This window comes from Luteimonas sp. 22616 (assembly GCF_052044325.1).
Classification (GTDB): Bacteria; Pseudomonadota; Gammaproteobacteria; order Xanthomonadales; family Xanthomonadaceae; genus Luteimonas.
On sequence record NZ_JBQEMW010000001.1, the window covers coordinates 2,250,393 to 2,460,811 of the forward strand.

Sequence of the window (210,419 nt, forward strand, 5' to 3'; positions counted from 1 at the left end):
CGCGGCCAGTGCATTCGGCGTGACCTATTCACTGCGATTCGTGCGCGGCGTGTTCTTCGGCCGGGTGTCCACGCAGCTGCCGCGCCAGCCGCATGAGCCGCCGCGGTGGATGCGCGTGCCGATCGGCCTGCTGGCGCTGGCCTGCCTGCTGGTCGGCATCCTGCCGGCGCAAGTGATCGGTCCGTCGCTGCAAGCCGCCGCCCGTTCGGTTCTGGGCGCGCAGACGCCGACCTACAGCCTGGTCATCTGGCACGGCTGGACCGCGCCGCTGCAGATGAGCATCGTCGCCTTCATCGCCGGCTGCCTGCTTTTCGTCGCCCTGCGCGGGTATTTCAACCGCTGCGAAAGCACGCCGCTGCTCGGGCGGATCAGCGGCAAGCGGACCTTCGAACGCACTCTGGCGATCGTGACCGTCGACCTGCCGGGCTGGCTGGCGCGCTTCTTCCCGGCCCGGCGGCTGCAGCCGCAGCTGCTGCTGATCGTGTTGGTCGCGCTGCTGGCCGGCAGCCTGGCCGCGACCACCGCGCCGTTCGACGCCCCGCCGCCACGCTGGGCCGATATCGACCCGGCGTTCGCCCTGCTGTGGCTGCTCGGCGCGGCGTGCGCGATCGGCGCCGCCACCCAGGCCAAGTTCCACCGCCTCGCGGCATTGGTGCTCACCGGCGGCGCCGGGCTGGTGTCGTGCATCAGCTTCGTGTGGCTGTCCGCGCCTGACCTGGCGGCCACCCAGCTGCTGGTGGAGGTGGTGACCACGATCCTGATCCTGCTTGGCCTGCGCTGGCTGCCCAAGCGCATCCAGGGCCTGTCGCCGGATGCCCCGCTGACGCGCCTGAAGCGCTGGCGCGATGCGCTGATCGCGCTGGTCGTCGGCGCCGGCGTGGCCAGCCTCGCCTACGCGGCGATGATGCACCCGGTGGCCGACTCCATCTCGCGCTTCTTCCTCGAGCGCGCCTATGTCGAAGGTGGCGGCCGCAACGTGGTGAACGTGATCCTGGTCGATTTCCGCGGCTTCGACACGCTGGGCGAGATCAGCGTGCTGGCGATCGTGGCGCTGACCGTGTTCGTGCTGCTGCGCCGCTTCCGCCCGGCGGCCGAGAGCATCAACGCGCTGCGGCGGCAGCGGCGGAATTCGGTCTCCGATCCGGCCGGATCGGATCGCATCATCGACCAGTCGCTGGCCCACTACCTGATGATCCCAGGGCTGATCGTGCAGCTGATGTTCCCGGTGATCCTGCTGTTCGGCGTGCACCTGTTCCTGCGCGGGCACGACCTGCCCGGTGGCGGATTCGCCGCCGGCATCACCGTGTCCGTGGCGCTGATCCTGCTGTACATGGCGCGCGGCGCGCGCTGGGTCGAGACGCACCTGCGGGTGCTGCCGGTGCGCTGGATCGGGACCGGCCTGCTGCTGGCCGTCGGCACGGGGCTCGGCTCGCTGCTCTTCGGCCATCCGTTTCTCACCTCGCACTTCCAGTACGCCGATCTGCCACTACTCGGGCGGATACCGCTGGCCTCGGCGGTGCTGTTCGATCTTGGCGTGTTCTGCCTGGTGGTGGGTGCCACGACATTGATGCTGATCGCGCTGGCGCACCAGTCGCTGCGCCGGCCGCGCACCGTAGTAGTGGCCGATGACATTGCCGAACCGGAGGGCGCGGGCTGATGGAACTGGTGCTGGCGATCGCCATCGGGGTCCTGGTCGCGTCCGGGGTGTGGCTGCTGCTGCGGCCGCGCACCTTCCAGGTGATCATCGGGCTGACCCTGATCTCCTACGCGGTGAACCTGTTCATCTTCTCCATCGGCGGCCTGCGCACCGGCGCCGATCCGGTGCTGCGCGAGGTCGCGGGCAAGATCGAGCAGTACACCGATCCGTTGCCGCAGGCGCTGGTGCTGACCGCGATCGTGATTGGCTTCGCCACCACCGCGCTGTTCCTGGTGGTGCTGCTGACCTCGCGCGGACTGACCGGCAACGATCACGTCGACGGCGGGGACGGCACGCCGTGAGTCCGCACCTGGCCCTCGCCCCGATCGTGCTGCCGCTGCTGGTCGCTGCCCTGCAGCTGCTCGCCGGCGAACGCCGCCAGCGCCTGGTGGTGGGACTGAGCCTGGCCTCGTGCCTGGGGCTGGTTGCACTGGCGGTGATGCTGCTGCTGGCCACCGCGCAGTCCGGCAGCGATGGCGCGATGGCCGCGGTCTACCGCATCGGCGACTGGCCGGCGCGCTTCGGCATCGTGCTGGTGGCGGACCGGTTGTCGGCGCTGATGCTGCTGCTGACCGCGGTGCTGGCGCTGGCGGTGCTGCCGGCCGCGCTGGCCCGCTGGCAGCACCGCGGCCACTACTTCCAGCCGCTGTTCCAGTTCCTGCTGATGGGTTTGAACGGCGCGTTCCTGACCGGCGACCTGTTCAACCTGTTCGTGTTCTTCGAGGTGCTGCTGGCGGCGTCCTACGGGCTGGCGCTGCACGGCTCGGGCGCGCGGCGGGTCAGCGCCGGGCTGCATTACATCGCGGTCAACCTGACCGCCTCGATGCTGTTCCTGCTCGGCGTCAGCCTGATCTTCGGCGTCACCGGCACCCTGAACATGGCGGCGCTGGCCGAACTGATCCCGACCGTGCCGGAGAACACCCGCACCCTGCTGCATGCCGGCGCGGCGATCCTCGGGGTCGCATTCCTGATCAAGACCGCGATGTGGCCGCTCGGCTTCTGGCTGCCACGCACCTACGCGGCCTCCGCGCCGGCGGTGGCGGCGATGTTCGCGCTCATGACCAAGGTCGGCATCTACGTGCTGCTGCGGCTGAGCCTGCTGCTGTTCGGCGACGATGCCGGGCCGGCGTCCCGCCACTTCGGCAGCGACTGGATGCTGTGGGGCGGCGTGGCGACGATCGTCGCCGGCATCGTCGGCATGCTCGGCGCGCGCGACCTCGGCAAGCTCGCCGGCTACAACGTCATCATTTCCTCCGGCACCCTGCTGGGCGCGATCGCCCTGCAGCAACCCGCGGTAACCGCCGGCGCACTGGCCTACCTGGTGGTCTCCACGCTGGGCGTCGCTGCGTTCTTCCTGGTCGCCGGCCTGCTCGCGCCGGAGGGCGAAGAGGAAGCCGACGATGCGCTGCAGTTGGAGCCATATGAACCGGTGGATGGCGAGTCGCGCAGCGACGAACTGTATGCGGACGAGGACGAGAGCCGCGTGGTGATCCCGGCGCCGGTCGCGATGCTCGGCGTGAGTTTCCTCGCCTGCGCGCTGCTGCTGGCCGGGCTGCCGCCGCTGTCCGGCTTTCTGGCCAAGTTCGCGCTGCTCGCACCCATGCTCGACACGCTTGCACTCGACGCGCCGCAGCGGACGGGCACGCTGGTGCTGTTCACGGTGGTGATCGTGGCCGGCTTTTGCACGGTGGTCGCGATGTGTCGCGCCGGCATCCAGATCTTCTGGGTCGAGCCGGACCGGCGCTTCCCGCAGGCGCGCGTCACCGAGATCAGCGCCATCGTGCTGCTGCTGGGCCTGTGCCTGCTGCTGACCGTTGTCGTGCAGGCGCCGCTGGACTTCCTGCACGACGCCGCGCACCAGCTGCACGACCCGGCGAACTACATCCATGGCGTCCTGCCGCCGGAAGGCGCGCGATCATGACCCTCCTCCGGCGCTGGCTGCCCTATCCGCTGCTGTCCGGCCTGCTGGCCGTGATCTGGCTGGTGCTCAACCAGAGCCTGTCGCCGGGCATGGTCCTGCTCGGCATCGCGCTCGGCATCGCGCTGGCCAAGGTGTTCGGGCTGCTGCGCCCGCCGAAGGCGCACATCCGCAACTACCCGCTCGCGGCGCGGCTGCTGCTGCGGGTCGTGTTCGACATCGTGCGCTCGAACTTCGCCGTCGCCCGGCTGATCCTGCGCGGCGCAGGCGAGGTGCGCTCCGGCTTCGTCGCCATTCCGCTGACGCTCACCGACCACCACGGCCTCGCCGTGCTGGCCTGCATCATCACCTCCACGCCCGGCACCATCTGGGTCAGCTACGACCCCGCGGCGAACGTCCTGCTGATCCACGTCCTCGACCTGGTCGATGAAGGCACCTGGATCAGCACGATCCAACAGCGCTACGAACGCCCCCTGCTGGAGATCTTCCAATGAGCCATGGCCTGCTCTTCGTCGCGATCACGCTGGCGCAGATCCTGCTGCTGCTGGCCATGGGCTTTTCGATCATCCGCATGGTGCGCGGGCCGCGCGCGCAGGACCGCGTGGTGGCGCTGGACGCGCTGTACGTCAACGCGATGATCCTGCTGCTCACCATCGGCATCCGCACCGGCAGCGTGCTGTACGTCGAGGCCGGCCTGGTCATCGCGCTGCTGGGGTTCGCCAGCACCATGGCGCTGTCGAAGTTCCTGATGCGCGGCGAGGTGATCGAATGAGCCATCTCGACGCCCTGCCGCCGTGGGCGGCGATCCTGGTGGCGGTGCTGGTGCTGGCCGGCGCGCTGCTCGCCTTCATCGGCTCGCTCGGCCTGCTGCGACTGAAGAACTTCTACCAGCGCGTGCACGCGCCCACGCTCGGCACCACGCTCGGCACGTTCTTCATGCTGGCCGGTTCGATCACCTGCTTCTCGGTGCTGCACGGCCGGCCGATCTTCAACGAAATCCTGATCGGGGTGTTCCTCACCGTGACCACGCCGATCACGCTGATGCTGCTGGTGCGCGCCGCGCTGTATCGCGACCGCGAGGAAGGGTCCGAGTACGTGCCGCAGGCGCCGCGGCGCGAGTGAGCCGCGTGCGGCGCGGATCCCGGTGCCGCGCGGCACCGGGATGTCGCCCCGCCGGGTGAATCGTCAGAACTTCACGCCCACCTCGACGCCATAGGTGCGCGGCTCGCTGACGCGCGCGCCGACGGTGCCCAGCACGGTCTTGCCGTAGGTGCCCAGCGAGTTGATGTACTGGTTGTCCAGCAGGTTGCGGCCGTACACCGCCCAGGTCCAGTGGCCCAGCGGCGAGGTCCAGGCGATGCGGGCGTTGGTCAGCTGCTGCGATTCGCCCAGGTCCAGCGCGGGGCTGATGCCGCAGGTGCCCTGCGACTGCGACTCGTCACTGCAGCGGGTCGCGCCGCGGTAGGCGTGGCGCAGGGTGAAGCGCAGGTCGCCGCCCTCGTTCATCCGCCACAGGTAGTCGAGGCCGATCGCCGCCGACCACTTCGGGATGCCGGTCGCTTGTCCACTGACGTCGATGCCCTCGGGGGTAACGTAGTCCTTGTAGGTCGAGTCGATGTATGACGCATTGAAGTCCAGCGCCAGGCCGTCGGTGACCTGCCAGCGGGTGTCGAAGTCCAGGCCGTAGGCCTCCAGGTCCGAGGTGTCCACCACGTAGCGCGGGATGGACGTGGTCATGTCCAGCCGCACCGCCTGGCGGTTGTCGTAGACGTAGTAGAAGGCCGACGCGTTGTAAGATAACCGCAGGTCCGGGAAGGCCTGCTTGATGCCGGTCTCGAAGTTCCACACGTCCTCGTTGTCGAAATCGCTGTCGATCTGCAGCGAGTTGAAGCCGCCGGCCTTGTAGCCCTTGGCCAGCGAGGCGTAGCCCATGGTGTCGTCGTTGAAGTGGTAGTCGACGACGAAGCGCGGGCTCAGGTCGGTCCATGAATTGGACGCCTTGTTGAGCACGCCCTTGTTGAGCATCGCCGGCGGGTCGATGAAGGCGATGTCGAACATGAAGGTGTCCGGCGAGATCGGCAGCCCCATCTGGTTGAGCGCGGCGAAGAACCCGAACGCATCGAGTTGCGCCAGGGTGGCATCCAGGGTCGGCGCCGAGCGCGGATTGTTGAGCCAGGTGAAGTCCTTCTCGTCGCGGGTCCAGCGCAGGCCGAACGTCAGGTTGAGCCGGTCGGTGGCGTGCCAGATCACGTCGCCGAACACCGCATAGGCCTTGGTGTCGCCGGTGTTGATGAACTTCTCGTTCCAGCGGTGCCCCATCAGGCTCAGCGGGATCCCGTTGGCCGCGGCCACGTCGCTGACGAAGCCGAACAGCCGGCCTTGCGGATCGACCTGCGGCGGCAGGCCCATGCCGAGATTGCGGACGATCGTGTCAACCGCGTCGGTATAGGTATTGACCTCGCTGGTCTGGTCCGCGCTCTCCCGGAAATAGCTCGCGCCAGCCACCCAATCCAGGCGATCGCTGCTGCCGTTGAATTTGAACTCCTGGTAGACGCTGGTGTTGCTCTCGGTATTGGTCGAATCCACGTACAGGTCGCGGCGGTTGGTGCCGTCCTCGTCGACCGCGGCGTTGGCCGAGTCGTAGTCGCGCCACGACGTGGTGGAGGTCAGGCCGCCCCACTCGAAGGCGTGGTCGACGATCAGGGTCACGCCGTCGAAGCGGCGGAACTCGCTGCTGCCGACCGCGTCGCTGACGGTCGGGATCTTGCGCGGATCGAGGTAGGCCGACTCGTCGACCGGCAGCCCGGGGATCCCGGGCGCCGCCGGCAGCGCGACGATGCCGGTGGTCGCCACCGCACGCTGGTCGAGGTTTTCGTGGTCCCAGCTGACCGTGGCGGTGGTGTTGTCGCCGAAGCGGGTGCGGAACGCAGCGCGCGTGGCCCAGTTGTTCTCGGGGTTGAGGTGTTCGCCGGTGACCGCGTCATCGATCCAGCCATCGCTGTGGTTGAACAGCCCGTTGATACGGAACGCCGACTCCTCGCCGACCGGCTGGTTGAGCATCGCCTCGAAATACTGCTTGCCGTAGTTGCCGAGCCGAAGTTTCGCCCGCGCCTCCTGCTCGTTGCCGGGCTTGCGGGTGATGATCGAGATGGCGCCGGCGGCGGTGTTGCGGCCGAACAGCGTGCCCTGCGGGCCCTTGAGCACCTCGATGCGCTCGACGTCGGTGAACGGCAACAGCACGCCGCCGCCGCGTCCGGCGTAGACGCCATCCACGTACACGCCCACCGCAGGATCGGTGCCGATGCCGAAGTCGTCGGTGCTGATGCCGCGCAGCTCGAAACTGGGCTGCGTGGGCTGCTGGCTGTTGACCACCAGTCCGGGCACGAAGCTGTCGAGGTCGCCCAGATCCTCGGCGGCGACGTCGTCGATGATCTGCGCGTCGATCACCTGCAGCGCGATCGGCACGTCCTGCAGTTCCTGCTCGCGGCTCTGCGCGGTGACGATGATGCGGTCGAGCGTCAGCGCGTCGTCGCGCTGCGCGGTGTCGGCGGCGGGTTGCGCCTGTGGCGCGATGGCGGGTTCCGGTGGCGGCTGTTGCGCCAGTGCCACCAGCGGCAGGGCGCACGCGCCCACCAGGGCGCGGCGCAGACAGGTGCAGAGGATTCCTTGCTTCAGCGACATCGTGTTCTCCCTTCCCCAGGTGGTGCTGCAGGTTGTCGTGGTGCGTCGTGGCCGCGGCGATGCCGCGTCCGGCTCAGGCTTCGTTGCAATCCCCTTCCATCGCCGCGATCCACGCGCGGATCAGCTCGACCCCTTCGCGATGGACTGTATCGCGACCCAGCTCCGGCATCCTCACCCCCGGATCGTCGCTGGCCATGCGGTAGGCCAGGATCGATTCGTCGGGCTTGCCCGGCACGATACCGAAACGGTGGTCGCCGGTGCCCTGCCCGGCCGCGATCGGCGGCTTGCACAGTCCGAGGTGGCGCGGAGGATGGTCGCCGACGTCGAGCCACAGGCCCGACGTATCCGCGGGCCCCTTTTCGTTGTGGCAGTGGCCGCAGTTGATGTCGAGGTAGGCGCGCGCGCGGTCGTCGAGGCTGGCGTGCGCGGCGTCGCGCCAGTCGGCGTTGCGCGGCGCGTCGGCGCCCGGCACGCCACGCAGGTAGCCGATCTTCTGCAGGTGCGCGAGCTGGTTTTCGCGGCCGCCGGCGTAGTCGTAGTCCTTGTTGAGGTGACGCGCCTTCGGCCCCAGCGGCACGATCTCGCGGGTGGTGTTGTTGCTGGCGTGGCAGCCGGCGCACTGGTTCTGGTCCGGCACTTCGTAGACGAAGTCCTCGCGGCTGCCGTCGGCGGCAACCAGTTGCAGCGGCACGTCGGCGCCGGTGCGCTCGAGCGTGGCCTCGGTCTGCGCCTCGTTCCAGACGTAGGGAATCGCCACCCAGCCCTGTTCCCGGCGCACCATCAGGCGGGTTTCGATCATGCGCACGTTGCGCAGGTCGAGGCCTTCGCCGGTGTGGTCGTGCGAGGTGTCGTCGGTGCGCGCGACCGCGTCTTTCCCGGCGGCCGTCGGATAGAAGAAGGTCTTGCTGATGATGGTGCCGACCGGAAAATCCAGCGCCTCGTGCGGCTGGTAGCGTGCGATCGTGCCTTCCGGGATCCATATCGTGCGCAGCTTGTGCGCGTAGTCGCTGAACAGCGGCGTGTTGAGGTCGAACGGCACCACGCGGTCGTTCAATGCGAGCGCGTCGCCGTCGCGGTAGACCACGTTCCAGTCGCTGAGCTTCCCGGGGTAGCCGTCGGCGTGGAAGGTCACGGGTGCTGGCGTGCGGGCGCAGGCGGCCAGCAGCAGGATGGCCACCATGGCGGCACAACGCGCCGTCATTCCCGCGAAGGCGGGAACCCGGTGACTTCGGTTTTCTCGGCTCAACCGGACGCAGCCAAGCGCGGGAAGACGCAAAGTCACTGGGTTCCCGCCTTCGCGGGAATGACGGCAAAAAAGGAGATCGACCATCGCCTCAAGCCTGCTTCAGCTCCACCGCCGGCAGCGGATCGAGCTTGCAGTCGAACGGTTTGGCGTCGGACTTCGGATTCTTGAACTTGTTGGGCGCGTCGGCGTTCAGTACGCCGGAGGCGCCCTGGACGCAGATCTGCGGACCTTCGGCGCGCTTGGCGTTGACGTAGCCGTCCCAGAACACGTCGGGGAAATGGCCGCCCAGGCCGAACATCGCCACCTTCAGCGCCTTCATGTCCAGCCCGTCCGGGGAGTCGCCGCCGCCGGAGAAGCGGTTGTCGTGGATGAAGATCTGCTCCGGATACGGATCGAACTTCGCCGACGGCTTGTACTTGCTGTCGTAGCCGGCCGAGTAATGGCTGGCGATCAGCACGTTGGCGGTCTTGTTGTCGGCGATCTCGTTGTCGAAGATCTCGACCTTGTCATTGGACATGATCACCACGCCCGAGCCCGCTGGTACCGCCGCCACCGCCGTGCCCTTGCGGCCGAAGTTGTCGGTGTTGTTCTTGAAGATGCGGTTCTTGAACACGCGCGCGGTGTGGCCGGGCTGCGGCAGGTCGGGCATGTTGAACACCAGGATGCCGCCGGTGTTCTCGGTGGCGACGTTGTCGTACACGTCGGCGTCGATGCAGTTCTCGATCTCGATGCCGGCGACATTGCGCTCGGCGCGGTTGCGACGCACCACGACGTTCTGCGACTGGCCGACGTAGATGCCGGCGTCCGACGCGCCGATCACCACCGAGTCCTCGATCAGCACGTTCTTCGTCTGCACCGGGTACAGGCCGTAGGCGCCGTTGTCGGTGTGCGGGCCGTTGGTCCATTCCACCCGCACGCCGCGGATGACGATGTCCTCGCCCTCGTTGACCTTCAGGCCGTCGCCCTTGCTGTCCTCGATCGCGAGGTTTTCCAAGGTAAAGCCGCTGGCATTGACGATCAGGCCCTCGGCGCCGCTGCGCTGGCCCTTGAAGCTGAGCACGGTCTTGTCCATGCCGGCGCCGCGGATGGTCACCCCGTCCACGCGCAGGCTGAGGCTGCGGTCGAAGCTGAAGCGGCCGACGGGAATTTCGATGACGTCGCCCGGTTTGGCGTCCAGCAGTTGCTGCTGCAGGGTCTTCTGGTAGCTGGCGTCGGCGGACGCCGCCGGCGCGGCCTGGTCGGTACCGCCGCCACCGCAGGCGGCCAACAGGCCACAGGCGGCCAGCGCGAACAGCGTCATCTTCCCCATCGGTCCCATCTCCCGGCCTGCACACGGCGGCGGCCTTCCCCGCCACAGTCTCGGCGCTCCCGCCCATGCGGGTGGAGGGCATTGGCGGCATACTCACGGGGGGCAAAACGGACAAACTGGCAGAAACCGCATGAATCGCGACGCCCTCGACCCGCGCCTGACCGCCGCCAGCATCTCCACCAACATCCTGTCCGGGCTGTGCCTGATGGCCGAGGACCGGGGCATCGCTTGCGAGCGCTGGTTCGCCGGTCTGCGCCTGACCCGGACCCAGGTCGACGATGCCTCGGTGCGGGTGTCCTACCGCCAGGCCAGCCGGGTGGTGCAGCGCGCGCTGCGCGACCTGCCCGAGCCGGACGTCGGCCTGCGCCTGGGCCGGCAGCAGACCACCGGCAACTTCGGCCTGCTCGGGCTGGCGATGATGACCGCGCGCACGTTCGGCGACGCGGTGGCGATCGGCCTGCAGTACTCGCCGGTCTCCGGCAGCCTGATGGACCTGGAGCTCGACGCGTCCGACCCGCAGGCGCTGTGCTTCGTCGCCAGCCCGCGCGCGCCGGAGGACGCGATCCTGCCGTTCCTGTGCGAGGAGCTGTTCGCCAGCACGCTGATGCTGTGCCGCGGCCTGGTCGGGCCGTCGTTCCGGCCGCTGCGGCTGGAGCTGGCCTACCCGGCGCCCGTGTACGCGCATGAGTACGAAGCGCTGTTCGAATGCGAGGTCCGCTTCGGCATGCCGCGCAACCGCGAGCTGGTGGACCCGGCGTGGATGTCGCGGCGACTGCCGGCATACAACCCGGTCAGTGCGCAGCAGGCGCTGGCCCTGTGCCGGGCACAGATGCCGCGCGGGCCGGCCAGCGGCGAAATCGTGGCCGCGGTGCGCCAGCTGCTGCGCGCGCGCCTGCACGAGGCACCGGGGCTGGGCGACATCGCCGCCGAATTGCACCTCACCGAACGCACCCTGCGCCGGCAGCTGGTCGCCGCCGGCAGCGGCTTCCGCGCGATCCACGATGAAGTGCGCAGCGAACGCGCCCGCGAACTGCTGCGCGACAGTGACCTGCCGATCGCCCAGGTCGGTGCCAGCGTCGGGTTCCGCGACGCGCGCGAGTTCCGGCGCGCGTTCAAGCGCTGGACCGGCACCGCGCCGAGCGCGATGCGCGCGGCGCCGTAGGCCTTTTGCAGCGCGGCTTCAGCCGCGAGGTCTTGCCGTCCGTATCGCCGGATCGGATCGCGCGCCCTCTGAAGGATTGAAGCTCGCGGCTGTAGCCGCTCCTGCAGAATCCTCAGCCGGTGACCATCACCGCATCGACCTCGAACGCCGCGCCCTTGGGCAACGCCGATACTTCGATGGTCGAACGCGCGGGATACGGCTGGCTGAAATAGTCGGCCATCACCGCGTTGACCTCGGCGAACTGGCCCAGGTCGGTCACGTACAGGCCAACGCGCACGATGTCGTCGAACGAGCCACCCGCGGCCTCGCACACGGCCTTGAGGTTGTCGAACGCGCGCCGCGCCTGCGTGCGGATGTCGCCTTCGACCAGCTGGCCGGTGGCCGGATCGATCGGGGTCTGGCCGGACAGGTAGACGGTGTTGCCGGCACGCACGGCCTGCGAGTAGGGGCCGATGGCGGCGGGGGCAAGATCGGTATGGATGGGCTGGCGTGGCATGGCGTGATGGGTCCGCTGATGGAAACCGGTGATTCTAGTAGGAGCGCCCCCTGGGCGCTCCTACAACCGCTGCACCCCGTGCACCACGTGCAGCCGGCGCGTGCGGCGGATCACGTCGGCGAGGTGCTTGCGGCTCTTGACCTCGATCGAGAAGCGGATCGCGGCGATGTTGGTGTCGCGCTCGAGGTATTCGACGCCGTCGATGTTGGAGTGCGCCTCGGCGATCGCGGCGGCCACCTGCGCCAGCACGCCGGGGCTGTTCTCCACTTCCACCCGCAGCGCGGCGCCGAAGTCGCCGCTGACGTCGCGGTCCCAGCCGATCGCGACCCAGCGCTCCGGCGACTTGCGGTAGTCGGCCACGTTCGGGCATTCCATCCGGTGCACCATGATGCCGCGGCCGGTGGTGTGGTAGCCCATGATGTCGTCGCCGGGAATCGGCATGCAGCACGAGGCGAAGGTGATGATGCCGCGCTCGTTGCCGGTGATCAGGATCTTGTCGCCGCTGCGCGGCATCGTGGCGGTGTCGAGCAGTTCGAGGGTGCCGCCTTCGTCGCGGGTCAGCGACTGCGCCACCTGCGCCGGCATGCGGTTGCCCAGCGCGATGTCGGCCAGCAGTTCTTCGAGCCGCGGATAGCGCAGCTCGCCCAGGTAAGCCTCCAGGCGCGCGACCGGCAGGCGTTCGAGCGAGCTGCCGCGCTCCTCGAGCGCGCGGTCGAGCATCCTGTGGCCGAGCTGCACGGCATCCTCGTGCTCGAGGTGCTTGAGCTGGTGGCGGATCGCGGTGCGCGCCTTGCCGGTGACCACGAACTCCAGCCACTGCGGCTTGGGCATCGAGGATTTCGCAGTCACGATCTCCACCTTCTGCCCGCTCACCAGCTTGGTGCGCAGCGGCACCAGCTTCTTGTCCACGCGCGCGGCCACCGCCTGGTTGCCGACGTCGGTGTGCACCGCGTAGGCGAAATCGAGCGCGGTGGCGTTGCGCGGCAGCGCCAGGATGTCACCGTTGGGCGTGAACAGGTAGACCTCGTCCGGGAACAGGTCGACCTTGACGTTCTCCAGGAACTCCAGCGACGAACCGGTGCCGCGCTGCGATTCGAGCAGGTTGCTGATCCACGAATGCGCCCGCACCTGGGCGCTGTTGGGCGCTTCGCCGCCGTGCTTGTAGGTCCAGTGCGCGGCGATGCCGCGTTCGGCGATCAGGTCCATCTCCTGGGTGCGGATCTGCACCTCGATCGGCGAGCCGTAGGGGCCGAACAGCACCGTGTGCAGCGACTGGTAGCCGTTGGCCTTGGGAATGGCGATGAAGTCGCGGAAGCGGCCGTCCAGCGGCTTGTAGACCGAGTGCACCACGCCCAGCGCGTGGTAGCAGTCGGCCACGGTGCCGACGATGACGCGGAAGCCGAACACGTCCATCACCTGGGTGAAGGTTTTGCCCTCCGCCTGCATCTTGTTGTAGATGCTCCACGGCGACTTCACCCGGCCCACCAGTTTGTGCTGCAGGCCTTCGTGGGCCAGCTTCTGCGCCAGCTGCGCCTCGATCCGCGCCAGCGCCTCGCGCCGCAGCAGCGGCTGGGCGCGGATGCGCTTTTCCAGCACCGCGTGGCGGATCGGGTGCAGCGCGCGGAAACCCAGGTCCTGCAGCTCGGCCTTGATCAGGTTCATGCCCAGGCGCTGGGCGATCGGCGCGTAGATCTCCAGCGTCTCGCGGGCGATGCGCTCGCGCGCCTCGGGCGTCTGCGCGCCCAGGGTGCGCATGTTGTGCAGGCGGTCGGCGAGCTTGATCAGGATTACCCGCAGGTCGCGCGCCATCGCCAGCAGCATCTTGCGGAAGCTTTCGGCGGCGGCTTCCTGGCGGTCCTGGAACTTGAGCTTGTCGAGCTTGGTGACGCCGTCGACCAGCTCGGCCACGGTCTCGCCGAACTCGGCCGCGAGCTGATCGCGATCGAGCGGCGTGTCCTCGATGGTGTCGTGCAGGATCGCCGCGACCAGGGTCTCGACGTCGACGTTCTGCTCGGCCAGCACCCGCGCCACCGCCACCGGATGGGTGATGTAGGGTTCGCCGGACTTGCGCAGCTGCCCGGCGTGCGCGGCCGCGCCCACCGCCCAGGCGCGCCGCAGCAGCGCGCGCTGTGCGGGCGGCAGGTAGTCGGCCGCGCGCTCGAGGTCCAGGACGTAATCCGGGACGGAGTCGTCGGCGGGCGTCGCGGTGTCGAGGTGGGCAGGCTCGGCGGGGGTCATGGGGTCGAGCCTAAGGCGAAATGCCGCGAATGGGGAGTCGGGAACGGCGAATCGGCGCCCGCCGGGCAGCCCACCGCCACCGGGCCGCCTGCGCATTCAGCGGCCAGAACGCAACAACCCCGCTTTCGCGGGGTCGTCGTGCGGGCACGGATGGGGCAGGAAGTGCCGGGAGCCGGGGTCCTGCCCCCGCTTCCCCGTGCCGGTTTCCGGTCTTACAGGTCGTCGCCCTTGGACATGTCCTCGTCGGCGACCACTTCGGCGGCGGCCCATTCCAGCGCCTCGCGCTCCTTGCGCTCGCGCTCGGCCTTGTCGACGGCGTCGATGTACGGCTGGTCGATGCGGCGGGCGGCGATCTCGCGCAGGGCCAGCACCGTCGGCTTGTCGTCGTTCTCGGTGTTGTCGATCTGCGCCTCGACGCCATTGGCGAGCTGGCGCGCGCGCTTGGCGGCCATCATGACGAGCTCGAAGCGGTTGTCGACGACTTCCAGGCAATCTTCCACGGTGATGCGGGCCATAACTCTCCCGGCGGCCGGTCGGGCCGTCGATTCAATAGATAGGGGGAGGCGGATTCTACTGGATTGGCCGCCCCCGGCACAAGCGTTGCGCCGGAAAATCAACCACTTGCGGGACTTTCAGGGCGTCCGGGAGCCTCGCCCCCCGCAGGAGCGGCTTCGGCCGCGAGCGTTTGCGGCTATTCCCAATGCAGGTGCTCGCGGCTGAAGCCGCTCCTGCGGGGAAGCCACGCCTATTCGCCTTCGGCCAGCAGCGCGGCGACCAACGCCGCGTGGCGCCTCGCCTGCACCTCGCGGCGCAGCCGGCTGGCGGCGAAGATCACGCACATCTCGTCGACGGCGGTCTCGAAATGCTCGTTGACGATGACGTAGTCGAACTCGTCGTAGTGCGACATCTCCTCGCGCGCGGCGGCCAGGCGTTGCGCCATGACGGCCTCGCTGTCCTGCCCGCGCTTGCGCATGCGCTGGTCGAGCGCCTCGCGCGACGGCGGCAGGATGAACACGCTGACCGCGCCGGACACCTGTTCGCGCACCTGGCGCGCGCCTTGCCAGTCGATCTCCAGCAGCACGTCGCGGCCTTCCGCCAGGCGCGACTCCACCGCCTGCTTCGCCGTGCCCTTCCAGTCGCCATGCACCAGCGCGTACTCGAAGAAGTCGCCGGCATCGATCATGCGCTGGAACTCGTCGCGGCCGACGAAGTTGTAGTGCTCGGCGTGGTGCTCGCCCGGGCGCGGCGCGCGCGAGGTGTAGGAGATCGACAGGCAGATGTTGGGGTCGCGTGCCAGGCACGCGTTGACGATGCTCGACTTGCCGGCGCCCGACGGCGCCGCGACGATGAAGAGGGTGCCGCGCATGGAGCCGTGATCGGCCATTGGTGATCCGTGATGGGTCAAAACCAACCTCCCGTATTCCCGGCTCTGCGCTTCTTCGAATCACGAATCACGAATCACCAATCCCCGTTACTCAATGTTCTGCACCTGTTCGCGGATCTGGTCGATCAGCACCTTCAGCTCCACCGCGATGTTGCTGGTGCGCGCGTCGACCGACTTCGAGCCCAGGGTGTTGGCCTCGCGGTTGAACTCCTGCAGCAGGAAATCGAGGCGGCGGCCGACCGGCTGGTCCTGGGTGAAGATGCGGCGGATCTCGACGACGTGGCTGTCGAGGCGGTCGAGCTCCTCGTCGACATCGAGCTTCTGCAGCCACAGCACCAGCTCCTGCTCCACGCGCCCGGGATCGGCGGCCTGCGCCAGGTCGGCGATGCGGGCGTCGAGCTTGGCGCGCTGGCCGGCGCGGATCACCGGGATCAGCTCGCGCACCTGCGCGGCCTGCGCGGCAATGCCGTCGACGCGCTCGAGGATCGCGGCGACCAGCTTGCCGCCCTCGCGTTCACGCGAAGCGACGAATTCGGCGAGCACCTCGTCCAGCAGTTCCATCGCCTCGGCGTGCAGCGCGGCCGGGTCGCCGGCCCTGGACTGCAGCACGCCGGGAAACTGCAACAGGTCGATGAACTGGGTGCGCAGCGCCGGGAAGCGCGCGTCGATGCCTGTCGCCAGGTCGCCCAACTGCTGCAGCAGCGCATCGTTGACCTGCAGCGTGCCGCCGCCCTCGCCGGCGCGCAGGCGCAGGGTGAGGTCGACCTTGCCGCGCGACACCCGCGCCGATACGCGCTCGCGCAATGCCGGCTCCAGCAGCCGCAGTTCGTCGGGCAGGCGCACGCCCAGCTCGAGGAAGCGATGGTTGACCGCGCGCATCTCGCAGCCGAGCGTGCCCCATTCGGTCGAGCGTTCGCCGGCGGCGAAGGCGGTCATGCTGCGGATCATGTGGTGCCTGCGGGAAGAATCGGGCTGGAAGTATGCCATTGCGGGGAGCAGGGGCCGTTGCCGGAGCGCCCCGGGTTCGGGGATGCGCTTCGGCGCCCTGGCGTGGATTTGCACCCACGCACATCGCCCGCCGGCGCATGCCGCGACGTGCAGGCGGCCACCTGCGTCCATGCTCACCGATCGGCATGCGGTGCCCTGCTAAACTCGCGCGCCGCGTCCGGTAACCACCTCCATGTCCACTCCTGCCCCGCAGGCTCCTGCCCGTCCCAGCGGCCGCGCGCCCGACCAGCTGCGCGAGGTGCGCATCGAACGCGCCTTCACCCGTCACGCGGAAGGCTCGGTGCTGGTGAGCTTCGGCGACACCCGCGTGCTGTGCACGGCCAGCGTCGAAAACCGCGTCCCGGGTTTCCTGCGCGGCAAGGGCGAGGGCTGGGTCACCGCCGAATACGGCATGCTGCCGCGTTCGACCAATACCCGTAACGATCGCGAGGCCGCGCGCGGCAAGCAGGGCGGCCGCACGCTGGAAATCCAGCGCCTGATCGGCCGCGCGCTGCGCGCCTGCGTCGACCGCCGCGCGCTCGGCGAGCGCACCATTACCCTGGACTGCGACGTGCTGCAGGCCGACGGCGGCACCCGCACCGCCGCGATCACCGGCGCCTACGTGGCGCTGGTCGACGCCGTGCGCTGGCTGCAGTCGCGCAAGGACATCGCCCGCGATCCGATCTTCGGCGCCGTGGCGGCGGTGTCGGTCGGCGTCTACCGCGGCGTGCCGGTGCTCGACCTCGACTACGCCGAGGACAGCGACTGCGACACCGACATGAACGTGGTGATGAACGACGGCGGCGGCTTCATCGAGCTTCAGGGCACGGCCGAAGGCCACGCCTTCCGCCGCGACGAACTCGACGCCCTGCTCGGCCTGGCCGAACGTGGCATCGGCGAACTGCTGGCCGCGCAGCGCGAGGCGCTGGCGCGCTAACCCCGCCGCGGTAGACGCGCATGACACAGTCCATCGCCACCGTCGCGGTCGTCGTTTCCGATTACGACGAGGCCATCGCCTGGTACACCGGCGCACTCGGGTTCGAGCTGCTGGAGGATTCGCCGCGTGGCGAAGGCAAGCGTTGGGTGCGGGTCGCGCCGCGCGGCGCCGGCGCGACTGCGCTGCTGCTGGCGCGCGCCGCCGACGACCACCAGCGCACCCGTGTCGGCGACCAGACCGGCGGCCGGGTCGGCTTCTTCCTCGAGACCGACGATTTCGCTCGCGACCACGCGGCCATGCGCGCGCGCGGCGTGCGCTTCGTCGAGGCCCCCAGGCAGGAGGATTACGGCACGGTCGCGGTGTTCGAGGACCTGTACGGAAACCGCTGGGACCTGCTGGAAATGCGCCGGTGAAGCTGGTCATCGCCAGCGGCAACCGCGGCAAGCTGGCCGAGTTCGCGGATCTGCTCGGCGACAGCGGCATCGACTGCGTCGCGCAGGGCGAACTCGGCGTCGACGACATCGAGGAAACCGGCCTGAGCTTCGTCGAAAACGCCCTGCTCAAGGCGCGCCACGCCGCGCGCGTGACCGGGCTGCCGGCGCTGGCCGACGACTCGGGCCTGTGCGTGGACGCGCTGGGCGGCGCGCCCGGGCTGTATTCCGCGCGCTATGCCGGCGGCCACGGCGATGCGCAGGCCAACATCAACAAGCTGCTCGACACGCTGCGGGAGGTGCCAGACGACCGGCGCGGCGCGCATTTCCACGCCTCGATCGTGCTGCTGCGCCATGCCGACGACCCGCAGCCGCTGATCGCCGAGGGCAGCTGGCACGGCCGCATCCTGCACGCGCCCCGCGGCGCCGGCGGCTTCGGCTACGACCCGGTGTTCCTCGACCCCGAGCGCGGCCAGTCGGCGGCCGAACTCGATCCGGCGCTGAAGAACCGGATCAGCCACCGCGGCCTTGCGCTGGCGGCGCTGCGCGAAAAGCTCCCATCCCTGTAGGAGCGGCTTCAGCCGCGAGCTTTTCGCGGAAGATGATCCTCCCTTGCAGGGGTACTTGGGCGTGACTGGTATCGCCGGCAAGGTCTGTCGCACCCAAGTGCGCCCCTGCAAGCGATCCATTCATCGTGCAAGGAGCTCGCGATTGAAGCCGCTCCTGCAAGAGCAGGCGCGCCTGCAGGACCAGCGGCTCCTACAATGCCCGCCATGCTGACCCCGCCACCGCTGTCGCTGTACGTCCACCTGCCCTGGTGCGTGCGCAAGTGTCCGTACTGCGACTTCAACTCGCACGAGTTCCGCGGTGCCGGCGGCACCCCGCCGTACGACCAGTATGTCGAAGCGCTGCTGGCCGACCTCGACTTCGACCTGCCGCTGGCCTGGGGCCGCACCGTGCACAGCGTGTTCTTCGGCGGCGGCACGCCGAGCCTGTTCCCGGCCGAGGCGATCGACGCGTTCCTGCAGGGCGCCAGCGCGCGCCTGCGCTTCGCGCCGGGGCTTGAGATCACCCTGGAAACCAACCCGGGCACCGCCGAACACGGCCGCTTCGAGCACTACCGCGCCGCCGGCGTGAACCGGCTGAGCTTCGGCGTGCAGACCTTCGACAATGCCGTGCTGCAGCGCCTGGGCCGCATCCACGACAGCGCCGAGGCCGAGGCCGCGGTACGACTGGCCCGCGATGCCGGCTTCGACAACTTCAACCTCGACCTGATGTACGCGCTGCCCGGGCAGACCCTGGCGATGGCCGAGCGCGACATCGAGCGCGCACTGGCGCTGCAGCCGGCGCACGTCTCCCATTACCAGCTGACGCTCGAACCGAACACCGTGTTCGCCGCCAGGCCGCCGCAGGACATCCCCGACGAAGACGCCGCCTGGGACATGCAGGAACGCTGCCAGCAGATGCTCGCCGACGCCGGCTACGCGCAGTACGAGGTCAGCGCCTACGCGCAGCCCGGACGGCAGTGCGCGCACAACCTCAACTACTGGCGCTTCGGCGATTACCTCGGCATCGGCGCCGGCGCGCACGGCAAGCTCACGCTGGGCGCGGAACAGTCGATCATGCGGCGCTGGAAGCACAAGCACCCGGCAGCCTACCTCGCCACCGCGGGCGGCGCGGGGGCGATCGGCGGCGATGAAACCATCGAACCGGCGCGCAGGCCGTTCGAGTACATGCTCAATGCCCTGCGCCTGGTCGAGGGATTCCCGCTGGCGCAGTTCGAGGCGCGCACCGGGCTGCCGCGCGCGGCGATCGCCGCGCCGCTCGCGCAGGCCCGGGATCGCGACTGGCTGCAGGTCGACGGCGGCCACGTCCGGCCGACGGCACTGGGTCGGCGTTTCGGCAACGACGTGATCGCGCTGTTCCTGGACGCCTAGCGCCGGCACGCGCTTCCACGGCGCTGCCGGTCATCGGCGCTGGCCGAAGGCCTGCACGGAATCCGTACGCTGGCCCCGGCCGCCCCCGGCGTGATAAGAAGCGCACGGGGGGAGCACAATCGCATCCATGTCCGCTTCGACGCCATCGAACGATGCCACGCCGCGCACGCTTGCCGCCGCCGGTTTGCCCCGGCGTGTGCGCAAAGCTTTGGAACACGCGCTTTCGCTGGTCTCGGTCGAACTGGACAACAGCCTCGGCACGATGCTCAAGGAGTTCGAGCAGGAGTTGTTCCGGCTCGCCGACATGGCGCGCAATCCCGGCGTCGAATCGGGTTACATGCAGACCCTGCGCACCCTGCGCATGAACAGCGCCGACCTGATCCCGCGCTTCATGCTCGAGCTGGAAGCCGGGGTCGCCGCGATCCGCGCTACCCAGCCGGCGGCGGAAACGCCTGAGTCCGGCGCGCGCGTGCGCTTCCAGAACCTGAGCCTGGTCGAGGACGAGGTGATGGACGAGGGCGCGGTGCTGCGCGAGGTCGCCATCCGCCAGGAGGCGCGGGCTGCGCTGCCGCTGCACCTGCTGGGCCAGCGCTTCGGCGTGCTCGCCGGCAGCCCGGCCCTGGACGCCGAGCACATCCCGCTCGGCCCTCGCGCGCTGTGCCGGGCCATGCGCGACGCCAGCCAGACGCTGCAGGTGCCCTACGAGGCGCGCCTGCTGCTGTACCGCATCTTCGATCGCCAGGTGATGGCGGGCTACGCGCGCATCCTCGAGAAGCTGGACGAAACGATGGATGCCGACGGCATCCTGCCCGGCCTGACCTTCGTGCCGGTGCGCGCACGCGCCACGCCGCAGGGCGAACCGCAGCAAGCCGCCGGCGCACGTGCGACCGGCACCGGAGCGGGAGCCCGGGCGGAGCCTGGCCAAGGCGGCCCGGCTCCGGCCGGCAGCCGGCGCGCACGCGGCGACGCCGACTCCGCGGACGCGCCCGCCGACGCACCCGCCGTCTCGCCGGACAAGCGTCCGCCGTCGGCGCAGCCACGCCCGCACACCGCCTGGATGGGCGAACCCCGTGACGATCCGGACGGCGGCGACGAAACGGCGTCGCTGGCCATGCTGCAGCAGCTCATGGCCGGGCGGCGCGCGCTGATCGGCAAGCTGCGCCCGCACCAGCCCGGCGGGCCGCGCGACGAACTGAGCACCCGCGACGTGTTCAGTGCGCTGGGCGTCCTGCAGGTGGAGCCGCCCTCCACCAGCAACGGGCGCAGCCTGCACGACGTCAAGCAGACGCTGCTGGCCCAGGCGCGCCAGCAGCACGGCAAGGGCGCGACGCTGTCGCAGCGGGACAACGACACCTTCGAACTGCTGTCGATGCTGTACGGGCAGATCGAGGAGGAGATCCGCGCCGACGCGCCCGCCGCCGCGCTGATCCGCCGCCTGCAGCTGCCGCTGCTGCGCGTCGCGCTGCAGGACCGCGCGTTCTTCGTGCGCGGCCACCACCCGGCACGGCGGCTGCTCAACACCGTCGCCGAGTCCGCGGCCAGGTGGCTGGACAAGGACGACTACGACCCGCGGATGCTCCTGCCGCTGCAACAGGCGGTGACCCACGTCGTCGAGAATTACGACGGCGACGATGCGGTCTTCGACGCCAGCAACAACAAGCTCGAGACCCACCTGCAGGAACAGGTGCGCAAGGCCGAGCTGCTCGAGCGCCGGCACGTCGAGGCGGCGCGCGGCAAGGAAAAACTCGAGGTCGCCAAGCTGCGCGCCACCGAAACGCTCGACGCGATCGTCGGCGACCGGCGTCTGGCCAAGTTCGCGCGCGCGCTGCTTCACCAGGCCTGGGCGGACGTGCTCACTCTGACCCTGCTGCGGCAGGGCGAAGGCTCGGACGAATGGCTCAGGCAGGTGGAGGCCACGCAGAAGATCGTCTCCGCCTGCAGCAACGACGACGCACCCGTTGATCCGGCGCTGACCGCGCACGTGGCCGAAGCGCTCGGCCAGGTCGGCTACCACGTCGACGAGGCCGGGGTGATCGCGCAGCGCCTGACCCAGCGCGTGCCCGAAGGCGAGGACGATCCCGCCTCGCGCACCGAGCTGGCCATCAAGCTCAAGGCCCGCGCACGGCTGGGCGAGGACCCGGCGAAAGCCAAGGGCCCGAAGCTGCCGCCACGCACGCCGGAGGAACAGGCCCGCTACGAACAACTGCGGGTGATGCCGTTCGGCGCCTGGATCGAATTCGTCGTCAACCAGCAGGGCGACTGCGTGCGTCGGCGCCTGTCGTGGTTCAGCCCGGTCACCAACAACGCGCTGTTCGTCAACCAGCGCGGCCAGCGCGTCGGCGAGCATTCGCTCGACAGCCTCGCGCGCATGATCGCTGCCGGGCAGGCCCGCATCGTCACCGCCGATCGCGGGCGCCTGGTCGACCGCGCCTGGCAGGCGGCGGTCAGCGCGCTGCGCAGCTTCGCCGGCCGCGGCGAAGAGTCCGCGCTGCTGGAGCCGAAATGATCAACGAATTCCGCCGCGCACGCCGCCGCAAGGCGGCCGATACGATCCTGGTCACCGACGCGATGACCGAACGCGTGGTCGGCCACATCGGCAACCTGTCCGAGAGCGGGCTGCTGCTGATCGCCAGCGAAACCTTGGTCGACGACGCGCTCTACCAGCTGCAGTTCGCGCTGCCGGACGGAAAGGGGGGCCAGCCGGCGACGGTGGAAGTGGGCGCGCACCTGCTGTGGATGGACCGCGCCAGCGCACCGGGCCAGGCCTGGATCGGCTTCCGTTTCATCGCCGTTGCCCCGGCACACCGGATGCGCCTCCAGAAATGGATCGAAGCGCCCGGCGGCCACTACGAGTGAGCCGCGCCGCGCACTGACCGACGCGCATTGACCGCCGCGGCCTGCCCGCGCTGGCGGGCCCACGGGCGGCGCGACGGCCATCCGATCATCGCTGGTAGAGCACGCGCTCCGGCCGGTGCAACGCGAACCCCTGCCCGTAGTCGACGCCGAGTTCGCGCAGCAGCTCGACCGTGTTGGCGCTCGCCACCCATTCGGCCACCACGTCGAGCCCGCGCTGGTGGCCGATCTCGGTGATGACGTCGACGATCGAGCGGCTCATCGGGTCGCTGTCGAGCTCGCGGATGAAACTGCCGTCGATCTTGATCACGTCGACCGGCAGGTTCTTGAGATAGCCGAACGAGGACATGCCGGCGCCGAAATCGTCCAGCGCGACCTGGCAGCCGACCGCGCGCAGGCGCTCCATCACCCGCACCGCGCGCGCCAGGTTGCGCACCGCCTCGGTTTCGGTGATCTCGAAGCACAGCCGCGACGGTGCCACGCCGTGGCGGGCGATCAGGTCGAGCACGTAATCGGCCAAGCCTTCGTCCTCGAGCGTCGAGGCGGCCAAGTTGAGCGCACAGCGCCCCGGCGCGCGCCCGCTGGCGTGGAGCCGGTCGAAGTTCGCGATCGCCTCGCCGATCACCCAGCGGTCCAGCGACGGCATCATCCCGTAGCGCTCGGCCGCAGGCAGGAATGCGCCCGGCGGCACGATCCGGCCCTCCTCGTCGCGCAGCCGGATCAGCAATTCGATGTGCGGATCGGTTTCCGGCTGGCCCTGCAGCGGCAGCACTTCCTGGTAATCGAGCAGCAGCCGGCCCTCCTCGACCACCCACCGCAGGCGGTTGGCCCACTCCATCTCGCCGCGGCGCTGCACCGTCTCGTCCTCCTGCGCCGAGTAAACGTGGATGCGGTTGCGGCCGTGGTCCTTGGCCATGTAACAGGCGGCGTCGGCATGCGCGAACACGTCCTCGAGGGTCATGCCGGCGCGGTCGATCATCACCATGCCGATGCTGGCGCTGATCGTGTACGAACGCTGCTCCCAGACGAAGATCAGTCCCTCGATGCGCGTGCGCAGGCGCTCTGCCAGCAACTGCGCACCGTCGACGCTCATGTCCCGCGCGAGCACCCCGAACTCGTCGCCGCCCAGCCGCGCCAGCAGGTCTTCGCCGCGCAGGTGCTCGGACATCGCCAGCGCCAGCTGGCTCAGCAGCTGGTCGCCGGCCAGGTGGCCCGAGGTGTCGTTGATCAGCTTGAACTGGTCCAGGTCGATGTACAGCAACGCCGCCGAGGCGCCGCCGCGCGCGACCGCCTGCAGGGTCCGGCGCACGCTGCGCTCGAACTCGCGCCGGTTGCACAACCCAGTCAGCGCGTCGTGCGTGGCCTGGTAACTCAGCAGTTCGGTGAGCTGGCGCTGCTCGGAGGTGTCGCTGGCGACCATCAACAGCTTGTCCAGGCCGCCGAGCTGGACCTGGCTGATCGACGTCGAAGCCCAGAACCGGTCGCCACCCAGCGTGCGCAGCGTGGTATCGACATTGCTCCAGTGCACGTCCTCCATGGCCGTGGACAGGGCGCGCTGCAGCGCCGGATCCTCGAACAGCGACGCCAGCGGAGTCTCGCCGCTGGCCACGTTTCCGCCCAGGCGCGTGGAAGCGGCCTCGTTGGCGTACACGACGCAGCCGTCGTCGGCGCGCGCCATCAGCACCAGCGCCGGCAGCAGGTCGTTGAGGGTGCGGAAGCGCTCTTCGCTCTCGCGATAGCGTTCGGCGAGCTGGCGGCCCAGCGTGACCGCGCGCCTGCGCATGGTCGCCGCCGACCACAGCAGCAGTGCCAGCAGCATGCTGGCGATCGCGCCGGTCACCGCCATCAACCACAGCAGGCTCGCGTCGTAGCCGCTTCCCAGCGGCTGCAGCAGAACCTGCCAATGGCGCTCGCCGAAGGCAACGTCGCCGCCATGGCTGCGCGCGTCGGATACGGGCCCCGCCTCCGAATCGAACAGCACCTCGCCAGTTCCGTCGGTGGTGTCGAGCACGCGCACCCGGTAGCGGCGCAGGGCTTCGGGCGGCAGTGCGGCCAGCAGCATCGGGCGGACCCGCATGCTGATGCCCAGCGCGCCGAGTTCGCGCTCACGCCGTTGCGCTACGTCGAGCGGACGCGAGCCGGTGCTGTACACCGGCAGCCGCACGACCACGCCAAGCGCGTCGCGCGGGTCGCTGACCGGCTGGCGCAGCGGGAAAGCGGCGGACATCACCGGCTGGTCGGTATCCCGGGCGCGCAGCAGCGCGTGCAGGTTCGCCGGCTGCGCGGCCATGTCGAAGCCGACCAGGCTGCGATTGCCGTCCAGCGGGACCACGTTCTCGTACATATAGCGCGGGCGGGCGCCGGGGGATTCGGGATCCTGGCGGCGGGCGAACACCATCGCGATCAGGCTCGGCAGCACTTCCTTCGCGCGCAGGTTGTCGTGGACGCCGGCGAACTGCTGCCGGTCGATCTTGTCGTCGACCATGAACGACGACTGCAGCGCGCGCAGCAGCAGGCCGCTGGTCTCGAGCTGCCGCGCCACCTGCGCCACGCTGCGCCGGGCGAACTGCGAATCCTGCAGCTGCGCCTCGGCCTGCAGGTTGCCGCGCTCCAGCAGCACCACCGCGCCGGTCACCAGCAGCCCCGCCAGCAGCCCGGCCAGCGCGAACAACCACGCCGGCATGCCAAGCAGCAGCGACCGCGCCGCGGCTTCCTCGCCCTGCAGCGGCGTCGCGGTTGCGGCAGAATGCCCGGACCTTTCCATCGTGCCCCACCGATGAATGCAGAACCTGCAATCCTATATGCCGCGCATCTGAATGTGCTGAAAACCCGCGCCGACGCCGCCCTCGAGCGCGCCGGGCTGGACCACCTGGTCGTCCCCAGCGGCACCCTGCACTACCAGCTGTTCGACGATCGCGACTACCCCTACGCCGCCAACCCGCAGTTCAAGGCCTGGCTGCCGCTGACCCGCAACCCCGGCAGCTGGCTGGTGTACACGCCCGGCGAGAAGCCGCGCCTGGTGTACCTGCAGCCACACGACTACTGGCACGTGGTACCCGAAGCCCCGAACGGATACTGGCTCGAGCACTTCGACGTGGTGGTGATCCGCGAGCCCGACGAGGCGCAACAGCACCTGCCCAAGAACGCCACCCGCTGCGCGATCCTCGGCGAGGCGCAGAGCGCGCTGGGCAAGTACGGCGCGTTCGCGCCCAACAACCCGCCGGCGGTGGTGGACTACCTCGAATACCACCGCGCGTACAAGACGCCGTACGAGATCGCGATGATGCGCGAGGCCACCCGGCGCGGCGTGCGCGGCCACCGCGCCGCCGAGCGCGCCTTCCGCGCCGGGGCCAGCGAGTTCGGCATCCACCTGGCCTACTGCCAGGCCGCCGGCCAGGACTCCAACGAACTGCCATACGGCAACATCGTCGCCCTCAACGAGCACGGCGCGGTGCTGCACTACACCGACTTCGGCCGGCTGCCGCCGAAGCCGGTGCGCAGCTTCCTGATCGACGCCGGCGCCAGCCACGGCGGCTATGCCAGCGACATCACCCGCACCTACGCGGCCGATCCCGGCGACGAGTTTCAGTCGCTGGTCGACGCGGTCGACGCCGCCCAGCAGAAGATGGGCGCGCAGGTCCGCGCCGGCGCGGACTACAAGCAGTTGCACCTGGACGCGCACCTGGCGCTGGCCGCGATCCTCGGGGATTTCGGCGTGATCAAGGTTTCGCCCGAGGCCGCGCTGGCCAGCGGCGTGAGTTCGGCATTCTTCCCGCACGGGCTCGGCCACGGCATCGGCCTGCAGGTGCACGACGTCGCCGGCTTCGCTGCCTCCGACGCCGGCGGCACCATCGCCAAGCCAGCCGGCCATCCCTACCTGCGCCTGACCCGCGTGCTGGAACCGGGCATGGTGGTGACCATCGAGCCGGGCATCTACTTCATCGACATGCTGCTGGAGAAGCTGAAGCGCGATGGACACGCCGACGCCGTCGACTGGTCGCGCGTGGATGCATTCCGTCCGTACGGCGGCGTCCGCATCGAGGATGACGTGGTCTGCACCGACGGCGAGCCGGTGAACCTCACGCGCGAGGAATTCGCCAGCGCGGGGTGAGGGTCGCGGCTCCCCAGCATTGGCGTTTCGCTCGCTGGGCAACCAATGCCGACAGGCCATCCCTCGCTTCTTCGACACGCGTGTCGCCACCCATGGCAACGACACACGCTTCGGATCGTCCTGCCCAGTCATTCACGGCCGGGCGTTCGCGGACGCAGCCGACGCCGATCGGGCATCGGCTAACGCGTCAGCTCACCCATGAACGCCTCGATCTCGTCGGCACTGCGCGCCAGCCCCTCGGTCAGGACTTCGTGGCCATCCTCGGTAACGAGCACGTCGTCCTCGGTGCGGATGCCGATCCCGCGCCATTTCGCCGGCACCGACGTGTCATCCGGCGACACGTACAAACCCGGCTCGATGGTGAACACCATGCCCGGCTCGAGCAGGCGCGATTCGCCGTCGATGCGGTAGTCGCCGACGTCGTGCACGTCGAGGCCCAGCCAGTGCCCGGTCTTGTGCGGATAGAAGCGCTTGTGGTTGCCGTCGGCGATGTTCTTTTCCAGCTTGCCCTTGAGCAGGCCGAGCTTGAGCAGGCCTTCGGTCAGCGTCGCAACCGCTGCTTCGTGGCCGGCCTCGTAGGCAACACCCGGGCGGGCCTGCGCCAGTGCCGCAACCTGCGCAGCACCGACCAGGTCGTGCAACGCCCGTTGCTCCTTGCTGAAGCGACCATTGACCGGGAACGTGCGGGTGATGTCGGCCGCGTAGCCGCGGATCTCGGCGCCGGCATCGACCAGCACCAGGTCGCCGTCCTTCGCCTGCGCGTTGTTGGCGATGTAGTGCAGCACGCAGCCGTTGGCGCCTGCGCCGACGATGGTGCCGTAGGCCGGGTGTCCATCGTGGGCGCGGAACACGCGCTCGATCTCGGCCTGCAGCTCGTACTCGCGTACGCCCGGCCGCGCCGCGCGCATCGCCGCCTCGTGCGCCAGCACGCTGACCGCGGCGGCACGGCGCATCAGCTTGAGCTCGTCGCGCGACTTGAACAGGCGCATCTCGTCGAGCAGGTGACCCAGTTCGAGGAACTCATGCGGCGACTGCGCACCGCGTCGCGACTGCGCGCGCACGCGGTTGAGCCAGCCGATCAGCTTCAGGTCGAAATCGGTGTCGCGTCCGAAGTGGTAGTACACCCGCGTGCGGCCTTCGAGCAGGCCGGGCAGGATCTCGTCGATGTCGTCGATCGGATACGCGTCGTCCATGCCGTAGGCATCGATCGCACCCTCGGGGCCGGTGCGGGGCCCGTCCCAGGCTTCGCGTTCGGGGTTGCGCTCGCGGCAGAACAGCAGGTTCTCGCCATGCGTGCGCCCCGGGACCAGCACCAGCACCGCCTCGGGTTCGGGGAAGCCGGCCAGGTACAGCAAGTCCGAGTCCTGCCGGTACGGATAGTGCGTATCGCGGCTGCGCACGCGTTCGGGCGCGGCGGGCAGGATCAGGATCGCGTCGTTGCCCGCCATGCGCATCAACTGCTTGCGGCGCCGCGTGTAACTGGTCCGGGGAATCACGGGATTGCTGGCCATGGTGTTCCGGGAAGTCGGGGTCGCGCCGGCCCTGCGCCGGTCCGGACCGGCCGGTCGGTTGAGGCTGGTCAGTTGAGGGTCCTGCGATGCCGCGGCCCGAGCGCGCAGTCGCCATGCAGCAGGAGCGTCGCCACGCGGACGAACTCCTCGATCTCGGCCAGCGCGGCCTCGTCCTCCTCGTCGCCGTCCTCCTGCGGCGAGGCGGCGGCGAGCCTGGCGATGTCGGCCAGCGCTTCATGTCCTTCGTCGGACAGCGGCGGATCCTTCCCCGCCGCCAGGCCAAAGGCGCCGAGGAAACCGCGGCACCATTCGAACAGCGCACCGCTGCGCTCGGCCAGCCCGACATCGTCGTCCGGCAGCAGCAGCGCGAAGCCGAAGCTGCGGTCCTCGAGCTGGGCGGCGCTGGCCTTGGCCATGCGATCGAAGGCGCTGCCTTCGACGACGGCAGGCAGCGCGTCGTCGACCAGCAGCCTGCCCAGCCATTGCGGATCATCGTCGCCGCCGCCCGCCAGCCAGCCGCACAGCGCGCCATGCAGTTCCGGCGCGGTGACGCCCAGCCCGAGGCTGCGGCTCGCGTCGTCGATTTCGGACAGGGAAGGCAGGGCCGAGGACAAGGCAGGCGACCGGAATCCGGGGGGCCGTAGTGTACCAATGCCGCTCAGGCCGTCGCGCCCGCTTGGCGTGCGCGCAACTGGATTACACTGCGTTCCTGCCGCGGGGGGCGGCGGCGGAGGGGCTCGCCTTGATCGATCATGCCGACCTGCTGATGCTGGGGATCATTCTCCTGGTGCTGGCGTTGGTCGCGGCGCTGATAGTCCTGATGACGTTGCGGCGACGCAGCGAGCGGGCCTATGTCAGGGAGCTCCGGGAACGCGAGGAACGCCTGAAGCTGGCGCTCTGGGCCACGGGCGAACACTACTGGGACTACGACCTGGTCGCCGACAAGCTGCGCCGGTCGCAGCCGGATGAAACGGTATCCGACGGGCTGCCCCAACTGCCGCAGCGGGTCGAACTCGCCCAGGTGATCCATCCCGACGACTTGCCGCTGGCACGCGAACGCCTGCGCAAGTACCTCGAAGGCGCGACCCCGATGTTCCGCTCGGAACACCGCGTCCTCGACGTCAACGGCGATTGGGTTTGGATCCGCGCGCGCGGCCGCGTGGTGGCGCGCGACGCCGATGGCAGCGTGCGCCGGGTCGCCGGCACCGCACTCAACATCACCAGTGACCGCCACATCGAGCGCGAGCGGCGCATCGCCAGCGCGGTGCTGCGCAACATGAACGAAGCGGTCACCGTCCTCGACAGCGATTTCCGCTTCGTCTCTGTCAACCCGGCCTTCACTCGCATGACCGGCTACGAGGACGAGCAGGTCGCCGGCCGTAGCGCCGACCTGCTCGACAGCACGCAGCACGACCCGGCCTTCTACCGCCACGTGCGCGACATCGCCACGCGCCAGGGCCGCTTCTCGGGCGAGATGTGGCAGCGGCGCAAGGACGGCGAGGAGTTCCTCTGCGCGATCGAGACCAGCGTCGTGCAGGAAGCCGAAGGTGAGCCGCCGCTGTATGTCGCGGTGCTCAACGACATCACCCAGCAGAAGCGCACCGAGCAGGAACTGCGCTACCTGGCCAACTTCGACACCCTGACCAACCTGCCCAACCGCACCCTGCTGTCGGAACGGCTGTCGCGCGCGATCGTGCGCGCCCGGCGCGAGAACAACCGCGTCGCGGTGCTGTTCCTCGACCTGGACCGCTTCAAGGACATCAACGATTCGCTCGGGCACGCCGCCGGCGACCGCATCCTGCGCTCGGCCGCGGTGCGCCTGCAGCAGACCGTCGGCCAGCACCACACGGTGGCGCGCCTGAGCGGCGACGAGTTCACCGTGGTGCTGGAGAACCTCGACAGCCTCGCCGACGCGGACAAGACCGCGCGCGAGATCATCATGGCCTTCGAGGCCCCGCTGATCATCGACGAGCGCCAGGAAATCTCGATCTCGCCCTCGATCGGCATCAGCGTCTACCCGGACCACGGCCAGGTCCCGACCGAACTGCTCAAACAGGCCGACACCGCGATGTACCAGGCCAAGGCCGCCGGCCGCCGCACCTTCATCCGCTACGACGACGCGATGGACGTGTCGATCCGTCGCCGCGCCACCCTCGCCGGCGCGCTGCGCAAGGTCATCGACCGCGGCGAGCTGCATCTGGCCTACCAGCCGCGGCTGGCGTTGCGCTCCTCGCGCATCACCGGGGTCGAGGCGCTGCTGCGCTGGACCAGCGCCGAGCACGGCGAGATCCCGCCCAGCGTGTTCATCCCGCTCGCCGAGGAAAGCGGGCTGATCCTGGAGATCGGCGAATGGGTGCTGCGCGAAGCCTGCCTGACCCTGCAGCGCTGGCGCCAGCACGGCCTCGCCGACTTGAACATCGCGGTCAACATGTCGGTGCTGCAGCTGCTGCGCGGCAATTTCCCGGACGTGGTACGGCGGGTCCTGGCCGACACCGGGATCCCGCCCGGCGCGCTGGAGCTGGAGCTGACCGAAAGCGTGCTGATGGCGAACGCGGTGCAGACGGCGAACAAGCTGCAGGCGTTCCGCGAGATCGGCGTGTCGCTGGCGATCGACGACTTCGGGACCGGCTACTCCTCGCTCGCCTACCTCAAGCGGCTCCCGATCACGACTATCAAGATCGACAAGGAGTTCATCAACGACCTCTCCCGCGACCCGGACGATGCCGCGATCACCAGCACGGTGATCACCATGGCCCATTCGCTGGGGCTGAACGTCGTCGCCGAGGGCGTGGAGACTCAGGCCCAGCTCGACTTCCTGCGGGCCAAGGGCTGCGACGAGGTCCAGGGATTCTGGGTGTCGCCGCCGCTGGACACCCACGAGTGCCTGTCGTTCATCCGGCACTGGGGCCAGGCCCGGGCAGGCGGGACTGCGGCCCCGCCTTGACCGCCCCCCGCCGCGTGCCTATCGTGCCGACATGGACAGTCAGGACGTGATCGAACAGCTGCGCGCTCTGGGCGAACGCTTCGACGCGCTCGCCGATCGCACCCGGCGGCTGGCCGAGGAGAACCGCAGCCTCCGCCAGCAGCAGGAACAGCTGGCCGGGGAACGTTCGCAACTGCTGGCGAAGAACGAACAGGCACGTTCGCGCGTCGAAGCGATGATCGCGCGGCTCAAGTCGCTGGAGCAACACACATGAGCGCCAGCGAGCCGACCAGCATCCGCGTCCTGGACCGCGAGTACACCGTTGGCGTCGAACCCGGCGAACGCGACAGCCTGATGGCGGCCGCCAAGCTGCTCGACACCAAGATGCGCGAAGTGCGCGGTGCCAACCGCATGGCCGCGGTCGACCGCGTCGCGGTCCTGGCCGCGCTCAACTTCGCCCACGAACTGCAGCAGCTGCGCGAGGAATCCGGCCATCGCGACCGCGAGATCGCGCGCACGCTGGGCGATCTCCAGCGCAAGCTCGATACGCTGCTCGATGCCTGAGTTCGGCGGCTGCATGCAGCCGATGTCGCCACCTGCGATGAACGCCGACCGACGAACGGATCCGGCCGCGCACGATCTCACGCTATACTCCGGACGCGTCCTCTGCCGTGATCGACGGCGTGCACAAACATACGCCTTGTCCCTTAATGACGACCACGGGGGCGCAGTGGAAACCGGGTGTGCAAGCCCGCCTCGCAGCGGTAAGCCCGATGGATTCCCGGCGCTCCCACTTGAACCCCGGGTTCAAGGTCGTTTGGCATGCATCGACATGGCGGAGGACGTATTTTCTTGCGCCACGGCATCCCGGCAGCCGCCTGCCGAAGCCAGGCGCGTGCCGCCGCCGCTGATGATGGATGCCCCATGAGCCAGGACGCCCGCGCATTGCGCAGCGCCCTCCGCGAGCAGCGCCGCACCGCACCCGCCAGCGAGCGCATCGCCGCGGCCGAACGCATCGCCGGACACCTGCTCTCCGTGCCCTTCATGCCGCGGCATGGCCACGTTGCCGGCTACTGGGCGGTCGACGGCGAGATCGGACTGCACGCCTGGCAACTGCGCCTGCCACCGACGCTCACCTATTGCCTGCCCGTCCTGCACGGGGATTGCCTGCACTTCGCGCCGTGGCGCCCGGGTGCTGCGCTGGTCTCGAACCGCTACGGAATTCCGGAACCCGACGTCGCACCCGATGCCCTGCTCGCCGGCGAGGACATGGCCCTGGTCGTCGCACCGCTGGTCGCGTTCGATGCAGGCTGCCATCGGCTTGGCATGGGCGCCGGCTGGTACGATCGCAGCTTCGCATTCCGCCGCGATCGCGCCGCGCCGCCCTGGCTGGTCGGTGCAGCGTTCGCCAGCCAGCAGGTCGATGCGATCGCGGTCGAATCCTGGGATGTGCCCATGGATGCGATCTGCACCGAGCGCGAAACCTTTCTTGCACCGTCCGATACGAGCGAATGAGTCCACGCAAGCGCTACTGGCTGATGAAGTCCGAACCGACGGATTTCTCGATCGACGACCTGAAGCGGGTCGGCACCGAGCCGTGGACCGGCGTGCGCAACTACCAGGCGCGCAACTTCATGCGCGACGACATGAAGATCGGCGACGGCGTGCTGTTCTACCACTCCAATTGCGACGTCCCCGGCATCTACGGGATTGCCGAGGTCGCCAGTAGCACCTATCCGGATCCGACCCAGTTCCAGAAGAAGTCCAAGTACTACGACGCCAAGGCGACGCAGGAACAGCCGCGCTGGTTCCTGGTCGACGTCGGATTCGTGCGCACGCTCGACACGCCGATCCCGCTGGACACCATCCGTGCCCACGCCGACGTGCTGGGCGACGATTTCGCGTTGATCCGCAAGGGCACGCGCCTGTCGGTGCTGCCGGTCACGGCCGCGCAGTGGAAGGCGCTACTCGCGCTGTCATGAATACGATCCATCGGGCCCCATCCCAGGGCCCGCTCCCCGAAATCCAACCCGGAATCCCCGCAACATGAGCGAAGCCAAGCGAATGGCCGGCGAGAAGGCCATCGAATACGTCGAGGACGGCATGATCGTGGGCGTCGGCACCGGTTCGACGGTCGCCTACTTCATCGATGCGCTGGCGCGGATCAAGCACCGGATCGAAGGCGCCGTTTCCAGCTCCGAACAAAGCAGCGCGCGCCTACGCGGGCACGGGATCGAGGTCATCGACCTCAACCATGCGGGCCAGTTGCCGCTTTATGTCGACGGCGCCGACGAGTGCGACCCGCGCAAGTGCCTGATCAAGGGCGGTGGCGCTGCGCTCACCCGCGAAAAAATCATCGCCGAAGCCAGCGACAGGTTCGTCTGCATCATCGACCCGGCGAAGCGGGTCGATGTCCTAGGCAAATTTCCGCTTCCGGTCGAAGTCATCCCGATGGCGCGCAGCCTCGTCGCGCGCGCGATCGTCGCCGCCACCGGCGCGCAACCCGTCTGGCGCGAAGGCGTGGTGACCGACAACGGCAACTGGATCATCGATGTGCACGGTCTGGCCATCACGGAACCGCTGATACTCGAGCGCGAACTCAACCAGATTCCCGGCGTGGTGAGCGTCGGCCTGTTCGCAAGACGCCCGGCCGACATTGTCATCGTGGGAAGCGAGCCACCGACCGTACTTTAGGTCGTCTCCCAGGGACGGCTTCAGCCGCGAGCTCGACGCCGGCCTTTTCAGAAGGCCTCCCGCAAGACGGGACCCCGCTCCCAATCCGATTCCCGTCGACGTGCCGGTCCACCGCCCGAAACGCCGCGCATGTCCGTTCCCGTCTCCAGCCCCTTCAAGGATCGGCGGGTCGGGTTCGCCCTGCGCTCATCCGCACCTGGTGTTGCAGGAGCGGCTTCAGCCGCGGGATTTACAGGGCCGGTCGCGAGGCGCGATGCCGGACTGCAGGAAGGGCGCGGTGAATGATTCCCGGCTCCTGATTTTCGCTCCGTAGCCGCCTTGGCGCCCGCGGCTGAGGCCGCCAACACATTCAAAATGGCAAAAAGAAACCCCGCAGCCTTGGCTGCGGGGTTTCGGGGTAAAGACCCTGGCAATGACCTACTCTCGCATGCTAAATGCACACTACCATCGGCGCGTGCGCGTTTCACTTCCGAGTTCGGGATGGGATCGGGTGGTTCCACGCAGCTATTGTCACCAGGGAGAGGGTGGAGGGTCGCGAAGGCCGGTCAACTGGCCCGAATAACGCGCACACGCTCTCGTTGGTTGCCTCGGAACAAGCCCATGAAGCGGCTTGCCGTCAGCGAATAAGTTGGGACGTAGCGAAACTTTTGCGTCGAACATCGACGTGTCGTCGAGTCCAAGGCCACTTGAGGTTATATGGTCAAGCCACACGGATCATTAGTACAGGTTAGCTCAACACATTGCTGTGCTTACACACCCTGCCTATCAACCACCTAGTCTTGATGGTTCCTTTAGGGGGCTTGTGCCCCGGGAGATCTCATCTTGAGGCGCGCTTCCCGCTTAGATGCTTTCAGCGGTTATCGCTTCCGAATATAGCTACCCGGCAATGCCACTGGCGTGACAACCGGAACACCAGAGATTCGTCCACTCCGGTCCTCTCGTACTAGGAGCAGCCCCTCTCAAATCTCCAACGCCCATGGCAGATAGGGACCGAACTGTCTCACGACGTTCTGAACCCAGCTCGCGTACCACTTTAAATGGCGAACAGCCATACCCTTGGGACCGACTACAGCCCCAGGATGTGATGAGCCGACATCGAGGTGCCAAACACCGCCGTCGATATGAACTCTTGGGCGGTATCAGCCTGTTATCCCCGGAGTACCTTTTATCCGTTGAGCGATGGCCCTTCCATACAGAACCACCGGATCACTAAGTCCTACTTTCGTACCTGCTTGATCCGTCGATCTTGCAGTCAAGCACGCTTATGCCTTTGCACACAGTGCGCGATGTCCGACCGCGCTGAGCGTACCTTCGAGCTCCTCCGTTACTCTTTGGGAGGAGACCGCCCCAGTCAAACTACCCACCACACACGGTCCCCGACCCGGATTACGGGCCCAGGTTAGAACGTCAAGCACGACAGGGTGGTATTTCAAGGTTGGCTCCACCCCAGCTAGCGCCAGGGTTTCACAGCCTCCCACCTATCCTACACAGACGAACTCAACGTTCAGTGTGAAGCTATAGTAAAGGTTCACGGGGTCTTTCCGTCTTGCCACGGGAACGCTGCATCTTCACAGCGATTTCAATTTCACTGAGTCTCGGGTGGAGACAGCGCCGCTGTCGTTACGCCATTCGTGCAGGTCGGAACTTACCCGACAAGGAATTTCGCTACCTTAGGACCGTTATAGTTACGGCCGCCGTTTACTGGGGCTTCGATCAAGAGCTTCGCCTTGCGGCTGACCCCATCAATTAACCTTCCAGCACCGGGCAGGCGTCACACCCTATACGTCCACTTTCGTGTTTGCAGAGTGCTGTGTTTTTGATAAACAGTCGCAGCGGCCTGGTCACTGCGGCCCCTCTCAGCTCAGCTACGCATGTAGCCACCAAAAAGGGCGCACCTTCTCCCGAAGTTACGGTGCCATGTTGCCTAGTTCCTTCACCCGAGTTCTCTCAAGCGCCTGAGAATTCTCATCCTACCCACCTGTGTCGGTTTACGGTACGGTCTGCATAAGCTGAAGCTTAGGAGCTTTTCCTGGAAGCGTGGTATCAGTCACTTCGCTCTAATGAGCTCGTCTCGGTGCTCGGAATAAAGGATCCCGGATTTGCCAAAGATCCATCCCTACCTCCTTTCCCCAGGACAACCAACGCCTGGTAGACCTAACCTTCTCCGTCCCTCCATCGCACTTATGCGAGGTGCAGGAATATTAACCTGCTTCCCATCGACTACGCATTTCTGCCTCGCCTTAGGGGCCGACTCACCCTGCGTCGATTAACGTTGCGCAAGGAAACCTTGGGCTTTCGGCGTGCGGGCTTTTCACCCGCATTATCGTTACTCATGTCAGCATTCGCACTTCCGATACCTCCAGCAGACTTCTCAATCCACCTTCACCGGCTTACGGAACGCTCCTCTACCGCGCATCACAAAGTGATGCACCCCAAGCTTCGGTTTACCGCTTAGCCCCGTTAAATCTTCCGCGCAGACCGACTCGACCAGTGAGCTATTACGCTTTCTTTAAAGGATGGCTGCTTCTAAGCCAACCTCCTGGCTGTCTGTGCCTTTCCACATCGTTTTCCACTTAGCGGTAATTTGGGACCTTAGCTGTGGGTCTGGGTTGTTTCCCTTTTCACGACGAACGTTAGCACCCGCCGTGTGTCTCCCGGATAGTACGTGCTGGTATTCGGAGTTTGCCATGGTTTGGTAAGTCGCAATGACCCCCTAGCCATAACAGTGCTCTACCCCCAGCAGTATTCGTCCGAGGCGCTACCTAAATAGCTTTCGAGGAGAACCAGCTATCTCCGGGTTCGATTAGCTTTTCACTCCTAATCACAGCTCATCCCCGTCTTTTGCAACAGACGTGGGTTCGGGCCTCCAGTTGATGTTACTCAACCTTCACCCTGGCCATGACTAGATCACCCGGTTTCGGGTCTACTGCCCGCGACTATGCGCCCTTATCAGACTCGGTTTCCCTTCGCCTCCCCTATACGGTTAAGCTTGCCACGAACAGTAAGTCGCTGACCCATTATACAAAAGGTACGCAGTCACTCCTTGCGGAGCTCCTACTGCTTGTACGCACACGGTTTCAGGGTCTATTTCACTCCCTTCACCAGGGTTCTTTTCGCCTTTCCCTCACGGTACTGGTTCACTATCGGTCGGTCAGGAGTATTTAGCCTTGGAGGATGGTCCCCCCATGTTCAGACAGGGTTTCACGTGCCCCGCCCTACTCACTTTTCATCATTCCGGCCCTTTCGCATACAGGGCTGTCACCTTCTATGGCCAGTCTTTCCAGACTGTTTTGCTAGAACCGGAACAACTTTTGGGCTGCTCCCCGTTCGCTCGTCGCTACTAGGGGAATCTCGGTTGATTTCTTTTCCTCCGGTTACTTAGATATTTCAGTTCACCGGGTTCGCTTCCATGAGCTATGTATTCACTCATGGATACTCCTTGCGGAGTGGGTTTCCCCATTCGGACATTGCCGGATCAAAGCTTGTTGCCAGCTCCCCGACACTTTTCGCAGGCTGCCACGTCCTTCATCGCCTCTGACCGCCAAGGCATCCACCGTGTGCGCTTATTCGCTTGACCATATAACCCCAAGTCGCCTCGGAGTTAATGTCGTTGCGAACACAACGAACTACAACTTCAATAAAGATGTCTCTCGACATCTCGCCTTAGCCTCTACGACACGTATGGACATTCGTCTCAAACGCTCGCTACGTCCCATTTTTTCAAAGAACAGGATCCCGGCCACAATGCCGGAACCCAATCAGATCTTTGTGTGCGCTATTGACATCCAGGATGGTGGGTCTGGGAGGACTCGAACCACCGGCCTCACCCTTATCAGGGGTGCGCTCTAACCACCTGAGCTACAGACCCAATGTTTCATTGCCAGATGGTGGAGCCAGTCGGGATCGAACCGACGACCCCCTGCTTGCAAAGCAGGTGCTCTCCCAGCTGAGCTATGGCCCCAAAAGGGGTCGGTCCCCCGGCGATTCGCCGTGGAACTCCTGGATGCAGGTCACTTGTGCGGACGTCTGACAAGCAATTAGCTGTCTTTAGTCTCTAAAGGAGGTGATCCAGCCGCACCTTCCGATACGGCTACCTTGTTACGACTTCACCCCAGTCATCGGCCACACCGTGGCAAGCGCCCTCCCGAAGGTTAAGCTACCTGCTTCTGGTGCAACAAACTCCCATGGTGTGACGGGCGGTGTGTACAAGGCCCGGGAACGTATTCACCGCAGCAATGCTGATCTGCGATTACTAGCGATTCCGACTTCACGGAGTCGAGTTGCAGACTCCGATCCGGACTGAGAGAAGGTTTCTGGGATTGGCTTGCCCTCGCGGGTTCGCAGCCCTCTGTCCTTCCCATTGTAGTACGTGTGTAGCCCTGGCCGTAAGGGCCATGATGACTTGACGTCATCCCCACCTTCCTCCGGTTTGTCACCGGCGGTCTCCTTAGAGTTCCCACCATTACGTGCTGGCAACTAAGGACAAGGGTTGCGCTCGTTGCGGGACTTAACCCAACATCTCACGACACGAGCTGACGACAGCCATGCAGCACCTGTGTCACGGTTCCCGAAGGCACCAATCCATCTCTGGAAAGTTCCGTGCATGTCAAGGCCAGGTAAGGTTCTTCGCGTTGCATCGAATTAAACCACATACTCCACCGCTTGTGCGGGCCCCCGTCAATTCCTTTGAGTTTCAGTCTTGCGACCGTACTCCCCAGGCGGCGAACTTAACGCGTTAGCTTCGATACTGAGAGCCAGATTGCTCCCAACATCCAGTTCGCATCGTTTAGGGCGTGGACTACCAGGGTATCTAATCCTGTTTGCTCCCCACGCTTTCGTGCCTCAGTGTCAGTGCTGGTCCAGGCAGTCGCCTTCGCCACAGATGTTCCTCCCGATCTCTACGCATTTCACTGCTACACCGGGAATTCCACTACCCTCTACCGCACTCTAGCCTGCCAGTATCCAATGCAATTCCCAGGTTGAGCCCAGGGCTTTCACATCAGACTTAACAAACCACCTACGCACGCTTTACGCCCAGTAATTCCGAGTAACGCTTGCACCCTTCGTATTACCGCGGCTGCTGGCACGAAGTTAGCCGGTGCTTATTCTTTGGGTACCGTCATCCCTACCGGGTATTAACCGACAGGATTTCTTTCCCAACAAAAGAGCTTTACAACCCGAAGGCCTTCTTCACTCACGCGGTATGGCTGGATCAGGCTTGCGCCCATTGTCCAATATTCCCCACTGCTGCCTCCCGTAGGAGTCTGGACCGTGTCTCAGTTCCAGTGTGGCTGATCATCCTCTCAGACCAGCTACGGATCGTCGCCTTGGTGGGCTTTTACCCCACCAACAAGCTAATCCGACATCGGCTCATCTAATCGCGTAAGGTCTTGCGATCCCCTACTTTCACCCGAAGGTCGTATGCGGTATTAGTCCCGGTTTCCCGAGGTTATCCCCCACGACAAGGTAGATTCCGATGTATTCCTCACCCGTCCGCCACTCGCCACCCAGGGAGCAAGCTCCCTTGTGCTGCCGTTCGACTTGCATGTGTTAGGCCTACCGCCAGCGTTCACTCTGAGCCAGGATCAAACTCTTCACTTAAGTTTTGCGGCTTCCGGCCCCAAAGGGCTTTGGCCAATTTCTTGAGTGCAGTCGTCGTCACCGAGCTCCAGAACCACTCGCTTGCAATTGCTTGCATTTGAATTGATTTGGAGACTCTGTTACGAACGCCCTGCAAATGGACAGTCATCCACCTGCCAGACGCCCGCACAAGTCACCTGCGCACACTGTCAAAGATCCTGGAAGCGGCCTCAGCGCCTTCTTCCGTACCGCCTCGACTTCCGTCGAGGTGAGCCGCCCATGATAGCGCGGTTTTTGCTTTCGTCAACACCTTTCGGAGCTGATTTTGCGATCCCTTGAAGTTCCGGCCCGGAGGCCATCCCGTCAGGGGAGCCGCACATTCTAGCGCGGTTTCGAAGGACGTCAACACCTTGTGAAGCGTATTTTTCGTCCCCCTCCGCCAGGTCCTGCCGGCTTGCGCCGACCGCTCCTTGGCGGGGCGCGCATTGTGCACGCACCGCCAGGATTTGGGAAGAGGGGGCGAATGTTTTTTTGCCTGGCGGACCTTGACGCCCCCGCCCAGCCTGCCTGAAGGTGCGGAACGACCCATTCTGAAGATGGTGGAGCCCGACCCATGCGACCGACCCGCGTTCTCGCCCATCTGGCGCTTTGCGCCTCCAGCCTGCTCGCCACCGCCTGCGCGAGCGGCAACTGGGTCGAACTCGACGGCCACCGCTACGAGGTGGAGATCGCCGATGACGATGCCGAACGCGCACGCGGCCTGATGTTCCGCGACGAACTGGCCGCCGAGCGCGGAATGCTGTTCATCCACGACGAACTGGCGCCGCAGGCCTACTGGATGAAGAACACCCGGATTCCGCTCGATATCCTCTATTTCGACAACCAGCGCCGCCTGGTGTCGCAGCAGCGCGACGTGCCGCCTTGTTCGGCAGGCGACCGATGCCCGTCGTATCCGAGCGATGCGCCAGCGCGCTACGTGCTGGAGCTCAACGCCGGCAAGGCCGCGCAGATCGGCCTCGAGAACGGCGAGGAGCTGCACTTCGGCCCTGGAATCCCGGCCACCGGCAACTGACGCCCGCGCGGCCGCACTTGCGACACCCGCAGCCGCGGCGCACGCTTGCCGCATGCGTGACCGCATCGCACTGCCCGACTGGAATTCGCTCGCCAGGCTCGACGACGCGTCGCTGCCGTTGCTGGGCACCGCGCTGCTGATCGCGCGCGATGAATACCCCGATCTCGATGCGGACCAGTACGACGGCCTGGTGCACGGCCACGCGGCCGGCATGCGAGAGGAGATCGATGCGACCGAACACTGGGCGCTGAAGATGCAGGCGATCAACCGGCACCTGTTCGAGGAGCTCGGCTACGCGGGCGACCACGACCAGTACTACGATCCGCGCAACAGCTACCTCAACGAGGTATTCGAGCGCAGGCGCGGCAATCCGATCTCGCTGGCGCTGGTGCAGATGGAAGTCGCGCGCAGGCTCGGCGTGCCGCTCGATGGGGTGTCGTTCCCGGGCCACTTCCTGGTGCGGTTGCCGGTGGACGACGGCGTGCTGGTGATGGATCCGTTCAACCGCGGCCGCCCGCTCGACGTCGACGAACTGCGCCAGCGCGCGCGCCCGCACCTGGGCGGCGACGCGCCGGACGACGAAGCGCTGTCGCAGATCCTGAACCCGGCCTCGCACCGCGCCATCCTGATGCGCGTACTGCGCAACCTGCACGGCGTCTACAGCGACGGCGAGGATTGGGAGCGCGCCACGCGCAGCGCAGACCGGCTGCTGAACCTGTCGCCGAACGATCCCGACGCGCTGCGCGACCGAGGCCTGGGCTATCTGCATATCGGCCACAACAGCGGTGCGCGTGCAGACCTGGCGCGCTACCTGCAGCTCAATCCGCGTGCCCGCGATGCGATGACGGTGCGCGCGAAGCTGGTGGAACTCGGCGGCGCCGGCCGCGTCAGCTGAACGGCGCGCCCGGGCCAGCGCGCCCAGGCCAGCCCGCTCAGGCCAGCATCATCTCGAAGTCGTCCTTGGTCACGCCGCAGTCCGGGCACGTCCAGGTGTCCGGGATGTCTTCCCAGCGCGTGCCCGGGGCGATGCCTTCTTCGGGCAGCCCGGCCGCTTCGTCGTAGATGAAGCCGCAAACGACGCACATCCAGGTGCGGTAGGCGACGGCGGTCTCGTTCATCGGATAATGGTGTCCCGGCGGGGCGTTCTGTGCGGAAAGACGCATTGTCCCACCCCGCGCCCCCGCAGGAAACCGCGACGATGAACTCCCGCTGGCCGCGCCACGGCGACGCCGCACCAGGGCCGGCCCCACGCGGCCTGTACCTGATCACGCCCGACGACGTCGACACCTCGCGCCTGCTGGCACGGGTTCGCCAGGTGATCGGGCTGGCAACGCTGCTGCAGTACCGCAACAAGGCCGCCGATGGCGCGTTGCGGCGCGAACAGGCGGCTGCGCTGCTGCCGCTGTGCCGCGAGGCCGGCGTGCCGCTGCTGGTCAACGACGACTGGCGGCTGGCCGCGGACATCGGCGCCGATGGCGCGCACCTGGGCGAAACCGACGGCGCGCTGCGCGAAGCGCGGCGGGCGCTGGGCGACGCCGCGATCCTCGGCGCATCCTGCTACGACGACCTCACACGTGCCGAGAGCGCGGCCGCTGCCGGCGCGAGCTATCTCGCCTTCGGCGCGTTCTTCCCTTCGCCGACCAAGCCGAACGCACGCCGCGCCATGCCCGAAGTGCTGGCTGACTCCGCGCGCTTCGGGCTGCCGCGGGTGGCGATCGGCGGCATCACCCCGGACAATGCACGCCAACTGGTCGACGCCGGCGCCGACCTGCTCGCGGTGATCAGTGGCGTGTTCGACGCGCCGGATCCGGTTGCGGCGGCAATGGCGTATCGCGCCTGCTTCATGGATGGCACGCGCCCCACTCATCCGCTGCGCACCGACGAAGGTGACATTGGCATGGCGCAGAACATCCCTTCCGGGACGAAGAACTCGCGGCTGAAGAACAAGAATTCCCCCTAGAACAAGAATCGGCGCCCGCAGACGGCGGCGCAGAAGACGGAGAAGATCACGCATGAACACCGAACGTTCCCAGGCCCTGTTCGCCAGCGCGCAGACGCTGATGCCCGGCGGCGTCAATTCGCCGGTGCGCGCGTTCAAGTCGGTCGGCGGCACGCCGTTCTTCGTGCAGCGCGCGGAAGGCGCGCATCTGTTCGACGTCGACGGCAACCGCTACATCGACTACGTCGGCTCGTGGGGCCCGATGATCGTCGGCCACAACCACCCGGCGGTTCTCGACGCCGTGCTGCGCACCGCGCGCGACGGGCTGAGCTTCGGCACGCCCAATCCGCTGGAAGTGACGATGGCCGAGACCATCGCGCGGCTGGTGCCGGGATGCGAGATGGTGCGGATGGTGAACTCCGGCACCGAAGCGACGCTGTCGGCGATCCGTCTTGCACGCGGCGCCACCGGGCGCGCGCGGATCGTCAAGTTCGAGGGCTGCTACCACGGCCACGGCGATTCGTTCCTGGTCAAGGCCGGCAGCGGTGCGCTGACGTTCGGCGTGCCGACTTCGCCGGGCGTGCCCAAGGCGCTCGCCGACCTCACGCTCACCCTGCCCTACAACGATTTCGACGCCGCCACCGCGCTGTTCGACGAATGCGGCGACGACATCGCCGGGCTGATCGTCGAGCCGGTGGTCGGCAACGCCAACTGCCTGCCGCCGCGCGAGGGCTTCCTGCAGCACCTGCGCGAGTTGTGCACGCGGCATGGCGCGCTGCTGATCTTCGACGAGGTGATGACCGGCTTCCGGGTCGCGCTGGGCGGCGCGCAGGCGCGCTATGGCGTCGCACCCGACCTGTCCACCTTCGGCAAGATCATCGGCGGCGGCATGCCGGTGGGTGCGTATGGCGGCCGCCGCGAGCTGATGCAGCAGATCGCGCCGTCCGGACCGATCTACCAGGCCGGCACGCTCAGCGGCAATCCGGTGGCGATGGCGGCCGGACTGGCCATGCTCGAACTGATCCAGGCGCCCGGCTTCCATGCCGACCTCGAGCGCCGCACGAACACGCTGTGCGACGGCCTCGAAGCCGCCGCGGGGGAAGCAGGCGTGGCCCTGACCACCAACCGCGTCGGCGGCATGTTCGGCCTGTTTTTCAGCGACGAGAAGGTCGACACCTACGCCCAGGCGATCACCTGCGACAGCGCCGCCTTCAACCGTTTCTTCCACGCCATGCTCGAACGCGGCGTGTACCTGGCGCCGTCGGCGTTCGAGGCCGGCTTCATGTCCAGCGCGCACGACGACGCCACGATCGAACAGACCCTGGTCGCCGCGCGCGAGGCGTTCCGGGCGGCGAAGGCATGAAGGGCGCGCCGGCCGTCGTCCTGTTCGACCTGGACGGCGTGCTGGCGCACTACGACCACGCGTCGCGGCTGCAGTTGCTGGCTCGGCGCAGCGGCGCCAGCGTCGAGGCGGTCTCGCGGGCGCTGTTCGAATCCGGGCTCGAGCGCGACGCCGATCTCGGCCTGCACGATGCGCAGGGCCAGGTCGATGAATTCTCGCGTCGGCTCGGGCGGCCGGTGTCACTGGACGACTGCATCGCCGCACGCTGCGCCGCGATGCGCGCGGACCCGGCGGTGCTCGCGCTGGCGCAGCGCATTGCACGGCACGCGCAGGTCGCGATCCTGACCAACAACAACCTGCTGCTGCGCGACCACCTGCCGGCGATCTGCCCGCCGCTGTTCCCGCTGTTCGAAGGCCGCGTGTTGTGCTCGGCGCAGTTCCGGCTCGCCAAACCGGACCCCGCGATCTTCCAGCACTGCCTTGCCGCTTTGGGCGCAACGCCGGACCAGGCCTTGTTCATCGACGACAAGCGCGAGAACGCCGACGGCGCCCGCCGCGCCGGATTGCACGCACACCACTATCGCGACCTGCCGACGCTGCTGGCCGCGCTGCGCGAGTTCGAATTCCTGGAGGATTGACCCGATGCGCCTCGAAACCCTTGCCATCCATGCCGGCGGCGAAGCCGACGCCGCCACCGGTGCGGTCGTGCCGCCGATCCACCTGTCCACCACCTTCAAGCACGGGCCGGCGGCCGAGCGCGTCGCCGGCTACGAGTACCAGCGCGAGGGCAATCCGACCAACGACCGCCTGCGCGAGGCGATCGCCGCGCTGGAAGGCGGCGCGGCGGCGCTGACGTTCGCCTCCGGCATGGCCGCGGCCAGCACCCTGCTCGAATCGCTGCCGCCGGGCACCCGCATCGCGATCCCCGACGATTGCTACACCGGCGTGCGCGTGCTGGCCGCCGAATTCCTGCCCGCGCGCGGGATCACGGTGGCAACGCTCGACATGGCCGACCTCGACGCCGTGCGCGCGGCCTGCGGCAAGGGCCTCGACTTACTGTGGGCCGAAACGCCGTCCAATCCGCTGATGAAGGTCTGCGACATTGCCGCGCTGGCGGCGCTCGCGCACGAACACGGCGCGTTGCTGGCCTGCGACAACACCTTCGCCTCGCCGGCGCTGCAGCGTCCGCTGGCGCTGGGTGCGGACATCGTCATGCATTCGACCACCAAGTATTTCGGCGGCCACAGCGACGTGCTCGGTGGCGCGCTGGCGTTCGCTCGCGCGGACGAGGTCTTCCAGCGCGTCGCGCACCGGCTGCACATCACCGGCGCGGTGCTGGCGCCATTCAGCGCCTGGCTGACGCTGCGCGGCTGCCGCTCGCTGCCGGCGCGGATGGCGATGCACTGCGCCAACGCGCGCCGGGTCGCCGAATTCCTCGCCGCGCAGCCGCAGGTGGAGCGCGTCAATTATCCCGGCCTGGCCACGCATCCGGGCCATGCGGTGGCAGCGAAGCAGATGCGCGACTTCGGCGGCATGCTCAGCGTGCAGCTGCGCGGCGGCCGCGATGCGGCGCTGGCGATGGCCGGCGCGCTGCGACTGTTCACCAACGCCACGTCGCTGGGCGGCTGCGAATCCTTGGTCGAGCATCGTGCCTCGGTCGAAGGCGACAACCCGACCTCGCCGCAGGACCTGCTGCGGATCTCGGTGGGGCTGGAGCATCCCGACGACCTGGTCGCGGACCTCGAGCAGGCGCTGCGCGCGATCTGAGCCGCAGGAGCGCCCCGTGGGCGCGATCGTTTTCCCGGCGAACAGCAATCGCGCCCATGGGCGCTCTACCGGGCCGCGAAGGCCTTGAGTGCGGCGTGCAGCCGCGCCAGTCCTTCGGCGACATCGGCGTCGGTGAGGTTCAGCGCCGGCACGAAGCGCAGCACGTCGGCGCCGGCCTGCAGCAGCAAGAGTCCATTCGCGGCGGCGTGGTCGAGCACTTCGCCCGCGCGCCCGGCGTGTTCGGGCTTCAGCACCGCGCCCAGCATCAGGCCACGGCCACGGACCTGTGCGAACAGGCCCAGTTCGGCATCGATCGCATCCAGTCCCACGCGCAATGCCGCCGACTGCCGCGCGACGTTGGCAGCGATCTCCGCCGATCCCAGCTTGCGCAACGCCACCCGCGCCACCGCCGCCGCCAGCGGGTTGCCGCCGAACGTGGTGCCATGCGCGCCGTATTGCATCACCTCGGCCACCTTCGGCCCGGCCAGCATCGCGCCGATCGGGAAGCCGCCGCCCAGCGCCTTGGCCAGGGTGACGATGTCGGGCACCACGCCGTCCTGCCAGTGCGCGAACAAGGTGCCGGTGCGGCCCATGCCGCACTGGATCTCGTCGAGCACCAGCAGCGCACCGAAGCGATCGCACAGCGCGCGCGCAGCGGCAAGGAAGCCATCGGCCGCCGGCATCACCCCGCCCTCGCCCTGCACGGGTTCGACCAGCACCGCGGCAACGTCGCCGCCGGCCATCGCCGCCTCCAGCCGTGCGATGTCGTTGAAGTCGACATGGCGGAACCCGCCGGGCAGCGGCTCGTAGCCTTCCTGGTACTTCGGCTGCGCGGTCGCGGTGACCGTCGCCAGCGTGCGGCCGTGGAAGCTGCCGCGGAACGTGACGATGACGCGCCGCTCCGCCGGCCGACCTTGCGCCGCGGCCCACTTGCGCGCCAGCTTGATCGCCGCCTCGTTGGCCTCGGCGCCGGAGTTGCACAGGAACACGCGCTCGGCGAACCGCGACGCCTCGACCAGTTCGGCAGCCAGCCGCAGCGGCGGTTCGCTGTAGAACACGTTGCTGGTGTGCCACAGCTTGCCGGCCTGGTCGACGAGGGCCGCGACCAGGTCGGGATCGTTGTGGCCCAGCCCGCACACGGCAATGCCCGCGGAAAAGTCGACGTACTCGTGGCCCTCGCGATCCCACAGCCGCGCGCCCTGGCCGCGCTCGAGGACGATCTCGCGCGGCCGGTACACCGGCAGGTAGGAACGCTTGCCGGCGGCGATCAGGTCAGCGCTGGATTCCATGGCATCGGATGCGGCCATCACCACACCCCCGTGTTCGGCATCGACGCCCACGGCTCGCGCGGCGGCAGGTGCCCGTCCTGCAGCAGTTCCACCGAGATCAGGTCCGGCGAACGCACGAAGGCCATGTGGCCGTCGCGCGGCGGGCGGTTGATGGTGACGCCCATGGCCTGCAGGCGTTCGCAGGTGGCGTAGATGTCGTCGACCCGGAACGCGAGGTGGCCGAAGTTGCGGGCGCTGCCGTAGTCCTCCGGCGGCGAGCCGTCTTCGGGCGGCCAGTTGTACGTCAGCTCGATCTCGGCTTCGGGCGTCTCGTCCGCGGCGAGGAACACCAGCGTGTACCGGCCGGCTGCGTTGTCCATGCGCCGGGTTTCGCGCAGGCCGATGCCTTCGCAGAAGAAGCGCAGCGTGGCGTCGAAGTCGCGCACGCGGATCATGGTGTGGAGATATTTCATGGGATGTTCTCCGGGCTGCAGGAGTACCCCATGGGCGTGATTGCTCTCGTCGACAAGGCAATCGCGCCCATGCGGCGCTCCTACGAAACTGTCAATCGAGGAACAGGTCGGGCAGCAGCGGCTGCGACGGATCGGCCGCGTAGTGCGACAGGTCGGTGACACCGGCCTCGCGCAGGACCTCGTCGTCGATCAGGAAATTGCCGCTGAAGCCCGCGGCGGGCCGGGTCAGGATCGCGTGCGCGGCGTCGGCAAGGATCTCCGGCTTGCGGCCGTTGGCGCTGCTGACACCGGGGATCATGTTCAGCGCGTCGGTGGCGATCAGCGTGCGCGGCCACAGTGCGTTGACCGCGACGCCCTGCGGGCCGAACTCGCCGGCCAGGCCCAGGGTGACGAAGCTCATGCCCATCTTCGCCAGGGTGTAGCCGGTGTGCGGCGCCCACCACTTCGGGTCCAGCGACGGCGGCGGTGCCAGCGTCAGGATGTGCGGGTTGGGCGCGGCCAGCAGGTGCGGCAGGCAGGCCTGCGCACACAGGAAGCTGCCGCGCGCGTTGACCTGCTGCATCAGGTCGAAACGCTTCATCGGCGTGTCCAGCGCGCCGCGCAGCCAGATCGCACTGGCGTTGTTGACCAGGATGTCGATCCCGCCAAAGGCGTCGACCGTGGCCGCGACCGCGGCGCGGACCTGGTCTTCTTCGCGGATGTCGCATTTCAGCGCCAGGCCCTGCCCACCGGCGACGGCCACGGCTTCGGCCGCGGTGTGGATGGTGCCGGGCAGCTTCGGATTGGGCACGTCGGACTTGGCCGCGATCGCCACGTTGGCGCCGTCGCGCGCCGCGCGCAGCGCGATCGCCAGGCCGATGCCGCGCGAGGCACCGGTGATGAACAGTGTCTTGCCGGCGAGTGAGTTCATCGTGCGGGCTCCGTGCGGGGGCACCCATTGTAGGAGCGTCCCATCGGCGCGATCGCATTCCCGGCAAAAGCCATCGCACCCATGGGGCGCTGCTACGGCTTCGGCCCCTGCCCCTCGTTGTCTTCCCACTTCAGGATCCGGCGGGTCACGAACCGATACACCGGCTTGCCGGTGGCGAACCACGCCTCGCGCAGCCACGAGGTGCGCTTGAGGACGCGGCGTTCGACCGGCGTGATCGACTGCGGGCAGTAGGTGCGCTTGTGCTTGAGCAGGTGGCGCAGGTCCTCGCGCGCGAGCAGGCGCATCCAGCGCGAGCGCGGATGGCCGAGCACGGCGAGCTGGAAGTCGATCAGCGCCGGACGGCCGTCGGCCAGCACCAGCCAGTTGGCTTCCTTGGCCAGGTCGTTGTGGGCCACGCCGCGGCGGTGCAGGCCTTGCAAGAGCCGGCGCGCGGCGCGGAAGTAGGCCAGGTCGCCATGCGGCGGACGCTGGTACATCGCCGCGCCGTCGAGGTAGCTGCGATCGAGGATGCGGCCGTCCCAGCCGAGCAGCCGGGGCATCGCGTCGAGTCCGTCAGCGCGCCGCAGCCCACGCGCCTCGCGCCGCGCCAGCCACCACGCCGGCAACCGCAGCCACCACGGCACATGGCGCAGGTCGCGGCGCACGAACACCCCGGCCGCGTCGCGCATCAGCGAGATGCGGCCGAAGCTGTCGGACTTGAGGGCTTGGATTTCGACGGCGTCTCGGATCATGAGTGAATTGTAGGGATCAGGACCGGGGAGTGGAGAATGCTTTCAGGTGTGCTCGCGTCGGGATGAGTCCGATGCGTGGGTTCGCGGCTTCCGCCGCTCCTACGACGGCGGTTTCGCTTTTGCCGTTGCCGTTGCATCTCGCCGTTGACTTTCGGGGCCCCTCCGAAGCGGCGGAGACGGCGGGTAAAACCCGCAGGGCGCCGCACACGGATGCGCGGCGTTTTCCGCGAGGGGCAGGATGCCCTCTCGGTAGTTCCCGCCGGCTCCGCGAACCCGATGCGCAGCATCGGGCGCGCAGGCGGGGTGTGCTTTCTTCGCGCCAGGTTTCTTTGCACAAGCAAAAAAAGGTGGCTCGCGCCGCCACGGCGCGAAAGCTCTCGACCTGGACGTCGGCCGTAAAAACAGCTCGCTGCGCTCGCGCCCTCATCCGCCCTCCGGGCACGTGCACTCGCGCCATCCATGGCGCTCGCCCTTCGGGCGGCTGCGCCGTGCAAAACAGCAATCCTGCCGTTTTGTCTCCCGCAGGCGGGAGAAGGGCTCCAGCTGGAGGCATCGGCAAAGTAAGAGAAAGCTCCGACCGAAGGTTCCGGCTGAAGTGGGAGAACGGCGCCGGCCGAAGCCACTTCACGGGATCGCGATCCCGGAACCGGGACGCGAGTTCATCTCACCCCCTTACAATCCGCCGATGACGAATGGATGGTTCGAGCAACTCGTCGCCTGGATCGGCGCGCACCCCGTTGCCGCGGGGCTGGTGATCTTCGCGATCGCGTTCTGCGACGCGGTGATCGTGCTTGGCGCGATCGTGCCGGCGCTGCCGCTGCTGTTCGCGATCGGCGTGCTGATCGGACTGGGCGAACTCTACGGCCCGTATGCGGTGGCATGCGCGGCGCTGGGCGCCTTCATCGGCGATGGACTGAGCTTCTGGATCGGCCGCCGCTGGGGATCGCAGCTGCGTGGGGTGTGGCCGTTCGCGCGCTATCCGCAATTGCTCGACCGTGGCGAGGCGGTGTTCCGGCGCAACGCGCTCAAGGGCATCCTCATCGCGCGCTACGTGGGCCCGATCCGGCCGTTCGTGCCGGCAGTCGCCGGCATGGCGCGGATGCCGCTGCGGCGTTATCTGCCGGCCAGCGCATTCGCCGCGGTGACCTGGGCACTGCTGTTCCTGGTGCCCGGCTGGCTGCTCGGCCAGGCCTACGACGCGGTGGCGGCGGTCGCCAACCGGCTGGCGCTGGCGATCGGCGGGCTCGCGGTGGCGCTGGCGCTGGCGTGGGCGGGGGTGCTGTACACGTATCGCTGGTTCGCACGCCACGCCGACTCGCTGCTGGCGCGCGCGTTGCGCTGGACCCGCATGCATCCGCGCCTGGGCCGCTACGCGGCGGCGGCGATCGATCCCAACCGCCCGGAATCGGCCTCGCTGCTGGTCCTGGCCGCGTGCCTGCTGGCGATCGGCGTGGCGTGGTTCGCGCTGCTGGGCACGGTGCTGATGCGCAGCGAGCCGCTGGCGCTGGATCGCGCCGTGTACGAGACGATGCTGACCCTGCGCAACCCGCTGGCCGACCGGCTGATGGCGGGGCTGGCCTCGATCGGCGATGCGGTGGTGCTGGGGCCGGCGATCGCGCTGACGCTGGCGTGGCTGCTGTGGCGCAAGCGCTGGCTGGCGGCGGCGCACTGGCTGGCGGCGCTGGCCTTCGGCCTGGTCCTGACCGCGCTGCTCGGCGCGGTGGTGGACATGCCCAACCCGCCCACCGCGCCGGCGGGGTTCGGTTTCCCGTCGATCGCGGTGACGATGGCCACCATCACCTTCGGCTTCTTCGCGGTACTGATCGCGCGCGAGATGCCGGGCCGGCAGCGGGTCTGGCCCTACCTGGTCAGCGGCGCGGTGGTGGCGGTGCTCGGCTTCGCGCGCCTGTACCTGGGCGCGCACTGGCTCAGCGACGTGGTCGGCGGGATGCTGTTCGGCATCGTCTGGCTGCTGGTGCTGGGCATCGCCTACCGGCGCCACGTGGCGCGCTCGTTCTGGATGCGGCCGCCGGCGGCGGTGTTCTATGCCACGTTCCTGGTGGCCGCGCTGTGGCATGCGCCGCGCGCGGTGGACACGCTGCTGGACCGCTTCACGCCACCGCCTCCGCTGCCCACGATGAGCGCCGCGCAGTGGTGGCGCGACGGCTGGGCCAGCCTGCCCGCGCAGCGCAAGGAACACGACGCCAGCCAACGCTGGCCGCTGGACCTGCAGGTCGCCGGCCCGCTCGAACCGCTGCAGCGCCGGCTGCAGGCCAACGGCTGGGGCGTGCAGCCGCAGGCCGACTGGCTGGCGACGCTGCAACTGCTCAACGACGACATCCCGCCCGAGCGCCAGCCGGTGCTGCCGGCCACGCTCGACACCGAGGCCGAAACCCTGCTGCTGCGCCGCCCCGGCGACCGACCGGGCGAGATCAAGCTGCTGCGGCTGTGGCGGGCGCCGGTGCAACTGGCCGACGGCGGGCCGTTGTGGGTCGGCACCACCCAGGTGCTGCACTACGCCGAACCGTTCGGCCTGTTCGGCCTGTGGCTGCCGGACCCCGACACCGGCGTGGCGCACGACGACGTGCGCGCGGCGATGGCCGGGTTCGCGATGGAACAGGCGCCGCATCCGCACACCGGCGTGGAGGTGCTGCGGTTGCGCGTGCCCGCCGACGCGGACGCTCAGGACATCATGCCGAGCAACTGATCCAGGCGCGCATGCGGGTCGTCGTCCTGCAGCAGCGACTGCCGCTGCGCGTCGGACAGCGGCAGCAGTTCGGCCAGCCGCCAGCAGATCCACGCGGCATCGTCGAACCGGGCCGCCGCTGCCTGCGCATGCTCGCCGCCGACCTGGTCGAGGATGCGCTCGAGCACCATCGCCAGCAGGCCGTGCTGCGGTCGCAGCTCGTCGACATCGAGGTCGTCGCGCCAGGCGATGTCGGCCACCATCAGGCCGTTGTCGCGCACCCGCGTGCGCTGCACGTGGAAGCGCCGTGCGCCGCGCACCCGCAGGGTCAGCAGGCCGTCGTCGCCGGTGCCGAAGTCTTCGATCAGCGCCTCGGTGCCGAACGAGGCTGGCGTCGCAGGCGCGCCGGCTTCCTCGCCATCCAGGATCAGGCAGATGCCGAAGCCGCCGCCGCTGCGCCCACATTCGCGCACCAGGTCGAGGTAGCGCGGCTCGAACACGCGCAGCCCCAGCGCCGCGCCGGGAAGCAGGACGGTGTGCAGGGGGAACAGCGGCAGGGACTGTGCGGGCATGGGCGGCAGGCTAACGCAGCTGGCGTCGATGCCGCACAAAAGCGCATGGCTTTGCAGGAACGGCTTGAGCCGCGAGCTTTTGTTTTTGCCCGCGGAGGCAGGGGAAGCAAGAGCTCGCGGCTGAAGCCGCTCCTACAAAGGCAGTTCGGTTTTTGCGATGACGGCTTTCAGCCTTCCCGCAACGCCGCAAGGAACCGCCGCGGCGCGCCGTCGAAGCCGCCGTTCGACATGAAGACCACGTGGTCGCCGCCGCGCACGAGGTCGCGCAAGTTGGCGACCAGTGCATCGACGTCGGCGACGTCGTGGCCTTCGCCGCGCAGCGCCGAAACCACCTTGCCGACGTCCCATGCCAGCTCCGGCCGGTGCAGGAACACCACCACGTCCGCGCCGTCCAGCGACGGCGCCAGCGCGTCGGCGTGCGCGCCCAAGCGCATCGAATTGCTGCGCGGCTCCATCGCCACCACGATCCGCGCATCGCCGACCTTCGCCCGCAGGCCGGCGAGCGTGGTCGCGATCGCAGTCGGGTGGTGGGCGAAGTCGTCGTACACGGTGATGCCCTGCGCCTCGCCCAGCACTTCGAGCCGGCGCTTGACGCTGCGGAACGCCCCCAGCGCAGGGAGTACCGCCGCCACGTCGACGCCTACCGCGTGGCAGGCGGCCAGCGCGGCCAGCGCGTTCATCACGTTGTGGCGGCCGAGCAGCGGCCAGCGCACGGTGCCGACTTCGCGCCCCGCATGCAGCACGGCGAACGCGCTGCCGTCGTCCTCGACCAGGCGCGCACTCCAGTCGAACGGCCTGCCGCCCACCGCTGCCGTCGCGTCCAGGCCGAAGGTCTCCACCGGCGTCCAGCAACCCATCGCCAGCACTTCGGCCAGGCGCGCGTCCTCGCCGTTGACGACCAGCCGCCCGCGCCCGGGCACGGTGCGGACCAGGTGGTGGAACTGGCGCTGGATCGCGGCCACGTCGGGGAAGATGTCGGCGTGGTCGAACTCGAGGTTGTTGAGGATCGCCACCAGCGGCCGGTAGTGGACGAACTTGCTGCGCTTGTCGAAGAACGCGGTGTCGTATTCGTCGGCCTCGACCACGAACTCCCGGCCGCCCCCGATCCGCGCCGACACCCCGAAATCCTCGGCGACGCCACCGACCAGGAAGCCCGGTTCGCGCCCGGCCGCCTGCAGCAGGAACGCCAGGATCGTGGTGGTCGTGGTCTTGCCGTGGGTGCCGGCCACGGCCAACGTGTCGCGGCCCGGCAGCACGTTTTCCAGCAGCCACTGCGCGCCGGAGGTGTAGTCCAGGCCGGCATCGAGCACGTGCTCGACCGCCGGGTTGCCGCGCGAGAGCGCGTTGCCGACCACGACCTGGTCGCAATCGGGCGAGATGTTTTCGGGGACGTAGCCCTGCTTCAGGTCGATGCCCAGGGTCTCGAGCTGGGTCGACATCGGCGGGTACACGGCCTGGTCGCTGCCTTCCACGGCATGGCCCAGTTCCCGCGCCAGCGCGGCGACGCCGCCCATGAAGGTGCCGGCGATGCCCAGGATATGAAGCTTCAAGAGCTGACGTCTCTCAATGATTAAAGGAAGTGCGGCGAAGCGATTCCCGCATGGCACGGCACCCATGGAGCCCTGTGGCAAACGGCATCCGGCAAAAACGCCCTCATCCGCCCCTTCGGGGCACCTTCTCCCGCCAGCGGGAGAAGGGCTTGCGTGACGGCCTCGGCGCGAGCCGGGGCCGCGATCACCCGACCGCTTTCTCGGGCGAGATCGCTTCGACGATCCGGGTGAACACCTCGTCCAGCGAACCCACGCCGTCGACCACCGTCAGCTGGCCGTGGGCGCGGTAGAACTCGATCACCGGCGCGGTTTGGCTGTCGTAGACCTTCAGCCGCGTGCGCACCGATTCGGGCGAGTCGTCGGCCCGGCCCTCGGCGGCGGCGCGGCCGGCGATGCGTTCGACCAGCAGTTCCACCGGCACGTCCAGCTGCACCGCGTAGTCCATCGGCTGCCCGATCCGACCGAGCAGCGCGTCGAGCGCGTCGGCCTGGGCCAGGTTGCGCGGATAGCCGTCGAGGATGAAGCCGCCCTTGGTGTCGGCGCGCGAGAAGCGGTCCTCGAGCATGCCCAGCAGGATGGCGTCGGACACCAGCTCGCCGCGTGCCATCACTTCCTTGGCCTGCAGGCCCAGCGGGCTGCCCGCCTTCACTTCGGCGCGCAGCAGGTCGCCGGTGGAGATGTGTGGCACCTGCAGGTGCTCCTTCAGGCGCGCGGCCTGCGTTCCCTTGCCCGAACCCGGCGCACCCAGAAGTACCAGTCGCATCAATCGCTCCGAACGCTGAAAAGACGGGGCACCGCGCGGGCGTAGACTGCCCTGTGGCCGCGGCGCTGACCGCGCCACTTTACCGTATCCCGGCCCCCCGGCCCCTCCCCGGACACCCTCGATGCCCCAAGGAACCCTGCTGTACGCCCAGAGTGGCGGCGTCACCGCCGTCATCAACGCCACCGCCTCGGCCGTGATCACCGAGGCCCGCGCCCGCAAGGTGAAGGTGCTGGCCGCGCGCAACGGCATCCTCGGCGCGCTGCGCGAGGAGCTGATCGACACATCGAAAGAGCCCGCCGCCGCGATCCGCGCCCTGGCCCATACCCCGGGCGGGGCATTCGGCTCGTGCCGGGTCAAGCTCAAGTCGCTGGACGAGGACCGCGCCCGCTACGAACGCCTGCTGGACGTGCTGCGCGCCCACGACGTGCGCTGGTTCCTCTACAACGGCGGCAACGACTCGGCCGACACCGCCAACAAGGTGTCGAAGCTGGCCGCCGAGTTCGGCTACCCGCTGACCTGCGTTGGCGTGCCCAAGACCGTGGACAACGACCTGGCGGTCACCGACTGCTGCCCCGGCTTCGGCTCGGCGGCCAAGTACACCGCGGTGTCGGTCCGCGAGGCCGCGCTGGACGTGGCCGCGATGGCCGAGACCTCCACCAAGGTCTTCGTCTACGAGGCCATGGGCCGCCACGCCGGCTGGCTGGCCGCCGCGGCGGGCCTCGCCGGCAAGACCGCGAGCGACGCGCCGCACCTGATCCTGTTCCCCGAGCGCGCGTACGACGAAGCCGGCTTCCTCGCCCGCGTCGAGAAGATCGTGGCGAAGGTCGGCTACTGCGTGGTGGTCGCCAGCGAGGGCATCCGCACCGCCGACGGCCGCTTCGTCGCCGACGCCGGCGGCGGCAAGGACTCGTTCGGCCACACCCAGCTCGGCGGCGTGGCCTCGTTCCTCGCCGGCCGGGTCAAGCACGAGTTGGGCATGAAGGTGCACTGGACCCTGCCCGACTACCTGCAGCGCTCCGCCCGCCACATCGCCTCGAAGACCGACCTCGACCAGGCCCTGGCCGTGGGCAAGGCTGCCGTGCAGTACGCGCTGGCCGGCCGCAACGCCACCATGCCGGTGATCGTGCGCACCTCCGACGCCCCGTACCGCTGGAAGATCGTCCCGGCGCCGCTGGAGAAGATCGCCAACCGCGAAAAGAAGATGCCGGCGAACTTCATCCGCCGCGACGGCTACGGCATCACCCCCGCCGCCCGCCGCTACCTCGAACCGCTGATCCGCGGCGAGGCGCCACCGCCGTATGGGCGCGACGGCATCCCGGTGTACGTCGAGCTGAGGAACGTGGCGGTGCGGAAGAAGCTGGGGCCGTGGGAGCAGTGAAACCTCGCGTGCATTGGCGGGCTCCCGCAACGATTGCCACGTTCGCATCGTGCGGGCGACGTGGCGACGTCCGCTTCCGGCAGGTGAAATAGCAGTTGTGGGCCTTTGAGGTGAATATGCGGCAGCGGTCAGTTCTCTGGGCAATTCTCGTGGGCGGCACGATTGCCGGCTTGCTCGACATCCTGTTTGCCGTCTCCTTCGCTGCGTCGCAAGGCGCCCCTGCCTTATTCGTCTTGCAAAGCGTTGCAAGCGGCGCACTGGGTGACGCGGCCTTCTCGGGTGGAAGCTCCACGGCTGCCCTGGGCCTGGTGTTTCACTTCGGCCTCTCGTACTTGTGGGCAGCATTTTTCCTGGCCGCCGCATCGCAGCTGCCGAACCTGGCGCGCCATCCATTGATCGCCGGGGTGCTGTTTGGCGTGGTGGTTTTCCTCACCATGCGCCTGCTCGTGCTGCCTTTGTCGGCATTCCCGCGGCCGGTCACGTTCAAGCCGCTGGCTACCGTGCTGGATCTGCTGTCGCATGCATTCCTGTTCGGCGCTCCAATCGCCTGGGCCGCCAGCAAGACGTCCCTGGCCCGCAGGGCCTGACGATTTTCAGGCCGAAGCCGCTCGCGGCTCGGCTTGATCAGGCGTTGACGCCGCCTGCATCTTTTCGTGTCCCCAAGGAGGTTCTCATGCACCACTCCCGTCTCTGTGCGCTTTTGATTGATTGCCGCACACCGGATGTCGACCGGGCTGCCAGGTTCTGGGCCGATGCGCTTGGCCGTGCCATCGACCCCGATCACCCGGGGACGCGCGGAAACTACCGCATGCTGGAGACTCCCCCGGATGAACCCATTGTCCAGATCCAGCGCGTCGAGCATGAGAGCCGGGTTCATATCGACATTGAAACTGACGATATTCCAGCCGAGGTTGCCCGCCTGGAAGCCCTGGGAGCAGAAGTCGCAGAGCGCCTGGAACGCTGGGTCGTGATGCAAGCCCCGACCGGACAGCGCTTTTGCGTTGTCCGGGTCCAGCGCCCCGGTTTCCCCAAGAACGCCACGCGGTGGGATTGAACAACAATGACATCGGCTCCCGACCATGCATTCGAACCGACGCCGCCCAGCGGATCGGCAGTTCAGGCACCAGGCCCTATGGAAGTTTCCATTCGCCCCGTTGAAGAAAACGACGCTGCCTGCCTCGCGCGTATCTACAACCACTATGTGTCTGGCACATGCATCACCTTCGAGACCGACCCGGTCTCCGCAGGAGACATGTTGCAGCGCGTGTCGGAATCCATGCGTGCTTCGCTGCCCTGGCTTGTTGCACAGGCATCAGGCGGCGTTGTTGGCTACGCCTATGCATCGAAGTGGAAAGGACGCTGCGCATACCGCTTCTCGGTTGAGTCCACCGTCTATCTGGATGCAAACCACACCGGCAACGGCATTGGCTTGCGGCTCTACGCCGCGCTCATAACCGCGATTCGCGCCATGTCCATGCATGCCGTCATTGGTGGCATCGCTCTTCCCAATGAACAGAGCATCAGGCTGCATGAGCGACTCGGCTTCAAGAAGGTGGCCCATTTTGAGCAGGTGGGCTTCAAGCAGGACCGCTGGGTAGACGTCGGCTACTGGCAACTCCTGCTATGAGGCCCGGCCCTTCATGCAGTCCGCGTGCTTCGCCGGTGGGCCTGGCCCAGGTGCCAGCCTTGCAATGAAACCGCCCCTTCCGACCCTCGGGTTGCCGCTGCCTGGCCCGGGCGTCTTTTACTCCGGGGATTCCTCGCCGCCCTGGCCATGATTGGTCGTCTTGCATCCGCGTCGATTGGCATCTTCGTTCGCGGCCATGGCCTTGCATCCACATCGGGCCGCGCCTTCAGGCGCCAGCATGCAGGCATTGCTCTGCCGCTTTCGCCGTGATCTCCGTCGCCGGACCCATCACCCCAATCCCAGGAACCGAGGGAATTGATCCGCCCCTGTAATGCAACAAGCCCGCCGTTCGGCGGGCTTGTCGTTCCCGTTGGATGCGGCCTGCCTAGTTGCAGGCCTTGCCTTCGACACTCATCGCCGCGGCGTACATCGGGATCGGCGGGATCTTGCCGGCGGCGGCGGTCTTTTTCGCATCTTCGAGGTAAATCCGCGACTGGCCCTGGCCGTCCAGCTTCTGGCCCACGTCCACCGGCTTGCGCCAGACGCGGACGACGGCCTGCTGCGACGGGCAGGCGGCGCTGGGGACGCGGATCAGGTCGTTGAACTTCCAGCCCGCGGCCTCGGAGGGCTTGGCCTTGGCGGCGTCGACGAAGCGCGCGCGCGGCTGGCAGTTCTGGCTGGTGCGGACCACGGCGAACTTGTAGGGCTCGGCCGCCTGGCCGGTGAACGCGCCCTCGATGCGGGCGCAGGCCTCGGGGATCTGGCGCAGGGTGTGGACCACGCCGTTGGCCTGCGGGGTGCCCGCCGGGCGGGTGATCTCGGGGACCGGGTCGGCGGCGAAGGCCGGCAGCGCGGCGAGGAGCAGGAAGGAAGCGGCGATCAAGCGCATGCGGGAGTTTCCGGGAGGAACAGGGCGCCAAGGCTGTCACGGGATGGCTGAATCCGGGTTCACGGCCGGCCTGGGCTCCGATTCGGTGAGCGCGGACGCCGGGTGCCCATCGACGACCTCCCGGAACTCCAACGGTCATCTCCGCGGCCCCGTCGACGGCCATCGAAACCGCATCGATGGGCTTCGGAACCCCATCGATGGCCTCCGGAACCCCACCGCCGGCCTATCGAGCCTCATCGGTGGCCTCCGGGACCCCGCCGATGGTCTCCCGAACCTAATCGTTGACCTCCGGAGCCTCAACGTTGCCCCCTGGAACCCCATCGATGACCTTCCGGACCCCATCGATGGCCTCCGGGACCTCATCGATGACCTCTGAAACATCAGCGATCGCCTCAGCAACCCCATCGCCCTCACCCGCGCCCACCACTCTCTCCGACCCACGGCCGCTGCACGCCGCCCTCCCGCACTGCAACATCCTGTCTCCGGACCCTGTGCGATAGTTCCGGCGTTGTTTCGTCGCTTCATTTCCGGGGAGGAAATTCATGCTCGAGCAGTATGGTTTGTGGCTGGCGCTCGCCTGCGCCGCCGTCGCGATTCTCTATGGGATCTTCTCGGCCGGTTGGATCAACCGGCAGCCGGCGGGCAACGAACGCATGCAGCAGATCGCCGGCGCGATCCAGGAAGGCGCCCGCGCCTACCTCAACCGCCAGTACACCACCATCGGCATCGCCGGCGTGGTGCTGCTGATCCTGATCGGCGTCTTCCTCAACTGGCCCACCGCGATCGGTTTCGCGATCGGCGCGGTGCTGTCGGGTGCGGCCGGCTACATCGGCATGAACGTCTCGGTACGCGCCAACGTGCGCACCGCCGAGGCAGCGCGCAAGGGCATGAGCGCGGCGATGGACGTGGCGTTCCGCGGCGGCGCGATCACCGGCATGCTGGTGGTGGGCCTGGGCCTGCTCGGCGTGGCCGGCTACTGGATGGTGCTGGGCCGCATGGGCATCACCGGCGAGACCGCGCTGCACGCGCTGGTCGGCCTGGCCTTCGGCGCCTCACTTATTTCAATCTTCGCGCGCCTGGGCGGCGGCATCTTCACCAAGGGCGCCGACGTGGGCGCGGACCTGGTGGGCAAGGTCGAAGCCGGCATCCCCGAGGACGACCCGCGCAACCCGGCGGTGATCGCCGACAACGTCGGCGACAACGTCGGCGACTGCGCCGGCATGGCCGCGGACCTGTTCGAGACCTACGCGGTCACCATCATCGCCACGATGCTGCTGGGCGGGCTGATGTTCGCCGAGGACTCGCACGCGGTGCTGTACCCGCTGCTGCTGGGCGGGGTGTCGATCATCGCCTCGATCATCGGCGCGTTCTTCGTCAAGGTGAAGGCCGGCGGCTCGATCATGGGCGCGCTGTACAAGGGCGTGATCGTGTCGGCGCTGCTGTCGGCGGTCGCGTTCTGGTTCGTCACCGCGGACCTGTTCCCGAACGGGCTGACCACGCTCGACGGCACGCTGATGGTCTCGTCGACCAACATCTTCTACTGCGGACTGATCGGCCTGGTGCTGACCGGCGTGATCGTGTGGATCACCGAGTACTACACCGGCACCCAGTTCAAGCCGGTGCAGCACATCGCCGCGGCGTCGACCACCGGCCACGGCACCAACATCATCGCCGGCCTCGGCATCTCGATGAAGTCGACCGCGCTGCCGGTGATCGCGGTGTGCGCCGCGATCTGGGGCGCGCACGGACTCGGCGGCCTGTACGGCATCGCCATCGCCGCGACCGCGATGCTGTCGATGGCCGGCATGATCGTCGCGCTCGACGCCTACGGCCCGATCACCGACAACGCCGGCGGCATCGCCGAAATGGCGGAGCTGCCGTCGGAGATCCGCGACATCACCGATCCGCTCGACGCCGTGGGCAACACCACCAAGGCGGTGACCAAGGGTTACGCGATCGGTTCGGCCGCGCTGGCCGCACTGGTGCTGTTCGCCGACTACACCCACAACCTGCAGGCCAACAACCCGGGCGAGGTGTTCACCTTCGACCTGTCCGACCACATGGTGATCATCGGCCTGCTGATCGGCGGCCTGATTCCCTACCTGTTCGGCGCGATGGCGATGGAGGCCGTCGGCCGTGCCGCGGGCGCGGTGGTGGAGGAAGTGCGTCGCCAGTTCCGCGACATCCCCGGGATCATGGAAGGCACCGGCAAGCCGGATTACTCGCGCGCGGTCGACATGCTGACCAAGTCGGCGATCAAGGAAATGATCGTGCCGTCGCTGTTGCCGGTGGCGGTGCCGATCGTGGTCGGCCTGCTGCTGGGACCGAAGGCGCTGGGTGGCTTGCTGATCGGCACGATCGTCACCGGCCTGTTCGTCGCGATCTCGATGACCACCGGCGGCGGCGCGTGGGACAACGCCAAGAAGTACATCGAGGACGGCCACCACGGCGGCAAGGGCTCCGAGGCGCACAAGGCCGCGGTGACCGGCGACACCGTCGGCGATCCCTACAAGGACACGGCGGGCCCGGCGATCAATCCCTTGATCAAGATCATCAACATCGTCGCGTTGCTGATGGTGCCGCTGCTGTAACCGAAGCGACTCCCGCATGGCACCCGAAAGGCCCCGCACGCGCGGGGCCTTTTTTTTGGCGCTTCGCCCGACTTCGGGGGCTTCCTGCGTCTCGTCCGATCGCAGGCTTGCAGGAAAGCCAGGCCCCTCGCCTTTGCGCTAGTGGGCCGCAGTGCAAGCTGGAACGCGGGTGCGAATGCCCCTGGATGCGAAATCAAGGAGGAGGTGTCGGCCACGGGCCGGCGCCGGGGGACATTCGCATCCAGGGGCATTCGCACCCTGCGCCCGGCGAAGAGCGGACGCAGCGCCTCTCCCTCAGTCGGGAGAAGCACCTTTTATCCAAGAGCGCGATCGGAGCGGAGTCCGTGAAGCACGCTCGCGCCCACGGGGTGCTCCCCGGGGGAAATCCTGCGAGCGGCTTGGGCCGTGGAGCGACAGGCATCGGCTTTCGTCGTACACGCCTCAGGACGCACCTGGCCGCGGGCGATCCGGCCAGTCATGGCCGGTCGCAGGATGTTCCCGCGTTGGGTCGATACGTCGCGGCGCGTCGGCGTCGTCCGCAGTCCATACCGATTCCATGCGCATCCTGCGATCGTCCGCAAGACGTTGCCGGCATGCGTCCCGCGGGAGCGGTGCGGAGTCCTGTCTCAGGGGGCAGCATGATCGGAAACGGCCTGTTCGCCGAACTCAAACGCCGCAACGTGCTGCGCGCCGGGCTGCTGTATGCAGGCGCGGTGTGGGCGCTGGCGCAGGGCATCGCGCAACTCGCGCCGTCGGTGGGCGCCCCGGAATGGACCACGCGCTGGTTCCTGGCCGCGGCGGCAATCGGCTTCCCGTTCTGGATCGCCTTCGCCTGGTTCTACGAGTTCACGCCACAGGGCCTGAGGCGGGAGCGCGAGGTCGCGCCGGGGGATTCGATCGCCCGTTCGACCGGCCGCAAGCTCGATGCCTGGATCATCGGCGTGCTCGCGCTGGCGGTCGTGCTGCTGCTGACCAACCAGTTCGTGTTGCGTCGCGATGCGACCAGCAGCGCCGATGCGCGGGCGGTCGCCGACACGCTCGCAACGGTGTCGGACAAGTCCATCGCCGTGCTGCCGTTGGACAACGACAGCGGCGACCGCGGCCAGCTGTACTTTTCCGATGGCCTGTCCGAGGACCTGATCACCGCGCTGTCCCAGTTCGACGGGCTGAAGGTGATCAGCCGCAACTCCTCATTCCAGTTCCGCGACAGCAAGGACGATGCGAGGACCATCGGTGCGAAACTCGGCGTCGCGCACCTGCTCGAAGGCAGCGTGCGCCGCGCCGGCGACACCGTGCGGATCACCGCGCAGCTGGTCAATGCCGCTGACGGCAGCACGTTGTGGTCGCAGCGCTACGACCGGCCGTACCAACACCTGTTCGCGCTGCAGGACGAGATCGCCAAAGCCGTCGCCGGCGCGCTGAAGGCGCGGCTTTTGCCCGGGGCCAGCGCGCAAGGCGACCACCCGCCCAGCGGCAACCTCGCCGCCTACAACGCCTATCTCCAGGGCAAGTTCTATGACGCACGCGGCACCGAGGCCGACTGGCGCAAGGCAATCGACGCCTACGCCACCGCGACCCGGCTGGACCCGCGTTATGCGCGGGCCTGGGCCGAGATGTCCGCCTTGTGGTCAGGGCTTGCCGCCTCCTTGCTCGCCGGCGCGCCGGCGCAGCAGGCCTACGCGCGGGCACGCACCGCTGCCGACAATGCCCTGGCGCTGGCACCCGACCTGGCCGCGGCACATCTCGCGCGCGGCGAGCTGTTCATGAGGGCCGATCTCAACTGGATCGCTGCGGAAGCCGAGTACCGGCGCGCGTTGCAACTGGCGCCGAACGACGCCAGCGCCAAGTTCTCCCTCGGCGCCCAGCTGGCGATCCTGGGCCGGCCCGGACAGGCGATCGACCTGGTCCGGCAGGCAGTGGCGGCCGATCCGCTGAATGCGCGCTGGCACGCCTGGTTTGCCAATCAACTACTGGCACTTGGCCGCCTCGACGAAGCTACGCAGGCAGTCGGCAGGGCGATCGAGCTGCAGCCGGGCTCGGCAAGCTACTACGAGATATTGACCCATATTGAAATCCTGCGGGGCGATGCCAAGGCGGCGCTGGCGGCGGCACGGAAGGAGCCGGCGGCGGGAGGCTGGCGGGAGATCGCACTGGCACTGGCGCTCCAGATCGGTAGCGACCGCACTGCGGCCGATGCCGCGTTGAAAACCTTGATCGATACCCAGTCCGAAGAGTCCGCGTACCAGATCGCCCAGGTATATGCGCTGCGCAAGGACCCGGACGCGATGTTCGCGTGGCTGGACCGCGCCTGGGCCAATCGGGACCCCGGGATCAGCTACCTGCTCTACGATCCGCTCGTCCTGCATTACCGGGACGATCCGCGCTTTGCGGCGTACTGCGGGAAAGTCGGACTGCCCTGGCCGGTGGTCGAGGCCGCGCAGCAACCGACCGCCGGCGCGGGGACCTGACTGCAACACGCCGTGGCGGCGCCCGCACGGCGATGCCCCAACAAAAAACGGCGACCATTGCTGGCCGCCGTTTGCCCCCTTCCCTGTGCGTCCTTTCCCTGTTCGTTGGCCTCGCGTCAGATCGCGTAGCTCGGCCGCAATTCCAGTCCCATTTCCGCGCGCAGGCCGTTCTCGGACAGCGCAGTCGGGTTGTGGGTGATCGGGCCGGAGCCGTCACCGAAGTCGTACGGATCGGCCGTTGTCTCGAGTCCCACCGCCTGGCGCTCGGCGTTGGGGATTTCAAAGCCCGTGGCGGGATTGGGACTGTCCGCCCCCGGGCCGGTGTAGGTGCCCGGCAGGAAGGTGCCGTTGACGCCGTTGTAGGCGTGCGACATCTCGTGGAACAGGGTCACCGACGGCACCGGCAGCTCGGGAATGGCGAACGCCGGGTTGTAGGAAATATCCACCGGGCCGGACCTGCCCGGCTGGCCATTGCGGATGTCCGAACCGCCGACGCTCTGCGCGTAGCCGTTGTCGACGTTCTGCAACTCGCGGATGGTGACCACGTTGCCCTTGGCCGCGGCCTTGTCGAACTCGGCCAGCATCTGCTGCCCGTTCGGCGAGCTGCGCAGCATCTCGATGTCGGCCTCGACGCGCTGCACGAACGCTTCCGAGCCTTCCACCTTCACGCCCTTCAGGCCCGCATCGCTGTTGAGCACCACGTTGACCACGTTCGGGTCCGCGTCGGCCACGCCGGTCAGCTTGTCGCCGATGCCGGCGGCGTACACCAGGCCGTCGGCGCCGATGTTGCCGACGGTATTCGTGCCGCCGCCGGTGTAGATGCGATCGCCGTTGCCGCTGGCGGTGATGGTGTCGTCGCCCAGGCCGCCGGACAGCACGTTCTTGCCCGCGGTGGCCACGATGACGTCGTCGCCCGCACCGCCTTCGATATAGTCGTTGCCCTTGCCGCCGGTGATCGTGTCGGCGCCGTCGCCGCCGTACAGGGTGTTGTTTTCGTCGCCGCCGGTGATGGCGTCGTCGCCGGCGCCGCCGAACACGTAGTTGAAGCCGGCGCCGGTGTCGATGCGGTCGTTGCCCGCGCCACCGTCGATGCGGTCGTTGCCGCCGCCGCCCTGGATGGTGTCGTCGCCATCACCCGCCTCGATGATGAAGTTGACCTTCACCGACGGGTCGATCTCGATGTTGTCGTTGCCGTCGCCGGTGCGCACGGTGAGCTGCTGGCCCTGTGCGAGCTTGACGTCGTACTGCTCACCGTTGACGTCGAAGCTCAGCTGGCCGTTTTCGCCCTGGGTGACCTTGACCTGGTCGTCGCCGTTGCCGGTCTTGAACACCAACTGGTCGGCGAGCACGTAGTACTGGCCCGAGCGCTGGTCGAGTTCGCCGGTACGCTCGCGTGTGATTTCCACCTGCGCGGTGTTGCCCAGCTTGTCGACGAACAGCGGCTGCCCGGTCTCGCTCTGGGTCTGCTCGCGGGTGCCGGCATTGGTGGCGTCGCCATCGATCTGGGTGGCATTGCCGCGGCGCTCGTTGGCGGCCACCTGTGCGCCGCCGATGGTGTCGATCTCGCGCGGGCCCTCGGCCGCCGGATTGAACAGCGCGTTCCGGCCGGGCTGGTTCCAGACGCTGGCCTGCTGCTGGGCGGCGGCGTCGGACAGGCGGGGTTCGATCTGTACGGTCATGGCGATTCCGGAGCTGGATACGGAGCCGTATGTATACGTTCGGGTACGGAGCGGTCCAAGCTGGGGCGTACCCGAGGTCGGCGATGCTGCGTCGCAGCACCCAGCAGCGTAAAATTCGCGCTTTCGCGTTGTTTCCACCCACCCAGGCCGCCGGCCCGCGCCGCGCCGCCCCTTCCCAGGAACCCCCCAATGGGCCTCGACCACGTCTCCACCGGTAGCAACGTCCCCGAAGAAATCAACGTCGTCATCGAGATCCCCAAGGACGCCGAACCGGTCAAGTACGAGGTCGACAAGGAAAGCGGGGCGATCTTCGTCGACCGCATCCTGTCCACGCCGATGCGCTACCCGTGCAATTACGGCTACATCCCGCGCACGATCTGCGGCGACGGCGACCCGGCCGACGTGCTGGTGATCCTGCCGCTGCCGCTGATCCCCGGCTCGGTGATCCGCTGCCGCCCGGTCGGCGTGCTGCGGATGAGCGACGAAGCCGGCGGCGACGAGAAGCTGCTGGCGGTGCCGGTCGACAAGGTCTTCGCCGGCTACACCCACATCGACGACATTTCCAAGGTCAGCCCGCACTGGCTCGAGCGCATCGGCCACTTCTTCGAGCACTACAAGGACCTGGAGAAGGGCAAGTGGGTCAAGCTTGATGGCTGGGGCGATGCCGCCGAGGCCAAGCAGGTGCTGATGGATGCGATCGAGCGCTACGCCGCGCTGCCGGGCAAGCAGAACTTCTGAGCCCAAGGGGCTTGCCGCGTCCTTGGCCCCTGCAGGAGCGATTTCAGCTGCGAGCTTTTGATTCTCGCTGCCGGGCAAAAGCTCACGGCTGAAGCCGCTCCTGCAACGGCGTATTCGGGCGATTTCGACATCGCCCTAGGGCCGGCACCAGCTGTCCCCGTCCGCACGCAGCTCCTAGCCTTTGCGCCATTCCCGGATGGCAGGAGGCAGGAACGATGGATGGCGTGCGCGCGGATTTCGGTTTCAACGCAAGCTCATGGCCCGGTGGCAACGACATCGCGCCGGCGCGCGCGAACGCGATGGCCGCGGCAGCCTCCGACGGCGACCTGGGCACGCACCTGCAGGACCTGGCCGACAGCGGCAAGCTGCTGGACTTCCTCGACCAGACCGGCGACGCGATCACGCTGGCGCAGGCCGACCCGACCTTCGCCGAACAGCTCGACCCGTTGCTCGGCAACATCCGCGACGCGCTGGCCGAGTTCCCCACCGACCGGCTCTCAAAGGTCGAACGCGATGCGGTCGAATCCACGCAGCAAGCCCTCGACGCGCACCTGGGGCCGGTCGACGAACCTGGGGAACCCGGTGAACCGGGCGAAGTCGGCGAGGTCCCCGGCGGCGGGCTGGAAGCGCATGAGGAGGCCGGCAGCCACCTGATCGAACGCCACGTCGGCAAGAGCGAGCAGGACCTGGTCGACCGGCTGCAGCGCGAGAACATCAGCGCCTCGTCGAGCTTCCGCGACCTGCCGGCGGCGGAGCACTTCATCGCCGAGACCATCATGGAGAACCAGGGCAGGATCGACGCCTGGGTCGATGGCAAGGGCGGCAACCGCCTTGTGCTCGACGCGCACTTCGACGCCAGCACCGGCATTTCGGTCAGGCGCGGGGAAACGCAGGCCGAAGACGTGTTCTCGGTGAAGCTGGTGCTGGAGCGTTCGAACGCGCTGGGCATCGGCTATAGAATCGTGACCGGTTATCCGACCACGCCCTGACCACGACGAGCACGCGCCGCATGAGCGATTTCCCAGCGCTGGAGAACTTCCTCTCCGCGTACTTCCACCAGGACTGGCGCGTCGAACATGACGCGCCCGACGCCGTGGTGTCGTACTTCCTCGACAGCGAGGCCGACGAGGAGATCGCCGCGGTCCGCGACGACCTCGCGCGCCTGTCCGCGCAGGACCTCGACGAGGACGCGCTCGGCAACCGGCTGCGCGCGTTGGGCTGCGAGTACGACCCCACGCGCGAAGGCAGCAGCTGGCGCGACTGGCTGGCGTCGCTGCGCGAACGCTTCGCCTGACGCCTGACGCCTGACGCCTGACGCCTGACGTCCGCCTGGCGGCGTGACCGGCACGGGCCTAGGGTCAGCCCGGGATACCGCACCGTACGGGACATCGCCACACTGCGCGGCATCGCTCCGCGGAGACGTTCGGCATGTTCGATCCGGTTCGCCCGTTTACCCAGTGTCCGGTCGACAGCCTGGCCACGACGCCGGCTGGAAAGCCCGAACTCGATGCCGGTTCGATCACCGTCGCGCTGCGCGACGCGTCCTTCATCGCGCGTCCGTGGGTGGCGCGCGAGATCGTCGATGGCATGGACGACGCGCAGTTGTCCGCGCTCGCACGACAGGACGGCGGCGGCGAAGCGCTGCAGGCGCTCGACGATGCCCTGGCCTGGGCATCACCGCTGCTCGACGTGGCACCGCCGCGCGAGCGTATCGCGGACGCATTGCGCCAGGACGACACGCCCGAAGGCAGCACCACCGGCGTCGACGGCACCACCACGACCACCGCCCACATCGGCGAGAACACCGTCACCTGGACCAACGACAGCGAAGGCCGGCCGATCCGCGCCGAGGCCGACCTGAGCGAAGTCTTCACCGGTATCGACCGCAGTTCCGCGGAAACCCGCGCGCAGGGCGAATCCGCCGACCGCGGCATCGAAGGCGACCAGGGCGGCCACCTCATCGGCCACCGTTTCGTCAAAGACCAGGGCCTGAAAAACCTGTTCCCGCAGAACGGCAACTTCAACGTCAGCGCCTACAAGAAACTCGAGAACGAGTGGGCCGACTGGGTCGACAGCGGCAAGGACGTGCACATCACCGTCGAGCTGACGCCGGTCAACCAGGACCGTCCGGACAAGGTCCGGGTGTCGTACGAGGTGACCGATCCGGCCGATGGACGCGTCGTGTACGATCAGCGCGTCACGTTCCGCAACGAGGCCGGCCAGCAGTTCGACCGGGTCTCCCGCGCGGACATGGCCAACGCCTGATCCAGCCCGAGGTTCCGCAACACCGATGGACAAGGACGCACCGATCCTGAATGCACTGGTCGTCGAAATCGGCCGCATGATCGCCGGCGATCGCAAGGTCGCCGCGCAGCCGTGGGACAAGTACGCGCTGGTGGCCTGGTACGGCGAGGGCGTGTCGACGCTCAACGGCTTCCGCTACGTCGGCGACGAGCCCGGGCAGCCGGCGACGCCGGAGGCATTCGAGCTCGAGGATCGCATCGACGAGCTGCGCGCCGCCACCCGCGTGGAAGACAAGGATCCCTGGCGGGCCTGCGTGGTGAAGCTCGACAAGGCCAGCGGAAAGGCCTCGGTCATATTCGTCTACGAGGATGCGGACAGCTGGCGAGTCACCCCGCAGACCGCGGCCGAGGTTGCGCAACGCGCGCGGCCCTGAGCTGCCCGCTCTGCAGGAGCGGCTGTAGCCGCGAACGCTTGTTCTTTCCTGCGGCAAGCCAAAGACAGGCGGCAAAAGCTCGCGGCTGAAGCCGCTCCTCCAAAGGCCGGTCGTCGCCGCAGCTGCGGCCGGGCTCGCCTGGGTCCTCAGCGATGCTGCTGCCGGATCACCGTCAGCGCGATCAGCCGTGACACGACGATGGCGATGTACATCACGCCCGAGAACATCGCCAGCATCGTCAGCGCGCGCGCCAGCGGAGAGAGCGGGACGATGTCGCTCAGCCCCACGCCCGACAGCGTACTGAAGCTCAGGAACAGCAGTTCCATCCACGTGCGCGGTTGCGGCGGTACCGAGACATCGCTGAAGCTGCCCGGCAGCCACGCTTGGCAGGCCGAGAACGCATAGGCGAACGCCCACGCCAGCAGGGTGAAGGTGGTGGCGGCCGCGACCAGTTCGTCGGTGGTCACGCGCATGTCGCCGAGCATGTAGCGGATCAGCCCTGCGACGGCGTAGAAGTAGAGGATCGCCTCCAGCGCATGCGCCCACGGCAACAGCGCGGGCATGCCGGCGAAATTGGCCAGCAGCGACATCGCCACCGACGGCACCGCGAGCAGCCACGCCACCCAGTGCGCGGAGGCGCGGTTGACCACCCACAGCACCAGCGACAGCACGGCGATGCTCATCGCCCCGAACAGCGCGCGGCCGATGCCGGTGTTCTCCATCAGCGGGTAGGACAGGATGCCCAGCAGCTGCACGGCCAGCAGGATGGCCGATGGATGCTTGCGCAGGCCGTGGGCTAGGCGCCAGGGCGCCAGGATCGGTGGCGCCCAGTTCATCGTGGCCGCTGCGTCATTGCGCGGGGAGGCTGCCGACGCCGCTGCCGGCGCGGAACGGATAGCGCAGGAAGATCTCGGCGATGGCGCGGTCGACGTCCGCCGCCCGCTCCTGCGGCCCCTTGCGCGTCACCCGCCCGATCGCGGACCCGGTCCAGACCAGGCGATTGCGCGCGGCGTCGACCAGGTCGACCGTCAGCGTGCCCTCGGTGTACCGGCTCACCTGGGTTTCGTCGTACCAGAACGGCACCGCGTAGTAGGCGCGGTGGCGATAGCTGTAGAAGTACTGGAAGTCGGTCCGCGGCACGCTGTAGACGTTGGTCTTCTCCTGCACGATGCCCTGGAAGTTGACCCGCAGGCCGGGCGATGTTTCGTCGTACACATATCCGCGCGCTTCCATCTCGCGGCGCACGTCATCGCGGATGCGCTGGGTGAGGAAGGTCGAATAGCCCGACTGCTCCATCGCGATCGGCTGGTAGAAAGCCCAGGTGCGGTAGCGCGAGAAGTCGGCCTCGGGATCGGCGTCGGTGCTGATCCGCGGCCCGGTGGCGCAGCCGGCGAGCAGCGCGAGCGCGCAGACCGCCAGCAGCCAGGCGCCGAATCGATGCGAAGCTTTCATGACGACACCTCCGTTGGGGTGGTGGGTAAACGCTATCACGGCCTCCCCGCTTTCCGGCGTGAGCGGCGGCGGTATTCGGTGAATCCCGGCTGACGCGGGCAACGGTCCGCCGCCCGCGTCGTGGCGGATTCAGCCCTGGCGATAGACCTCCGCGCCCTGGGCCCGGAACTCCGCCGACTTCTCGGCCATGCCCGCGTCCAGCGCCGCCGCTTCGTCGACCCCGTGTTCGGCGGCGTAGTCGCGCACGTCCTGGGTGATCTTCATCGAGCAGAAATGCGGGCCGCACATCGAACAGAAGTGCGCCAGCTTGTGCGCGTCCTTGGGCAGGGTTTCGTCGTGGAATTCCTTCGCCTTTTCGGGATCCAGGCCGAGGTGGAACTGGTCCTCCCAGCGGAACTCGAAGCGCGCCTTGCTCAGCGCGTTGTCGCGCACCTGCGCGCCGGGATGGCCCTTGGCCAGGTCTGCCGCATGCGCGGCGATCTTGTAGGCCATGATGCCGTCGCGCACGTCCTCGCGGTTGGGCAGGCCGAGGTGCTCCTTCGGCGTCACGTAGCACAGCATCGCGGTGCCGAACCAGCCGATCATCGCTGCGCCGATCGCGGACGTGATGTGGTCGTAGCCCGGCGCGATGTCGGTGGTCAGCGGCCCGAGGGTGTAGAACGGCGCCTCGCCGCATTCGGCCAGCTGCTTGTCCATGTTCTCCTTGATCAGCTGCATCGGCACGTGGCCGGGGCCTTCGATCATGGTCTGGACGTCGTGCTTCCACGCGATCTTGGTCAGTTCGCCGAGGGTTTCCAGTTCGCCGAACTGCGCGGCATCGTTGGCATCGGCGATGCAGCCCGGGCGCAGGCCGTCGCCGAGCGAGAAGGCCACGTCGTAGGCCTTCATGATCTCGCAGATGTCCTCGAAGTGTTCGTACAGGAAGCTCTCGCGGTGGTGCGAGAGGCACCACTTGGCCATGATCGAGCCGCCGCGCGAGACGATGCCGGTGACGCGCTTCGCCGTGAGCGGCACGTAGCGCAGCAGCACGCCGGCGTGGATGGTGAAGTAGTCCACGCCCTGCTCGGCCTGTTCGACCAGCGTGTCGCGGAAGATCTCCCAGGTCAGTTCCTCGGCGCGGCCGTCGACTTTCTCCAGCGCCTGGTAGATCGGCACCGTGCCGATCGGAACCGGCGAGTTGCGGATGATCCACTCGCGGGTCTCGTGGATGTGCTTGCCGGTGGACAGGTCCATGACCGTGTCGCCGCCCCAGCGAATCGCCCAGACGAGCTTTTCGACTTCTTCCGCGATCCCCGAACTCACGGCGCTGTTGCCGATGTTCGCGTTGATCTTGGTCAGGAAGTTGCGGCCGATGATCATCGGCTCGCTTTCGGGATGGTTGATGTTGTTGGGCAGGATCGCGCGGCCGCGGGCGATCTCGTCGCGGACGAACTCCGGCGTGATGAACTTCTGGATGCTGGCGCCGAAGGCTTCGCCCGGGTGCTGCTTGAGCAGCATCGCGTCGCGCACCGCATCCAGGCGCTGGTTCTCGCGGATCGCGACGTATTCCATCTCGGGGGTGATGATGCCCTTGCGCGCGTAGTGCATCTGGCTGACGTTGGCGCCGGCCTTCGCGATCCTCGGCAGCCTGCGGTTGGGGAAGCGCACCGCGTCCAGCCGCGCGTTGCCATCGCGGCCACGGCCGAACTCGGAACTCAGCTGCGACAGCAGTTCGGTGTCGCCCCGCTCCTCGATCCAGCGCGTGCGCAGCGGCGCCAGGCCGGTGGCGAGATCGATGCGTGCGTCCGGATCGGTGTACGGCCCGGACGGGTCGTAGACGGTGACCGGCGGGTTGTCCTCGCCGCCGAACAGGGTCGGCGTCTGCGACAGCGTGATCTCGCGCATCGCCACGCGGATGTCCGGGCGCGAGCCTTCGACGTGGATCTTGCGCGAACCGGGGATCGGCCGGGTCACGGATTCGGACAGCTGTTCGGTCTGCTGCAGCAGGGAGGCAGGCACTGCGTTCATGGCATTCGTCCTGGAGTGGGTCTGGACGAAGCGGCGGCGCAGGCATCACGCAAAGGAACAGTCCCGGGTCGGCGATCTGTCGGGGCTGAAGCCCCTCCCACGTGGTTCTGCGAAGCTTCCCTACGCCGGCATCACCCGGATCAGGTTCGAAGGGACTGTCTCAACCGGATGACGTCCGGTACCCCCGCTTCAAGCGGCATTGGACCACGTCATGCCGCCGCAGGCCAGCGGCGCGGCGGCGCGTTACCGCGAATCTGAACCCGGTCCCCTCCAGTTCGCCCAGGCTGACGCGACCCCGGCAATCGCGTGAGAATGCGCACAGCCGCCTTGCGGCCGAAGGAGAAACGATGCCGCTGATCCGACCATCCGATGCGGAAAGTCCCGCAGCCTCCGCGCGCGGCGTCCGCGCATGAAGGCCAGGGGCGACATCGTTCGCGCCTTCGCGCCCGCGGGCGTGGGCAACATCGGCGTCGGCTTCGACCTGCTCGGGCACAGCATCGACGGCCCGCGCGATATCGCCAGCGTGCGGCGCATCGAACAGCCGGGCGTCCGCATCGCGACCATCACCGGCGACGCCACGGGCACGGATTCGATCCCGTTGGCGGTCGAACGCAACACCGCGGGACAGGCGCTGGCCTCGCTGCGCGGCGCGCTCGACCTGGATTTCGGCTTCGAGCTGGCGCTGGAGAAAGGCATCCCGGTCGGCGCCGGCCTCGGCGGCTCGGCGGCCTCGTGCGTGGCCGCGCTGGTGGCGGCGAACGCACTGCTCGACAACCCGCTGCCGCGCGAGGCGCTGTACCCGTTCGCGATCGACGGCGAAGCCGTATCCAGCCACAGCCGCCAGGGCGACAACGTCGCGCCGATGCTGCTCGGCGGCGTGGTGATGGCCACCGCGCAGCGCATGATCCGGCTGGCCGCACCCGACTGGCTGCACTGCGTGGTCGTGCATCCGGACCAGGTCCTGGAAACCCGGCGCGCGCGCGAAGTGCTCGCCGAACCCTACCCGCTGCCGCTGGTGGTGCAGCAAAGCGCGCACCTGGCGCTGTTCCTCACCGGCCTGCAGCGCGGGGAAGCCGCACTGATCCGCGAAGGCCTGCAGGACCTGCTGGTCGAACCGCGCCGCGCGCCGCTGATCCCCGGCTTCGCGGCGGTCAAGGCCGCGGCGCTGGATTGCGGTGCGCTGGGCGCCAGCATTTCCGGCGCGGGACCAAGCGTGTTCGCCTGGTTTGCATCGAAGACGGAAGCCGAGGTCGCCGCACCGGCGATGCGCGCGGGCTTCGTCGATGCCGGCTTCGACGCGCGCACCTACGTCTCGCCGGTGGCGGGCCCACGCGCGGACCTCATGGCCGGCGCGTAGCCGGAATGCCTGCCGGCGCAGACCGCGCCGGACGCCGCATCGACATCGGGAACCGGGAACTGGGACGCCGGCGTCGATCTTGGCCGTTACCGCCGGACTATGATCGCCGCAGGGGGACGCCGGCATGCCCGGAAGCGGGGAAACGATCCAGTCACAGGTTCCGCTCGGCGCCATCCATTGGCGCCGCAGCCTGCGCACGCATGTCGCCCTGTGGTCGGGTGCGCTGGCGGCGGCCCTGCTGCTGTTGATCTTCGTGTCCGCCGCCCTGCTGCTGCACGAACGCATCGTCGACAGCGCGCAGCGCGACACCCGCGCCAGCACCCGCGAGGCGGCCGAGCGGCTGGATGGCAACCTGGGCACGGTGGCAATCGCCGCCGGCAACCTGGCCAACCTGGTGGTGCACGCCAACCTGGAACCCGCGCAGCTGGCCACGGCGCTGCGCTCCACCGTCGACGCGACACCCGGCATCAGCGGCGGCCTGCTCGCGCTGGAACCCGCGCACCCGGACGACCCCGGCTTCGCCCGTTATCTCGGCAGCGACGGCCGGCAGCGCGACTTCGTCGCCGACGGCTACGACTACCGCAGCCAGGCGTGGTACCGCCGCACCCTGGACGAAGGGGGCGAAGGCTGGTGGTCGGAGCCCTACCTCAACAACACCGCCGGCAAGGTCTGGCGGGTGACCTACAACCTGCGGCTGCCGCGGGGCGAGGACGGCAGCCCCGCAGGCATGGTCAGCCTCGATCTGGCATTGGATGACCTGGTGGCGCCGATCGAATCGCTCGCCTACCTGCCCGGCTGGCGCGCCACCCTGGTCGCGCCCGCCGGTTCGATTGCCATGAGCAGCATCCCGGACATTGCGCTGCGCGACACCCTGGATGGATACATCGCAAGCTACGCCCGCCACGACCTGGAACCGGCGGCGCAGGCCGTGCGCGTGCACCGGTCAACCTATTACGTGCACACCGACAGCCTCAGCGGCGAGAAGCGCTACACCGTAGTGGAACCGGTCGGCACCAGCGGCTGGTCGCTGCTGGTGGCGCAGTCCTATCCCCTGATCGTCGCCCGGCTCAACCGCGCGCTACTGCTGTTGCTGGCAGCGGCGATGGTGCTGGCGGGGATCGGCACGCTGCTGGTGCGCAGGCTGGCGAAGCAGATCAGCCTGCCCGTCGAACAGCTGGCCGCATCGGCAACCCGCCTGGGCCGGGGCGAGTACGACACGCCGGTGGCGCATGTCGTGCGGAGCGACGAAGTCGGCCTGCTGGCACGGACCCTGGAGCACGCCCGCACCTCCATCCGGCAGCAGTTGCTGGAGATCGAGGAGATGGGCGCGGCGCGGCAGAAACTGGAGAGCGAACTGTCCATCGCCAGCGACATCCAGCAGGCGATGCTGCCGCTGGGCACGGTGATCGAGCGCGGCCGCGCGCTGCTGGACGCACAGGCCGTGCTGGAACCGGCCAAGGCGGTCGGCGGCGACTTCTACAACTTCATCGAGCGCGGCGACGGCGAGCTGTGGTTCGTCATCGGCGACGTGTCCGACAAGGGCGTGCCGGCGGCGCTGTTCATGGCCCGCACCGTGACCGTGCTGGAGGTGGCGGCACAGACCGCCGACTCGCCATCGCAGCTGCTGGCCGAGGCCTCGCGCCGGCTGGTGCAGGGCAACGACACCTGCATGTTCGCCACCGTGCTGTGCGGCTGCATCGACGTGCGCACCGGCGCCTGCATCCTGGCCAGCGCCGGCCACGATCCGCCGTTGCTGCTGCGCGCAGACGGGCATGCGGAACTGCTGGCGCTCGACAACGGCCCGCCGCTCGGATTCGAGGTCTGTGAACAGTTCCCGCTGTGGCACTGCCGACTCGCGCCCGGCGACAGCCTGCTGGCCTACACCGATGGCGTCACCGAGGCCTTCAACCACGACAACGAAGCCTATGGCAGCGAACGCCTGCTCGCCTTGGCGATCCCTGGCCGCGGCGCGCTGGAGCACTGCCGGCGACTGGTCGACGAAGTGCATCGTTTCGCCGACGGTGCGCCACAATCCGATGACATCACCGTGTTGGCGATCCGGCTGGGCGAAGGCCCCGCCGTGGATGCCGAAGCCCAGCACCAGACAGGAGCGGTTCCATGCTGATCAAACTGATCGTCCCCGGCGAACATGCACGCGTTGAAGACCTCAATGCCTCGCTCGAAGCCGTGCTGAGCCGCCACTGCGTAGTGCGCGGCGTGCGCGACGACGTGCGCCTGATCGTGGAAGAGCTGGCCAGCAACGTCATCGAGCACGGCGGAGCGGACGTCGCGGCCGGGGAGCGCGAACTGTCGGTCGACATCGGCATCGACGGCGATCGGCTGAGCCTGCAGTTCAGCGATGACGGCGCGCCCTTCGACCCCACCGCCGCAGCGGCGCCGGATCTCGACGCCGACATCGAAGATCGCCCGATCGGTGGTCTCGGCCTGCACCTGATCAGGCAACTGGCGGAGGAAATCAGCTATCGTCGTGACGGAGGTTTCAACCTGCTGAAAGTGATCTTGCGCATTCCGACGCAGGAGGAGCAAGCATGAGCCTGGACATCCGGATCGAACCGCCCGTCAAGGGCAACCAGTACGTGTTCCTGACCGGACGCCTGGACACGCAGAGCTACGCCCAGTTGGATGGACGCCTGGCTCCGCTGCTGCAGGCGCCGCCGCGGGGGCATGTCCTGGTGCTGGAACTCAGCGGGCTGGACTACATCAGCAGCGCCGGCATCCGTTCGATCTTCAAGGCGCGCAAGGCGCTGTCGCCGCGCGGTGGCAAGGTGCTGGTGGTGAACCCGCAGCCGCAGATCCAGAAGGTCTTCGACCTGGTCAAGGCCGTGCCGATGAACGAGATCTTCGCCTCGACTGCCGAGGCCGATGCCTATCTCGATACCATGCAGCGCAAGGTGCTGCAGGGCGACGACGACGACTGAAGGACGGGGCCGTGATGCATGCCCGCGGAATCAGCGCAGCGAGGCATTGATCCGTTCGAGCACGGCGCTGCCCGGGTCCAGTTCCTCGACGCCCAGCGAGTTCAACGGCACCTCGACGGTGTTGAGGTGGCCATGCAGGTCGCCGGCTTCCGCATCGATGTAGAGCAGCCCGGTCACCACCTCGCCTCGCGCGTGGCGCTGCTGGATCAGGTTCATCGCCGCGATCCGGTCGCGCGGGTCGTAGTCGGCGTCCAGCTTGCGCAGGCGCAGCACCGAGCCGTCGTGCTGCTCGACGTCGATGGTGTCGCCGGCCTCGTAGTCGACCGCGATCTCCGCGCGCGGCAGGATCACAGCCTGCCCCGGACGTGATCCGGGGTCGAGCTGATTGACCGCGTCGTTGTGCTCGCGCACGTAGTCGTAGCTCTTGGTGCTGCCGGCGTGGTTGTTGAACGCCACGCAGGGGCTGATCACGTCGAGGAAGGCCGCGCCGCGGTGCGACAGCGCGCCCTTGATCAGCGGCACCAGCTGCTTCTTGTCGCCGGAGAACCCGCGTGCCACGTAGCTGGCACCCAACTGCAGCGCCATCGTCACCATGTCCAGCGGGCTGTCGGTGTTGGCCACGCCCTTCTTCGACACCGAACCCTGGTCGGCGGTGGCCGAGAACTGGCCCTTGGTCAGCCCGTACACGCCGTTGTTCTCGACGATGTAGACCATGTCGACGCCGCGCCGGATCGCGTGCACGAACTGGCCGATGCCGATCGATGCCGAATCGCCGTCGCCGGACACGCCCAGGTAGATCAGTTCGCGGTTGGCGAGGTTGGCGCCGGTCAGCACCGACGGCATGCGCCCGTGCACGGTGTTGAAGCCGTGCGACTGGCCGAGGAAATAGTCCGGCGTCTTGGAGCTGCAGCCGATGCCCGAGAGCTTGGCGACGCGGTGCGGCTGGATGTCGAGCTCCCAGCAGGCCTGGATGATCGCCGCCGAGATCGAATCGTGGCCGCAGCCCGCGCACAGGGTGCTGATCTTGCCCTCGTAGTCGCGGCGGGTGAAGCCGATGGCGTTGCAGCCGAGCGAGGGGTGGTGGAGTTTTGGCTTGGCGAGGTAGGTCATGGGCTTGGCTCGTGCTGTTCCCTTCTCCCTACGGAAGAAGGTGCCCGAAGGGCGGATGAGGGAACGGACTTTCCGTTCGCGATGAAGGTTGGTTGGCCAGTCATTCCCCGCCCTCATCCCGCGCTATGCGCCACCTTCTCCCGGAGGGAGAAGGAAGCCGAAACGCGTTCACTGATCGCGCCCGCGATGAACCGCGCCGTGATCGGCGTGCCGTCGTAGTGCAGCACCGCGACCAGCCGCGCCGGATCGATGCCGAACTCGTTGACCAGCAGCGAACGCAGCTGCCCGTCGCGGTTCTGCTCAACCACGAACACCGACTCGTGCGCGTCGATGAATTCGCGCACCGATTCCGGGAACGGGAACGCGCGGATGCGCAGCGTGTCGATGGCAACCCCATCGGCCTGCAGGTGTTCGACCGCTTCTGCCATCGCCGGGCTCGTGGATCCGTAGAAGATCGCGCCGTGCGGCGCCTGCGTTGCGGGCTGCGAAAGGATCGGCTGCGGCACCAGCGACCTGGCGGTGTCGAACTTCTGCAGCAGCCGCTGCATGTTGTAGACGTAATCCGCGCCGCGCTCGGAATACTGCGCCTGCGGATTGCGCGAAGTGCCGCGGGTGAAATACGCCCCCTTGTCGGGATGCGTGCCCGGCCAGGTGCGCCAGGGGATGCCGTCGCCGTCGACGTCCTTGTAGCGCGCGAACTCCCGGCCCTGCTCCAGCTGCTCGGCCGTCATCACCTTGCCGCGGTCGTAGGCACGCGCGTCGTCCCACGCGAACGGCGCGCACAGGCGCTGGTTCATGCCGATGTCGAGGTCACTCATGACGAACACCGGCGTTTGCAACCGGTCGGCAAGATCGAACGCGGCGGCGGCGAACTCGAAGCATTCGCGCGGGTCCTCCGGGAACAGCAGCACGTGCTTGGTGTCGCCGTGCGACGCGTAGGCGCAGGCCAGCACGTCGGACTGTTGGGTGCGCGTCGGCATACCGGTCGATGGCCCGCCGCGCTGCACGTTGAGGATCGTCACCGGGATCTCGGCGAAGTAGGCCAGGCCGATGAACTCGTTCATCAGCGAGATGCCCGGGCCGGCGGTGGTGGTGAACGCGCGCGCGCCATTCCAGCCGGCGCCGACGACCATGCCGATCGACGCGATCTCGTCCTCGGCCTGGATCACCGCGAAACGCGCCCTGCCCTGCTCATCGACGCGGTACTTCTGGCAATACTTCTGGAACGCCTCGGCCAGCGACGAGGATGGCGTGATCGGATACCACGCGCAGACGGTCGCGCCGCCATACACGCAGCCCAGCGCCGCGGCAGCGTTGCCCTCGACGAAGATGCGGTCGCCGACGGCATCGGCCTTGCGCACCCGCAGCCCGATCCCCTGGCTGGAAAGTCCGGCCATGGAGGGCCGGGCTCCTGCGGAGGGATCCGCATCCAGGAGGTGCTCGCGCACCCACGCTCGGCCCAGGTGCAACGCCTCGACGTTGGGCGCCAGCAGCTTCGGTTTGGTCTTGTACTGCTCGCCGATCAACGCCTCGATCACCGCCGGATCGATCTCCAGCAACGCGCTCAGGGCGCCGATGTACATGATGTTCTTGAACAGCTGCCGCTGGCGCGGATCGTCGTAGGTGGCGTTGCAGATCTGCGTCAGCGGCACGCCGATGATGGTGATGTCGTCGCGGAACTTCGACTTCGGCATCGGCCTGCTGTTGTCGTAGAACAGGTAGCCGCCGGGCTCGATCTCGGCCACGTCGGCGTCCCAGGTCTGCGGGTTCATCGCCACCATCAGGTCGACGCCGCCGCGGCGGCCGAGCCAGCCGCGTTCGGACACGCGTACTTCGTACCAGGTCGGCAGGCCCTGGATGTTGGACGGGAAGATGTTGCGCGGGCTGACCGGCACGCCCATGCGCAGGATGGATTTCGCGAACAGCTCGTTGGCCGATGCGGAACCGGATCCGTTGACGTTGGCGAACTTGACGACGAAGTCGTTGATGGATTGGAGCGCAGTGTGGGCTGGAGTCACGTGCGGCCTCCCGACGCATGCCGGCGTCGGCGCGCGGCCACTCCTTTCGTCGTCATTCCCGCGAAGGCGGGGCTCCTGACAGACGAATGCCTGGTCATCCAGTGACGTTGCTCCGCGGTCGTCTTCGCGGAAGGGCCCAAGTCACTGGATTCCCGCCTTCGCGGGAATGACGAGCCGGGATTCGGTTCCCGCCCTCGCGGAAATGACGATCGGGGGAACGGTGCGGTCTCTTCGACGTTCATGCCGCCTCCCGCTGCTTCTTGTTGCGGCATCCCGGCCCCGCATACGTCTCCAGCAGCAGGAACTTCTGCATGTCCCACGCCCCGGTCGGGCAACGCTCGGCGCACAGGCTGCAGTGCAGGCAGACGTCCTCGTCCTTGACCATCACCCGCATCGTCTTCAGCGGCTCGGACACGTAGAGGTCCTGTTCGAGGTTCAGCGCCGGGGCGGTCAGCCGCGTGCGCAGGTCGGCCTCGTCGCCATTGCGGGTGAAGGTGATGCAGTCGGTCGGACAGATGTCGACGCAGGCATCGCATTCGATGCACTTGTCCTTGGTGAATACGGTCTGCACATCGCAGTTGAGGCAGCGCTGGGTCTCCTTCCAGGCGGTGGCGGCGTCGAAGCCCAGCTCGACCTCGGTGCTGATGCTGTCGAGCTTCCTGGCCGCCTCCGACCACGGCACCGCGTAGCGCTCGTCGGGCGAGACGGCGTTGTCGTAGCTCCACTCGTGGATGCCCATCTTCTGCGAATCGAGCTGCACCATCGGATCGGGCCGCTCGCGCGTGTCCTCGCCGTGCAGCAGCTTGTCGATCGAGATCGCGGCAGCATGCCCATGCGCCACCGCCCAGATGATGTTCTTCGGCCCGAACGCGGCGTCGCCGCCGAACAGCACGTGCGGCACGCTCGACTGGAACGTGACCTTGTCGACCACCGGCATGCCCCATTCGTCGAAGTCGATGCCGGTGTCGCGCTCGATCCACGGGAAGGCGTTCTCCTGCCCGACGGCGATCAGCACCTCGTCGCAGGGATGGAACTCGTCCGGCTCGCCGGTCGGCACCAGCTTGCGCCGCCCCTTGTCGTCGTACTCGGCGCGCACGCGCTCGAAGGTCATGCCGGTGAGCCGGCCGCTGGCGTGGACGAAGGCCTTGGGCACGCGGTAGTCGAGGATCGGGATGCCTTCGTGCTGCGCGTCCTCCTTCTCCCACGGGCTGGCCTTCATCTGGTCGAAGCCCGAGCGCACCAGCACCTTGACGTCAGTGCCGCCGAGCCGGCGCGCGGAGCGGCAGCAGTCCATCGCGGTGTTGCCTCCGCCGAGCACCAGCACGCGCCGGCCGATCTTCGTGACGTGGCCGAAATAGACATTGGCCAGCCAGTCGAGGCCGACGTGGATGTTCGCCGCGCCCTCCTGGCGGCCGGGCAGGTCGAGGTCGCGGCCGCGCGGCGCGCCGCTGCCGACGAAGACCGCGTCGAAGCCCTGCGCCAGCAGGTCCTTCATCGATTCGATGCGCCGGTCGCCGATGAACTCGACGCCCAGGTCGAGGATGTAGCCGCACTCCTCGTCGATCACCTCCTCCGGCAGGCGGAAGCGCGGCACTTGGGTACGCATGAAGCCGCCGGCCTTCGGATCGGCCTCGAACACGGTGACCTGGTAGCCCAGCGGGGCGAGGTCGCGGGCGACGGTCAGCGACGACGGCCCGGCACCGACGCAGGCGATGCGTTTGCCGTTCGGCTGCGCGGCGGGCCTGGGCATGCGCGCGCGCACGTCGCCCTTGTGGTCGGCTGCGACGCGCTTGAGCCGGCAGATCGCCACCGGCTCGGGCTTCTCGCGCATCGACTCGGGCCCGTTGTTCTCCTCCACCCGGCCGCGCCGGCAGGCCGGCTCGCAGGGGCGGTCGCAGGTGCGGCCGAGGATCCCGGGGAAAACGTTGGAGTGCCAGTTCACCATGTAGGCATCGGCATGGCGGCCGGCGGCGATCAGGCGGATGTACTCGGGGACCGGCGTATGCGCCGGGCAGGCCCACTGGCAGTCGACGACCTTGTGGAAGGTGTCGGGGTTGCGGATATCGGTCGGTTCCACCGCTTCGCTCCGATTCTGCCGGCAGACCGGACGCGCCGGCCTCGCTCGCCGGCCCGAGTCTAGCGCCGAATGCGCGCCGCGGTGGAAGCCGGAGCGGCCCGGGTTGCCCGCCGAAGTCGCAACGGTTGGCAACGGCGACGGCGTCACGCCTATAAATACAGAACCGATTGGTCTAGTATTAGGATATGTCAGTTCCCCCAGCCCGCAAGCCCGGCGCCGCTGCGCCTGCCAGGCACGCCAGCCCGGGCCGCCCCAAGGATCTCGCCAAGGGCGCGGCGATCCTCGAGGCCGCCAAGCGCATGTTCACCGTGCACGGCTACGAACGCACCAGCATGGACCAGATCGCCACCGAGGCCGGCGTGTCCAAGCTCACCGTCTACAGCCATTTCGGCGACAAGGAAGCGCTGTTCGCGGCCGCGGTCAAGTCGCATTGCGAAACGAAGCTGCCCGACGCACTGTTCGAACCGTCCCCCGACACGCCGCTGCGCGAGCGCCTGCTGGCGATCGCCCATGCCTTCTTCGCGATGGTCAGCTCGCCCGAGGCCATCGCCGGCCACCGCATCATGTGCACGCCGCAGATCACCGGCTCGCCGCTGCCGGCGGTCTTCTGGCAGGCCGGCCCCGAGCGCACCCAGGCGATCTTCGCGGCGCTGCTGCAAAAGCGCGTCGACATCGGCGAACTCGAGATCGCCGACGTCCAGCTCGCCGCCTCGCAATTCTTCGCCCTGCTCAAGGGCGAGGCGCACGCACGGCTGGTCTTCGGCTGCGGCAAGGGCGGGCGCCCGGTGGACGAACACCTCGCGGCGGCAGTGGACATGTTCCTGCGCGCCTATGCGAGCCGCGGCCCCGGCGGCGTCCGCGCGTGACCGCCCGCACGGTGCCGGCGGTCGCGGTGACTTCCGGCACTGCGTGCTGCTGTTCTGCAACAGCCATCCTGTTCCCGTCCGCCAAAGCGGGGACAGGGGGAAAACACCGTTAAAATAGCGGGCTGACCGCACCAGACCCCGAGAGAGACCAGTGATGATGGACTACACCAAGGCCCGCGAAACGATGGTGGAACAGCAGGTGCGTCCCTGGGACGTGCTCGACGTGCGCGTCCTGGACGTGCTGGTCCGCCTGCCCCGCGAGGCATTCGTCTCCGAAACCCACCGCGCGCTCGCCTACGCCGACATCGAGCTGCCGCTCGGCCACGGCGAACGCATGATGAAGCCGGTCGTCGAAGGCCGCGCGCTGCAGGCGCTGGAACTCGAAGCCGGCGATGAAGTGCTGGAGATCGGCACCGGCAGCGGTTTCCTGTCCGCCTGCCTGGGCATGCTGGCGCGCGACGTGGTCAGCCTCGAGCGCCACGCCGACTTCGTCGACCTCGCCCGCGCGCGCCTGCAGGCGCAGGGCATCGCCAACGTCGCGGTCGAGGTCGCCGATGCGATGACCTGGGACACCGACCGCCGCTTCGACGCGATCTGCGTCACCGGCGCCGTCGCCGCGGTGCCGTCACGTTTCCTGCAGTGGCTGCGTCCGGGTGGGCGCATGTTCGTGGTCCGCGGCAACCCGCCGGTGCTGGACGCGGCGCTGCTGCGCCAGGACGTCAACGGCATCCGCACTGAATCGTTGTTCGAGACCGACCTTCCCTATCTCGTCGGCGCGGCCCCCGTGCCCGCCTTCGTGTTCTGAAACCGCGCGCCCGCAATCCCCGCGCCCTGAAACCCAGTGCCCTGATCCAAAGGAACCCCGCATGAGCCGCCGCCCCCTCGCCCTCGCGCTCGCCCTGGCCGCCCTGTTGCCGGCCTCGGCGTTCGCCGAAGACCTGCTGCAGACGTACGAGCTCGCCCGCACCGGTGACCCGCAGCTTGCCGCGGCCGAATCCGGCCGCCTCGCGCAGAAGGAAGGCGCCGTGCAGGCGCGCGCCCAGCTGCTGCCGCAGATCAACGGCAGCGCCTCGCTGTCGCGCTCGCACGTGGCCGGCCAGGACTACTCGGACCCGACCACGCGCAGCTACAGCGCCAACCTCGACCAGACGGTCTTCAACTGGAGCAGCATCGCCAACGTGCGTGCGCAGAACGCGCTCAGCCACGCGGCCGACTACGACCTGGAGGCCGCCGGTGATTCGCTGATCACCCGGACCTCCGCCGCCTACTTCAACGTGCTGGTGGCGATCGAGACCCTTTCCGCCGCCGAGGCGGCCGAGACCGCGCTCAAGCGCCAGTTCGACTACGCCGACAAGCGCCTCGAAGTGGGCCTGGCGCCGATCACCGACGTCCACGAGGCGCGTGCCCAGTACGACAGCGCCCGCGCCAACACCATTGCCCAGCGCAACGCGCTGGCCGATGCCTACCAGGCGCTGACCGAGATCACCGGCACCCGAATCAGCAACCTCAAGGGCCTGCCGGACGACTTCCGGCCCGAGCTGCCGGCAGGTGGAGACGCCGACACCTGGGTCGCCTCGGCGATGGAGAACAACCCCTCGCTCAAGTCAAGCGAATACCAGGTCAAATCTGCCGAGCAGGGCGTCTCGTCCGCGCGCGGCGGGCACTATCCGACGCTGAGCTTCGGTGCCAGCTACGGCAACCGGGACAGCTGGGGCGGGCCGGAGTTCATCCCCGATCCCACCGATCCCACGTCAACGACGCGCGCGGGCGAAAGCCGCGGCATCGGCCTGACGCTGACCGTGCCGATCTTCTCCGGCGGCGCCACCCAGTCGCGCGTGCGCGAGGCGATCGCCAACCGCGACATCCGCCAGGACCAGTTCGAGCAGCAGAAGCGCGCCGTGGAGCGCAACACCCGCAACTCGTACCAGACCCTGGTGGCCGGCATCAGCGAGATCGAGGCGCGGCGGCTGGCCGTGGTCTCCGCCGACGCGGCCTACGACGCCTCGCAGGTGGGCCTGGAAGTCGGCACGCGTACCGTGCTCGACGTGCTGATCAACCAGCAGAACCTGTTCAACGCGCGCCAGGCCTATGCCATCGCGAAGTACAACTACCTGCAGAACCGGTTGTTGCTCGACCAGTCGGCCGGCTCGCTGGAATACACCGACGTGCAGGACGTCAACCGCCTGCTCACCGTCGATGCCAATGCGCAGCTGTCGACCGAATCGGCGACGCCATCCAGCGAACCGCAGGCGCAGTAAGCCCCGCCTCCATCTGTTGCTTCCGCGGCCCGGCCCATGCCGGGCCGCCGTGTTTTCAGGCGCCCTGTCCGCGCCAGTTCGTTCAGGCCGGTTTGCGCGGCAGGTCCCGCCCGACCAGACCCAGCGTGCGCGCGAGCGCACCGCGTCCCTGGGTCACCAGCGCCATGCCGGCTGCGGTCATCGCGGCGCGGCGCGCGTCGTCGGCGAGCAGTGCCTCGATCGCATCGCCCACCGCATCGGCGTCCTCGCCCACGCACATCGCATCGACGCTGCGCATCTGCCGGGCGATGTCGGCGAAATTGTGCAGGTGCGGCCCGGTGACCACCGCGGTACCGACCGCCGCCGGTTCCAGCATGTTGTGGCCGCCGATGTCCTGCAGGCTGCCGCCGACGAACGCCACCTGCGCACAGGCATAGAAATCCATCAGCTCGCCGAGGGTGTCGATCACGAACACCGCGTCGTCCTGGTCGGGCCAGCGGGTGAGCCGGCGCGTGGCCACGCGCCAGCCGGCGTCGATCGCGGCCTGCGACACCGGCCGGAAGCGTTCGGGATGGCGTGGCGCCCACAGCAGCAGCAGGTCGGGCCAGCGTTCGCGCAGGCGCCGGTGGATCGCGACCACCGCCGCTTCCTCTTCGGGGTGGGTACTGGCGGCGATCCATGCCAGGCGCGCGCCGGCATGCGTGCGGAACGTGGCCACCGACGCTTGCCAGCGCGGATCCATCGCGATGTCGAACTTCAGGTTGCCGGTGACCACGACCGCGTCGCGGTCGGCGCCCAGGCGCACGAAGCGCTCGCCATCGGGCCGCGACTGCGCGGCGATCTTGCGCAGCGTTCGCAGCGCGCGCCCGACCAATGCCCGCAGTACCCGGTAACCGCGCAGCGAGCGCTCGGACAGGCGCGCGTTGACGATGTAGACCGGAATGCCCTGGTCGCGGCAGCAGAACAGCAGGTTCGGCCACAGCTCGGTCTCGACGATCAGCCCCAGGCGCGGCCGGTAGTGGTTGAGGAAGCGGCGCACCGCGCCGGACAGGTCGTAGGGCAGGTAGACGTGCTCGACGCGGTCGCCCCACAACGCGCGCGCACGCGATGAACCGGTGGGCGTGATTGTGCTTACCAGCAGGCGCAGGTCCGGCCGCTCACGCAGCAGCGCGTTGATCAGGGGCGCTGCCGCACCCACCTCGCCCACGGAAACCGCGTGGATCCAGACCGTTTCGCCCTGCGCCTGCGCGCCGTACGCGGCGTAGCGCTCATTCCAGCGCTGGAAGTACTCAGGCTGGCGGAAACCGCGCCAGATCAGGTGATACACCGTGACCGGCACCAGCAAATACAGCGCGGCCGAATACAGGGCGCGCAGCAGGTGTTCGATCGGGTCGTTCCGCATCGGGGAAGGATAGCGAAGAAGGCCGTCGCCGGTGGTCGGTGGCCGGTGCGCCTGTGGTGGAGATCACATGGTGTGAGCGGCCATGGCCGCGATGGATCCGATGACAACCGCATCGCAGCCATGGCTGCTACCACAAGGATCCATCGCTGCACGGCCCGCCGGCCCTGCGCTTGCCACCGGTAGAATCGCCGCATGAGCGCAACTCCCGACATCGGTCCGCCCCCCCTCGGCCCGCGCCACTGGCCGGCATGGCTGGGCATCGGTGCGATGGCGCTGCTCGCACGGCTGCCGTGGTCGTGGCAGCGCGCGCTCGGCCGGCCGCTGGGCGCGCTGCTGCGCACGCTGCTGGGCGAGCGCCGTCGGATCGCGCAACGCAATCTCGAACTGTGCTTCCCGGAGCTCGATGCGGCCGCGCGCGACGAACTGCTGCGCGAGCATTTCCGGTCGCTGGCGATCGGCGTGTTCGAGTTCGCGCGCGCGTGGTGGGGTTCGGTCGACCCGCTGCGGCGCGGGATCGAGGTCGAGGGGCTGGAACACATGGCCGCCGCGCGCGCCGGCGGCCGCGGCGTGATCGTCGTCTCCGGCCACTTCACCACGCTGGAAGTCTGCGGCCGGCTGATGTGCGACCACATCCCGCTCGCCGGCATGTATCGCCCGCACGCGCAGCCGGCGATGGAATGGGCCGTGCGCCGCGGCCGCGCGCGCTACGCCGCGGCGATGTTCCCCAAGCAGGACGTGCGCGGCGCGGTGAAGCACCTCAAGCGCGGCGGCCTGTTGTGGTACGCCCCCGACCAGGATCCCAGCCGCGGCGACAGCGTCTACGTCCCGTTCTTCGGCCAGCCGGCACACAGCCTGACCTCGACCCACCAGCTCGCGCGCATGTCCGGCGCCGCCGTCGTGCTGTTCCAGCACGCCCGCCGCGCCGATGGCGGCTACTCGCTGACGCTGCGACCGGCGCTCGACGACTACCCTTCGAAGGACGCCGCCACCGACACCGCGCGGGTGATGGCAGGCATCGAAACCATGGTCCGCGCCGCGCCTGCGCAGTACCTGTGGATCCATCGGCGCTTCAAGCGGACGCCGAACGGGGTGTCGCCGTACGCCGAAAAGGTCTGATCGCCGGAGGCCTTGTGGGAGCGGCCATGGCCGCTCCCACAAGGATCCGCTGTCGCTGTGCTTCGCCTTTGATCTTCGGGGCCCCTCCGAAGCGGCGGAGCCGGCGGGCAAAACCCGCAAGGGCGCCGCACATGGATGTGCGGCGTTTTCCGCGAGGGCAGGATGCCCTCTCGGAAAATTCCCGCCGGCTCCGCGAACCCGATGCGCAGCATCGGGCGCGCAGGCGGGGTGTGCTTTCTTTGCGCCAGGTTTCTTTGCACAAGCAAAGAAAGGTGGCTCGCGCCGTCACGGCGCGAAAGCTTTTGATCTTGGCGCGGCAGAAGCAGCTCGCTTGCCCCCTCATCCGGCGCTTCGCGCCACCCCCTCGCGGGGACAGCCTCTTCTCCCGCAAGCGGGGGAAGGGCTGCGGGCGAATCATTCCGTCGCGGCGACTTCGCCCTGCACCAGCTCCCGCCGCGCCAGCAGGCTGCCCGCGAACAACGCCACCAGCAGCAGCGTCAGCCCGCCCCAGAACGTCGAATAGAACGCCAGGTGCGTGTTGAACGGGAACACCGTGACCCCCAGCGCCAGCATCGCCGGACGCGCCCGGTCGCGTGCGCCGTCATCCGCGTAACGCCATGCGCGCCACGCCAATGCTGCGCCGGATAGCCACAGCAGCAGGCCAAGCAGGCCGGTTTCGCTCAGGATTTCCAGCACGATCTGGTGCGCGTGGAAGGCCGGGCCCGAGCCCCAGGCCGGAATCTCGTCCGGTTCCGGGTCGCAAGCCGGGAACGCCTCGCGGAAGCTGCGCGCGCCAACGCCATTGACCGGATGTTCGCGCGCCATGCATAGCGCGGCCCCCCAGATCCGGCCGCGCCCGGACAGCGCGTCGTCCAGCCCGGTCTCGTCGGCGGCCAACGCCTGCGCCGTGCGTTCGACGCGGTCGCGCACCTGCGGCACGGTCAGCGTCAATGCCAGCAACAACGCGCCGCCAAAGACGAACACGCCGGCCAGCTTCTTCCAGCCCAGCAGGCGCCAGCCGGAGAACACCAGCACCAGCGCGTAGGTGACCCAGGAGGCGCGCGCGCCGCCGAGCAGGATCACCACCCCGACCAGCGCCGCCGCGACGATCCAGCCCACGCTGCCGAAGCGGCGCCCGGCGACGTACAGCACGAACGGCGACAAGCTGGCCAGCACGATGCCCAGCTTGAGGTTGCAGGGCCCGAGGACGCCGCTCAGGCGGTCGACCACCGCGATCTCCTCCGCGCTGCACATCGGCTTGTGTTCGATCAGCTGCTTGAGCGCATCCAGCCCCCAGAACAGCGGGCTGGTGCCGGACAGCGCCTGCAGCAGCGCGTCCAGGGTCCAGATGCCGGCGATGACCGCCAGGCCACCGAAGGTGATGCGCCGGCCGCGCCTGTCGGCGACCGCGGAGGCGACCAGCCACAGGAACGGCAGGTAACGCAGCGCGGTGGCCGCCTTGTAGAACGCGTGCCGGGTGTCGACGGCATCGAACGCCGAGAGCAGTTGCGGCAGCCAGTAGGCGAAGAACAGCGCGCTGGTCAGCGCCCAGGCCGGGCCGCTGAGCAATTCGGTGCCGCCACGGAAGCGGGTGACCAGCAGCTTGATGATCGCCGCCAGTGCGCCGAGCACCAGCACGCCTTCGGCGATGCCCGGCGCTGGCCACAGCGCGACGAAGGCCAGCACCCAGTAAGGCGCCCAGCGCCAGCCGCTGCGCGGCGCGGCGGGGACGATGCCAATGGCGTCAGCGGCGGTCGGATGGGTCATGAGCCAGTTCTTGGTAGACGGCGAGCGTGGACTGCTGCATGGCCTGCAGCGAATAGCGTGCGACCAAGGCCGGCATCGTAGCCCGAAGGGTATCGTTTCGCGCAGTGGCATCGTCCAGCAGCGCGCGCGCGCCGGCGTGCAGCGCGGCGGCATCGAACGGCGCAACGGCGCCGGCCGGCTGCAGTTCGCGCAGCAGCTCGCCGGCGCCGCCGTGTGCCCAGCCCAGCACCGGGCGCCCGATCGACAGCGCCTCGATCACGGTACGGCCGAAGGCTTCGGGCTTGCGCGACAGTTGCAGGACCAGGTCGCTGGCGGCGTAGGCGTTGGCGATGGCGGCCGTCGGCGGCGTGATCGCCAGCGCATCGGCAATGCCGAGCACGCCGGCCTGCGCCTCCAGTTCGGCGATGTAGTCGGTGCGCGTGGGTTCGCGCGCACCGGGCATCCACAGCCGCGCATCAAGTCCATCGCCGCGCAGCCGCGCGAGCAGCGCCAGCGCATCGGCATGGCCCTTCAGGCGCGTGCCGCGGCCGGGCAGCAGCAGCAGCGGGCCGTCGCCATCGAGCTGCGGATGCTCCGCGGCCACGCCGGCGCGCGCGGCGCGATCCGGCCATGGTGCGGGCGGGAACGCCGCGGGATCGATCCCGCGCGGAATCACCCGCAGCTTCGTCGCATCGGTCCGCGGATAGTGCTGCAGCACGTAGTCGCGCACCGTCTCCGACACGCAGACCACGCGCTCGCCGCGGGTCATCACCGCGCTGTAGCGCGAGGGCGAATTGAGCCCATGCACGGTGGTCATGAAGCGGGGCCGCTGCGCGCCCGGCATCCCACGCAGCGCGCGCCAGCCGATCCATGCCGGCAGCCGCGAACGCGCGTGCACGATGTCGACGCGCTCGCGCGCCAGCAGCTCACGCAGCGGGCGCACGGTGTGCAGGGTGGCCAGCGACTTGCGGCCGATATCAAGTTCGAAGTGCTCGGCGTCGCTGGCCAGCAGCTGCGGCACCAGCCGCCCGCCGGCGGACACGACGATCGCGCGATGCCCGGCGTGCACCAGCGCATCGGCGATCTCGAGGGTGGAACGTTCGACGCCACCGGACTCCAGCGCCGGCAGCAGCTGCACGACGGTCAGCGCGCGTGGCATGTCCGGGCCGGCCGGGACGACGGTCGCGGCCGGCCTCAGTCGACGAGGACGAAGTGCGCGCCGCAGTACGGGCAATCGGATTCGCCGCCCTCGTTCTCGATCGGCAGGTAGACGCGCGGATGCGAGTTCCACAGCCCCATCGACGGCAGCGGGCAGCTCAGCGGCAGGTCGGCGCGATGCACCTCATAGCGCTTCTGGGCGTTGGCTTGCGCGGGCGTGGCGTTGGCTGCGGTCATGGCGAAAGAAGGCCGGAATGCGGGAAGCGCGCAGTTTATCAAGGCGGAGCCAGCCCGGCCCATTTCCCCCGCTTTTCGGCCTGGCAGGGGCGAAACCCAGGGTCAATCGGCGCAATCGTGCCCGGCTGCCAAACTCCTGTGCCTGTGCCTGCGCTCTTGCTTCTGAAGATCCAACCGCCCAACCAATGCCGGCAGACCCGGAGGGCGCCGCACAGGACGTGCGGCGTTTTTCTACGGGGCAGGATGCCCCTTAGAAAAATCCCCGCGTCAATGAATCGCCCGGTTAGCCCTGTACGGGGAAGCGTTTTTCTTTGCTTCGTTTCTTTTGACGCTTATCAAAAGAAATGAAGTCGCCGAAGGCGAAAGCTTCTGACTTTCGCCGTTAATCATCATTTCGGATCTCCGCGGCCGGATCCGTGAAAGAAGCAAGGATCAAGAGCCTCAGGCCGGCAGGTCGAACAGCAGCACGTCGGCAACCACTTCGCCCGCGACGCCCTCGACATGCAGTTCGCCCGCCTCACCCGAGTAACCAATGGCATCGCCCGCCACCAGCGCCCGGCCGTCGACTTCGGCTGCGCCCTGCGCCAGGTGCAGCCAGTACCTCCGCCCCGGCTGCAGCGTGAACGCCGCGCTCTCGCCCTCGCCCAGGCGCACGCCGTGCAGCCAGGCCTGCTGGCGGATGGCGAGGCTGCCATCGACGCCGTCGGGCGAGGCCAGCGTCGCCCAGCGGCCGCGGCGGGCCTGCGGATCGAAGCTTTTCTGCGCGTGCGCGGGCGGCGGGTTGACGCGGTCGGGCTGGATCCAGATCTGCAGGAAATGCACCGGCGCGTCCTTCGACGCATTGAACTCGCTGTGCTCGATGCCGTGGCCGGCGCTCATCCACTGCAGTTCGCCGGCGCGCAGCACGCCTTCGCCGCCGTTGTCGTCGCGGTGCGCGAGCGCGCCGTCGAGCACGTAGCTCAGGATCTCCATGTTGGCGTGGCCGTGCGGCGGGAAGCCCGCGCCCGGCGCGACCCGGTCCTCGTTGATCACCCGCAGCGGACCCCAGCCCATCCACGACGGATCGTGGAAATGGCCGAACGAAAACGTATGGCGGCTGTCGAGCCAGCCGGTTTTGACCTGGCCGCGGTCGGCGGCGGCGCGCAGGACCTGCATCGGGGTTGTCCTCGGGTGGAAGGTGGAAACGAAACCGCCGCGCCGTTGCGGGCGCGGCGGCGACTGGGTGGCGCGGGCGCGCTTACTCCGCGGCGCCGGCCTTGGGCACCATCGCCTCGGTGGTGATGCGCAGCTTCACCTCGTCGCTGACGTTGGGCACGTACATCGCCAGGTTGAAGTCGCTGCGCTTGATGGTCGCGCTGGCATCGAAGCCGATCGCCGGGCGCTTGGCCATCGGATGGTCGGCGGCCTTGTTCAGGGTCACGTCCAGCACCACCGGCTTGGTGATGTCCTTGATGGTGAGGTCGCCGGTCACCTTCAGCTTGCCTTCGCCCGCGGCTTCGACCCGGGTGCTCTTGAAGGTCGCGGCCGGGAACTTGGCGGCGTCGAAGAAATCGGCGCTCTTCAGGTGTTCGTCGAAGTCGGGCACGAAGGAATTGAGGCCGGACAGCGGCAGCGTCACCTGCACGCTCGAGGCCGACACATCGTCGGCGTCATAGACCAGCGTGCCGTCGGCCTGGCCGAAATGCAGCGACGGATTGGAGAAGCCGAAGTGGTTCCACTGCGCGATCACGTCGGTGTGGTTGGGGTCGAGCTTGTAGCTCAACGGCGCGGCGAAGGCGGAGGCGGCGAACAGCGAGAGGGTGGCGGCAAGAACGAGGCGCTTCATGGGGATCTCCTGGTGCAGGCCCGTTTCCGGGCCTGGGAATGGGGTGGAATGGTGGTCGTGCTCACTCGATCCGCGCGGCTTCGTCGAAGCCCAGCCGCGGCGAACGGCCGAAGATGCTGGCCGGGTCGCCCTGGCCGAGGTTGACAAGGAAGTTGGATTTGATCGCCGTGCCCTTGAAGAAGGCGTCGTCGACCATGGCGTTGTCGAAACCGGACATCGGCCCGGTGTCCAGGCCCAGCGCGCGCGCGGCCAGGATCAGGTAGGCGCCCTGCAGGCTGCCGTTGCGGAACGCGGCCTCGCGGCGGCCGTCGCGCGGGCCGTCGAACCACGCCTTGGCGTCGGTGTGCGGGAACAGGTAGGGCAGCTTTTCGTGGAAGTCCTCGTCGAAGCCGACGATCACCGTGACCGGCGCGCCCATGGTCTTGTCGTGGTTGCCTTCCGACAGCGCCGGCTCGAGCCGGGCCTTGGCGGCCTTCGACTTCACGAACACGAAGCGGGCCGGCGACATGTTGGCGCTGGTCGGGGCCCACTTCAGCAGGTCGTAGAGCTGGTGCAGGGTCTCGTCGCTGACCTCGCCGCTGAAGGCGTTGTAGGTGCGGGCGGTGCGGAACAGCTGGTCGAGGGCGGCGTCGGACAGGGCAGCGGTCATGGGGCTCCTTGCGGGCGGGATCTTGCGGGTTTGATGACAAAAAACGGGCACGGATCGTGCGTCGAGGGCAGCAGTGTAGAGTTCCGGGGGGGATGCGACAGCCCTATCGCCGGAACGTATCGCGCGCCAATTCAGAACAATAGGTCGATATTTGATCGATTACACACAACTGTGCGCCATCAGCGACGGCCGCGCCGGCAACGCCCGGCAGGCCGGTGCACTGGCCGCCACCCTGGCCGAAGAAGGTGAACCCGGCAGCTGCACGCTGTCGCCGCGCGCGCCCTGGCGCTGGCTGGCGCCGCGCCGCCTGCCCGGCAGCGCCGGCGCCTTCGGCGACGACTTCGCCCGCCTGCTCGCCGCACCGCCGCGTATCGCCGTCGGCTGCGGCCGCCAGGCGGCGCTGGCCACCCGCCTGCTGCGGGCGCGCGGCGCCAAGGCCGTGCAGGTCCTCGACCCGCGCATCGACCCGGCGCACTGGGACATCGTGGTGGCACCGATGCACGACGGCCTGTCCGGCGCCAACGTCATCACCACCCTCGGCAGCCTGCATCCGGTCGACGACGCTTGGCTGGCGCACGCGCGCGCGCAGTTCGCCGCGCTCGAAACCCTGCCGCGGCCACGCACCGCGCTGCTGGTCGGCGGCGGCAGCGCGCACGCGCGCTTCGATCTCGCCGCGTTCGAGGCGCTGGCCTCGCAACTCGACGCCGCGCTGGCCCGAGACGGCGGCAGCGTGCTCGCCACCGCATCGCGCCGCACGCCGGCGGATGTGCGCCAGGCGCTGCGCGACCGCTATCACGGCGTCGCCGGCCTCGCCTGGTGCGACGAGGCCGACGGCCCCAATCCCTACCCCGGCCTGCTGGCCTGGGCCGACCGCATCGTCTGCACGCCGGACTCGGTGAACATGGTGTCCGAAGCCTGCGCCACGCCCGCGCCGGTGTTCGTGTTCGAACCCGACCGCGTGCACGGGCGCCCGCGCCGTTTCCTCGACGCGCTGCTGGCCGGCGGCCGCATCCGCGCGCTGGACGCCACGCTGGCGCCGTTCGACGTCGAACTCCTGCGCGAAACCGCGCGCGTCGCCGCCGAGATCAAAAGCCGCCTGTAGGAACGCCCCCGTGGGCGCGGCAGGCGGGCGATGCTCCATCGCGCCCCGCAATGTCGCCGCAGCCAGATCGCGCCCATGGGGCGCTCCTACAGGGCAGGCGTCAGCTTGAGCAGGCGCGCGCCGGCACCGTCCTCCAGCAGCCAGATCGCGCCGTCCGGCCCCTGCTCCACTTCGCGGATGCGCTGGCCCATGTCGTAGCGCGCCGCTTCGCGCGCCCGCACGCCGTCGAACTGGATCCGCACCAGCGCCTGCGAGGCGAGGCCGCCGATGAAGCCGTGGCCGCGGAAGTACGGGAACATCGATCCCGAATAGATGACGAAGCCCGACGGCGCGATCACCGGCGTCCACCACGCTTCGGGCGCGTTGAAGTCCGGCCGGGTGTCGTGGTCGGGGATCGGGGTGCCGTCGTAGTTGTCGCCGTTCGACACGATCGGCCAGCCGTAGTTGGAGCCGCGCTCGACCAGGTTGAGTTCGTCGCCGCCCATCGGCCCCATCTCGTGCTCCCACAGGCGCCCGGCTGCGTCGAACGCCAGCCCCAGCACGTTGCGATGGCCGAGCGTCCAGACCTGCGCGGCGATGCCGCCCTGCGCGACGAAGGGATTGTCCGCCGGCACGCTGCCGTCGGCGTTGAGCCGCACGATCTTGCCCAGGTTCGACTGCATGTCCTGCGCCGGCGTGGCCTGCTGGCGTTCGCCGGAGCTGATCCACAGCTTGCCGGCGCGGTCGAACGCGATGCGGTGGCTGTAGTGCGCCGTGCCGTTGACCTTGGGCACCTGGCGCCAGACCACCTGCAGGTTGGACAGGCTGCCGCCCGTGCCGGCGTCGAGGGTCAGCGTCGCACGCGCCACCGCGGCGCCGCGGGTGTCGCCGTCGCCCGCTTCCGCATAGCTCAGGTACACCACGTGGTTGCTGGCGAACTGCGGGTGCAGCACCACGTCGCCAAAGCCGCCCTGCCCGCCGTAGTCCACCGCCGGCACGCCGACGATCTCGCCCATCTGCCGGCTGGCCGGGTCGAACAGGCGCAGGCGACCAGGCTTCTCGGTGACCAGCAGCCGGCCGTCGGGCAGGAAGGTCATCGCCCAGGGTTGGTCGAAGCGCGCGTACTCGGTCTTGACGAACGGTTGCGCCGGCACCCGCAGCGCCGGCAGCGGGCCGCCGGTGACGTGGGGTCTGGCGGCGGCACTCGCGCCAGCGATCTCTTTCGAATGTCCGCCGACAGCCATGCGGCGGCGACCGGCCACATCACCGCGCCCGATGACGGCATCGGACGCGTCCGCGTGCGGTGCATCGGCTTCGCGCGCGCCCGCTTGCCTTGCACTGGCGGCCTGCGCAGTGACGCCATCGGCGGTGACCGCGACGCGATCGCAGCCGATGACAAGCAGGGCAAGACAGGCGATGACCGGCAGGGCCTGGCGCATGGGGGCGCTCGCTGCGGGAATTGTGTCGCTGGTTATACGCCAACGCGCGGGAGGGCGGCGCCCAGATCGGCAAGGCATCGCCGCGCCGCAAGCACCCCGCCTGCGTCCTGCTCCTGCTTGTCGGATGCCGTGCGGCTTGCCTGAAGCAGCCCTTCTCCCGCTTGCGGGAGAAGGGCTGGATTCGTGCGGGCCTCCGCAACGGGGGAGGAATGGAATCGCGCGCGCTTCCGCAGGCGGGAGGTGGGCGGGATCTGCGCGAACCCCGCACACGAGAGGAGGACTGATTCGCGCGAGTCGAGGCGGAACAGCTCGCTCCAGGTCGCATCGCGCAGGCGGAACAGCCCGCTTCAGGTCGCGTCACGCAGGCGATGCATCTCCTGCGTATCCTCGCGCGGCGCGGCGCGGCGCTCGTCGAACACCAGGCCTGCGCCACGGACGCCCGCGCGCACGGCTGCGCGGGCGGCGCTGACGGCATCGTTCTCCACCACCCAGCGGCGACGACGGTCGAGCGTGCAGTCCAGCCCGGCGGCGAGCAGGACGCCGTGGGCGTCGCGCAGCGCCACCTCGGTGTCGTCGTCGAACGCGCCCGTCGCCATGCAGGCATCGATCAGCCCCGGCGTGTCGCGCGGTTGCAGCAGCGACGGCGCCTGCGCGGCGTCGCGCAGCACCAGGTACTGCAGCAGGAATTCGAGATCGACCAGCCCGCCCTCGCCCTGCTTGAGGTCGAAGCCGGCGTCATCGCTGCGGTCGAGCTCGGCGCGCATGCGCCGGCGCATCGCGTCGACGTCCTCGCGCAGCGCCGCGGCGCCGCGCGGGCGGCCCAGCGTGTCGTCGCGGATCACGCGCCACGCATCGCCCAGCGTGTCATCGCCGGCGACGAAACGCGCGCGCACCAGCGCCTGGTGTTCCCAGGTCCAGGCGCGGTGGTGCTGGTAGTCGTCGTAGCTCGACAGCGTCGACACCAGCAGACCCTTGCCGCCGTCGGGGCGCAGGCGCACGTCGATGTCGTACAGGCGCCCGGCGGCGGTGACGGTGCCGAGCAGGGCGACGATCTTCTGCGCCAGCCGCGCGAACCAGCGCGGCGCGTCCAGCGGGCGCGCGCCGTTGGATTGCACGTCCTCGCCTGCGTCCATGCGCGGCGCGTCGTACAGGAACACCAGGTCGAGGTCGGAGCCGAAGCCCAGCTCCTCGCCGCCGAGGCTGCCGTAGCCGACGATGCCGAAGCGCGCGCCCGGGACGTCGCCGTGGGCGCGACGCATCTCGCGCAGCGCCAGCTGCAGCACCACGCCCAGCACCGCATCGGCCAGCCACGCCAGCTGGCGCGCGCTGTCGCGTGCGTGCTGGCGGCCGTCGAGCGTGGCCAGGGCGATGCGGAAGCTCAGCGCCTGGCGGGTCTCGTTGAGCACCATCAGCGCGGCCTCGGTGTCGTCGTGGGCCAGTGCCTGCGCGCACTGCGGCGCGAACGCGTCGCGCTCGGGCAGCGGTCCGGCGACGCGCGCGTCGAGCAGTTCGTCGAGCAGCAGCGGCAGCGAGGCCAGGCGTTCGGCGAGGAACGCGCTGCGCACCACCGCGTCGACCAGCCGCGACAGCGCCGCCGGCTGTTCGTCGAGCAGGGCGAGATAGCTCGCGCGGCGCAGGATGTTGTGCAGCAGCGCCAGCAGGCGCCGCAGCACCAGCTGCGAATCGATCGCGCTGCCCGCGGCCTGCACCAGCACCGGCACCACGCGGTCCAGGCGCGCGCGGGCGTCGTCGGACAGGTCGCGCACGCCGGGCGTGCGCACGAAATCGCGCAGCGCGGCGTCCGCCGCCGCGGGGTCGACGTAGCCGGCATCGGCCAGGGCCGACGCGTCGCCGCCTTCGGGCAGCGCCTGCCAGTAGCCGGCCAGTGCGCCGGCATCGGGCTTGCGTCGGCGCGGCGCCAGCAGCGCGTCGAACTCGTTCGCCACCTGCGCGCGCACTACGTCGAGTTCCGCGCGCAGCGCCAGCCAGTCGGTGTATCCAAGACCTGCGGCGATGCGCGAACGATCGTCCACGTCGTCCGGCAGCACATGGGTCTGCGCGTCGCGCAGCATCTGCAGCCGGTTCTCGAGCCGCCGCAGGTGGCGATAGCCGGCCACCAGCGCGTCGCGGCTTTCGATGGACAGATGGTGCGCCTCGCACAATGCGTGCAGCGCGCGCAGCAGGCTGCGGCCACGCAGGACGGCGTCGCGGCCGCCATGGATCAGCTGCAACGCCTGGGCGAGGAATTCGATCTCGCGGATCCCGCCCGGCCCGCGCTTGATGTCGTCGGCCAGGTCCTTGCGCGCGACCTCGGCCGCGATCGCCGCCTTCATCGCGCGTAGCCCGTCGAGCGCGCCGAAATCAAGGTAACGCCGGTAGACGAACGGCCGCAGTGTCTTCAGGAATGCTTCGCCGGCTTCGATGTCGCCGGCCACCGGGCGCGCCTTCTGCCACGCGTAGCGCTCCCAGTCGCGGCCCTCGCGCTGGAAGTACTGTTCCATCGCCGCGAATGACAGCGCGACGCGGCCGGCATTGCCGAACGGCCGCAGCCGCAGGTCGACGCGGTGGCAGAAGCCGTCCGCCGTTACTTCGTCGAGCAGTTTCGCCAGCTGTTGCCCAAGCCGCGCGAAGTACGCCTCGGCCGCGAGCGGACGCGGGCCATCGCTTTCACCATCGTTGGCGTAGGCGTAGACCAGGTCGATGTCGGAACTGAAGTTGAGCTCGCCGCCGCCGAGCTTGCCGAGGCCGAACACCACCAGCCGCTGCACCTTGCCGTCGCGGTCGCGGACCACGCCGTGGCGCGCGGCGAAGTCGTTCTCCAGCGCGGCCAGCGCCACCTGCAGGCACTGTTCGGCCAGCGCGGTGCTGCCGGCCAGGGTGGCGTCGACATCGTCGAGCCCGTGCACGTCGCGCCAGACCAGGCGCGCCGAGCCGGCAGCGCGATGGCGGCGCAGCAGCGCCGGCCAGTCGCCGCGGTTGTCGACGGTGAGCGGCGGTAGCAGCGGCGGATCGGCGCCATCGTCGGCGGCCAGCCGCGCCAGTAGGTCGGGCTGGCGTGCCAGCACCGCGATGGCGAAGTCGCTGGCGACCGCGACCCGGGCGAGCTTCGCGCGCAGCCCCGGGCTGGTTAGGACCTCGGGCGTAAAGCGGGCCAGCGCCCGTGCGATGGCGGGGGTCTCGGGAGTCGTCGGAGGGAAGGCGGCGTCGTTCACGCCGCGATTGTGGCATCGGCCATAAAAAAAGCCCGGAGCGGCGAACCGCTTCGGGCTTTTGCTCCCTCCCCCACGTCGGGTGCGGATTGATCGTGAAGGATTCGTTAGTGGCATTGCACGCTGCAGTGCAAAAGAGGACTGGCGGGTTCAGGAATCCCCCGCTTCGGGTGCGCCGGCCGGTCGTCAGATCCGGCGGCGGCCGTGAATTGCGGGAGCGGCCACCGCTGCGATCGCTGCGCGAGGGCGTCCATCGCGGCCATGGCCGCTCCCACACAATCCGTTGGGCCCAACTACGGCCGCGGGCCGCGCTTGAGGTCGCGCAGGATCTCGCGGGCCGCATTGCGGCCGGGCAAGCCGGTGACCCCGCCGCCCGGATGCGTGCCGGAGCCGCACAGGTACAGGTTGCCCAGCGCGCCGCGGTAGTTGCCCTGCCCCAGCAATGGGCGCGCGCTGAACAGCTGGTCGAGCCCCAGCGAGCCATGGAAGATGTCGCCCCCCACCAGCCCGAACGTGCGCTCCAGGTCCAGCGGCGTCAGCGCCTTGTAGCCCAGCACGCTGGCGCGGAAGTTCGGCGCGTACACGTCGACGGTGTCGATCATCAGGTTCGCCACCGTGTCGCGATGCGCGTCCCAGCCGCCGTCGACATCCGGATGCACGTGCTGGCAGAACAGGCTGGCCACGTGCGCACCGGGCGGCGCGAGCCGGCTGTCGACCAAGGTGTCGTCGAGCGTCGACGAGATCACCAGTTCCACGATCGGCGCCCGCGCCCAGCCCGGATTGTGTTCCTTCGATTTGGCATCGAAGTAGGCCTGCTCGAAGTAGCGCAGCGACGGCCCGATCAGGATCCCGCTCTGGTGGTGCGGCTGCAGCTGCGTGCCACGCGCGGCGTTGAAGTCGGGCAGTTCCGACAGCGCCACGTTCATCCGAAACGTGCCCGAGCCGCAGCGGTAGCGTTCGATCCGCTGCGCGGTGTCGTCGTCGAGCACGCCCGGCTCGACCAGTTTCGTGTACAGCAGCTTGGGGTTGAGGTTGGATACCACGGCGCGCGCGCGGATCTCGCGGCCGTCGGCGAGCAGCACGCCGGTGGCCTTGCCTTGCGCGACCAGCACCTGCACCACCTCGGCATCGGTCTCGACCACCACGCCGCGCGCCGCGCACTCCTTCGCCATCGCTTCGGTGATCGCCCCCATGCCGCCGATCGCATGGCCCCACACGCCGGACTTGCCATTGACCTCGCCGAACACGTGGTGCAGCAGCACGTAGGCGCTGCCGGGCGTGTACGGACTGGCGAAGTTGCCCACCACCGAATCCCAGCCGAGCACGGCCTTCAACGGCTCGGACTCGAACCACTGGTCAAGCATCTCGCCGGCGGACTTGGTGAACAGGTCGAGCAGGTCGCGACGGCCGCGCATGTCCAGGTGCTTCAGGTGCTTCGCCACCGACAGCGACGCCAGCCAGTCGGCGAGCACGAAGCGGTCGCTGACGTTCGGCGGCGTGCGCACCATCAGTTCGCGCAGCACCGCGACCACGCGGTCGAGCATCGCGTAGTAGGCCGGCAGGCGCGCGGCATCGCGCACCGACCAGCGCGCGATCTCGGCCGGCGTGCGTTCGCCGCCGAGGCGGAAGGCGCGGCCGTCGGGCAGCGGCAGGAAATTCGCGTACGGCCGCTCGGCCACGCGCAGGCCGTGCTCGGCCAGGCGCAGGTCGGCGATGACTTTCGGGTTGAGCAGGCTAACGGTGTAGCTCGCGCTGGAGTTGCGGAAGCCGGGGTGGAATTCCTCGGTCACCGCCGCACCGCCGACGATGCCGCGCCGTTCCAGCACGCACACCTTCAGTCCCGCGCCGGCGAGATAGGCCGCGCAGACCAGGCCGTTGTGGCCGCCGCCGATGATCAGGATGTCGCTGTCTCGGGCACTCATCGATTCATTCCGGAGCCGGGGTCTAAGCCCTCCCCTTCGAGGGGAGGGTTGGGTGGGGATGGATTTGATCTTCGTCGCGCGAGCCAATGGCTCGCAAACGCTCCTCTTCATCCCTGGAAGAGGAAGGAGACAAGCGGTCGGCCGCGCGGTTGCATGGCCGCGGACATGGCGTTCATCGCGTGCGCTGCGCCAGCAGCCGCTCGACCAGGTCGGCCAGGTTCGACGCCGCCTGCGGGCGCGCCATCGACGCGGCAATCGCCGCGGCCTGCGGCAGTTTGATCGTCGATGCGAACAATCCGGCCAGCCGCATCGACAGCGTTTCGGCGGTGAACTCCGGTTCCGGCACGCACCAGCCCACGCCCGCTTCGGCCAGCGTTTCAGCGTTGCGGCGCTGTTCCTCGCGCGAGCCGCCATGCGGGATCGGCACGAAGATCGCCGGTCGGCCGACGGTGAGCAGGTCGGCCGCGGTGGTGGCGCCGGCGCGGGCGATGACCAGGTGCGCGGCGCGCAGGCGCGCGCCCATGTCGTCGAAGAACGGGCGCACGTCGGCGGCGATGCCGGCCTCGCGCAGCCGCGCGGCGATCGCATCGGCATCGTCGCCCTTGTACTGCAGCGCCACGCGCAGGCGGTTGCGCAGCTCCGCCGACAGGGCAAGCAGCGCCGGCGGCACCACCTCGCCGAACACGCGCGCGCTCTGGCTGCCGCCGACCACCAGCAGCTCCAGCGGCGTGTCCGCCGACAGCGCCGGGTAGTCGCCGCGCGCGGCGAGGATCCCCGCGCGCACCGGGTTGCCGGTCTCGGTGATGCGCGCCGGGTCGATGCCGTCCGCGCCGGCAACGGCCGGGAAGGAGGTCGCCAGCGCATCGGCATGGCCCAGCAGCTTGCGGTTGGCCATGCTCAGGCGCGTGGCCTGTTCGTGCAGCAGCAGCGGCAGCTTCAGGCTTTTCGCGGCCACCGCCGGGGCGAAGCTCGGATAACCGCCGAAACCGGCCAGCAGCGCCACGCCGCGGCGCTTCATGTCGCGCCGTGCCTGTAGCGTCGCGCGGGCGATGGTGAGCGCCGCGGCAAGCTTGCCAACGACGCCGCCGGCCAAGCTGCGCGCCGGCAGCACCACGTGCGGGATGCCGTCCAGCGCCGTCGCGTACTGCGCACCGCGTCGCTCGGTGTAGATCACCACGTCGTGGCCACGCCGCTGCAGCTCGCGCGCCAGCGCTTCAGCCGGGAACAGGTGCCCGCCGGTGCCGCCGGCGGCAAGGCCCACGGTTGCGAGACCCGTGGTCGCCGCCGCGCCGCTCGCCGGGACTGTCGTTTCCGCCGCCATCATCGAATGCCGTCATCCACTGTTCGGAAGCAGCGGCGACTATAAGGCTTCCCGCCGCCGGCCATGGCGGGCGTCCGCGCCACGCGTGGCGGACGGTCGCCCGTACATGCCAGCCCGAAACGGCCACTTTCTGCCTGCGCCCCGGACGCACCCGGATTGTCTCCGCACGGGGGGACTGGTAGCGTCGGCGGTTGCGCGTCCGGAGGAAGCGGACCAGGGGAAGCGGGAAATGGCGGAAGCCGACATCACCAGATTGCTCGCACTTGCCCGCGACGGCGAGCCGGCGCAGATGGGGGCCGTGTTCGAAGCGCTGTACCCCGAGCTGCGCCGCCTCGCCAACTCGCGCATGTACGGCCGCGAATCGACGTTCACCCCCACCGTGCTGGTGCACGAACTGTTCCTGCGGATCAGCCAGGGTTCGCCGCTGTCGCTGGCCGACCGCAACCATTTCTTCGCCGCCTCGGCCAAGGCGATGCGCTGGATCCTGGTCGAACACGCGCGCCAGCGCGCCGCCGGCAAGCGCGGCGGCGACCAGGTCATGGTCAGCCTCGACGACCAGATCCCGGACGCCGCCTCGGCCCTGACCAGCGTGCTGATGCTCGACCAGGGGCTGGAGGCGCTGGAAGCGATCAGCCCGCAGCGGCGGCAGATCGTCGAGCTGCGCTACTTCGCCGGCATGGAGTTCGCCGAGATCGCCGCCCTGCTCGAAATCTCCGAACGCACCGTCTATCGCGAATGGGAACGCGCCCGCGCCTTCCTCCAGGCGATGCTCGACGACGGTGGCGATGGACGCTGACACCCTGGCGCACTGGCGCGCCGCGGATGTCCTGTTCGACCAATGGCTGGACCTGCCCGAAGGCGAACGCGACGCCTGGCTCGCCGCGCAGGTGCTTGCCATTCCCGTACGGCACCGGCTCGACCAGCTCGTGGCCGCCCACTGTCGCCCGCGCGCGGCGCTCGATCCGTCAGGCGGCAACCTGGCCGGCCACCAGTTCGGCGGCTGGACCCTGGATACCGAACTGGGCCGCGGCGGCATGGCCGTGGTCTACCGCGGCTGGCGCGAGCAGGGCATGGCCCGGCAGCAGGCGGCGATCAAGATCCTGACCCTCGGCGCGCTCGGCGCCGTCGGCCGCGACCGCTTCAAGCGCGAAGCCGCGATCCTGGCGCGCCTCAATCACCCCAACATCACCGCGCTGGTCGACTCCGGCGTCGCCGACGACGGCACCTGCTGGCTGGCGATGCCGCTGGTGGAAGGCGAGCGCATCGACCGCTGGTGCGAGTCGAACTCGCCTGACGCGCGCTCGATCGTCCGGCTGTACCTGCAGGTCTGCGGCGCGGTCGCCTACGCGCACCGCAACCTGGTGATCCATCGCGACATCAAGCCCTCCAACGTGCTGGTGGACGCCGGCGGCCACGTGCGCCTGCTCGACTTCGGTATCGGCCAGTTCGCCGACACCCAGGACGAACAGACGCAGACGATGTGGCGCGCCCTGACCTTTGGCTATGCCGCGCCCGAACAGCTGCACGGCGCACCGCCGAGCACTGCGATCGACATCTACGGCCTGGGCGCCCTGTTGCACCGGCTGCTGACCGGGCGCACGCCGCAGGCAGCACGCGAAAGCACCGATACCACCCGGCCCTCGCTGCTGGTGCGCGACGCCGACGATGCCTACCACCATCACTACGTCCCGCTGAAGAACGACCTGGACCGCGTGCTGCTCAAGGCGCTGGCCGAACAGCCCGAGCAGCGCTACCCCACCGCCGAAGCCCTGGCCGACGATCTGCGCCGCTGGCTGGACGGCCAGCCGGTACTCGCACAGCGCCCGAAGCTGGGCTATCGGGTGCGCAAGTTCATCGCCCGCAACAAGGTGGGTGTGACGGCGGGCGTGCTGCTGGTGGCGAGCCTCGGCGCCGGCATCGGCGCGACGCTGTGGCAGGCCGGCGAAGCCCGGCGCGAGGCCCAGCGCGCGGTCGTGGTGCGCGACTTCCTGGCGCACGTGTTCGAGTCCACCGAACCTGCGTCGGGCGGGGTGCCGAGCGCGCTGGAGCTGCTCGACGAAGGTGCGCGCCGCGCGCGCTCGAATGTCCTGGATACGGACCCGCTGGCCGCTGCGGACATCCTGATGCTCACGGGCAACGCGAGGATGGCGCTGGACGACCTCGACAAGGCGCTGGCCGACCTGACCCAGGCAGGCGAGATATTGTCGGCCAGGGGCTCCGCGGCGTACCGGGAGCGCTCCCGCATCGAGGCCGGCCTGAGCGGCGTGATGCGGGAAACCGGCAAGACCGAAGCGGCCATTGCCCATGGACGCAGGGCGGTGGAGCTGGGTGCGCTGGCCCTGGCGGAAGACGGCGATGCGGTGACATACCTCAATGCCAGGATCAGGCTCGGCGAAGCGCTTTTTTTCAGCGACCGTCGCGCCTCCCGCGCCGAGTTCGAGGCGGTCATCGAAGCGGTGTCCCGATACGGGTTGCAGGACACCGGGCTGCACCTCGATGCGCTCACCGGCCTGCGCGACCAGGCGTTCGCGATGGAGCGGGACAACATGGAAGGGCATGCCATGCACTCGGAAGAAGTCATCCGGCTGTCGCGCCTGGTGGATGGGCCCGACAGCGGCAGGTACGTGCACACACTCGCCAACAACGTCGTGGTGTTCCTGACGGTTGGCCACGACGAACGCGCCAGACAGACCGCTTTCGAGGCGGTCGGGATCGCCGAACGCATCTACAAGAAACCCCATTCGACGAAAGCCCTCGCGTACTGTGCCGCGGGTGGCTACCACTACTACACCGGACGCAACGCCGATTCGCTGAAATACTACTCGGTGGCCGACGCGATTTACGCGCAGCTCCCGAACAACCAGCAGGAAATCGAGTCCTGCTTCCGGATGAGCGGCCATGCGCATTTGAGCATGGGCAAACTCGATATTGCGCTTGCGAACCTGGAGCGGGCCTGGCGGATCCTCGAACAGCTCGATTACCGCGGCACCAAGCAGGGCTATGACACCTGCGGCCTGCTGGCCACGGCCCAGATCCGGCTGGGAGCAGTGGACGAAGCGCAACGCACCCTCGCCCAGTGCCCGCAGACCGAAGGCGCACCGAAGGCCATCATGCGCATGCAAGCCCAGGCGGAGCTGCATTTCGCACGCGGCGAGATCCGGGAAGCCACCATGCTGGCCGCTGCCATTCGCCAACGCTATCCACGCGAAGCCGATATCACGCGCACTCAGTGGATGCGGCCATGGATGCTGTCGCTGCTACTGGCACGCAACACGGGTGACACCGCGGCACAGACGCAGCTCGCAGCCGAGCTCGGCGATCTTGGCGACATCCCGCCCCTTTCGCATTGCCTTGCCAAGCCCGATGAAACGAACTGCCTGGCCGTTCCCTAGTCCGGCATCGCTGCGATCGAGGCCTGTGCTCCGGGCAGGACGCACGCCACGTGTCCGCTGCAGCCGCGATCCGCTGGCAGCCTCGCATTTCCCGCGGGCCGGGCAACCGCCTTCTCTCGGCAGCTCGGCCTGTCAGTCGCCGCTGCCTAATCTCGTGGGGAACAACTAATGAATCCCGAGACGCTCGCCCACTGGCAGGCCGCCGACGCCGCCTTCGACCAGTGGCTGGACCTGCCCGAAGACGAACGCGACGCCTGGCTGGCGGCGCAGGCGCTGGCCGAACCGGTGCGCCGGCACCTCGACCAGATGATCGCCGCGCATCGGCAACCGCGCGCTTCGCTCGATCCGTTTGGCGGCAACCTGGCCGGCCACCAGCTCGGTGGCTGGACCCTGGGCGCCGAACTCGGTCGCGGCGGCATGGCGGTGGTCTATCGCGGCTGGCGCGAGCAGGGCATGGCGCGGCAGCAGGCGGCGATCAAGATCCTCACCCTCGGCGCGCTCGGCGCCGTCGGCCGCGACCGTTTCAAGCGCGAAGCCGCAATCCTCGCGCGCCTCAACCACCCCAACATCACCGCGCTGGTCGACTCCGGCGTCGCCGACGACGGCACCTGCTGGCTGGCGATGCCGCTGGTGGAAGGCGAGCGCATCGACCACTGGTGCGAACAGCAAGCGCTGGACACCCGCGCCATCGTCAAGCTCTGCCTGCAGGTCTGCGACGCCATGGCCCACGCCCACCGCAGCCTGGTGATCCACCGCGACCTGAAGCCCTCGAACGTGCTGGTCGAAGCTGGCGGCCACGTGCGGTTGCTCGACTTCGGCATCGGCCAGTTCACCGATTCGACCGACGAACGCACCCACACCCTGTGGCGCGCGCTGACCCCGGGCTACGCCGCGCCGGAACAGCAGCTGGGGGCGCCTTCGAGCACAGCGATGGACGTGTACGGCATCGGCGCCCTGCTGCACAAACTGCTCAGCGGCCGGGCCCCGCGCGAGGCCGAACCCGGTGAGGCCACCACGCCAACCCGCCCCTCGCTGCTGGTCCGCGACGACGACGACCTCCACCACCGCCACCACGCCGCGCTGAAGAACGACCTCGACCGCGTGCTGCAGAAAGCGCTCGCGCCCGAACCGGAACAGCGCTACTCCTCCGCCGAAGCCCTGGCCGACGACCTGCGCCGCTGGCTCGACGGCCAGCCGGTGCTGGCGCAGCGGCCGAAGCTGGGCTATCGCTTCCGCAAGTTCGTCGGGCGCAACAAGCTGGGCGTGGCGGCAGCGGTGTTGCTGGTGGCGAGCATCGCCGGCGGCATCGGCGCGACGCTTTGGCAGGCGGATGCGGCGCGGCGCGAAGCGGAAAACGCCCGTGTCCAGGCCCAGCGCGCCGTCCTGGTGCGCGACTTCCTGCAGCAAGTGTTCGCCTCGACCCTGCCCTCGGCCGACGAAGTGCCGAGCGCGCTGGATCTGCTCGACGAAGGCTCCAAGCGCGCGCGCTCCGACATCGTTGCCAACGACCCGCTGGCGGCGGCCGACATCCTGACCCTCACCGGCACCGCCCGCATGAAATTGAGCCGCTACGAACAGGCGGAAGACGATCTCCGCACCGCCCTGGGCCTGCTCGAAGGCCGTGGCCACGGTGGCATTCCGGAACGGATGCGCGTGCACCAGGAACTAGCGGAGACGTACTGGAACACCGGCAAGCAGAAGCCGGCGGTCGAACACGCACGGAAGGCCGTCGCGCTTGGCGAAGCCCATGAGGTCCCTGCCCGCAGCCGTCTCGACGCCAGGCTGGCATTGGCGATGGCAACGACGTTCCTCGATCCCGGCGCCGCGGAAACCATGTCCCGCGAACTGCTGGACGATGCCGTTGCCGCTGGATTCGGCGACACCGACCTGCACCGCAACATCCTGGATGGCATGGCTGTGGCCATGACGTACGCAGAGCGGGATCGCGCCGAGGTCCTGCCCATCCTGGACGAGTCGCTACGCCTCACGCGGCTGCTGGAAGGGGAAACGAGCGGATGGCACGCCTATGCCCTGGCCAACGCGTCGCCGACGTTCCTGCTGGCCGGCAAAGCCGAGCGCGCCCGCGAGATGCTGGAGCAGGCGGTGAAGATCGCCGAATCGGTCTACGACCAGCCGCACCAGACCACCGCGGTGATCCAGTGCCAGTTGGGCGCGCACCTGCACCTGCGCGGCGGCCATCGCGAAGAAGCCTTGCAGCACTACGACGCGGGTGCGGACATCGACCGCGCGATCGGACGCAAGAATCTCCACGCCGCCGAGTGCGCCCGTTATCGCGCGATACTCCGCACCTCGCTAGGCCAGTACGCCGGTGCGCTGGAGGACGTTGATCGCAGTCAGGCGCTGCGAGCCCTGAACAATCAGCTGGACACGGGGGTCACGCGCAGCCTCTGCGGTTTGCGCGCGTCGATCCATGTCCGCCAGGGCGACGTGGCGCAAGCGCGGAAGGCCCTCGACCAGTGTCCGGCGTCCGCGAAGGCCGGCGACTCGATCTACTTTTCGCTGGCGCAGGCGGAAGTGCTGATCGCACGGGGCCGGCTGGGCGAGGCTGGGGAGCTTGCGGATACGTTGCGAAGCGCCAAGGGCAACCGCGGGCCGGACAACAACTGGATGCGTCCGTGGATGCTGTCGATGCTGCTGGCACGCAACGCAGGCAACACGGCGACCGAAACGGGGCTTGTCGCCGAACTTGGCGGGTTCGCGAACAAGCCGCCACTGTCACATTGCCTTGCCACGCCCAACGAGGCGAACTGCCTGGCGCTTCCGTAGCTCAGGCCCCGGTATCCCGGCCGCGGAAATGGCGTGTTCGACCGACGAGGTCGCCGCGCGTCGAACGCCAAGGTTCCCGGCTCCGCAGCTGAGGTCACGACACCTGGACCGTCAGGTCCTCGAACCTCATCGATGAGGTTGTCGGGCCTCGACCGCCGACCTCCTGCACTTCATCGATAAGGCTGGCGAGCTCGAGCACCCGGCGCCCGAGCCTTATTCACGGGCTGGTGCTCCTCGGACCGCCAGCTACGTCCGCCTCGCGGCTAAGGCCGCCGGGCCTTGACCGCGATGTGCGAGGGCTTCGCCGACGCGGTCGGCGGGCATCTCCCGGGCCCGCCTGGCGCCCGGTCGCCACCGCGCCTCCGCGGAATTTCCGCCCCCTGTCAGTTTTCGCCGCCGCTTGTCGTGGATGGAGGGTCCGGTTTGCCGGGCCCGGCCAGTTCGCTGCGCCCGGCCCGGCATCCCGAGCCGCCGGTTTGCGCCCATGCGCCCGGCGGCACGTACCGCGACACCCACCTTGCAACCACGACGCCCCGCCCCTCCGGGGCGTCCACGGACGCACGAACCCAATGGAGAGAGACATGCACCACCCCATCATCACCACCGCCACCCGCCTCGCCCCACTCGCCCTCGCGCTCGGCCTGGCGCTCGCCCTGCCGGCCAAGGCCGCCGATCCCGTCTGCATGGTGTTCAACACCACCACGCAGCAGTGGGATCCAGCCCCCGCGGTCGATACCAACCAGGGCAGCGAGCACGGTGAAGACAACAGCACCTGCGCCGCCAATGCCAGCGCGTATGGCGAATTCAACAACGCCAGCGGAGAATTCAGCACCGCCGTTGGCGACCACAACATCGCACGTGGCAAAACCAGCACCGCGGTCGGCCAGGGCAACATCGCCAGCGGCGTGCAGTCGTCCGCAATCGGCCATTCGAACGCGGCCGAGGCCCTGAACAGCGTCGCAGCCGGCACCTTCAACATCGCGCAAGGCAATAGCAGCAGTGCCTTTGGCATCAGCAACAAGAGTCCCGGCCAGAGCGCCAGCGCATTCGGCTGGCAGAACACAGCCAGCGGCCAGGACGCCGCCGCATTCGGACACAGCAACACCGCAAGCGGCGGTGACAGCAATGCATTCGGTGGCTCCAACAAGGCTTCCGGCGGATCTTCATCCGCGTTCGGGTCCGGGAACACCGTCACCGGCACGCAGAGCAGCGCATTCGGCTACGGAAACCAGGCCACCGCCAACAATGCGAACGCCGTCGGACAGAGCAACCGCGCCACCGCCAACGGGGCCAACGCGTTCGGCGCGAACAACAAGGCCACCGCCGCCGGCGCCAGCGCTTTCGGCTTCAACAACACCGCCGAAGGCGAGCGCAGCACTGCCTTTGGCTACGAGAACATCGCCAGTGGCGTGCGCAGCAGCGCCATCGGCTACGCGTCGAAGGCCGCCGGCTATCAGAGTCTTGCGATTGGCATGAATGCCAGCGCCACCGGTTATGAAGCCATCGCCATCGGCCGGGACGCCTCGGTGCTGGCGGAGGGCGCGACCGGCTTCACCGCCACCGGCGGCGTTGCGATCGGTGCCAAGGCGCAGGTGACGGTGGATGCCACCAACTCGGTGGCGATCGGCGCCATGTCGGTGGCCAGCGAAGCCGACACGGTCTCCTTCGGCGACACCGACAACGAGCGCCGCCTGGTCCACGTGGCCGCCGGCACCAGCGCCACCGACGCGGTCAACGTGTCGCAGCTGTACGACATGGGCAGCACCGTGGCCTCGTACTTCGGCGGCGGCGCGGCGTTCACCAACGGCGCGTGGACCGCGCCGACGTACGTGATCCAGGGCGGCAGCCACGGCAACGTGGGCGACGCGTTCGCCGCGGTGGACGGCGCGCTGTCCACGCTCGACACCCGCGTCTCCGATCTCGAAGCGCTGCCGCCCGGTGGTGGCACGCAGGGCCCGGCGGGTCCCACAGGCCCGGCAGGTCCCGCAGGCCCGGCAGGTCCGCAGGGCCCGGCCGGCGACGGCCTGAACGAAGACCAGGTGCGCGGAATCTCCACCGAGATCTCGAACGCCGGCGACGCCGACACCCTCAACGAAGCCACCGCCTACACCGACGGCCGCGAGGACGCGATCCGCGACGACATGGCCACCGGTGACACCACCACGCTGAACTCGGCCAACGAGTACACCGACATCGCCATCCAGCAGCTGATCGGGTTCGACGCCGACGGGCTCAATGACCGCCTCGACGCACTCGAAGACCGCTTCGACGACGTCGACCGCCGCCTGCACCAGCAGAACCGCCGCATCGACCGCATGGGTGCGATGAGCGCGGCGATGCTGAACATGGCGATCAACGCCTCCGGCACCCAGAGCGAGCGCGGCCGCATCGCGGTCGGCGCCGGCTTCCAGGGCGGCGAGCGCGGCCTGTCGATCGGCTACGGCAAGCGCGTCGGGCGCGCGTCGTTCTCGCTCGGCGGCGCCTTCAGCGGCAGCGACCGCTCGGCCGGCGTGGGCTTCGGCATCGATCTGTAACCAGGCGACCTGCGCCTGCCCGCCACGGACGGCGGGCAGGCGACAACCCGTGATGACCCTGCGCCCCGGTTTCGACCGGGGCGTTCTTTTTTCTGCTTCCGGTCTTGGGGAAAACGCTGCGTTTGCGCGATGGTGGGGCGCCGGGTACGAGTGCCCGCATTCCGACCAGCGCGGCGGCTCCGCAAGCGCAAGGCGAAAGCTCGCCCTCCCGGCGGGCCTGCGATCCGATCGCCCCGGCGCGGCCGGCAGGCCTTCGGGGCGAAATCAAGGAGGAGGCATACGCCGCAAGGCGGATGCCGGGGGACATTCGCCCCGAAGGCCTGCCGGCCGCGTCGGGGCCAGCCAGATGGCAGCGACGCATGCCTCAAACAGGGAACGGCGATTCCTCCGCAGGAAGAAAGGCCATTCCCCTGCGCGACGCACCCAACCGGCGGCAGTGCACCCCCGCACCTGTCAGTTCCGTCCGCCAAATCTCGTGGATGGGGTGCCCGGACCCACCGGGCCCGGCCGGGCCGCCGTTCGGCCCGCCCTATCCGGGTGGTTCAACATGCATCGTTCTTCTTTCCTCGTCGCCTCGACGCTGGCGCTCGCCCTGGCCGCCGCCCTGCCCGCGCCTGCAAACGCCCAGGCGGTGCAGGCCGATCTCTACATCGACGTCGCCACCCACACCATGCCCGGCATGGCGGGACTCGGCGCGCTTGGCCGCATGGCCGGAGCGATGTCCGGCGGCAACGCCAGCTACGGCCAGGCCCGGCACCCGGGCATGCCCGGCAAGTACCTGGACGTGGCGCTGGACAACCGCCGCCAGCCCGGCGCGCCGGCCAGCCAGTCCGTTCCCGATGGCCTGCGACTGGGCGACCGCATCGACCTGCTGCCGCCGCAGCGCAAACAGGCGCATGCCGCCGCCGATGGCTCGGCGGCCAACAGCCAGGGGCTCGCCGACGGCGGCCCCTACACGATCCACTACTACTGGGGCTGCGGCGAGCAGGTGCGCTCCGGCCAGCCGGCCAGGTACACGCTGACGATCCGCAACGGCAAGCCCATCCAGGGCGGCCGCACCATGACCCCGCGCAAGGTGCCGCAGCACGGCGTCGACACCGGTACCGGGCACGCGCTGTGGCCCAACCCGTCGAGCCGCAAGTCGGTGTCGACAAAGGCCTCGCTGGTCGGCACGCATCGCGTCACCGGCGACGGGCTGCCCGATGCGATGCAGTTCGAACTCGGACGCGACCACGACTTCCTGCCGGAGCTCAAGCTCGAAAACGCAGGCAGCGCGGAACAGGGCATGGCGCTGCGCTGGAACGGCGTCGACGGCGCCCGCGCCTACTTCATCCACGCCACCGCGATGGACGGCGACACCATCGTGATGTGGAGCAGTTCGGAGGACGGCTACGCGGGGCCGGAACTGATCGACTTCCTGCCCGAACAGCTCGTCACCCAGTGGGCCGGCAAGCGCACGCTGCTCGGCGCCGACGCACGCAGTTGCCAGGTGCCGCGCGAGGTGTTCGCCGGCAGTGGCGGCGCGCCGATGGTGCAGATGGTCGCCTACGGCAACGATCGCACCATCACCCAGCCGGGCTGGCGCGTGCACGTGCGCAACAAGTCCACCGCGATGCTGATGCCGTCGGCTGGCGCCATCGCACCCGGCGCTTCGCAGGAAGCCGCGAAACCGACCGCCAAGGACGCAGCGAAGGGCGTGCTGCGCGGACTGTTCGGGCGCTGACCGCATGACCTTCTCCAAGCAACCTTCGAAACACCCGACCATGAACAAGCCGAAAAAATCGATCGCCATCCTGGCCTGCCTGATGCTGTGGGGCTTGTCCGCCTGCGAAAAAAGCGAGGCCACCGACAGCACCGAGCCCCGGGCAGGCTACGCCACGGGCATGGTCGTCGACACGCAGGGCAAGCCGATTGCCGGGGCAAAAATCCTGCTCGACAACAGCGTGTTCTACAACTCCTACATCCACGGCTCCACCGGCGAAGACGGCACCTACAGGATCAAGGCGCAACCCGGCGCATGGATGGCGCAGGCTTCCTTCAAGAAGACCTACAACGGGCAGACCTACGAGCTGGAACTGTATCCGGACAAGAGCGATTCCTTCGACGACGAGGGCGCCGTCCGCAACTTCACGTGGAAGCTCGAAGGCCGCACGCCGCTCAACGAATACGGCTACTACGGCGGACTCATCCAGCTCGACACGGACCTCGGTTTCTACGAAGACCTGGAAAACATCGAGCTGACCCTCACCCCCATCGGCCCGCTGATCGACGGTTCGCCAGGCAAAACCATGCGCCTGCGGCTGGAAGACCACTACTGGGTGCAGGCCGGCCTGATCGAAGACGTCCCGATCGGACGCTACAAGGTCACCGCGGTGCTGACGAACGATGACGGCTCGCGCCCGCTGAGGATCCAGGACCGGCATACGCGGGGCGATTTCCAGCGCGAGTTCCAACTGGACTTCATGCCGAAATCCGGCAACAGGCTCAGGAACTCCACCGCCATCATCGTCGGCTACTGAATCCACCTCGATTGAACCCGCAAGAACACGACCCGGAGCATCCATCCATGAAACCGCAAGCCATCATCCACGCCCTGGTCCTGGCTTCCGCCGGGCTGGTTCTCGCCGCGTGTACCGTCAACACCAATCCCGATGCCGCCCGCGTGGACTGCGGCGCCCCCGGCCCGCACGGGGTCGACTGCAAGGTGCAGCGCACCGGCGGCACCGGCAGCTTCGAGGCCTGTTGGGACCTGGTCATCACGTGCCAGAACGCAGGCGAGATGACCGGCTCGGCGTGCCACGACATGGCGGCCGGCGAGACGACCGGGACCCGGAACATGCCGGTCGCGGGTTTCTCCAGCCAGGCCAGCTGCGACGTCCCCGTCTCCGGCAAGGTCGAGCGGCTGAAGGTCACCTCCAAGTGACGCGCGCTGCCGTCCGTGCCAAGACAAGGCGCCGGTGGTTGGCCGGGCTTGGCATCGCATTCCTCGCCCTGGCGACCTCCGGCTGCGAAGCGCCCCCGCACGCCGCCGTCGTGAAATGCTCGGGCACGAGCCTCTCCTACGGCGACATGCGGCACGACTGCACGCTCACCGTCGCGAAGTCCGACCGGCAGACCTCCGCCAGCATCAAGATCGACACCCCCCGGCGCCTGGCCTACGTGAAAGGGCACTTCACCGTGCAGCAGGGCTCGGTGCGGGTTGCGCTCAAGGGCAATGCCGGCAGCAAGACGGAGGTGATGGTCAGCCCGGGCAACCCGGGCACGCTGGAGGGCACCGTGCGCCTGCGCCGCGATGGCGGCAGCTTCCAACTGCACTTCTCGCCGGTGGGTGAGTTCGCCGGTCTCCAGGGCCAGTTCTCCTACGAGGCCCGCTGAGCCACCCGCGGCCTCCGCAAGCCTCACCTCTTCCCGAACGGAACCACGACATGTCGACGGACTGGAACACCACGCTTGCACGCATCGCAAGCGCCATCGGCAGCGGCCTGCTGTGGCTGGGCAGGCATTTGCTGGCGCTGCTCGTCGTCGTCGGCAGGTTCATCGTGCTGCGGGCGATTCCCGCCCTCTGGGCGTGGCTGCGCGGCACCGCGTTCCCGGCACTGCACCGGTTTTACCTGTGGCTGCCGCATCGGCGGCTCGTTGTGGCCACCGCTTTTCTGCTGATTGCGGCGGGCGGGCTGTGGATGTTCAAGGCCACCCCGCCTGTGACCGGAAGCGATGCGGGCAATCACGAGCCGATCCAGGTCGCCACGCGCGAAGCCCGGCTCGTCGACCAGTTACTGTCGGACGACTGGCAGGCGCAGAAGGCGGCCACGCGCACCATACTCGAAGCGGTCGGCGCGCAAATGGTGGCCGACGACGTGCTGGTTCCGGACGGCGACGGCCTGTTCGTCACCTCGCCGGAGCTGGTGATGCTGGCAATGGACGGTGCCCGCAAGACCACCACCTCGCGCCTCACCCTGGCCGAACTGGCGTTCATGCTGCAGGACTTTGGTTTTCCTTTCCCGGAAGATCAGCTGCCGCCCAAAGTGCTGGAAAACGGCGTGCGGACGTGGGTGCAGAAATCACTCCAAGACCCCCGGCTGCCCGGTGCGGCCTCCGCGCGCTTCCTGCACGCGATGGCTGCGCGGCAAATGGCGCCGATCGACCTGGCGTCGCCGGACTGGAGGGCGGAACAGCACGCCCTCACGCACCTGGAACTGTTCGCGTTCTTCGCCGCCTTCGCCGACGGCTCTCCAGGCGTGTCCCAGCAGGCTGCAAGCCACAGGCGAGTCGCCCTTCCCGGCATGAACGCGGTTGCGGCAGCGTCCGGACACCTGCTGGACGCCGTCGTTCCCGCAGCCCATGCGAGCGGCAGCCAGAGCACCGAGTGCTCGCCGCTGGCGGACCACTACAAAAAGATGGGGAAAAAACTCGATTTCGAACAGAACAACAAGACCATGGAGGCGGTACTCAACGTCTTCGGAAACGCGGCCGACGGTGCGGGATCGATCGGAAAAGCAGCTGCCAAGGCACTGGAAGCGATCAACTACGCGTTCAAGGTGCAGAAGCTGATGCTGCTCTACAGCTCGATCGACATGCGCCTCACCGCCGACACGGATTTCGTGCACAAGCCGCATCCCGGCGAAGCGGACAAGGAGGTGACGTTCAAGGTCACCGTGGGCATGGATGAGGAAAAGTACCGTGAGTTCGTGCAGAAACTGAATTCATCGGAAAGCGGCAAGGCGTTGAAGGCCTGCCTCGCCTCCCTGGGCCTGCCCTCGCCTTCGGACATGGCGGACATCATCAAGGAAATGAAGGACTGGGAAGTCGAATGGCGCCTGGATGGCGGCAACAGCATGTGGACCATGTTCGAGACCGGCCATGCGTCCTGGGACCGGGAGAAGAACGGCTTCACCGGCCCCAACCACTCGCGCGAAAAGCTGAGCCCCATCGACGCCACCCACGTCGGCGCGGATTTCATCGTGGACATCGCGCGCGAGACCCTCGACACCGGCGACATCCTCAGCGCCAACGTCACCGGGCAGGCCATCCTGCGCACCGACGGCACGATGCCGGGAACCGAAGTCGCAGACTCGCTCAAATCCGCCTGGAAAACATGGATGGACGGCGACTCCGCCGGCGCGTGGGGCCTTCTCGGCACGGTGCTCGGCGGCCTTGGCACTACCCAAACCGAGGTGGCCAGCAACTGGGCGCGGCGGATCCTGGATCCCGCAGTGTTTTCCAACATCACCGTGGCCTATCACAAGGAAGTCATCCCCGATTACACCTACGAGGGCACGGTGTCGGCGGTCTTCCATTCGGTCGACAACAGCAAGAGCAGCTACCGCCGCGACGAAGATTATGAAAAAAGCGAAGTGTCCCGGCACAGCCAGGGCTCGCTGACCGCCAACGTCCGCACCATCCGCATGACGCCCTACATGAAGAACGAGGGCACCGACGTCTGGGAGATGGAGGGAGACGGCAAGGTTTCGGGTTCCTACCAATACACGTCCAAGAGGGATGCCCTGGTCTCCTGCAACGGGGTCATGCTGAAGCAGAGGAAGGAAATGCGAAAGGAAAGCGGCAGAGGCGGGAGTTCCGCGTCCGGCACATACTCGATGCGGCTCGAGCAAAGCGGCAACCGGATGCGGGGAGGTGACTACCAGCTCCGCGTGATACTGATGGGTGCCGGGGTCACCGTTCCCTATCACTATTCCTATACCGACACCGGGCAGGCGGGCTGCGAATTTTCCGTCCGCAATGGTTGGAGTCGCAACGGCAACGAGGAAAAGTCGACGAGCGTGGGCACCACGGGCGGGTTCAGCCACGTCATCAAGCTCGAGGGGCTGTACCCCGAGACCATCCGCGGACGGGAGACCGTGGCCGAAACGCCGCGCTCCTCCAGCGATGGCACGAACTCGAGTCACGAGGAACGCGCCACCACCTGGTCGTGGAACCTGCGGCGCGTCGATCCGCCTGACTGATGCACAAGGCGATGGAGCGCATGCCCGGGCCCCATGTGCTTTCACGATGCCACGCACGCGTCCGCGGGATACCCCGGAACCGGAAGCCCCACGGCGCTGCGGGGCTTCGTTCATTTCAACTGCACGGCAGGCAAGGCGCACGGCAACCGTGACGCCGTGTTCGCTCAGCCCGCGGCGAAGAACATCAGGTACACCAGCCGCCCGTTCTCGGGCCGGTCGCCGAACGCCTCGCCCGCGGTGTGCCAAAGCCACGGCCGCAGCAACACCAGCCGGTTGAAGCGCATCGGCACGCGCATGGTCATTTCCCACTTCGAATCGTCGGTGCCGTCGCGATCGATGACGTCGCGGAACATCTCGTGGCGCGAGGTGTAGCCCATCGCCGCCAGCTCGGCGTCGTCGTAGGGCGCGCGCTCGGTGTTGGTGGGGATGTGGCGGAAGAACTCGGTGCCGCCGCGGCAATCCTCGGGCCGGCTCAGGTACAGGATCCCGGACCAGTGCGACGAGTCCACGTGCACCTTGGCCCGGCCGACATCGCCGGCCAGGGTGATCCGGAACTTGGCGTGCGACTGCGTCGGCGGCATCGGCTTGAGCGGCTCGCCGACCAGCCGCGACACCGCCTCGTCCAGGCCACCGATTTCCATCCGCTGCGCCGAGTTGCGGCCGGGAAACGCGCCCTGCTGCTCCGGGTAGGTGAGCCCGAGCCCGGCCTCGCGCAGGCCCTTGGCATCCGCGGGGCCGAGGAAATCGTCGACGATGATCAATGATGTTGGCATGGCGCGCAGCCTAGCCCCCGTGGCCGGGGTTGCTCAAGCCGGATCGCGCGACGTGCTGCGCGCGCAAACAAAAACCCCGCCTCGCGGCGGGGTTTTCGATGTTGCAGTTGAAGCGATTGGCGCGTGGATCAGAACCCCATGCCGCCCATGTCGCCCATGCCGCCGCCGCCCGGCATCGCCGGCTCTTCCTTCTTCGGCAGCTCGGCCACCATCGCTTCGGTGGTGATCATCAGGCCGGCGATCGAGGCCGCGTTCTGCAGCGCCGAACGGGTGACCTTGGTCGGGTCCAGGATGCCGAACGCGATCATGTCGCCGTACTCGCCGGTCGCGGCGTTGTAGCCGTAGTTGCCCTTGCCGTCCTTGACCTTGTTGAGCACGACCGACGGCTCTTCGCCGCAGTTGGCGACGATCTCGCGCAGCGGCGCTTCCATCGCGCGCAGGGCGATCACGATGCCGTGGTTCTGGTCTTCGTTGATGCCCTTGAGCTCACCGATAGCCTGCAGCGCGCGCACCAGGGCCACGCCGCCGCCCGGGACCACGCCTTCTTCCACCGCTGCGCGCGTGGCGTGCAGGGCGTCTTCGACGCGGGCCTTCTTTTCCTTCATTTCGATCTCGGTCGAGGCGCCGACCTTGATCACCGCAACGCCGCCGGCCAGCTTGGCCACGCGTTCCTGCAGCTTCTCGCGGTCGTAGTCCGAAGAGGTCTCTTCGATCTGCGCCTTGATCTGCTTGATGCGGCCTTCGATGCCACCGGTCTCGCCGGCGCCGTCGATGATCGTGGTGTTTTCCTTGGTGACCTGGATCTTCTTCGCGCGGCCGAGGTCCTTGATCGTGGCCTTCTCGAGCGAGAGGCCCACTTCCTCGGAGATCACGGTGCCGCCGGTGAGGATCGCCATGTCTTCAAGCATCGCCTTGCGACGGTCGCCGAAGCCCGGGGCCTTGACGGCGCAGACCTTGACGATGCCGCGGATGGTGTTGACCACCAGGGTCGCCAGCGCTTCGCCTTCGACTTCCTCGGCGACGATCAGCAGCGGCTTGCCGCTCTTGGCCACGCCTTCGAGCACGGGCAGCAGGTCGCGGACGTTGGAGATCTTCTTGTCGTGCAGCAGGATGAAGGGGTCGTCCAGCTCGGCCGACATCGACTGCTGGTTGTTGATGAAGTACGGCGACAGGTAGCCGCGGTCGAACTGCATGCCCTCGACGACGTCGAGTTCGTTGTCCAGGCCCGAGCCTTCTTCAACGGTGATCACGCCTTCCTTGCCGACCTTCTTCATCGCGTCGGCGATGATCGTGCCGATCGACTCGTCCGAGTTGGCCGAGATCGTGCCGACCTGGGCGATCGCCTTGTCGTCGGCGGTGGGCTTGGACAGGTTCTTGAGCTCGACGACGGCGGCCTTGACGGCCTGGTCGATGCCGCGCTTGAGGTCCATCGGGTTCATGCCGGCGGCAACCGCCTTGGCGCCTTCGCGGATCAGCGCCTGGGCCAGCACGGTGGCGGTGGTGGTGCCGTCACCGGCGTTGTCGGAGGTCTTGGAAGCGACTTCCTTGACCATCTGCGCGCCCATGTTCTCGAACTTGTCGGCGAGCTCGATCTCCTTGGCGACGGACACGCCGTCCTTGGTGATCGTGGGGGCGCCGTAGCTCTTCTCGAGCACGACGTTGCGGCCCTTCGGGCCGAGGGTGGCCTTGACGGCATTGGCGAGCACGTTGACGCCGCGCACCATCTTTGCGCGCGCGTCCTCACCGAAACGGATTTCCTTGGCGGACATTTGGAGTTACCTCAAAGAACGGGAATGGGAATAAGGGGAATGAGGGGAACGACGGCTTGCGGGAGCGGGGGCGGCGGCGGGAATGCCGGAAACGACGGCGTGTCGCTCCCCATTCCCTGCATGCCCCTCATTCCCGCGGCGCGATCAGCCCAGCACCGCGAGGATGTCGTCTTCGCGCACGATCTTGTATTCGACGCCTTCGAGCTTGTAGGCGCTGCCCGAGTACTGGCCGTAGATGACCTTGTCGCCGACCTTGACCTTGGGCGCGCGCAGCTGGCCGTTGTCCAGCGCCTTGCCTTCGCCCACGGCAACCACTTCGCCCTTGGTGGGCTTTTCCTTGGCGTTGTCGGGGATGACGATGCCACCGGCGGTCACTTCGTCGGCTTCGATCGGCTTGATGACCACGCGGTCATAGAGCGGCTTGAGATTCATTGAAATCCTCACAAGTGATTGATTGTTTTGGGGAAAACGCTGGAGCGGGCGCGGATTCTAGCAGTCGCATGAAAGGAGTGCCAAGACCGCGGGCGAACAAAACCCGGTGTCACCGGGATGCCGCTGAGATGGGGCGGCCGGCAGGGCTTTCAAGGGCCGGCGGTGAAATCGCCTCCATGTCCCATTTCCGGCAATCGCCCGGCCGAACCCGGCCGCGCATAGGGTCGCCCCGGATGGCGACGCCCCGCCGGGCGCCGGCACGATGCCCGGATCATCCTTCCGGAACCTCGCCATGGCCCTTGCCGTCGCCCGACCCGTCCACCTCCTGCTCGCCGGCAGCCTGCTGCTGGCCTGTGGCAGCGGCCACGCCGCAGTCTTCATCAACGAGCTGCACTACGACAACGACGGCAGCGACAGCGGCGAGCGGATCGAGGTGGTCGCTACCGACGGCGAGAGCCTGTCCGGCTACCGGATTCACCTCTACAACGGCGGCAGTTCGCCGGGCAATGCCAGCGTCTACAGCAACACCGCGGTTCCCACCGGCAGCGTCACCAACTGCGGCGGCAGCGTGCGGATCGCCACCGTGGCCTACCCGCGAGACGGCCTGCAGAACGGCGCCAACGATGCCATCGCCCTGGTCGATGCGGGCGGCCAGGTGGTGCAGTTCCTCGGCTACGAGGGCAGCGTCACAGCCGGCAACGGCCCGGCCGCGGGCCTGACCAGCGACAGCCTGCCGGTGGCCGAGAACAGCAGCACGCCGGTCGGCACCTCGCTGCAGCTGCGCGGCAACGGCAGTGGCTACGACGACTTCAGCTGGGCCGGCTCGTCGGCGCACAGCTTCGGCGCCTGCAACGCCGGCCAGAGCTTCAGCGGCGGCGGCAACCCGGCGCCGATCCTCGTCTCCACGACGCCCGCCGACGGCGCCACCGGCTTCCCGGCCGCGGGCGACCTGCAGGTGGTGTTCAACGAAGTGGTGAGCGCGGCCAGCGGCGCGTTCGCGCTGGCCTGCGATGTGTCCGGCAGCGTGACGCTGTCATACCCGGCCTCGGGCGGCAGCTTCACCCTGTCCACCAGCACCGCGCTGCACGGCGGCGAACACTGCGTGCTGTCGATCGACGCGGCGAGGATCAGCGACGACGGCGGCGCGCATCCGGGCACCAGCGCATCGATCGGCTTCGACGTTGCCGATGGCGGCGGCGGTGGCGGGGACGACGACTACTACGCGCGCGTCAACACCTCCAACGCGCAGCAACTGCGCTGCTCGCTGCACCAGACCATCCGCGGCCACACCGTCTACCCGTACAGCGGCAGCAACAGCACCTGGACGATCCTGGAGATCGCCGACGAGGACCCGGCCAATCCCGGCCGCATCCTCGATGCCTACCGCAACCGCAGCTACGCCAAGGGCAGCGACCGGGCCGGCACCGGGTCCGGGCTGACCTACAACCGCGAGCACAGCTGGCCCAACTCGCTGGGCTTCAGCAGCTCCGGCGGCGACAGGGGCCTGCCCAACGCGCCCTATACCGACACCCACATGCTCTATCTCACCGACGCGGCCTACAACAGCGATCGCGGCAACAAGCCCTACGCCGCCTGCCCGGCTTCGGCCAACTGCGGCGCGCGCGCCACCGAGGCCAACAACGGCAGCGGCGGCGGCAGCGACGCCGGTGATTCCAACTGGGTGAAGGGCCCGGACGGCAACGGCGGTTCGTTCGAGGTCTGGGACAAGCGCAAGGGCGACATGGCGCGCGCGGTGATGTACATGGCGATCCGCTACGAGGGTGGCAAGGACATCCACAGCGGCCAGTCCGAACCCGACCTGGAGCTCACCGACATCCGCAGCAAGATCGTCAAGACCTCGGGTTCGCCGGCCTACATGGGCCTGTTGTCGACCCTGCTGGCCTGGCACCAGGCCGACCCGCCGGATACCGCCGAGCGCGAACGCAATGAAGTGATCTACAGCTTCCAGGGCAACCGCAATCCCTTCGTCGACCACCCCGAATGGGCCACGCAGGGCCTGTTCGAGTCCACCAAACCGGCGACCTGCCAGCTGAACTGACCCCGGCGGCGGGTCCGCCCCGGCATGGCCCCGTACGGCAATCCGTACAATCGGGGCCATGCCACACGCCGTCATTGCGTTCTGCACCTGCCCCGACGCCGCCACCGCCTCGCGCATCGCCGAGGCGCTGGTCGGTGAGCGCCTGGCCGCCTGCGTCAGCGTGCTGCCGGGCGTGCAGTCGGTGTACCGGTGGCGCGGTGCTGTGGAACGCGCCGACGAGGTGCAGCTGCTGATCAAGACCGTGGCCGCGCGCATGCCCGAGCTCGCGGAACGGATCGTTGCGCTGCATCCGTACGAACTCCCGGAAGTGGTCGCGGTCGAAGCCGCCGCCGGCCTGCCGGCCTACCTGGAATGGATCTCCGCCCAAGTCACGCCGGACGCCGGTGGACAGGAGCCCTGAGCACGTGATCCCGAAGTCGTTCGCAACCCGCTGGCCGCGTTTCGCCGCCGCCGTCGCCCTTTCCCTTGCCTGCATCGCGCCCGCGCTGGCCGCGATCGACGAGGACGACCTGCTGCCGGTCGACCAGGCGTTCGTGCTGACCGCGAAGGCGACCTCCGCCAACCGCATCGCGCTCGACTGGAAGATCGCCGACGGCTACTACCTGTACCGGCACCGGACCAAGGCGGTCGCGGCCGACGGCAGCCGGCTGGGCGGTCTCGACCTGCCGCGCGGCACGCCGCACGACGACGAGTTCTTCGGCCGGGTCGAGACCTTCCGCAAGCGTCTTGCCGGCAGCGTGCCGGTGCAGGCGGCCGACGGCGGCAAGGTGTCGTTGAAGGTGAGTTACCAGGGCTGCGCGGATGCCGGCGTGTGCTATCCGCCGCAGACGCGGACGCTGACCGTGGCGATGCCGGCTGGCACCGCAGATGTAGGAGCGGCTGAAGCCGCGAGCCCTTCGGGGGACCTTTCCGGCCGGCAAAAGCTCGCGACTTCCGCCGCTCCTACGGGGAGCTCGGGAGATGCAGGCTTCGCGGCGCTGGGCAAGTCGCTGGGCCAGCCACGCGGCGGCGTTCCGCTGGATGGCAACGCCGACGCGCTGCCGCTGCCACCCGAACAGGCCTTCGGCTTCGACGCCATCGCCGACGGCGGCAACGCGCTGCTGCTGCGCTTCACCCCGGCGCCTGGGTATTACCTGTATCGCGACAACACCACCCTGAAGCTGGCCGCCGATGGCATCGCGCTCGAGAAGCCGCGCTGGCCGCAGGGCAAGCCGTATCGCGACGAACACTTCGGCCAGGTGGTGGTGTATTTCGACCAGGTCGAGGTGCCAGTGCCGCTGCGGCGCACGCAGGCGACCGCACAACAGGTCACGCTGACCGCCACCTTCCAGGGCTGCCAGGACGAAGGCATCTGCTACCCGCCGATGACGCGCACGGTGCGGATCGCGCTGCCGGCGGGGGTGGTGGGTGTCGCAGCCGCCGGGGGAAACCCCATCCCCACCCCAGCCCTCCCCTTGAAGGGGAGGGAGCAAGGGCCGGTGGCTTCGGATACCACTGCAACAACCGCCCCTTCCCTAAAGCCCTCCCCTTCAAGGGGAGGGTTGGGTGGGGATGGGTTTCCCGCCGCGACCAACAAGGCGCCCGCGAGCGACGTATCGACGACCGCCGCCGATTCGAGTGACGAACTGGCCGAAGACACCCGCCTGGCCGCCGGCCTGTCCGGCTCGGGCCGCTGGCTGACCCTGCTGTGGTTCTTCCTCGGCGGCCTGGGCCTGGCGTTCACGCCCTGCGTGCTGCCGATGATTCCGATCCTGTCGGGCCTGATCGCCGGCGCCGGCACGCGCATCGGCACGCGGCGCGCGCTGTGGCTGTCGTTCGTCTACGTGCTGGCCAGCGCGCTGGTGTTCACCGCAGCCGGCGTCATCGCCGGGCTGGTGGGCGCCAACCTGCAGGCCGCGTTCCAGGTGCCGTGGGTGCTGGTGCTGTTCGCGCTGCTGTTCGTGGCGCTGGCGCTGTCGTCGTTCGGCCTGTACGAACTGCAGCTGCCGGCGGCATTGCGGGCGAAGCTTGGCGGTGTCAGCGACCGCCAGCGCGGCGGCTCCCTGATGGGCGTGGCCGCGATGGGCGCGCTGTCGGCGCTGATCGTCGGCCCCTGCGTGGCGCCGCCATTGGCCGCGGCCGTGCTCTACATCAGCCAGAGCCAGGATCCGGCGTTCGGCGGGCTGGCGCTGTTCCTGCTGGCGATGGGCATGGGCCTGCCGCTGCTGGCGTTCGGCGCGGCCGCGGGGCGCGGCATGCCGACCAGCGGTCCGTGGATGACCGGCGTGCAGCGCGTGTTCGGCTTCGTGTTCCTGGCGCTGGCGGCGTGGATGCTGTCGCGGATCGTGCCCGGGCCGGTGACGCTGGCGCTGTTCGGGGTGATCGCGCTGGCCGCGGCAGCGTGGGCATTCAACGGCACGCGCGGCGAGAGCGAGCGCCTGCGCTGGTTCGCCCGCTTCGCCGGCCTGCTGCTGGCGGTGATCGGCACCGCGGAACTGTTCGGCGCACTGGCCGGCAGCCGCAACCCGCTGCAGCCGCTGGCCGGCTTCGGCGGCGGACAGGCCGCGCAGGCCGAGCTCGCGTTCCGCATGATCAAGTCCAGCGACGACCTCGACCGCGAACTGGCCGCCGCGCAGGCCGCGGGCACGCCGGTACTGTTCGACTTCTATGCCGACTGGTGCGTGTCGTGCAAGGAAATGGAGGCCTACACCTTCACCGACCCATCGGTGCAGGCGGCGCTGGCCGACGTGGTGTTGCTCAAGGCCGACGTCACCGCCAATGACGAAATCGACCAGGCGCTGATGCAGCGATTCGGCATCATCGGCCCGCCGGCGACGCTGTTCTTCAACGGCTCGCCGGAGGAGCGCCGCGGGCTGCGGCTGGTCGGCTTCGAGAAGGCCGCGCCGTTCGTCGAACGCGTCCGGCGCGCGACCGGAGCGCAGTAATGGGCGCGCGGTCATGAACTCGGGAACGAAGATCGTGCTGGTGGCACTGGCCGCCGGTGCACTGGGCGTCGTCGCCAGCCTCGTGATGAACGGTCCCGGCCCGCTGCTGGGCACCGAAGTCGGGCAGCGTGTGGTGCAGGAGGCCTACAAGGCCACCACGCCCGCGCCGCCGGCGGGCGTGACGGTCGCTAGCCGCGGCGACAGGATCCCGGCCTTCACCGTGCCCGGCCTGGACGGCCAGCCGGTCGACGTCTCCACGGCGTGGGCCGGCCGGCCGCTGCTGATCAACATCTGGGCCAGCTGGTGCGGACCGTGCATCGAGGAAATGCCGGAACTGCAGCGATTCCACGCCGAGCAGGGCGCGAATGGCGTGCAGGTGGTCGGCATTGCGCTGGATGACGCGGACGCGGTGCGGGACTTCCTGCGGCGCATCCCGGTGGACTATCCGATCCTGGTCGATGCCGCCGGCCCGGCCGACGCCGGCGTGCGCCTGGGCAATCCCAAGGGCGTGCTGCCGTATTCGATACTGGTGTCCAAGGACGGCGTGCTGCTCAAGCAGCGCATCGGGCCGTTCCAACATGGCGAGATCGACAGCTGGGCCCGGCCCTGACCTTGGCCCTTGCAGGAGCGGTTTCAGCCGCGAGCTCTTCCTTCATCAGGCAAACCCGCAGAAGCTCGCGGCTGAAGCCGCTCCTACGGGAGCGCCGCGGCGGCGCCCTAGAGCCAAAACTCAAACAAGCGCTTAAATTGCGCTAATGGGCAAAACTTCGGCGATCTGGACAGCATCCGCCGCTTCGCGCAGACTGGCCGCCCGTTTCGTCCCGCGTCCCCATGGCCAAGCTGCTGGTCCTGCACGGTCCCAACCTCAACCTGCTCGGCACGCGCGAGCCGGAGGTCTATGGCCGCACGACGCTGGACGAGATCGATGCCGACCTGCAGGCGCGGGCACTGGAGAAGGGCCATGAGCTGGACAGTTTCCAGTCCAACGCCGAGCACGCCCTGGTCGACCGCGTCCAGGCCGCCCGCGACGACGGCACCGACTTCATCCTGATCAACCCGGCCGGCCTCACCCACACCTCGGTCGCCCTGCGCGACGCGCTGGCGGCGGTGGCGATCCCGTTCATCGAGGTCCACCTGTCCAACCCGCACGCCCGCGAGCCGTTCCGCCGCCAGAGCTATTTCAGCGACCTGGCCGTCGGCGTCGTCTGCGGCTTCGGTGCGCTCGGCTACGGGTTGGCGCTGGTCGCCGCGGCGCGCCAGCTGGAAGACGCGGCCCGCGACGGAGCCCCCGCGTGAGCCGCCGCCAGGACCGCGCGCGCCGCTGACGCCGCACACAGACACCGGTCCGCAAGCGCGGACAGCCACGACAAACCACGAGAGGCCTTCATGGACCTGCGCAAGATCAAGAAACTCATCGACCTGCTCGAGGAATCCAACCTCGCCGAGATCGAGATCAAGGAGGGCGAGGAGTCGGTGCGCCTGGCACGCACGCCTTCGGGCACCGCGCCGATGGCCTATGCGCCCGCGCCGGCCTACGCCGAAGCGCCGCGTCCGCAGCCGGCGATGCCGATGCAGTCGCCGGTCGACGCCGCCACCGGCGGGCGCCCGGCCGAGGGCGGCCCCGCCCTGCCCGACGGCCACGTCGTGCGCGCGCCGATGGTCGGCACCTACTACGCCTCGCCCGCGCCGGACAAGCCGGCCTTCGTCACCGTCGGCCAGTCGGTCAAGGCCGGCGAGACGCTGGGCATCATCGAGGCGATGAAGATGTTCAACCCGATCGAGGCCGACGTCGCCGGTACCGTGCTCGCGATCCAGTGCGAGAGCGGGCAGCCGGTGGAATTCGACCAGCCGCTGTTCGTGATCGGCTGAGGCGCGGGCGATGCTGGACAAGGTAGTAATCGCCAACCGCGGCGAGATCGCGCTGCGCATCCTGCGCGCGTGCCACGCCCTGGGCATCCGCACGGTCGCGGTGCATTCCACCGTCGACCGCAACCTCAAGCACGTGGCAATGGCCGACGAGTCGGTGTGCATCGGGCCGGCGCCATCGTCCGAGAGCTACCTCAACATGGCCTCGATCATCGCCGCGGCCGAGGTCACCGACGCGCAGGCCATCCATCCCGGCTACGGCTTCCTCAGCGAGAACGCCGACTTCGCCGAGCGCGTCGAGCAATCCGGCTTCATCTTCATCGGGCCCAAGGCCGACACCATCCGCCTGATGGGCGACAAGGTCGAGGCGATCCGCGCGATGAAGGCCGCGGGCGTGCCCTGCGTGCCGGGCAGCGGCGGGCCGCTGGGCGACGACAACGAGGCCAACCTCGCGATCGCGCGCGAGATCGGCTACCCGGTGATCGTCAAGGCCGCCGGCGGCGGCGGCGGCCGCGGCATGCGCGTGGTGCATACCGAGGCCGCGCTCAACAACGCCATCGCCACCACCAAGTCGGAGGCCAAGGCCGCGTTCGGCAACGACATGGTGTACATGGAGAAGTTCCTCGAGAACCCGCGCCACGTCGAGATCCAGGTGCTGGCCGACGGCCAGGGCAACGCGATCCACCTCGGCGAGCGCGACTGCTCGATGCAGCGCCGCCACCAGAAGGTGGTGGAGGAAGCACCCGCCCCCGGCATCACCGACGAGCAGCGCGCCGAGATCGGCAAGGTCTGCACCGAAGCCTGCGTGCGCATCGGCTATCGCGGCGCCGGCACGTTCGAGTTCCTGTACGAGAACGGCCGCTTCTACTTCATCGAAATGAACACGCGCGTGCAGGTCGAGCATCCGGTCACCGAGATGGTCACCGGCATCGACCTGGTGCGCGAACAGCTGATGGTCGCCGCGGGCCACAAGCTGTCGATCAAGCAGAGCGACGTGGTGCTGCGCGGCCACGCGATCGAATGCCGCATCAACGCCGAGGACCCCGAGACCTTCATGCCCTCGCCGGGCCTGATCCAGCATTTCCACGCCCCCGGCGGCCCCGGCGTGCGGGTGGATTCGCACATCTACGAAGGCTATCGCGTGCCGCCGAACTACGACTCGATGATCGGCAAGCTGATCGTCCACGGCGCCGACCGCGAACAGGCGATCTGCCGCATGCGCGTGGCGCTGAGCGAAATGGTCGTCGACGGCATCAAGACCAACATCCCGCTGCAGCAGCGCATCCTCGCCGACGGCGGCTTCGGCCAGGGCGGCCAGAATATCCACTACCTCGAGAAGCGCCTGGCCGAACGCAAGGACAAGGCGCTGTCGATCGGGTGAGGCGTGCGCTGTCAGTCCCGGGCTTCGTGCTTGCGCAGCTTGAGGGTCCAGCCAACCGGGTTGATCGGGATCTCCACCACTGCGCCCGGTGACGCGGCCTCGAACTGCATCGCATGTGAGCGGAAATCGAGGTCTGCATAGGGCTTGACGACCCAACTGGCCGGAATCGCCACCAGCAGCACCATGGCCAGCAGCAGTCGCGCCGGCCAGCGTACTGCACGGTGTCCGTCGCGGAACGCGAGCCACAGAAGCGATCCGTGGAAGGCGACGATCGGGATGAATGCATAGCGCCCCCCTGCACCCGGATTCTGGAACACCGGCCACTGGGGCGCAGTACTCGAAATCTGCGGAGCAAGCAGCGCAGCGGTGAAGAGCGCAGCCCCCATGAATACCAGTCCCGGCAGTAGCCGACCCGGCGTCAAAAGCGCCCTGGCGAACACGCCGGCCACCAGCAGCGCGCCTGCGAGGGGCAGGACGATGCCCTGTTGCCACACGCCCGCATGGAACAGCTTCGTCGCCCAGAGGTCTCCAAGCAGGCCCGCTGCCGCGATCTGCCCACCCACGATCCGCAGCAGCCCCGTCCATGACGCCCCCAGCGGCGCTGCCGTGCGCGTCGTGTCGCCGGTCATGGCGATTGCATACAGCTGGGCGAGCGCTGCCGCGGCAAGAATCGCCAGCAGCACGAACGAACGCAGGTTGCGTTCGCGATGCCAGCGCCACAGCGCGACCGGTCCGAGGAACAACGCGAATGGCCCGCTCATCCCGCACAGCGCGACGAGCGCGACGTCGAACGTCTTGCGCCAGGCGCCCACCCACGAGCCCATGCACAACACCAGCAGCGCCGACAACGCCAGGTGCCAGTGGATGTTGGTGACGTTGGCGAACACCTCGAACGAGTAAGGGTGCGCGAGATACAGAAAGCTGGCCAGCAGCCTCATCCCCGCATGCGGGACCAGCTCGCATCCACGCGCCGAATTGAGCAGCACGACCGGCAGGATCCGGAACGACAGCGCCGCGAGGTTGAACAACAACGGCGCGTGCGCCAAGGCAACCGGCAGGCTGAGCAGCGCGATCAACTTCGAAACGGTCTGGAAATAGCCGTTCTGCGGCAACAGCAGGCACTGCCAGCCAAGCTCGTAGGCCTGGCGATACCAGATCACGCCATCCTCCGCCCAGAACTGGGCATTGAGCACTGCGTCGGGCTTCCGGCTCAGCAACAACAGGAACGCTGCCGCAGCGATGACAAGCAACATGGACCAGCGCGGCCCCGCAAGTGTCCGATCCAAGCAACATCCTCCTTCCCGCTCCCGGCCTGACAGCATGCAGCAGTCACGCCGCATGCGCGACAATGGAAACCGGACGCCACCGGGTTCCCGCCATGCCCTTCCTCGAACTCACCATCCCCTGCCGCGAATCCGAACAGCCGCGCTACGAGCACGCGCTGGAAGACGTCGGCGCGCTGGCGGTGACGATGCTCGACGCCAACGCGGACACCGACAACGAGCACGCGATCCTCGAACCGGGCGTCGGGCAGACGCCGCTGTGGGACGCGATCACGCTGACCGCGCTGTTCCCGCACGACGCGGACGCGCTGCTGCTGCTCGCCGCGCTGGAGGCGTTCGACCCGGCGCTGGACTGGTCGCAGGCGGCGTTCCGCAACGTCGAGGACCAGGACTGGGAGCGCGCGTGGATGGACCAGTACGCGCCGCTGCGCTTCGGCGCGCGCACCTGGATCGTGCCGTGGGACCACGCACTGCCGGCCGAAGCCGACGTCCCCGATGCCGCGGTGGTGCGGCTCGATCCGGGCCTGGCGTTCGGTTCCGGCACGCATCCGACCACGTCGCTGTGCCTGCATTGGCTGGACGCGCTGGCCGCGCGCGGCGAACTGCAGGGCCGCGAAGTACTGGATTTCGGCTGCGGCAGCGGCATCCTCGCGCTGGCTGCGCTCAAGCTCGGCGCCGCGCGCGCGATGGGCGTCGACAACGACCCGCAGGCGCTGCTGGCCACGCGCGACAACGCCGACCGCAACGGCGTCGGCGATGCGCTGGCGGTGTGCCTGCCGCAGGACGAAGTGCCGGCGACGTATCCGGTCGTGGTCGCCAACATCCTGGCGTCCGCGCTCGACGCGCTGGCCGGCACGCTGGCCGCGCGCGTGGCGCCGGGTGGACGGATCGCGCTGTCGGGCATCCTCGACGGCCAGCAGGACGCGTTGCTGCGACGTTACGGTGACTGGTTCGACGATCTGCGGGTGGCGATCGAAGGCGACTGGGTCCGCATCGACGGCGTGCGCCGCGCGGGCGCATAGCCCGGGGCCGCGTCCCACGCGCCCTGCCCGGAGCCGAGGGTCGGGGCTACGAGGTTTCGATCGTCACATCGACGCAGTTCCACGTCGATGCAGCTCGGGCTTGCCCCACCTACAAAAACCGTGGGCCCATGATTGAATAGGCGCATGTTCATCAACTGCCCGTTCTGCAAGGCGCTGGTCGCCACCGACCCGGCCACCGACCTGCCGCCAGACCACTGTCCGCGCTGCGCCGCGAAGCTGCGCGGCATCCAGGCCGACGTGCCCGCATCCGCCATGTCCACCGCGCCGCGGGGAGCCGGGCAGGCGACCGTGCCACGGCTGGACCCGGCCTTCCTGCTCGATGTTCCGCCGCCCGAAATGCCGCTCCCGGACGGCGCGAGCGGCTCGACGCCTTCGGAACTGTCATCGCGGATCCACCAGATCGTCGCCCTGGAAACACCGGTTGCAGGATCGGCCGCACCTGTCATCGCGCCGATCGCGACGATGCTCAAGCCCGCCGATGACGAGCCGGCACCGCTGGCCGGAACGGACGCCGCGGCTCACGGCGCAGGCGCAGTTGTGCCGACACCGACACCGACACCAACACCGACACCGGTCGCAGGATCCGCGCCCCCCGCCGAAACCCGGGCCACGAACCCGCCCGCATCAACTGCCGCCTCGATCGACCGCGCCGCAGCCGGCACGACGGCGGCCGCGCCCCCCGCCGCGCCGAGTGCCACGACGGTTGCCGCCGAGAGGACAACACCTGCAGCTTCCGCATTGGGCGCCACGGTCGCCGCCGCGGGAAGAACTCCCGCCGCGACGCCGGCCGCCCGGGCGTTGCCCAGCTTCGCGCGCCGCCATGCACGGCTCGGCGTGGCCGGTTTCCACTGGAAACTCCTGGTCGCGATCGCCGCGCTCGCGTTGCTGCTGGTGCTGCAGTTGCTGCTGGCAGATCGCGCGCTGCTGGCCGCCGACGCGCGCTGGCGCCCGCTGCTGTCGAACGTGTGCGGCGTATTCGGCTGCACGCTGCCGCCGTGGCGCGAGCCGACGGCATTCACCGTGCTCGCCCGCGAGGTGCGCCCGCATCCGTCGACCCCCGGCGCACTGCGCGTCACCGCGACGTTCCGCAACGATGCGCGCTGGCCGCAGCCCTGGCCGCAGGTGCGGCTGACGCTGTCGGACATCAACGGCAACGCCGTCGCCGCACGCGACTTCAGCGCGCGCGACTACCTTGGCGCCGTGCCCGCCCAGGTCGAATTGCACAGCGGCCAGAGTGCGTCGATCGCCATGGACATCGTCGAACCCGGACCGCGCAGCGTCGCGTTCGACTTCGAGCTGCACTGAGCCGCGCGCGCGCCGCACCGGGCATCGGTCGGCGCGCATCGCATTGGCACCCGCGACGGCGGCGCGCTAGACTCCCTGTCCCCGTCGCCCGTCGTCGGGCATGATCCACCCGGGGACGCATCATTGAACGCCGAACGTTCCGACAACGCCAACCGCAGCGGTGCCCGTGCGCCGCTGCGCGAGCACGTCGCGAACTCCGTACGCCGCTACATCGGCGACCTCGACGGCTGCAGCGCCGACAACCTGTACGAGATCGCACTGCGCGAACTCGAGATCCCGCTGTTCGTCGAAGTGCTCAACCATTGCGACGGCAACCAGAGCCGCGCCGCCGCGATGCTCGGCATCCACCGCGCCACGCTGCGCCGCAAGCTGCGCGAGTACGGACTGGCCTGAGCGCCGCAACGGCCGACTGGCAACCGCCGCCCGCAAGACCGGTGGCAACATGCGGCGGATGTCACCCCGCCATCAGCGTCCAGTACAGGGCGTAGAACGCGACCCAGCCGAACCACCAGATCCGCCGCACCATCGCAGCGCCCAGGCGCGGCGTCGCCCAGCGGGCAATGCCACCGACGAGCAGCGCCACCGCCAGGAAGCGCACCCCGCGCGCAACGACGCTGCCGGCAATGAACATCGGCAGGCCCAGCCCCGCCGACGACGCTTGCGCCGCATACAGCTTGTATGGCGCGCCGCTGAATCCGCCGACCAGCAGGCCCAGGCCGCCCAGCTCCTGCAACTGCGCCTGCACGCGCCCGGCCAGGGCGGGGCCGATCGCCGGCAACCGGTCGAACAGCGCCAGCAGCGCCGCCTCGTGCCGCCCGCCGGCCAGGTACAGCAGCACCCCACCGGCCAGCGCGCCGACCAGCGCCCACGCACAGCCGCGCAGTGCCGCGCGCCACGACGACAGCGCCAGCCGGCTGATCCACACATCCGGCACCACGAAAAACACCGTCGCTTCGGCGAAGCCCCACAGCAGTGCGATCGCCTGCGCGCCACGGCCTTCGCGAGGCTCGGTGCGCCCTGCCTGAGCGGATTCCTGCGATTGCATGGGTGCCACCTCCACTCCATGGCGCGGACCATGACCTCCGTGCGGGCCTGCCCGGGCGCGGCCCGCAGACTACAATATCGCCCCCACCGCACCGCCTCCCCGCCATGCCCGCACATTCGCCCGCCGCGCCGGTGAAGATCGCCCGCGCCCTGCTGTCCGTGTCCGACAAGACCGGCCTGGTCGACCTCGCCCGCGCCCTCGCCGCGCGCAACGTCGAACTGCTGTCCACCGGCGGCACCGCGCAGGCAATCCGCGATGCCGGCCTGCCGGTGCGCGAGGTGGCCGAGGCCACCGGCTTCCCGGAAATGATGGACGGCCGGGTCAAGACCCTGCATCCGGTGGTGCACGGCGGGCTGCTCGGCCGCGCCGGCATCGACGACGCGGTGATGGCCGGGCACGGCATTGCCCCGATCGACCTGCTGGTGCTCAACCTCTACCCGTTCGAGAAAGTGTCGGCCGACCCGTCGAGCACGATGGACGAGATCGTCGAGAACATCGACATCGGCGGCCCGGCGATGCTGCGTTCGGCGGCGAAGAACTTCGCCCGCGTGGCCGTCGCCACCGATCCGGCGCAGTACGCCGGTATCCTCGAGGAACTCGAAGCTGCCGACGGAACGCTGTCGGCACAGACCCGCTTCGCGCTGTCGGTGGCCGCGTTCAACCGCGTCGCCCAGTACGACGCCTGCATCAGCGACTACCTGTCGTCGATCGGCGAGGACGGCAGCCGCAGCGTGTTCCCCGGCCAGAACAACGGCAGCTTCATCAAGGTCGCCGACCTGCGCTACGGAGAGAACCCGCACCAGCGCGGCGCCTTCTACCGCGACCTGTACCCGATGCCCGGCACGCTGGCCACGTTCACCCAGCTGCAAGGCAAGGCGCTGAGCTACAACAACCTTGCCGACGCGGATGCCGCGTGGGAATGCGTGCGCCAGTTCGATGCCCCGGCCTGCGTAATCGTCAAGCATGCCAACCCCTGCGGCGTGGCGACGGGCGCGGGCTGCGGCGACGCCTACGAACTGGCGTATGCCACCGACCCGACCTCCGCCTTCGGCGGCATCCTCGCCTTCAACACCACGCTGGATGCCGCGACGGCCAAGGCGATCCTCGACCGCCAGTTCGTCGAGGTGCTGATCGCGCCGGACTACGCGCCCGGCGCACTTGAGTACGCGACGAAGAAGGCCAACGTGCGCGTGCTGCGGATCCCGCACGGCGACGGCCGCAACAACATGGACATCAAGCGCATCGGCTCCGGCCTGCTGATGCAGGACAGCGACAATCGCGAAGTCACGCGCGACGAGCTGAAGGTAGTCACGAAGCGCGCGCCCGACGCGGCCGAACTCGACACCCTGCTGTTCGCCTGGCGCGTGGCCAAGTTCGTGAAGTCCAACGCCATCGTCTACGCCAAGGACCAGCGCACCATCGGCATTGGCGCCGGGCAGATGAGCCGCGTGGTCAGCGCGAAGATCGCCGGGCTCAAGGCCGAGGAAGCGGGCCTGGTGGTGCCGGGCTCGGTGATGGCAAGCGATGCGTTCTTCCCGTTCCGCGACGGCCTCGATGCCGCCGCCGCCGCGGGCATCCGCGCGGTGATCCAGCCCGGTGGCTCGATGCGCGACAACGAAGTGATCGCCGCGGCCGACGAGCACGACATCGCGATGGTGTTCACCGGCGTCCGCCACTTCCGGCATTGACCGTTACGCTGTAGGAGCGGCTTCAGCCGCGAGCTCTTGATCTTTTTTGCCTGTGCAGGAGCCGCGGAAGCCGCGAAGCTTTCCCGGTAAAGCCATCGCGGCTTCCGCCGCTCCTGCGGGATCGATGGCAAAAGCTCGCGGCTGAAGCCGCTCCTACAGGTACGGATGGTTTGAAGGAGATCCACGCATGAAGATCCTCGTCATCGGGTCCGGCGGCCGCGAACACGCCCTGGCCTGGAAGCTCGCGCAGTCCGCGCGTGTGGACGAAGTCATCGTCGCTCCCGGCAACGCCGGCACCGCGACCGAAGGCAAGTGTCGCAACGTGGACGTGGCCGCCACCGACATCGACGGCCTGCTCGCACTCGCCCGCGGCGAGGGCGTCGCGCTCACCGTGGTCGGCCCCGAAGCGCCGCTGGTCGCCGGCGTGGTCGACCGGTTCCGCGCCGAGGGCCTGCGCGTCTTCGGCCCCACCGCCGCCGCCGCGCAGCTTGAGGGCAGCAAGGCATTCGCCAAGGATTTCCTCGCCCGCCACGGCATCCCGACGGCGCATTACGCCGTGCACGCCGATGTCGAATCCGCGCTCGCGCATGTCCGCGACAAGGGCGCGCCGATCGTGATCAAGGCCGATGGCCTGGCCGCCGGCAAGGGCGTGATCGTCGCGATGACGCTCGACGAAGCCGAGGCCGCGGTCACCGACATGCTCGCCGGCAACGCCTTCGGCGAAGCCGGCGCGCGCGTGGTGATCGAGGAATTCCTCGACGGCGAGGAGGCCAGCTTCATCTCCATGGTCGACGGCCGCACCGCGCTGCCGATGGCCACGTCGCAGGACCACAAGCGCGTCTTTGATGGCGACACCGGCCCCAACACCGGCGGCATGGGCGCGTACTCGCCCGCGCCCGTGGTCACGCCGGACGTGCATGCGCGGATCATGCGCGAGGTGGTCGAGCCCACCGTGCGCGGCATGGCCGCCGACGGCGTGCCGTTCACCGGCTTCCTCTACGCCGGGCTGATGATCGACAAGGCCGGCGCACCGAAGGTGATCGAATTCAACGTCCGCTTCGGCGACCCGGAAACGCAACCGGTGATGATGCGGCTGCAGTCGGACCTGGTGAACCTGGTGGAAGCGGCGCTCGACGAACGCCTCGACGCCACCGAGGCGCGCTGGGACCCGCGCCCCGCGCTGGGCGTGGTCATGGCCGCCGAGCACTACCCCGGCACCCCGCGCACCGGCGACACCATCAACACCTGGGACGTGCCCGACCTCGACGACACCAAGGTCTTCCATGCCGGCACCCGTCTCGAAGGCGAACACGTCGTCACCAGCGGCGGCCGCGTGCTGTGCGTCTGCGCACTCGGGGACACCGTGGCGCAGGCCCAGCAGCTCGCCTACGCCGAAGTCGCCGGCATCTCCTGGCCGGGCGAGTTCCACCGCCACGACATCGGCTGGCGCGCGATCGAACGCGAGCAGCGACATCCATAGGGTGGGTTGAGCCGAAGGCGATCCCCATCGGCCGCCCATTGAACAACGATGGGGATTGCTGACCCAGCCCATCCGTCGAAGCCAGAGAGCGATGGGCTCGCCCGGAAGTCCCTTGCGCGACCGTTAAGGGTTTTATCGCCCACGCAACGGTTTCCCTACAGCGCCATAACTTGTTGAAATCAATTGCGAAAATTTATTCTTCGTGCAGCACGATGCGCCTAGGTTGAGCGGCGTCGCTCAAGCGGCAATCCCCTGGAGGACATCATGCGCAAGACATTACTCGGACTCACGATCGCGGCCTGCATGGCGGCACCCGTCGCCATGGCCCAGAGCCACGGCGGTGGCCATGGCAACGGCAGCGTGGCCGGCTCCGCCACTGCAACGATGGGCGGCCAGGACAGCCGCGGCACGGTTGGCAGCGATGCCGCAGCCCGCGCGCAACTGCAACAGCAGGCGACCGTCGAGGAACGCACGCAGCTGGGCGCCGAGCAATCGGCAGCGGCGAAGCCCAGCACCGAGAACGATGCATCCGCGTTCGGACAGGACACGGCAACGCGCGCCAAGCTGCAGCAGGACGCCGACGTCGACACCCGCAAGCAATTCGGTGACGAACAGTCGGACGCGGCGCAGGCCAAATCGGACAGCGACACCGACGATCCCGCGACCGAGGACGACGGCGACAATTGATGCCGTCCTGATCGCGTAACGAGGACGCCCCGGCAACGGGGCGTTTTTTTTTGCCTGCATGCGGATCACGCGCATCACGCGGGCCATGAATGCGTAGAATCCGGGGCTTCGCGCGACGGGACGCCACATGGCGCACAACCAGTTCGAGCTGCTCCGGCAGCGCCGCTTCCTGCCGTTCTTCGTGACCCAGTGCTTCGGCGCGTTCAACGACAACGTCTACCGGCAGGCGATCATCGGGATGCTGTTCTGGCTCGGCGTCAGCGCCGAACAGAAGACGCTGTACGCCACGCTCGCCCCGGCGATCTTCATCCTGCCGTACTTCCTGTTCTCGGCGCTGGCCGGGCAGTTCGCAGAGCGCACCGAGAAATCCACGCTGATCCGCATCACCACGTCGATGGAGATCGCGATCATGTCGCTGGCGGCGGTCGGCTTCGTGACCACCAACATGACGGTGCTGCTGGTGGCGCTGTTCCTGACCGGCGTGCAGTCGACGCTGTTCGGGCCGGTGAAGTATTCGATCCTGCCGGCGGTGCTGCATCCGCGCGAACTCACCGGCGGCAACGGCCTGGTGGAGATGGGGACGTCGATCTCGATCCTGCTGGGGATGATCCTGGGCGGGTCGATCTTTGCGATGACCGGTGCCGGCGGGCCGTGGGTGGCGGGCGCGGCGATCATCGCGCTGGCGATCGCGGGCAACCTAGTCAGCCGCGCAATCCCGAAGGCCGGGGCCGGCGCGCCGGACTTGAAGATCAACTGGAACCCGATTCCCGAGTCGATCGCGGTCCTCAAGCTGGCGCGCCGGCAGCTGGCGGTGCGCAACGCGATCCTCGGCGTGTCCTGGTTCTGGTTCGTCGGCACGGTGCTGACCAGCCAGCTGCCGGCCTATGCCGAGGTCTACCTGGGCGGCTCGGCGACGCTGTACATCCTCGCGCTGGCGCTGTTCTCGGTCGGCACCGGCGTCGGCTCGATGCTGTGCGAACGCTTGTCGGCGCGCACGGTGGAGATCGGGCTGGTGCCGCTGGGCGCATTCGGGATGACCGCGTTCATGCTCGACCTGGCGCTGTCGCGTACCGGCGCGGCGACGGTGGCGGGGCTGGACGTGGCCGGCTTCCTGCAGCAGCCGGGCGCGTGGCGCACGGTGCTGGACCTGGTCGGGATCGGCTTGTTCACCGGCTTCTTCGTGGTGCCGCTGTTCGCGCTGATCCAGTCGCGCTCGCCGAAGTCGGAGATGTCGCGGGTGTTCGCCGCGCTGAACATCCAGAACTCCGGCTTCATCGTGCTGGCATCGCTGTCGGCGCTGGCGGTGCAGCGCTGGCTGGGCTGGACGATCCCGCAGGTGTTCCTGGCGCTGGCGATCGCCAACGCGCTGGTGGCGATCTGGATCTTCACGATCGTGCCCGAGTTCCTGATGCGCTTCCTGAGCTGGGTGCTGGTGCGCTCGCTGTACCGGCTGCGCACCCGCGGCATCGACCACGTGCCCGAGGACGGCGCGGCGCTGGTCGTGTGCAACCACGTGAGCTACATGGACGCGCTGATCCTGGCGGCCAGCATCCCGCGGCCGGTGCGCTTCGTCATGTACTACAGGATCTTCAACATCCCGGTGATGCGCTGGATCTTCCGCACCGGCAAGGCGATCCCGATCGCCAGTCCGCGCGAAGACCCGGCGCTGATGCAGCGCGCGTTCGACCAGATCGACGCGGCGCTGGCCGACGGCGAGATCGTCGGCATCTTCCCGGAGGGGCGCCTGACCACGGACGGCGAGATCGCCGCGTTCAAGTCGGGCGTGGAGCGCATCCTCTCGCGCGCGGCGGCGGCCGGGCGCCCGGTGCCGGTGGTGCCGATGGCGCTGCGCGGGATGTGGGCCAGCATGTGGAGCCATCGCGACAACCGCATGGGCCGCATGCGCGTGCCGCGGCGCTTCCGCGCACAGGTCGAAGTGGTGGCGGGCGAGCCGTTGTCAGGCGCGGATGTGACAGCGGAGCTGCTGGAAGCGAAGGTGCGCGGGTTGCGCGGGGATGCGGCCTGACAAGGCCATAACCAATCGTTCGCCGGCACGCGGGGCAACGCCTCGCAAACGCGTCAGCTCACCCAGCCGGCGACCACGAACAGCGCCATCACCGCCACCCACACCAGCAGCACGCGCCAGGCCAGGCTCATCGCGTCGCGCAGTTCGGGCAGGTCCGGTGCGCTGGACACCAGCGCGCCGGGGGCGGTGACGCCGGATTCGGTTTCCTCGTCGGCTTCCTCGGCCAGTTCGGTGCGCACGCAGGCGCGCGCAGCGGCGGCGAGGAAGCCGGCGTCGAACGCGAACGAAGCGCCGCCGTTCTCGCGCCACGCAGTGAAAACGGCATCGAAGTTGCCGACCAGCGCCATCGCCAGGGTCATCAGCTGCGCCACCGGCCAGTCGAGGATCGCCAGCAGGCCGCGCGCGCCGGAATGGGTTTCGGCCGGCAGCAGGTGGCTGTCGTCGCCCTCGGCGGCGATCGCGGCCAGGCGATAAAGCAGCGCGCCGACCGGGCCGAGCACCAGGAACCAGAACAGCACGCCGAACCAGCGCCGCTTGGCGTTGCGGAACACCGCGCCGACCAGCGAGGCGCCGGTCAGCGACACCGCTTCGCCGGCGGGCCACAGCCGTGCGGCAGCAGCATGGCGCGCCACCGGGTCGCCGGTTTCGACGATGGCGTCGACGTCCAGGTCGAGGTCGCGCGGCCCCCACGCATAGAACAGCATCGCGATGCCGAACACGATCGCCGGCAGGCCGAACACCGGGCCATCGAGCGCGAGCTGGAACAAGCCCACCAGCAGCAGCGGCGGCACCAGCGCCAGCACCACGCCGTAGCGGCCGCGCCAGAAACCGTCGCCCGGGAAGCGGCCGTCGATCCAGCGCATCCACTGCCCGAACCAGCCGTACTGGCGCACCGCCGCGGCCAGCGGCTGCGCGAGGTGACCCAGCGCGAGGGCGACGACGACGGCGAACAGGGTGGTAAACATCGCCGGAGTTTAATGCAGCCGCACGACGGGGTGCACGGCGCGCTGCGTCAGCGCTTCATCGCCATCCCGGCATGCCAATACTCGACCAGCCACCGCGAGATCGAGATCGACGGCGACAGCAGCAGCCCACCCTCCGGCGAGACGCCGCGCAGCGCCGCATCGACCTCGCCGAAGGTGAACCAGCGCGCGTCCTCGAGCTCGTCGCCCACGTCCGGCTCGTCCGGCTCGGCCTGTGCGATGAAACCGAGCATCAGCGACGACGGGAACGGCCATGGCTGAGAGGCCAGGTAGCGGCAGCTGCAGATGCGCACGCCGCTTTCCTCGAACACCTCGCGCGCGACCGTCTGTTCCAGCGATTCTCCCGGTTCGACGAAGCCGGCCAGCGTGGAGTACCGGTGCGGCGGCCAACCGGCATTGCGGCCCAGCAGCAGGCGCGCGCCGTCGGTGATGGCGACGATCACCGCCGGGTCGGTGCGCGGGTAATGTTCGAGTTCGCAGCGCGGGCACCAGCCGAGCCAGCCGGCACGGCGCTGGTCCAGCGCCGTGCCGCAGGCGCCGCAATGGCGGTGCCGCGCCTGCCAGTGCAGCACCGCGCGGGCCTGGGCGAAGGCGGTGGCCTCGAACGCCGGCCAGGTGGCCGCGGCGCTGCGCAGGTCGATCCAGTGCGGGATGTCGACGGTGACCGCGTCGGCGGTGATCGCGTCCGCGCGCACCGCGAACCAGGCCTCGTCGCCGCGCAGCCCGAGGAACAATGCGGAAGCACAGGGATTGCCATCGGCGGTCGCGCAGGCGAGGTCGGCGCCTTCCAGCCTGCGCGGGCCACCGTCGGCATCGGCGGCGGCGCGGCCTTCGGCGTCGACCACCACCACCCGCGCCCGTGGCCAGCGTGCGGCGAGCACGTCGGCCTGGTCGCGCAGGTGTTCGGCACGGTCGAGCGGCGATTCGAGGAAGGCGAATGCGGGCGTTCGGTCGGCGGAAGGTGATGTCATGCGCGCGGATCCGGTCATCGTGCGGATGGCCATTGTCCCATTTGTGGATTCGGGCCTGGCTGCAGAACCGCATGAAGCCGAACCCTCGCCCGACGCCCCGTCTCCTCTCCCGGCTTGTGGGAGAGTGGCTGTCACGGCGGCGGCGCATGGCCCCGCCCCCGCGCTACACCGTGAAGCTGCTCCCGCAGCCGCAGGTGGACTTGGCATTGGGATTGCGGATGGTGAACTGCGCGCCGTGCAGGCTTTCGACGTAGTCGACCGCAGCGCCCATCAGGTACTGCAGGCTCAGCGGATCGACCAACAGCACCACGCCGTCGGTGTCGATCGCCAGGTCGTCTTCGCCCTGCTGCTCGTCGAACTCGAAGCCGTACTGGAAGCCCGAGCAGCCGCCGCCCTGGATGTAGACGCGAAGCTTCAGCGCCGGGTTGCCTTCCTCGGCGATCAGTTGCCGGACCTTGGCCGCGGCGGCGGGCGTGAAGTCGAGCGGGCGCTGCAGCGACTGGTAGCCGGGCTCGGCACCGTGGACAACATTGTTTTCCATGGCCACAGGATGGGGGGCGCGACCACGCGCTTCAAGCACCGGGCTCGGAACGCCGCGTCGCATCGGCCCATGGGAATGCCTGCTCGACCGCGGTTCCGCTCTTCGGCGCCAGTCGCACGATCACCCGCAGCGGCTGGTAGCCGGCCGGCAGCACTAGGTCGCCGCCGATTTCCTGGAAATACTTGAACGAATACGCAATCCCGGCAGCGTCTGGCTGCTGGCGCAGATCGGCCCAGGACAGCTTCTGCAGCTTGCCGTCGCGGGTGCCCTCCACCGATAGCGTCACCTGGCCGCTGCTGACCGAGCCGCGATTGAGGTTCTGGGTCAGCGTGGCGGTGAAATGCCAGGCCTGGCCGGACTGCGGCTGCAGGTGCAGCGTGTGCACGGTCAGGCCGCGGCGCTGCCCGGTGGCGCCGACGAAGCGCTCGTAGAAGGCGACATCGGCGCGCAGGCCGGCGATTTCCTCGTCGCGCTCGGCCAGGGTGCCCTGGAGGTCGCGGTTGGCGTCGCGGCTGATCTGGTCGGAACGCCTGAGGGTGGCGACCTGCTGTTCCAGCGCGTCGACCCGGGCGCGCTGGCCACCGGGCTGCACCACGTTGCCGGCCGGGGCGAAGGTGACCCACAGCCCCCACGCGCCGAATACCAGCGCTGCAACGAACACTAGGACCCGCCACCACGGCCTGCGGCCCCTTGGCGGGCCGACGGGAGCCGGCACGGGCTGCGGCGTTTCCGGCGCTTCGGGCAGCTGCGGCTCCGGGGTCTGTTCGGGCTCGTCCATCGGCACGGTATAGCGACCGCGTCGCGTCGACGTCAAGCCGCGGCCGGCTGCGCTAACCTGCGCCCGCGACCCGGCCTCCGCGCGGGTCCGTGCGAGGTGCAAGACCATGACCGAAGCCCACCTGTTCGCGATCGGCGTCCTGCTGGCCTGGCTGGCGGGGATCCGGGTCTACCTGACCGTGTTCGGCATCGGCCTGGCCGGCTGGTTCGGCTGGCTGGACCTGCCGCAGGCGCTGGAGGTGACCACCTCGCCGTGGGTGCTGGGCGTGTCCGGGGTGCTGGCAGTCGCCGAGTTCTTTGCCGACAAGATCCCCGGCGTGGACAGCGGCTGGGACCTGTTGCACACCCTGCTGCGGGTGCCCGCCGGCGCCTTCCTCGCCGCGGCGACGCTGTCGCCCGATGGCCAGCTCGGTGCCGGCATGCTCGCCACCGGCGCGGGCGTGGCGCTGACCAGCCACCTGCTCAAGAGCGGCGCGCGGGCGATGATGAACACCTCGCCCGAACCGGTCAGCAACTGGACCGCCTCGTTCACCGAGGACGCGGCGGTGGTCGGCGGCCTGGCGCTGGCGTTCGCGCATCCGTGGATCGCGCTGGCGATCGTGGTTGCGATCAGCCTGTTCTTCGCCCTGCTGGTGTGGTGGGTCTGGCGCAAGCTGTTCCGCCGCGCGCCGCGGCCGCAGACGGGGTAGGCACGCCGGGTGGCGGGCGCTCCACCTCGGGTATTCCCTGTCCTGATTGAAGTGTGCGGTCCGTAGTAGGCTGTTGGCAGGCGCGTGCGCATAATCGCCGCGTCCACAGGGGAGTCAGGTCGTGTCCGCGTCTACGAGAACCGCTGCCGCGAATGCATCCGGCGGTGCCCGGCAGGGTTCTGCCGCGGCGCCCACCGGCGCGGCGCCGCGTGCGGAGTTCCCGCCGCCCCACTATTGGCGCCGCTGGTGCGCCGACGCGCCCGAGGCCGTGCTGCCGGCCGTCGAGGAAGCCCCGGCCGCCAATGACCCGCTGCCGCAGGTGCTGCCGCAGGGCGATGGCAGCGACGCGCCGTACCGGGTGCTGATCGTCGAGGACGACCCCAGCCAGGCCCTGTTCGCCGAAACGGTGCTGGCCGGCACCGGCATGCAGGCGCGGGTGGTGGGCATCAGCAGCGAGGTGATGGCGGCGATGGAGGCGTTCCGCCCCGACCTGGTCCTCACCGACCTGCACATGCCGGGCCTCAACGGCACCGAGATCACCACCATGATCCGCGCCAACCCCGGCTTCGCGCACACGCCGATCGTGTTCCTGACCGGCGATCCGGACCCGGAAACCCAGTTCGAGGTGCTGCAGGTCGGCGCCGACGACTTCCTCACCAAGCCGGTCCGGCCGCGGCACCTGATCGCGGCGGTGGAAAGCCGCGTGCGCCGCGCCCGCACGCTCGAGCGCCAGCGCAGCGGCGAGGGCCGGCACCCGGTGACCGGGCTGTACACGCGCACGGCGATGCTGCAGCGGCTCGGCGCGGCGATCCCGGAGCAGTCGCGCGGCGCGCTGTATTTCGTCGAGATCGAGAACACCACCGCACTGCGCGACCGCTTCGGCTACGTCGCGCTCGAGAGCGCGCTCACCGATACCGGGCGCCATGTCGGCCAGCTGGCCGGCGAACACCTGGTGTCGCGCCTGAACGACAACACCTTCGTGGTCTATGCCGCGGACCTGGACGGCCGTGCCCAGGACACATTCGCGCGCACGCTGCGCGACGGCGTCGGCCGGCATGAGGTGTCCATCGACGGCCAGGACCTGCGCCTGCGCGCACTGGTCGGCTACGCCTCACTGGAAGCCGACTTCGGCGACGCCAGCAGCGCGCTGGCCGCGGCCGAACAGGCGCTGCGCGAAGCGCGCCGGCTGCCGATCGGCATCGCCGCCCACCAGGCGCCGGAAACCGCGGCCGTGGAAGCCGACGCCGACCGCGTGGTGATGCTCCACGACGCACTCATGAACGACCGCTTCGAACTGGCCTTCCAGCCGATCGTCGCGGTCGCCGGCGGCGAGGAGGCGCAGTACCAGACGCTGCTGCGCGTGCGCGACCACGACGGCAACGTGCATACCGCCGCCGAGATCCTGCCGGCCGCAGAGGCGGCGGGCGTGCTGCACGAGATCGACCGCCGGGTGCTGGAACTGGCCATCGCGGTGCTCGACCAGCGCACCAGCGAGAACCGCCCGGTGCGGCTGTTCGTCAGCCAGTCGCCGCGTTCGCTGACCCGCGACGGCTACGCCGCGGCGCTGCTCGAAACGCTGTCCAGGACCCGGATCGACGGCCCGTCGCTGGTCATCGACGTGCGCCAGGACGAGGCGCTGGTGCATGCGGTGGCATTGCAGGAATTCTGCAACGCGATGGTGCCCGCCGGCGTGCAGCTGTGCCTGAGTCAGTACAGTGCCGGCGCCGAATCCGACGCCCTGCTCGCGCGCATGCCGCTGGGCTTCATGCGCCTGGCGGCGCGCTATTCCAGCCGGCTCGGCGAAGGTGCGGTGCGCGACGAGATGCGCGCGGCGATCGAACGCGCCCACCGGCTCGGGCTGCAGGTGATCGGCCAGCAGGTCGAGGATCCGCAGGCCGCGGCGACGCTGTGGATCAGCGGCGTCGACTACATCCAGGGCAACCTGGTGCAGCATGCGGCGGGCGGCCTCGACTTCGACTTCCAGAACTCGGTGCTATGACCGCCATCGTGACCCGCGCACGACCTTCCGCCGTGATGCTGCGCTGGCTGGCGCTGGGCGCCGCCGCGGGCGCCGCGCTGACCCTGTCGCTGGACACGCTCGGCCTCGACGGCCCATGGCAGGGCGTCGCCCTGGTGCTGGCGCTGTTGGCCGTGTTCGCCTCGATCGGCGTGTTCATCTCCAGCCGCCAGCGCGAGCGCGAGATCGAGGAGACCGAAATCCGCGCGCGTCGCGACGAGGCCGAACTGGGCGAACTGCAGCGCGAGCTCAACCGCCACACCCAGCTCGAGCAGCAGCTGCGCCAGGCCAAGCAGGCCGCGGAGTCGGCGATGATGGCCAAGGGTGAGTTCCTGGCCACGATGAGCCACGAGATCCGCACCCCGCTCAACGGCATCGTGCCGATGCTCGACCTGCTGATGCATGCGCAGCTCGCGCCCGACCACGCCGAGATGGTGCGCACCGCCTACACCTCGTCGCAGCAGATGCTGCGGATCGTCGACGACATCCTCGACTACTCCAAGCTCGAGGCCGACAAGCTGGTGCTCGAGTCCACCGGCTTCAACCTGCGCGAACTTCTCGAAGCGGTGATCCAGCTGATGGACCGTTCGGCGCAGAGCAAGGGCCTGCGGCTGTCGCTGAACATCGATCCCGGCGTGCGCCTGCCGGTGCGCGGCGACCCGGTGCGCCTGCGCCAGGTGCTGAGCAACCTGGTGAGCAACGCGGTGAAGTTCACCGACCGCGGCTCGATCACGATCAACGTGCGCCGGACCGGCGAGACCGCCGCCCAGCACCAGTTGCGCTTCGAGGTCCACGACACCGGCATCGGCATCGCGCCCGAGGCGCAGGGCCGGCTGTTCCAGGCCTTCAGCCAGGCCGACACGTCGACCACGCGACTGTACGGCGGCACCGGCCTGGGGCTGGCGATTTCCCGTCGCATCGTCGAGCTGATGACCGGCCGCATCGGGGTCGAGTCCGAACCCGGGCGGGGCGCCACGTTCTGGTTCGAGATTCCGCTGCTGAAGGTGCACGGCGACATGCCTGCAACCGACACCGCCGCCACCAGCGGTGGCCGCCTGCTGCTGCTCAGTGCCGACCCGCGCCTGCGCCTGCGCCTGTCGATGCTGCTGCCCAACTGGGGGCTGCGGGTGAGTTCGGTGGAAACCACGCAGGAGGCGCTCGATCGCCTGCGCACCGCCGCCAACCAGGGCAAGCCGTGGGCGTATTCGGTCGTGCTCGCCGACCTGGCCGGCATGCGCAACACCGCCGTGGCCCTGCATCGCAACATCAGCCGCAGCACGATCTACGGCAACCTGCGGCTGGTCTGCCTGTATGGCGAGGATCCGGTTGCCGACGAACTCCAGCACAACGTCACGCTGCTCAGCCGGCAGGCACCCGACGGCGACCTGCGCGCGGCGCTGACCAGCACGCGCCCTTCCGCCACGCCCGATACCCTGCAGCGCGAAGCTGCCGCCACCCCCGCAACCACCATGGTCACGAACAACGACGCCGCGACGCTGCGCAAGGCGCGAGTCCTCCTCGTCGAGGACAACCCGGTCAACCTGATGGTCGGCCAGCGCCTGCTCGGCGTGCTCGGCATCACCTGCGACACCGCCAGCAATGGCGAGGCGGCGCTGATGCGGATGTCGGCCTCGCGCTACGACCTGGTGCTGATGGACTGCCAGATGCCGGTGATGGATGGCTACACCGCCACCCAGCGCTGGCGCGAAAGCGAGGCCCTGGCCGCCGACGGCCGCCACCTGCCAATCGTGGCGATGACCGCCAACGCGATGGCTGGCGATCGCCAGAAGTGCCTCGACGCGGGCATGGACGACTACCTGCCCAAGCCGGTCACGCGCAGCGAACTCGAGCGCTGCCTGCACCACTGGTGGAACCCGCAGGTCGCGGCACTGGAAACCATGGAATCCCTGGAAGCAACGGAAGCCCAGGAAACCGGCGGCGGCGATACGGACATGCCGATGCCTGCCAATGACCCCGCGGACTTCCTCGCGGAAATCCCCATGGCCATGCCCGAGGATGCTCCGCTTGCCGCGGCGCCAGCGTCATTGCCGCCGCTGGTGACGAGCGTCGCTACTCCCGCATTGCCTCCATTCCCGATCGACCCGCCGGCGATACCGCTACCGCCGGCCGCGACGCTGGCTGCCGCGCCCCCCGTCGACCCACCCATCCCCGCAGCCGGGCTGGCATCGTCGCGGATCGCCCCGCCGCCACTGATCGACCTGGAGGTCCTGGACGAACTGCGCTCGATGCTCGGTGGCGAGGTCGACCGCCTGATCGACGTATTCCTCGAGGACACGCCGCGCCTGGTCGCGGCGCTGGAAACGGCGGCCAGCAGCGGACCCGACTACACCGCCCTGCGCGACGCCGCGCACTCGCTCAAATCGTCCAGCGCCAACCTCGGCGCGATGTCGCTGTCCGCCGCCGCCAAGCGCATCGAGATGGGCGCGCGCCAGCAGTCGCTGGACCGTCCCGCGGTGGCGGTGGCGCTGGTGGCCAACGAGTTCCAGCGCGCCAGGCAGCAACTGCGCGCAAGCCAGCGCAGCGAAGCCGATTCGATGTGAGGACAACCGGCGCGAAACCGGAAACAGCGCCCTAGGAGCCGCCTCAGCCACGAGTTCCTGGGCCTCATGCGAAAGGCCATCTTGCGGACGTCATCGAGCCGGGCGTCGGAACAAGCGCGCCGAAGGAAGGATCCATGTAGGAGCGGCTTCAGCCGCGAGCTTTCCCGACACCCCTCGAGGGAATCAAAAGCTCGCGGCTGAAGCCGCTCCTACAAAACATCGGCTGAAACGGGGCGTCCCCACCCCTTCCTGCCACCGCACCGCGATCAGTCGTCGCCGTCGATCTTGGTTTGCAGGTAGTTCTGCTCGCCGATCCGCGCAATCAGCGCAAGCTGGGTTTCCAGCCAGTCGACGTGTTCTTCCTCGGACTTGAGGATGTCGGTGAACAGCCTGCGGCTGACGAAGTCCCCGACCTGCTCGCAATGCGCGATCGCGGCCTTGAGCGGCGGGATCGCCTCCATCTCCAGCGCGAGGTCGCACTCGAGGACTTCCTTCGGGTTCTCGCCGATCTTGAGCTTGCCCAGCGCCTGGAAATTCGGCAGCCCGTCGAGGAACAGGATCCGTTCGGCGAGCATGTCGGCATGCTTCATCTCGTCGATCGATTCCTCGTACTCGTGCTTCGCGAGTTCGTGCAGGCCCCAGTTCTTCAGCATCTTGGCGTGCAGGAAGTACTGGTTGATCGCGGTCAGCTCGTTGTAGAGCGCCTCGTTGAGGAACTTGATGACCTGTGCGTCGCCTTGCATGGCACGTCTCCGTGGCTCGTGACGGCGTCACTCTAGCGCCATCGCAATGACGATGACGAAACGCGAATCGTATGCATCACGGCGCCGGGAAACGGCGCGGCGGAAAGCCTTCAGGCGGCGCGGCGGACGCCCGGAAAGTCGACGAGGTTGTCGCGCGGCGCCTGCAGCTCGGCACGCGCCTGTTCGAGCGTTTCGGTGGCGGTCCCGACGCAGCTGCCGCAGCAGGCGCCACAGCCGGTGCGCATGGTGAGTTCGGCCATGCCGCAGCACCCGGCCTTCACGGCCTGGCGGATGTCGCTGTCGGTCACGCCATTGCAGATGCACACGTACATGGGACTGGAAACGCCACCGTTGCGGGAGAACGGTCGCATTGTCGCCGTGAATGAGAATGATTGTCAATCATGTACGAGGTGCGCTTTTCCGCCGCCCGTCCTACCCGCCCCGGCCACGCTGCCCGGACTGGCGACGCACCGGCGGCCGCGGCCAGGCCTCCGGACGCGGGGGCGGGATCGCGCGCTGCCCTGCAATCTGGCGAGCGAACGGCGCCAGGTGGCGCAGTGCACTGGCATAGACGCCGCGCTTGAAGGTCACCACGTGCTCCAGCGGGTACCAGAAGTCGACCCAGCGCCAGTGGTCGAATTCCGGCTTGTCGGTGCCGTCCAGGCACAGGTCGCCCTCGCTGCCGGTGAACTGCAGTAGGAACCAGACCTGCTTCTGGCCGATACACACCAGCTTGTCGTTGCGGCGGATCGCGCGCTGCGGCAGGCGGTAGCGCAGCCAGCCCGGCGTCACCCCGAGCACGGCCACGTGGTCCGCCCGCAGGCCGGTTTCCTCCTCCAGCTCGCGGTACATCGCCTCCAGCGGCGTCTCGTCGGTGTTCATCCCGCCCTGCGGGAACTGCCAGCCGTCACGCCGCACGCGCCGCGCCCAGAAGACGCGACCATCGGGATGCATCAACACGATGCCGACATTGGGCCGGTAACCGTCCGGATCGATCACGATGCGGACTCCAAATTCACTGTGCCCGACTCTGCCATGGCCGCGCCGGGCCGACAAGCGGCCGGGCCATGAATTGACGCCGCGCCCCGGCGCAGGAATAATTCGCGGTTCGGCGCGGCCATGCAGCCCAGCTGGCTGGAGCAGCGTTTACCGGGGTCATCCCTGTAGAATCCGAAAAATTGGCTATGTAGCTCAGACGGTTAGAGCGCGAGACTCATAATCCCGAGGTCGGTGGTTCGATTCCACCCATAGCCACCATCGCGCCCAGACCCAACCCCGCGGATTTGCGGGGTTTTTCGTCCCTGGCTTCGCCGGACCGGCTTCATCCGGCTGCGGCGGCAACGGCATCCGGAGTGTCATGGACATCTTCAAGACCTTCACCATCGAGGCCGCGCACCGGCTGCCGAACGTACCGCCCGGACACAAGTGCGCGCGACTGCACGGGCATTCGTTCATGGTCGAGCTGCATGTGTCCGGGGAGCTCGGCGCCGACAGCGGCTGGGTGATGGACTTCGGCGACATCAAGGCCGCCTTCCGGCCGCTGTACGAGCAGCTCGACCACCATTACCTCAACGAGATCGAGGGGCTCGACAACCCGACCAGCGAGCGGCTGGCGATCTGGATCTGGGAGCGGCTCAAGCCGGCCTTGCCGCAGCTGGGCGAAGTGGTGGTGCGCGAGACATGCACCTCCGGCTGCCGCTATCGCGGCCCTTAAGGGCCCCCGCTCACCGTCTCCTCCGACTTCGCCAGGCAGGCCTGCTGTCCGGCGGGCAACCTCATGGAAGCGGCCATGATCGCTTCCACAGGCCGCCCCCTGGCCGGAAGATGAACAGACCACGTATTGATGTTGCAATGCAACATATCCAGGGTTATGCTGCACCGCACAAATACCGGCAATCCCTGTCGGACATCTAGCAGGAACCCGCCATGTACCAGGATTTCAACCAGCAGTTCGCCGCTGCGTCGCGCCAGTTCGCCGACACCGCCGCCCAGGTCAACCGCCTGGCCCTCGAGAACGCCGAGAAGGTCTTCGGCCTGCAGCTCGCCACCTTCGAAGAGAACGCCAATGCCGCGTTCGCTTTCTGGGGCGAAGTCGCCGAGGCGCGTGATTTCGACGGTCTGAAGGCCGTGTTGCCGAAGGGCGTGCAGGTCGCGCGCGAGAACGTCGAGCGCGCCGTCAGCACCGGCCAGGAAGCGTTCGGCCGCACCCTGAAGACCAATGAAGCCATCGCCCAGATCGCCAAGGCCCAGGTCGAGTCGGCCAGCGCCAAGGTCCAGGCCAAGGCCGAGGAAGCCGTCAAGGGCGCCACCAAGTCGCGCAAGTAATTCAGCTCCAAACGGCCGGGCAACCGGCTACGCGGTCTCTCTCCCGCGTCGGAAGCCCGGCAACGCCAGTTGCCGGGTTTTTTTGTGCCCGTGCGCGACTACATGCCCCTATTGGGAGCGGCTTCAGCCGCGAGCTTTCGCCGTTGCCCCTCCCCCTGCGAAGGCAGGGGGAGGTTGGGTGGGGGTGCCCGCCGTTGGTACTGCAAAAGGCACCCCTCCCCAACCCTCCCCTGCCTTCGCAGGGGAGGGAGCCAAAGCTCGCGGCTGAAGCCGCTCCTACAAGGGCGGGATTCCGCCCGCTTCGCGCCTCAGCCGCGCGGCGGCGCATCCACGAGCTCGACGAACGCCTGCAGCGCCGGCGCGCGTGGGCGGTTGGCCAGTTCCAGCCGGTAGAGCGGGCGCAGGATGTCGGCGTCGCCGGCCAGGCGCAGGATGCGGACGCGCTGCATCGCCACCAGGTCCCGCACCACGATCGCCGGCAGCAGGGCGACGCCCGCCCCTGCCGCAACCGCGTGCGCGATCGCCTCGTTGCTGCCCAGTTCGATCAGCCGCGCCGGCTTGATGCCGCGCGAACGCAGCAGGCGCTGCGCGACTTGCCGCGTCCCGGATCCGGCCTCGCGCAGCAGCCACGGCTGCCGCGCCAGTTCGGCCACCGATGCACGCCGCTTCGCGCCGAGCTTTGCATCGGCGGCGACCACGACCTGCAGCGGCTCGTCGCGCCAGGATGCGGCGACGATGCCGGGATCGTCGACCACGCCCTCGACGAAGGCCACGTCGATGCGGCCCTCTGCGATGGCATGACCGATGCCGGCCGTGTTGCCGACCAGCAACTCGAACTCCACCCCCGGAAAGCGCTGCACGAACGCCGCCACGTGCGGCGGCAGCCAGTAACCGGCGACCGTGGTGCTGGCGCCCACGCGCAGCGACCCCTTGCGCAGGTCGACGCGATCGCGGACGTCCGCGATCGCCGCGCGTTCCATGGCGAAGATCGCGCGTGCGTGCTGGTGCAGCGACTGGCCGTGGTCGGTGAGCACCACGCCGCGGCTGCGTGCGGCGCCACGTTCGACCAGCGGCAGCCCGAGCTGGTGTTCGAGTTCTCGCACCGCCTTCGACACTGCCGGCTGGCTGACGTGCAGCGCCTCGGCGGCGCGCGAGAAGCCCTGGTGCTCGACCACGGCCATGAACATGCGCAGCAGGTGCAGATTCATCGATAACTAGAATTTATCGAATTGTGAATTATATGTACTGGATTCATTCCAGGTGCACGCCTAGCCTGCCGGCACCTCCACGAACCTCCCACGCCGATGCACGCCGCTGCCGATACGCCACCGTTCCATGCCCGCCTCCAGCGCTATGCGGGCCTGTGGCCGGGGCTGGCGCTGGCGGCCGCGGTCGCGGGCGCCGGCATGCTCGCCGCTCAGCTGCCCGCCCTGCAGGCGCTGGGGCTGAGCGCGCTGACGCTGGCAATCGTGTTCGGGATCGCGGTCGGCAATACGGTCTTCCCGGCGATCGCCGCGCGCAGCGGCGCCGGGGTCGATTTCGCCAAGGGCATGCTGCTGCGCACCGGCATCGTGCTGTACGGCTTCCGCGTCACTTTCCAGGACATCGCCGGGGTCGGCGTGGAAGGCGTGCTGATCGCGGTAGCCATGGTCGGCCTGGTGTTCGGGTTGGCGGTGCTGCTGGGCACGCGGGTGTTCAAGCTCGACCGCGAGACCGCGATGCTGATCGGCGCCGGCAGCGCGATCTGCGGCGCGGCCGCGGTGATGGCCACCGAGCCGGTGGTCCGTGGACAGGCGCACAAGGTGTCGGTGGCCGTGGCCACCGTGGTGGTGTTCGGCACGCTGGGGATGTTCCTGTATCCGTGGCTGTATCCGCATCTCGGCCTCGGCGAGCATGCGTTCGGCGTGTATGCGGGTTCGACGATCCACGAAGTGGCCCAAGTGGTGGTCGCCGGCCGGGCGGTGGGCGAAGTTGCCGGCTCCGCTGCGGTGATCGAGAAGATGCTGCGGGTGATGCTGCTGGCGCCGTTCCTGTTGCTGCTGTCGGCGCGCCTGTCCCGCGAGGCCAGCGACGGCACCGGCCGCAAGGCGGGCATCGTGATCCCGTGGTTCGCGGTGCTGTTCGTCGCCGTCGCCGGGCTCAATTCGTTGCAGCTGCTGCCGGCGGCGTGGGTCGACATGCTGGTGCAGGTCGACACCGTCCTGCTCGCGATGGCGATGGCCGCACTCGGGCTGCGCACCCATGTCGGTGCGATCCGCCAGGCCGGGTTCCGGCCGCTGCTGCTGGCCAGTGCGCTGTTCGTGTTCCTGCTGGTCGGCGGCTATGCGGTGAACGTCGGCATCGGCGCATTGTTCGGCGCCACCGGCTAGCACCGGCATCCGAAACAAAAAGGAGGCCGCGTTTCCGCGGCCTCCTCCTGGTCACTTCACTGCCATCACTGTTCGTGCGCGATGGCCGGCTTCTCGTCGAGCTTGTCGCCCAGCAGCCTGCGCACCACCACGTAGAACACCGGGATCAGCAGCAGCCCGAGGAACGTGGCGAACAGCATGCCGCCGATCACGCCGGTGCCGATCGCGTGGCGCGCATTGGCGCCGGCGCCGGACGAGACGGCCATCGGCATCACGCCCATGATGAAGGCGAACGAGGTCATCAGGATCGGGCGGAAGCGCAGCTTGGCCGCCTCGATGACCGCCTCGCCCAGAGGCTTGCCGAGCTGGCGCTGCTCGATCGCGAACTCGATGATCAGGATCGCGTTCTTCGCCGCCAGGCCGATGACCGTGATCAGGCCGATCTTGAAGTAGATGTCGTTCGGCAAGCCGCGCAGCAGCGACAGCGACACCGCGCCGAGCACGCCCAGCGGCACCACCAGCAGCACTGCAACCGGCACCGACCAGCTTTCGTACAGCGCCGCCAGGCACAGGAACACCACCAGGATCGACAGCACCATCAGCATCGTCGCCTGGTTGCCGGACAGGATTTCCTGGTAGGACTGGCCGGTCCAGTCGTAGCCGAAGCCGTCCGGAAGATCCTGCTCGACGATGTTCTGCATCGCGCTCATCGCCTCGCCGGAGCTGTGGCCGGGCGCCTGCGAGCCGACGATCTCCACCGCGGCATAGCCGTTGTAGCGGCTCAGCGACGGCGGTGCCGTGGTCCAGTGGCTCTGGACCACGTTCGAGATCGGGATCATCCCGGCCGGACTTCCGTCGGCGGCCGTGCCCGGTGCCGGGGTATAGAACCGCGACAGCGACTCGGGACCTGTGCGGTAGTCGCGGTCGGCCTGCATGGTCACGCGCTTGACGCGGCCGCCATCGGTGAAGTCGTTCACGTACACCGGCGCCAGCATCAGGCTGATGGCGTTGTAGATGTCGGTGACCGACAGCCCCATCGCCTGGGCCTGGGTGCGGTCGACGTCGAGCTTGAGCTGCGGCGCATCGGCCAGCGTGTTCGGGCGCACCGCGGTCAGCGCGGGATCCTGCGACGCCTTGCCCAGCAGGGTGCCCATCGCCTGCCCGAGCGCGGCGCGTCCGTTGCCGCCGCGGTCCTGCAGGTACATGTCGAAGCCGCCGAACTGGCCCAGCCCGTTCACCGTCGGCAGGTTGATCACGAAGATCTGCGCGTCGCGGATGCCGAACAGTGCTCCGTTGGCCTGCTGGATGAACTCGGTGGCGGTGATGTCGCGCTCGTCCCAGGGCTTGAGCTTGACGAACGCCATGCCGACGTTCTCGCCCTGGCCGACGAAGCTGAAGCCGGCCACCTGCATCATGCCCTCGTAGCCGTCCATCTTCTCCAGCGTGCCGCGCACCTGCTCGAACACGCGCTTGGTGCGATTGAGCGTGGCACCCGGCGGCAGCTGCACGATTGCCAGCGCGTAGCCCTGGTCTTCCTCGGGCAGGAAGCTGCCCGGCATGCGCGTGAACAGGAAGCCGCACAGCAGCGCCAGCCCGGCGAACACGATCATCCAGCGTGGCGCATGCCGCACCGCGCTGGTGATGTGGCCGACATAGGTGCCGGCAACCTTGTCGTAGACCTTGTTGAAGCCGCGGAAGATGAAGTTGCGCTTCTCGTGGTCGTCGGTGGCCTTGAGCATCGACGCGCACAGCGCCGGGGTGAAGCCCAGCGCGAGGAACGCCGAGAAGCCCATCGCCATGGCGATGGTGATCGCGAACTGCTTGTAGATCTCGCCGGCGCTGCCGGCCTGGAACGCGCTGGGCACGAACACCGCCGCCAGCACCACGGTGATCGCCACCACCGCGCCGGTGATCTGGCCCATGGCCTTGACCGTGGCGTCCTTCGGCGAAAGCCCCTCCTCGGTCATGATCCGCTCGACGTTCTCGATCACCACGATCGCGTCGTCGACCACGATGCCGATCGCCAGCACCATGCCGAACAGACTGAGCTGGTTGATCGTGAACCCGATCATCCACATGCCGAGGAACGTGCCCATCAGCGCAACCGGGATCACCAGCGTCGGGATGATCGTTGCGCGCAGGTTCTGCAGGAAGATCAGCATCACCAGGAACACCAGCACGACCGCCTCGAACAGGGTCTTGACGACCTCCTCGATCGAGATCTTCACGAACGTCGAGCTGTCGTACGGCGAGAACCAGGTCACGCCCGGCGGAAAGGTCGCCTGCAGCTCGTCCATGCGGTCGCGCACCGCCTCGGCCACGCCCAGCGCATTGGCGCCTGGCGCCAGCTGCACGGCAAAGCCGGAGGCCGGGGTACCGCTCCACTGCAGGTCGAACCCGTAGGCCGACGCACCCTTCTCCACGCGCGCCACGTCCTTCAGCCGGACGGTGGTGCCGTCGCGATCGGCGCGCAGGATGATGTTGCCGAACTGCTCGGCGGTGCTGTAGCGGCCCTCGGCCGACACCGTGGCGGTGAAGGCCTGGCCTTCGGGCGAAGGCTCGGCGCCGACCGAGCCGGCGGCGAACTGCACGTTCTGCCCGCGCACCGCCGCCAGCACCTGACTGGCGGACAGGCCGTAACCCTGCAGCTTGTCCGGGTTGAGCCAGATGTTCATCGCGTACTCGCCGCCGAACAGCTGGGTGCTGCCGACGCCGGGCGTGCGCGAGATCTGGTCGAGCACGCGCGCCGCGATCAGGTCGGCCAGCGCGTCCTTGTCGTAGGTCGGATTGGTCGAACGCAGCGCCGCGACCATCAGGAAGCCGGGGTTGGCCTTGGCCACCACCACGCCCTGCTGGACGACTTCCGACGGCAACCGTGGGGTCGCCAGCGCGACCTTGTTCTGCACCTGCACCTGGGCGATGTCGGGGTCGGTGCCGGGCTTGAACGTGAGCGTGATCGACGCGCCACCGCTCGAGCTCGACGAGGAGCTGAAATAATCGAGGTTGTCGATGCCGGTCATCTGCTGCTCGATGACCTGGGTGACCGTGCTCTCGGTGGTCTCGGCGCTCGCGCCGGGATAGGACGCCGACACCGTGACCTGCGGCGGCGCGATGTTCGGATACGACTCGATGCCGAGGCCATTGATCGCGAGCACGCCACCAAGCGTGATCAGGATCGCGATGACCCAGGCGAAGACCGGGTGGTTGATGAAGAAACGAGACATGGCCGGTCAGTCCTTCTTCGCCGCGTCGCCATCCTGCTGCTTGCCTTCGGCGGGCTTGCCGTCCGCAGGCTTGGCGTCAGCCGGCTTGCCCGCGGCGGCGGGCTGCGCGCCCGGCGGCTGCCACGGCGACGCCTTCGCGGGCTGCCCGGGCTGGGCCTTCTGCAAGCCCGAGGCGATCACCTGCTCACCGCCGGCCAGGCCCTTGGTCACGATCCAGTCGCTGCCCTGGGCACGATCGGCGACGATGTCCTTGCGCGCGACCTTGCCGTCCTGCCCGACCACCAGCACGTAGGCGCCCTGGGCATCACGCTGTACCGCGGCCTGCGGGATCAGGAACGCGTTCGACACCTCGCCCAGCGTCACCTGCAGGGTGACGTAGGTGCCGGGCAGCAGGTGCTTGTCGGGGTTGGGCAGGCGCGCGCGCAGCGCCACCGAGCCGGTGGCCGGGTCGACCACGTCGCCGGAGAAATCCAGCACGCCGGCATGCGCATACGGCGTGCCGTCGGGCAGCAGCACCTGCACGCCGGACTCGCCGCCGGACTGCAGGCGCCGCACCTGCTCGAACTCGGACACGCTCATCGAGAAGTTCACGTACAGCGGTTCGATCTGGTCGACCGTGGTCAGCAGCGTCGCCGCGCCCTCGCCGACCAGCGCACCCTCGGTGACCTGCTGCTTGCCGGCACGGCCGTCGATCGGCGAGCGCACGGTGGCGTAGCCGAGGTTGATCTGCGCGCTGTCGACCGAAGCCTTGGCGGCCTGGACCGCGGCGGCCGAGCTGCGTTCGCTGGCCAGCGCGTTGTCGTAGTCGGACTTGGAGATGAACTTCTGCGGCAGCAGCTGGCGGGCGCGGTCGGCGTTGGCCTTGGCGTTGGCGTAGCTGGCCTGCGCCTGGGCCAGCGAACCCTGCGCCTGGCCGAGCGCGGCGCGCAGCGGCGCCGGATCGATCAGGAACAGCACCTCGCCCTTGCGCACGTCGCTGCCTTCCTCGTACACGCGCTTCTGGACCACGCCGGGCACCCGCGCACGCACGTCGGCGCTGCGGAACGGCGCCAGCCGGCCGACCATTTCCTGCTGCAGCGGCACGCTGCTCTTCTTCGCGACGATCACGCCAACGTCGGGCGGCGGCATCGCGCCTCCGGCACCGGGGCTGGCTTCGCCACCCTTTCCGCAGGCGGACAGCAGGAGGATCGCGCCGGCGACGGCCAGCGTACGGATGTGCATCGTCATGGGTGGGGGCTCCGGGGGCTCGGGCGTGCCGACAGAAGGGATCTAGAAACGGCAATTCCTATACCCGCCAGTCTAGCATCCGGCCCCGGCCGTCCAACGTGCCGGAAGTCAGGAATTTCAGCCGGCCATCAGCTCGGCTGTGCACAACTCCCCGGCCAGCGCCGCCGGGTCCGACGCCGGGTTCCAGCGCAGGCGCCCGAGGCAGGGTGCAGGCAGGCGCCGGCACAGGGCATCGAAATTGTCGTCGCGACACGCCATGTCCGGATCGACTTCGCTGGCGATCCAGCCGGCCAGCCGGACGCCATCGCCGACGATCGCGCGCGCGCTGAGCCGGGCGTGGTTGAGGCAGCCCAGGCGCATCCCGACCACCAGCACCACCGGCAGGTCCAGCGCGCGCACCAGGTCGACCTGGTCAATCGTCGCGGTCAGCGGCGCCAGCCAGCCACCGACGCCTTCGACCAGGACGAAATCCGCCTGCGCGGCCAGTCGCGCGTTCGCAGCCAGGATCGGCGCCATGTCCACTTCGACGCCGGCATCGCGCGCCGCGAACTCCGGCGCCAGCGGCAGCGGCAGCGCGAACGGATTGACGTCGTCGTAGGCCGGGCGCGGATCGCTGGCGGCCTGCAGCGCCAGGGCGTCGTCGTTGCGCCAGCGGCCCGCATCATCGCGGGTACAACCGCTGGCCAGAGGTTTCATCCCCACCGCGCGCAGGCCTTGGGCGCGCAGCGCATGCAGCAGCGCCGCGCTGGCGGTGGTCTTGCCGGCGCCGGTGTCGGTGCCGGTGATGAAAACGCCGGGCGCGTTCATGCGCCCATGCCTCGCGCGGACGCGGTGCCGCTGGCCACGGTCGCGGCAATCGCCGCGCCGGTGCGCGGCGCCGAAGAAAATGCCGTCGCTGCTAGACTGCTGCACATGTTCACGCCCAACAGTCTAAGCGGCGACAAGCCGGAACAGTACGCGCAGCTCGCCCAGCAGGCACAGGCGCTGGTGGCCGGCGAGCACGACCGCATCGCCAACGCGGCGAACCTGTCGGCGCTCGTCTATCACGCATTGCCGCGGCTCAACTGGGTCGGTTTCTATTTCTTCGACGGCAACGAACTGGTCGTCGGGCCGTTCCAGGGCCTGCCAGCGTGCATCCGCATCCCGCTCGACAAGGGCGTGTGCGGCGCGGCGGCGCGCAGCGGGCAGACCCAGCGCGTGCCCGACGTCGACGCCTTCGACGGCCATGTCGCCTGCGACTCGGCCTCGCGCTCGGAACTGGTGGTCCCGTTGTTCCGCAACGACGCCCTGGTGGGCGTGTTCGACCTCGACAGTCCGGATCTGGACCGTTTCGACGTTACAGACCAGAGGGGAATCGAAGAACTCGCACGCATCTTCGTGCGATCACTGGGGTAGCAAATTGATGAAGCTGCGCTTGATCGGGCGGGACACCGCCACACCCACGCGGCATGGCCACGGATTTCCATGCAGGTCGATCCATCACGCCGTCGCGCCACGCACGGGTGCAAGTCCGTGAGCACGCCGCCGCTGAAGATGCGCAACATCGGCCCGAAAAGCGCGGCGTGGCTGCGCCAGGTGGGATTGCGCACGCCCGAGGACCTCGCTGCCGCGGGCCCGGTGGAAGCCTTCATGCGCGTCAAGCGCGCCGGCTTCAAGCCCAGCCTCAACCTGCTGTACTCGCTGGAAGGCGCGCTGTGCGACTGCCACTGGCAGGAAGTGCCCGACGAACGCCGCACGCAACTGGTGGAACAGGCCGAAGCCGCGATCGCGCTGCTGCCGCCGCCGCGCAACCGCCCGGCCGCCGCGCCGGTGACCACGACGATGATGCAGGAAGACGATCCGATGCCGTCGCCACGGCTGTTCGACGAGACCGACGACTGACCGCAAAGGTTCGCCCGTACACGCCCTTGCAGGAGCGGCGGAAGCTGCCGCCACAAGATCGTCCTCCCCACGCGGCGACCCGCCTGCACGCCATGGCGTACAATCGCCCCGCTTCGCGGTGACCCGGCGGCATTGCGCCAACGGGTTGAAACGGGAAGCCGGTGAAGTCCGCCGCGCGCCGCGCAAGCAACGCGCCACGACCATTCCGGCACTGCCCCCGCAACGGTAAGCGAGTCGCGCCAACGCATCCGCCACTGTCCAGGCAGGCCCATCGGCCTGCGGGCCTCCACACCGGGGCCGCACGGGAAGGCGCCGCGGCCGGAGTCCACGACTTCAACTCGCCAGTCCGGAGACCGGCCACGGAGCAAGGGTCCATCGACCCTGTCCGATTGTGATGCGGAGGGCATCGCGGCGGCGATGCCGGCGCGTGCCCCCACGCCCGACCCCGCGGCCAACTGCCCTTCTCCCCGCAAGCGGATGCGAGTCCATCGCAAGCGCCGCCTGCACGTCGTGCAGTCTGCGCCGGCGCGGCCTCGCAAGGGTCCGCGCATCCCGCTGCGGACTTTCCACCTTGTTTCGCGTGCGTGGGTGCGCGCGAATGGAGAAGCGTTCGATGCAGTTCCGAATCCTCGCGCTGGCCGTCGCCGGCATCCTGTCCGCACCGTCGCTTGCCCGCGCCGAAGCCGCCACCGACCTGGACGAAGTGGTCGTCACCGCCACGCGCACCCAGGTTGCGCTGGCCGACAGCCTGTTCCCGGCCCAGGTCATCGACCACGACGAGATCGTGCGCAGCCAGGCGCGCAGCCTGCCCGACCTGCTGCGCGGCCGCGCCGGCATCGACATCGGCAACCAGGGCGGTCTTGGCAAGAACAGCACCGTGTTCCTGCGCGGTGCGGAGTCGGACCAGGTGCTGGTGCTGATCGACGGCGTGCGCGTGGGCTCGGTCACCGCCGGCCTCACCGCATTCCAGGACCTGCCGGTCGACCAGATCGACCGCATCGAGATCGTGCGCGGTCCGCGCTCGAGCCTCTACGGGTCCGAAGCGATTGGCGGCGTGATCCAGATCTTCACCCGCCGCGACCAGGGCGCGTTCACCCCGCGCCTGCGCGTGGGTATCGGCAGCCACGGCCTGCGCGAGGCCAGCGCCGGCATTGGCGGCGGCAGCGAGCGCGGCTGGTTCGGCGCCGACGTGGCCTGGCAGCGCACCGACGGCATCAACGCCTGCCGCGGCACCGCCTCGGCGCCCGGGGCACCGTTCGGGGCCGGCTGCTTCGTCGACGAACCCGACCGCGACGGCTACCGCAACAGCTCGCTCAACCTGCGCGGCGGCGTGCAGGTGTCCGACACGCTGGAGCTGCAGGCCAACGCCCTGCGCGCGGAATCGCGCAACGAGTTCGACGGCAGCCAGTACGGCGGCAACGTCGCGCAGAACGTGCAGCAGGTGCTTGGCACGAAACTGGCCTGGGCGCCGTCCGAGCGCGTCGACGTCACCGCGCAGGTCGGCCGCAACGACGACCGCTCCGAGAACTTCTTCCATGACGCCGGCGGCAGCCGCCGCGTCGGCAACTTCGACACCAGCCGCAAGACCGCGTCGCTGCAGACGGATTTCAGCCTCGACGCGCGCAACCTGCTCAGCGCCGGCGCCGACTGGCAGCGCGACGCGGTGGAAAGCGACACCGAGTTCGACGTCACCCGGCGCGACAACACCGGCGCGTTCGTCGAGTACCAGGGCACGTTCGGTGCGCACCGGCTGCAGGCCAGCGTGCGCAACGACGACAACGAACAGTTCGGCAGCCACACCACCGGCGGCATCGGCTGGGGCATGGCCTTCGCCGACAACTTCCGCGTCACCGCCAACTACGCCACCGGCTTCAAGGCGCCGACCTTCAACGACCTGTACTACCCGTTCTTCGGCAAGCCGGACCTCAAGCCGGAGAAGTCGAAGGGCTACAACGTCGGCATTGCGCAGTACGCGCAGCGCTACAGCTGGACGCTCAACGCCTACGAAACGCGCGTCGACGACCTGATCTCCTACGACTCGTCGATCTTCCTGCCCAACAACATCGACGACGCGCGCATCCGCGGCATCGAACTGACCTTCGATACCACCGTGGGCGAGTGGGATCTCTCCGCACAGGCCAGCCACACCGATCCACGCAACCGCACGCACTGCACCGACGACGCGATCGCGGCCGGTGCCTGCAACTTCGGCAACCTGCTGGCGCGGCGCGCCCGCGACACCGGGCGCATCGACCTCGACCGCGCGTTCGGCGCGTTCCGGTTCGGCGCCAGCCTCAAGGGCGCCGGCCATCGCTTCGACGACGCAGCCAACGCGGTGCGCCTGGGCGGCTACGCCACGTTCGACCTGCGCGTGGCCTACGCCTTCAACCCGGACTGGACGCTGGAAGCGCGCGTGGACAACGCCTTCGACCGCGATTACGAAACGATCGCCTGGTACAACCAGCCCGGCCGCGGCTACGGCCTGAGCCTGCGCTGGGCGCCGGTGCGCTGACACCCGCGCTCCTTGCAGGAGCGGCTTCAGCCGCGAGTTTTTGATTTTCGCTGCTGTAGGAGCGGCGGAAGCCGCGATGCTTTACCGGGAAAGCCATCGCGGCTTCCGCCGCTCCTGCAACGCCCAAGACCAGGAGCTCGCGGCTGAAGCCGCTCCTACAGGGACTCGGGGCGGCCGGTCGAATCCGGCGAATGCTCCCCGTCGTCGAACAGGTTGCCCTGTCCGTCGGCCTCCCCGCGTTCGCGGAATCCGGACACGCCGACGCCCACCAGCCGGTAGCGCGTCGACGGCGACAGGTCGACGCGGTCGCGCAGCGAGAGCGCGATGGTGGTCAGTTCGTCCAGCGAGGCCGGTGGCGATTCCGGGGTGAAGCTGCGGGTCAGGATCCGGAACTGCGCGGTCTTGAGCTTGAGCACCACGGTGCGGCCGACGCGCTGCGTCTTCCGTGTCGCCAGCCAGGTCTTTTCGGCGAGGCGGCGGATGTCGGCCTCGAACTCGTACAGCAGCAGGTCGCGTTCGAACGTGTCCTCGGCCGAGATCGACTGCACCGGCTGGTCCGGTTCCACCGGACGCTCGTCGATGCCGCGGGCGCGCAGGTGCAGGCGCCGGCCGAAGCTGCCGAAACGCAGCTGCAGCTCCTCGGCCGGAATCGCGCGCAGGTCGCCGACGGTGGCGATGCCCAGATCGGCCAGCTTCTTCTCCATCACCTTGCCCACGCCGGGGATCTTCGCCACCGGCAACGGGGTGAGGAAGGCCTCGACCTGCGACGGGCGGACCACGAACACGCCGTCGGGCTTGTTCCAGTCCGAGGCGATCTTGGCCAGGAACTTGTTCGGCGCCACGCCGGCCGACGCGGTGAGCGCGGTCTCCTCGCGGATCTGCGCGCGGATCGCCTCCGCGGTGGCGGTCGCGCTTGGAGATGGAATCTTCGGCTCGGTGACGTCGAGGTAGGCCTCGTCCAGCGACAGCGGCTCGACGAGATCCGTGTGCCGCAGGAAAATCTCGCGCACCTGCCGCGACACCGCCTTGTAGCGCACGAAGTCCGGCGGCACGAACACCGCCTCCGGGCACAACCGCTCGGCGCGCACCGCCGGCATCGCCGAGCGCACCCCGAACACCCGTGCCTCGTAGCTGGCCGCGCACACCACCGAACGCGCGCCGCGCCAGGCGACCACCACCGGCCGCCCGCGCAGCGACGGATCGTCGCGCTGCTCGACCGACGCGTAGAACGCGTCCATGTCGACGTGGAGGATCTTGCGCATGCGCCGATTATCCCGCAGTCGCCGGGGAACGGTCCTTGCAGGAGCGGCCCCGGTCTACCTGCCCTCGCCCACCGGCAGCGTCACCAGCATCACCGTCGCGTCTTCCGGATCCGGCACCACGGTGAACCCCAGGTGCCGGCACATCGACAGCATCGTGCTGTTCTCGCGCAGCACCTGGCCTTCGATGAGGTTGAGGCCGAGCCAGTGCGCGACCTCGATCATCGCCTCCATCAGCCGCCAGCCGATGCCGGCGCCCTTGAGGTCGGAGCGCACCATGATCCCGTACTCGCCGCGGTCGAAGTTGGCATCGGCCAGCAGCCGCACGGCGCCGAGCATCTCGCCACTGGCCGCGTCGATCGCCACCAGCGCCATCGAGCGCGCGTAGTCGAGCTGTACCAGCCGGGCAATGAAATCGTGGCTGAAGTCGCGCACCGCGCGGAAGAAGCGCAGGCGCAGGTCCTCCGCGCTCACCCGGGCGAAGAACGCGCGGAACATCGCGTCGTCCTCCGGCCGCACCGGGCGCACGAACGCCTCGCGTCCGTCAGCCAGGGTGATGCTGCGCTCCCACTCCTTCGGATACGGCAGGATCGCGAAGCGCGGGTGGCCGCGACCGCGGTGCAGCTGCCGCGACGGCGCCACCGCCACACGTGCATCCAGTGCGACCACGCCATCGGCATCGACCAGCAGCGGATTGATGTCCAGCTCGCGCACCGCGGGAATGTCGGCCGCCAGCTGCGCGAGCTTGACCAGCAGCAGCGCCAGCGCGTCTCCGTCCGCCGCGGGCACGTCGCGATAGGCCTTGAGGACGCGCGACACCCGGGTGCGCCCGATCAACTCCTTCGCCAGGCGCAGGTCGAGCGGCGGCAGCGCCAGCGCCTTGTCGTCGATCACCTCCACCGCGGTACCGCCGCGGCCGAACACGACCACCGGGCCGAAGGTGGCGTCGTCGGCGATGCCGGCAATCACCTCGCGCGCCTTGGGCCGCAGCACCATCGGCTGCACCAGCACGCCGTCGATGCGCGCGCCTGGCCGGTGCGCATGCGCGCGGTGGACGATGTCTTCGGCGGCGGCGCGCACGGACTCGGCACTGCCCAGGTTCAGACGCACGCCGTCGACGTCGGACTTGTGCACGATGTCGGGCGACAGCAGCTTCACCGCGACCATGCCGCCGTCTTCGAGTAGCGGCGCAGCGATGCGCACCGCTTCGTCCGCATCGCGCGCCGGCAGCGAGGGCGCGAAGGCGATGCCGTAGGCGGCGAGCAGGCGCGCCACCGCCTCGGGTTCCAGCCACTCCTGCCCGGCCGCGAGCGCGTCTGCCACCACCGCCTGCGCTGCGTCACTGTCGACGACGAAATCCTGCGGCAGGCTCGGCGGCGTCTCCATCAGCGCCTGCTGCGCCTCGCGGTGGCGCACCAGGTACATGAAGCCGCGCACCGCCTCGGCCTCGGTGGCGTAGGTCGGCACGCCGGCGTCGTTGAGTGTCGACAAGGCCTGCGCGTCGCCGCCCATCCATACCGCAAGGGTGGGCTTGCGCGCGCCGCTCGCCGCCCGCGCCTCCAGTGTGCGAACCACCGCGCTGGCAGCGTCCTGCGGCTGCGACAGCGCCGTGGGCACGTGCATCGCCAGCACCGCGTCATTGTCGGGATCGGCGAGCAGGGCCTGCATGCCGGCGAAGTAGCGCTCGCCATCGGCGTCGCCGAGCATGTCGACCGGATTGCGGCGCGACCAGCCGCGCGGGTATGTCCGGTCGAGCGTTTCGACCGTTGCCTGCGACAACATCGCCGGCACGCCACCCAGGTCCACCAGCCGGTCCAGCGCCAGCATCCCGGTGCCGGCGCCGTTGGTCAGCACCGCCAGCCGCTTGCCGGGCACGCTACCCAGATGCGAGAGCGTTTCGGCCGCGGCGAACAGTTCGTCCAGCGCGTGCACGCGCAGCAGGCCGGCGCGGCGGAAGGCGGCGTCGTAGGCCGCATCGGGCGTGGCCAGACGCGCGATGTGGGTCTGCGCATCGGCCGGTGCGCGGACGTGGCGACCGGGCTTGACCACCACCACCGGCTTGCCGCGCGCCGCCGCGCGCGCGGCCGAGAGGAACTTGCGCGCATCGCGCACGTGCTCGAGGTACAGCAGGATCGCGCGGGTGTGCCGGTCGACGGCGAAGTGATCGAGCAGGTCGGCGAAATCGACGTCGAGCGCGTCGCCCAGCGCGGCCACCGCCGAGAAGCCGATGCCGCGCGGGCGGGCCCACTCCAGCACCCCCGCCGCCACCGCGCCGGACTGCGATATCAACGCCAGGTCGCCCGCCACCGGCCGGTGCGCAGCGAAGCTGGCGAACAGGTTGGCGTGCGGCGCGATCACGCCCAGGCAATTGGGCCCGACGATCCGCAGCCCGCGCGGTCGCGCCACCCCTTCCAGCGCCGCGTTGTGCGAACCGGCGCCCACACCCATGTCGCGGGTCAGCACGATCGCCGCCCTGGCGCCGATGTCGGCTGCCGCGGCGGCCACCGATGCCACGTCCTGCGGCGGCGCGGCGATCACCACCAGCTCCGGCGCGAACCCGAGCGCGTCGATCCGCGACGCAGCCGCCATGCCGTCGATCTCGCGATAGTGCGGATTGACCAGCCCCACCGGCCCGGCGAAACCACCCTCGCGCAGCTGCCGCAGCACCAGCCGCCCGAGCGAGCGCTCGCGCGGGCTGGCGCCGACCACCGCCACCGAGGCCGGCGCGAACACGGACTGGAGCCCGTAGGTGCTCATCGATCTCCCGGCGCGGAACGTGCCGCGACCTTAGCACCCGGAAAACCAAACGCCACAACGGGGCATCGTGCTTTCGCCTTCCCCGCCGCGCATCACACCGCCGGCGGGATCGCCTGCTGCACCTCCAGCGTGCGCGGATCGTCGGCGCGCCCGACGACCGCGAAGCCGTAGCCGTTGCGATACCAGTAGCGCAGCGCCAGGCCGTCGTCGCGACGGCTGCCGCGCGCATCGGCGAAGCGCGTGCTCGGGCGCACGTAGAAGCTGATCCGTCGGCCGTCGTCGTCCTGGTACATCAGCATCGCCGCGGCGCCGTCCGGGGTCGCGAGCATGCGCCCACCGAGCAGGGCGAAACCGTAGGACTGCAGGTCCGGCAGCGACATCGGGCGCCCGAGCCGCGCCGACAGCCACGCCTGCAGTTCCGGCCCGTGGCTGGCATCCATCTCGACCGGGCGGGTGCGGTCGGTGGCGAAGATGCGATAGGCGGTGACCGCATCGTCCATCGGCGGCGCGGCGGCCGCGACGCGCGCGGATTTGGCCTGCCAGCCGCCCATGCCGCCGAGGCCGAGCGCCAGCACCAGCGACGCGCATAGGGCGAGCCGCTGCTGCGTCCGCTTGCGGCGCGTGCGCCGGATCGATACCGGATCCAGCCGCGCCTGCGGCGGCAACGACAGGCCGCCGGCCAGCGCCGCGCGCAGGCCGGCGGCATCGCGCCGCCACTGCGCCACGCGCGCGGCCAGCGCGGGCTGCGCGGCGAGGCAGGCGTCCACGTCGCGACGCTGCACTTCGTCCAGTTCGCCATCGACGTAGGCCTGTAGCGTGTCGTCGTCGGGCATCTTGTCGTTCATCCGATCCTCCGCAGCCGGGCGCCGCCGGGTTCGTCGCCGGTGAGCTTGCGATAGGCGGCGCGGGCGCGCGAGAGCCGCGACATCACCGTGCCGACCGGCACGCCCAGCGCCTGCGCGGCCTCCCGGTATTCCAGTCCTTCCACCACCACCAGCAGCAGCACCGCGCGATGATCGGTAGCCAGCGCATCGAACGCTTCCAGCGACGAGCGCGCCACGAACGTCTCTTCCGCCGAGGGCGCCGCGCCCGGTTCGCTGCCGAACACCGCCAGTACGCGCCGCCAGCGGCCAGCGCGTCGCTTCTGGTCGAGGAACTGCCGGTGCAGGATCGAGAACAGCCAGGCCTTCAGGCTGGCATCGCCACGCCGCGTCGACCAGCGCGAGAGCGCGCGTTCCAGGCTGGCCTGCACCAGGTCGTCCGCCTCCGTGGCATCGCGCGCCAGCCACAGCGCGAAGCGCCGCAGCGACGGCAGCAACGCGCGCAGTTCGTCGTCGTCGATGGCAGTCATGGCGTCATTCGTCCTGGCCGCACGCGGGTCGTTCCTCCACTGGTTGCAGGTACGACGCACGGGGGCGGCGTTTATTCCCGCGTGCGATCCGTGAATGCGGATCGTGCCCGGATCGGTGGCCGATGGAATAACGCGGCTTCCGGTGCGTCCTACCCCTGTCGAACCGCAGACAGGAGCCCACGATGCCGTCTTCCGCCCCGCCACCGCAATCGCCGCGTCGCCGGTTCCCCTATCCGCCCCGGGTGTTCGCCCGCCTGGGCGCGATCGCGCTCATCATCGGTGCCCTCGCGCTGGCATTCGCCTGGACCGCCGGCTGGCTGACGCCTTCGCGCCTGTCCAGCGCCGATGTGGCCGACGTGCTGGAACGCCACAACGGCGAGCACCCCGGCTTCCGCCGCGCGCACGAGAAGGGCGTATGCGTCGTCGGGTATTTCGACAGCAACGGCCGCGGCCAGGCGCTGTCGAAGGCGGTGGTGTTCGCGCCCGGGCGTACGCCGGTGTTCGGCCGCTTCGCGCTGGCCGTGGGATCGCCGTACGCGCCCGATGGTGTGCCCGCACCGCGCAGCCTGGCGCTCAACTTCTCCGCCGCCGACGGCAGCACCTGGCGCACGGCGATGAACAGCGTGCCGCTGTTCCCGGTGGGCAACGTGCGCGATTTCGTCGCGCTGCAGCGCGCGACCACGCCCGATCCGGCGACCGGCAAGCCCGACCCGGCCAAGGTCGCGGCATTCATGGCCGCGCACCCGGAAACCCGGGCCTTCAACGCGCTGATAGCATCGCGGCCGATCCCGTCGAGCTTCGCCAACGGCGGTTACCACTCGATCAATGCCTTTCGTTTCATCGATGCCGACGGCACGGTGCGCGCGGTGCGCTGGTCGATGCTGCCCGAAGCGGCCTTCTCCGCGCTCGACCGCGGCCGCTTCGATGCGATGAATGCACGCGACCGCGATTTCCTGTTCAACGACCTGTTCGCACGCCTGCGCCAGGAACCGCAGCGCTGGCACCTGGTGGTCACGCTGGCCGCGGCCGGCGACCGCACCGACAACGCCACCGTGCAGTGGCCGGCGGCCCGCGAGCGCATCGACGTCGGCACCCTGGTGATCGAACGCGCGCTGCCCGAACCGGCCGGTCCCTGCCGCGACGTCACCTTCGACCCGCTGGTGCTGCCGCCGGGCATCGCCGCCTCCGACGATCCGCTGCTGAGCGCGCGCTCGGCCGTGTACGCCGCGTCGCTGCGACGGCGCTCGGGCGAAGGCCCGTACCCCGGCGCACCCGACGGCGCGCCCGCCCCCACCGCACCGGAGTCGCAGCGATGAGCACGCCAACCACCCCGTTCCATCCGAAGGCACGCCTGCTGCACTGGCTGATGGCGCCGCTGGTGATCGCGATGCTGTTCATCGGCATCGGCATGCTGTCCACCACCTCGTCCGCCTACGCGCTGCTGCTGGCGATCCACAAGCCGCTGGGCGCGACGATCCTCGTGCTGCTGCTGGCGCGCATCGCCGTGCGCCTGCGCCACCGGCCACCGCCGCTGCCGGCCGACCTGCCCGCGTGGCAGCGACGCGCCGCACTCGGATCGCACTGGTTGCTGTACGCGCTGCTGCTGCTGATGCCGCTCAGCGGCTGGGCGATGCTGTCGGCCGCGGGCTATCCGGTCACGCTGTTGGCGGGGATCCGCCTGCCGCCGATCGCGCCACACGACGCCGCACTGTTCGCCTGGCTGCGCGGCGCGCATCACTGGCTCGCGCTGCTGCTGTTCGCCACGTTCCTGCTGCACCTGGCCGCGGCGCTGTTCCACGGACTGGTCCGGCGCGACGGCGTGCTGGCGAGCATGGCGCCGTGGCTGCGCCGCCGCGGCGGGCACGAGGGGAACCCGGCCGCACCGGCGGAATAGCGGCTGTGGCCGCGGGCTCCTGGAAAGCGATCCGCAACTCGCGATCGATAAGCGCGGTTCCGGCCGGTCCTTGCAGCATGGCTTCAGCGGGAGCTCTGCAGGGCGTGACGGGCGCGACGCATGCGCCGGCGACCCGGCTCCCGGAAGCGCTGCCGGCATCGATCCCTGCCGTAAGATCAAGGCTCGCGGCTGAAGCCGCTCCCACAAGGCAACGCGCGGAAATGCGCGGCGGCCGGCACGCAAAGGCACCCCAATGGCAAACATCGTCGGTCTACCCGGAAGCCTGCGGCGCGGTTCGTTCAACGCCGCGCTGCTGCACGCCGCGGCGCAGCTGATGCCGGCGGGCAGCAGCCTCGATGTGCATTCGCTGCACGGCGTTCCGCTCTACGACGGCGACGTGGAAGCGGCCGAAGGCATCCCACCCGCGGTGGTTGCACTCAAGGACGCCGTGGCGGCGGCCGATGGCCTGCTGATGGTGACGCCCGAGTACAACAACAGCCTGCCGGGCGTGTTCAAGAACGCCATCGACTGGATGTCCCGCCCCGCCGCGGACATCACCCGCGTGTTCGGCGGCAAGCCGGTGGCGGTGATCGGCGCCTCGCCCGGCGGCTTCGGCACCCAGCTGGGACAGAACGCCTGGTTGCCGGTGCTGCGCACGCTGGGCACCGCGCCATGGTTCGAAGGCCGACTGATGGTCGCGCGCGCGGGACAGGTGTTCGACGCCGACGGGCAGATCGTCGACCCCGGCATCGAAGCGCGACTGCGTGCCTTCGTCGCCGGCTTCTGCGCCCATGTGGACCGGGTGCGGGAGCGCCCTGGCGCCTGAAGACGCTCGCCACCCGATTCCCGTAGGAGCGGCTTCAGCCGCGAGCTTTGTTTGAGGGAGAAGCGTGACCGCCGATCCTGATGATTTCGGAGCCAACGGCCCGGGCTTCCGCACATCCGGCGTCGGGCCGCGCGGAAGGGCTCGCGGCTGAGGCCACTCCTGCAAAGTCGTCCCGCCCAGCAGTCAGGTCCACGAGTCGCGCTCCGGCTTAAGCCAACATCGTGAAATACGGTTGAATTGAACCGATTACACTAAATTCATTGTATATCGGTGCATATCCACCGGTATGTGATTTCCATATATTCATCTGCCAATTGGTATGATTCGACCGGAATAGAGCGCATTCGCTATCAACCGGTAGATAAAAACTGGATGAATACCTTCAATCCTTCCATCGGCGACCTCCAGGGCCACCTCGGCGACCAGCTCCGCCGCCTGCGCCTGAGCCGCGACCTCGACCAGCTGACCCTGGCCGACAAGGCCGGCGTGTCCGAGAAGGCCCTGCGCAACCTCGAGGCCGGGCGCGGCTCCAGCCTGTCGACCCTGCTGCAGGTGCTGCGCGCGCTCGACCGCCTCGACTGGCTGGACACTTTGGCACCGGTGGCCGCGATCAGCCCGATGGCGCTGCTGCGCCAGCGCCCGGAACGCCGTCGCGTCAGCCGCCCACGCGGTCCGCGCCGCAAGGCCGCGGCCACGAAGTAGGCGACGCGAGGACATGGACACCCCGGTCATCGAGGTCCGCCTCTGGAACCAGCGCGTCGGCGCCGTCGCGCCCGATCCGCAGGCCGGCTGCCATGCCTTCGAGTACGACCCGGCCTGGCGCCGCCAGGGCATCGAGCTCGCCCCGCTGACGATGCCCACCGACGCGGCCGATTCGGTCTTCCTGTTCCCCGACCTGCCGCGGCACAGCTTCCACGGCCTGCCCGGCCTGCTCGCCGATGCCCTGCCCGACGCCTTCGGCAACGCCCTGATCGACGCATGGATGGCGCGGCATGGCGTCGCCGCCGACGCGATCACCGCGCTCGACCGCCTCGCCTACATGGGCAAGCGCGGCATGGGCGCACTGGAATTCCGCCCCGCGCGCGGCTCGCACAGCGAGAGTGCCGAGCCCCTGCAGATGAAGTCGCTGGTCGAAGCCGCGCGCCAGGTGCTGCGCGGCGACCTGTCCGACGACGCGCACGCCCAGGCTGCGCTGGCCAACATCATCCGCGTGGGTACCTCGGCCGGCGGCGCCCGCGCCAAGGCGGTGGTGGCGTGGAACCCGGGCACCGATGAACTGCGCAGCGGCCAGTTCGACGCCGCGCCCGGCTTCGAACACTGGCTGCTCAAGTTCGACGGCGTCGGCAAGGACATGGAGCTGGGCACCGGCGCCGACTACAGCCGCATCGAATACGCCTACCACCTGATGGCACGCGCCGCCGGCATCGCGATGGAACCCTGCCGCCTGCTGGAAGAGAACGGCCGCGCCCACTTCATGACCCGCCGCTTCGACCGCGACGGCAACCAGAAGCACCACGTGCAATCGCTGTGCGCCATGCAGCACCTGGACTACAACCAGCGCGCCACCCACGCCTACGAACAATTGTTCCTCGTCGCCCAACAGCTGCGACTTGGCGACGACGCCCTTACCGAAATCTTCCGCCGCATGGCCTTCAACGTCATGGCCCGCAACTGCGACGACCACACCAAGAATCACGCCTTCCGCCTGAAGCAGGGCGGCCGCTGGGAACTCGCCCCGGCCTATGACGTCACCCACGCCTACAACCCCAACGGCGAGTGGACGTACCAGCACCTGATGAGCGTCAACGGCAAGTTCGATGGCATCACTCGCGATGACCTGATGGCCGTTGCAAAGCGCTTCGGCGTGGTGGGCGCGCGCGATGCGCTGGTGCAGGTGCGCGATGCCGTGGGGCGCTGGAAGGATTTTTCGGACCAGGCAGGACTGGGAGAAGCCGAGGCGCGCACCGTGGCGGCGGACCACCGGCCGCAGTAATCGCTCCGCCGGAGCAGCTGCAACCGAAACCGGCACCCCGCTCGCTCCGGCCATTGATCGGGCGTCGGCGGAAGCAGGGCAATCTCCCGGATAGCCGCTCCGGCCTGGTGCTGATGGGCGGCCCGAAGTCAGGCAAACTCCGGCGAGTGTCTGCCGTGTTGGCTGCTGTCGTCCGTCCGGCCGGGTCGCGCACCATTGCGAAAGCGGGCTGTTCGTGCAGGCAGGCGGTCTCCGGGTTGATCATCGCGTTAGCGGCCCAGGAATGTCAGCGCGTCCCGAGGAAGGAATAGCCCCATGCCGATTCAACCACCCGACGACGAACCCTCCGAAGCCGCCCAGCCTGGCATGCAAGCCCCAAGCGCGCAGGCGGCGAAGTCGCATCCGCCGCTCGAGCGCAGCCGCTTCGGCGGCACGCAGCGCCGGCATGAACATCCGGACGACGACACGCCAGTATCGCGCAGCGACCTCAGCAAGGGACCCGAGGAGCTGCTCGAGCACCGCACCGCCTGGATCAACTGGCGCGTGCTGCTGGTCTCGTCGATGGTGATCCTGGCCTTCTCGATCTGGGTCATCCTCGTCCCCGCCGACGCACGCACGACGATGAAGGCAACCGTCGACTGGATCGCGACGAACCTCGGCTGGTACTACGTGCTCACGATGACGCTGGTGATCGGTTTCGTGCTCTGGGTCGCGTTCTCCAAGGAAGGCGACGTGCGGCTCGGCCCCGACCACTCGCGGCCGCAGTACAAGCTCGTGACCTGGGTCGCGATGCTGTTCGCCGCGGGTGTCGGCATCGACATGCTCTTCTACTCGGTCACCGGCCCCGTCGTGCAGTACCTCCATCCGCCCACCGGCGACGGCGCCACCGCCGCCGCGATGCAGGACGCGGTCGTGTGGACGATGTTCCACTACGGCATCGCCGGCTGGTCGATGTATGCGCTGCTCGGCATGGCGATGGGGTACTTCGCCTACCGGTGGGGCATGCCGCTGTCGATCCGCGCGGCGCTCTACCCGCTGCTCGGCAAGCGCGTGCGCGGGCCCCTTGGCGACGGCATCAGCACCATCGCGCTGGTCGGCACCGTGTTCGGCGTCGCCACGTCGATGGGCATCGGTGTCGTGCTGCTGAGCGTCGGCTTCTCGCTGATCTTCGGCCTGGAGCAGGGCCTGGCGCTGCAGATCGCGCTGGTCGGCGGCGCGGTGGTCCTGACCATCGCGGCCACCACGTCCGGCGTCGACCGCGGCATCCGCTGGATCTCCGAGCTGAACCTCTGGAGCGCCGTGGCGATGATGGTCTACATCCTCGTCACCGGGCAGACCGCGTTCCTCCTCAACGCGCTCATCGAGAACATCGGCCAGTTCATCGTCACGTTTCCCGCACGCACGCTGCAGACCTTCGCCTACGAGCCCGGCAGTGCCGAATGGATGGGCGGATGGACGCTGTTCTTCTGGGCGTTCTGGCTGGCGTGGGGGCCATTCGTCGGGGTTTTCCTCGCCCGCATTTCGCGCGGGCGCACACTGCGCGAGTTCGTCATCGCGGCGATCACGGCCCCCGTGCTGTGCGACTTCATCATCGTCTCGCTGTTCGGCAATTCCGCCCTGTTCCAGGTGCTGCAGGGGAACACGGTATTCGCCGAACTGGCGGTCGAGAGCCCGGAGCGGGGCTGGTACGCATTGCTGGGGATGTTCCCGGGCGCGATGTTCCTGATCGGGCTGGCCACGCTCTCGGGGTTGCTGTTCTATCTCACCAGCGCGAACTCCGGCGCGATGGTGATGGCGAACTTCTCGGCCTCGATCCCGGACCCGTCGCGCGACGGGCCGAAGTGGCTGCGCATCTTCTGGGCCGTGCTCACCGCGGTGCTCACCGTGGCGATGCTGCTTGCGGGCGGCGTGACGACGATGGAGTACGCGACGCTCATCTTCGCGCTGCCGGTGACAATCATCGCCTACCTGGTGATGGCGTCTTTCCACAAAGTGTTGCGGATGGAGCGGGCCGAGCGCGAGGGCCAGGTACTGCACAGGCGCTCCATCGCCCCGATCGGCGGGCACGTACCCGAGCGGTCGTGGAAGCAGCGGCTCGAACAGCTGCGCGCATACCCGTCGCTGAAACAGGTCACGCAGTTCCTCGATCAAACGGTACGCCCGGCCCTCGACGACGTCGCCGCCGAGTTCGGGAACCAGGGATACGAGGTCGAACGGGGCACCATGACCGGCACGAGCGGCATCGAGGAGCCGCTGCTGCGGGTATCGATGGACACGTTCCGCGCCTTCCACTACCACGTCGCCATCGTCGAGGCGCCAGTGCCGATGTTCAGTGGCCGGATGTCGCGCGAGACCGACGTCTACTACCGGCTCGAGGTGTTCACGCAGACCGGTTCGGGCGGCTATGACCTGATGGGACTCACCAGGCAGCAGGTGATCGACGACGTGCTCGAGCGATACGAGGCCCACCTCGCATTCCTCACCTTCTCCACGGAGACCGATACCGCCTCGGTACTCACGCCACCGAATTCCGGTTGAACGCGGACTCCGCCGTCCACTGCGTCCAGCCGTGGATCCCGGCATGGAGGCTCGCGTATCCAGCGAGCTCTTTATCTGGATTTCGGTACGTGCATGGCCGCCCTCGCCAAAATGCCGATGGACCACGCACCACTTCGAGCTCGGCGATACTGCCTGCCATGGATGGACGCTAGCGGGGATCGGATGAAGACGTTGGTGTTGGGAGGTTACGGAAACTTCGGTGCCCGCATCTGTCGCGCATTGGCGACTGATCCAACCATTGAATTGCAGATTGGGGGGCGCGATCTCGGGCAGGCCCAGCGACTCGCCGATTCGCTGGACGGTCGAGCGATGGCCGTATCGATCGACTGCAATGCCGCGGGCTTCGGTCAGGCGCTGAGCACGCTGGGGGTTGGACTGGTGATCCACGTGGCCGGTCCATTCCAGCAGCAGTCATATGCAGTGGCACTCGCGGTCGCTGGCGCAGGTGCGCATTACATCGACCTGGCTGACGGCCGCCGTTTCGTCTGCGATTTCCCTGCGGCCCTGCACGATGCATTCCAACAGGCCGGACGAACGGGCATCAGCGGCGCGAGCACGGTGCCGGCCCTGTCCTCGGCTGTCGTGGACCGCCTGTGTGCGGACTGGCAGGCCATCCACGCGGTCGACATCTGCATCGCGCCCGCGCAAACGGCGCCGCGGGGCAAGGCCACGCTGGCGGCGGTACTGAGCTACTGCGGCAAGCCGATCCGGATCTGGCGCAACGGGCAATGGACGCAGGCGACCGGCTGGGCCGCGCCCGAGCCAGTTGAATTCAAACGACTGCGTCCGCGCATCGGTGCGCTCTGCGACATCCCCGACCTCGAACTGTTCCCGGCACGATACCGCGTGCGTGACCGCGTGATGTTCCGCGCTGCCCTCGAAGTGGCCGCGACGCAACGCGCCTTCGCGGTGCTGGCGGCGCTGCGCAGCAGGGGTCTGCTGATGCGGCCGGAGCGATGGGCCGGTGCCCTGAACCGCGTCGCCGGCGTGTTCGATCCGCTGGGCACGTCGCTGGGTGGCATGGTGGTGCGCGTTGAAGGGCTCGACGATGCAGGACGCTCCGCACGACGCGCCTGGCACATCGCAGCCGACAACGACCATGGCCCCGAGATTCCCTGCATGGCCGCGGTTTTGCTGGCGCGAAAGCTGGCCGTCGGCGATGCGGTGGCACCGGGCGCTTTCACGGCGGCCGGGTTGCTGTCATTGGGTGAGTTTGAGCCCGAGTTTGCTAGGTGGGGGATGATCACCGACCTCGTCGACGAGAGCCTTGGCGAGCCACAAGAAGCATCTCCCGCCATCGCAGGTTCGACATCGCGATGAATGCAGGCGACGAGAAGATATTGCGCATGGGCGTCGTGGTCGTGTGGCTGGCGACGGCGGTTGCCAGCCTGTGGGAATTCAACGGCCAGAGCATGGACCTGCTCGCGAAAGCAGGCATCGATGACCCCAGCGTCGCCAGGGCGCTGATTGCGTCGGGCGCGGACGCAGACTTCCTGATCGGCATCGCGATGGCGCTGTCGCCATCACGACGCCTCTACCTGTCTGCACTGGCACTCATGCTGGCGATGACGGCGGTGGCCAGCGTGCTCGATCCCTCGCTGTGGCTGCATCCCTTGGGGCCGTTGACGAAGAATGTTCCCATCGCCGCTGCATTGTGGGTCTTGATCAGGACAGCGAAATGACGATTTATCTGACGGTGAAGTGGATCCACATCCTGTCCAGCGTCGTCCTGGTGGGCACCGGCTTCGGCACGGCGTTCTATCTTTTCTTCGCCAACCGCAGCGGGAGCCTGGAGGCACAGGCTGTCGTGGCCCGGCTGGTAGTCCGGGCCGATTGGTGGTTCACCACGCCTGCGGTCCTGGTCCAGCCGGCCAGCGGCATGCTCCTGACGCATCTCGCAGGCTGGCCGCTCACGACGCCGTGGCTCGCGCTGTCGATCGTGCTCTTCGTAGCAGCCGGCGCGCTGTGGTTGCCGGTGGTGTGGCTGCAGATGCGCATGGCAGCGATGGCGTCTGCGGCCATGGAAGGTTCCAGCGCGGTTCCCGCCGAGTACTGGCGCTATGCGCGCCGGTGGGAGATGTTGGGTTACCCGGCCTTCGTTGCGATGCTGGCGGTGTTCTATCTCATGGTGGCCAAGCCGGGATCGTGGGCGCAGATACTGCCGTTCTAAGTTGTGGGACGCCCACCCCGGCCGACGCCGACGCCGCCCACGCGTTCGCGGCCCAACTCCCGCTGACGCTGGACATGGCCGAACTCAACGGCAACGAAAAGCACGCCAACTTGCCGGCGGCGTTGCCAACCGATGCAAAACCGGCCGGGAACCATCCGCAGCCGCCGCCTACTCCACCGTCACCGACTTCGCCAGATTCCTCGGCTTGTCCACGTCCGTCCCGCGCGCCAGTGCGGCGTGGTAGGCGAGCAGCTGCACCGGGATGGTGTGCACGATCGGGCTGAGCACACCGACGTGGCGCGGGGTGCGGATGACGTGGACGCCTTCGGATTCGCTGAAGTTGCTGTCGGCGTCGGTGAACACGAACAGTTCGCCGCCGCGCGCGCGGACTTCCTGCATGTTGGATTTCACCTTTTCCAGCAGGTTGTCGTTGGGGGCGATCACCACCACCGGCATGTCGGCGTCCACCAGTGCGAGCGGGCCGTGCTTGAGCTCGCCGGCCGGGTAGGCTTCGGCGTGGATGTAGGAGATTTCCTTGAGCTTCAAGGCCCCTTCCAGGGCAATCGGATAGTGCACGCCGCGGCCGAGGAACAGCGCATGCTGCTTCGGCGCGAAGCGTTCGGCCCAAGCGGCGACCTGCGGTTCGAGGTTGAGCGCGTGCTGCACGCTGCCCGGCAGGTGGCGCAGGGCTTCGATGTACTCGGCTTCCTTGTCTTCCGGCAGCTTGCCGCGCAGCTTGGCCAACGTGGCAGCCAGGGTGAACAGCGCGACCAGCTGGGTGGTGAAGGCCTTGGTCGACGCCACGCCGATCTCGGCGCCGGCGCGGGTGTAGAGCACCAGCTTGCTGGCGCGCGGGATTGCGCTTTCGGGCACGTTGCAGATCGACAGGGTCTTGTCGTGGCCGAGTGACTTGGCGTACTTGAGCGCCTCCATCGTGTCGAGCGTTTCGCCCGACTGCGAGATGGTCACCACCAAGTGCTTCGGGTTGGCCACCGCGGTGCGGTAGCGGTATTCGCTTGCGATCTCGACGCTGCACGGCAGGCCGGCGATCGCCTCGATCCAGTAGCGGGCCACGCTGCCCGAGTAGTAGCTGGTGCCGCAGGCGAGGATCTGCACGCCCTCGACGTCGCCCAGCACGGCCTGCGCGTCCTTGCCGAACAGCTCCGGACCGAAGGCATTGGCATCCATCACCGCTTCGATGGTGTCGGCGATCGCGCGCGGCTGCTCGTGGATCTCCTTCTGCATGAAGTGGCGGTAGGGGCCGAGTTCGAGCGAGGCCAGCGACACGTCGGAAACATGCACCTCGCGTTCGGCGGCGGCGCCGGTGTCGTCGAACACCCGCACGCCAGCGCGCGTGACCTCTGCGGTGTCGCCTTCCTCGAGGAAGATCACGCGGCGCGTGGCCTGGATGATCGCCGAGACGTCGGAGGCGACGAAATTCTCGCCCTCGCCCAGGCCGATCAGCAACGGGCAGCCCATGCGCGCGCAGACCATGCGGTCGGGTTCGGCACGGCTGATCACGGCCAGCGCGTAGGCACCGTGCAGTTCCTGGACCGCGCACTGCAGCGCGGCAAGCAGATCGTTGCCTTGCTTGAGGTAATGGTGGATCAGGTGGGCGATGACCTCGGTATCGGTCTGCGATTCGAATTCGTAGCCCAGTGCCTGCAGGCGCGCACGCTGCTGTTCGTGGTTCTCGATGATGCCGTTGTGCACCAGCGCCACGCCGTGGCTGACGTGCGGGTGCGCGTTGAGTTCGGTGACGCCGCCATGGGTGGCCCAGCGGGTGTGGCCGATGCCCAGGTCGGCATGGAAGCCTTCGGCAGCGGCTTCCATTTCGGCCACGCGTCCGGTGCGGCGCACGCGGCGGATGTCGCGGCGATCGCCCTCGCCGTCATCGACCACGGCGATGCCGGCGGAGTCGTAGCCGCGGTATTCGAGACGCTTGAGGCCTTCGATGAGGACGGGAACCACATCGCGATCCGCGATCGCGCCGACGATGCCGCACATGGATGGGGGAACTCCTACTGGTAGGGATCGATTGTAATCGTTGGCCGGCGCACGCCAGCGGCTGGCGCACTTGCGCGGGAGCGGTCGCTGCTTGCGGGAGCGGTCATGGCCGCGATGGCCTCTCGGCGAAACATAGCGGCCATGGCCGCTCCTACAGGGGAATGCCCCACAGGCGATGCCCCGTGGATGGGAGAACGCAAGGACGGTGTCCGCGCGGACACCGCGGGTGTCCGGCCGGACACCCGGACAGCTCATAAACTTTAATAAAATCAATATGTTATAATTGGCACGCGATTTGCTAATTGCAACCATATGAAGCCCTCGAACATCCAAGACCTACGCATGGACAACCGCCCCCGCATTCGCGACACCTCCGGCCAGGACCACGTGGTGTCGCCCGTCAGCCCGGGCAAACGCCATCGCAAGGGTTTGATCATCGGCGGCATCGCCGGCGCCGTGGTGCTGGCACTGGCGGCGTGGGTGGTCATTGGCTGGAGTTCGGGCGGGCGCTCGTTCGACGCCAGCCGCGTGCGCATCGCCCAGGTCACGCGCGGCGACCTGGTGCGCGACCTGTCGGCCGACGGCCGGGTGATCGCCGCCAACAGCCCGACCCTGTACGCCATCGCCGCGGGCACGGTCGCGCTGAAAGTGGTCGCCGGCGACGTGGTCAAGAAGGACCAGCCGCTGGCGGTGATCGACAGCCCGGAACTGCGCAGCAAGCTGGTGCAGGAGGAATCCACCCTGGCGAGCATGGAAGCCGAAGCCAGCCGCGCGGTGCTCGACGCGCAGATTGCCCGCGCCGCGGCGCGCAAGGTGGTGCAGCAGGCGGAAATCAGCCGCACCGCCGCGCAGCGCGACCTGGAGCGCTACCAGCGTGCCTATGAAGGCGGCGCCGTTTCGCAGAACGAGCTGGCCAAGGCGCAGGACGACCTGAAGAAGGCCGAGATCGAACTCGCGAGCGCGCAGAAGGACAACGCCCTGCAGGGTGAAGGCGCCGGCCTGGACGCGCGCAACAAGCGCCTGCTTGCCGACCGCCAGAAGGCGGTGGTGACCGAAGCGCGGCGCCAGGTCGACGCGCTGACGATCCGCTCGCCGTTCGACGGGCAGGTTGGCCAGGTGCAGGTGCCGCAGGGCACCAGCGTGGTCGCCAACGGGCCGGTGCTGAGCGTCGTCGACCTGGCCAGGTTCGAGGTCGAGATCAAGGTGCCGGAAAGCTTCGCCCGCGACCTGGGCATCGGCATCCCGGCGCAGATCACCAGCAACGGCAAGGTCTACAAGGCCGAGGTCTCGGCGGTGTCGCCCGAGGTGGTCAACGGCGAGGTCAATGCCCGCCTGCGCTTCGCCGACGGCCAGCAGCCACCCGGCCTGCGCCAGAACCAGCGGCTGTCGGCGCGCATCGTGCTCGACACCCGCCGCAACGTACTCATGGTCGAGCGCGGCCCGTTCCTGGAACAGGACGGCGGCAGCACGGCCTGGGTGGTCGAGGACGGCAGCGCCACGCGCCGCCCGATCCAGGCAGGCGCAAGCAGCCTGGGCAATGTGGAAATCGTGTCCGGCCTCAAGGAAGGCGACCGCATCGTCGTCTCCGGCACGGACCAGTTCGGCAACGCGGACCGCGTCCGCATCAACGGAGAATGAAATGAACGCCCTGAACAGAAAGTCCCCCGATTATTTTTCCTTCCCGCAGCAGTGGGATGCGCAGGACCTCGCCGACGCCGTGCCGCACCGCCTGCGGCTGTCGCAAATGGTGGATTTCGACGCCATCGGCGCTGCCGCGAGCGCCAACGCGCCGGCGCGCAAGCCGCGCGCCCTGCAGCGCGGCTACGCGCGCAACGCCGAGCTGCCGTCGCTGTTCCACATCCGCTGACAGATCACCACCGCAATCCAATCGCCACCGAGGAAACACCCATGCTGGACATGCGCCAGGTCACCAAGGTCTACCGCACCGAACTGGTCGAGACACACGCGCTGCGCTCGCTCGACCTGCACGTGAAGGAAGGCGAGTTCGTCGCCGTCACCGGCCCGTCGGGTTCGGGCAAGACCACGTTCCTCAACATCGCCGGCCTGCTGGAGACCTTCACCGGCGGCGAGTTCACGCTCGATGGCGAGAACGTCAAGGGCCTGTCGGACAACCAGCGCAGCAAGCTGCGCAACCAGAAGATCGGCTTCATCTTCCAGGGCTTCAACCTGATCCCGGACCTGAACCTGTTCGACAACTGCGACGTGCCGCTGCGCTACCGCGGCATGCCGGCCAGCGAACGCAGGCTGCGGATCGAGGACGCGCTGGGAATGGTGGGGCTGGGCTCGCGGATGAAGCACTTCCCGGCCGAACTCTCGGGCGGACAGCAGCAACGCGCGGCGATCGCGCGGGCGCTCGCCGGCAGCCCGCGCCTGCTTCTCGCCGACGAACCCACCGGCAACCTCGACTCGCAGATGGCGCGCAGCGTGCTGGAGCTGCTGGAGGACATCAACTCCCAGGGCGCGACCATCATCATGGTCACCCACGATCCCGAACTGGCCGCGCGCGCGCAGCGCAACGTGCACATCGTCGACGGCATGGCGACCGACCTGTCGGTGGAGCCGAGCCTGGCAAGGGTGCGCGATTCGGCGACCGCGAAGTCGCCAGCCTAGGACCGGGCCGGAAAGTCACTGGGTCCCCGCATTCGCGGGGATGACGACAACAGCTTCACGGAGCTCCCCATGTTCGGCTACTACTTGAACCTCGCGCTGCGCAGCTTCCGCCGCAACAAGGCACTGACCGCGCTGATGGTGCTGGCGATCGCGCTGGGCATCGGCGCCAGCATGACCACGCTGACCGTGTTCCACATCCTCTCCGGCGACCCGGTGCCGACCCGGAGCGGCGAGCTGTTCTACGTCCAGCTCGACCCCGAGGGCATGAACGGCTACACGCCCGGCGAGGAACCCTCCGAGCAGGTGACCCGCTTCGACGCCGAGACCCTGCTGCGCGAAAAGCGCGGCGACCGGCAGGCGATGATGACCGGCGGCAGCGCCGCGATCACGCCGCAGAAGCAGGACATGTCGCCGTTCTATGCCGACGCGCGCTACTCGACGGCGGACATCTTCCCGATGTTCGACATGCCGTTCCTGTACGGCGGCGGCTGGAGCGCGACCGAGGACGAGCGCCATGCCCGCGTCGCGGTGATCGCCAAGGCGCTCAACGACAAGCTGTTCGGCGGCGGCAACAGCGTCGGCAAGACGGTGCGGCTGGAGAATGCCGATTTCCGGATCGTCGGCGTCCTCGACCAGTGGCGGCCCACGCCGCGCTTCTACGACATGAACAGTGACCGCTTCGGCGAACTCGAGCAGGTGTTCGTGCCATTCTCCACCTCGCGCGACCTGAAGATGAGCCGCAGCGGGAGCATGGATTGCTGGGGCGATTCCGGGTCCGATCCCGAAGGCGAGGCCGGCGTGAATGCGCCCTGCGTGTGGATCCAGTACTGGGTGCAGCTCGACACGCCGGCGAAGGCCGATGCGTACCGCCGCTACCTGGTCAACTACTCCGACCAGCAGCGCAGCAGCGGCCGCTACGAGCGCCCGACCAACGTGCGCCTGCGCAGCGTGATGGAGTGGCTGGACTACAACAAAGTCGTCCCCGGTGACGTGCGCCTGCAGGTGTGGCTGGCGTTCGGCTTCCTGCTGGTGTGCCTGCTCAACACGGTGGGCCTGCTGCTGGCCAAGTTCCTGCGCCGCAGCGGCGAGGTCGGCGTGCGCCGGGCGCTGGGTGCGTCGCGTCGCGAGATCTTCATGCAGTGCCTGGTCGAGGCCGGCACCGTCGGCATGGCTGGCGGCATCGTCGGGCTCGCGCTGGCCTGGCTCGGGCTGTGGGCGGTGCGCCAGCAGCCGGCGAGCTACGCCGAGCTCGCGCACCTCGACCCGCTGATGTTGCTGACGACCTTCGTGCTCGCGGTCGGCGCCAGCCTGCTGGCCGGCGTGATCCCGGCGTGGCAGGCGATGCAGGTCACCCCCGCCATCCAGCTCAAGAGCCAGTAGTTCGGGCTACGCGCCGACGTCCCACGATCCAGAAGACGTCCCCCTTCCGTCGAACACCAAGCCCGACCAACGCTTCCATCGAGGACTCCACCATGGAACTGCGCCCCATCCTCTCCACCCTGCTCCGGCACAAGACCGCCGCGGCGCTGATCGTGCTGGAGATCGCGCTGAGCTGCGCGATCGTCTGCAATGCCCTGTTCCTGATCGGCAACCGCATCGAGAAGATCAACCTGGTCAGCGGCGTGGCCGAGAACGAGGTCGTGCGCGTGCAGCTGACCGGCATCGGCCAGGACGACAATGCCGATGCGCTGACCCGCAGCGACCTGGCCACCCTGCGCGGGCTGCCCGGCGTCAAGGCCGCGACCGTCACCAACCAGGTACCGTTCGTGAATTCGTCCTGGAACTCGGGCGTGAGGATGAGCAAGGACCAGAAGCAGTCGACCCTCAGCGCCACCGTCTACATGGCCGAGGAGCAGTTCCTCGATACCCTCGGGCCGAAGATCGTGGCCGGCCGCCAGTTCGCACCGGACGAGTTCATCGAGTGGGCGGCGCTGGACGCCCCCGACAGCAAGGTGTCGATTCCCGCGACGATCATCACCCGCAGCATGGCCGACAAGCTGTTCCCGGGCCAGAACGCGATCGGCAAGTCGTTCTACAGCTGGGGCGACAACCCGATCCGGGTCGTCGGTGTCGTCGACCACCTGGTGCGCCCGAGCGAACAGGGCGGCCCGACCGCGCACGAGTATTCGATGATCTTCCCGATCAACGTGCCCTATTCGCTGGGTGGCAACTACCTGCTGCGCACCGACCCCGCGCGCCGCGGCGAGGTGCTCAAGGCTGCGATCGCCGCGCTCGAACGCAACGGCCCCAACCGCATCATCCTGACCGACAACAGCAAGACCATGGAGGAGTTGCGCAGCGCCTACTACCGCCAGGACCGCGCCATGGTCTGGCTGCTGGTCGCGGTGATCATCGCGCTGCTGGTGGTGACCGCGCTGGGCATCGTGGGCCTTGCCAGCTTCTGGGTGCAGCAGCGCACCAAGCAGATCGGCGTGCGCCGCGCGCTCGGCGCAACGAAGGGCCAGATCCTGCGCTACTTCCAGACCGAGAACTTCCTGCTCGCCAGCGTCGGCATCGTGCTGGGCATGCTGCTGGCGTTCGGCATCAACCAGATGCTGATGGGCAAGTACGAGTTGCCGCGCCTGCCGCTGGTGTACCTGCCGATCGGCGCGGTGGCGCTGTGGCTGCTCGGCCAGTTCGCGGTGTTCTGGCCGGCACGACGCGCCGCGGCGGTGCCGCCGGCGGTGGCGACGCGCAGCGTCTGACGCGCACCGTGGCAAGGGGAGTGCCATGAAGTACGCGATCGAGCTGGGCATGCGCGGGCTGCTGCGGCAGCCGCGCACGATGGCGCTGTCGATCGTGACCCTGGGCCTGGGGCTGGCGGCAGTGATGACCATGCTGACCCTGCTGGCGATGCTGTCGGCCGACCCGTTGCCGGGGCTGAGCCAGCACTTGTACCTGGGCTGGGTGGATTCACGCGAGGCGCCGAGGAGCGGCGCCCGGGCGCGTGACGACAGCGCCTCGCCCCCCTCGCTATGGAAGCTGGCCGACGTCCAGGCGATGGCCGCCGCGCATCCCGAGGTGCGCCAGGCCGCGCTGGTGACCACGGACCTGACCCTGTCGAGCAGCGACGGCCAGCGCAACATCCGGCGCCCTGCGGTACTCGCGCTCGGGCCGATGCCGTCGATGTTCGGCGTGCCGCTATTGCACGGCCGCTTCTGGACCGCACCGGAGGAACAATCGCGCGCACGCGTGCTGGTGATCGACCGCGATACCAGCGTGGCACTGTTCGGCACCGACAACGGCGTTGGTCGCGAACTGCAGCTGGGCAAGACCGTGTTCCGCGTGATCGGGATCAGCGGACACTGGGCGCCGCAGCCGAACTTCCTGTTCCTGCATCCGGACAGCCAGGCATGGGGCGACAGCCGCGGCCAGGGCGCCTTCGTCCCCGCGCTTGCCGCGATCGACGCTGGCGTGGTGCCGCTCAACGTGCGCGACTGCGACCGGGAACGGGCGGACGGCTTCCACGTCGGCGAACTCGATGTCCAGGGCTGCCGTTGGCTGGTGCTGTGGGCCGAGCTGCGCACGCCGCAGCAGGTGGCCGCGTTCGACAACGGCCTGGCCGCGTATGCGCGCGACCGCCACGCGGCCGGCGTCTTCCCGCGGCCGCCGCAGGCCAGGCTGTCCAGCGTGCGCGACTGGCTGGCGACCAACCGCGTGATCCCCTCCAGCGTGCGCCTGAACCTGTGGCTGGCGCTGGGCCTGCTGGCGCTGTGCATGGTCAACGTCGCCGGCCTGCTGGCGGCGCGATTCGTGCATCGCTCCGGCGAACTTGGCGTGCGTCGCGTGCTGGGCGCGCCGCGCCGTTCGATCGTCGTGCAATGCCTCGCCGAAGCCGGCATGGCCGGCGTGCTGGGCGGCCTGCTGGCGTTGCCGCTGACCCTGTTCGGCCTGTGGGTGATTCGCCTGCAGGCGCGCGGCTATACCGACATGGCGCGATTCGATCCGGGCCTGTTCCTGGCGCTGCTCGCGCTGGGAGTTGCCACCGGACTGCTGGTCGGCCTGCTGCCGGCGTGGCGCGCGGCCCGGCTGGAGCCGGCGCTGCAGGTCAAAAGCCTGTGAGCACCTTCAGGGGAACCGGCATGCCACCGTTGCGCCACATCGCCTCCACGCTCTATCGCCAGCGGTTGATGCCGACCCTGGTGGTCGTGCAGATCGCACTGGCCTGCGCGATCCTCGTCAACGCCCTGTTCCTGCTCGGCCAGCAGCTGGCGCCGATGCTGGTGCCCGACGGCATCGCGAAGGACCAACTGCTGCTGGTCGACCAGCTGGTCAGCCGCGACGGGCAGTGGCGCGCATCGCGCATCGAGGCCGGCGCGCGGGCACTGCGCGCGGTACCGGGCGTGCATGCCGTGAGTCCGGCGCTGGGGCTGCCGATGCGGCAGACCATCGTGATGACGTATGACCTGAAGGGACCAGGCGGCGCGAGCGCCACCGCCAGCGCTTTCGCCGGCGAGGGCATGCTGCAAAGCCTCGGGCTGGAACTGCAGCAGGGCCGCGATTTCGTCGCTTCCGACTACAGCGACCTGGATCTCTCCTCCCGCGACGGCTCCACCGGCAAGAGCGCCACGATGCCGCTGATCCTGACCGCGGCGCTGGCGCGCAAGCTGTTTCCCGACGGCGGTGCACTGGGCGGCCAGCTGCGCGATGCCGATGCCGGCGGGTCAGGTCGCTACGTCGTGGTCGGGATCGTGCGCCACCTGCTGCGCTACCAGGTCGGCGAACTCGACGACGGCAAGGCCGAGTACGCGGTGCTGGCGCCACGCCGCATCACCGGCACGCCGATCCTGGGCTATGCCGTCCGCACCGACCCGGCGCGGCGCGATGCCGTGCATGCGGCCATCCCGGAGGTGCTCAGGCATGCGTTCGGTGCCGAGCTCATGCCGGAAATCGACGTGCGCGTGGACGATTACGAAAGCCTGCGCCGCGATGCCTTCAAGCCTCGCCGCGCCGCGGCCTGGCTGCTGGCCACGGTATGCGTGGTCGTCACCTTCATCACCCTGGTCGGCATCGCCAGCCTGACCGGTTACTGGGTGGCCCAGCGCACGCGCCAGATCGGCATCCGGCGCGCGCTGGGCGCCACCCGCGGACAGATCCTGCGTTACTTCCAGGTCGAGAACCTGGCCCTGACCACCATCGCGGTGCTGATCGGCATGCCGTTGGCCTATGCGATCAACCAGTGGCTGATGCAGCACTACGAACTCGCGCGCCTGCCCTGGTACTGCCTGCCGATCGGCGTGCTCGCGCTGTGGCTGCTCGGCCAGGTGGCGGTTTACGGGCCGGCGCGACGTGCGGCCGCGGTACCGCCGGCGGTGGCGACCCGAAGCGTGTAGCGTGCCCCTCTCCCCTGCACAGGTACGAGGAGGAAGAGCGTTTACGGACCACCGGTCCGCGCGACGGCGAACGCCCTCATCCGCCCCGCGGGGACAGGCTTTTATCCCGCTCGCGGGAGAAGAGATTTCGGAACCTGGACCATAATCGCCCCATGTCCACCATTCTTGTCATCGACGACAACCCCTCGGTCGCCACGGCGCTCGACGTCCTGTTTTCGCTGCACGACATCGACACGCTGCGCGCGGAATCGCCGGAAGCCGGGCTGGAGCAACTGCGACGCCATGACGTCGACCTGGTGATCCAGGACATGAACTTCCACGCCGACACCACGTCGGGCGAGGAAGGCATCGCGCTGTTCCACGAGATCCGCGCGCTGCATCCGGACCTGCCGGTGATCCTGCTCACCGCATGGACGCACCTGGAGGCGGCGATCGACCTGGTCCGCGCCGGCGCCGCCGACTACCTCGCCAAGCCGTGGGACGACCGCAAGCTGATGGCGACGGTCAACAACCTGCTGGAACTGGCCGACGCCCGCCGCGAACTGTCGCGCGAGCGCGCGGGCGAACGCCAGCGACGCGCTGCACTGCTGCGGGATCACGATCTGCGCGGACTGGTATTCGACGACCCTGCCAGCGAAGGCACGGTGGCGCTGGCCTGCCAGGTTGCGCGCTCGGACATCCCGGTGCTGATCACCGGCCCCAACGGCGCCGGCAAGGAGAAGTACGCCGAGATCGTCCACGCCAACTCGCATGTCCGCAACGGCCCGTTCGTGGCGCTCAACTGCGGCGCATTGCCGGCGGACCTGATCGAGGCCGAGCTGTTCGGCGCAGAGCCCGGCGCCTACACCGGCGCCAACAAGGCGCGCGAGGGCAAGTTCGAGGCCGCCGACGGCGGCACCCTGTTCCTCGACGAGATCGGCACGCTGCCGCTGGCGGGCCAGGTGAAGCTGCTGCGCGTGCTCGAAACCGGTCGCTTCGAGCGCCTGGGCGGCAACCGCGAGCGCAGCGTCAGCGTGCGCATCGTCAGCGCGACCAATGCCGATCTCGCCGCGCTGATCGCCGACGGCCGCTTCCGCGAGGACCTGTTCTACCGCCTCAACGGCATCGAACTGCGGCTGCCGCCGCTGGCGCAGCGCCCGCGCGACATCCTGCCGCTGGCGCGGCATTTCCTGTCCGGCGGCAAGCACCTGGGCGAAGACGCCGAACGCGCGCTGCTGCGCCACGCCTGGCCGGGCAATGTGCGCGAACTGCGCAACACGATGCAGCGCGCGGCGCTCTTGGCGCGCAACGACGAGATCTCGGCTGCAGACCTGGCCCTGCAACCGGCACCGGGCATGTCCATCGGCGCAATCGCGAGCGAAGAACCGGACCGCGCGGCAATCGAAGCCGCGCTCGATCGCCACGGCGGCGTCCTGGCCCAGGCCGCCGCCGAGCTCGGCCTGTCGCGACAGGCGCTGTACCGGCGCCTCGATCGGCTCGGGATCAGGCGCGAGTGATGGCTGATATGCGGCACGCGAACCTCCCGCCGTCATTCCCGCGAAAGCGGAAGTGCTTCTCAACAGCACAAGTCGGTCGGCGCAGTGACCTTGGGCTGTTGAAATCGGAGTCACTGGGTTCCCGCTTTCGCGGGAATCACGGCCTCGGCGTTGAAGCAAAGTCGCTGGATGACCAGACCTTCGGCCTGTTGCGGAACATCTCCCGCCTGCGCGGGAATGACGATCACGGGCGCGGGATCGCGGGAACACTCTGATGCACTGGTGGCACCGCCTCCCGCTGAACATCGTCTACGCCGCGCTGACCGTCGGCTACATGCTCGTCGCGGCCGCGCTCGCACTGCTGCTGACGCGCTGGCTGCAGCCATGGGCGGCCATGCTGCTGTCGGTTGCACTGCCGCTGCCGCTGCTGCTGTACCACGTGCGCCGGGTGTTCGCGCCGGCGCGCTCGCTGTTCCGGGCCCTGGCCGGCAGCGTCGCCAGCTATCGCGACGGCGACTACAGCTCCGGCATCTCGTGGCAGGGCCGGGGCGAACTGCGTGAACTGGTCGACAGCCACAACCAGCTGGGCAAGGTCCTGCGCGACCAGCGCCAGTCGCTGGTCCAACGCGAGCTGCTGCTCGACACGGTGGTGCAGAACACGCCGGTGGCGATGCTGCTGGTGGACGCGACGCGGCGCGTGGTGCTGGGCAACCTCGCCGCACGCAAGATGTTCGGCGAAGGCCGGAAGCTCGAGGGGCAATCGTTCGACGCCCTGCTCGCCGGCACCAGCGAGCCGGTGCGCGATGCGTTCTCGCGCGGCGGCGACGGCATGTTCACCGTCGGCGAGGAGGACAGCGCCGACATCTACCACCTGTCGCGACGCACGTTCCGGCTCAACGGCCGGCAACACGAGCTGGTGCTGCTGCGCCTGCTCACCGCGGAACTGCGCCGGCAGGAAGTGCAGACGTGGAAGAAGGTGATCCGGGTGATCAGCCACGAGCTCAACAATTCGCTGGCGCCGATCGCATCACTGGCGCATTCGGGTGCCGAACTGCTGCGCCGCGGCCAGTACGAACGCCTGCCCATGGCGCTGGCGACCATCGAGGAGCGTGCGCGCCACCTGGAAGGCTTCATCCGCGACTACGCGCGTTTCGCCAAGATGCCCGCGCCGCGACTGGAGGCGGTGGAATGGCGGCGGTTCATCGCCCAGCTGCGCAGCCAGGTGGAGTTCGTCGACGACCTGCATCCCGCCGACGGCATCGCACGCATCGATGCCGCGCAGCTCGAACAGGCACTGCTGAACCTGCTGCGCAACGCGCATGAATCCGGAAGCCCCGCGCAGGAGGTGCAGCTGTCGCTGCGTGGCATTCCCGGCGCCTGGCGCATCGACGTGCTCGACCGCGGCAGCGGCATGAACGACGCGGTGCTGGCCAATGCGCTGCTGCCGTTCTATTCCACCAAGCGCCACGGCACCGGGTTGGGGCTGGCGCTGGCGCGCGAGATCGCCGAAGCCCACGGCGGGCGCATCGCCCTGCTCAACCGCGACGGCGGCGGGCTGTGCGTGTCGATGGTGTTGCCGGGCTGAGCCTCAAGACCCCGGCTTCCCGCAGGAACGGTGAAAGCCGCGACCCGTCGCGAGCGAAGGCGTCGCCACTTCGTCGCTTCCATGGAAAACAATCGCGGCTTCCGCTGCTCCTGCGGATTATTTCGGCTTCTTGACGGGCCGCTGCCAGCCTTCGATGGTCACCTGCCGCGTGCGCGCGACCGTGAGCTTGCCGGCCGGCGCGTCGTTGCCGATCACCGAGCCGGCGCCGATGGTCGCGCCCTTGCCGATCGTCACCGGCGCCACCAGCGATGCGTTCGAGCCGATGAAGGCGTTGTCCTCGATCGTCGTCGTGGACTTGTTGGCGCCGTCATAGTTGCAGGTGATGGTGCCGGCGCCGACGTTGACCCCGGCGCCGATCTCGGCGTCGCCGAGGTATGTCAGGTGATTGGCCTTGCTGCCGACGCCGAGGCGCGCGTTCTTGGTCTCGACGAAGTTGCCCACGTGCACCCCGTCTGCGAGCACCGTGCCCGGGCGCAGCCGCGCGAACGGGCCGACCTGCACCGCGCCCTCGGTGCGCGCGCCGTCGATATCGCAATGTGCGCGCACTTCGGTCCCGGCGGCGAGGTCGGCGTTGCGGACACGGCAGAAGGGTCCGATGCGCACGCCCTCGCCAAGCGACACACGGCCTTCAAGCACGACGTCGACGTCGATCTCCACGTCGCGTTCGACAGTGACCTCGCCGCGGATGTCCACCCGCGCCGGGTCGGCGAAGCGCACGCCCTGCACGCACAGCGCCTGTACCAGACGGCGCTGGAACGCGCGCTCGAGCTGGGCCAGCTGCCAGGGATCGTTGGCGCCCTCGGTCTCAATCGGATCGGCGACCGCGACCATCTCCGCGGCGGTGTACTCGGCCGCGGCCATCGCGAACACGTCGGTCAGGTAGTACTCGCCCTGCGCGTTGTCGCTCGACAGGCGCTGCAGCCAGCCCTTCAGCGCCACCGCGTCGGCGGCAAGAATGCCGGTATTGACCGTGCGGATATGGCGCTGCTCCTCATTGGCGTCCTTGTGTTCGACGATGGCGCCGACGCGGCCTTCGGAATCGCGCACGATGCGGCCATAGCCCGTCGGGTCGTCGAGGTCGGCGACCAGCACCGCGATGCGGCCTTCCGCCGCCAGCAGGCGCTGCAGCGTGGCGGTGGTGATCAGCGGCACGTCGCCATACAGCACCAGCACCTGTGCTTCGTCGGGCACGTCCGGCATCGCCTGCAGGACCGCATGGCCGGTGCCCAGCTGGCGCGCCTGTTCCACCCAGTACAGATCGGGCTGGTCGACGAAGGCCTCGCGCACCTGCTCGCCCCCATGTCCATGCACGACGTGGATGCCGGCCGGCTGCAGTCCGCGCGCGGCGGCGATGACGTGGGCCAGCATCGGCCGCCCGGCCACCTTCTGCAGCACCTTGGGCAGCGTGGACTTCATGCGCTTGCCCTCGCCGGCGGCGAGGATCACGACGTGCAGTGGCGCGGTCATGCGATGTTCCCGGATTGAATCGCTGAATTCTAACGGCGCGGGCATTACGATGCCGGCCACGCCCGCTTTTCCGACGCCCGCATGCCCGACGCCGTCCCCGCCGCGCCCGCCCAGACCTTTCCGTTTGCTGCCGGCACCCCGCGCGCATGAGCCTGGGTCGCCAGGGCCGCCACTACCTGATCATCGGTGGCATCCAGTGGCTGGTGGACTGGGGCGTGATGGTCGCGCTGAGCCACTTCGGCATGCGCGTCGCCCCGGCCAACATCGCCGGCCGCATCAGCGGCGCGCTGCTGGGCTACTGGCTCAACGGCAAACTGACTTTCGCCGGCGAGGACACGGCGGTCGGGCGCACCCAGTTGCTGCGCTTCCTGGCGATGTGGCTGGTCACCACCGCGATCAGCACCTGGTCGATGACCCACATCGACGAGTTGTTCGGCCTGGGTTGGGCGTGGCTGGCCAAGCCCGGCATCGAACTGGCACTGGGCGTGTTCGGGTTCGTGCTGTCGCGGCATTGGATCTACAAGCGTTGAGCGAGGAAGGCTGACCTGCAGGGAGCTGCTCCCACAAAGAAAAACGCCGGCTTGCGCCGGCGTTCTCGGGATGGATCGAACCTCGATCTCAGTGCTTGAGGTTCTTGCGCAGCCGCTCCAGCGCGCTGAGTTGGGCGATGCTCATCGCCAGCTGGGTCTGCGCTTCCTCGGCCGACATCTTCGGGTCCTTGTTGGCCAGCGCGCGCTCGGCCTCTTCCTTGGCGGCGCGGACCGCGGCCTCGTCGATGTCCTGCGCGCGTACCGCGGTGTCGGCCAGGATCGTGACCAGCTGCGGCTGGACTTCGAGAATGCCGCCGGAGATGGCGAAGTCGAGCGTCTCGCCACCCGGCTGCGTCACCACCACCTTGCCCGGCTTGAGCCGCGTGATCAGCGGCGCATGGCGCGGCGCGATGCCCAGTTCGCCCATCTCGCCGGTAGCCACGATCATCTCGGCCTCGCCGTGGAAGATCTCATGCTCGGCGCTGACGATGTCGCAACGGATGGTGGATGCCATGTCTGTATTCCTGCGTAGGGCGGGCCCAGGCCCGCCGCCTTGTCACATTGGATTCCGCAACGGCGGGCCAAGGCCCGCCGCACGTCAAGCCGCGACCTTCTTCGCCTTCTCGATCGCCTCGTCGATGCCGCCGACCATGTAGAACGCCTGCTCCGGCAGGTGGTCGCATTCGCCGTCGACGATCATCTTGAAGCCGCGGATGGTGTCCTTCAGCGACACGTACTTGCCCGGCGAACCGGTGAACACTTCGGCGACGTGGAACGGCTGCGAGAAGAAGCGCTCGATCTTGCGCGCGCGGCCGACGGCCAGCTTGTCCTCTTCGCTCAACTCGTCCATGCCGAGGATCGCGATGATGTCCTTCAGTTCCTTGTACTTCTGCAGCGTCGACTGCACGCGGCGCGCGGTGTCGTAGTGCTCGTTGCCGATCACGTTCGGGTCGAGCTGGCGCGAGGTCGAGTCGAGCGGATCGACCGCCGGATAGATGCCCAGCGAGGCGATGTTGCGGCTCAGCACGACGGTGGCGTCGAGGTGGGCGAACGTGGTCGCCGGAGACGGGTCGGTCAGGTCGTCCGCGGGCACGTACACGGCCTGGATCGAGGTGATCGAACCGGTCTTGGTCGAGGTGATGCGTTCCTGCAGCACGCCCATTTCCTCGGCCAGGGTCGGCTGGTAACCCACCGCCGACGGCATGCGGCCAAGCAGCGCCGAGACTTCGGTGCCGGCCAGGGTGTAGCGGTAGATGTTGTCGACGAAGAACAGCACGTCGCGGCCCTTGCCGGTCTCGTCCTTCTCGTCGCGGAAGTATTCGGCCATGGTCAGGCCGGTGAGCGCGACGCGCAGGCGGTTGCCCGGCGGCTCGTTCATCTGGCCGTACACCATCGCCACCTTCGACTCCTTCATGTTCTCCAGCTTGATGACGCCTGCCTCGGCCATCTCGTGGTAGAAGTCGTTGCCTTCGCGGGTGCGCTCACCGACGCCGGCGAACACCGACAGGCCGGCGTGCTCGGTAGCGATGTTGTTGATCAGCTCGAGCATGTTCACGGTCTTGCCCACGCCGGCGCCGCCGAACAGGCCGACCTTGCCGCCCTTGGCGAACGGGCACATCAGGTCGATCACCTTGATGCCGGTTTCCAGCAGCTCGTTGGTCGCGGCCTGGTCCTCGTAGGACGGCGCGGTGCGATGGATTTCCCAGTGCTCGGTCGCCTCGACCGGACCGGCTTCGTCGATCGGCTCGCCGAGCACGTTCATGATGCGGCCCAGGGTGCCGACGCCGACCGGCACCGACACGGCCTTGCCGGTGTTTTCGGCCACCAAGTTGCGCTTCAGGCCGTCGGTGGAGCCGAGCGCGATGGTGCGCACGACGCCGTCGCCAAGCTGCTGCTGCACTTCCAGCGTGATCGCGGTGTCCTTGACCTTCAGCGCGTCGTACACGCGCGGCACGCTCTCGCGCGGGAACTCGACGTCGACGACGGCGCCGATGATCTGGACGATCTTGCCCTGGTTGCTCATCACTCTAGTCCTCTGGAACTCGGTATCTGTTTTTTGTAGGAGCGGCTTCAGCCGCGAGCTCTTGATTTTTCTTGTAAGAGCTCGCGGCTGAAGCCGCTCCTACAGGAATGATTTGTTCGCTGAATCAAACCGCCGCGGCACCACCGACGATCTCGGAAATTTCCTGCGTGATCGCCGCCTGCCGGGCCTTGTTGTAGACCAGGTTCAGGGTATCGATCAGCTTGTTGGCGTTGTCGCTGGCCGCCTTCATCGCCACCATGCGCGCGGCGTGTTCGGAAGCCACGTTCTCCATCACCGCCTGGTACACCAGCGACTCGATGTAGCGCGTCAGCACATGTTCGAGCACCGCCTGCGCGTCGGGTTCGTAGATGTAGTCCCAGTCGTGGCGGGCGACGACTTCGTCCGAGGCCGGCAGCGGCAGCAGCTGGTCGAACGCCGCGCGCTGGGTCATCGTGTTGACGAAGTCGTTGTAGGCCAGGAACACCTTGTCGACCTTGCCGCTGCCGTAGGCATCGAGCATCACCTTGATCACGCCGATCAGCTGGTCGACGCGCGGCTGGTCGCCCAGGTGGGTGACGGTGGCCAGCATCTCGACCTTGATCCGGCGGAAGAACACCGAAGCCTTCTGGCCGATGGTGACCACGTCGACCTCGACCCCCTGCTGCTGCCAGTTGCGGATCTCGCCGAGCAGCTTACGGAACAGGTTGTTGTTGAGGCCACCGGCCAGGCCACGGTCGGACGACACGATCACGTAACCGACGCGCTTGATGTCCTGGCGCTCGACGAGATACGGGTGCTGGAACTCCGAGTTCGCCTGCGCCAGGTGGCCGATGACCTGCTTCATCGCGCGCGCATACGGGCGCGAGGCCTTCATCCGGTCCTGCGCCTTGCGGATCTTGGAAGCCGAGACCATCTCGAGCGCGCGCGTCACCTTGCGGGTGTTCTGCACGCTCTTGATCTTGGTTTTGATTTCTCTGCCGCCGGCCATTGCTCTGCTCGCTATTCCGTCACGTAGGGTGGGCCGTGGCCCACCGTTGCCGCGGAAGGTGGGCCTGGGCCCACCCTACGCATTGCTTACCAGGAACCCGTCGCCTTGAAATCCTCGATGCCCTTCTTGAAACCGGCCTCGATGCTGTCGTTCCAGTCGCCGCTGTCGTTGATCTGCTTCAGCAGGTCGCCGGCGGTGTTGGCGAAGTGGGCGTGCAGGGCTTCTTCGAACGCACCGATCTTGCTGACCGGCACCTCGTCCATGTAGCCCTTGTCGACCGCATAGATCGACAGCGCCTGCTCGGCCACCGACATCGGGGCGTACTGCTTCTGCTTCATCAACTCGGTGACGCGCTGGCCGCGCTCGAGCTGCTTGCGGGTCGCTTCGTCCAGGTCGGATGCGAACTGCGCGAACGCGGCGAGCTCGCGGTACTGGGCGAGCGCGATGCGGATGCCGCCCGACAGCTTCTTCATGATCTTGGTCTGCGCCGCGCCACCGACGCGCGACACCGAGATGCCGGCGTTCACGGCCGGGCGGATGCCGGCGTTGAACAGGTCGGTCTCGAGAAAGATCTGGCCGTCGGTGATCGAGATCACGTTGGTCGGCACGAACGCGGACACGTCGCCGGCCTGGGTCTCGATGATCGGCAGTGCGGTCAGCGAACCGGTCTTGCCCTTGACGGCGCCGTTGGTGAACTTCTCGACGTAGTCCTCGTTGACGCGCGCGGCGCGCTCGAGCAGACGGCTGTGCAGGTAGAACACGTCGCCCGGGTAGGCTTCGCGGCCCGGCGGGCGGCGCAGCAGCAGCGAGATCTGGCGGTAGGCCACGGCCTGCTTGGACAGGTCGTCGTAGATGATCAGCGCGTCTTCGCCGCGGTCGCGGTAGAACTCGCCCATGGTGCAGCCGGAGTACGGCGCGATGTACTGCATCGCGGCCGATTCGGCGGCGGCGGCGGCGACCACGATCGTGTGCGCCATCGCGCCGTGTTCTTCGAGCTTGCGCACGACGTTGGCGATCGAGCTGTTCTTCTGGCCGATGGCGACGTAGATGCACTTAACGCCGGTGCCCTTCTGGTTGATGATCGCGTCGATCGCTACCGCGGTCTTGCCGGTCTGGCGGTCGCCGATGATCAGCTCGCGCTGGCCACGGCCGATCGGGATCATCGAGTCGATGGCCTTGTAGCCGGTCTGCACCGGCTGCGACACGCTCTTGCGCGCGATCACGCCCGGGGCGATGGTCTCCACCGGCGCGGTCTGCGCGGCGGCGATCGGGCCCTTGCCGTCGATCGGCTCGCCCAGCGCGTTGACCACGCGGCCCAGCAGCTCGGGGCCGGTCGGCACTTCGAGGATGCGGCCGGTGGTCTTGGCCACGTCGCCCTCGCGCAGGTGCTCGTAGTCGCCCAGGACCACGGCGCCGACCGAGTCGCGCTCCAGGTTCAGCGCGAGCGCATAGGTATCCGCGCCGCTTTCGGAGGCGGGCAGCTGGATCATTTCGCCCTGCATCACGTCGGCCAGGCCGTAGATGCGCACGATGCCGTCGGACACGCTGGTCACGGTGCCTTCGTTGCGCGCCTCGGCGCTGAGCTTGACCTTCTCGATGCGGGTCTTGATCAGTTCGCTGATTTCGGACGGGTTGAGCGTGCTGGTTGCCATTGCTGTTTCCTGTAGGGCGGGCCCAGGCCCGCCATCACGGTTTGCATTGCGGCGGGCCAACGGGCCCGCCTACGATTCAAATCAACTTGCCAGAGCGGTCTGCAGGCGCTCGAGCTTGCCCTTGAGCGAGCCGTCGATGACCACGTCGCCGGCGTCGATGACCGCACCGCCGATCAACGAGGCATCGACCGCCGATTCGACCTCGACCTCGCGGCCGAAGCGCTTCTTCAGCGCCGCCTTGATGGTGTCGAGCTCGCCGGCGGGAAGCGCCGTCGCCGACGTCACCCGGGCCTTGACCACGCGCTCGGCCTCGGCGCGCAGGTCCTCGTACAGACCGGCGATTTCCGGCAGCAGCACGAGGCGGCGGTTGTCCGCCAGCAGCGCGAGGAAGTCGCCGAACAGCGGCTCGGCGCCGTCAGGCGACAGCAGCGCCACCGCGTCGGTGTCGGCCAGCCGTGGGTTGCCGAGCAGGCCGGCAACCTGCGGATCGGCCGCCACGCGCGCGGCGAAACCGAGCGCGTTGGACCATTCCGCGAACTTGCCGCCGTCGCGTGCGATGGAGAACGCGGCGCGGGCGTAGGGACGGGCGAGGGTGAGGGCCTGGCTCATCGATCAGGCCGCTTCGGACGACAGCTGGGCTGCGAGTTCGTCAAGCAGCACCTTGTGGGCGCTGGCGTCGATCTCGCGGCGCAGCAGCTTCTCGGCGCCGGTCACCGCCAGCGCGGACACCTGCTTGCGCAGATCCTCGCGGGCGCGGTTGGAAGCCGCGGCGATCTCGCTCTCGGCCAGTGCCTTCTGGCGCGTGCCTTCGGCGATCGCCTCGGTCTTGGCGGCGTCGACGATCTGGTTGGCGCGCTGGTGGGCCTGCTCGATGATCTCGTTGGCCTTGGCGCGGGCCTGCTTCAACTCTTCGTTGATCTGGTCCTGCGCCTGGGCCAGCGCCTTCTGGCTGTTGTCAGCCGCGGCGAGGCCTTCGGCGATCTTCTGCTGGCGCTCCTCGATGGCCGCGATGATGTGCGGCCAGCCGAATTTCATCACCAGCCAGGCGACCGCGAAGAACGCGATGCCCTGAATGACCAAAGTGAGGTTGGGTAGCATGATGCTGTGCTCCTGGTGCCGGCGGCCCTGCCGCCGGCTGTGCCTGAATCGCTTGCCTGGTCAGCGCGGCGGTCAGCCGGCGATCGAACCCAGCAGCGGGTTGGCGAACAGCAACAGCAGCGCGATGGCGACGCCGATCATCGGCACGGCGTCGAGCAGGCCGGCGACGATGAACATCTTGGTCTGCAGCATCGGGGTCAGCTCCGGCTGGCGCGCCGAACCTTCGAGGAACTTGCCACCGAGGATGGCGAAACCGATCGCGGTGCCGAGGGCGCCGAGGCCGATCAGGAGGCCGGCTGCGATGACGGTGAACTTCAGCACTTCAGCATTGAGGACTGCGATATCCATGGTGTACTCCGGTTGGATCGTTTGACTGTTGCGTAGGGTGGATGGGAGGAACGAAAGCGGGGCGCCGCCGGCTCAGTGGCTCTCGGCCGACATGCTGAGGTAGACGATCGTCAGCATCATGAAGATGAAGGCCTGCAGGGTGATGATCAGCACGTGGAACGCGGTCCAGGCGAAGCCCGAGATGAACTGCATGATGCCCATGGCGTAGGTGCTGAAATGCGACAGCGACGAATTCAGCGTCATCAGCGCGATCAGGACGAAGATCAGCTCGCCGGCATACATGTTGCCGAACAGTCGCAGGCTCAGGCTCAGCGGGCGCACGCCTTCCTCGATCAGGCGCAGCAGCAGGTTGGCCGGCGCCAGCAGTATCTTCATCAGCGTGCCTTCGGCGTGGAACGGCGCGGTGAAGATTTCCTTGGTGAAGCCACCGACGCCCTTGTGGCTGATGCCGAACACCTGGATCAACAGGAACACGGCGATCGACAGGCCGAACGTGGTGTTGAGGTCGGCGGTGGGCACGGCGCGCAGGTAGGCGTGCGCGGGGTCGTGGCCGGCGGCGATGTAGCCGTTGGCCCAGGCCCAGGGCAACAGGTCCACCGGCAGCATGTCCATGAAGTTCATCAGGAACACGAGCAGGAAGATGGTGATCGACAGCGGCGCAATCAGCTTGCTGCGGCCGTGGAAGGTCTCGCGCACCAGCCCGTCGACGAAGCCGACGATGATCTCCACCAGCGCCTGGAACTTGCCCGGCACGCCGGCGGTGGCGCGGCGCGCGGTCAGCAGGAAGGTGACCACGAACAGCAGCGACAGCAGCGCGGTGAAGAACAGGGTGTCGACGTTCAGGGTCATGAACTGACCCTCGCCCACGCTCACCTGCAGGTGGTGCAGGTGGTGGTTGATGTACTCGGTGGATCCGCCGGTTTCGGCGGCCGGGCCGTTGTTTTCAGCGATCACGCGTTCAACCCTTGCTGTTTGCGTCTTGCTTCAGGAAATTGAGTGACAACAGGTAGGCCAGCAATCCCGCCACCAGGCCCGCCAGCATCGGCAACGGCGGCAAGCGCCAGATCGCCAACCCAGTCGCGAGAACCACGATCGCGACCAACCACTTGCCCATCGCAGCCAGCAGCAACCTGCCGAATGCGACCGGTGCCGGGACGATGCCGCCCAACGCCACGACGGCGGAAAGCGCATTGCCCAGCACCAGTGCGAGCCCCCCCACCCCCACCGCCAGCGCTTCCCGCGCGTCCCGCGCGAGGAAGACCGCTGCCAGCAGCGCGACGACCAGTCCCTGGACGGCCACCGCGCGCAGCGCTGCCCGGCGACCGGCGGCGATGGGATCGTGCACGCGAATCACCTGTTCAGCTTGCGGGACTTGCCGCGGAGGGCCGCATGATCTGCCTTGTGCAAACCCCTCCTGCGAAGCCGCAGAAGTATAGCAGGGGCCCAATTTGGACGGCAACCGCCAGAAGCCCTGATTCTTCAGGGCTTTGCATGGGCGCCGGGGCTGCCGGGCGGAAGCGGTCGATGGAACCTTTCGCGGCGGGCAGGGTCAATGATCCCGAGGCCTGTGTCCCAATTCCTCGTCGGATCCGCTGCAGGCCCCGAAGCCCCGGTTATCTCCATGGCCGGGGCTTCCTTTTTTTCGTGGCGCGGGACCGGCCTGGGCGGGGCCCGTCGGCCGTCGGCCGTCGTGCGAAGGGCACCCGGCAAGGCCGGGTGCCCCATTCTTCCGTCAATTGATCAGTTGCACGTTGTCGATATAGGTATTGACCGTGTAGCTGGTATTGGCGTGGTACAGCCAGATCGCATCGAGCTTGACCGTGCTGGCGGTGATCGCGCCGTTGGCGCCGCCGGCCCAGGCGTTCCACTGCGCGGAGTCGGACAGCTTCCATTCCACGTAGGTCCACGTGTTGGCGGGCAGCGCGCGCGAAACCGAGCGCTCGGTGCCATCGCTGTCGTCGATCCCGACCGCCACGCTCACGCCGCTGCCGGCCGCGAACGCCCAGAACCCGATCCGCCCGTTGCGCGACAACCCGGTGTTGCTGCCGGGATTGCCGCTGCCCGAGAGCAACCGCACCGCCCACGAGGCCGACGAGGACGTGTTGTCGACCAGCCGCACCTGCAGCGAGCACGAGCCGTTGTGGCGGATGCTGCAGTTGCGCGCAGCGGTGGATGCGGTCGAGATGCCGGTGGTGCTGCCGGAGTACGTCGGGCTGGTCACGAAGTGGCCGACGCTGCTCTCGAAGCTGTCGAGGATGGTCGTGGTGCTGGATGTCGGGTTGATCAGGCTGTAGTACTTCGACCAGTTCCAGTACTTGCCCGGGTCGGTGTGCGAGTTGTCAGTCAGGTTCTGGTGGCCAATGATGTCGTAGGTGGTATCGCTCAGTTTCGACGAGGTGTAGCTCTTCATGGCCCGGGTGCAGACGATGCCCGCATAGCGCGCGCAGGACTGGCGGGTGATCGCCGCGGACTTGTTGTACATCGCGCTGGTGTACCAGTCGGGGTTGCTGATGTAGCCCTCATGCTCGATGCCGATCGAGTGCGAGTTGTGCGAGCCCACATGCCAAGCTCTCTGGCTCTCGCGCACCATCTGCGTGACCTGGCCATCGGAGCTGCGAATCAGGTAGTGCGCGCTGACCTGCGAGCTCGGGTTCTTGAACCACGAAATCGAACCGGCGTAGCTGCCCTGCATCGTGTGGATGGCCACCTCGCGTACTGCGGTGCCGCTGCGCGAGTTGTAGTTGGGCGAGGCCACCCAGAGCGCGCCGGGGAAATCGACCGTGGCAAGGCTGGCGTTGCCGGACTTGGCCACGAGGCCGGCATCCGCGCCGTCGGGCGACCGCGCAACCAGCTGCTCGCTGCGCGGGTCGATCGCGAATGCATCGGTTTCGACGACGTCGCGATCCAGGTCCAGGCGCACCATCGGCGCGTTCAGCCGGACCAGCATGTCGGCGGGGAACGCCCGTTCCCACTGCACTGCGCGCTCGGGCACGCGGATACCGTTGTCGTCCACGCCGCGGTCCGCGCCCAGCAGCACGTCGAAGGCGAAGCTGGCGCGCGCGTAATCGTCGACGGCGCCGCTGCCCTTGCCGAAGCCGGCGTAGCGCTGCAGGGCCTGGGCGAGGGCTTCGTCATCGCGCCCGGTGCCGCGCAGTTCGCGGTCGAGCAGGACGGCCGCGGCAAGGATGTTCGTGGACGGGTTCTGCTTGACCTGCTCCGACGAGACGCCCAGCAGCGCGGCGGCCTCACCGACCTGGTCTGCGAAGCCTTCTCCGGCGTACAGACCCATCACGCCCCAGGCGCGCGGCATGTCGCTGTGTGGCGATTCGCCGTTACGGTCCGGTCGCAGCTGGTGCCAGCGGCTCTGGCTGTATGCCAGCGCCTCCAGCGTGCCCGCGGGAATGCGCGGATAACGCGCGTAGGCGGCGCGGAACATCGCCGGATAATAGGAACGCTCGTTTTGCAGGCGTTTCTCCTGCGCCTGCAGGTTCCGTGCGAAATCGCCGGTGGCGCCGGCCTCGGCCAGCGCCCTGGCCTCGTCTGCCGCGTGCGCCCCTTCGCCCGCGACTGCCATGCCGCATCCTGTTGCGCAGGCCAAGGCCAGCGCCGTCCAGATAACGTGCTTCATCGTGTCTTCTCTCCCTGGATGGATCCCCTGTCCCCACTGGATACCGGTAGCAGCGACATTCCGGCATCTGGGGCAAACCCCTGGCTACCCGGCGTGCGTCACAGTTCGACGCGCCGGCCACGTTGCGCGGGCCCGTGGCCGGGTTGCGCGACTGCAGTCCGGTGAGAAGGAACGGTTCTTCTCTCGATGGAGGGAAGGCGCGATGGCGGCCAGATGGCTGGACACGGGCACGAATGGCCTTGGGTGCGAATGTCCCCCGGCGCCGGCCCATGGCCGACGCCTCCTCCTTTATTTCGCACCCAAGGCCATTCGCGCCCGGTGTTCCGATCTGGGTGGTGGCGACACGCGCGCAAGGCGGGAGCCCGGCTTTCCGGCAAGCCTGCGATCCGGCAAGGAACAGGACCCCCTCACGGGAATCGGGCGAAGAACCAAAAGAAAACCCCCGCAATGCGGGGGTTTTTTCGGCGGCTTGCGATCACTTCCGCTTCGGGATGTACAGGTCGGTGATGGTGCCGTCGTAGACTTCGGCCGCCATGCCCACCGACTCGCTGAGGGTCGGATGCGGATGGATGGTGTGGCCGATGTCGGCGACCTCGCAGCCCATCTCGATCGCCAGCGCCGCCTCGGCGATCAGGTCGCCAGCGTGCACGCCGACGATGCCGGCACCGACGATGCGCTGGCTGGCCTCGTCGAACACCAGCTTGGTGAAGCCCTCGGTGCGGCCCAGGCCGATCGCGCGGCCCGAGGCGGCCCACGGGAACTTGCCGACGCCTACCTTCAACCCCTTCGCCTTCGCCTCGGTCTCGGTGACGCCGACCCAGGCGATTTCGGGATCGGTATAGGCCACGCTCGGGATCACCCGCGCGACCCACTCGCGCTTCTTGCCGGCGGCGACTTCCGCCGCAAGCTTGCCCTCGTGCGTCGCCTTGTGCGCCAGCATCGGCTGGCCGACGAGGTCGCCGATGGCGAAGATGTGCGGCACGTTGGTGCGCATCTGCGCGTCGACATCGATGAAACCGCGCTCGGAAACGCGCACGCCGGCCTTCTGCGCGTCGAGCTTGCCGCCGTTGGGCACCCGCCCGACCGCGACCAGCACGCGGTCGAACGTCTTCGTTTCGGGAATGCTCTTGCCGTCGAAGCTGCAGGCGATGCCGGCCTTGCCCGCCTTGGCCTCGACCACCTTCGTCTCCAGGTGCACGGCCACGCCCTGCTTCTTCAACCGGTCGGCGAGCGGCTTGACCAGGTCGGGGTCGGCGCCGGGCATCAGCTGCGTGGCGAGTTCGACCACCGTGACCTCGCTGCCGAGCGCCTTGTACACCGTGGCCATTTCCAGGCCGATGATGCCGCCGCCGACGACCAGGAGCTTCTTCGGGATGTCGGCCAGTTCGAGCGCGTCGGTCGAGTCCATCACCCGCGGGTCGTCCCACGGGAAGCCGGGCAGCTTCATCGCCTGCGAACCGGCGGCGATGATGCACTGCCCGAACTTCAGCAGCTGCGTCTTGCCGTCGTCGCCGGCGAGCTCGATCTCGTTGGCGGACACGAACTTCGCGTGCCCGGTCGCCACGCGCACCTTGCGCTGCTTCGACATCGCGGCCAGGCCGCCGGTCAGCTGGCCGACCACCTTGTCCTTGTAGCCGCGCAGCTTGTCGAGCGCGATCTTCGGCTTGCCGAAGTCGACGCCGTAGTCGGTCGCATGCTGCGCCTCGTCGATCACCGCGGCCGCGTGCAGCAGCGCCTTGGACGGAATGCAGCCGACATTGAGGCAGACGCCGCCGAGCTTGGGGTACCGCTCGATCATCACCGTGTCGAGGCCGAGATCGGCAGCGCGGAACGCGGCCGTGTAGCCGCCGGGGCCGGCGCCGAGCACGACGACGGCGCATTCGATGTCGGGCTTGCGGCCGGTGGACGCGGCCGCCTGGGGGGCCGGCGCTTCGCTGCTGCTTCTCTCGCTTGCGGGAGAGGGCTCGGCTTTTGGAGCAGCACCCTCACCCGGCGCGCTGCGCGCGCGTCCCTTACCCGCAGGCGGGAGAGGGGCTTTCTCTTCCCCTTCCCCGGTTGTCGCATCGGCACCGCCGGACGGTTTCTTTTCGGCGCCTGCGTCGTCCTGCGCCTCCACCACCGCCACCACGCTGCCTTCCGACAACGTGTCGCCAACCTTCACCCGCAGTTCCTTCACCACGCCCGCCACCGGCGACGGCACTTCCATCGTCGCCTTGGCCGACTCCAGCGTCACCAGCCCCTGGTCCTTGGCTATCGTGTCGCCGACCGCGACCAGCACCTCGATCACCGGCACGTCGTCGAATCCGCCGATATCGGGAACCTTCACTTCAAGCGTCGCCATGTCTTACTCCTCGGGATGCTGGCGGCCGCGCGCGGGGCCGGCCTTGGATTGTGGGGAAAGGGCCGCTTCGCGCTCGGCCTGCAGGCGCATCGCCTCGTCTTCGGCGATCCGGCGCTGGGTGTCTTCGGAGGCATCATTGCCGGCCAATGCGCGGCGCTCGGCGGGCGCCACCGCCTCGGGCCCGGTGGCGACGGGCTCGGGCTCGACGCGTTCGTGCAGCAGGCGTTGCATCGCGCGTTCGCCTTCCAGGCCGAAGGCCGAGCGCATGCGCAGGTCGCGCTGCGGCACCGGCACCTCGATGCCGTGTTCCTTCAGCGAGCTGTCCAGCTCCCACAGGTAGGCGGCCTGGATCGCAACGTTGCGCCGCGCCGCGGCACCGGTCAGCCACACCACCAGCAGGAACTCCACGCCGCTCTCGCCGTAGTTCACCAGCCACACCTGCGGACGCTGCTCGCCCTCGATGGCGAGCGTGAACGGCACCCGCGCGGCGGCTTCCAGCGCGGCCTTCTTGACCAACTCCTTGTCGACGCCGAACGCGACCCGGAACGGCACCCGGATGCGGCGATTGACGCTGCGGTGGGTCCAGTTGACGACGCGGCCGTTGACGAACTCGGAGTTGGGCACCAGCACGCCGATGTTGTCGTTGGTGATGATGCGGGTGGCGCGGATGTTGATCGCGTGCACGGTGCCGCGGGTGTCGTTGTCGAGCTCGACGAAGTCGCCGACCTTCAGCGAGCGGTCGAACAGCAGCACCAGGCCTGCGATGAAGTTGCCGAAGATCGCCTGCAGGCCGAAGCCCAGGCCCACGCCCACCGCGCTGGCGAACAGCGCGAACTTGCCCAGCGATATCCCGGCAAAGTCCATGGCCAGCAGGATGCCGGCGAGCAGCAGGACGTAGTGGATCAGCCGCGACACCGCGTACAGCGCGGCCCGGTTCACGCCTTCGTGGCGATCGCCGAACCGGCGCACCGCGCGTCGCACCAGAGCGGAAACCAGCCAGGTCAGCCCGATCACCAGCACCGCGGCGATCAGCCCGCCGACGGTGACGTCCAGGCCGGAGGTGCGCAGCAGGTGGAAGTCGAGCACCGTGCCCAGGTCGTTCCAGCCGCGGTTCACGGCGGCGCCGGCCGCGTCGCGCACCCGCTCGCCGGCGGTGCCGGGTGCAGCCTGGGCGACCATCGCCAGCATCGGCCAGCGCCTACAGCAGCGCGCGCCGCATGTCGCCGAGCAGCTGCGCCAGGTACGCGGTGAAGCGCGCCGCGGCCGCGCCGTCGATGACGCGGTGGTCGTAGGACAGCGACAACGGCAGCATCAGCCGCGGCTCGAATTCCTTGCCGTTCCACACCGGCTTCATCGCCGACCGCGACACGCCGAGGATGGCCACTTCCGGTGCGTTGACGATCGGCGTGAACGACGTGCCGCCGATGCCGCCCAACGAGCTGATCGAGAAGCAGCCGCCGCTCATCTCGGCCGGGCCGAGCTTGCCGTCGCGGGCCTTCTTCGCCAGCTCGCCGGTCTCGCGCGCGATCTCCAGCACGCCCTTGCGGTCGCAATCGCGCACCACCGGCACCACCAGCCCGTTGGGCGTGTCGGCGGCGAAGCCGATGTGGAAATATTTCTTCAGCGTCAGGTTCTCGCCGCTGGCATCGAGCGAGGCGTTGAAGTCCGGGTACTTCTGCAGCGCGATCACGCTGACCTTCATCAGGAAGGCGAGCATGGTCAGCTTGATGCCGGCCTTCTCGTTTTCCTTGTTGAGCGCGACCCGCAGCGCCTCGAGCTCGGTGACGTCGGCATCGTCATGCTGGGTGACGTGCGGGATCATTGCCCAGTTGCGGGCGAGGTTGGCGCCGGAGATCTTCCCGATCTTCGACAGCGGCCTGACCTCGATCTCGCCGAACCTGGAGAAATCCACCTTCGGCCACGGCAGCAGGTTGAGGCCACCACCGCCGGCCACTGCACCACCGCCGGCCAGCGCGCCCTTGACGAACTGCTGCACGTCGTCCTTCGTGATGCGGCCGCCGCGGGCGCTGCCCTGCACGAGGCCGAGATCAACGCCGAGCTCGCGTGCGAACAGGCGCACCGCCGGGCTGGCGTAGGGCACCTTGTCCGGCATCAGGCCATCGGCATCGAGGCGTCGCGCCGGCGTCGGCACGGCGTCGCCGGATTTGGCCACGTCGCCGCGCGCGATGTTGTCGCGCTGCCCGGCAATCGCCACCGGCTCGACCTTGGCGGTCGTTTCGGTGGTGCGGGTGGCCGGCGGCGCCTCGGTCTTTGCCGCGTCCGGCTGCACGGCTGATCCGGTTGCCTCAGCCTTGGCCGGGGCATCGTCGCCGGCGGCCTCGATCATCGCCACCACGCCGCCTTCCGACAGCGTGTCGCCGACCTTGACCTTCAGCTCCCGGACGACGCCGGCGAACGGCGACGGCACTTCCATCGTCGCCTTGGCCGATTCCAGCGTCACCAGCCCCTGGTCCTTGGCGATCGTGTCGCCGACCGCGACCAGCACCTCGATCACCGGCACGTCGTCGAAACCGCCGATGTCGGGGACTCGTGCTTCCTTCAAATCGGCCATGCGACGCTCCGGGGATGCCAGGGGAACGGCCATTGTCGCCCGCCGCGCGGTCAGCGCCAACTCCGCGGCGCGCGCAGGGCCCGGAAAAAGTGCGCCCCCCGTGGGGGCACGGAGGGCGCGGTGCCCACGCCGCAGGGGAGAAATCGGCGTGAACGCGAGGCGACAGGCTCAGTCGAGGGGCTTGGCGCGGTCCCTCGCCTCGACCCGCAGTAGATCCAGCGGCTTGCCGTCGTGGCGGTATTCGAGCGCATCGTCGATCCGGTCGAGCGACTGCATCGCGCGACACAGCGTTTCAGCATTGCGCTCAAGCGCCTTGGCGCGCGGCTCGACCACGGCTTCGATGCGGGCGTCGAGGTTGTCCAACTGCTCCAGTTGCGCGGTATCGCCGGTCAATGCGGCGCGCAATGCACCGCCGACGATGTCGCCGACCACGCGCGGCACCACGCCGGCCACCGCCTCGCCGATGCCCTTGCCCAGCTCACTGCTGTTGAAGTGCGTGGCGCTGACCGAGCGCGCCAGGCTGCGGTCGAGTTCGACGCGTGCCTGCTGCAGTTTCGCCTCGGTCGCCTCCGGATCGCGGCTGAATCCCTTGGCCACCTCGCCCAGCGCGGTAAAGGCAATGGTGGCGGCGTCCCGGCCGATCTGCGCGGCCAGCGGCATCGCCGCCCTGGCCTCGCGTTCGTAATCGACCAGGCGGTCGCGGTCGGCGGCGCCGATCCCGACCCACCGGTCGTCGATGAACAGCCGCCCCTGACGCATGAGCACAGTCTTCGGCGCGCCGTCCTTGCGGGTCAGGATGACGCTCTTCTTCGTAAGCGCGAAGTCGTAGTCGCTGTCCACGTCGCAATTGACGTTGACGCTGCTTCCGGCGGCGGCCGCGCCACCGCAAACAAGCAGGAGCACGCAACCCATGGCCACGATCCGCATCTGTCTTTCCCCTCGATCCATCCTGCATTCAGTTTCGCGCCATGGCCACCCTGCGACGCGTGCCGGTGGAGGGAGTGACCTTCGTCATGCCACGACGCGCATGTGCATCCGCTCGCTTAATCGGACGTCAAAGTTCCCTGAATGCTTCCAACGCAAACAAGGCCGGTTCATGCGCGTCTCGTTAGGTTGTCCGCGCCCCTCTCCCTGGGGCATAGAACAATCAAGAGGAGACTCCCCCATGTTGTCCATTCGCACACTGACCCTGGCCCTTGCCGCCACCGCCGCCTTCGCTCCCGCTGCGTTCGCGCAGGATGGCTCGGGCGACACCGCAGCCGGCAAGCGCTTCAGCGTGGTCGGTGGCTATTCGCTCACCGAACCGACCCGCAATCCCGTCATCGACGGCAACCTGACCAAGGCCGAGGGCGAAGGCACGCCGACGCTCAGCGCGGCCTGGAACATCACCGACAACATCTCGGTCGAAGCCTGGGGCGCCGACAAGGCCGGCTACCGCGTGTCCACCGGCGGCAACAAGACCGCCAGCATCGACGGGCAGGCGTATTCGCTCAGCGGCCAGTACCGCTTCGGCGCCGCCGACAACATCGTGCGTCCGTTCGTGGGCCTCGGTTATCACGAGACCAACTACAGCAACGAGAAGGCGGCCGATACCGGCGCGCTGGCCGGCAACCGCATCGGCGTGGAAACCGCCAAGGGCGCGGTGGCGACGGTCGGCGTGGACGTCAACATCAACCCGACCTGGTTCGCCCGCGCCGACGCGCGCTATTTCGACGGCGATGGCGACATCAAGGTCAACGGCGCGAAGGCCGGCACCACCGAGTTCAACCCGGTGATGGTCGGCGTCGGCATCGGCGCGCGCTTCTGAACGCGCGCGCGGCGCCGCCGCGCATCCGGTGCAACACGGCAGGACGGGCTTCGGCCCGTCCTGCTTTTTTTTCAGCGCGCTTTCGATCGATCAATCGCCGACGATGCGCAGCCCGAACGTCAGCGACGCCTCGGGTACATATCGGGCTTGGCCGCTGACATCCAGGCGGATCGTCATCGGCTTCCGGAACATCTCCTGCGCCTGGGCCTCGCTCAGGCCGTACATGTCGACAAGGCTGCGCCTGGTCAGGAAGCCGGCGATGCAGACATTCGAGTCACGCTGGGCCTCGTACCTCTGCTCGGATCCCAGCAATGTCGCATTGATTTGCTCGTTCGAACTCATGGCCGTGCTCAGGCTGCCGCCGAAGGGTTGGCCCGTTCTCGGATTGATCAGGGAGGGATCACGCAGCACTTCGCTCTCGATCGTCAACCGCGGCCGGTAGATCAGCGACGCGGTCACCGGCTCCGTGCCCGGATTCTCGTAGGCAAGCGCCAGAAGCGGCGAGAACCAGTAGCACAGCAGCGAGTGCGCGGCGTTGCCCGGCAGGGTGATGCTGCCGGTGTCCTGGAAGCTGAAGAACGTCGTCTGCGCTGGCAACGTCTGCTGGCAGTGCGAGCCCTCGTACTGGTGCTCCGGCAGCGAGCAGTCCTCGCTCAGGTGGATGTCAGCCTGCGTCACACCCAGCCATTTCAGCGGGCGGCCGAACGAGTCGGGATCGCCCACGTCCTCCCGGGTGGGCGTTCCGGGCACCGGCAGCGGAAATGGAATCGGATTCCCGACCGGGGGCCTCGCCGTGCCCGGCCTGGCTGGCAACCGCGACTGTGGGCGATCCGTCGCGGCCGCCGCGGCCTGCGGGGTCGAAAGGACACGCTGCAGGGACGGCTGCGCCGCATAGGCGACCAGCGAGGCGAGTGCGGCGGACAGGGCGCCGATGGCGAGGTAACGACGTGGCTTGCGCATGGGGGAGCGACTCCGGGGGTGAGGGACCCTGGAGGATTCGCGAAAACCGGCGCGCGACTGACAGCCTGGGGCCAGGCCTTCAGGCTCAGGGATGCTCGACCGGCTGCCCGTGCTCCACGTTGCGCACGCGCTCGCGCCGGATCATGTACAGCCCGCTGGCAATGATGATTCCCGCCCCGACCCAGGTCATGCCGTCGGGCAACACCTGCCACAGCGCCAGGTCGAGCATCACGCCCCAGACCAGCGCGGTGTACTCGAGCGGCGCGATCATCGACGCCTCGCCGCGGCGGAACGCCTCGGTCAGCAGCACCTGCGCGAGCGTCCCGACCACGCCGATGCCTGCGATCACCCACCCGTGCCGGGCCTGGATCGGCGTCCACTCGTGCCACGACAGCGCGCCACCGCCAACCACCAGGATCACCATCAGCCAGAACACCATCGCCTGGGTGCTGTCGCGCTGCGCCAGCATGCGCACGGTGATCGCCGAGGCCGCATAGCACACCGCCGCCAGCAGGATCGCCAGCCCGCCCAGCGTCATCATCCCCTGCCCGGTCGGACGCAGCACCACCAGCACGCCGATCAGGCCGATGAAGATCGCGCCCCAACGCCGCGGCCCGACCTTCTCGCGCAGGATCGGCACCGCCATCGCCGTGACCAGCAGCGGCGCGACGAAGGTGATCGCATAGACCGTCGACAGCGGCAGCGTGCGCAGGCCGTAGACGAAGCCGGCCATCATCGCCACGCCCAGCACGCCGCGCAGCAGGTGCAGCGGCCAATGCACGCGCAGCAGCCCGCGCACGCCGACCGAGGCCATGGACCACGCCAGCACCAGCGGCAGCGCCGAGGCGCCGCGCAGGGTGGCCACCTGCAGCGCCGGATAGTGCGGCGACAGCAGCTTGAGCCCGGCATCCATCAGCGCGAACAGCGCCACCGCCGCGAGCATGTAGAGCGCCGGGCCGGCGCGGCGCGCGGACGGCGCCGGGTGACCTGGCGGGGGCGGAGCGGGAGTGGGCTGCGGCATCGCGCGACGTTGCCTGCGCCACGCGCGCCGCGCAAGTGCGCTCGGTTCGTCGCACCCCGGCTTGCGGAGTCGATCATGAAGTGATGCCGCACGCCGCCGCGCGGCATCCGCTTGCACGCGGCGTTGGCGTCGGCGCAGGCAGTGCGGCCCGCGCGCGAGGCGCTCCGTCGGCAGCGGACGGCGCGATCCCGCAACAGGCCGTGCCGCCGCACATGCGCTAACCTGCACTGCCCTTATTCCGTTACAGCCAACGCCATGCCCTCTTTCGATATCGTCTCCGAAGTCGACACCCACGAGCTCACCAATGCCGTCGACCAGGCCAACCGCGAACTGACCACCCGCTTCGACTTCAAGGGCGTGGAGGCCAGCTTCGAGCGCAACGACAACATCATCAGCCAGTCGGCACCGAGCGAGTTCCAGCTGCAGCAGATGACCGACATCCTGCGCGCGCGGCTCGCAGCACGGAAAATCGACGCCCGCTGCCTGGAGTTCGGCGACATCGACACCAACCTGGCCGGCGCGCGACAGAAGGTCACCGTCCGCCAGGGCATCGAGCGCGAGCTGGCGAAGAAGATCCAGGGCGAGCTCAAGGACGCCAAGCTCAAGGTCGACAGCCAGATCAACGGCGACAAGCTGCGCGTGACCGGCAAGAAGCGCGACGACCTGCAGGCGGCGATGGCGCTGCTGCGCGGCAAGGAGTTCGAACTGCCGCTGCAGTTCGACAATTTCCGCGACTGACCGCTTGTTTTTCTCCTTCTCCTTCAAGGGGAAGGCGGGATGGGGATGGGCTTGGGATAAGGTTTCGCCGATGCCGTCGGCCCACCCCATCCCCACCCAACCCTCCCCTTGAAGGGGAGGGCCAGAAAATGCAGGTTTCGAGGATTCCGATGACCGACCCCATCGCCGACACCCGCCGCTGGATCGAACGCGCCGTCGTCGGCTTGAACCTGTGCCCATTCGCCAAGGCCGTGGTCGCCAAGGGCCAGGTGCGCTACGTGCTCAGCGACGCCACCACGCCCGAAGCGCTGCTGGAAACGCTCGGCGAGGAGCTGTTGCGGCTGCGCGACACGCCCGCGGAGGACATCGATACGACGCTGATCGTCCACCCGCAGGTGCTGGCCGACTTCCTCGACTACAACGACTTCCTCGACGACGCCGACGCGCTGGTCGAGCAGCTCGGCCTCGACGGCGAACTGCAGGTCGCCAGCTTCCATCCGCAGTACCAGTTCGCGGGCAGCGCGCCGGACGACATCGCCAATGCCACCAACCGTTCGCCGTGGCCCACGCTGCACCTGCTGCGCGAGGACAGCGTGGCGCGCGCGGTGGCGGCGTTTCCGGATCCGGATGCGATCGTCGAGCGCAACGTCGAGACGCTGGAGAAGCTGGGCCGCGAGGGGTGGGAGCGGCTGCTCGCCCGCGAGGATTGAGGCCAGCTGCCTTTTTTGTAGGAGCGGGGGGGGGGGGGGGGGGGGGGGGGGGGGGGGGGGGGGGGGGGGGGGGGGGGG

The 210,419-nt window shown here is 68.6% G+C and carries 176 protein-coding genes, 3 tRNA genes, 3 rRNA genes, 1 other RNA gene, 2 pseudogenes and 2 riboswitches (1 of these 187 only partly in view); of the genes and pseudogenes, 104 read left to right on the plus strand and 81 right to left on the minus strand.

Going from position 1 to position 210,419, the window contains the following annotated elements; all coding sequences use genetic code 11:
• The 6 genes in view from ACTJIL_RS10390 to mnhG are tightly spaced (each overlapping or abutting the next) and all read left to right on the plus strand, a layout consistent with a single transcriptional unit that may run on beyond the window.
• On the plus strand, positions 1-1,657 hold the 3' portion of the coding sequence (locus ACTJIL_RS10390) for a monovalent cation/H+ antiporter subunit A (protein WP_440755438.1). It extends 1,259 nt beyond the left edge of the window; 1,657 of the gene's 2,916 nt are visible here — the last part of the coding sequence; its start codon lies beyond the left edge, outside the window; it ends in the stop codon at positions 1,655-1,657.
• Positions 1,657-1,998: a Na+/H+ antiporter subunit C gene (locus tag ACTJIL_RS10395; RefSeq protein ID WP_440755439.1), complete on the plus strand. Its 342-nt coding sequence runs from the start codon at positions 1,657-1,659 to the stop codon at positions 1,996-1,998. The genes ACTJIL_RS10390 and ACTJIL_RS10395 overlap by 1 nt, the downstream gene beginning before the upstream one ends.
• A complete protein-coding gene (locus ACTJIL_RS10400) occupies positions 1,995-3,617 on the plus strand; it encodes a monovalent cation/H+ antiporter subunit D (protein WP_440755440.1) in 1,623 nt (540 codons plus the stop codon). The genes ACTJIL_RS10395 and ACTJIL_RS10400 overlap by 4 nt, the downstream gene beginning before the upstream one ends.
• On the plus strand, positions 3,614-4,108 hold the full coding sequence (locus ACTJIL_RS10405) for a Na+/H+ antiporter subunit E (RefSeq protein WP_440755441.1): 495 nt from the start codon (positions 3,614-3,616) through the stop codon (positions 4,106-4,108). Before ACTJIL_RS10400 ends, ACTJIL_RS10405 begins: the two co-directional genes overlap by 4 nt.
• Positions 4,105-4,386, plus strand: coding sequence for a K+/H+ antiporter subunit F (locus ACTJIL_RS10410; RefSeq protein WP_440755442.1), 282 nt, complete (start codon positions 4,105-4,107; stop codon positions 4,384-4,386). Before ACTJIL_RS10405 ends, ACTJIL_RS10410 begins: the two co-directional genes overlap by 4 nt.
• On the plus strand, positions 4,383-4,736 hold the full coding sequence (gene mnhG, locus ACTJIL_RS10415; protein WP_440755443.1) for a monovalent cation/H(+) antiporter subunit G: 354 nt from the start codon (positions 4,383-4,385) through the stop codon (positions 4,734-4,736). The genes ACTJIL_RS10410 and mnhG overlap by 4 nt, the downstream gene beginning before the upstream one ends.
• A 63-nt stretch (positions 4,737-4,799) precedes the next feature.
• Here the strand turns inward: mnhG and ACTJIL_RS10420 are convergent, their stop codons facing one another.
• The 3 genes from ACTJIL_RS10420 to ACTJIL_RS10430 form a co-directional block, all read right to left on the minus strand.
• On the minus strand, positions 4,800-7,295 hold the full coding sequence (locus ACTJIL_RS10420) for a TonB-dependent receptor (protein ID WP_440755444.1): 2,496 nt from the start codon (positions 7,293-7,295) through the stop codon (positions 4,800-4,802).
• A 73-nt stretch (positions 7,296-7,368) separates the two neighbouring features.
• Complete coding sequence (locus ACTJIL_RS10425; protein ID WP_440755445.1) at positions 7,369-8,475, minus strand: SO2930 family diheme c-type cytochrome; 1,107 nt, start codon at positions 8,473-8,475, stop codon at positions 7,369-7,371.
• A gap of 154 nt (positions 8,476-8,629) precedes the next feature.
• Positions 8,630-9,850 (minus strand): parallel beta-helix domain-containing protein, encoded by a 1,221-nt coding sequence (locus ACTJIL_RS10430; RefSeq protein ID WP_440755446.1) that lies wholly within the window; start codon positions 9,848-9,850, stop codon positions 8,630-8,632.
• Positions 9,851-9,980: 130 nt separating this feature from the next.
• On the opposite strand from ACTJIL_RS10430, the gene ACTJIL_RS10435 reads away from it, so the two are divergent.
• Positions 9,981-11,012: an AraC family transcriptional regulator gene (locus ACTJIL_RS10435; RefSeq protein WP_440755447.1), complete on the plus strand. Its 1,032-nt coding sequence runs from the start codon at positions 9,981-9,983 to the stop codon at positions 11,010-11,012.
• Positions 11,013-11,124: 112 nt separating this feature from the next.
• On the opposite strand, the gene ACTJIL_RS10440 is transcribed toward ACTJIL_RS10435, so the two are convergent.
• The 5 genes from ACTJIL_RS10440 to ACTJIL_RS10460 all read right to left on the minus strand — a co-directional run bounded on the left by ACTJIL_RS10440 (position 11,125) and on the right by ACTJIL_RS10460 (position 16,078).
• Positions 11,125-11,508, minus strand: coding sequence for a RidA family protein (locus ACTJIL_RS10440; protein ID WP_440755448.1), 384 nt, complete (start codon positions 11,506-11,508; stop codon positions 11,125-11,127).
• Between the two features lie 60 nt (positions 11,509-11,568).
• Positions 11,569-13,746 carry a RelA/SpoT family protein gene (locus ACTJIL_RS10445; RefSeq protein WP_440755449.1) on the minus strand — a complete coding sequence of 726 codons (2,178 nt, stop codon included), beginning with the start codon at positions 13,744-13,746 and terminating at the stop codon, positions 11,569-11,571.
• Positions 13,747-13,958: 212 nt separating this feature from the next.
• A complete protein-coding gene (gene rpoZ, locus ACTJIL_RS10450) occupies positions 13,959-14,261 on the minus strand; it encodes a DNA-directed RNA polymerase subunit omega (RefSeq protein ID WP_440755450.1) in 303 nt (100 codons plus the stop codon).
• A 230-nt stretch (positions 14,262-14,491) separates the two neighbouring features.
• Positions 14,492-15,112 (minus strand): guanylate kinase, encoded by a 621-nt coding sequence (gmk, locus tag ACTJIL_RS10455; RefSeq protein ID WP_440755451.1) that lies wholly within the window; start codon positions 15,110-15,112, stop codon positions 14,492-14,494.
• Between the two features lie 105 nt (positions 15,113-15,217).
• Positions 15,218-16,078, minus strand: coding sequence for a YicC/YloC family endoribonuclease (locus tag ACTJIL_RS10460; protein ID WP_440755452.1), 861 nt, complete (start codon positions 16,076-16,078; stop codon positions 15,218-15,220).
• A gap of 232 nt (positions 16,079-16,310) precedes the next feature.
• Between ACTJIL_RS10460 and rph the strand changes: the two genes are divergently transcribed.
• From rph to ACTJIL_RS10490, 6 genes are all read left to right on the plus strand, one after another.
• Complete coding sequence (gene rph, locus ACTJIL_RS10465; protein WP_440755453.1) at positions 16,311-17,054, plus strand: ribonuclease PH; 744 nt, start codon at positions 16,311-16,313, stop codon at positions 17,052-17,054.
• Between the two features lie 20 nt (positions 17,055-17,074).
• Positions 17,075-17,467 carry a VOC family protein gene (locus tag ACTJIL_RS10470; protein ID WP_440755454.1) on the plus strand — a complete coding sequence of 131 codons (393 nt, stop codon included), beginning with the start codon at positions 17,075-17,077 and terminating at the stop codon, positions 17,465-17,467.
• The gene (gene rdgB / locus ACTJIL_RS10475) at positions 17,464-18,054 is read left to right on the plus strand and encodes an RdgB/HAM1 family non-canonical purine NTP pyrophosphatase (protein ID WP_440755455.1); all 591 of its coding nucleotides are present in this window, start codon (positions 17,464-17,466) and stop codon (positions 18,052-18,054) included. Before ACTJIL_RS10470 ends, rdgB begins: the two co-directional genes overlap by 4 nt.
• A gap of 204 nt (positions 18,055-18,258) precedes the next feature.
• Positions 18,259-19,422, plus strand: coding sequence for a radical SAM family heme chaperone HemW (hemW, locus tag ACTJIL_RS10480; RefSeq protein ID WP_440755456.1), 1,164 nt, complete (start codon positions 18,259-18,261; stop codon positions 19,420-19,422).
• Positions 19,423-19,549: 127 nt separating this feature from the next.
• Positions 19,550-21,928 carry a DUF1631 domain-containing protein gene (locus ACTJIL_RS10485; protein ID WP_440755457.1) on the plus strand — a complete coding sequence of 793 codons (2,379 nt, stop codon included), beginning with the start codon at positions 19,550-19,552 and terminating at the stop codon, positions 21,926-21,928.
• The gene (locus ACTJIL_RS10490) at positions 21,925-22,278 is read left to right on the plus strand and encodes a PilZ domain-containing protein (RefSeq protein WP_440755458.1); all 354 of its coding nucleotides are present in this window, start codon (positions 21,925-21,927) and stop codon (positions 22,276-22,278) included. Before ACTJIL_RS10485 ends, ACTJIL_RS10490 begins: the two co-directional genes overlap by 4 nt.
• Positions 22,279-22,363: 85 nt before the next feature.
• Here the strand turns inward: ACTJIL_RS10490 and ACTJIL_RS10495 are convergent, their stop codons facing one another.
• A complete protein-coding gene (locus ACTJIL_RS10495) occupies positions 22,364-25,039 on the minus strand; it encodes a bifunctional diguanylate cyclase/phosphodiesterase (protein ID WP_440755459.1) in 2,676 nt (891 codons plus the stop codon).
• A 12-nt stretch (positions 25,040-25,051) separates the two neighbouring features.
• On the opposite strand from ACTJIL_RS10495, the gene pepQ reads away from it, so the two are divergent.
• On the plus strand, positions 25,052-26,386 hold the full coding sequence (gene pepQ / locus ACTJIL_RS10500) for a Xaa-Pro dipeptidase (RefSeq protein WP_440755460.1): 1,335 nt from the start codon (positions 25,052-25,054) through the stop codon (positions 26,384-26,386).
• Between the two features lie 179 nt (positions 26,387-26,565).
• Here pepQ and ACTJIL_RS10505 read toward each other — a convergent pair whose 3' ends face one another.
• Positions 26,566-27,897, minus strand: a complete 1,332-nt coding sequence (locus tag ACTJIL_RS10505) for an aminopeptidase P N-terminal domain-containing protein (protein ID WP_440755461.1) — start codon at positions 27,895-27,897, stop codon at positions 26,566-26,568.
• A gap of 68 nt (positions 27,898-27,965) precedes the next feature.
• Positions 27,966-28,511, minus strand: a complete 546-nt coding sequence (locus ACTJIL_RS10510; protein ID WP_440755462.1) for a UPF0149 family protein — start codon at positions 28,509-28,511, stop codon at positions 27,966-27,968.
• 128 nt (positions 28,512-28,639) lie between these two features.
• On the opposite strand from ACTJIL_RS10510, the gene ACTJIL_RS10515 reads away from it, so the two are divergent.
• From ACTJIL_RS10515 to rpiA, 7 genes are all read left to right on the plus strand, one after another.
• Entirely contained in the window at positions 28,640-30,841 is a 2,202-nt protein-coding gene (locus tag ACTJIL_RS10515; protein WP_440755463.1) for a putative bifunctional diguanylate cyclase/phosphodiesterase, read from the plus strand.
• A gap of 31 nt (positions 30,842-30,872) precedes the next feature.
• A complete protein-coding gene (locus ACTJIL_RS10520) occupies positions 30,873-31,094 on the plus strand; it encodes a TIGR02449 family protein (protein ID WP_440755464.1) in 222 nt (73 codons plus the stop codon).
• The gene (locus ACTJIL_RS10525) at positions 31,091-31,384 is read left to right on the plus strand and encodes a cell division protein ZapA (protein WP_440755465.1); all 294 of its coding nucleotides are present in this window, start codon (positions 31,091-31,093) and stop codon (positions 31,382-31,384) included. The genes ACTJIL_RS10520 and ACTJIL_RS10525 overlap by 4 nt, the downstream gene beginning before the upstream one ends.
• Positions 31,385-31,480: 96 nt before the next feature.
• A non-coding RNA gene (gene ssrS / locus ACTJIL_RS10530) (6S RNA) lies at positions 31,481-31,666 on the plus strand.
• 78 nt (positions 31,667-31,744) lie between these two features.
• Positions 31,745-32,335 carry a 5-formyltetrahydrofolate cyclo-ligase gene (locus ACTJIL_RS10535; protein ID WP_440755466.1) on the plus strand — a complete coding sequence of 197 codons (591 nt, stop codon included), beginning with the start codon at positions 31,745-31,747 and terminating at the stop codon, positions 32,333-32,335.
• Positions 32,332-32,802 carry an EVE domain-containing protein gene (locus tag ACTJIL_RS10540; protein WP_440755467.1) on the plus strand — a complete coding sequence of 157 codons (471 nt, stop codon included), beginning with the start codon at positions 32,332-32,334 and terminating at the stop codon, positions 32,800-32,802. Before ACTJIL_RS10535 ends, ACTJIL_RS10540 begins: the two co-directional genes overlap by 4 nt.
• 64 nt (positions 32,803-32,866) lie before the next feature.
• Complete coding sequence (gene rpiA, locus ACTJIL_RS10545; protein WP_440755468.1) at positions 32,867-33,514, plus strand: ribose-5-phosphate isomerase RpiA; 648 nt, start codon at positions 32,867-32,869, stop codon at positions 33,512-33,514.
• Positions 33,515-33,918: 404 nt separating this feature from the next.
• On the opposite strand, the gene rrf is transcribed toward rpiA, so the two are convergent.
• The 5 genes from rrf to ACTJIL_RS10570 all read right to left on the minus strand — a co-directional run bounded on the left by rrf (position 33,919) and on the right by ACTJIL_RS10570 (position 39,115).
• Positions 33,919-34,032: ribosomal RNA gene (rrf, locus tag ACTJIL_RS10550) — 5S ribosomal RNA — on the minus strand.
• A 178-nt stretch (positions 34,033-34,210) separates the two neighbouring features.
• Positions 34,211-37,091 (minus strand): 23S ribosomal RNA (locus ACTJIL_RS10555).
• 214 nt (positions 37,092-37,305) lie between these two features.
• A tRNA-Ile gene (locus ACTJIL_RS10560) sits at positions 37,306-37,382 on the minus strand.
• A 17-nt stretch (positions 37,383-37,399) separates the two neighbouring features.
• Positions 37,400-37,475, minus strand: a tRNA-Ala gene (locus tag ACTJIL_RS10565).
• A 95-nt stretch (positions 37,476-37,570) separates the two neighbouring features.
• Positions 37,571-39,115, minus strand: a 16S ribosomal RNA gene (locus tag ACTJIL_RS10570).
• Together the 16S, 23S and 5S rRNA genes with 2 tRNA genes alongside form the textbook arrangement of a ribosomal RNA operon.
• A gap of 592 nt (positions 39,116-39,707) precedes the next feature.
• On the opposite strand from ACTJIL_RS10570, the gene ACTJIL_RS10575 reads away from it, so the two are divergent.
• Both ACTJIL_RS10575 and ACTJIL_RS10580 read left to right on the plus strand, forming a co-directional pair.
• Positions 39,708-40,166, plus strand: a complete 459-nt coding sequence (locus ACTJIL_RS10575; RefSeq protein WP_440755469.1) for a DUF192 domain-containing protein — start codon at positions 39,708-39,710, stop codon at positions 40,164-40,166.
• A 52-nt stretch (positions 40,167-40,218) separates the two neighbouring features.
• Positions 40,219-41,061, plus strand: coding sequence for a SirB1 family protein (locus ACTJIL_RS10580; protein WP_440755470.1), 843 nt, complete (start codon positions 40,219-40,221; stop codon positions 41,059-41,061).
• A gap of 37 nt (positions 41,062-41,098) precedes the next feature.
• On the opposite strand, the gene ACTJIL_RS10585 is transcribed toward ACTJIL_RS10580, so the two are convergent.
• A complete protein-coding gene (locus ACTJIL_RS10585) occupies positions 41,099-41,329 on the minus strand; it encodes a rubredoxin (RefSeq protein ID WP_440755471.1) in 231 nt (76 codons plus the stop codon).
• Between the two features lie 35 nt (positions 41,330-41,364).
• Here ACTJIL_RS10585 and thiE point away from each other — a divergent pair.
• The 4 genes and pseudogenes from thiE to ACTJIL_RS10605 all read left to right on the plus strand — a co-directional run.
• Positions 41,365-42,009: pseudogene (gene thiE, locus ACTJIL_RS10590) on the plus strand (thiamine phosphate synthase); the annotation flags it as partial.
• 169 nt (positions 42,010-42,178) lie between these two features.
• Positions 42,179-43,468, plus strand: coding sequence for a glutamate-1-semialdehyde 2,1-aminomutase (gene hemL, locus ACTJIL_RS10595; protein ID WP_440755472.1), 1,290 nt, complete (start codon positions 42,179-42,181; stop codon positions 43,466-43,468).
• A complete protein-coding gene (locus ACTJIL_RS10600; protein WP_440755473.1) occupies positions 43,465-44,085 on the plus strand; it encodes an HAD family hydrolase in 621 nt (206 codons plus the stop codon). The genes hemL and ACTJIL_RS10600 overlap by 4 nt, the downstream gene beginning before the upstream one ends.
• A 4-nt stretch (positions 44,086-44,089) precedes the next feature.
• Positions 44,090-45,214, plus strand: a complete 1,125-nt coding sequence (locus tag ACTJIL_RS10605) for a trans-sulfuration enzyme family protein (RefSeq protein ID WP_440755474.1) — start codon at positions 44,090-44,092, stop codon at positions 45,212-45,214.
• Positions 45,215-45,279: 65 nt separating this feature from the next.
• Here the strand turns inward: ACTJIL_RS10605 and ACTJIL_RS10610 are convergent, their stop codons facing one another.
• The 4 genes from ACTJIL_RS10610 to ACTJIL_RS10625 all read right to left on the minus strand — a co-directional run bounded on the left by ACTJIL_RS10610 (position 45,280) and on the right by ACTJIL_RS10625 (position 48,617).
• Positions 45,280-46,503 (minus strand): acetylornithine transaminase, encoded by a 1,224-nt coding sequence (locus tag ACTJIL_RS10610; RefSeq protein ID WP_440755475.1) that lies wholly within the window; start codon positions 46,501-46,503, stop codon positions 45,280-45,282.
• 17 nt (positions 46,504-46,520) lie between these two features.
• Complete coding sequence (locus ACTJIL_RS10615) at positions 46,521-46,955, minus strand: VOC family protein (protein ID WP_440755476.1); 435 nt, start codon at positions 46,953-46,955, stop codon at positions 46,521-46,523.
• Positions 46,956-47,046: 91 nt separating this feature from the next.
• The gene (locus tag ACTJIL_RS10620; protein ID WP_440755477.1) at positions 47,047-47,865 is read right to left on the minus strand and encodes an SDR family oxidoreductase; all 819 of its coding nucleotides are present in this window, start codon (positions 47,863-47,865) and stop codon (positions 47,047-47,049) included.
• Between the two features lie 92 nt (positions 47,866-47,957).
• Positions 47,958-48,617: a serine/threonine protein kinase gene (locus ACTJIL_RS10625; protein ID WP_440755478.1), complete on the minus strand. Its 660-nt coding sequence runs from the start codon at positions 48,615-48,617 to the stop codon at positions 47,958-47,960.
• A 685-nt stretch (positions 48,618-49,302) separates the two neighbouring features.
• Between ACTJIL_RS10625 and ACTJIL_RS10630 the strand changes: the two genes are divergently transcribed.
• The gene (locus tag ACTJIL_RS10630) at positions 49,303-51,324 is read left to right on the plus strand and encodes a VTT domain-containing protein (RefSeq protein WP_440755479.1); all 2,022 of its coding nucleotides are present in this window, start codon (positions 49,303-49,305) and stop codon (positions 51,322-51,324) included.
• On the opposite strand, the gene ACTJIL_RS10635 is transcribed toward ACTJIL_RS10630, so the two are convergent.
• From ACTJIL_RS10635 to ACTJIL_RS10645, 3 genes are all read right to left on the minus strand, one after another.
• Positions 51,300-51,875, minus strand: coding sequence for an LON peptidase substrate-binding domain-containing protein (locus ACTJIL_RS10635; RefSeq protein WP_440755480.1), 576 nt, complete (start codon positions 51,873-51,875; stop codon positions 51,300-51,302). The two genes, ACTJIL_RS10630 and ACTJIL_RS10635, sit on opposite strands and share 25 nt — an antisense overlap.
• 167 nt (positions 51,876-52,042) lie before the next feature.
• Positions 52,043-53,389, minus strand: a complete 1,347-nt coding sequence (mpl, locus tag ACTJIL_RS10640) for a UDP-N-acetylmuramate:L-alanyl-gamma-D-glutamyl-meso-diaminopimelate ligase (RefSeq protein ID WP_440755904.1) — start codon at positions 53,387-53,389, stop codon at positions 52,043-52,045.
• Between the two features lie 220 nt (positions 53,390-53,609).
• A complete protein-coding gene (locus ACTJIL_RS10645; protein ID WP_440755481.1) occupies positions 53,610-54,188 on the minus strand; it encodes an adenylate kinase in 579 nt (192 codons plus the stop codon).
• 121 nt (positions 54,189-54,309) lie between these two features.
• Here ACTJIL_RS10645 and ACTJIL_RS10650 point away from each other — a divergent pair, with 121 nt between their 5' ends.
• The 4 genes from ACTJIL_RS10650 to ACTJIL_RS10665 all read left to right on the plus strand — a co-directional run bounded on the left by ACTJIL_RS10650 (position 54,310) and on the right by ACTJIL_RS10665 (position 57,193).
• Positions 54,310-55,566, plus strand: a complete 1,257-nt coding sequence (locus ACTJIL_RS10650; protein ID WP_440755482.1) for a 6-phosphofructokinase — start codon at positions 54,310-54,312, stop codon at positions 55,564-55,566.
• A gap of 170 nt (positions 55,567-55,736) precedes the next feature.
• On the plus strand, positions 55,737-56,153 hold the full coding sequence (locus tag ACTJIL_RS10655; RefSeq protein WP_440755483.1) for a hypothetical protein: 417 nt from the start codon (positions 55,737-55,739) through the stop codon (positions 56,151-56,153).
• Between the two features lie 86 nt (positions 56,154-56,239).
• Complete coding sequence (locus ACTJIL_RS10660; RefSeq protein ID WP_440755484.1) at positions 56,240-56,620, plus strand: VOC family protein; 381 nt, start codon at positions 56,240-56,242, stop codon at positions 56,618-56,620.
• A 78-nt stretch (positions 56,621-56,698) separates the two neighbouring features.
• A complete protein-coding gene (locus ACTJIL_RS10665) occupies positions 56,699-57,193 on the plus strand; it encodes an arsinothricin resistance N-acetyltransferase ArsN1 family B (RefSeq protein WP_440755485.1) in 495 nt (164 codons plus the stop codon).
• Positions 57,194-57,578: 385 nt separating this feature from the next.
• Here ACTJIL_RS10665 and ACTJIL_RS10670 read toward each other — a convergent pair whose 3' ends face one another.
• Positions 57,579-58,082 (minus strand): hypothetical protein, encoded by a 504-nt coding sequence (locus ACTJIL_RS10670; protein WP_440755486.1) that lies wholly within the window; start codon positions 58,080-58,082, stop codon positions 57,579-57,581.
• Positions 58,083-58,125: 43 nt separating this feature from the next.
• On the opposite strand from ACTJIL_RS10670, the gene ACTJIL_RS10675 reads away from it, so the two are divergent.
• From ACTJIL_RS10675 to ACTJIL_RS10685, 3 genes are all read left to right on the plus strand, one after another.
• Positions 58,126-58,458 carry a hypothetical protein gene (locus ACTJIL_RS10675; protein ID WP_440755487.1) on the plus strand — a complete coding sequence of 111 codons (333 nt, stop codon included), beginning with the start codon at positions 58,126-58,128 and terminating at the stop codon, positions 58,456-58,458.
• Between the two features lie 166 nt (positions 58,459-58,624).
• Positions 58,625-60,673, plus strand: coding sequence for a sodium-translocating pyrophosphatase (locus ACTJIL_RS10680; RefSeq protein WP_440755488.1), 2,049 nt, complete (start codon positions 58,625-58,627; stop codon positions 60,671-60,673).
• Between the two features lie 638 nt (positions 60,674-61,311).
• Positions 61,312-63,141: a tetratricopeptide repeat protein gene (locus ACTJIL_RS10685; protein ID WP_440755489.1), complete on the plus strand. Its 1,830-nt coding sequence runs from the start codon at positions 61,312-61,314 to the stop codon at positions 63,139-63,141.
• A 116-nt stretch (positions 63,142-63,257) separates the two neighbouring features.
• Here ACTJIL_RS10685 and ACTJIL_RS10690 read toward each other — a convergent pair whose 3' ends face one another.
• Positions 63,258-64,820 carry a M91 family zinc metallopeptidase gene (locus ACTJIL_RS10690; protein ID WP_440755490.1) on the minus strand — a complete coding sequence of 521 codons (1,563 nt, stop codon included), beginning with the start codon at positions 64,818-64,820 and terminating at the stop codon, positions 63,258-63,260.
• A gap of 189 nt (positions 64,821-65,009) precedes the next feature.
• Here ACTJIL_RS10690 and ppa point away from each other — a divergent pair, with 189 nt between their 5' ends.
• The 5 genes from ppa to ACTJIL_RS10715 all read left to right on the plus strand — a co-directional run bounded on the left by ppa (position 65,010) and on the right by ACTJIL_RS10715 (position 68,235).
• A complete protein-coding gene (ppa, locus tag ACTJIL_RS10695) occupies positions 65,010-65,558 on the plus strand; it encodes an inorganic diphosphatase (RefSeq protein WP_440755491.1) in 549 nt (182 codons plus the stop codon).
• A gap of 215 nt (positions 65,559-65,773) precedes the next feature.
• Complete coding sequence (locus ACTJIL_RS10700) at positions 65,774-66,547, plus strand: RNase A-like domain-containing protein (RefSeq protein WP_440755492.1); 774 nt, start codon at positions 65,774-65,776, stop codon at positions 66,545-66,547.
• Positions 66,548-66,567: 20 nt separating this feature from the next.
• Positions 66,568-66,852: a contact-dependent growth inhibition system immunity protein gene (locus ACTJIL_RS10705; RefSeq protein WP_440755493.1), complete on the plus strand. Its 285-nt coding sequence runs from the start codon at positions 66,568-66,570 to the stop codon at positions 66,850-66,852.
• A 134-nt stretch (positions 66,853-66,986) separates the two neighbouring features.
• Positions 66,987-67,823, plus strand: coding sequence for a DNA/RNA non-specific endonuclease (locus tag ACTJIL_RS10710; protein WP_440755494.1), 837 nt, complete (start codon positions 66,987-66,989; stop codon positions 67,821-67,823).
• 25 nt (positions 67,824-67,848) lie between these two features.
• A complete protein-coding gene (locus ACTJIL_RS10715; protein WP_440755495.1) occupies positions 67,849-68,235 on the plus strand; it encodes a hypothetical protein in 387 nt (128 codons plus the stop codon).
• A 146-nt stretch (positions 68,236-68,381) separates the two neighbouring features.
• Here ACTJIL_RS10715 and ACTJIL_RS10720 read toward each other — a convergent pair whose 3' ends face one another.
• The 3 genes from ACTJIL_RS10720 to thiC all read right to left on the minus strand — a co-directional run bounded on the left by ACTJIL_RS10720 (position 68,382) and on the right by thiC (position 71,694).
• The gene (locus ACTJIL_RS10720; RefSeq protein WP_440755496.1) at positions 68,382-69,071 is read right to left on the minus strand and encodes an ion channel; all 690 of its coding nucleotides are present in this window, start codon (positions 69,069-69,071) and stop codon (positions 68,382-68,384) included.
• Positions 69,072-69,084: 13 nt separating this feature from the next.
• Positions 69,085-69,687 carry a DUF4136 domain-containing protein gene (locus ACTJIL_RS10725; protein ID WP_440755497.1) on the minus strand — a complete coding sequence of 201 codons (603 nt, stop codon included), beginning with the start codon at positions 69,685-69,687 and terminating at the stop codon, positions 69,085-69,087.
• A gap of 129 nt (positions 69,688-69,816) precedes the next feature.
• Positions 69,817-71,694, minus strand: coding sequence for a phosphomethylpyrimidine synthase ThiC (thiC, locus tag ACTJIL_RS10730; protein ID WP_440755498.1), 1,878 nt, complete (start codon positions 71,692-71,694; stop codon positions 69,817-69,819).
• A gap of 99 nt (positions 71,695-71,793) precedes the next feature.
• A riboswitch (TPP riboswitch) is annotated at positions 71,794-71,890 on the minus strand.
• Between the two features lie 213 nt (positions 71,891-72,103).
• On the opposite strand from thiC, the gene ACTJIL_RS10735 reads away from it, so the two are divergent.
• From ACTJIL_RS10735 to ACTJIL_RS10750, 4 genes are all read left to right on the plus strand, one after another.
• Entirely contained in the window at positions 72,104-73,051 is a 948-nt protein-coding gene (locus ACTJIL_RS10735; protein WP_440755499.1) for a homoserine kinase, read from the plus strand.
• A 124-nt stretch (positions 73,052-73,175) separates the two neighbouring features.
• Complete coding sequence (locus ACTJIL_RS10740) at positions 73,176-75,176, plus strand: SpoIIE family protein phosphatase (RefSeq protein ID WP_440755500.1); 2,001 nt, start codon at positions 73,176-73,178, stop codon at positions 75,174-75,176.
• Entirely contained in the window at positions 75,170-75,604 is a 435-nt protein-coding gene (locus ACTJIL_RS10745) for an ATP-binding protein (RefSeq protein WP_440755501.1), read from the plus strand. Before ACTJIL_RS10740 ends, ACTJIL_RS10745 begins: the two co-directional genes overlap by 7 nt.
• A complete protein-coding gene (locus ACTJIL_RS10750) occupies positions 75,601-75,990 on the plus strand; it encodes an STAS domain-containing protein (RefSeq protein WP_440755502.1) in 390 nt (129 codons plus the stop codon). Before ACTJIL_RS10745 ends, ACTJIL_RS10750 begins: the two co-directional genes overlap by 4 nt.
• Before the next feature lie 30 nt (positions 75,991-76,020).
• On the opposite strand, the gene ACTJIL_RS10755 is transcribed toward ACTJIL_RS10750, so the two are convergent.
• The 3 genes from ACTJIL_RS10755 to ACTJIL_RS10765 form a co-directional block, all read right to left on the minus strand.
• Positions 76,021-77,100, minus strand: a complete 1,080-nt coding sequence (locus ACTJIL_RS10755; RefSeq protein ID WP_440755503.1) for a 2-oxoacid:ferredoxin oxidoreductase subunit beta — start codon at positions 77,098-77,100, stop codon at positions 76,021-76,023.
• Positions 77,101-77,213: 113 nt separating this feature from the next.
• A complete protein-coding gene (locus tag ACTJIL_RS10760; RefSeq protein WP_440755504.1) occupies positions 77,214-79,118 on the minus strand; it encodes a 2-oxoacid:acceptor oxidoreductase subunit alpha in 1,905 nt (634 codons plus the stop codon).
• Positions 79,119-79,356: 238 nt separating this feature from the next.
• Positions 79,357-81,195, minus strand: coding sequence for an FAD-dependent oxidoreductase (locus tag ACTJIL_RS10765; RefSeq protein WP_440755505.1), 1,839 nt, complete (start codon positions 81,193-81,195; stop codon positions 79,357-79,359).
• A gap of 185 nt (positions 81,196-81,380) precedes the next feature.
• Between ACTJIL_RS10765 and ACTJIL_RS10770 the strand changes: the two genes are divergently transcribed.
• From ACTJIL_RS10770 to ACTJIL_RS10780, 3 genes are all read left to right on the plus strand, one after another.
• Positions 81,381-82,061: a TetR/AcrR family transcriptional regulator gene (locus ACTJIL_RS10770; protein ID WP_440755506.1), complete on the plus strand. Its 681-nt coding sequence runs from the start codon at positions 81,381-81,383 to the stop codon at positions 82,059-82,061.
• 151 nt (positions 82,062-82,212) lie between these two features.
• Complete coding sequence (locus ACTJIL_RS10775; RefSeq protein ID WP_440755507.1) at positions 82,213-82,866, plus strand: protein-L-isoaspartate O-methyltransferase family protein; 654 nt, start codon at positions 82,213-82,215, stop codon at positions 82,864-82,866.
• A 61-nt stretch (positions 82,867-82,927) separates the two neighbouring features.
• Complete coding sequence (locus ACTJIL_RS10780) at positions 82,928-84,319, plus strand: TolC family outer membrane protein (protein WP_440755508.1); 1,392 nt, start codon at positions 82,928-82,930, stop codon at positions 84,317-84,319.
• Positions 84,320-84,401: 82 nt separating this feature from the next.
• On the opposite strand, the gene waaA is transcribed toward ACTJIL_RS10780, so the two are convergent.
• Positions 84,402-85,700: a lipid IV(A) 3-deoxy-D-manno-octulosonic acid transferase gene (gene waaA, locus ACTJIL_RS10785; RefSeq protein WP_440755509.1), complete on the minus strand. Its 1,299-nt coding sequence runs from the start codon at positions 85,698-85,700 to the stop codon at positions 84,402-84,404.
• Positions 85,701-85,892: 192 nt separating this feature from the next.
• On the opposite strand from waaA, the gene lpxL reads away from it, so the two are divergent.
• Positions 85,893-86,816, plus strand: a complete 924-nt coding sequence (lpxL, locus tag ACTJIL_RS10790) for an LpxL/LpxP family Kdo(2)-lipid IV(A) lauroyl/palmitoleoyl acyltransferase (protein ID WP_440755510.1) — start codon at positions 85,893-85,895, stop codon at positions 86,814-86,816.
• A 414-nt stretch (positions 86,817-87,230) separates the two neighbouring features.
• Here lpxL and ACTJIL_RS10795 read toward each other — a convergent pair whose 3' ends face one another.
• The 6 genes from ACTJIL_RS10795 to ACTJIL_RS10820 form a co-directional block, all read right to left on the minus strand.
• Positions 87,231-88,583, minus strand: a complete 1,353-nt coding sequence (locus tag ACTJIL_RS10795; protein WP_440755511.1) for an O-antigen ligase family protein — start codon at positions 88,581-88,583, stop codon at positions 87,231-87,233.
• Positions 88,561-89,721, minus strand: a complete 1,161-nt coding sequence (locus ACTJIL_RS10800) for a glycosyltransferase (protein ID WP_440755512.1) — start codon at positions 89,719-89,721, stop codon at positions 88,561-88,563. The genes ACTJIL_RS10795 and ACTJIL_RS10800 overlap by 23 nt, the downstream gene beginning before the upstream one ends.
• Positions 89,722-89,756: 35 nt before the next feature.
• Complete coding sequence (locus tag ACTJIL_RS10805; protein ID WP_440755513.1) at positions 89,757-89,957, minus strand: zinc-finger domain-containing protein; 201 nt, start codon at positions 89,955-89,957, stop codon at positions 89,757-89,759.
• A gap of 441 nt (positions 89,958-90,398) precedes the next feature.
• Entirely contained in the window at positions 90,399-91,112 is a 714-nt protein-coding gene (locus ACTJIL_RS10810) for a pirin family protein (protein ID WP_440755514.1), read from the minus strand.
• 82 nt (positions 91,113-91,194) lie between these two features.
• Positions 91,195-91,782, minus strand: coding sequence for a YceI family protein (locus ACTJIL_RS10815; protein WP_440755515.1), 588 nt, complete (start codon positions 91,780-91,782; stop codon positions 91,195-91,197).
• 61 nt (positions 91,783-91,843) lie between these two features.
• The gene (locus ACTJIL_RS10820) at positions 91,844-92,431 is read right to left on the minus strand and encodes a malonic semialdehyde reductase (protein WP_440755516.1); all 588 of its coding nucleotides are present in this window, start codon (positions 92,429-92,431) and stop codon (positions 91,844-91,846) included.
• 151 nt (positions 92,432-92,582) lie between these two features.
• Here ACTJIL_RS10820 and ACTJIL_RS10825 point away from each other — a divergent pair, with 151 nt between their 5' ends.
• Positions 92,583-93,533 (plus strand): mitochondrial fission ELM1 family protein, encoded by a 951-nt coding sequence (locus ACTJIL_RS10825; protein WP_440755517.1) that lies wholly within the window; start codon positions 92,583-92,585, stop codon positions 93,531-93,533.
• Between the two features lie 86 nt (positions 93,534-93,619).
• Here ACTJIL_RS10825 and ACTJIL_RS10830 read toward each other — a convergent pair whose 3' ends face one another.
• From ACTJIL_RS10830 to ACTJIL_RS10845, 4 genes are all read right to left on the minus strand, one after another.
• On the minus strand, positions 93,620-94,774 hold the full coding sequence (locus tag ACTJIL_RS10830; RefSeq protein ID WP_440755905.1) for a PQQ-dependent sugar dehydrogenase: 1,155 nt from the start codon (positions 94,772-94,774) through the stop codon (positions 93,620-93,622).
• A gap of 524 nt (positions 94,775-95,298) precedes the next feature.
• Positions 95,299-98,277 (minus strand): bifunctional [glutamate--ammonia ligase]-adenylyl-L-tyrosine phosphorylase/[glutamate--ammonia-ligase] adenylyltransferase, encoded by a 2,979-nt coding sequence (gene glnE / locus ACTJIL_RS10835; protein ID WP_440755518.1) that lies wholly within the window; start codon positions 98,275-98,277, stop codon positions 95,299-95,301.
• 176 nt (positions 98,278-98,453) lie between these two features.
• Positions 98,454-100,082 carry a phytoene desaturase family protein gene (locus ACTJIL_RS10840; protein ID WP_440755519.1) on the minus strand — a complete coding sequence of 543 codons (1,629 nt, stop codon included), beginning with the start codon at positions 100,080-100,082 and terminating at the stop codon, positions 98,454-98,456.
• A 172-nt stretch (positions 100,083-100,254) separates the two neighbouring features.
• Positions 100,255-101,403, minus strand: a complete 1,149-nt coding sequence (locus tag ACTJIL_RS10845) for a UDP-N-acetylglucosamine--N-acetylmuramyl-(pentapeptide) pyrophosphoryl-undecaprenol N-acetylglucosamine transferase (RefSeq protein WP_440755520.1) — start codon at positions 101,401-101,403, stop codon at positions 100,255-100,257.
• A gap of 229 nt (positions 101,404-101,632) precedes the next feature.
• Between ACTJIL_RS10845 and ACTJIL_RS10850 the strand changes: the two genes are divergently transcribed.
• The 9 genes from ACTJIL_RS10850 to ACTJIL_RS10890 all read left to right on the plus strand — a co-directional run bounded on the left by ACTJIL_RS10850 (position 101,633) and on the right by ACTJIL_RS10890 (position 116,079).
• Positions 101,633-102,199, plus strand: coding sequence for an ECF-type sigma factor (locus ACTJIL_RS10850; protein ID WP_440755521.1), 567 nt, complete (start codon positions 101,633-101,635; stop codon positions 102,197-102,199).
• Positions 102,189-104,795 carry a serine/threonine protein kinase gene (locus tag ACTJIL_RS10855; protein WP_440755522.1) on the plus strand — a complete coding sequence of 869 codons (2,607 nt, stop codon included), beginning with the start codon at positions 102,189-102,191 and terminating at the stop codon, positions 104,793-104,795. The genes ACTJIL_RS10850 and ACTJIL_RS10855 overlap by 11 nt, the downstream gene beginning before the upstream one ends.
• Before the next feature lie 168 nt (positions 104,796-104,963).
• Positions 104,964-107,582 carry a serine/threonine protein kinase gene (locus tag ACTJIL_RS10860; protein WP_440755523.1) on the plus strand — a complete coding sequence of 873 codons (2,619 nt, stop codon included), beginning with the start codon at positions 104,964-104,966 and terminating at the stop codon, positions 107,580-107,582.
• A gap of 581 nt (positions 107,583-108,163) precedes the next feature.
• Positions 108,164-110,116 carry a hypothetical protein gene (locus ACTJIL_RS10865; protein WP_440755524.1) on the plus strand — a complete coding sequence of 651 codons (1,953 nt, stop codon included), beginning with the start codon at positions 108,164-108,166 and terminating at the stop codon, positions 110,114-110,116.
• Between the two features lie 547 nt (positions 110,117-110,663).
• Complete coding sequence (locus ACTJIL_RS10870) at positions 110,664-111,839, plus strand: hypothetical protein (protein ID WP_440755525.1); 1,176 nt, start codon at positions 110,664-110,666, stop codon at positions 111,837-111,839.
• Positions 111,840-111,879: 40 nt separating this feature from the next.
• On the plus strand, positions 111,880-112,635 hold the full coding sequence (locus ACTJIL_RS10875) for a carboxypeptidase-like regulatory domain-containing protein (RefSeq protein WP_440755526.1): 756 nt from the start codon (positions 111,880-111,882) through the stop codon (positions 112,633-112,635).
• Between the two features lie 47 nt (positions 112,636-112,682).
• Positions 112,683-113,039: a hypothetical protein gene (locus tag ACTJIL_RS10880; RefSeq protein WP_440755527.1), complete on the plus strand. Its 357-nt coding sequence runs from the start codon at positions 112,683-112,685 to the stop codon at positions 113,037-113,039.
• A gap of 146 nt (positions 113,040-113,185) precedes the next feature.
• On the plus strand, positions 113,186-113,491 hold the full coding sequence (locus tag ACTJIL_RS10885; protein ID WP_440755528.1) for a hypothetical protein: 306 nt from the start codon (positions 113,186-113,188) through the stop codon (positions 113,489-113,491).
• 50 nt (positions 113,492-113,541) lie between these two features.
• Positions 113,542-116,079, plus strand: coding sequence for a hypothetical protein (locus ACTJIL_RS10890; protein WP_440755529.1), 2,538 nt, complete (start codon positions 113,542-113,544; stop codon positions 116,077-116,079).
• Between the two features lie 164 nt (positions 116,080-116,243).
• Here ACTJIL_RS10890 and ACTJIL_RS10895 read toward each other — a convergent pair whose 3' ends face one another.
• The 3 genes from ACTJIL_RS10895 to groES all read right to left on the minus strand — a co-directional run bounded on the left by ACTJIL_RS10895 (position 116,244) and on the right by groES (position 119,053).
• The gene (locus tag ACTJIL_RS10895) at positions 116,244-116,852 is read right to left on the minus strand and encodes a DUF6445 family protein (RefSeq protein WP_440755530.1); all 609 of its coding nucleotides are present in this window, start codon (positions 116,850-116,852) and stop codon (positions 116,244-116,246) included.
• 128 nt (positions 116,853-116,980) lie between these two features.
• Positions 116,981-118,621: a chaperonin GroEL gene (gene groL / locus ACTJIL_RS10900; protein WP_440755531.1), complete on the minus strand. Its 1,641-nt coding sequence runs from the start codon at positions 118,619-118,621 to the stop codon at positions 116,981-116,983.
• 144 nt (positions 118,622-118,765) lie between these two features.
• Positions 118,766-119,053 carry a co-chaperone GroES gene (gene groES, locus ACTJIL_RS10905; RefSeq protein ID WP_440755532.1) on the minus strand — a complete coding sequence of 96 codons (288 nt, stop codon included), beginning with the start codon at positions 119,051-119,053 and terminating at the stop codon, positions 118,766-118,768.
• Positions 119,054-119,345: 292 nt separating this feature from the next.
• On the opposite strand from groES, the gene ACTJIL_RS10910 reads away from it, so the two are divergent.
• The 7 genes from ACTJIL_RS10910 (at position 119,346) to accC (ending at position 127,283) form a co-directional block, all read left to right on the plus strand.
• The gene (locus tag ACTJIL_RS10910) at positions 119,346-121,112 is read left to right on the plus strand and encodes an endonuclease (protein ID WP_440755533.1); all 1,767 of its coding nucleotides are present in this window, start codon (positions 119,346-119,348) and stop codon (positions 121,110-121,112) included.
• 58 nt (positions 121,113-121,170) lie between these two features.
• Positions 121,171-121,512: a divalent-cation tolerance protein CutA gene (gene cutA / locus ACTJIL_RS10915; RefSeq protein WP_440755534.1), complete on the plus strand. Its 342-nt coding sequence runs from the start codon at positions 121,171-121,173 to the stop codon at positions 121,510-121,512.
• Positions 121,513-121,516: 4 nt separating this feature from the next.
• Positions 121,517-124,036: a protein-disulfide reductase DsbD gene (gene dsbD / locus ACTJIL_RS10920; protein WP_440755535.1), complete on the plus strand. Its 2,520-nt coding sequence runs from the start codon at positions 121,517-121,519 to the stop codon at positions 124,034-124,036.
• A gap of 13 nt (positions 124,037-124,049) precedes the next feature.
• Positions 124,050-124,646 (plus strand): TlpA family protein disulfide reductase, encoded by a 597-nt coding sequence (locus ACTJIL_RS10925; RefSeq protein ID WP_440755536.1) that lies wholly within the window; start codon positions 124,050-124,052, stop codon positions 124,644-124,646.
• Positions 124,647-124,867: 221 nt separating this feature from the next.
• The gene (gene aroQ / locus ACTJIL_RS10930; protein ID WP_440755537.1) at positions 124,868-125,332 is read left to right on the plus strand and encodes a type II 3-dehydroquinate dehydratase; all 465 of its coding nucleotides are present in this window, start codon (positions 124,868-124,870) and stop codon (positions 125,330-125,332) included.
• 90 nt (positions 125,333-125,422) lie between these two features.
• Positions 125,423-125,905: an acetyl-CoA carboxylase biotin carboxyl carrier protein gene (accB, locus tag ACTJIL_RS10935; RefSeq protein ID WP_440755538.1), complete on the plus strand. Its 483-nt coding sequence runs from the start codon at positions 125,423-125,425 to the stop codon at positions 125,903-125,905.
• A 10-nt stretch (positions 125,906-125,915) separates the two neighbouring features.
• Positions 125,916-127,283 carry an acetyl-CoA carboxylase biotin carboxylase subunit gene (gene accC, locus ACTJIL_RS10940; RefSeq protein ID WP_440755539.1) on the plus strand — a complete coding sequence of 456 codons (1,368 nt, stop codon included), beginning with the start codon at positions 125,916-125,918 and terminating at the stop codon, positions 127,281-127,283.
• 11 nt (positions 127,284-127,294) lie between these two features.
• Here accC and ACTJIL_RS10945 read toward each other — a convergent pair whose 3' ends face one another.
• Positions 127,295-128,569: a hypothetical protein gene (locus ACTJIL_RS10945; RefSeq protein WP_440755540.1), complete on the minus strand. Its 1,275-nt coding sequence runs from the start codon at positions 128,567-128,569 to the stop codon at positions 127,295-127,297.
• A 92-nt stretch (positions 128,570-128,661) separates the two neighbouring features.
• On the opposite strand from ACTJIL_RS10945, the gene prmA reads away from it, so the two are divergent.
• The 3 genes from prmA to fis all read left to right on the plus strand — a co-directional run bounded on the left by prmA (position 128,662) and on the right by fis (position 131,307).
• Entirely contained in the window at positions 128,662-129,588 is a 927-nt protein-coding gene (prmA, locus tag ACTJIL_RS10950; protein WP_440755541.1) for a 50S ribosomal protein L11 methyltransferase, read from the plus strand.
• A gap of 144 nt (positions 129,589-129,732) precedes the next feature.
• Positions 129,733-130,914, plus strand: a complete 1,182-nt coding sequence (locus ACTJIL_RS10955) for a DUF3426 domain-containing protein (protein WP_440755542.1) — start codon at positions 129,733-129,735, stop codon at positions 130,912-130,914.
• A 123-nt stretch (positions 130,915-131,037) separates the two neighbouring features.
• A complete protein-coding gene (fis, locus tag ACTJIL_RS10960) occupies positions 131,038-131,307 on the plus strand; it encodes a DNA-binding transcriptional regulator Fis (RefSeq protein WP_440755543.1) in 270 nt (89 codons plus the stop codon).
• 61 nt (positions 131,308-131,368) lie between these two features.
• On the opposite strand, the gene ACTJIL_RS10965 is transcribed toward fis, so the two are convergent.
• Positions 131,369-131,959 carry a hypothetical protein gene (locus tag ACTJIL_RS10965; protein WP_440755544.1) on the minus strand — a complete coding sequence of 197 codons (591 nt, stop codon included), beginning with the start codon at positions 131,957-131,959 and terminating at the stop codon, positions 131,369-131,371.
• 104 nt (positions 131,960-132,063) lie between these two features.
• On the opposite strand from ACTJIL_RS10965, the gene purH reads away from it, so the two are divergent.
• The 4 genes from purH to ACTJIL_RS10985 all read left to right on the plus strand — a co-directional run bounded on the left by purH (position 132,064) and on the right by ACTJIL_RS10985 (position 137,840).
• Positions 132,064-133,647 carry a bifunctional phosphoribosylaminoimidazolecarboxamide formyltransferase/IMP cyclohydrolase gene (gene purH, locus ACTJIL_RS10970; RefSeq protein ID WP_440755545.1) on the plus strand — a complete coding sequence of 528 codons (1,584 nt, stop codon included), beginning with the start codon at positions 132,064-132,066 and terminating at the stop codon, positions 133,645-133,647.
• Between the two features lie 187 nt (positions 133,648-133,834).
• Positions 133,835-135,127 (plus strand): phosphoribosylamine--glycine ligase, encoded by a 1,293-nt coding sequence (gene purD, locus ACTJIL_RS10975; protein WP_440755546.1) that lies wholly within the window; start codon positions 133,835-133,837, stop codon positions 135,125-135,127.
• 264 nt (positions 135,128-135,391) lie between these two features.
• Entirely contained in the window at positions 135,392-135,814 is a 423-nt protein-coding gene (locus tag ACTJIL_RS10980) for a hypothetical protein (RefSeq protein ID WP_440755547.1), read from the plus strand.
• 127 nt (positions 135,815-135,941) lie between these two features.
• Entirely contained in the window at positions 135,942-137,840 is a 1,899-nt protein-coding gene (locus tag ACTJIL_RS10985; RefSeq protein ID WP_440755548.1) for an MFS transporter, read from the plus strand.
• A 53-nt stretch (positions 137,841-137,893) separates the two neighbouring features.
• Here ACTJIL_RS10985 and ACTJIL_RS10990 read toward each other — a convergent pair whose 3' ends face one another.
• The 4 genes from ACTJIL_RS10990 to ACTJIL_RS11005 form a co-directional block, all read right to left on the minus strand.
• Positions 137,894-138,805, minus strand: coding sequence for a hypothetical protein (locus ACTJIL_RS10990; RefSeq protein ID WP_440755549.1), 912 nt, complete (start codon positions 138,803-138,805; stop codon positions 137,894-137,896).
• Positions 138,806-138,852: 47 nt separating this feature from the next.
• Positions 138,853-139,827, minus strand: coding sequence for an NAD(+) diphosphatase (nudC, locus tag ACTJIL_RS10995; RefSeq protein ID WP_440755550.1), 975 nt, complete (start codon positions 139,825-139,827; stop codon positions 138,853-138,855).
• Positions 139,828-139,957: 130 nt separating this feature from the next.
• Positions 139,958-140,335: an iron-sulfur cluster insertion protein ErpA gene (gene erpA / locus ACTJIL_RS11000; RefSeq protein ID WP_440755551.1), complete on the minus strand. Its 378-nt coding sequence runs from the start codon at positions 140,333-140,335 to the stop codon at positions 139,958-139,960.
• A 31-nt stretch (positions 140,336-140,366) separates the two neighbouring features.
• Positions 140,367-141,113 (minus strand): DUF6776 family protein, encoded by a 747-nt coding sequence (locus ACTJIL_RS11005; RefSeq protein ID WP_440755552.1) that lies wholly within the window; start codon positions 141,111-141,113, stop codon positions 140,367-140,369.
• A gap of 106 nt (positions 141,114-141,219) precedes the next feature.
• Here ACTJIL_RS11005 and ACTJIL_RS11010 point away from each other — a divergent pair, with 106 nt between their 5' ends.
• From ACTJIL_RS11010 to ACTJIL_RS11020, 3 genes are all read left to right on the plus strand, one after another.
• Complete coding sequence (locus ACTJIL_RS11010) at positions 141,220-141,801, plus strand: DUF4126 domain-containing protein (protein ID WP_440755553.1); 582 nt, start codon at positions 141,220-141,222, stop codon at positions 141,799-141,801.
• A gap of 121 nt (positions 141,802-141,922) precedes the next feature.
• A complete protein-coding gene (locus tag ACTJIL_RS11015) occupies positions 141,923-143,800 on the plus strand; it encodes an EAL domain-containing response regulator (protein WP_440755554.1) in 1,878 nt (625 codons plus the stop codon).
• The gene (locus ACTJIL_RS11020) at positions 143,797-146,379 is read left to right on the plus strand and encodes an ATP-binding protein (RefSeq protein ID WP_440755555.1); all 2,583 of its coding nucleotides are present in this window, start codon (positions 143,797-143,799) and stop codon (positions 146,377-146,379) included. The genes ACTJIL_RS11015 and ACTJIL_RS11020 overlap by 4 nt, the downstream gene beginning before the upstream one ends.
• 266 nt (positions 146,380-146,645) lie before the next feature.
• Here the strand turns inward: ACTJIL_RS11020 and bfr are convergent, their stop codons facing one another.
• The 3 genes and pseudogenes from bfr to ACTJIL_RS11035 form a co-directional block, all read right to left on the minus strand.
• Positions 146,646-147,122 carry a bacterioferritin gene (gene bfr, locus ACTJIL_RS11025; protein ID WP_027079010.1) on the minus strand — a complete coding sequence of 159 codons (477 nt, stop codon included), beginning with the start codon at positions 147,120-147,122 and terminating at the stop codon, positions 146,646-146,648.
• A gap of 110 nt (positions 147,123-147,232) precedes the next feature.
• The gene (locus tag ACTJIL_RS11030; RefSeq protein WP_440755906.1) at positions 147,233-147,454 is read right to left on the minus strand and encodes a (2Fe-2S)-binding protein; all 222 of its coding nucleotides are present in this window, start codon (positions 147,452-147,454) and stop codon (positions 147,233-147,235) included.
• A gap of 151 nt (positions 147,455-147,605) precedes the next feature.
• Positions 147,606-148,121 (minus strand): annotated as a pseudogene (locus ACTJIL_RS11035) (RNA pyrophosphohydrolase); the annotation flags it as partial.
• 181 nt (positions 148,122-148,302) lie between these two features.
• On the opposite strand from ACTJIL_RS11035, the gene ACTJIL_RS11040 reads away from it, so the two are divergent.
• The 3 genes from ACTJIL_RS11040 (at position 148,303) to ACTJIL_RS11050 (ending at position 149,447) form a co-directional block, all read left to right on the plus strand.
• A tRNA-Met gene (locus ACTJIL_RS11040) sits at positions 148,303-148,379 on the plus strand.
• A gap of 100 nt (positions 148,380-148,479) precedes the next feature.
• Entirely contained in the window at positions 148,480-148,836 is a 357-nt protein-coding gene (gene queD, locus ACTJIL_RS11045; protein WP_440755556.1) for a 6-carboxytetrahydropterin synthase QueD, read from the plus strand.
• A 212-nt stretch (positions 148,837-149,048) separates the two neighbouring features.
• The gene (locus ACTJIL_RS11050) at positions 149,049-149,447 is read left to right on the plus strand and encodes a phasin family protein (protein ID WP_440755557.1); all 399 of its coding nucleotides are present in this window, start codon (positions 149,049-149,051) and stop codon (positions 149,445-149,447) included.
• A 308-nt stretch (positions 149,448-149,755) separates the two neighbouring features.
• On the opposite strand, the gene ACTJIL_RS11055 is transcribed toward ACTJIL_RS11050, so the two are convergent.
• Positions 149,756-150,655, minus strand: coding sequence for a LysR substrate-binding domain-containing protein (locus ACTJIL_RS11055; RefSeq protein ID WP_440755558.1), 900 nt, complete (start codon positions 150,653-150,655; stop codon positions 149,756-149,758).
• 96 nt (positions 150,656-150,751) lie between these two features.
• Here ACTJIL_RS11055 and ACTJIL_RS11060 point away from each other — a divergent pair, with 96 nt between their 5' ends.
• Entirely contained in the window at positions 150,752-151,816 is a 1,065-nt protein-coding gene (locus tag ACTJIL_RS11060; RefSeq protein ID WP_440755559.1) for a YeiH family protein, read from the plus strand.
• A gap of 65 nt (positions 151,817-151,881) precedes the next feature.
• On the opposite strand, the gene ACTJIL_RS11065 is transcribed toward ACTJIL_RS11060, so the two are convergent.
• The 3 genes from ACTJIL_RS11065 to bioD form a co-directional block, all read right to left on the minus strand.
• Positions 151,882-155,019 (minus strand): multidrug efflux RND transporter permease subunit, encoded by a 3,138-nt coding sequence (locus ACTJIL_RS11065; protein WP_440755560.1) that lies wholly within the window; start codon positions 155,017-155,019, stop codon positions 151,882-151,884.
• Between the two features lie 6 nt (positions 155,020-155,025).
• On the minus strand, positions 155,026-156,246 hold the full coding sequence (locus tag ACTJIL_RS11070) for an efflux RND transporter periplasmic adaptor subunit (RefSeq protein ID WP_440755561.1): 1,221 nt from the start codon (positions 156,244-156,246) through the stop codon (positions 155,026-155,028).
• A gap of 117 nt (positions 156,247-156,363) precedes the next feature.
• On the minus strand, positions 156,364-157,053 hold the full coding sequence (gene bioD / locus ACTJIL_RS11075; RefSeq protein WP_440755562.1) for a dethiobiotin synthase: 690 nt from the start codon (positions 157,051-157,053) through the stop codon (positions 156,364-156,366).
• Positions 157,054-157,158: 105 nt separating this feature from the next.
• Between bioD and ACTJIL_RS11080 the strand changes: the two genes are divergently transcribed.
• The 3 genes from ACTJIL_RS11080 to btuB all read left to right on the plus strand — a co-directional run bounded on the left by ACTJIL_RS11080 (position 157,159) and on the right by btuB (position 160,639).
• On the plus strand, positions 157,159-157,641 hold the full coding sequence (locus ACTJIL_RS11080) for a GAF domain-containing protein (protein ID WP_440755907.1): 483 nt from the start codon (positions 157,159-157,161) through the stop codon (positions 157,639-157,641).
• 138 nt (positions 157,642-157,779) lie between these two features.
• Complete coding sequence (locus tag ACTJIL_RS11085; RefSeq protein WP_440755908.1) at positions 157,780-158,127, plus strand: TfoX/Sxy family protein; 348 nt, start codon at positions 157,780-157,782, stop codon at positions 158,125-158,127.
• A 99-nt stretch (positions 158,128-158,226) separates the two neighbouring features.
• Positions 158,227-158,503: riboswitch (cobalamin riboswitch) on the plus strand.
• A 237-nt stretch (positions 158,504-158,740) separates the two neighbouring features.
• Positions 158,741-160,639, plus strand: a complete 1,899-nt coding sequence (btuB, locus tag ACTJIL_RS11090) for a TonB-dependent vitamin B12 receptor (RefSeq protein WP_440755563.1) — start codon at positions 158,741-158,743, stop codon at positions 160,637-160,639.
• Between the two features lie 155 nt (positions 160,640-160,794).
• On the opposite strand, the gene dinB is transcribed toward btuB, so the two are convergent.
• From dinB to ACTJIL_RS11110, 4 genes are all read right to left on the minus strand, one after another.
• Positions 160,795-161,901 (minus strand): DNA polymerase IV, encoded by a 1,107-nt coding sequence (gene dinB / locus ACTJIL_RS11095; RefSeq protein WP_440755564.1) that lies wholly within the window; start codon positions 161,899-161,901, stop codon positions 160,795-160,797.
• Between the two features lie 54 nt (positions 161,902-161,955).
• A complete protein-coding gene (locus ACTJIL_RS11100) occupies positions 161,956-164,655 on the minus strand; it encodes a bifunctional acetate--CoA ligase family protein/GNAT family N-acetyltransferase (protein WP_440755565.1) in 2,700 nt (899 codons plus the stop codon).
• Between the two features lie 92 nt (positions 164,656-164,747).
• Positions 164,748-165,500 (minus strand): anti-sigma factor family protein, encoded by a 753-nt coding sequence (locus ACTJIL_RS11105; protein ID WP_440755566.1) that lies wholly within the window; start codon positions 165,498-165,500, stop codon positions 164,748-164,750.
• A complete protein-coding gene (locus tag ACTJIL_RS11110; RefSeq protein ID WP_440755567.1) occupies positions 165,497-166,006 on the minus strand; it encodes a sigma-70 family RNA polymerase sigma factor in 510 nt (169 codons plus the stop codon). The genes ACTJIL_RS11105 and ACTJIL_RS11110 overlap by 4 nt, the downstream gene beginning before the upstream one ends.
• A gap of 182 nt (positions 166,007-166,188) precedes the next feature.
• On the opposite strand from ACTJIL_RS11110, the gene ACTJIL_RS11115 reads away from it, so the two are divergent.
• The 9 genes from ACTJIL_RS11115 (at position 166,189) to ACTJIL_RS11155 (ending at position 175,427) form a co-directional block, all read left to right on the plus strand.
• Positions 166,189-167,322 (plus strand): catalase family peroxidase, encoded by a 1,134-nt coding sequence (locus ACTJIL_RS11115; RefSeq protein WP_440755568.1) that lies wholly within the window; start codon positions 166,189-166,191, stop codon positions 167,320-167,322.
• Positions 167,319-167,900 (plus strand): cytochrome b, encoded by a 582-nt coding sequence (locus ACTJIL_RS11120; RefSeq protein WP_440755569.1) that lies wholly within the window; start codon positions 167,319-167,321, stop codon positions 167,898-167,900. The genes ACTJIL_RS11115 and ACTJIL_RS11120 overlap by 4 nt, the downstream gene beginning before the upstream one ends.
• 253 nt (positions 167,901-168,153) lie before the next feature.
• The gene (locus ACTJIL_RS11125; protein WP_440755570.1) at positions 168,154-168,726 is read left to right on the plus strand and encodes an NADPH-dependent FMN reductase; all 573 of its coding nucleotides are present in this window, start codon (positions 168,154-168,156) and stop codon (positions 168,724-168,726) included.
• Positions 168,727-169,098: 372 nt separating this feature from the next.
• Positions 169,099-169,428, plus strand: a complete 330-nt coding sequence (locus ACTJIL_RS11130) for a helix-turn-helix domain-containing protein (protein WP_440755571.1) — start codon at positions 169,099-169,101, stop codon at positions 169,426-169,428.
• Between the two features lie 13 nt (positions 169,429-169,441).
• Positions 169,442-170,719: a type II toxin-antitoxin system HipA family toxin gene (locus ACTJIL_RS11135; RefSeq protein ID WP_440755572.1), complete on the plus strand. Its 1,278-nt coding sequence runs from the start codon at positions 169,442-169,444 to the stop codon at positions 170,717-170,719.
• Between the two features lie 294 nt (positions 170,720-171,013).
• Positions 171,014-173,236: a choline BCCT transporter BetT gene (betT, locus tag ACTJIL_RS11140; protein ID WP_440755573.1), complete on the plus strand. Its 2,223-nt coding sequence runs from the start codon at positions 171,014-171,016 to the stop codon at positions 173,234-173,236.
• Between the two features lie 183 nt (positions 173,237-173,419).
• A complete protein-coding gene (locus ACTJIL_RS11145; RefSeq protein ID WP_440755574.1) occupies positions 173,420-174,577 on the plus strand; it encodes a saccharopine dehydrogenase family protein in 1,158 nt (385 codons plus the stop codon).
• Positions 174,574-174,939, plus strand: a complete 366-nt coding sequence (locus ACTJIL_RS11150) for a DoxX-like family protein (RefSeq protein ID WP_440755575.1) — start codon at positions 174,574-174,576, stop codon at positions 174,937-174,939. The genes ACTJIL_RS11145 and ACTJIL_RS11150 overlap by 4 nt, the downstream gene beginning before the upstream one ends.
• Positions 174,936-175,427, plus strand: a complete 492-nt coding sequence (locus tag ACTJIL_RS11155; protein WP_440755576.1) for a DUF2269 family protein — start codon at positions 174,936-174,938, stop codon at positions 175,425-175,427. Before ACTJIL_RS11150 ends, ACTJIL_RS11155 begins: the two co-directional genes overlap by 4 nt.
• 168 nt (positions 175,428-175,595) lie before the next feature.
• On the opposite strand, the gene glmS is transcribed toward ACTJIL_RS11155, so the two are convergent.
• Positions 175,596-177,434 (minus strand): glutamine--fructose-6-phosphate transaminase (isomerizing), encoded by a 1,839-nt coding sequence (gene glmS / locus ACTJIL_RS11160; RefSeq protein WP_440755577.1) that lies wholly within the window; start codon positions 177,432-177,434, stop codon positions 175,596-175,598.
• A gap of 342 nt (positions 177,435-177,776) precedes the next feature.
• Between glmS and ACTJIL_RS11165 the strand changes: the two genes are divergently transcribed.
• The 9 genes from ACTJIL_RS11165 (at position 177,777) to ACTJIL_RS11205 (ending at position 188,458) form a co-directional block, all read left to right on the plus strand.
• Positions 177,777-179,072, plus strand: a complete 1,296-nt coding sequence (locus ACTJIL_RS11165; protein ID WP_440755578.1) for an efflux RND transporter periplasmic adaptor subunit — start codon at positions 177,777-177,779, stop codon at positions 179,070-179,072.
• Position 179,073: 1 nt separating this feature from the next.
• Positions 179,074-179,301, plus strand: coding sequence for a hypothetical protein (locus ACTJIL_RS11170; RefSeq protein WP_440755579.1), 228 nt, complete (start codon positions 179,074-179,076; stop codon positions 179,299-179,301).
• A 41-nt stretch (positions 179,302-179,342) separates the two neighbouring features.
• A complete protein-coding gene (locus ACTJIL_RS11175) occupies positions 179,343-180,065 on the plus strand; it encodes an ABC transporter ATP-binding protein (RefSeq protein WP_440755580.1) in 723 nt (240 codons plus the stop codon).
• 69 nt (positions 180,066-180,134) lie between these two features.
• On the plus strand, positions 180,135-181,445 hold the full coding sequence (locus ACTJIL_RS11180; protein ID WP_440755581.1) for an ABC transporter permease: 1,311 nt from the start codon (positions 180,135-180,137) through the stop codon (positions 181,443-181,445).
• A gap of 92 nt (positions 181,446-181,537) precedes the next feature.
• Positions 181,538-182,770, plus strand: a complete 1,233-nt coding sequence (locus tag ACTJIL_RS11185) for an ABC transporter permease (RefSeq protein ID WP_440755582.1) — start codon at positions 181,538-181,540, stop codon at positions 182,768-182,770.
• A 25-nt stretch (positions 182,771-182,795) separates the two neighbouring features.
• Positions 182,796-184,127: an ABC transporter permease gene (locus ACTJIL_RS11190; RefSeq protein WP_440755583.1), complete on the plus strand. Its 1,332-nt coding sequence runs from the start codon at positions 182,796-182,798 to the stop codon at positions 184,125-184,127.
• Between the two features lie 20 nt (positions 184,128-184,147).
• Positions 184,148-185,398, plus strand: a complete 1,251-nt coding sequence (locus tag ACTJIL_RS11195; protein WP_440755584.1) for an ABC transporter permease — start codon at positions 184,148-184,150, stop codon at positions 185,396-185,398.
• A 152-nt stretch (positions 185,399-185,550) separates the two neighbouring features.
• Positions 185,551-186,894, plus strand: coding sequence for a sigma-54-dependent transcriptional regulator (locus tag ACTJIL_RS11200; RefSeq protein ID WP_440755585.1), 1,344 nt, complete (start codon positions 185,551-185,553; stop codon positions 186,892-186,894).
• A 253-nt stretch (positions 186,895-187,147) separates the two neighbouring features.
• Positions 187,148-188,458: a sensor histidine kinase gene (locus ACTJIL_RS11205; RefSeq protein ID WP_440755586.1), complete on the plus strand. Its 1,311-nt coding sequence runs from the start codon at positions 187,148-187,150 to the stop codon at positions 188,456-188,458.
• A gap of 117 nt (positions 188,459-188,575) precedes the next feature.
• Here ACTJIL_RS11205 and glmU read toward each other — a convergent pair whose 3' ends face one another.
• A complete protein-coding gene (gene glmU, locus ACTJIL_RS11210; protein WP_440755587.1) occupies positions 188,576-189,946 on the minus strand; it encodes a bifunctional UDP-N-acetylglucosamine diphosphorylase/glucosamine-1-phosphate N-acetyltransferase GlmU in 1,371 nt (456 codons plus the stop codon).
• A 146-nt stretch (positions 189,947-190,092) separates the two neighbouring features.
• Between glmU and ACTJIL_RS11215 the strand changes: the two genes are divergently transcribed.
• On the plus strand, positions 190,093-190,476 hold the full coding sequence (locus ACTJIL_RS11215; protein WP_440755588.1) for a GtrA family protein: 384 nt from the start codon (positions 190,093-190,095) through the stop codon (positions 190,474-190,476).
• Between the two features lie 88 nt (positions 190,477-190,564).
• On the opposite strand, the gene ACTJIL_RS11220 is transcribed toward ACTJIL_RS11215, so the two are convergent.
• The 14 genes from ACTJIL_RS11220 to ACTJIL_RS11285 form a co-directional block, all read right to left on the minus strand.
• The gene (locus tag ACTJIL_RS11220) at positions 190,565-190,990 is read right to left on the minus strand and encodes a F0F1 ATP synthase subunit epsilon (protein ID WP_027079749.1); all 426 of its coding nucleotides are present in this window, start codon (positions 190,988-190,990) and stop codon (positions 190,565-190,567) included.
• Positions 190,991-191,074: 84 nt separating this feature from the next.
• Entirely contained in the window at positions 191,075-192,499 is a 1,425-nt protein-coding gene (gene atpD / locus ACTJIL_RS11225) for a F0F1 ATP synthase subunit beta (protein ID WP_440755589.1), read from the minus strand.
• Positions 192,500-192,623: 124 nt separating this feature from the next.
• Positions 192,624-193,487: a F0F1 ATP synthase subunit gamma gene (gene atpG, locus ACTJIL_RS11230; RefSeq protein WP_440755590.1), complete on the minus strand. Its 864-nt coding sequence runs from the start codon at positions 193,485-193,487 to the stop codon at positions 192,624-192,626.
• Between the two features lie 86 nt (positions 193,488-193,573).
• A complete protein-coding gene (gene atpA / locus ACTJIL_RS11235) occupies positions 193,574-195,139 on the minus strand; it encodes a F0F1 ATP synthase subunit alpha (RefSeq protein ID WP_440755591.1) in 1,566 nt (521 codons plus the stop codon).
• 81 nt (positions 195,140-195,220) lie between these two features.
• On the minus strand, positions 195,221-195,748 hold the full coding sequence (locus ACTJIL_RS11240) for a F0F1 ATP synthase subunit delta (protein WP_440755592.1): 528 nt from the start codon (positions 195,746-195,748) through the stop codon (positions 195,221-195,223).
• 3 nt (positions 195,749-195,751) lie between these two features.
• Positions 195,752-196,237: a F0F1 ATP synthase subunit B gene (locus ACTJIL_RS11245; protein WP_440755593.1), complete on the minus strand. Its 486-nt coding sequence runs from the start codon at positions 196,235-196,237 to the stop codon at positions 195,752-195,754.
• A gap of 72 nt (positions 196,238-196,309) precedes the next feature.
• Positions 196,310-196,585 (minus strand): F0F1 ATP synthase subunit C, encoded by a 276-nt coding sequence (gene atpE / locus ACTJIL_RS11250; RefSeq protein WP_027079743.1) that lies wholly within the window; start codon positions 196,583-196,585, stop codon positions 196,310-196,312.
• A gap of 72 nt (positions 196,586-196,657) precedes the next feature.
• Entirely contained in the window at positions 196,658-197,539 is an 882-nt protein-coding gene (gene atpB / locus ACTJIL_RS11255; protein ID WP_440755594.1) for a F0F1 ATP synthase subunit A, read from the minus strand.
• Positions 197,540-197,543: 4 nt separating this feature from the next.
• A complete protein-coding gene (locus ACTJIL_RS11260) occupies positions 197,544-197,930 on the minus strand; it encodes a hypothetical protein (RefSeq protein WP_440755595.1) in 387 nt (128 codons plus the stop codon).
• Between the two features lie 387 nt (positions 197,931-198,317).
• A complete protein-coding gene (locus ACTJIL_RS11265) occupies positions 198,318-200,159 on the minus strand; it encodes an N-acetylmuramoyl-L-alanine amidase (protein ID WP_440755596.1) in 1,842 nt (613 codons plus the stop codon).
• A gap of 529 nt (positions 200,160-200,688) precedes the next feature.
• A complete protein-coding gene (gene lpdA / locus ACTJIL_RS11270) occupies positions 200,689-202,554 on the minus strand; it encodes a dihydrolipoyl dehydrogenase (RefSeq protein WP_440755597.1) in 1,866 nt (621 codons plus the stop codon).
• A gap of 3 nt (positions 202,555-202,557) precedes the next feature.
• Complete coding sequence (locus ACTJIL_RS11275) at positions 202,558-203,742, minus strand: mechanosensitive ion channel family protein (protein WP_440755598.1); 1,185 nt, start codon at positions 203,740-203,742, stop codon at positions 202,558-202,560.
• Positions 203,743-203,752: 10 nt separating this feature from the next.
• Positions 203,753-205,261, minus strand: coding sequence for a dihydrolipoyllysine-residue acetyltransferase (aceF, locus tag ACTJIL_RS11280; protein WP_440755909.1), 1,509 nt, complete (start codon positions 205,259-205,261; stop codon positions 203,753-203,755).
• 33 nt (positions 205,262-205,294) lie between these two features.
• Positions 205,295-206,053 (minus strand): DUF2884 family protein, encoded by a 759-nt coding sequence (locus tag ACTJIL_RS11285; RefSeq protein ID WP_440755599.1) that lies wholly within the window; start codon positions 206,051-206,053, stop codon positions 205,295-205,297.
• 238 nt (positions 206,054-206,291) lie between these two features.
• Between ACTJIL_RS11285 and ACTJIL_RS11290 the strand changes: the two genes are divergently transcribed.
• Entirely contained in the window at positions 206,292-206,933 is a 642-nt protein-coding gene (locus tag ACTJIL_RS11290) for an OmpW/AlkL family protein (protein ID WP_440755600.1), read from the plus strand.
• A 90-nt stretch (positions 206,934-207,023) separates the two neighbouring features.
• On the opposite strand, the gene ACTJIL_RS11295 is transcribed toward ACTJIL_RS11290, so the two are convergent.
• Both ACTJIL_RS11295 and ACTJIL_RS11300 read right to left on the minus strand, forming a co-directional pair.
• On the minus strand, positions 207,024-207,893 hold the full coding sequence (locus tag ACTJIL_RS11295) for a hypothetical protein (protein WP_440755601.1): 870 nt from the start codon (positions 207,891-207,893) through the stop codon (positions 207,024-207,026).
• Positions 207,894-207,978: 85 nt separating this feature from the next.
• A complete protein-coding gene (locus ACTJIL_RS11300; protein ID WP_440755602.1) occupies positions 207,979-208,836 on the minus strand; it encodes a DMT family transporter in 858 nt (285 codons plus the stop codon).
• Between the two features lie 333 nt (positions 208,837-209,169).
• Here ACTJIL_RS11300 and ACTJIL_RS11305 point away from each other — a divergent pair, with 333 nt between their 5' ends.
• Together ACTJIL_RS11305 and ACTJIL_RS11310 are read left to right on the plus strand one after the other, a co-directional pair.
• Positions 209,170-209,652 carry a YajQ family cyclic di-GMP-binding protein gene (locus tag ACTJIL_RS11305; protein WP_440755603.1) on the plus strand — a complete coding sequence of 161 codons (483 nt, stop codon included), beginning with the start codon at positions 209,170-209,172 and terminating at the stop codon, positions 209,650-209,652.
• Positions 209,653-209,801: 149 nt separating this feature from the next.
• Positions 209,802-210,341: a DUF1415 domain-containing protein gene (locus ACTJIL_RS11310; RefSeq protein WP_440755604.1), complete on the plus strand. Its 540-nt coding sequence runs from the start codon at positions 209,802-209,804 to the stop codon at positions 210,339-210,341.
• The last annotated feature ends 78 nt before the right edge of the window (positions 210,342-210,419 follow it).

Coding starts and splice junctions, on each gene's coding strand:
- ACTJIL_RS10490 (WP_440755458.1), top strand. CDS start 21,925: ATGATCAACGAATTCCGCCGCGCACGCCGCCGCAAGGCGGCCGATACG.
- ACTJIL_RS10580 (WP_440755470.1), top strand. CDS start 40,219: ATGCGTGACCGCATCGCACTGCCCGACTGGAATTCGCTCGCCAGGCTC.
- ACTJIL_RS11300 (WP_440755602.1), bottom strand. CDS start 208,836: ATGCTCGCGGCGGTGGCGCTGTTCGCGCTGATGGATGCCGGGCTCAAG.
- ACTJIL_RS11050 (WP_440755557.1), top strand. CDS start 149,049: ATGTACCAGGATTTCAACCAGCAGTTCGCCGCTGCGTCGCGCCAGTTC.
- ACTJIL_RS10740 (WP_440755500.1), top strand. CDS start 73,176: ATGCCCGGAAGCGGGGAAACGATCCAGTCACAGGTTCCGCTCGGCGCC.
- ACTJIL_RS10440 (WP_440755448.1), bottom strand. CDS start 11,508: ATGCCACGCCAGCCCATCCATACCGATCTTGCCCCCGCCGCCATCGGC.
- ACTJIL_RS10645 (WP_440755481.1), bottom strand. CDS start 54,188: ATGCGACTGGTACTTCTGGGTGCGCCGGGTTCGGGCAAGGGAACGCAG.
- purH (WP_440755545.1), top strand. CDS start 132,064: ATGCCCGCACATTCGCCCGCCGCGCCGGTGAAGATCGCCCGCGCCCTG.
- ACTJIL_RS11220 (WP_027079749.1), bottom strand. CDS start 190,990: ATGGCATCCACCATCCGTTGCGACATCGTCAGCGCCGAGCATGAGATC.
- atpD (WP_440755589.1), bottom strand. CDS start 192,499: ATGAGCAACCAGGGCAAGATCGTCCAGATCATCGGCGCCGTCGTCGAC.
- ACTJIL_RS10890 (WP_440755529.1), top strand. CDS start 113,542: ATGTCGACGGACTGGAACACCACGCTTGCACGCATCGCAAGCGCCATC.
- aroQ (WP_440755537.1), top strand. CDS start 124,868: ATGGCCAAGCTGCTGGTCCTGCACGGTCCCAACCTCAACCTGCTCGGC.
- bfr (WP_027079010.1), bottom strand. CDS start 147,122: ATGCAAGGCGACGCACAGGTCATCAAGTTCCTCAACGAGGCGCTCTAC.
- rpiA (WP_440755468.1), top strand. CDS start 32,867: ATGAGCGAAGCCAAGCGAATGGCCGGCGAGAAGGCCATCGAATACGTC.
- ACTJIL_RS10670 (WP_440755486.1), bottom strand. CDS start 58,082: ATGCGCTTGATCGCCGCTTCCTTCCTGCTCCTCGCCGCGCTGCCGGCC.
- ACTJIL_RS11130 (WP_440755571.1), top strand. CDS start 169,099: ATGAATACCTTCAATCCTTCCATCGGCGACCTCCAGGGCCACCTCGGC.
- ACTJIL_RS10435 (WP_440755447.1), top strand. CDS start 9,981: ATGAATCGCGACGCCCTCGACCCGCGCCTGACCGCCGCCAGCATCTCC.
- betT (WP_440755573.1), top strand. CDS start 171,014: ATGCCGATTCAACCACCCGACGACGAACCCTCCGAAGCCGCCCAGCCT.
- ACTJIL_RS10885 (WP_440755528.1), top strand. CDS start 113,186: ATGCGGCACGACTGCACGCTCACCGTCGCGAAGTCCGACCGGCAGACC.
- ACTJIL_RS11135 (WP_440755572.1), top strand. CDS start 169,442: ATGGACACCCCGGTCATCGAGGTCCGCCTCTGGAACCAGCGCGTCGGC.
- ACTJIL_RS10430 (WP_440755446.1), bottom strand. CDS start 9,850: ATGGGGAAGATGACGCTGTTCGCGCTGGCCGCCTGTGGCCTGTTGGCC.
- hemW (WP_440755456.1), top strand. CDS start 18,259: ATGCTGACCCCGCCACCGCTGTCGCTGTACGTCCACCTGCCCTGGTGC.
- ACTJIL_RS10875 (WP_440755526.1), top strand. CDS start 111,880: ATGAACAAGCCGAAAAAATCGATCGCCATCCTGGCCTGCCTGATGCTG.
- ACTJIL_RS10840 (WP_440755519.1), bottom strand. CDS start 100,082: ATGAGTGCCCGAGACAGCGACATCCTGATCATCGGCGGCGGCCACAAC.
- ACTJIL_RS11010 (WP_440755553.1), top strand. CDS start 141,220: ATGACCGAAGCCCACCTGTTCGCGATCGGCGTCCTGCTGGCCTGGCTG.
- ACTJIL_RS11020 (WP_440755555.1), top strand. CDS start 143,797: ATGACCGCCATCGTGACCCGCGCACGACCTTCCGCCGTGATGCTGCGC.
- ACTJIL_RS10675 (WP_440755487.1), top strand. CDS start 58,126: ATGGCTGAATCCGGGTTCACGGCCGGCCTGGGCTCCGATTCGGTGAGC.
- atpA (WP_440755591.1), bottom strand. CDS start 195,139: ATGGCAACCAGCACGCTCAACCCGTCCGAAATCAGCGAACTGATCAAG.
- ACTJIL_RS11055 (WP_440755558.1), bottom strand. CDS start 150,655: ATGAATCTGCACCTGCTGCGCATGTTCATGGCCGTGGTCGAGCACCAG.
- ACTJIL_RS10755 (WP_440755503.1), bottom strand. CDS start 77,100: ATGACCTACCTCGCCAAGCCAAAACTCCACCACCCCTCGCTCGGCTGC.
- ACTJIL_RS10870 (WP_440755525.1), top strand. CDS start 110,664: ATGCATCGTTCTTCTTTCCTCGTCGCCTCGACGCTGGCGCTCGCCCTG.
- rpoZ (WP_440755450.1), bottom strand. CDS start 14,261: ATGGCCCGCATCACCGTGGAAGATTGCCTGGAAGTCGTCGACAACCGC.
- ACTJIL_RS10680 (WP_440755488.1), top strand. CDS start 58,625: ATGCTCGAGCAGTATGGTTTGTGGCTGGCGCTCGCCTGCGCCGCCGTC.
- ACTJIL_RS10685 (WP_440755489.1), top strand. CDS start 61,312: ATGATCGGAAACGGCCTGTTCGCCGAACTCAAACGCCGCAACGTGCTG.
- prmA (WP_440755541.1), top strand. CDS start 128,662: ATGCCCTTCCTCGAACTCACCATCCCCTGCCGCGAATCCGAACAGCCG.
- ACTJIL_RS10780 (WP_440755508.1), top strand. CDS start 82,928: ATGAGCCGCCGCCCCCTCGCCCTCGCGCTCGCCCTGGCCGCCCTGTTG.
- ACTJIL_RS10535 (WP_440755466.1), top strand. CDS start 31,745: ATGAGCCAGGACGCCCGCGCATTGCGCAGCGCCCTCCGCGAGCAGCGC.
- ACTJIL_RS10815 (WP_440755515.1), bottom strand. CDS start 91,782: ATGAAGCGCCTCGTTCTTGCCGCCACCCTCTCGCTGTTCGCCGCCTCC.
- pepQ (WP_440755460.1), top strand. CDS start 25,052: ATGAATGCAGAACCTGCAATCCTATATGCCGCGCATCTGAATGTGCTG.
- ACTJIL_RS10910 (WP_440755533.1), top strand. CDS start 119,346: ATGGCCCTTGCCGTCGCCCGACCCGTCCACCTCCTGCTCGCCGGCAGC.
- glmU (WP_440755587.1), bottom strand. CDS start 189,946: ATGACCGCGCCACTGCACGTCGTGATCCTCGCCGCCGGCGAGGGCAAG.
- ACTJIL_RS10635 (WP_440755480.1), bottom strand. CDS start 51,875: ATGCCCGCACAGTCCCTGCCGCTGTTCCCCCTGCACACCGTCCTGCTT.
- ACTJIL_RS10750 (WP_440755502.1), top strand. CDS start 75,601: ATGAGCCTGGACATCCGGATCGAACCGCCCGTCAAGGGCAACCAGTAC.
- ACTJIL_RS10880 (WP_440755527.1), top strand. CDS start 112,683: ATGAAACCGCAAGCCATCATCCACGCCCTGGTCCTGGCTTCCGCCGGG.
- ACTJIL_RS11240 (WP_440755592.1), bottom strand. CDS start 195,748: ATGAGCCAGGCCCTCACCCTCGCCCGTCCCTACGCCCGCGCCGCGTTC.
- atpE (WP_027079743.1), bottom strand. CDS start 196,585: ATGGATATCGCAGTCCTCAATGCTGAAGTGCTGAAGTTCACCGTCATC.
- ACTJIL_RS11125 (WP_440755570.1), top strand. CDS start 168,154: ATGGCAAACATCGTCGGTCTACCCGGAAGCCTGCGGCGCGGTTCGTTC.
- cutA (WP_440755534.1), top strand. CDS start 121,171: ATGCCACACGCCGTCATTGCGTTCTGCACCTGCCCCGACGCCGCCACC.
- atpG (WP_440755590.1), bottom strand. CDS start 193,487: ATGGCCGGCGGCAGAGAAATCAAAACCAAGATCAAGAGCGTGCAGAAC.
- ACTJIL_RS11150 (WP_440755575.1), top strand. CDS start 174,574: ATGAATGCAGGCGACGAGAAGATATTGCGCATGGGCGTCGTGGTCGTG.
- ACTJIL_RS11295 (WP_440755601.1), bottom strand. CDS start 207,893: ATGCGCAAGCCACGTCGTTACCTCGCCATCGGCGCCCTGTCCGCCGCA.
- ACTJIL_RS10895 (WP_440755530.1), bottom strand. CDS start 116,852: ATGCCAACATCATTGATCATCGTCGACGATTTCCTCGGCCCCGCGGAT.
- ACTJIL_RS10405 (WP_440755441.1), top strand. CDS start 3,614: ATGACCCTCCTCCGGCGCTGGCTGCCCTATCCGCTGCTGTCCGGCCTG.
- ACTJIL_RS10820 (WP_440755516.1), bottom strand. CDS start 92,431: ATGACCGCTGCCCTGTCCGACGCCGCCCTCGACCAGCTGTTCCGCACC.
- ACTJIL_RS11145 (WP_440755574.1), top strand. CDS start 173,420: ATGAAGACGTTGGTGTTGGGAGGTTACGGAAACTTCGGTGCCCGCATC.
- ACTJIL_RS10460 (WP_440755452.1), bottom strand. CDS start 16,078: ATGATCCGCAGCATGACCGCCTTCGCCGCCGGCGAACGCTCGACCGAA.
- glnE (WP_440755518.1), bottom strand. CDS start 98,277: ATGCCACTAACGAATCCTTCACGATCAATCCGCACCCGACGTGGGGGA.
- ACTJIL_RS10715 (WP_440755495.1), top strand. CDS start 67,849: ATGGACAAGGACGCACCGATCCTGAATGCACTGGTCGTCGAAATCGGC.
- accB (WP_440755538.1), top strand. CDS start 125,423: ATGGACCTGCGCAAGATCAAGAAACTCATCGACCTGCTCGAGGAATCC.
- ACTJIL_RS11175 (WP_440755580.1), top strand. CDS start 179,343: ATGCTGGACATGCGCCAGGTCACCAAGGTCTACCGCACCGAACTGGTC.
- ACTJIL_RS10410 (WP_440755442.1), top strand. CDS start 4,105: ATGAGCCATGGCCTGCTCTTCGTCGCGATCACGCTGGCGCAGATCCTG.
- ACTJIL_RS10980 (WP_440755547.1), top strand. CDS start 135,392: ATGCGCAAGACATTACTCGGACTCACGATCGCGGCCTGCATGGCGGCA.
- ACTJIL_RS10990 (WP_440755549.1), bottom strand. CDS start 138,805: ATGTTTACCACCCTGTTCGCCGTCGTCGTCGCCCTCGCGCTGGGTCAC.
- ACTJIL_RS10485 (WP_440755457.1), top strand. CDS start 19,550: ATGTCCGCTTCGACGCCATCGAACGATGCCACGCCGCGCACGCTTGCC.
- ACTJIL_RS11115 (WP_440755568.1), top strand. CDS start 166,189: ATGCCGTCTTCCGCCCCGCCACCGCAATCGCCGCGTCGCCGGTTCCCC.
- ACTJIL_RS11265 (WP_440755596.1), bottom strand. CDS start 200,159: ATGGCAGTCGCGGGCGAAGGGGCGCACGCGGCAGACGAGGCCAGGGCG.
- ACTJIL_RS11080 (WP_440755907.1), top strand. CDS start 157,159: ATGTTCACGCCCAACAGTCTAAGCGGCGACAAGCCGGAACAGTACGCG.
- hemL (WP_440755472.1), top strand. CDS start 42,179: ATGAACACCGAACGTTCCCAGGCCCTGTTCGCCAGCGCGCAGACGCTG.
- ACTJIL_RS10615 (WP_440755476.1), bottom strand. CDS start 46,955: ATGAAATATCTCCACACCATGATCCGCGTGCGCGACTTCGACGCCACG.
- ACTJIL_RS10850 (WP_440755521.1), top strand. CDS start 101,633: ATGGCGGAAGCCGACATCACCAGATTGCTCGCACTTGCCCGCGACGGC.
- ACTJIL_RS11180 (WP_440755581.1), top strand. CDS start 180,135: ATGTTCGGCTACTACTTGAACCTCGCGCTGCGCAGCTTCCGCCGCAAC.
- ACTJIL_RS11200 (WP_440755585.1), top strand. CDS start 185,551: ATGTCCACCATTCTTGTCATCGACGACAACCCCTCGGTCGCCACGGCG.
- ACTJIL_RS10625 (WP_440755478.1), bottom strand. CDS start 48,617: ATGATCCGAGACGCCGTCGAAATCCAAGCCCTCAAGTCCGACAGCTTC.
- ACTJIL_RS11085 (WP_440755908.1), top strand. CDS start 157,780: ATGCGCAACATCGGCCCGAAAAGCGCGGCGTGGCTGCGCCAGGTGGGA.
- ACTJIL_RS10650 (WP_440755482.1), top strand. CDS start 54,310: ATGCCCCAAGGAACCCTGCTGTACGCCCAGAGTGGCGGCGTCACCGCC.
- ACTJIL_RS11070 (WP_440755561.1), bottom strand. CDS start 156,246: ATGACGATGCACATCCGTACGCTGGCCGTCGCCGGCGCGATCCTCCTG.
- ppa (WP_440755491.1), top strand. CDS start 65,010: ATGGGCCTCGACCACGTCTCCACCGGTAGCAACGTCCCCGAAGAAATC.
- ACTJIL_RS10965 (WP_440755544.1), bottom strand. CDS start 131,959: ATGCAATCGCAGGAATCCGCTCAGGCAGGGCGCACCGAGCCTCGCGAA.
- ACTJIL_RS10725 (WP_440755497.1), bottom strand. CDS start 69,687: ATGAAAGCTTCGCATCGATTCGGCGCCTGGCTGCTGGCGGTCTGCGCG.
- ACTJIL_RS11215 (WP_440755588.1), top strand. CDS start 190,093: ATGAGCCTGGGTCGCCAGGGCCGCCACTACCTGATCATCGGTGGCATC.
- ACTJIL_RS10445 (WP_440755449.1), bottom strand. CDS start 13,746: ATGACCCCCGCCGAGCCTGCCCACCTCGACACCGCGACGCCCGCCGAC.
- ACTJIL_RS11205 (WP_440755586.1), top strand. CDS start 187,148: ATGCACTGGTGGCACCGCCTCCCGCTGAACATCGTCTACGCCGCGCTG.
- mnhG (WP_440755443.1), top strand. CDS start 4,383: ATGAGCCATCTCGACGCCCTGCCGCCGTGGGCGGCGATCCTGGTGGCG.
- ACTJIL_RS10805 (WP_440755513.1), bottom strand. CDS start 89,957: ATGACCGCAGCCAACGCCACGCCCGCGCAAGCCAACGCCCAGAAGCGC.
- ACTJIL_RS11285 (WP_440755599.1), bottom strand. CDS start 206,053: ATGCGGATCGTGGCCATGGGTTGCGTGCTCCTGCTTGTTTGCGGTGGC.
- ACTJIL_RS10470 (WP_440755454.1), top strand. CDS start 17,075: ATGACACAGTCCATCGCCACCGTCGCGGTCGTCGTTTCCGATTACGAC.
- queD (WP_440755556.1), top strand. CDS start 148,480: ATGGACATCTTCAAGACCTTCACCATCGAGGCCGCGCACCGGCTGCCG.
- rph (WP_440755453.1), top strand. CDS start 16,311: ATGTCCACTCCTGCCCCGCAGGCTCCTGCCCGTCCCAGCGGCCGCGCG.
- ACTJIL_RS11305 (WP_440755603.1), top strand. CDS start 209,170: ATGCCCTCTTTCGATATCGTCTCCGAAGTCGACACCCACGAGCTCACC.
- ACTJIL_RS11060 (WP_440755559.1), top strand. CDS start 150,752: ATGCACGCCGCTGCCGATACGCCACCGTTCCATGCCCGCCTCCAGCGC.
- ACTJIL_RS11170 (WP_440755579.1), top strand. CDS start 179,074: ATGAACGCCCTGAACAGAAAGTCCCCCGATTATTTTTCCTTCCCGCAG.
- ACTJIL_RS11195 (WP_440755584.1), top strand. CDS start 184,148: ATGCCACCGTTGCGCCACATCGCCTCCACGCTCTATCGCCAGCGGTTG.
- ACTJIL_RS10865 (WP_440755524.1), top strand. CDS start 108,164: ATGCACCACCCCATCATCACCACCGCCACCCGCCTCGCCCCACTCGCC.
- ACTJIL_RS11030 (WP_440755906.1), bottom strand. CDS start 147,454: ATGTACGTGTGCATCTGCAATGGCGTGACCGACAGCGACATCCGCCAG.
- thiC (WP_440755498.1), bottom strand. CDS start 71,694: ATGAACGCAGTGCCTGCCTCCCTGCTGCAGCAGACCGAACAGCTGTCC.
- ACTJIL_RS10620 (WP_440755477.1), bottom strand. CDS start 47,865: ATGAACTCACTCGCCGGCAAGACACTGTTCATCACCGGTGCCTCGCGC.
- ACTJIL_RS11165 (WP_440755578.1), top strand. CDS start 177,777: ATGGACAACCGCCCCCGCATTCGCGACACCTCCGGCCAGGACCACGTG.
- dinB (WP_440755564.1), bottom strand. CDS start 161,901: ATGCGCAAGATCCTCCACGTCGACATGGACGCGTTCTACGCGTCGGTC.
- ACTJIL_RS10630 (WP_440755479.1), top strand. CDS start 49,303: ATGACGAATGGATGGTTCGAGCAACTCGTCGCCTGGATCGGCGCGCAC.
- ACTJIL_RS10705 (WP_440755493.1), top strand. CDS start 66,568: ATGAGCGATTTCCCAGCGCTGGAGAACTTCCTCTCCGCGTACTTCCAC.
- waaA (WP_440755509.1), bottom strand. CDS start 85,700: ATGCGGAACGACCCGATCGAACACCTGCTGCGCGCCCTGTATTCGGCC.
- ACTJIL_RS11310 (WP_440755604.1), top strand. CDS start 209,802: ATGACCGACCCCATCGCCGACACCCGCCGCTGGATCGAACGCGCCGTC.
- nudC (WP_440755550.1), bottom strand. CDS start 139,827: ATGGCCATCCGCACGATGACCGGATCCGCGCGCATGACATCACCTTCC.
- btuB (WP_440755563.1), top strand. CDS start 158,741: ATGCAGTTCCGAATCCTCGCGCTGGCCGTCGCCGGCATCCTGTCCGCA.
- ACTJIL_RS11005 (WP_440755552.1), bottom strand. CDS start 141,113: ATGGACGAGCCCGAACAGACCCCGGAGCCGCAGCTGCCCGAAGCGCCG.
- ACTJIL_RS10735 (WP_440755499.1), top strand. CDS start 72,104: ATGAAGGCCAGGGGCGACATCGTTCGCGCCTTCGCGCCCGCGGGCGTG.
- ACTJIL_RS11065 (WP_440755560.1), bottom strand. CDS start 155,019: ATGTCTCGTTTCTTCATCAACCACCCGGTCTTCGCCTGGGTCATCGCG.
- ACTJIL_RS11185 (WP_440755582.1), top strand. CDS start 181,538: ATGGAACTGCGCCCCATCCTCTCCACCCTGCTCCGGCACAAGACCGCC.
- ACTJIL_RS11100 (WP_440755565.1), bottom strand. CDS start 164,655: ATGAGCACCTACGGGCTCCAGTCCGTGTTCGCGCCGGCCTCGGTGGCG.
- ACTJIL_RS10505 (WP_440755461.1), bottom strand. CDS start 27,897: ATGGCCAGCAATCCCGTGATTCCCCGGACCAGTTACACGCGGCGCCGC.
- lpxL (WP_440755510.1), top strand. CDS start 85,893: ATGAGCGCAACTCCCGACATCGGTCCGCCCCCCCTCGGCCCGCGCCAC.
- glmS (WP_440755577.1), bottom strand. CDS start 177,434: ATGTGCGGCATCGTCGGCGCGATCGCGGATCGCGATGTGGTTCCCGTC.
- ACTJIL_RS10585 (WP_440755471.1), bottom strand. CDS start 41,329: ATGCGTCTTTCCGCACAGAACGCCCCGCCGGGACACCATTATCCGATG.
- ACTJIL_RS10605 (WP_440755474.1), top strand. CDS start 44,090: ATGCGCCTCGAAACCCTTGCCATCCATGCCGGCGGCGAAGCCGACGCC.
- ACTJIL_RS10985 (WP_440755548.1), top strand. CDS start 135,942: ATGGCGCACAACCAGTTCGAGCTGCTCCGGCAGCGCCGCTTCCTGCCG.
- ACTJIL_RS11120 (WP_440755569.1), top strand. CDS start 167,319: ATGAGCACGCCAACCACCCCGTTCCATCCGAAGGCACGCCTGCTGCAC.
- ACTJIL_RS11275 (WP_440755598.1), bottom strand. CDS start 203,742: ATGCTGGCGATGGTCGCCCAGGCTGCACCCGGCACCGCCGGCGAGCGG.
- ACTJIL_RS10855 (WP_440755522.1), top strand. CDS start 102,189: ATGGACGCTGACACCCTGGCGCACTGGCGCGCCGCGGATGTCCTGTTC.
- ACTJIL_RS10665 (WP_440755485.1), top strand. CDS start 56,699: ATGGAAGTTTCCATTCGCCCCGTTGAAGAAAACGACGCTGCCTGCCTC.
- accC (WP_440755539.1), top strand. CDS start 125,916: ATGCTGGACAAGGTAGTAATCGCCAACCGCGGCGAGATCGCGCTGCGC.
- ACTJIL_RS10540 (WP_440755467.1), top strand. CDS start 32,332: ATGAGTCCACGCAAGCGCTACTGGCTGATGAAGTCCGAACCGACGGAT.
- ACTJIL_RS10660 (WP_440755484.1), top strand. CDS start 56,240: ATGCACCACTCCCGTCTCTGTGCGCTTTTGATTGATTGCCGCACACCG.
- ACTJIL_RS10575 (WP_440755469.1), top strand. CDS start 39,708: ATGCGACCGACCCGCGTTCTCGCCCATCTGGCGCTTTGCGCCTCCAGC.
- ACTJIL_RS10520 (WP_440755464.1), top strand. CDS start 30,873: ATGGACAGTCAGGACGTGATCGAACAGCTGCGCGCTCTGGGCGAACGC.
- groL (WP_440755531.1), bottom strand. CDS start 118,621: ATGTCCGCCAAGGAAATCCGTTTCGGTGAGGACGCGCGCGCAAAGATG.
- bioD (WP_440755562.1), bottom strand. CDS start 157,053: ATGAACGCGCCCGGCGTTTTCATCACCGGCACCGACACCGGCGCCGGC.
- ACTJIL_RS10810 (WP_440755514.1), bottom strand. CDS start 91,112: ATGCAGGTCCTGCGCGCCGCCGCCGACCGCGGCCAGGTCAAAACCGGC.
- ACTJIL_RS10600 (WP_440755473.1), top strand. CDS start 43,465: ATGAAGGGCGCGCCGGCCGTCGTCCTGTTCGACCTGGACGGCGTGCTG.
- ACTJIL_RS10720 (WP_440755496.1), bottom strand. CDS start 69,071: ATGAACTGGGCGCCACCGATCCTGGCGCCCTGGCGCCTAGCCCACGGC.
- ACTJIL_RS11110 (WP_440755567.1), bottom strand. CDS start 166,006: ATGACTGCCATCGACGACGACGAACTGCGCGCGTTGCTGCCGTCGCTG.
- ACTJIL_RS10690 (WP_440755490.1), bottom strand. CDS start 64,820: ATGACCGTACAGATCGAACCCCGCCTGTCCGACGCCGCCGCCCAGCAG.
- ACTJIL_RS11290 (WP_440755600.1), top strand. CDS start 206,292: ATGTTGTCCATTCGCACACTGACCCTGGCCCTTGCCGCCACCGCCGCC.
- ACTJIL_RS10525 (WP_440755465.1), top strand. CDS start 31,091: ATGAGCGCCAGCGAGCCGACCAGCATCCGCGTCCTGGACCGCGAGTAC.
- groES (WP_440755532.1), bottom strand. CDS start 119,053: ATGAATCTCAAGCCGCTCTATGACCGCGTGGTCATCAAGCCGATCGAA.
- purD (WP_440755546.1), top strand. CDS start 133,835: ATGAAGATCCTCGTCATCGGGTCCGGCGGCCGCGAACACGCCCTGGCC.
- ACTJIL_RS10395 (WP_440755439.1), top strand. CDS start 1,657: ATGGAACTGGTGCTGGCGATCGCCATCGGGGTCCTGGTCGCGTCCGGG.
- ACTJIL_RS10925 (WP_440755536.1), top strand. CDS start 124,050: ATGAACTCGGGAACGAAGATCGTGCTGGTGGCACTGGCCGCCGGTGCA.
- ACTJIL_RS11105 (WP_440755566.1), bottom strand. CDS start 165,500: ATGAACGACAAGATGCCCGACGACGACACGCTACAGGCCTACGTCGAT.
- mpl (WP_440755904.1), bottom strand. CDS start 53,389: ATGGGCGGCGTCGCCGCGCTGGCGCGGGAACTGGGCCATGCCGTGGAA.
- ACTJIL_RS11155 (WP_440755576.1), top strand. CDS start 174,936: ATGACGATTTATCTGACGGTGAAGTGGATCCACATCCTGTCCAGCGTC.
- ACTJIL_RS10955 (WP_440755542.1), top strand. CDS start 129,733: ATGTTCATCAACTGCCCGTTCTGCAAGGCGCTGGTCGCCACCGACCCG.
- ACTJIL_RS10745 (WP_440755501.1), top strand. CDS start 75,170: ATGCTGATCAAACTGATCGTCCCCGGCGAACATGCACGCGTTGAAGAC.
- erpA (WP_440755551.1), bottom strand. CDS start 140,335: ATGGAAAACAATGTTGTCCACGGTGCCGAGCCCGGCTACCAGTCGCTG.
- ACTJIL_RS10610 (WP_440755475.1), bottom strand. CDS start 46,503: ATGGAATCCAGCGCTGACCTGATCGCCGCCGGCAAGCGTTCCTACCTG.
- ACTJIL_RS11245 (WP_440755593.1), bottom strand. CDS start 196,237: ATGCTACCCAACCTCACTTTGGTCATTCAGGGCATCGCGTTCTTCGCG.
- lpdA (WP_440755597.1), bottom strand. CDS start 202,554: ATGGCGACGCTTGAAGTGAAGGTTCCCGATATCGGCGGATTCGACGAC.
- ACTJIL_RS10770 (WP_440755506.1), top strand. CDS start 81,381: ATGTCAGTTCCCCCAGCCCGCAAGCCCGGCGCCGCTGCGCCTGCCAGG.
- ACTJIL_RS10495 (WP_440755459.1), bottom strand. CDS start 25,039: ATGGAAAGGTCCGGGCATTCTGCCGCAACCGCGACGCCGCTGCAGGGC.
- ACTJIL_RS10860 (WP_440755523.1), top strand. CDS start 104,964: ATGAATCCCGAGACGCTCGCCCACTGGCAGGCCGCCGACGCCGCCTTC.
- ACTJIL_RS11190 (WP_440755583.1), top strand. CDS start 182,796: ATGAAGTACGCGATCGAGCTGGGCATGCGCGGGCTGCTGCGGCAGCCG.
- ACTJIL_RS10710 (WP_440755494.1), top strand. CDS start 66,987: ATGTTCGATCCGGTTCGCCCGTTTACCCAGTGTCCGGTCGACAGCCTG.
- ACTJIL_RS10795 (WP_440755511.1), bottom strand. CDS start 88,583: ATGACCCATCCGACCGCCGCTGACGCCATTGGCATCGTCCCCGCCGCG.
- ACTJIL_RS10845 (WP_440755520.1), bottom strand. CDS start 101,403: ATGGCGGCGGAAACGACAGTCCCGGCGAGCGGCGCGGCGGCGACCACG.
- gmk (WP_440755451.1), bottom strand. CDS start 15,112: ATGCGCGGCACCCTCTTCATCGTCGCGGCGCCGTCGGGCGCCGGCAAG.
- ACTJIL_RS10420 (WP_440755444.1), bottom strand. CDS start 7,295: ATGTCGCTGAAGCAAGGAATCCTCTGCACCTGTCTGCGCCGCGCCCTG.
- ACTJIL_RS10800 (WP_440755512.1), bottom strand. CDS start 89,721: ATGCCACGCGCGCTGACCGTCGTGCAGCTGCTGCCGGCGCTGGAGTCC.
- ACTJIL_RS10425 (WP_440755445.1), bottom strand. CDS start 8,475: ATGGTGGCCATCCTGCTGCTGGCCGCCTGCGCCCGCACGCCAGCACCC.
- ACTJIL_RS10700 (WP_440755492.1), top strand. CDS start 65,774: ATGGATGGCGTGCGCGCGGATTTCGGTTTCAACGCAAGCTCATGGCCC.